General features: G+C 43.2%; 180 protein-coding genes, 7 tRNA genes, 1 other RNA gene and 1 pseudogene (1 of these 189 only partly in view). 31 read left to right on the top strand and 158 right to left on the bottom strand.

The genetic code is table 11. The features are described 5' to 3' along the window. The 16 genes from WC788_01775 to WC788_01850 all read right to left on the bottom strand — a co-directional run. Positions 1–467, bottom strand: the 5' portion of a protein-coding gene (locus WC788_01775; protein ID MFA6096338.1) for a hypothetical protein. It extends 340 nt beyond the left edge of the window; only the first 467 of its 807 coding nucleotides appear in the window; its start codon is at positions 465–467; its stop codon lies off the left edge, out of view. Positions 468–641: 174 nt separating this feature from the next. Next, positions 642–1916 (bottom strand): hypothetical protein, encoded by a 1275-nt coding sequence (locus tag WC788_01780; GenBank protein MFA6096339.1) that lies wholly within the window; start codon positions 1914–1916, stop codon positions 642–644. Between the two features lie 164 nt (positions 1917–2080). Further along, the gene (locus WC788_01785; GenBank protein MFA6096340.1) at positions 2081–3463 is read right to left on the bottom strand and encodes a hypothetical protein; all 1383 of its coding nucleotides are present in this window, start codon (positions 3461–3463) and stop codon (positions 2081–2083) included. 164 nt (positions 3464–3627) lie between these two features. After that, entirely contained in the window at positions 3628–4467 is an 840-nt protein-coding gene (locus tag WC788_01790; GenBank protein MFA6096341.1) for a hypothetical protein, read from the bottom strand. A gap of 18 nt (positions 4468–4485) precedes the next feature. After that, on the bottom strand, positions 4486–5565 hold the full coding sequence (locus tag WC788_01795) for a hypothetical protein (protein MFA6096342.1): 1080 nt from the start codon (positions 5563–5565) through the stop codon (positions 4486–4488). A 160-nt stretch (positions 5566–5725) separates the two neighbouring features. Next, positions 5726–6799: a hypothetical protein gene (locus WC788_01800; GenBank protein ID MFA6096343.1), complete on the bottom strand. Its 1074-nt coding sequence runs from the start codon at positions 6797–6799 to the stop codon at positions 5726–5728. Positions 6800–6967: 168 nt separating this feature from the next. Continuing rightward, positions 6968–7798 carry a hypothetical protein gene (locus WC788_01805; GenBank protein ID MFA6096344.1) on the bottom strand — a complete coding sequence of 277 codons (831 nt, stop codon included), beginning with the start codon at positions 7796–7798 and terminating at the stop codon, positions 6968–6970. Between the two features lie 200 nt (positions 7799–7998). After that, positions 7999–9816, bottom strand: a complete 1818-nt coding sequence (locus WC788_01810; GenBank protein MFA6096345.1) for an ATP-binding protein — start codon at positions 9814–9816, stop codon at positions 7999–8001. 18 nt (positions 9817–9834) lie between these two features. Next, the gene (locus tag WC788_01815; GenBank protein ID MFA6096346.1) at positions 9835–10065 is read right to left on the bottom strand and encodes a hypothetical protein; all 231 of its coding nucleotides are present in this window, start codon (positions 10063–10065) and stop codon (positions 9835–9837) included. Next, complete coding sequence (locus WC788_01820; GenBank protein MFA6096347.1) at positions 9971–10171, bottom strand: hypothetical protein; 201 nt, start codon at positions 10169–10171, stop codon at positions 9971–9973. The genes WC788_01815 and WC788_01820 overlap by 95 nt, the downstream gene beginning before the upstream one ends. 1 nt (position 10172) lies before the next feature. Continuing rightward, on the bottom strand, positions 10173–10685 hold the full coding sequence (locus WC788_01825; GenBank protein MFA6096348.1) for a hypothetical protein: 513 nt from the start codon (positions 10683–10685) through the stop codon (positions 10173–10175). A 320-nt stretch (positions 10686–11005) separates the two neighbouring features. Then, positions 11006–12373 (bottom strand): adenylosuccinate synthetase, encoded by a 1368-nt coding sequence (locus WC788_01830; GenBank protein ID MFA6096349.1) that lies wholly within the window; start codon positions 12371–12373, stop codon positions 11006–11008. Between the two features lie 124 nt (positions 12374–12497). Next, positions 12498–14057 (bottom strand): hypothetical protein, encoded by a 1560-nt coding sequence (locus WC788_01835; protein ID MFA6096350.1) that lies wholly within the window; start codon positions 14055–14057, stop codon positions 12498–12500. 4 nt (positions 14058–14061) lie between these two features. Next, positions 14062–15201, bottom strand: a complete 1140-nt coding sequence (locus WC788_01840) for a hypothetical protein (protein MFA6096351.1) — start codon at positions 15199–15201, stop codon at positions 14062–14064. Between the two features lie 239 nt (positions 15202–15440). Continuing rightward, a complete protein-coding gene (locus WC788_01845) occupies positions 15441–16064 on the bottom strand; it encodes a nicotinate-nicotinamide nucleotide adenylyltransferase (GenBank protein ID MFA6096352.1) in 624 nt (207 codons plus the stop codon). A 227-nt stretch (positions 16065–16291) separates the two neighbouring features. Next, positions 16292–17212 carry a hypothetical protein gene (locus tag WC788_01850; GenBank protein MFA6096353.1) on the bottom strand — a complete coding sequence of 307 codons (921 nt, stop codon included), beginning with the start codon at positions 17210–17212 and terminating at the stop codon, positions 16292–16294. A 163-nt stretch (positions 17213–17375) separates the two neighbouring features. Here WC788_01850 and WC788_01855 point away from each other — a divergent pair, with 163 nt between their 5' ends. After that, entirely contained in the window at positions 17376–17612 is a 237-nt protein-coding gene (locus tag WC788_01855; protein MFA6096354.1) for a hypothetical protein, read from the top strand. A gap of 101 nt (positions 17613–17713) precedes the next feature. On the opposite strand, the gene WC788_01860 is transcribed toward WC788_01855, so the two are convergent. The 3 genes from WC788_01860 to WC788_01870 form a co-directional block, all read right to left on the bottom strand. Then, a complete protein-coding gene (locus WC788_01860; protein ID MFA6096355.1) occupies positions 17714–18298 on the bottom strand; it encodes a hypothetical protein in 585 nt (194 codons plus the stop codon). Positions 18299–18457: 159 nt separating this feature from the next. Continuing rightward, positions 18458–18685 carry a hypothetical protein gene (locus WC788_01865; protein MFA6096356.1) on the bottom strand — a complete coding sequence of 76 codons (228 nt, stop codon included), beginning with the start codon at positions 18683–18685 and terminating at the stop codon, positions 18458–18460. A 140-nt stretch (positions 18686–18825) separates the two neighbouring features. Then, complete coding sequence (locus WC788_01870) at positions 18826–19284, bottom strand: hypothetical protein (protein ID MFA6096357.1); 459 nt, start codon at positions 19282–19284, stop codon at positions 18826–18828. Positions 19285–19547: 263 nt separating this feature from the next. Between WC788_01870 and WC788_01875 the strand changes: the two genes are divergently transcribed. After that, positions 19548–19724 carry a hypothetical protein gene (locus WC788_01875; GenBank protein ID MFA6096358.1) on the top strand — a complete coding sequence of 59 codons (177 nt, stop codon included), beginning with the start codon at positions 19548–19550 and terminating at the stop codon, positions 19722–19724. Between the two features lie 163 nt (positions 19725–19887). Here the strand turns inward: WC788_01875 and WC788_01880 are convergent, their stop codons facing one another. Further along, on the bottom strand, positions 19888–20265 hold the full coding sequence (locus WC788_01880) for a hypothetical protein (GenBank protein MFA6096359.1): 378 nt from the start codon (positions 20263–20265) through the stop codon (positions 19888–19890). 166 nt (positions 20266–20431) lie between these two features. Here WC788_01880 and WC788_01885 point away from each other — a divergent pair, with 166 nt between their 5' ends. Next, a complete protein-coding gene (locus WC788_01885; GenBank protein ID MFA6096360.1) occupies positions 20432–20776 on the top strand; it encodes a hypothetical protein in 345 nt (114 codons plus the stop codon). Positions 20777–20909: 133 nt separating this feature from the next. Further along, on the top strand, positions 20910–21719 hold the full coding sequence (locus tag WC788_01890) for a hypothetical protein (GenBank protein ID MFA6096361.1): 810 nt from the start codon (positions 20910–20912) through the stop codon (positions 21717–21719). A 191-nt stretch (positions 21720–21910) separates the two neighbouring features. On the opposite strand, the gene WC788_01895 is transcribed toward WC788_01890, so the two are convergent. The 10 genes from WC788_01895 to WC788_01940 form a co-directional block, all read right to left on the bottom strand. After that, positions 21911–22222, bottom strand: coding sequence for a hypothetical protein (locus tag WC788_01895; protein ID MFA6096362.1), 312 nt, complete (start codon positions 22220–22222; stop codon positions 21911–21913). Positions 22223–22987: 765 nt separating this feature from the next. Next, the gene (locus WC788_01900; GenBank protein ID MFA6096363.1) at positions 22988–23518 is read right to left on the bottom strand and encodes a hypothetical protein; all 531 of its coding nucleotides are present in this window, start codon (positions 23516–23518) and stop codon (positions 22988–22990) included. Between the two features lie 142 nt (positions 23519–23660). Further along, complete coding sequence (locus tag WC788_01905; GenBank protein ID MFA6096364.1) at positions 23661–23846, bottom strand: hypothetical protein; 186 nt, start codon at positions 23844–23846, stop codon at positions 23661–23663. 226 nt (positions 23847–24072) lie between these two features. After that, complete coding sequence (locus WC788_01910) at positions 24073–24666, bottom strand: hypothetical protein (protein MFA6096365.1); 594 nt, start codon at positions 24664–24666, stop codon at positions 24073–24075. Between the two features lie 239 nt (positions 24667–24905). Further along, positions 24906–26537 (bottom strand): CTP synthase, encoded by a 1632-nt coding sequence (locus WC788_01915; protein MFA6096366.1) that lies wholly within the window; start codon positions 26535–26537, stop codon positions 24906–24908. An 81-nt stretch (positions 26538–26618) separates the two neighbouring features. Beyond that, positions 26619–27065 (bottom strand): 50S ribosomal protein L9, encoded by a 447-nt coding sequence (gene rplI, locus WC788_01920; protein MFA6096367.1) that lies wholly within the window; start codon positions 27063–27065, stop codon positions 26619–26621. Between the two features lie 74 nt (positions 27066–27139). After that, positions 27140–27409 carry an acylphosphatase gene (locus WC788_01925; protein MFA6096368.1) on the bottom strand — a complete coding sequence of 90 codons (270 nt, stop codon included), beginning with the start codon at positions 27407–27409 and terminating at the stop codon, positions 27140–27142. A gap of 5 nt (positions 27410–27414) precedes the next feature. Further along, complete coding sequence (locus WC788_01930; GenBank protein MFA6096369.1) at positions 27415–28620, bottom strand: S41 family peptidase; 1206 nt, start codon at positions 28618–28620, stop codon at positions 27415–27417. A 20-nt stretch (positions 28621–28640) separates the two neighbouring features. Further along, complete coding sequence (locus WC788_01935) at positions 28641–29774, bottom strand: LCP family protein (GenBank protein ID MFA6096370.1); 1134 nt, start codon at positions 29772–29774, stop codon at positions 28641–28643. A 106-nt stretch (positions 29775–29880) separates the two neighbouring features. Then, positions 29881–31506, bottom strand: a complete 1626-nt coding sequence (locus tag WC788_01940; protein MFA6096371.1) for an O-antigen ligase family protein — start codon at positions 31504–31506, stop codon at positions 29881–29883. Positions 31507–31572: 66 nt separating this feature from the next. Between WC788_01940 and WC788_01945 the strand changes: the two genes are divergently transcribed. Further along, positions 31573–31947: a hypothetical protein gene (locus WC788_01945; protein ID MFA6096372.1), complete on the top strand. Its 375-nt coding sequence runs from the start codon at positions 31573–31575 to the stop codon at positions 31945–31947. Here WC788_01945 and WC788_01950 read toward each other — a convergent pair whose 3' ends face one another. From WC788_01950 to WC788_01975, 6 genes are all read right to left on the bottom strand, one after another. Beyond that, positions 31948–33087 (bottom strand): glycosyltransferase family 1 protein, encoded by a 1140-nt coding sequence (locus WC788_01950; GenBank protein ID MFA6096373.1) that lies wholly within the window; start codon positions 33085–33087, stop codon positions 31948–31950. A gap of 80 nt (positions 33088–33167) precedes the next feature. After that, the gene (locus WC788_01955) at positions 33168–33521 is read right to left on the bottom strand and encodes a DUF559 domain-containing protein (protein MFA6096374.1); all 354 of its coding nucleotides are present in this window, start codon (positions 33519–33521) and stop codon (positions 33168–33170) included. Positions 33522–33771: 250 nt separating this feature from the next. After that, positions 33772–34047 carry an HU family DNA-binding protein gene (locus tag WC788_01960; protein MFA6096375.1) on the bottom strand — a complete coding sequence of 92 codons (276 nt, stop codon included), beginning with the start codon at positions 34045–34047 and terminating at the stop codon, positions 33772–33774. A gap of 108 nt (positions 34048–34155) precedes the next feature. Then, positions 34156–34986: a TIGR00282 family metallophosphoesterase gene (locus WC788_01965; GenBank protein MFA6096376.1), complete on the bottom strand. Its 831-nt coding sequence runs from the start codon at positions 34984–34986 to the stop codon at positions 34156–34158. Between the two features lie 74 nt (positions 34987–35060). Next, entirely contained in the window at positions 35061–36575 is a 1515-nt protein-coding gene (rny, locus tag WC788_01970) for a ribonuclease Y (protein MFA6096377.1), read from the bottom strand. Positions 36576–36914: 339 nt separating this feature from the next. After that, positions 36915–38174 (bottom strand): ABC transporter permease, encoded by a 1260-nt coding sequence (locus WC788_01975; protein ID MFA6096378.1) that lies wholly within the window; start codon positions 38172–38174, stop codon positions 36915–36917. Positions 38175–38254: 80 nt separating this feature from the next. On the opposite strand from WC788_01975, the gene WC788_01980 reads away from it, so the two are divergent. Beyond that, entirely contained in the window at positions 38255–38455 is a 201-nt protein-coding gene (locus WC788_01980) for a hypothetical protein (GenBank protein MFA6096379.1), read from the top strand. A gap of 213 nt (positions 38456–38668) precedes the next feature. Here the strand turns inward: WC788_01980 and WC788_01985 are convergent, their stop codons facing one another. From WC788_01985 to WC788_02005, 5 genes are all read right to left on the bottom strand, one after another. Further along, positions 38669–39898: an ABC transporter permease gene (locus WC788_01985; GenBank protein ID MFA6096380.1), complete on the bottom strand. Its 1230-nt coding sequence runs from the start codon at positions 39896–39898 to the stop codon at positions 38669–38671. Positions 39899–40126: 228 nt separating this feature from the next. Continuing rightward, positions 40127–40858 carry an ABC transporter ATP-binding protein gene (locus WC788_01990; GenBank protein ID MFA6096381.1) on the bottom strand — a complete coding sequence of 244 codons (732 nt, stop codon included), beginning with the start codon at positions 40856–40858 and terminating at the stop codon, positions 40127–40129. Positions 40859–41134: 276 nt separating this feature from the next. After that, positions 41135–42973 (bottom strand): efflux RND transporter periplasmic adaptor subunit, encoded by a 1839-nt coding sequence (locus tag WC788_01995; GenBank protein MFA6096382.1) that lies wholly within the window; start codon positions 42971–42973, stop codon positions 41135–41137. Between the two features lie 224 nt (positions 42974–43197). Further along, on the bottom strand, positions 43198–43521 hold the full coding sequence (locus WC788_02000) for a hypothetical protein (protein ID MFA6096383.1): 324 nt from the start codon (positions 43519–43521) through the stop codon (positions 43198–43200). Positions 43522–43862: 341 nt separating this feature from the next. Further along, positions 43863–44162 (bottom strand): hypothetical protein, encoded by a 300-nt coding sequence (locus WC788_02005; protein MFA6096384.1) that lies wholly within the window; start codon positions 44160–44162, stop codon positions 43863–43865. 191 nt (positions 44163–44353) lie between these two features. On the opposite strand from WC788_02005, the gene WC788_02010 reads away from it, so the two are divergent. Beyond that, positions 44354–44521, top strand: coding sequence for a hypothetical protein (locus tag WC788_02010; GenBank protein ID MFA6096385.1), 168 nt, complete (start codon positions 44354–44356; stop codon positions 44519–44521). Positions 44522–44570: 49 nt separating this feature from the next. Here WC788_02010 and dnaK read toward each other — a convergent pair whose 3' ends face one another. Beyond that, the gene (gene dnaK / locus WC788_02015; protein MFA6096386.1) at positions 44571–46433 is read right to left on the bottom strand and encodes a molecular chaperone DnaK; all 1863 of its coding nucleotides are present in this window, start codon (positions 46431–46433) and stop codon (positions 44571–44573) included. Between the two features lie 147 nt (positions 46434–46580). On the opposite strand from dnaK, the gene WC788_02020 reads away from it, so the two are divergent. Next, a complete protein-coding gene (locus tag WC788_02020) occupies positions 46581–46817 on the top strand; it encodes a hypothetical protein (GenBank protein MFA6096387.1) in 237 nt (78 codons plus the stop codon). 116 nt (positions 46818–46933) lie between these two features. Here WC788_02020 and WC788_02025 read toward each other — a convergent pair whose 3' ends face one another. From WC788_02025 to WC788_02045, 5 genes are all read right to left on the bottom strand, one after another. Next, positions 46934–47461 (bottom strand): nucleotide exchange factor GrpE, encoded by a 528-nt coding sequence (locus WC788_02025; protein ID MFA6096388.1) that lies wholly within the window; start codon positions 47459–47461, stop codon positions 46934–46936. Between the two features lie 128 nt (positions 47462–47589). Beyond that, positions 47590–48012 (bottom strand): Hsp20/alpha crystallin family protein, encoded by a 423-nt coding sequence (locus tag WC788_02030; protein MFA6096389.1) that lies wholly within the window; start codon positions 48010–48012, stop codon positions 47590–47592. Between the two features lie 55 nt (positions 48013–48067). After that, positions 48068–48256 (bottom strand): hypothetical protein, encoded by a 189-nt coding sequence (locus WC788_02035; GenBank protein MFA6096390.1) that lies wholly within the window; start codon positions 48254–48256, stop codon positions 48068–48070. 138 nt (positions 48257–48394) lie between these two features. Continuing rightward, entirely contained in the window at positions 48395–49147 is a 753-nt protein-coding gene (locus WC788_02040) for a hypothetical protein (GenBank protein ID MFA6096391.1), read from the bottom strand. Between the two features lie 105 nt (positions 49148–49252). Continuing rightward, positions 49253–49840: a hypothetical protein gene (locus WC788_02045; GenBank protein ID MFA6096392.1), complete on the bottom strand. Its 588-nt coding sequence runs from the start codon at positions 49838–49840 to the stop codon at positions 49253–49255. A gap of 223 nt (positions 49841–50063) precedes the next feature. Between WC788_02045 and WC788_02050 the strand changes: the two genes are divergently transcribed. Then, complete coding sequence (locus tag WC788_02050) at positions 50064–50981, top strand: magnesium transporter CorA family protein (protein MFA6096393.1); 918 nt, start codon at positions 50064–50066, stop codon at positions 50979–50981. Position 50982: 1 nt separating this feature from the next. On the opposite strand, the gene WC788_02055 is transcribed toward WC788_02050, so the two are convergent. Beyond that, positions 50983–51357 carry a hypothetical protein gene (locus WC788_02055; protein MFA6096394.1) on the bottom strand — a complete coding sequence of 125 codons (375 nt, stop codon included), beginning with the start codon at positions 51355–51357 and terminating at the stop codon, positions 50983–50985. A gap of 52 nt (positions 51358–51409) precedes the next feature. On the opposite strand from WC788_02055, the gene WC788_02060 reads away from it, so the two are divergent. The 3 genes from WC788_02060 (at position 51410) to cysS (ending at position 59702) form a co-directional block, all read left to right on the top strand. Then, on the top strand, positions 51410–56587 hold the full coding sequence (locus tag WC788_02060) for an Ig-like domain-containing protein (protein MFA6096395.1): 5178 nt from the start codon (positions 51410–51412) through the stop codon (positions 56585–56587). Between the two features lie 26 nt (positions 56588–56613). After that, positions 56614–58047 carry a HAMP domain-containing sensor histidine kinase gene (locus WC788_02065; GenBank protein MFA6096396.1) on the top strand — a complete coding sequence of 478 codons (1434 nt, stop codon included), beginning with the start codon at positions 56614–56616 and terminating at the stop codon, positions 58045–58047. 263 nt (positions 58048–58310) lie between these two features. Then, positions 58311–59702 carry a cysteine--tRNA ligase gene (cysS, locus tag WC788_02070; protein ID MFA6096397.1) on the top strand — a complete coding sequence of 464 codons (1392 nt, stop codon included), beginning with the start codon at positions 58311–58313 and terminating at the stop codon, positions 59700–59702. A gap of 14 nt (positions 59703–59716) precedes the next feature. On the opposite strand, the gene WC788_02075 is transcribed toward cysS, so the two are convergent. Further along, on the bottom strand, positions 59717–59977 hold the full coding sequence (locus WC788_02075; protein MFA6096398.1) for a hypothetical protein: 261 nt from the start codon (positions 59975–59977) through the stop codon (positions 59717–59719). 308 nt (positions 59978–60285) lie between these two features. Between WC788_02075 and dnaB the strand changes: the two genes are divergently transcribed. The 3 genes from dnaB (at position 60286) to WC788_02090 (ending at position 62797) form a co-directional block, all read left to right on the top strand. Beyond that, on the top strand, positions 60286–61653 hold the full coding sequence (gene dnaB / locus WC788_02080; GenBank protein ID MFA6096399.1) for a replicative DNA helicase: 1368 nt from the start codon (positions 60286–60288) through the stop codon (positions 61651–61653). Between the two features lie 175 nt (positions 61654–61828). After that, positions 61829–62428, top strand: a complete 600-nt coding sequence (recR, locus tag WC788_02085) for a recombination mediator RecR (GenBank protein ID MFA6096400.1) — start codon at positions 61829–61831, stop codon at positions 62426–62428. Between the two features lie 105 nt (positions 62429–62533). Then, a complete protein-coding gene (locus WC788_02090) occupies positions 62534–62797 on the top strand; it encodes a hypothetical protein (protein MFA6096401.1) in 264 nt (87 codons plus the stop codon). A gap of 81 nt (positions 62798–62878) precedes the next feature. Here the strand turns inward: WC788_02090 and rplU are convergent, their stop codons facing one another. Further along, the gene (rplU, locus tag WC788_02095) at positions 62879–63196 is read right to left on the bottom strand and encodes a 50S ribosomal protein L21 (protein ID MFA6096402.1); all 318 of its coding nucleotides are present in this window, start codon (positions 63194–63196) and stop codon (positions 62879–62881) included. A gap of 100 nt (positions 63197–63296) precedes the next feature. Continuing rightward, entirely contained in the window at positions 63297–64352 is a 1056-nt protein-coding gene (locus tag WC788_02100; GenBank protein ID MFA6096403.1) for an MraY family glycosyltransferase, read from the bottom strand. A 41-nt stretch (positions 64353–64393) separates the two neighbouring features. Between WC788_02100 and WC788_02105 the strand changes: the two genes are divergently transcribed. Next, positions 64394–64912, top strand: coding sequence for a hypothetical protein (locus WC788_02105; GenBank protein ID MFA6096404.1), 519 nt, complete (start codon positions 64394–64396; stop codon positions 64910–64912). A gap of 106 nt (positions 64913–65018) precedes the next feature. Further along, positions 65019–65474 carry a hypothetical protein gene (locus tag WC788_02110; GenBank protein MFA6096405.1) on the top strand — a complete coding sequence of 152 codons (456 nt, stop codon included), beginning with the start codon at positions 65019–65021 and terminating at the stop codon, positions 65472–65474. A gap of 107 nt (positions 65475–65581) precedes the next feature. Here WC788_02110 and WC788_02115 read toward each other — a convergent pair whose 3' ends face one another. The 3 genes from WC788_02115 to WC788_02125 form a co-directional block, all read right to left on the bottom strand. Then, positions 65582–67132, bottom strand: coding sequence for a glycosyltransferase family 2 protein (locus WC788_02115; GenBank protein ID MFA6096406.1), 1551 nt, complete (start codon positions 67130–67132; stop codon positions 65582–65584). A gap of 82 nt (positions 67133–67214) precedes the next feature. Continuing rightward, complete coding sequence (gene recO, locus WC788_02120) at positions 67215–68057, bottom strand: DNA repair protein RecO (protein ID MFA6096407.1); 843 nt, start codon at positions 68055–68057, stop codon at positions 67215–67217. Positions 68058–68069: 12 nt separating this feature from the next. After that, positions 68070–71711 carry a class I tRNA ligase family protein gene (locus WC788_02125; protein ID MFA6096408.1) on the bottom strand — a complete coding sequence of 1214 codons (3642 nt, stop codon included), beginning with the start codon at positions 71709–71711 and terminating at the stop codon, positions 68070–68072. Positions 71712–71915: 204 nt separating this feature from the next. Here WC788_02125 and WC788_02130 point away from each other — a divergent pair, with 204 nt between their 5' ends. After that, positions 71916–72632, top strand: coding sequence for a hypothetical protein (locus WC788_02130; protein MFA6096409.1), 717 nt, complete (start codon positions 71916–71918; stop codon positions 72630–72632). A 108-nt stretch (positions 72633–72740) separates the two neighbouring features. Here WC788_02130 and WC788_02135 read toward each other — a convergent pair whose 3' ends face one another. Continuing rightward, positions 72741–73907, bottom strand: a complete 1167-nt coding sequence (locus WC788_02135; GenBank protein MFA6096410.1) for a glycosyltransferase family 1 protein — start codon at positions 73905–73907, stop codon at positions 72741–72743. A gap of 111 nt (positions 73908–74018) precedes the next feature. Between WC788_02135 and smpB the strand changes: the two genes are divergently transcribed. The 5 genes from smpB (at position 74019) to rplT (ending at position 76325) form a co-directional block, all read left to right on the top strand. Beyond that, positions 74019–74468, top strand: coding sequence for an SsrA-binding protein SmpB (smpB, locus tag WC788_02140; GenBank protein MFA6096411.1), 450 nt, complete (start codon positions 74019–74021; stop codon positions 74466–74468). A 56-nt stretch (positions 74469–74524) separates the two neighbouring features. Beyond that, positions 74525–74915: a transfer-messenger RNA gene (ssrA, locus tag WC788_02145) on the top strand. A 182-nt stretch (positions 74916–75097) separates the two neighbouring features. Next, on the top strand, positions 75098–75643 hold the full coding sequence (infC, locus tag WC788_02150) for a translation initiation factor IF-3 (protein MFA6096412.1): 546 nt from the start codon (positions 75098–75100) through the stop codon (positions 75641–75643). Positions 75644–75756: 113 nt separating this feature from the next. Then, complete coding sequence (locus tag WC788_02155; protein MFA6096413.1) at positions 75757–75942, top strand: 50S ribosomal protein L35; 186 nt, start codon at positions 75757–75759, stop codon at positions 75940–75942. A 23-nt stretch (positions 75943–75965) separates the two neighbouring features. After that, the gene (gene rplT, locus WC788_02160) at positions 75966–76325 is read left to right on the top strand and encodes a 50S ribosomal protein L20 (protein MFA6096414.1); all 360 of its coding nucleotides are present in this window, start codon (positions 75966–75968) and stop codon (positions 76323–76325) included. 98 nt (positions 76326–76423) lie between these two features. Here the strand turns inward: rplT and WC788_02165 are convergent, their stop codons facing one another. Genes WC788_02165 through WC788_02175 form a run of 3 tightly spaced genes read right to left on the bottom strand, consistent with a single transcriptional unit; the run spans position 76424 to position 78882 of the window. Next, a complete protein-coding gene (locus WC788_02165; protein MFA6096415.1) occupies positions 76424–77389 on the bottom strand; it encodes a serine hydrolase in 966 nt (321 codons plus the stop codon). Beyond that, complete coding sequence (gene scpB, locus WC788_02170; GenBank protein ID MFA6096416.1) at positions 77389–78135, bottom strand: SMC-Scp complex subunit ScpB; 747 nt, start codon at positions 78133–78135, stop codon at positions 77389–77391. The genes WC788_02165 and scpB overlap by 1 nt, the downstream gene beginning before the upstream one ends. A gap of 9 nt (positions 78136–78144) precedes the next feature. Next, complete coding sequence (locus WC788_02175; GenBank protein MFA6096417.1) at positions 78145–78882, bottom strand: segregation/condensation protein A; 738 nt, start codon at positions 78880–78882, stop codon at positions 78145–78147. A gap of 30 nt (positions 78883–78912) precedes the next feature. On the opposite strand from WC788_02175, the gene WC788_02180 reads away from it, so the two are divergent. Then, positions 78913–79173 (top strand): hypothetical protein, encoded by a 261-nt coding sequence (locus WC788_02180; GenBank protein MFA6096418.1) that lies wholly within the window; start codon positions 78913–78915, stop codon positions 79171–79173. 16 nt (positions 79174–79189) lie between these two features. On the opposite strand, the gene WC788_02185 is transcribed toward WC788_02180, so the two are convergent. From WC788_02185 to WC788_02215, 7 genes are all read right to left on the bottom strand, one after another. Beyond that, positions 79190–79708, bottom strand: coding sequence for a YbaK/EbsC family protein (locus WC788_02185; protein MFA6096419.1), 519 nt, complete (start codon positions 79706–79708; stop codon positions 79190–79192). Between the two features lie 88 nt (positions 79709–79796). After that, a complete protein-coding gene (locus WC788_02190; GenBank protein MFA6096420.1) occupies positions 79797–80495 on the bottom strand; it encodes a hypothetical protein in 699 nt (232 codons plus the stop codon). A 182-nt stretch (positions 80496–80677) separates the two neighbouring features. Then, complete coding sequence (locus WC788_02195) at positions 80678–81730, bottom strand: hypothetical protein (GenBank protein MFA6096421.1); 1053 nt, start codon at positions 81728–81730, stop codon at positions 80678–80680. A gap of 214 nt (positions 81731–81944) precedes the next feature. Then, positions 81945–82235, bottom strand: a complete 291-nt coding sequence (locus WC788_02200; GenBank protein ID MFA6096422.1) for a hypothetical protein — start codon at positions 82233–82235, stop codon at positions 81945–81947. 262 nt (positions 82236–82497) lie between these two features. Further along, positions 82498–82992 carry a hypothetical protein gene (locus WC788_02205; GenBank protein ID MFA6096423.1) on the bottom strand — a complete coding sequence of 165 codons (495 nt, stop codon included), beginning with the start codon at positions 82990–82992 and terminating at the stop codon, positions 82498–82500. A gap of 25 nt (positions 82993–83017) precedes the next feature. Continuing rightward, on the bottom strand, positions 83018–83488 hold the full coding sequence (gene queF / locus WC788_02210; protein ID MFA6096424.1) for a preQ(1) synthase: 471 nt from the start codon (positions 83486–83488) through the stop codon (positions 83018–83020). 57 nt (positions 83489–83545) lie between these two features. Beyond that, complete coding sequence (locus WC788_02215; protein ID MFA6096425.1) at positions 83546–84508, bottom strand: redoxin domain-containing protein; 963 nt, start codon at positions 84506–84508, stop codon at positions 83546–83548. A gap of 377 nt (positions 84509–84885) precedes the next feature. Here WC788_02215 and WC788_02220 point away from each other — a divergent pair, with 377 nt between their 5' ends. After that, positions 84886–85341, top strand: a complete 456-nt coding sequence (locus WC788_02220) for a hypothetical protein (protein ID MFA6096426.1) — start codon at positions 84886–84888, stop codon at positions 85339–85341. Here the strand turns inward: WC788_02220 and WC788_02225 are convergent. The 12 genes from WC788_02225 to WC788_02280 all read right to left on the bottom strand — a co-directional run bounded on the left by WC788_02225 (position 85325) and on the right by WC788_02280 (position 93711). Next, positions 85325–85834: a C39 family peptidase gene (locus tag WC788_02225; GenBank protein MFA6096427.1), complete on the bottom strand. Its 510-nt coding sequence runs from the start codon at positions 85832–85834 to the stop codon at positions 85325–85327. The genes WC788_02220 and WC788_02225 overlap by 17 nt on opposite strands. A 65-nt stretch (positions 85835–85899) precedes the next feature. Further along, positions 85900–86547, bottom strand: coding sequence for a hypothetical protein (locus tag WC788_02230; GenBank protein ID MFA6096428.1), 648 nt, complete (start codon positions 86545–86547; stop codon positions 85900–85902). Positions 86548–86556: 9 nt separating this feature from the next. After that, on the bottom strand, positions 86557–86976 hold the full coding sequence (locus WC788_02235; protein MFA6096429.1) for an NUDIX domain-containing protein: 420 nt from the start codon (positions 86974–86976) through the stop codon (positions 86557–86559). Next, positions 86973–87500 (bottom strand): CYTH domain-containing protein, encoded by a 528-nt coding sequence (locus tag WC788_02240; protein MFA6096430.1) that lies wholly within the window; start codon positions 87498–87500, stop codon positions 86973–86975. The genes WC788_02235 and WC788_02240 overlap by 4 nt, the downstream gene beginning before the upstream one ends. A gap of 91 nt (positions 87501–87591) precedes the next feature. Next, complete coding sequence (locus WC788_02245) at positions 87592–89052, bottom strand: amidophosphoribosyltransferase (GenBank protein ID MFA6096431.1); 1461 nt, start codon at positions 89050–89052, stop codon at positions 87592–87594. A 116-nt stretch (positions 89053–89168) separates the two neighbouring features. Further along, positions 89169–89336, bottom strand: coding sequence for a hypothetical protein (locus tag WC788_02250; GenBank protein MFA6096432.1), 168 nt, complete (start codon positions 89334–89336; stop codon positions 89169–89171). A gap of 137 nt (positions 89337–89473) precedes the next feature. Continuing rightward, positions 89474–90790 carry a hypothetical protein gene (locus WC788_02255; protein MFA6096433.1) on the bottom strand — a complete coding sequence of 439 codons (1317 nt, stop codon included), beginning with the start codon at positions 90788–90790 and terminating at the stop codon, positions 89474–89476. A gap of 155 nt (positions 90791–90945) precedes the next feature. Further along, positions 90946–91752, bottom strand: coding sequence for a tRNA-dihydrouridine synthase family protein (locus tag WC788_02260; protein MFA6096434.1), 807 nt, complete (start codon positions 91750–91752; stop codon positions 90946–90948). Positions 91753–91868: 116 nt separating this feature from the next. Beyond that, the gene (locus WC788_02265) at positions 91869–92105 is read right to left on the bottom strand and encodes a hypothetical protein (GenBank protein ID MFA6096435.1); all 237 of its coding nucleotides are present in this window, start codon (positions 92103–92105) and stop codon (positions 91869–91871) included. A gap of 170 nt (positions 92106–92275) precedes the next feature. Continuing rightward, positions 92276–92692, bottom strand: a complete 417-nt coding sequence (locus WC788_02270; GenBank protein ID MFA6096436.1) for a hypothetical protein — start codon at positions 92690–92692, stop codon at positions 92276–92278. Between the two features lie 91 nt (positions 92693–92783). Then, positions 92784–93440, bottom strand: coding sequence for a peptidoglycan DD-metalloendopeptidase family protein (locus WC788_02275; GenBank protein ID MFA6096437.1), 657 nt, complete (start codon positions 93438–93440; stop codon positions 92784–92786). A gap of 88 nt (positions 93441–93528) precedes the next feature. Beyond that, positions 93529–93711, bottom strand: coding sequence for a hypothetical protein (locus WC788_02280; GenBank protein MFA6096438.1), 183 nt, complete (start codon positions 93709–93711; stop codon positions 93529–93531). A gap of 97 nt (positions 93712–93808) precedes the next feature. On the opposite strand from WC788_02280, the gene WC788_02285 reads away from it, so the two are divergent. Then, positions 93809–94267 carry a hypothetical protein gene (locus tag WC788_02285; GenBank protein MFA6096439.1) on the top strand — a complete coding sequence of 153 codons (459 nt, stop codon included), beginning with the start codon at positions 93809–93811 and terminating at the stop codon, positions 94265–94267. Between the two features lie 102 nt (positions 94268–94369). Here WC788_02285 and WC788_02290 read toward each other — a convergent pair whose 3' ends face one another. From WC788_02290 to prfB, 7 genes and pseudogenes are all read right to left on the bottom strand, one after another. Beyond that, positions 94370–94630, bottom strand: a complete 261-nt coding sequence (locus tag WC788_02290) for a hypothetical protein (protein ID MFA6096440.1) — start codon at positions 94628–94630, stop codon at positions 94370–94372. A 263-nt stretch (positions 94631–94893) separates the two neighbouring features. After that, positions 94894–95235 carry a hypothetical protein gene (locus WC788_02295; protein MFA6096441.1) on the bottom strand — a complete coding sequence of 114 codons (342 nt, stop codon included), beginning with the start codon at positions 95233–95235 and terminating at the stop codon, positions 94894–94896. Between the two features lie 237 nt (positions 95236–95472). Continuing rightward, positions 95473–95543: transfer RNA gene (locus WC788_02300), tRNA-Gln, on the bottom strand. Between the two features lie 112 nt (positions 95544–95655). Further along, on the bottom strand, positions 95656–96570 hold the full coding sequence (locus tag WC788_02305; GenBank protein MFA6096442.1) for a permease-like cell division protein FtsX: 915 nt from the start codon (positions 96568–96570) through the stop codon (positions 95656–95658). A 15-nt stretch (positions 96571–96585) separates the two neighbouring features. After that, positions 96586–97269 carry a cell division ATP-binding protein FtsE gene (gene ftsE / locus WC788_02310; GenBank protein MFA6096443.1) on the bottom strand — a complete coding sequence of 228 codons (684 nt, stop codon included), beginning with the start codon at positions 97267–97269 and terminating at the stop codon, positions 96586–96588. A gap of 28 nt (positions 97270–97297) precedes the next feature. Beyond that, positions 97298–97699, bottom strand: a pseudogene (nrdD, locus tag WC788_02315) (anaerobic ribonucleoside-triphosphate reductase). 291 nt (positions 97700–97990) lie between these two features. Continuing rightward, positions 97991–99101, bottom strand: a protein-coding gene (gene prfB, locus WC788_02320; GenBank protein MFA6096444.1) for a peptide chain release factor 2 whose coding sequence is annotated in 2 segments (ribosomal slippage) — positions 97991–99034 and positions 99036–99101 — 1110 coding nt in all. Because the reading frame shifts where the segments join, the coding sequence is not laid out codon by codon here. 122 nt (positions 99102–99223) lie between these two features. Here prfB and WC788_02325 point away from each other — a divergent pair. After that, positions 99224–99517, top strand: a complete 294-nt coding sequence (locus tag WC788_02325; protein ID MFA6096445.1) for a hypothetical protein — start codon at positions 99224–99226, stop codon at positions 99515–99517. Positions 99518–99596: 79 nt separating this feature from the next. On the opposite strand, the gene WC788_02330 is transcribed toward WC788_02325, so the two are convergent. The 3 genes from WC788_02330 to WC788_02340 form a co-directional block, all read right to left on the bottom strand. Next, the gene (locus WC788_02330; protein MFA6096446.1) at positions 99597–100157 is read right to left on the bottom strand and encodes a hypothetical protein; all 561 of its coding nucleotides are present in this window, start codon (positions 100155–100157) and stop codon (positions 99597–99599) included. 188 nt (positions 100158–100345) lie between these two features. Next, positions 100346–100741, bottom strand: coding sequence for a potassium channel family protein (locus WC788_02335; GenBank protein ID MFA6096447.1), 396 nt, complete (start codon positions 100739–100741; stop codon positions 100346–100348). Between the two features lie 193 nt (positions 100742–100934). Then, positions 100935–101007 (bottom strand) — tRNA-Thr (locus WC788_02340). A gap of 255 nt (positions 101008–101262) precedes the next feature. Between WC788_02340 and WC788_02345 the strand changes: the two genes are divergently transcribed. Further along, entirely contained in the window at positions 101263–101514 is a 252-nt protein-coding gene (locus WC788_02345; protein ID MFA6096448.1) for a hypothetical protein, read from the top strand. Positions 101515–101572: 58 nt separating this feature from the next. Here the strand turns inward: WC788_02345 and WC788_02350 are convergent, their stop codons facing one another. The 11 genes from WC788_02350 to WC788_02400 all read right to left on the bottom strand — a co-directional run bounded on the left by WC788_02350 (position 101573) and on the right by WC788_02400 (position 113207). Further along, entirely contained in the window at positions 101573–102043 is a 471-nt protein-coding gene (locus WC788_02350) for a hypothetical protein (GenBank protein ID MFA6096449.1), read from the bottom strand. Between the two features lie 284 nt (positions 102044–102327). Further along, a complete protein-coding gene (locus tag WC788_02355; protein ID MFA6096450.1) occupies positions 102328–103071 on the bottom strand; it encodes a class I SAM-dependent methyltransferase in 744 nt (247 codons plus the stop codon). A gap of 196 nt (positions 103072–103267) precedes the next feature. Further along, complete coding sequence (locus tag WC788_02360) at positions 103268–104212, bottom strand: hypothetical protein (protein MFA6096451.1); 945 nt, start codon at positions 104210–104212, stop codon at positions 103268–103270. A 114-nt stretch (positions 104213–104326) separates the two neighbouring features. Further along, positions 104327–104397 (bottom strand) — tRNA-Gly (locus tag WC788_02365). 128 nt (positions 104398–104525) lie between these two features. Then, complete coding sequence (locus WC788_02370) at positions 104526–104933, bottom strand: septum formation initiator family protein (protein MFA6096452.1); 408 nt, start codon at positions 104931–104933, stop codon at positions 104526–104528. Between the two features lie 399 nt (positions 104934–105332). Next, positions 105333–107399: a DNA topoisomerase (ATP-hydrolyzing) subunit B gene (gene gyrB / locus WC788_02375; GenBank protein ID MFA6096453.1), complete on the bottom strand. Its 2067-nt coding sequence runs from the start codon at positions 107397–107399 to the stop codon at positions 105333–105335. Between the two features lie 35 nt (positions 107400–107434). Beyond that, on the bottom strand, positions 107435–109801 hold the full coding sequence (pheT, locus tag WC788_02380; protein ID MFA6096454.1) for a phenylalanine--tRNA ligase subunit beta: 2367 nt from the start codon (positions 109799–109801) through the stop codon (positions 107435–107437). Positions 109802–109975: 174 nt separating this feature from the next. After that, positions 109976–111001, bottom strand: a complete 1026-nt coding sequence (gene pheS, locus WC788_02385; GenBank protein ID MFA6096455.1) for a phenylalanine--tRNA ligase subunit alpha — start codon at positions 110999–111001, stop codon at positions 109976–109978. Positions 111002–111064: 63 nt separating this feature from the next. After that, positions 111065–111814, bottom strand: a complete 750-nt coding sequence (locus WC788_02390; protein MFA6096456.1) for a Nif3-like dinuclear metal center hexameric protein — start codon at positions 111812–111814, stop codon at positions 111065–111067. 4 nt (positions 111815–111818) lie between these two features. Beyond that, complete coding sequence (fni, locus tag WC788_02395; GenBank protein ID MFA6096457.1) at positions 111819–112832, bottom strand: type 2 isopentenyl-diphosphate Delta-isomerase; 1014 nt, start codon at positions 112830–112832, stop codon at positions 111819–111821. 3 nt (positions 112833–112835) lie between these two features. Continuing rightward, positions 112836–113207 (bottom strand): hypothetical protein, encoded by a 372-nt coding sequence (locus tag WC788_02400; GenBank protein ID MFA6096458.1) that lies wholly within the window; start codon positions 113205–113207, stop codon positions 112836–112838. A gap of 168 nt (positions 113208–113375) precedes the next feature. Between WC788_02400 and WC788_02405 the strand changes: the two genes are divergently transcribed. The 3 genes from WC788_02405 (at position 113376) to WC788_02415 (ending at position 113992) form a co-directional block, all read left to right on the top strand. Continuing rightward, positions 113376–113447, top strand: a tRNA-Met gene (locus tag WC788_02405). A 103-nt stretch (positions 113448–113550) separates the two neighbouring features. Further along, positions 113551–113624, top strand: a tRNA-Met gene (locus WC788_02410). Between the two features lie 294 nt (positions 113625–113918). Continuing rightward, positions 113919–113992 (top strand) — tRNA-Asp (locus WC788_02415). A 393-nt stretch (positions 113993–114385) separates the two neighbouring features. On the opposite strand, the gene WC788_02420 is transcribed toward WC788_02415, so the two are convergent. From WC788_02420 to WC788_02715, 60 genes are all read right to left on the bottom strand, one after another. After that, positions 114386–122338: a LamG-like jellyroll fold domain-containing protein gene (locus tag WC788_02420; protein MFA6096459.1), complete on the bottom strand. Its 7953-nt coding sequence runs from the start codon at positions 122336–122338 to the stop codon at positions 114386–114388. Between the two features lie 18 nt (positions 122339–122356). Then, positions 122357–122857: a hypothetical protein gene (locus WC788_02425; protein ID MFA6096460.1), complete on the bottom strand. Its 501-nt coding sequence runs from the start codon at positions 122855–122857 to the stop codon at positions 122357–122359. Positions 122858–122898: 41 nt separating this feature from the next. Then, positions 122899–123315: a hypothetical protein gene (locus WC788_02430; GenBank protein ID MFA6096461.1), complete on the bottom strand. Its 417-nt coding sequence runs from the start codon at positions 123313–123315 to the stop codon at positions 122899–122901. A 54-nt stretch (positions 123316–123369) separates the two neighbouring features. After that, on the bottom strand, positions 123370–123951 hold the full coding sequence (locus WC788_02435) for a type II secretion system protein (GenBank protein MFA6096462.1): 582 nt from the start codon (positions 123949–123951) through the stop codon (positions 123370–123372). Continuing rightward, the gene (locus tag WC788_02440; protein MFA6096463.1) at positions 123938–124489 is read right to left on the bottom strand and encodes a hypothetical protein; all 552 of its coding nucleotides are present in this window, start codon (positions 124487–124489) and stop codon (positions 123938–123940) included. Before WC788_02440 ends, WC788_02435 begins: the two co-directional genes overlap by 14 nt. A gap of 4 nt (positions 124490–124493) precedes the next feature. Continuing rightward, a complete protein-coding gene (locus WC788_02445; protein ID MFA6096464.1) occupies positions 124494–125075 on the bottom strand; it encodes a type II secretion system protein in 582 nt (193 codons plus the stop codon). Positions 125076–125085: 10 nt separating this feature from the next. Next, positions 125086–126294, bottom strand: a complete 1209-nt coding sequence (locus tag WC788_02450) for a type II secretion system F family protein (GenBank protein MFA6096465.1) — start codon at positions 126292–126294, stop codon at positions 125086–125088. Between the two features lie 55 nt (positions 126295–126349). Continuing rightward, the gene (locus WC788_02455; protein MFA6096466.1) at positions 126350–127597 is read right to left on the bottom strand and encodes a hypothetical protein; all 1248 of its coding nucleotides are present in this window, start codon (positions 127595–127597) and stop codon (positions 126350–126352) included. Between the two features lie 71 nt (positions 127598–127668). Beyond that, complete coding sequence (locus WC788_02460) at positions 127669–130266, bottom strand: hypothetical protein (protein ID MFA6096467.1); 2598 nt, start codon at positions 130264–130266, stop codon at positions 127669–127671. 28 nt (positions 130267–130294) lie between these two features. Further along, on the bottom strand, positions 130295–130612 hold the full coding sequence (locus WC788_02465; protein MFA6096468.1) for a hypothetical protein: 318 nt from the start codon (positions 130610–130612) through the stop codon (positions 130295–130297). A 19-nt stretch (positions 130613–130631) separates the two neighbouring features. After that, positions 130632–134126 carry a DUF2341 domain-containing protein gene (locus WC788_02470; protein ID MFA6096469.1) on the bottom strand — a complete coding sequence of 1165 codons (3495 nt, stop codon included), beginning with the start codon at positions 134124–134126 and terminating at the stop codon, positions 130632–130634. Between the two features lie 82 nt (positions 134127–134208). Beyond that, entirely contained in the window at positions 134209–134502 is a 294-nt protein-coding gene (locus tag WC788_02475; GenBank protein MFA6096470.1) for a hypothetical protein, read from the bottom strand. Positions 134503–134742: 240 nt separating this feature from the next. Further along, the gene (locus tag WC788_02480; protein MFA6096471.1) at positions 134743–136137 is read right to left on the bottom strand and encodes a hypothetical protein; all 1395 of its coding nucleotides are present in this window, start codon (positions 136135–136137) and stop codon (positions 134743–134745) included. A 25-nt stretch (positions 136138–136162) separates the two neighbouring features. Then, the gene (locus WC788_02485) at positions 136163–136504 is read right to left on the bottom strand and encodes a hypothetical protein (protein ID MFA6096472.1); all 342 of its coding nucleotides are present in this window, start codon (positions 136502–136504) and stop codon (positions 136163–136165) included. Positions 136505–136527: 23 nt separating this feature from the next. After that, entirely contained in the window at positions 136528–144984 is an 8457-nt protein-coding gene (locus WC788_02490; protein ID MFA6096473.1) for an FISUMP domain-containing protein, read from the bottom strand. Positions 144985–145007: 23 nt separating this feature from the next. Further along, entirely contained in the window at positions 145008–145580 is a 573-nt protein-coding gene (locus WC788_02495) for a hypothetical protein (protein MFA6096474.1), read from the bottom strand. Between the two features lie 22 nt (positions 145581–145602). Beyond that, the gene (locus WC788_02500) at positions 145603–145935 is read right to left on the bottom strand and encodes a hypothetical protein (GenBank protein ID MFA6096475.1); all 333 of its coding nucleotides are present in this window, start codon (positions 145933–145935) and stop codon (positions 145603–145605) included. An 11-nt stretch (positions 145936–145946) separates the two neighbouring features. After that, positions 145947–146573 carry a hypothetical protein gene (locus tag WC788_02505; protein MFA6096476.1) on the bottom strand — a complete coding sequence of 209 codons (627 nt, stop codon included), beginning with the start codon at positions 146571–146573 and terminating at the stop codon, positions 145947–145949. A gap of 45 nt (positions 146574–146618) precedes the next feature. After that, positions 146619–147200: a hypothetical protein gene (locus WC788_02510; GenBank protein ID MFA6096477.1), complete on the bottom strand. Its 582-nt coding sequence runs from the start codon at positions 147198–147200 to the stop codon at positions 146619–146621. Positions 147201–147288: 88 nt separating this feature from the next. Continuing rightward, positions 147289–147855 (bottom strand): hypothetical protein, encoded by a 567-nt coding sequence (locus WC788_02515; protein MFA6096478.1) that lies wholly within the window; start codon positions 147853–147855, stop codon positions 147289–147291. Between the two features lie 79 nt (positions 147856–147934). Further along, the gene (gatA, locus tag WC788_02520) at positions 147935–149434 is read right to left on the bottom strand and encodes an Asp-tRNA(Asn)/Glu-tRNA(Gln) amidotransferase subunit GatA (protein MFA6096479.1); all 1500 of its coding nucleotides are present in this window, start codon (positions 149432–149434) and stop codon (positions 147935–147937) included. 140 nt (positions 149435–149574) lie between these two features. Beyond that, a complete protein-coding gene (gene gatC / locus WC788_02525) occupies positions 149575–149877 on the bottom strand; it encodes an Asp-tRNA(Asn)/Glu-tRNA(Gln) amidotransferase subunit GatC (GenBank protein ID MFA6096480.1) in 303 nt (100 codons plus the stop codon). A gap of 159 nt (positions 149878–150036) precedes the next feature. Then, a complete protein-coding gene (locus tag WC788_02530) occupies positions 150037–151788 on the bottom strand; it encodes a hypothetical protein (GenBank protein MFA6096481.1) in 1752 nt (583 codons plus the stop codon). Between the two features lie 200 nt (positions 151789–151988). After that, complete coding sequence (ligA, locus tag WC788_02535) at positions 151989–153995, bottom strand: NAD-dependent DNA ligase LigA (protein ID MFA6096482.1); 2007 nt, start codon at positions 153993–153995, stop codon at positions 151989–151991. 166 nt (positions 153996–154161) lie between these two features. Further along, positions 154162–154455, bottom strand: a complete 294-nt coding sequence (locus WC788_02540) for a four helix bundle protein (GenBank protein MFA6096483.1) — start codon at positions 154453–154455, stop codon at positions 154162–154164. 46 nt (positions 154456–154501) lie between these two features. Continuing rightward, positions 154502–155431, bottom strand: coding sequence for a prepilin peptidase (locus tag WC788_02545; GenBank protein MFA6096484.1), 930 nt, complete (start codon positions 155429–155431; stop codon positions 154502–154504). Positions 155432–155665: 234 nt separating this feature from the next. Beyond that, a complete protein-coding gene (locus tag WC788_02550; protein MFA6096485.1) occupies positions 155666–161110 on the bottom strand; it encodes a PxKF domain-containing protein in 5445 nt (1814 codons plus the stop codon). Positions 161111–161372: 262 nt separating this feature from the next. Beyond that, positions 161373–161783 carry a type II secretion system protein gene (locus WC788_02555; protein MFA6096486.1) on the bottom strand — a complete coding sequence of 137 codons (411 nt, stop codon included), beginning with the start codon at positions 161781–161783 and terminating at the stop codon, positions 161373–161375. 146 nt (positions 161784–161929) lie between these two features. Then, on the bottom strand, positions 161930–163279 hold the full coding sequence (locus tag WC788_02560; protein ID MFA6096487.1) for a phospholipid carrier-dependent glycosyltransferase: 1350 nt from the start codon (positions 163277–163279) through the stop codon (positions 161930–161932). A gap of 147 nt (positions 163280–163426) precedes the next feature. After that, complete coding sequence (locus tag WC788_02565) at positions 163427–163549, bottom strand: hypothetical protein (GenBank protein MFA6096488.1); 123 nt, start codon at positions 163547–163549, stop codon at positions 163427–163429. A 108-nt stretch (positions 163550–163657) separates the two neighbouring features. Continuing rightward, a complete protein-coding gene (locus WC788_02570) occupies positions 163658–164026 on the bottom strand; it encodes a prepilin-type N-terminal cleavage/methylation domain-containing protein (protein MFA6096489.1) in 369 nt (122 codons plus the stop codon). A gap of 366 nt (positions 164027–164392) precedes the next feature. Beyond that, positions 164393–165469 (bottom strand): type IV pilus twitching motility protein PilT, encoded by a 1077-nt coding sequence (locus WC788_02575; GenBank protein ID MFA6096490.1) that lies wholly within the window; start codon positions 165467–165469, stop codon positions 164393–164395. A gap of 40 nt (positions 165470–165509) precedes the next feature. After that, positions 165510–165881 carry a four helix bundle protein gene (locus WC788_02580; protein ID MFA6096491.1) on the bottom strand — a complete coding sequence of 124 codons (372 nt, stop codon included), beginning with the start codon at positions 165879–165881 and terminating at the stop codon, positions 165510–165512. 65 nt (positions 165882–165946) lie between these two features. Further along, a complete protein-coding gene (locus WC788_02585) occupies positions 165947–166339 on the bottom strand; it encodes a response regulator (GenBank protein ID MFA6096492.1) in 393 nt (130 codons plus the stop codon). 105 nt (positions 166340–166444) lie between these two features. Then, positions 166445–168205 carry a GspE/PulE family protein gene (locus WC788_02590; GenBank protein ID MFA6096493.1) on the bottom strand — a complete coding sequence of 587 codons (1761 nt, stop codon included), beginning with the start codon at positions 168203–168205 and terminating at the stop codon, positions 166445–166447. A gap of 112 nt (positions 168206–168317) precedes the next feature. After that, positions 168318–169415, bottom strand: a complete 1098-nt coding sequence (pilM, locus tag WC788_02595) for a type IV pilus assembly protein PilM (GenBank protein MFA6096494.1) — start codon at positions 169413–169415, stop codon at positions 168318–168320. A 22-nt stretch (positions 169416–169437) separates the two neighbouring features. Continuing rightward, complete coding sequence (locus WC788_02600) at positions 169438–170025, bottom strand: Hsp20/alpha crystallin family protein (GenBank protein ID MFA6096495.1); 588 nt, start codon at positions 170023–170025, stop codon at positions 169438–169440. A gap of 65 nt (positions 170026–170090) precedes the next feature. Further along, a complete protein-coding gene (locus WC788_02605; protein ID MFA6096496.1) occupies positions 170091–172841 on the bottom strand; it encodes a valine--tRNA ligase in 2751 nt (916 codons plus the stop codon). Positions 172842–172928: 87 nt separating this feature from the next. Further along, the gene (locus WC788_02610) at positions 172929–174008 is read right to left on the bottom strand and encodes an FISUMP domain-containing protein (protein ID MFA6096497.1); all 1080 of its coding nucleotides are present in this window, start codon (positions 174006–174008) and stop codon (positions 172929–172931) included. Between the two features lie 8 nt (positions 174009–174016). Then, positions 174017–174223, bottom strand: a complete 207-nt coding sequence (locus WC788_02615; GenBank protein ID MFA6096498.1) for a hypothetical protein — start codon at positions 174221–174223, stop codon at positions 174017–174019. 196 nt (positions 174224–174419) lie between these two features. Continuing rightward, positions 174420–174611, bottom strand: coding sequence for a hypothetical protein (locus WC788_02620; protein ID MFA6096499.1), 192 nt, complete (start codon positions 174609–174611; stop codon positions 174420–174422). A gap of 337 nt (positions 174612–174948) precedes the next feature. Then, positions 174949–177048: an ATP-dependent DNA helicase RecG gene (gene recG, locus WC788_02625; GenBank protein ID MFA6096500.1), complete on the bottom strand. Its 2100-nt coding sequence runs from the start codon at positions 177046–177048 to the stop codon at positions 174949–174951. Between the two features lie 89 nt (positions 177049–177137). Next, positions 177138–177467 (bottom strand): hypothetical protein, encoded by a 330-nt coding sequence (locus WC788_02630; GenBank protein MFA6096501.1) that lies wholly within the window; start codon positions 177465–177467, stop codon positions 177138–177140. A gap of 90 nt (positions 177468–177557) precedes the next feature. Then, the gene (locus WC788_02635) at positions 177558–178109 is read right to left on the bottom strand and encodes a hypothetical protein (protein ID MFA6096502.1); all 552 of its coding nucleotides are present in this window, start codon (positions 178107–178109) and stop codon (positions 177558–177560) included. 106 nt (positions 178110–178215) lie between these two features. Beyond that, entirely contained in the window at positions 178216–178701 is a 486-nt protein-coding gene (locus tag WC788_02640; protein MFA6096503.1) for a hypothetical protein, read from the bottom strand. Positions 178702–178878: 177 nt separating this feature from the next. Further along, complete coding sequence (locus tag WC788_02645; GenBank protein ID MFA6096504.1) at positions 178879–179259, bottom strand: hypothetical protein; 381 nt, start codon at positions 179257–179259, stop codon at positions 178879–178881. Between the two features lie 68 nt (positions 179260–179327). After that, a complete protein-coding gene (locus WC788_02650) occupies positions 179328–179540 on the bottom strand; it encodes a hypothetical protein (GenBank protein ID MFA6096505.1) in 213 nt (70 codons plus the stop codon). 2 nt (positions 179541–179542) lie between these two features. Continuing rightward, complete coding sequence (locus tag WC788_02655) at positions 179543–179842, bottom strand: hypothetical protein (protein ID MFA6096506.1); 300 nt, start codon at positions 179840–179842, stop codon at positions 179543–179545. A 370-nt stretch (positions 179843–180212) separates the two neighbouring features. Further along, on the bottom strand, positions 180213–181136 hold the full coding sequence (locus WC788_02660) for a hypothetical protein (GenBank protein MFA6096507.1): 924 nt from the start codon (positions 181134–181136) through the stop codon (positions 180213–180215). 58 nt (positions 181137–181194) lie between these two features. After that, positions 181195–182418, bottom strand: coding sequence for a putative glycoside hydrolase (locus WC788_02665; GenBank protein MFA6096508.1), 1224 nt, complete (start codon positions 182416–182418; stop codon positions 181195–181197). A 61-nt stretch (positions 182419–182479) separates the two neighbouring features. Then, positions 182480–183487 carry a hypothetical protein gene (locus WC788_02670; protein ID MFA6096509.1) on the bottom strand — a complete coding sequence of 336 codons (1008 nt, stop codon included), beginning with the start codon at positions 183485–183487 and terminating at the stop codon, positions 182480–182482. Between the two features lie 36 nt (positions 183488–183523). Then, positions 183524–184957 (bottom strand): protease inhibitor I42 family protein, encoded by a 1434-nt coding sequence (locus WC788_02675; protein MFA6096510.1) that lies wholly within the window; start codon positions 184955–184957, stop codon positions 183524–183526. A gap of 5 nt (positions 184958–184962) precedes the next feature. Then, on the bottom strand, positions 184963–185790 hold the full coding sequence (locus tag WC788_02680) for an NAD(P)H-hydrate dehydratase (GenBank protein MFA6096511.1): 828 nt from the start codon (positions 185788–185790) through the stop codon (positions 184963–184965). Positions 185791–185795: 5 nt separating this feature from the next. Further along, the gene (locus WC788_02685; protein ID MFA6096512.1) at positions 185796–186428 is read right to left on the bottom strand and encodes a LysE family transporter; all 633 of its coding nucleotides are present in this window, start codon (positions 186426–186428) and stop codon (positions 185796–185798) included. 94 nt (positions 186429–186522) lie between these two features. Further along, positions 186523–187086 (bottom strand): NUDIX domain-containing protein, encoded by a 564-nt coding sequence (locus WC788_02690; protein MFA6096513.1) that lies wholly within the window; start codon positions 187084–187086, stop codon positions 186523–186525. Between the two features lie 303 nt (positions 187087–187389). After that, a complete protein-coding gene (locus WC788_02695; GenBank protein MFA6096514.1) occupies positions 187390–188193 on the bottom strand; it encodes a protein phosphatase 2C domain-containing protein in 804 nt (267 codons plus the stop codon). 290 nt (positions 188194–188483) lie between these two features. Further along, positions 188484–188555, bottom strand: a tRNA-Arg gene (locus WC788_02700). Between the two features lie 29 nt (positions 188556–188584). Further along, positions 188585–189355 carry a hypothetical protein gene (locus WC788_02705; protein MFA6096515.1) on the bottom strand — a complete coding sequence of 257 codons (771 nt, stop codon included), beginning with the start codon at positions 189353–189355 and terminating at the stop codon, positions 188585–188587. Positions 189356–189535: 180 nt separating this feature from the next. Further along, entirely contained in the window at positions 189536–190642 is a 1107-nt protein-coding gene (locus WC788_02710; protein MFA6096516.1) for a hypothetical protein, read from the bottom strand. 208 nt (positions 190643–190850) lie between these two features. Then, positions 190851–191867: a CapA family protein gene (locus WC788_02715; protein ID MFA6096517.1), complete on the bottom strand. Its 1017-nt coding sequence runs from the start codon at positions 191865–191867 to the stop codon at positions 190851–190853. Between the last annotated feature and the right edge of the window lie 144 nt (positions 191868–192011).

Below are 192011 nucleotides of genomic sequence, written 5' to 3' on the forward strand. Positions count from 1 at the left end.
CCTGTCATGAAACAGCCTTTCTCGATCAGTAGATCCCATATGCTCTTTGTCTGCGTTCCGGTTATCTTCTCTACCGATACTTTTATGGGTGTACTTGTCACGCCATCCGCATCCTTGATCTTTTTTTCGATCTCTTTGATATCAGGCGGCTTGTCCTTCGAAAGCATCATCTCCAGAACAGGCCACATCATCGAATCGATCTTGGGATATCCGTCGAGCTTGATGCTCGGGTCATTGTATTCCCAGATGCCGGTTGCGGCATAATAGATCACTCTTGCGAGTTCTCTCAGGCCTTCTTCCTCGCTTGATAGCGTTTCTCTTCCTTCAAAAGATATGCCTTCCGCCATGATATCTTGGGGCAGGATCTTGTAATACATGCCTTCCTTGGCTCCTTTTTTGTACAGTTCAAGAAGCTCCCTCAGCGCTGCAAAATAACCCTTATCTGTCTTTTCTTCGATCTTTATCATATCTTCACTTCCTCCTTTTTCCTTGTAAGCATGATCAATACATTGATTTCAAGGTGCTTTCCTTTGAAGTCCCTCGCTGTCATGCTGTTTATCTTAAACAGCATGGCGGAAAGAGAGGCAATTCCGGCTATTGTCTTTCAATAAGCGGGATTGCCAAATATTATTTTCACTGGATCAGATTATCCGTACAGCCGTGCGAACGCCATATTTTTCATCAGTGTTTGACATCAGATGACTCACATGCATGTACACAAGACGGCTATTTTCGTGAAATCCCAAAGAATAAACGGAATCAGGCGAGTTTTTTCCGACAATACCCAAAATATATGGAGTATGCATACCGCCGATATGGGCATCTATCAATTCATTCGTGTTTTCCAGATGGATAATAGCAAGAGTGATCTGGTCCTCTGCGGATATTCCATCTTCTCCCTGATATGCGTCTGCCAAAAGAGATCCTAAATATCTCTTTGGACTCATCCCGCACTCAAGCTGCTTTCGTCCGCCAATAGTCTGACCGCCGCCCTTTGCCGGAAGGCACGCAAGATCCTCAACCAGAAGAACATTGAATGCGGAGCCGCTTGCCAATAACTCTTTTTTGGTTTTATTGGAACCGCCTCTTTGGCGATAGCTCACATTGCCATTCATATCCGCTTCTCTTTCAGTGCTCCAGATAAGAATCGGCTTTTCTGAATCAATATATAGTTTCCGGTTCTGTTCATCGTGATTTTGTTTGGCTCCGAACAATATTTCATTTGCGTCATGCCGCAGGATCAATCTCCCGAATATCTCGACAAGATCGTTGAATTTCATGCCAAATGGAACGATCAGCAATTTGTTGAATCCCTGATCCCACTTAAACTTGAAAAAATCCCCGTTTTCTTTTATCATATCCGCTATTTCTTCAAATTCCGGGAAAGAGTATTCCTTTCCATCTATGCCCTTTATGCCCGATTCTCCGTTTGAGAGTATTCTGATCACTCCCGTCTTTCGGAATATTTCCTTTTGGTTCTCATATTGCCGTTTCAGCTCTTCATAGCCGAACTCCGTAGTCTTTACAGACGTTTCTTCAGTTATTCTCTTTTGCGTCAGCTCATTTAATATTTTTTCCGCTGCTTTAAGATTTGGAGATTCTCTCCTTGAAAGCAACAGTTCGAGTATCGGCCACATGATCGAATCGATCTTGGGATATCCGTCAAGCTTGATGCTCCGGTCATTGTCCTCGCATCTTCCTGTGGCAAAGAGATATATCACCTTTCCCAGTTCATGCAATCCCTCTTCGAGGCTTGTTGCTGTTTCTCTGGATCCGAGATCGATCTCTTCAGTCAAAATATCCTGCTTCTGGAATATATAGTATTTTCCCTCTTCGGCTGCTTTTCCATACATCAAGAAAAGCCTCTCAAACGACTTTAGTAGCTCCTCGTCTTTCTCTTTTCCGATCTTTATCATATCTTCGCTTCCTCCTTTTTCTTTGTGAGCATGATCAATACATTGATTTCAAGGTGCTTTCCTTTGAAGTCCCTCTCTGCCGTGCTGTTTATCTTAAACAGTATGGCGGAAAGAGAGGCAATGCCGGCTGCATTATTTGCAGAACAAATTGCCTGATATGTAATTTACAGCACTCTTAGGAACCAGCCATTTTTTGATCCGTCATATACGGATTCTACGCGCCTGCCTTTCAGCTTTTCCCTTAATTCTCCTATTTTCTTTCCGGAAAAAGCGCTGACGCTCCATGTGAATAGCTCCGTCCATGGGACATGCACCCTGCTCTTCTTGTCCACCAATCCGGCCTCTTTGAACGGGTTGATATTCTTGACATCAAGATAAACCAAACCTTTTTTAGGATGATATTTCCAATGCAGCTGTTTAATATCTTCTGTCCAGATTATAATCTCCAGATCATCCAGAAATTTTCCAGCCTCTGTTCCTATCTGCATGTCGCGAGGCGCAATTCGTTTCAGATAGCATTTCTTCGAGCTTCCTGATCCGTTTGCACTATATCCATATTTTTTCGGCTCATATAGCTCTTCTCCGATCAGCTCTCCATATTTTTCCAGCGCTATCAATTGCCTGCCATCACTGCCGACGTAATGAGCTATTCTGCATGCATTCGGTGCAATAACGATCAGATCGTCACCGTCCATTTCGATCTCACATCCCTCGCCAATAAGAAGATCTTCCAGCGATACTGCTTTTTTTTCTTCGACCTGTTTTTCGGTTACATCATTGGAATTGCCTGAATCTTTCTCGGCCTCGATTATCTTTGTCTCAATGTCCGGTTCAATTTTCCGCAAACGGATTTCATTTCCGCTTTCTCCGCTTATCTTATATCCATGCTGCATTAATGGATAGATGGCATATGTTTCATTGTCTGGTCTTGTAAATAAGATCTCATGCCCCGCATCTTTATACTGTCCGGACACTTTATTACCCACGGGTGGAACAACGATAACATCTGCCGCCCTTATATCCCGATGCGGATCTTCCTCTCCCGCTTTAACATTCGATAAAGTACAACCCTCTTGTAACAACAGGCATATAAGCCTTTCCGATTGTTCTTTGCCGGTTTCCTTAACATTCAACGTCTCTGTGTCCTTCTTCTGTTCATCTTTGGTTTTGTTTTGACCGCCTTCTATTTGCCTGATCTCTGTCTCAACCATCTCAATACTTGGCATCGCTCCGCCTCTGGAAAGCATAATTTCGAGCACCGGCCAGAAGAACACTTTGATCGGCGGATATCCATCAAGCTTGATGCTCGGGTCGTTGTATTCCCAATTTCCGGTCATGGCATAATAGATAGCCTTTCCAAGTTCTCTCAGGCCTTCTTCCTCGCTTGATAGCGTTTCTCTTCCTTCAAGAGATATGCTTTCTGCCACGATATCTTGGGGCAGGATCCTGTAATAGTTGCCTTCCTTGGCTCCTTTTTTGTACAGTTCAAGAAGCTCCCTCAGCGCTGCAAAATAACCCTTATCTGTCTTTTCATCGATCTTTATCATATCTTCACTTCCTCCTTTTTCTTTGTGAGCATGATCAATACATTGATTTCAAGGTGCTTTCCTTTGAAGCCCCTCTCTGCCATGCTGTTTATCTTAAACAGTATGGCGGAAAGAGAGGCAATTCCGGCTATTGTCTTTCAATAAGCGGGATTGCCAAAATGTTTTTATTCGCAAATCCTTAAATACCAGTTTTCCTCATTTTCATCATATACCGACACTATGCGCCTGCCATTCAATATTTTTTTCAAATCGTATATGTCACAGGATTTATCGGCGTTCGCCGGAAATGATATTTTTTCCGTCACATCGATAAACCCGCCATCCCTGAAAATATTCGCATCTCCTCTTGCATGCATGTCCACCAGACAACTTTTGACATCATATGACCATTTCCAGTCAACTTCGTCCTTGAATCCTGTACGCTCTCGCATCCATGCAAAAACCTTGTCAAGAAATTCCCCGGCATCTCTTGTTTCTATACTTGCATAGTGAAAGCACACAGGATATATCATCTTTCTGGCTTCCATCACCGTTTCTTCAAAAACACTTTCATCCAAACCGCCGAACATCAGGACAAGCTCTTTCAACAGCTGTTCTTTGTTCTTTTTTCCGCCTTCTGCCGTCTTTTCGCCCCTACCTTTTTTTTCCCCGGCCTCTTTTATTTTCTCTTCTATTCTGTCGATGTCCGGAGCCTCTTGCCTGGACAGCATCATTTCCAGAACAGGCCACATCATCGAATCGATCTTGGGATATCCGTCGAGCTTGATGCTCCGGTCGTTGTCTTCGCAAATTCCGGTGACTGCGCGATAGGCGATCTTTCCCAATTCATGCAATCCGTCTTCAATGCTTGCTGCAGTTTGCCTGGATCCGGGATCGATCCTCTTCGCCACAAAATCTTCCGGTAAGAATTTATAATATTTCCCGTCTTTGGCTCCGTTTTTATACAACTCAAACAAATTCTTGAGCGATCTGAATATTTCATCATCCGTCTTCTTTTCGGTCATTATCCTGCCTCCTCAAATTCATTCCTCGCATACTCGCAAATACCAATTGCCCCTTCTGTCCAGCACGGACAGAACTTTTTTTCCTTTCAGCTCCTCTTTTAACCCGTTCATACCATAGGCGAAGCCTTCTATCGAATAGTATGCCCTGCCTGTTACCGTCGTGATATTCTTGAATTCAACCGCTTCTTTTTCATCTATGAAACCGCCATTTTCGAATAATGCAACGCCTGCATGATCATTCGGTATCATTTTTATGAGATTCTTTTCTCTGTTGGAAGCCCATAATATCATGCCCGTCACATTATCAAATTTCAGTTCTCTCGCATATGCCTTCGCAAAATTTATCACTTCATCGATGAATTTTTCCGCATCTCTTTGGGCTGATCGGTCATGTCCGGCCTCAATCCTTCTCAGATGGACTTCGTTTCCGTGATATTTGTTTCTTATTTTGTAGCCGAATTCTTTTAACAGGTATTCATAAAATATCCTATCCGGCCTTTCTATGCGGATCCTTACTCCATCATCTTTGCATAAAGCAAGTATTTTGCATCCTTCCGGCGCGATCACGATCAAGTCGCCCGCCTTGATGTCCTTGCTTGGATTCTTGCTTTCTTGCCTTAATGTCAGCACGGTACAGCCTATGTTGATCAATATACCCTTCAGGTCTTTTGTTTGCGCTATATTCGACCACTTTCCGGATATCTCAGCTTCGGATCCCCTTGCCCCCGTGTCAGCTTGAGCCGACCCGAATATTTCTTCGATCCTTCCGATGCTTGGCGCTTCTGCCTTTGAAAGCAGAACCTCAAGCGCGGGCCAAAAGAATATCTTGATAGGCGGATAGCCGTCTATCTTGATGCTTGGATCGTTGTGCTCCCAGGTACCGGTCGCATAAAAATAGATCGCTTTCCCAAGCTCTCTAAGCCCCTCTTCGGCGCTTGCTGCGGTTTTTCTGGATGCGAAAGAAATATTCTCTGCCAGAACATCATCCTGCAGAAATAAGTAATATCTTCCCTCCCCAGCTTCTCTCGCATACAGTTCAAAAAGTTTCTTGAACGATTTGAACAGTTCTTCGTCCGTTTTCTTTCCGATCTTCATCATCTCTGTTTCCTCCTTCTTCTTCCATGAACAAAACTGATACTTTTGATTTCAAGGTGCTTTCCAAAAAGTCCCTCGCTGTCATGCTGTTTGGTTGAACAGTATGACGGAAAGAGAGGCAATACCGCTTGTTTTTTTCACAAAAGGGATTGCCGATATTTATTCAGCAAACTTTCAAAAACCATCCATTATTCGATCCATCATATACAGATAATATGCGCTTGCCCCAAAGCTTTTCTTCCAATTCGCTGACGCTTTTTCCCGTATCTGAAAATAAGCCCCAGGAAACTATATTCAGCAAAGAAACTTTCACTCTTTCTTTTTTGTCAATGAATCCGGCTTCTGTCAGCCCCTTGGTGTCCTTAAACTCGATATATACCAAAGCTTTTTTGGCATTATATGTCCAATACAGGTCTCCTTTGAATCCCCGTTGCCCCCACAGAAATAATTCCAGATCATGCAGGAACTCTTTTGCGTCCCAAGTTTGAAGTTTGTGCAAACGGATCTCCTTTTCGTTGATCTCTTCTGATATTTCGTACTCGTCTCCTCCAACATAATATTCAACATTTGTCCCATTTGATCTAAAGATAATTATTCCAATCCCATGGATCGAAACCAATTTGAATATTTTTCCTCCGCTAGGAGCCAGCACGCTCAGGTCTTCCTCCGCATTGCTTCTTCTCGGATGATCTTTTCCTTTTATAGCATTTATCCGGCACCCTTCATTGGTCAAAAAATATGTCAAGGCATTATTCGGCACTTTTCTGGTTTTATTTTCAAGCACCGGCTCGACTATTTTTTCCTCTTTGCCCGTTTCTCCGTCTATAACCTTCTCTGTTTCAACGGGAGCTATTTCGTCTTCTTTTGCGCCCTTTTCAATTTCTTTTATCTTTGCCTCGATATCATCAACGCCCTGTATTTTTGTTTTCGAAAAAATGATCTCCAGAACAGGCCACATCATCGAATCGATCTTGGGATATCCGTCGAGCTTGATGCTCCGGTCGTTGTATTCCCAGATGCCGGTTGCGGCATAATAGATCACTCTTGCGAGTTCTCTCAGGCCTTCTTCCTCGCTTGATAGCGTTTCTCTTCCTTCAAGAGATATGCCTTCCGCCACGATATCTTGGGGCAGGATCTTGTAATAGTTGCCTGCCTTGGCTCCTTTTTTGTACAGTTCAAGAAGCTCCCTCAGCGCTGCAAAATAACCCTTATCTGTCTTTTCTTCGATCTTTATCATATCTTCGCTTCCTCCTTTTTCCTTGTAAGCATGATCAATACATTGATTTCAAGGTGCTTTCCTTTGAAGTCCCTCTCTGCCATGCTGTTTATCTTAAACAGTATGGCGGAAAGAGAGGCAATCGGTCATCGTTTTTTTTCGATGGAATAATTGCCATTACATTGTTATTCACACCACTTTCAAATACCAGTTACCTTTTTTGTCCAATATGGACATGATCTTCTTTCCACTCAATTCGGTCTTCAGCTTTTCAAGCCCGTATATAAAGCTTTTTTTATCCGAATAAATGATGATCCTATCCCATTTTTCAATGATCTCCGGAATCTGGCTTTTCTCGATCAAGAAGCCTGTCTTTTCAAGCATCTCGATCAATCTGGCATTATCCGGGATCATTTTATAAAGAGTCCGGTCTTTCTGTGCCGATACCCATACCCACTTATAGATCCCGATTCCCAATGCTTCCTCGTGGGCATTTGCGTTTTTTATAACCAAGCCGAGTATCGCTCCGGAATCCATAACGGTGCAGCCCTGTACGAGCGACCGGTCGAATGAAATATCCGATCGGATGTCATTTATTTTTATTACGGGTATGCTTTCGACTTTCTTCTTGTCTTCTTCGATCTCGTTGATCTTCCTGTTGATCTCCTTGATCTTCCTGCCGATCTTTTCAATTTCAACTTTTTTGTCCTTCGAAAGCATCATCTCCAGAACCGGCCAGGTCATTGATTCGATCGGCGGATAGCCGTCGATCTTGATGCTCGGGTCGTTATATTCCCAAAACCCGGTAGCCGCGAAATAAACGGCTTTTCCCAATTGACTCAGTCCATCTTCAAGGCTCATCGCAGTTTCTCTGGATCCGGCATCAACCTTTTCCGCCAAAATATCATTTGGTAAAAAGATGTAATATTTCCCATTCTTGGCTCCTTTAACATATTTCTCAAAGAGATTGCTCAGTCCCTTAAACAGATTGGCATCTTTTTTCTTTTCGATCTTCAACATCGCATATTCCTCCTCTGTCTTTTCCAATAGTCTGAACTAGTATCTTCATTTCAAGGTGCTTTCCAAAAGTCCCTCGCTGTCATACTGTTCGCTCTGAACGGTCTGACGGAAAGAGAGGCAATGCCGGACGCCGCTTTCATGGCTGACCGGAATTGCCGAAATGTTCTATATATTTTCTTTTTAAGCTCAGAATGAGCATTTTATGTTTTCACTCCCGAGCCTGCACCATTCAACTCGGCTTCTGCATCATTCAATATCTTCTCCCAATTCTCCGGCCGAAGATGCTTTGAGCTTCCTCTGATCGCAAGCACGATCTGCTTGTTTATTTCCTGCGGATCAAGGCTTCTTTCCCATTCCTCAATGGCCTGGTAAAGATTCGCTTCTCTTACGGAAGCGCCTCCTTCTCTGGCGGATATCCTATCCGCTTCAAGGACCATCCATTCCACATCCGCTCCGGTAACATATTTCTTTTCCACCAGCAGACGGGCAAATTTCGAAAAGTCCCTGATCTCGGTCGGGATCCCGTATCGTGCGAACATCACGCTGAATATGTTCGGATATTCGTTCTCGATCGGCAAACCGAACGGAATTATTTCATCGGATCTGCCTTTTCTCTTATAGGCCGGATCGACAAGATCGGGCCGGTTGGTGATCCTCACCCAGATAACCTTTCCTCTTATGTCAGGCCTGGAACAGAATTCGAATTTCTTCTGCCTCAGGCGGTTGGAAACTCCGGAATCGCCGTTATAAGCGTCGCGGCCTCCTTCCGACTGGTCGGCTTCGTCCTCGACGACGATCACCGGCGCAAGGTCTTCCAGGCAGGCAAGTATCATCTGCATATACCTTTCGGACTCTCCGACATACATATTGCGTGGATTTTGTATCTCAACGAAATTGAATCCGCATTCAAATGCCCAGCACTCGAATAGGAAGGTCTTTCCGGTTCCCGGAGGACCCGCCGCAAGTATGCCCATCGGAACACGCCTCATCATCCCTGCCAGAATATTGTCATTCACTTCGCGAAGATACCTCTTGACGTTTTCTTTTCCGCCGAAATAATTGAATCCCCACTTGGGAATCTTAATTTTTACGCGGTCACCGAATTCTTTTTCAAGGATCGTCTTTTTTTCCTCCTTTATCAGGTCCAGGCTCAAAGGGACCTTGCTGTAGGAAGCTTGCTCATAAATGCCTTTGATCTGTTTTACGGACAAGCCCGACGTGCAGATGCCCAGCATTTGCGCGTTTACATTGCTTTCCACATTTATCCTTTTTTGCCCGATAAGTTCCTGCCAAAGCTTGACTCTTTCCTCCATATTGGGTTTTGGGATCCGAATGGCGGGGATATCTGTCTGAGTGGACCTCAATGGTTCGGCCAGATCACCTATATTCGGCGTGATCAATATCATAGTGTTCCCTGTCGCGCCAACATCCCTGTCCTGAGCCAATCGCTCCAAAGTTTCCACGACCAGACGGTCCTGAATGCTCTGATGAGCCGATGCGGCCGGAACCAGGTTGTGGGCGAAAGATATTATCACGACTTTTTTCAGGATATTTCCTGAAATATCAAGTTTTTCCGCCGTCTTCTTTTCGATCCTTGAAACCAGAAGATTGTCCCTCATGATCCTGGCAAGCAGCGGCAAAACGATCTCCGGCGTCTTTCCTCCGATCAATTCGTCGATGGAAAGCTCATTCGCGGATCTTTGCTGCACTCCGATCGCCTTATTTTGCGCTGCGGTTGTCCGGGGCGCCATGCTTTGATCTTCGAGCAGATATTGCTGCCTGAATATTTTCTCCATATCTTCATTGGGAAATCGTATCCCTGTCGAAATGGAATAGAGAATAACCATCCTCTGCCTGAAATATTCCTCTGCAAGCTCCTGATCCAGGGTGACATAGTCGCCCTTCATGTTCTTCTGAAAATCTCCTGTATTCCCCCATATAACAAGAAGGTTTGTTCCGAGAGCTAAATTTCTCATCAGCTCATCTTGCCACACCATAACATCATCTCCTTTTTGCATTTTTTTTCTTTCCTTCCATTATCCGCACATCCCTTCATAGTTCACCTTCACTTCTATCCCGACTGCCTGCAAGATATCCCGCAGAAAATGAGAATCGTCATGAGAGCTGGCATTGATCTCTACGCGTCCTTCAAAAACACTGACGCTCATAAATTCACGCGCGGATCTTTTCTTTTCCGACGACAGGTTCTTTTTCTTTTTCTTTTCTTCTTCCGTTCTGGACATCTGTTTCAACTCCCATTTTTTCAAGCAATGACCTGATTTTAAGCTCTTCATAGTCGCACGTTTTGTTCGGAAATCCTTCGAAATCCATCTCGATCTTCCCGTCTTTTAGCCTGATAGCAACCTTTCTCATTTCATTCACCAGCTTTCATCCCGACGACATTGAAGCTTTGTCTGCCGTCGCCTATCGAATATTTCTCAGTCGGTTCGATCCTGTATCCGAGAATTTCAAGAGCGGCTTTCGCGGCTTCGAGAAGATATGCATCCGTGAACATCTTCTTGAGGCGCATTATCTCTTCTTTCCATTCGCTCCTGTATTCGTCAGCAGCGAACCGGACCACTCCGTTCTTCATTGTTATTCCCAAACCATTTGGAAGCTTTGAAGTTTTCAGCGCGCCGATGATCTTCTGACCGCCAAAGGACTTGGTTTCATTGCGGCCAAAGTCGCAAATATGGTCCGTGATCTCGACTCCCTGGCTTTCCAAGGTTTTGAAAGCGCCCTGTATGCATTCCTCGATGACATCATCAAGCTCCAGATCTTCTATGATCTTTGCGAATTTGGGGTCTTTCAGCCGAAGCTCGTTCAGCATTTCATTCATGTTCTCCGTTGCGCTCAATTGAGCGTTCATCCATACGATCTTACTCATAAATCCTTCCTCCTGTAAACGTTCCTTGTTTGCCGGTTTTTAAAGTGCAATTTCGATTGCGCGATGTTTTGAATATCGCCTGATATGCCAATGGTGCTTGGCATGCGAAAAATTCCAGACTAAACCGGCTGTTTTTCGCTTTGTTAAAGTTAAACTTTAACTAAACAAACTAGCATTATTTGAATAAATTGTCAATAATCGGCAGGACTGGCAATAAATGCTCGCCTTTTTTAAAATATCACAAGGCGATATCAGGGAAAACGAAAGATCGATAATGCCTGAAAACCGCTATTTTAATAAAAAAATCCCCTATTTCAGTTTTACTGCAATAGGGGCCTAAGTTCAACCTTATCTTCGGCTTTTTCGCCATAAGATGCGATCGCTATTTTAATCTTTAATTCACTTTCTAGAAAGTGTATATATTCAGCTTTTTTCACCGTTTGGTAGATCGGTCTGCATAACTTGAGAAGTTCTGCGAGTTTGCCTTGGTGTTCGGAAGAGGTCTTTGCGGGAAAATTAATATTTTTTATCATTATTTTTCCACTTGTTTCTTCGAACTCGAAGTATTCCTGCAGCGATGCATCTTTTTTTCCGCAGTATTCATAGGCCTCGCACACCCTGATCTTTTCAAAATCAAGACGGTCAAGGTTTGTAAGTGCGACACAATTAATTTTTCCTGCTACCCTCAGAGCATACCTTGACGCCACCAGATCAAACCATCCGATGCGAAATTCACCCTGCCATTCATTTGTGATGTTATGCGTGTCCGGTATCTTTCCGGTCAGCCATTTATTGTATGTTACAAACGGACCTGCGCCATGCCGGGTGCTATACGCCCGGATAACTCCGATCTTGACGACCTTCCCTTGAAGTCCCATGGACCCGATCAGCTCTTCTGCATTGGCGAAAGTAGTGCACGAATGCGTTATGTGAGGATAGAATCCCCTTTTTTCATCAAGGAGAACTCCCTGCGCCCCTTCGAAGACGACACTTCCGGAAATTTCAGCTCCTTTTTTCTTGCCGATTTTCAGCGCTTTAGAAAAACTGGAGTAATACGAGGCTAGTCTTCCGACGTATTTTTCATCTTTCAGATTCCCCAGAAGCTCCTGCAGTTTTGAATTTTCCGGCTGCTCGGAAGCAATTTGCTCCGCAATATCTGTCTTCATGCGCCATAGAAAATCCAGCTTTGTCTGAAGTGTTTCCGGATCCGAAAGGTCCTTCGCCCGAAGAGCCATTTCTCCATAATTTCTTCCGTCCTTCACCGCCTCGCCGACTCCGAATCCGCAGCTTCCGTGTTTCTTATTGCCTCTTGAAATTTCCAGCATCTGATTGATAATGCCGTGAAATGGTGTCACTATGAGACAATCGGGATCGATCGAAACTAGCCACAAAGGACGTTTTACGCCTTTTTTCGCAAGTGAATTGGCTTCGTGTCCGAGCCGTACCGGATCAACCATCACTTTATCGAAGAGATATGTACTTGCTCCTGAAAAAGTTCCTGATCCGTACTGCGCGAAACAATGAAGATATCCGTCGGAATTCACCACGTAATGCGCCGCTTGCGGCCCGCCATTATAACGGACAATTGATTTTATGTCATATCGTCTCGCAAGATAATCCACAATAGAACCCTTTCCTTCATCGCCGAAGCCCAAGCCCGCTACAATGAAGATCCTTTCTTCTTTCATATCGCACCTCCGATTCGATCCGATATTCGATATATATTTTGTTCCTTATTCCATTCATCATTCCATAAAAAGTTATGCGGGGTTAAGCGCGAGCTCAACCCCGGCATGTTCTCATTTCAGTTCTTTATTGCAGTTTTGATGATTTGCTCTTTCTCTTTGTTCCTCCTCCGGGAACCAGCCGGTTTGAATCTATTTTCACAAGCTCCATACCCGTGCTCACCACGCCGGCAAGAGCCTTCCGGGTCTGGCTTCGTCTCAACTCTGTCTGGCCTCGTCCTTCCATATCCACGAGATACCCCTCGAGATCGACGTTTCCTTCCGCGATCGCAAGCGCACCCAGCATGACATCGACGATCCCTTTTGGATCTTCGCACATAAGGATGTTTTCCGCAGAGATCACATCGGCCCATTGAGCTTTTATAAGCTCATCGTTATAGCCCGCATACTTATCGGCGTCATTCTTCCTTTCTCTGGCCTTGCTCGGGTCAAAGTCGAATTCATGGACCTGGACATTGCTTGAAGAACCACTAAGCCCATCCGGAGTTCTTCCTTCAAAGTGCATGATGTCGTCGCCGACCTGCACCTCTACGCGAAATTCCGTTCCTTCAAGGCTCCGCTCATGAAAGGCGTAATTCTGGACATATATCTTATAATGTCCTTTCGGCGCCTTTCCCCTTGGCCATCTTACGTTTTCAACCGGCTTATCCGTATTGAAAGCGTCATTCTTATAGCCCTGAACGTTCATGTCCACATCAAGGAATCCTCCGCAAGGAGCCGGAGAATGGTTGTTCCGTTTGCAGTGCGAGCCATAAAAGATATGATGTCCGCATGGATCTATGATATGGATATCGAGGTCATTTCTCTTATTCCAGAGAAGTGATGCGCGTATATCCACATCGGCTGCATCATACATTCCGCCCGCTTCCTTGACCCGCTTTTCCATTTCCGCATCAATATCGGCCCTCCTCTCATTCCACTTTTTCTGCGGGAATATGAGGAAAACATGATATTTTTGCTGCAGTTCCGCAAAGATCTGCTTCGAGTCGATATCCTCAGGCAGGTCATCTCCGATCCATTTCTTCACCTGTTCCCTGGAAACTTTCGGATAGAATCCTTCGTCTCCCAGGAAGAACAGATAACCTTTCTTGCCTCGCTTGTTGGCATCCAGGATCGTGTGTCGTGCGGCAAAATATGCCATTAGTTCATATGATTCCTGTCCTGTTCCGCCTCCGCCTTCTTCAAGCCATATCTTCGCCAGATTCTGATCAAGCCTGTTATCAGACTCAAACTGTCCGACCTGGATCGGCGCTTTATCGCAAGGGATCCCATTGGCCACGCTCGCATCGCCTACCGCTCCAAAACAGATCGTAGGATGAGAAACATAGTTCCTCATTATGGCCTGTCCGATGAACATCGGCAATTTTGCATATATGACCTTTGTGTCATCTCCTCGTGAACGCGTCACGTCAAACGCCACGAATATCCCTGTAGTTTCGGGATGCTCGGGGCTGTCCCGGCATTCCCTGTTTTTCTTCTTTATATTCAGATCCTTATGGCATTCCCTTTTTGCAGGGTTCCGGGCAGCTTCGGAATCTCCGCCTTCATAACCCTCATAGGTGAACACCCTTCTTTCCGTAGATCTGGCTCTTTCGCCTACATCTCCGTTATAATCTCCGCCTCCCATATTCTTACCTCCATTGTATTATTTTTTTCTTCATTTTCAATTCCTCAAATCTTTCCGATCCCCAGATCTTTTTCCGAAGATCTCTCAATTGCGCATGCATTTCCCAGGCATCATTGGCCCTCTGAATGGGGCTTTCCATTACAAAGAACCTGATGAACCTCTGGAATCTCTCATCCACCGAGCCGGGCATGGTATTCGTCCTGATGTCTCCACCAAGCGCATATATCATGCATTTTCCGATGGAATAAAGATCAGATGACGGGGTAGGACGCTTTCCCTGTTTCACTTCCGGAGCGCTATAGTCTTCATCATAATATTTGAAGCTTTCTCCGGTATGGAAAGGATCTCGTGTCGCATAACTCCAGTCAACGATCATTACATTATCGTCTCGAGGACGCGACATTATGTGTGAAGGATTGATCTTGTTGTGAGTCCAATCCGTACTATGTGAATATCCGATAGCGCTTAGGGTCCTATCAAATATCCACGCCACATGCCTCTGATGTATTCCGTTCTTATATTCCTCACGCATTGAGTAAAGATCGTATCCGTCGAAACTCTCCAGAATAAGGCCAGGTTTGTGATCAGTTGTTCTGAATTGGTCGATCAAAACCGGAAAATGCTTGCTTTGCTTGCTTCGTTGCGAATTAAGGAACTTTAATATCCTTACTTCGTTTTGCATCAAAACATCATCGGCCGGATCTATGACCACCTTAAACTTGACGGGTATCGAAGCATTCTCACCTTTCACACAGATTCCTGAATAGATCAGCGAAATATCTCCTTCCGCCTCTTTCGGCAACTTCATATGATATTCACGATTCTGCCTCTTAAAGACAATTACTTCTTCTTCCGATGAGTCCTGTTCTGACGAACCGCCGTTTGCTTCCCGCTCGATCATTAGATCGGCTTCTTTCCGGAAAACGTTCAGCATCTTGAATGCTTCTTCTGCCATCTTGAAAACATTGTCGTTATATCTGAAATGGTCAGGAAAGACGAACTTCGTCTTTTCTACATAGATTTCCCTGACTTTTTTCAGACGGACGGCGACATCTTCGCCTGACAAATTTCCGAAAATATCTTCCGGAGACTTTGCACGTTGAAGTTCCGCATGTATAGCCTTCAATTCTTCCTCTTTGTTCATTTTTTCACCTCTTCAACATTATTCATTTCTCTGATCCTTACAGAGCATATCTTTCTTTCTGTCACATCATTCTATACACCTCGAGTTGTTAAAGTACGTTCCTCAGGATAACATTGATCTTCGCTATCCTGCTGAAAGGCAATCACGTTTACATTGATTATCTTTCAGCAATCAACGAGATCATAGATTGAAAAATATTTGGCGGAACAGTTCGTTCTGCTCCGCCGCCTGTTTGTTTCCTAAGCTTTTTTTCTTCTGTATAATTTATGTTCTTTTATATATTCGATCACTCTCGGATCAACCAGCCCGTCAATCGGCCTATCTTCCGAAACGAGCCGCCGTATCAGAGTCCCCGAACCGACAAGACCCTCGATCTCGATCACCTCGGAATGCGGAGGCAAGTCGTCCGGCTTCGCTTCATATCCCGGTCTCATAATGATCAAAAAATTCAGATTGTTCCATATTTCCGGCCCCTTGTTCCAAGCGGCCTGAATTTCGGAATTATTCCTGCATCCTCCGGCTATCAGATCCTCGCCGATGAGATGCCAGATCTCGGCATTGGGATGAAGTTCCTGATATTTTTCCTGAACAAGATATGTCGGCGTAAATATATTATTTTCCAGATCATCGAGATCAAGCCTGACCCTGGGAATATTCTCAAACGCTATCTTCGCCATTTCCATCCTGTCATGGATCGAGGTCTCATTCGTTGTCGATTTGTCCTCGCGGAAACCGCATGGGATCACATAGACAAAATCAAATAATTTTGTAAGTTCCATCGCGATTATCTGGTGCGGTATATGCGGAGGATTCATGCTTCCTCCGACGATCACCACCCTTTCTTTTCCTTTGCGTCTATACAATTCATTCACCTCTTTAATACACGATAAAATCACCTTTTAAAAGAACTTTTTTCTTCATTGCGCTTCCGACAATATCCGTTTAATGAATATTGACCTTCAAATATAGGACTTCTATCCTATATTGTCAAGCTCAAAAACGTCATCAGACACCCCTATTCCAAACCCCTGAAATAATGTGCTTTCATGGCTGATCCGGCCAATGAACATTTAAAAAAATCCGCTTGTTTTTAAGCAGGATTATTGTTTGTTCTGTTTTGATATTGTCTCATCACTGAAATAGCTCTTTCGAATATTGCCATCCTCGAGCTCAGACCGTCGCTCAGCATGAACGATCTGAAACCGATCGATTCAAGATAGCGAAGGCTCAAAAGGTCTTGCATGGAAACTGTTTCGCTTCTTTCCAAAGAGGTCAGAATGCGGGACGCGGCTATCGCATCGGGATCGCTTTTGATGACAAGATCAAGTGCATCGAAAATTTCGGTCTTATCATCCCCGATGTTTATATATCCGTCATCAGACGCAAAGATCAATCTGACATTCCGCTTCAGTGCGGGATATTCCCTCCTGACGAATTCCAGGCCCTTCTGGGATTCTATTTTCAGATAGATCTCGGCCTTCGGATCGAGAGCCAGGACATCCGAAATATCGGACATCTCTTCGACAAAAGAAAGCATGTATTTATGCACTCCAAGCTCCGCTGCCGCATTGATATATTCAACATCTTCCGGCGTCAGATATTCGAATATCTTCAGATTATTGCCATGTATGTTCACGGCCTGCCCTTCCCCAAGAGCTTCTCTCGGGTCCGGATCCACATAGATCACTTTTCCGGAGATGATCCTTATTTCCGACTCGTCGCCTCCCCGGAATATGATCTTTGCGGGAAGGTCCACACTGAACTCATGATTTAGTTCGATGTTCCCGAATGGAGGAATGGTCCACTTGGCAACGCGCAGCTGCCGTCCTTTCACATCGATAAACAATGTCCTGTCGCCGATGATCGACAACACGGCCTCGATCGCTTCCTTTGCGCTTTTATATTGATTCTTTGCTCCGATATTCAACCTGACCCCATCCACAAGATCATCGCTCAAAACTCTTTCAACGAGATCCTCTTTATAGAGAGCCGGTAACGTTACTATTAGCATATCATCACCTCACAAAATTTTTCAATGTTCACTTTCAAAGCTGATTCCCGCTTTGACAGATAATAATATATAAGTTCAATGCGGATGTCAAATATGCCGAGCCCGGACTTCCATTGACAGATATGCAAAAAGTATGTTAGATTTCGCGTCATGGAGGAATGAGATGCAATATCTTATACAAACACTGAATTCGCTCTATGGATTGAAAATAGAAAAAGGCAAATTCACCATAGGCAAACTGATGAAGATAAACGAATCTCCGGCTGTTGACGTCGGAGACACCAAACAGGGAGACGAAATGGTCTTCGATCCGCACGGATGCATCAGCATCTTCAATAAAGGAGAATTCCAGCTTAGGACGAGCCCCGTAATAAACATGAATTTAGTTCAAACAAAATAAAGCGCCGGCAAACGGCACTTTTTTTAAATTCACGAGGTCCTTTTTTTCGATACGATCCAGGGTCAAACAATGCCATAAAAAAATAAGGAAAGTTCATTTCCTTACTGCGAAGCGGATGCTTCCTTTATTCTCGCTTTATAGATGTGCCATTTAGCAAATACAAAGATAATTATTCCAAATGCCGCCAATGTTTCTATCGATGTCACAAGCGCAGGCTTCAAGGTCTCAATTACGACAGAGAATGCTATCCCCATGATTGCCAGCAAGGGAACTTCTCTTAATATTTTTTCAGAAACCTTCCTTCCCCGGATCTCAAGCACAGCAGGTACGAGCGCGATCAAGCTTATGGCGATCATGATTTGCTGCATTGAAGAAATATTTATTTCCCGATTGGCTATTATCTTCACAATATAGACCACCAGCAATATTACCGGAATCTCAATAGCCAGGTCGCTGCGCAGATTTGATAGGGGTATTTTTACACGCTGACTTCTGGAAATAAATTTTTTCTCCAGTCGTTCAAATTCACTCTTACCCTGAAGAGATGCGGGCAGTGCTCCGTGTCTTTTCTGAAAACACGTTCTCAGAACCTCTTTGTTATACTTCTCAATGAAAGTTTCCCTGCCTGCAAACCATAACCCTATAACCGTAATAATTGCTATGGCTGCCAGTATATATCCGATCATATAAACTACCTCCATTGTTTATATACCATATTTATTACATAATGTCAAGATTTCAAGACCCAAAGCAACATCACAAAATAAAGCGCCGACAAACGGCACTTTTTTTAAATATAGTCCGGCATCCCCAACCCGCCGGCATACACTATGACATCCATCAAACTATTGATCTCTTTTCTTCAATGCTTCCTCGACCTTGTTCTTATAAGCCTCGTCTATCTTTTTCCTCTGCTCATCAAGCTTTCTCTCATTGATCCTTTCCAAAAGGCCTTCAAAAAGCTCGTTCTGCCTTTTGAAAAGCGCATCCATTTTTTTTATGAATCCATCAAACGCCTTTTTTGCCAAATTTATCTTTTCCTTTTCACCAAGCTTCGCCTTATCGGAATCCATATTAATATAATAAGAATAAAAGTTTCCCTCCGAACCGGTCTATGTCCCTATTTTAACAAATTATATGTATTTTGTCATACCAATCGGACTATCGCGGCAACACAATAAAAAGAATGCGGACGTTTCCGCATTTTAATAATTTAATCCGCCTTGATTGCATTCGGCAGGCTTTCTATTGACTTTTTCGCGACCGACAACAATACCGTGAACACGACAACGATCGCTCCCGTAAGGTTCATGAACATAAATGCCAGATCGGGCGTTGCCGAGAATGGCACTCCAGCCTCGGCATATGTCCACGGCCTTATATACGTTACCAATACAAGCATGTATGCAACGATACTGGGAAGTATCACGGCGCAAAGAGCCATTGATCTCACGAAAGTGCTGTGCGGTATCAGTCTGAATATTAATCTTGCAAATAATGTGCACTCAGCGGCTATCACAAACAAAACCGCCAGATACATCGCAAATGCTTTGATGGCAATGATAATCCCGAATTCCGCAATTGCGATTATCATGCCGACAAGCAATAAACCCGCCAGAACCGAGACTATCAGAATGAATGCCGCCCTCTCTTCAGAATATTCTTTTTCCATTTCTTATCACCCTTTGTATGTTTTCAATGAATTTTAACTTTATATTTCCAGGCTGAATATGTTTCACCCGGACTTGCTATTTTACCACAAGATCCGGTTTTGTCAATCATCGCGCCAATATTCCATAAACTGGAATATTATCAATGGACACGGTCAGGACCGAAGCTGAAAAGATTATTCAGACCCTTGACGCGACCACGAACACATGCTAATGTCTTTATTCACGCTCAAACAAGGTGTGAAACGAAACAAAGAGGTATAATATGCTATCCGGACAACACGACGCGTTTATCGCTCTCGTTGGAACCCTGACGACAGTCGACCAGGTTGTAAGTGCAATGAATTTTGCCAGAATGGTAGATGAAGACTCCCAGAATGGCATTTGGGAAGCCTGCCAGCAAGCTATGGCAAGAGTGCAAGTCAAACCGCCGGCTAAATAAAAGATGGATCAAATTCCATCTCATTTTTTTATTCAGCGTATGCCTATTCGCCTATTCGCGCGAATTAGAGATATTAAAAGATCCACGTAAAAGATATAAAGAAATAAAAAAATAATAGTTACTTTTGGTAACTATTGCTTTCGGTTAAAACCGACATTCCGCTTTATTTAGGAAGCAGCGTTTCCAATTTTTCTGATATTCTCATGCTTCCCTGAATGGAGGTTCCTCCCGGCGCTGAGCACGGAGACGGGCTTCCGGTCAGCGTTATCAAAACGCCTCCGTCTGAACTGCCCGCGAAAGATACGCACGATCTGTCACTTACGCTTTTCAGCGATCCGCTCTCCCCTTTTTGCAGATCCTTTATCATGTCCAGATATTCAGCCCAATTTAATTTTGCGCTATAGTCGTATCTTCTGACATCTTCCCTGTCGAAATCCTCGACTTCGAGAAAGACGAAATTTCCGTCACGGTACATTCTTGAATTGCTTGCATTATTTTCTTTTTCGCCGGTATTCCAAAACACTTGCTTTTCGTCGCTCATTATATCGCCTCTTTTGTCTGGCTTTGGCCATACTTCTTTTACTTCATACTATAATGTAATATTCCATATGTCAAAATCAGATCCCCCCTCCGAGGCAAGTTGTTGACATATGTCAATATTCATATTAAGATACGGTGTTTCACATAAAATAAATGGAGGTGAGATAATGTGGACGGTAAAAGGAATCAATGGAAAAGTTTTTTTTATCAAAGGAGGATCGTCTGAAGCCGACGAACAAAAAGATGCCATTAGAGCGATATTACGGGCCTATCTGGATACGGAAATAACTCTGGAAGATCCCGAGCCGGGATTATATGAATTAATCGTAATAAATTCATATTCTCATGGCGGACGGAAAGGCTGCATATATTTGAAATCAGAAGGTATTATATTTGTAGGGAATTATATACCTTCAAAAGACGAGTCAATAGAAGATGGCATTCATTTTGAAGAATTCAATTCAGGACAATCGGAGAAACTCAGAGAGTTCCTTCGCCTTAAGCAGGTCTAACCTGCTTTTATTTTATCCGTACTGCCGTTTTGGCATATTTACGGCTTGACATTTGGAGTGTTATTGCTATAATACACCGTTCGAATCAGGCGCGCAAAACGTGCCACACCTGATCTCGACGGAGGTTTCAATAATGGAAAACACAAAAGCCAAAACGGATATCAAGATCAAGATCGAAAGTCTGAAAGAGAGGGATGACTTCGTTGAAACAATATCCATTTTAATGACAGAGAACCTGGAACGATACCTGGCAATGAAACGCAGAATATGCCTTTTGGCCGGCTATGCAGAAATTACAGCCGAAGAGGAAAAGGGTGAAAAACAATACATCGCCCGGACAATTGAAAGCATAGCTTCGTTCTATCTCGATGAGATCGACGAAGATGCACTGGCCAAAATACTTGCGGATCTCCTGCATGAAGAAGTTCCGAAATCCACCGCCACTGTCCGCGAGAACATGTGCGGATCGGTTTTGATCTGCAGCAGAAAAGAGCTGCCGGTGATAAAATGGCAGGTATTCCCCGCAGACACATCACAGCTGTTCGATCCCGCAAATGAGCTTTCAAAAGAGAAAGGGATCTCGCTCAGGGACTTTTTCAGATCCAAGGATCACTACAGGGAAATGATGGTTTCCCTATACGACAATCCGAATAGTTTCGCCCTGGATATCACCATGCAAATAAAAGAATTCTTTGAACTGAGGCTCTCTGAATGTATTTTCATGGACCTGCTGGTCGACTCACAAGATCTGAGCAAAGTGCAAAGTTTTGTAAAAGCGAACAGGATCAATCGCCCGGAGGGAAAGAGGATCGCAACGGCAGGAGCCATAGTCGCCCTTGAATCCACGAAAGAGATTTTCGGAAATAACGAATTGCAGGAGAAAAAACTGGCCATACTGAAAGAAGAACTCGAAGAGCTAAAAAAAACAGTAGTTCCAACCTAGGACTACTTTTTTCTTATATTATATAAACAAAATGGATTAAATTCCATCTCATTTTTTTTCCAGCGTATGCCTATTCGCCTATTCGCGCGAATTAGAGATATTAAAAGATCCACGGAATAGATATAAAGAAATAAAAAATAATAGTTACTTTTGAGTAACTATCTGCTGCGGTTTAAAACCGATATTTTGTCTTATTTGGGAAGAAGCATCTTGAATTCCAGCGGTATTATCACAGTTCCTTTGATCTGCCTCCCTCCCGGAGAAACAGATGGCGAAGGAATGCCATATAACGTGAGCTCAGCGCGTCCGTTCCCTTTGTCCATGAAATAGACCGACGATCCGCCGTCTGCACCCTTGATAAGTCCACCCTCTCCATTCTGCATTTTTTTGATCATATCGACATATTCTGTCCAAGCCAGAACAGCGCGATAGTCATATCTTCTTTGATCTTCGCTATCATAACGTTCCACCTCCAAATATACAGAATCTCCATTCCTGTACATTCTTGAACTGTGAGCACAGGACTGCGGTTCGCCTGTATTCCAAAATTCCTGTTCATTGTCGTTAATTATATCGCCTCCTTTGTCTGGCTTTTGCCAAACATCTTTTCCTCATACTATAATGTAATTTTCCATATGTCAAAATATCAAAGGGGTATGTCGTTCCGAACTTGCTTGCCTCACCGTAGCTTTCGCGAAGGACAGGCCTGCCCCTGCCTCACGGCAGGCAGGGGCCTCCGGAGGAAGCTGGAATCCACATTTGTTTCGCAAATAATATTTATACGCACAATACGGAAGATGCTGAAACGAGTTCAGCATGACAATTCAGAAACCTGAATCAACCAAGGAAAGTGTTTTATACAACACTATGATAATTCATATTATCATAGTGCGGGAAAGAGTGAACAAACGCTATCTTAAAATTCTAGCCATAGCAATAAAATTAAGATAGTGGCATTTGAGAATAAAATAATAGATGGATCGAACTCCATCTCTTTTTTTAAAATAATATGTCATTCCAAACTTGCTTGCCTCGCCGTATCCGCCAGACGGCGGAGACAGACGGGCCTGCCCCTGCCTACCGGCAGGCAGGCGCCTATGGAGGAATCCGGAATCCACATTTCTTTCGAAATAATATTAATATGCATAATACGGTAGATGTTCAAATAATTATTTGCAAGTTCAAATCTCCGCATTTGAACCAAATATTTCTATACTAATAAATTAGAAACGTATGGTTCAGGTACGGAGACCTGAACCAACCAAAATCTAATTAATATTAGAACCTTGTGAAAGCTTAGAAACCTTCTGCAAAAATAGCGAACGATTATTAGGATCAAGATCTTTTGTAAGAAAATCATAGGCCATTTTTTGTTCAGGATTCAAAATAACAAACTCGGGATTTTTAGCGTACATCCACAAAAGAAATGCCACAAATAATGGCTCTTTTTGTTTTGTTAAAAGATAATATAACTGCACAGCATCCCAAAGTACGAACTCATTAGTATCTGGATTAAATTTAATGTCCGCTTCTGAATCTCTATTTGCATGCTTAAAAAAATTCTTCGCTTCATTAAGTTTTTTTCCAAATTCATTTTGGCGTTCTTCGCGAACCGTTTCTAATATTTGTGATTTTAAACTTTTTATTTTGCGCGCCCTACAAAGCGATTCGAACATTTCTTGAGCAGCAGAGCCTAGCGTATGAATTGAAACTGGATCATTTTTGTTTAAAAACATTTGTACAGCTTTATGCAATTGTCTTGATGCAGCATCAAGTTTTGAGATATGCATGAAAGTCATTTATTTATCATTTACAATATAAAAAGATAGATAATTACCCTCCGTTGGTTTAAATCTCCGCATTTGAACCAAATATTCCTATATTAATAAACTAGAAACGCATGGTTCAGGTGCGGAGACCTGAACCAACCGAAAACATTATTTATTCTGCCTTAATGCATACTCCGGTAAATTTATCACATTTCATAATTGTTTTAATTGTCGTTCCTTTTAAATCACCGAATCTTCGAGTTGATTCTGACGCTATAAAATAGTATCTATTGCTAAGCAGATATGCAATTGCAAATAATATAATCATAATAATTGCGATTGTAAATTTTTTGTCCATAGGTTTTTGTATTCGTTTTTTAAATATTTTTAACTATAAAACATCCAACTCCTCCTATTAATTCTTTACTATACAACACTTACTGTCTATGTCGATATCAACAACATTATATCCTTTAGTTGGTTCAAATCTCCGCATTTGAACCAAATATTTCTATTTTTTCAGAAACGGTTGATTCAGATGCGAATACCTAAACCAATTAATAATTCATATTGTTCATATACATTTAATATTTCTTTGGAAAATACTTTTTCCCCACTTGCCACAAATATTTATCAACCTGTTTTAAAGTAAATTCATTCAAGCCATAATATTTCCTAAAGTCTATAAGAATATCTTTATATTCTGGATATGATTTTAAATCTTGTCTTGAAAAATTACAGAATTTATCTTTCTTTTTGCAATATAACAGCATTTTTTCAACATACGAGTCATATATTGGATAAACTGTCGGTTTATGATGGCTGCAGTATTTTGTCGCAAATGAATAGAAATTAATCATTCTTCCTCCTTTCATCCTGACATTTGCGATTTTATTTACTATTGTCAGATTATTTTTCAAAAGGCAATCGTCAATTTTTAACGCCACAATATGTTTTGCAATGGTAAATGGCGAATAAATATTTGTACTGTAGAAATCGTTTAATGAACATACTTTTATTAAAACATCATCAAGATTCTTATTCAATGGATAAGTTTTTGAAAACAATTTTCTCAAGCTGCTTTCCTGCATCATGTAATTTTCAAGAGAATTCCATCTTTTAAGATATTTTTTGATTTCTTTTTGCGACGGTTTGGGTATAACTTTACTTTTTAACATATGATTTTTGCTTCGCACTTTTGTTAAAACAACTTCATTTGAAAAAAATCCTGCCATAAACTTGTTTCGGGAAATGTTGAGGTGGATTTATTCTACATGAAGATTATCAGATTGCCACGGCGCTTTTGTGCCTCACAATGAGTCAAATCCCCCTAAATCCCCCTTTTTCAAAGGGGGAAAAATAACCCGAATCTTAAATTTGTGACTTTACGGACATTCAGACTTTATAGACTTTCGACTCATTTCCCCATCGACGCCTTAATGAATTCCACAAACAGCGGATGCGGTTTCAGGGGTCGAGATTTAAATTCAGGATGGAATTGGGTTCCGACAAAGAACGGATGCTCTTTTTTCGGAAGTTCCACGATCTCCATCAGCCTTTCGTCGGGAGAAGTTCCTGAGAAAACCATTCCCTTTGCTTCCAGCGTCCCGACATAATCGGGATTCACTTCCCACCTATGCCTGTGCCGTTCGGAAATCTCAGAACTTTTATATGCTTTTCTTGCGATCGAGCCGTCTTTCAGTTTAGCCGGATATGCTCCCAGCCTCATCGTCGCGCCGAAGTTGCTGTCCTTCAGATTCTTCTTCTGTTCCGGCATGATGTCGATCACGGGGTGCGGGGTCATCTCATCGATCTCCGTCGTATTGGCTCCTTCAAAACCGCAAACGTGGCGCGCAAACTCAATGCAGGCGATCTGCATTCCATAGCAAAGCCCGAGGAACGGGATCTTGTTCTTCCTGAGATATTCGATCGCCCTGATCTTTCCCTCGATCCCCCTGGCTCCGAATCCTCCCGGAACGATCACTCCGTCCATTGTTTTCAGCTCTTTCAGCTTTGCGGAATTCTTCTCATATTCTTCCGAATTTATCCATTCGATGACCGGCTTTCTTCCCATAGCCCAGGCCGCATGCTTCACCGCCTCGATGACCGAGATATATGAATCCGACAAGACAAAATTTCCTGTGCTGAAATATTTTCCAACGATCCCGATCTTCACTGTTTTTGTGAGAGCGCGCCTCTTCTTCACCATTGCTCTCCATTCCTTGAGGTCCTTCTGCCTGATCCTCATGCCGAACTTGGAAAGTATTTTTTGCGCCAGGTCTTCATTGTCGAAATTGACCGGAACGTCATAGATCGATTCGACATCCGGAGCTGAAATGACAAAATCTTTCTCAACATTGCAGAACATCGATATTTTTCCCCTTCTGATCTCATCAATTGGAACTTCGCTCCTGCACATGATGAAATCAGGCTGGATCCCGACGGAGTTGAGCGACCGCGTCGCATATTGCGTCGGCTTGGTCTTCATCTCTCCCACCTTATTCGGGATCGGCAGATAGCTCACCAGAAAGAAAAGCACATCTTTCGGATATTGCAGCTTGAGCATGCGGGCCGCCTCCAAAAAAAGAACGTTCTGATATTCCCCAACTGTTCCTCCGATCTCGACCATGACAAAATCCGCCTTCGTGTTCTTGGCCACTTTTTTTATCCTGCCAATGACCTCGAGCGGTATGTGCGGAACCACCTCGACGCACTTTCCTCCATATTCCAGATTTCTTTCGCGATGAATGACCGACTCATAGACCCTGCCGGTCGTCATATAGTTATCCGAAAGTATATCCACATCCATGAATCTTTCATAATTCCCGATGTCCTGATCCGTTTCGATCCCGTCATCGGTCACAAAGACCTCTCCATGCTCTATCGGATTCATCGTTCCCGCATCCACGTTTATATACGGATCTATCTTGATTGCCGTGACTGAGAAACCTTTGCTCTGAAGAACCTTGCCGATAGAAGCTGTCGCAATGCCTTTTCCCACGCCCGACATCACTCCGCCCGCAACAAATATATACTTTGTCCTTGGCATATTTTTGTAAGTTTATGAAAGATATTAATTTATCCGACTTAGGCCCAAACATATGAAAAAGAGGCTAAAAAGCCCCGTTTTCTATTCTTGCGCTTCGACTATGACCACCGCCCTGACCTCAAGGCCGTGATCCAGATCTATCACAAATTCTTTTTCTCCGGCTTCCTTGATGGGTTCTGCAATGACTATTTTCGAACTGTCGATCTCAAAACCTTTTTCCTTCAATGCCTTGGATATTTCATCCGCCTTCACTGCGGCATAAAGTTTTCCCGCTTTGTCCGCTTTTGCACTGACAGAGATCGAAACTCCCTCGAGTTTGGCCGCAAGCTCCTGCGCCTTCTTGAAATCCTCTTCCGAACGCAATTCTTTCTCTTTCTTGATCTCTTCCGCTCTTTTTATGGTCGCCTTCGTTGCGGCTTGGGCATACCCTCCGGGAATCAGAAAATTCCTGGCATATCCGTCTGCCACATCCTTGATATCACCAGCGCTTCCGAGATTCTGTACATCTTTTGTGAGTATTACTTTCATAACTTTCGTCCTTTAATGCTTAAAAATTAAATTACTTCTTAAAAGAAGCTATAATGCTTCTAGAAACCATTGTACTACATTATTTCAAAATTATCAAATGTTTTTCCTTTTTTGAGCCATTCATATTCCACTCTCTCCACATTCGCGCCCGTCGGACCATTATAGCACCATTCCAGCAATTCTTTCAAGTTTTTCTCCTCTCCCGAAGCCATGATCTCCACGGTGCCATCGGGCATGTTCCTCGCAGATCCCGAAACGCCGCATTCCAGCGCTTTTCTTCTCGCTTCAACCCTGAAGAAAACCCCCTGAACTCTGCCGGATATCTTTATGTAGATCGTCTTCATAGGTGCTATTTCAACAGTTCCAAAGCCTTATCAAGCTGGGGATCTTTGTCATTATTTATATCCTCTTCCGTCAGTTCAACCTCGTAATCAGGATGTATTCCGTCATGATTTATATCCGTGCCGTTTGGCGTCAACCATCGTGCAATTGTGACCTTCAGCGCCGAACCGTCCTTCAAGCCTTCCATTTCCTGAACAAGCCCTTTTCCGAAGGTCTTCTTCCCCACAAGCTTCACATCGTTATCATCTTTCAACGCCCCCGCAAGTATCTCAGAAGCGCTGGCGCTCCCTTCATTGACCAGGACCACTACGGGAATATTGTCGAATCTCTTTCCTCCCTGAGCGGTATATTTTTCCTTTGACTTTCCTCCGTCCTGAATAACAACGGTTTTTCCCTCATCAATGAATCTGCTGGCAATATCGATCGCCCGATTAAAATATCCCCCGGGATTGTTTCTGAGGTCCAGAACGATCCCCTTCGGCTCCTTAAGCAAAACATCGTCTATGATCCGGTCGAACTCCTGCCCCGTATCATCCTTGAACTGATTTATGGAAATATATGCAACATTGCCATCCATCATTTTCCAGTCCACCGTATTCATCACCACAGTGTCTCTCACGACCTCGATATCCCTGCTCTTCTCTTCATCCTTGCGTAAAATTGTCAGATTTACTTTCGTTCCTTTTTCTCCGCGGATCAGCATTATCGCCTCGTCTATGCTGAGTCCTGTGATATCCTTTTCATCCACCTTGATTATCACATCTCCCGCAATGATCCCCGCTTTCTCGGCCGGGCTTCCTTTGAGGGGAGCGATAACTGTCAAAAATCCGTTCCTGAACCCGATCTCCGCTCCGATCCCGCCAAAACTGCCTTTCATGTCCTGGCTAAACAGATCATTTTCCGCCGGACTCAGGAAAACCGTATATGGATCTCCAAGAGAATCAACCATGCCCGAAACAGCGCCATATACCATTTTTTTATAGTCCAGCGGAGCGATCGTATATTTTTTTTCTATCACGCTCCATGCATCCCAAAAAATGCCGAAATCAATGTTCTTGTCCTGAGAAACAGAACTGGGATATTGATTCGAAACATTAGCCGTCACGCCGCCTCCGGCATATGAATCCAGGATATCCTTTGAAGCAAATCCAAAGCCGAAACTGATGACTGAAACGAGAAGGAATACGGCTATTTTGTCGGAAAAGTTTTTCATGCTTGGATTATTTTATTTTATCAGTTAAAAAGATTCTTTATTTCTTCCCTGATTTTGCCGAAGTCTCCTCCGTCGGGAAGCAGAATATATGCGCCATTCTGATCTCTTGCGGCATAAAGAAGGCCGCCGCTCGTCGTGTCAAAAATTTTATGCTTTATTTTCGTTGAATCCAGTCTCTGGGCAAGCACAGCCATTTCCTGGATCTCCCAGAGCTGCGCATCCACCCTCACATCATTTCCAAGAGTATCCAATATTGAAACGATCTTCAGCGGATTTGAAAGGACTCCGAGTCCGAGCGCTTTTTCCTTCACTGCCATAAGGACCTGCTGCTGTCTTTTTGCCCTGTCAAAGTCATTTGAACTGAATCTTGCCCGAACGAACAGAAGCGCCGTATCCCCGTTGATCGTTTGCTTGCCGGCAGGAAGGCTGATAGGCCCCTCCTCAAACTGGTTCAGCTCGGAAAACGGCTGGCTGAGAGTTATCGTGACCCCGCCCATTGTGTCTATTATTTCTTTGAAAGCCCGAAAATCAACGCTCGCGGCATAATGAACATCAAGCCCCGTAACCTCAGAAACTGTTTTTTTTGCATAGTCCAAACCGCCCTTCCAGCTCTTTGTGTCCTCCATGCCCAAAACATACGCCTCGTTTATCTTCCTGCTGGTCTCGTGATTGGGCATTTTTACATAAAGGTCCCGCGGGATCGATATCAATGCGACATTTCCCGTCTTAAGCTCAACGCTCGCAACCATCATGGTATCGGTCAGAAGCCCTCCATTGGGATCATCCACTCCCCTTATTCCCAAGAGAAGAACATTCAGCCGCTCAAGCTTATTCTCCTTCACTCTTTCCATTGCGGAATAATCCTCGCCCTCAACAGGCAGGATCTGGAAGAATTTTGATCCGATCGGCAGCATTCTGATTATGCTTTTCAGAACCGAATTCTGTTCTCCTGTCATCTTGTCGAAAGTCAAACTGGCCTTATTGGCCATATAGCCTCCCGAAATAACCACAGCAAACAATAGCGTACAAAACACTGCGTACGTTTTCTTTCTCCTGCTTTTTTTCAACTTGGAAATAACTCCTTCCTTGACATCAATGTCTTGATTGACGATCTTTTCAATATCGAACTTCTCCTTTGGAGGATAATATACCATAAAATAAATATGAGAACATTAATGATGCTTTTATACCACTGATTATCGCATTTTATTCCTGAAATGTAAATAGTAAAACCGCCTCCGAAACACAATAAGAATTTTATCACATTCTATCTTTGAAATATGCGCCCTTCAGCGAATATAGGACTGCGATCACGAGGACTGTGAACATCAAAACCTTATCATTGAAGAGCACGACGTCGAACAAGCCGTAGATCAGCACCCAGAAAAAATATGCGAAAAATGCGCCGGCGAATATTTTCATCTCATCGCCCGCAAGTTCTTTTCTGAAAAGTCTGTTTGAAAATAATAATATTTCAAAATTGATCAGTATGAACACCAAGAGTCCGAATACTCCTGTCTCCGCCGCAATATCAAAATATATATTATGCGCGGAAGAACCCATTTTCGCAGTCCCCATCTCCTCATCCAGGATCAGCGGAAAGTTTCCGACGCCGACGCCGAAAAGATAATGCCTGTTTATAGACTCGATGGTCCTGTTCCATATCTCAATACGCCCCATATTTGAAGATTCGGTAAAATTGGAGATTGAGACCAGCCGCTTGAACATCGCCTCCTCTTTGACGTCCCCGATCTCGACCCCGCTCCTGGAAAGCTGGACTTCCTGATTTTTCCTCAGCACGAATCCCGAGATCGGCATCAGTATGAAAAATATCATTATGGAAAACAGAATCACCCTCGGATTTATTTTTTCACGCGCTCCCCGGCGCATCTTCCTTGATAGGTCCTTGATGCCGTTTATTTTCGATCTAAAATTCGTGAAATATGCAACACCTATCGCAAGCGCCGCAACAGAACTCGCCCACACCCCGCGGGATCCCGAAAAGAAAAGGGCCAGCAGATAAAGCGACATGGCCAATATGATATTATTTTTTTTCGGTCCTTTCTCGTGAACGATAAAGAATAATACTACGGGCATTGCAATGAGGATGAAAAGTGAGAATGAATGCGAATCGGGAAAAACCGAGAACATTCTGAGAGTTGCCGGCAGAACATCATAATACGAAAACCATGTATTACTGTAGCTCAAAAGCGTGCTGAGATTCTCTCCATAGAACACCTTTATGACGCTATTGGTCCAGAACTGCCAGAACTTGAAAAGAGGCACGAAAAAAGTCAGAATGAGCTGGAAATATCCTATGAATGCGACAATAAGCGAACACTGGAGGAGATATTTCAAAACAGAGAGAACGTCCTCTTTCCTGCTTATAGCGGCCTGGCTCACCGGAAAAAGAAGCGCTATGTTCACAATGAATAAAATCTTCTTGATACCGGCCCCGATATAATGAGCCTCGGCAAGAGAAAGAAGATTAATAATGATGAATAAAACGAACAACCCAAAAAGTCTTCCATATGCCTTCTCTCTGACGGATATGATCGATGCCGCCGCCATATTTTTTACTTTTTCGGCCGCACCTTTTCCGCTGATCTTCAGGCAATAGCGCCCGATAACCGCCTTCGCAAACAGGGCAGCGATCAGTATCCTCCAGACGCTCATCGAATCCGAAAACTGATTTCCCGGAAGGGCGGTGAAAAAAGGGATCGAAATGATAAAAAGCCCCAAAGAATCCAAAAGTGTCATCCTATAAAAACCATAGCACATTACCGCAAGAATAAGATATGACGATTCCTGGGGCAATATGCCCAATATCATCAAAACAACGATAATGATCTGGATATAGAATATTTTGCTTATGGATATTGACATTTTTTAATATTTATATTATGATGTTAAGTTATTATAAGCTTTTAAGCTTATAATACGCGGAGGATTATGGAAAATATTAATATCGGTAAAGCGCACTGGACCGCAACAATGCTTCTTATGCTGGCAATTATGCTTCTGGCCGAAAGAAAGAATAATATCGAACTTCTGGGATCATTCATGCTCTTTGTGTTCTCGTCCATGATGTGGATGGTTTTAAATGCCAGATTGCGGGATGCAAAACCGAAAACTGAAAGCAGCAAATTGAAAAAACTACACCTGACATTTGTTGTCATTTCGGGAATTCTGTTCGCAGCATCCTATATAATGGTTTTCATTGAACCGCAACGATTCAACGCCGTATTGGTCGCAATGCTGGCAACTATTACGGTCATGCTGTCAAGCGGAGTCAAGTATTATGAGGTTAATAGATCATCGAATTAATTAACCTCTTTTTTTTATTGACTCAATATTCCGCAATATCTCATCCGCGCATCTTTGCCAGCTGAACCTTTTTAGATTCTCCCGCCCCAGCAAAACCAATTTTTCCCTATAGGGTCCGTCAAGGATCAGCCTTTTCATACTATCATATATTTCTTTTTCCGTATTGTGTCCGACATATTCAACGGAATTTCCCCCCGCCTCCGGAAGCGAGCTTCCTCGGGTCGTAACGACGGGTTTATCGAATTTCTGCGCTTCAACAACCGGAAGGCCGAACCCCTCATAATCCGACAGATAGATCACGAATTCACAGCCGCCATACAAATAATTCAGCTCTTCCTCCGCCACCGAATCAATATGCAGAATGGCATTTCTTCCAAGTTTTTTGTTGATATCGGCCGCCTGGCCGTCAATATCCTCAAAGGGATATGTATGATTCTTTCCAAGCACGACAAGCTGATAATCATTAAGCTCTTCGGATATTTTCCCAAAGGCCCTGATCAATTCCGGAACATGCCTCCTGGTGAAGATTGAACCTATATAAAGGATATATTTTCCTTCTATCTTGTACTTGCCCGGCTTTTCCCCCATTTCAGACGCGCTCCTGTCCTTTTTTTCAAACCCCTCATCACATGCAAGATAGGTCACCTTGATCTTTTCCGGGCTTGTTCCATAGTATTTTATGATCTCATTCTTGCTGAACTCCGATATCGTGAAAATAAGATCGGTCGATTTCGCCGAATATTTCGACATCATCCTCAGAATGAACTGGCTTCGGGAATCGAACCACTCGGGATGCGCTTCATATGAAATGTCATGGAGCGCAACCGATGATCTTGCGGGACAATAAAAAGGCTTCAGATAAAAAGGCGAAAAGAAGAAATCAACCCTATCTTTTTTTATATTTATCGGAATAAGGACATGCTGGAAGAAAAAATTGCTCGAAAACCCAAAAGCGCTTCCAAGAAGCTTCGGGCGGAAATTAGAGCTCTTCAGATATTCTTCCTGCGGTATCCTGTTTTTGAAATAAAGCAGAAATTCATGCTCCGGATGGTCTTTCCAGCGCTTCAAAACATTGGAAAGATATCTTCCCACTCCAGTTGTCGGCTGCTCAAGGCTTCTTGCATCGATCGCAATGATCATTTGATTGAATTATATTATATACTGCTATGAAAAGGAAACTTGCACTCCTCCCCTTGGAAAAAGGAGGTTGGGAGGGATTTTCAATTCATCTCTTCATAAATCTTTTCAACAACTCCCTCAATATTCTTCAAAACCTCTATATTTGTAAATCTCAGAACTTTTAAACCACAATCTTGCATATATCCATCCCGGACTCTGTCTTTTTCTTTATTCACATTTTCGCAGTGCTGTCCGCCATCTACTTCTATTACCAATTTAGCGCATGAACAATAAAAATCCACTATATAATTGCCAATTGTTTTCTGGCGATAAAACTGACTATCCTTTATTTGCCTACCTCTTATTTTCAACCAAAGCAATTTTTCAGCATCTGTCATATTCTTACGAAGTTCCCGCGCTCTGGATTTTAGTTTTTTATTATATTGTAGAATCATGAATCATTTAATGCAAATCCCCCTTAATCCCCCTTTATAAAGGGGGAAATAGATTTGATTATCTTTTTTTTATTCACTCCTCCCTTTTGAAAAGGGAGGTTGGGAGGGATTTTTTAATAATTTCCAAAATGCAGTCTTCTATTTATGCAATAATCATTTGCTACATAATTTCACAATACTATTTAATAAAATCAAAGTCAAACAAAAACCCCGCATGTGCACATGATGGGTTTTTGTAAAACTGACTGTATTATTTTACGGCATCCTTCAGGCTCTTGCCTGCTTTGAACTTTGGAACCGTCATTGCCGGGATCTGGATCTTTTCGCCCGGTTTCTGAGGATTAACTCCTACTCTTGCAGCTCTCTTGCTTACAGAGAAAGTGCCGAATCCTGTCAGAGCGACCTTTCCGCCCTCAACTAGAGTCTTGGTTATGGCTTCTAATGCAGCGTTTACGACCAATTCAACTTCCTTTTTTGAAACGTCCGTTTTTGCTGCAATACTGCCGATAAGTTCGTCTTTTGTCATTTTTGACACCCCCTTTCTTTATAAAATCTAAATTTAAATTAAAATCGATTTTTTAAACTGATTGCGACTATAGTGAATTATACACAAACGGCTAAAATAAAGCAAATTTTAAAAAACATCGCTTAATACCTCGCTGATCCTCTCTATGCTTTTCGCTTTTCCCGTTTCTTCGTCGATGTCCATCAGAACCGCGTTCACGATCGCGGAATTATCGTCACTTATCTCATATTTGAACGGGATCTGGCTGATCATTTGCTCGATCACCACTTCTTTCTTGCATCCGATTATCGAATCCTTCGGTCCGACCATTCCGACATCTGAGATAAAAGCCGTTCCGCCTTTCTGCACCTCATTGTCGGCTGTCTGTACGTGCGTATGCGTCCCGCATACAGCACTGACCCTTGAATCAAGATATTGTGCAAGGGCTCTTTTCTCACTCGTGGCTTCCGCGTGAAAATCTATTACAATGACTTTCACTTTTCCCTTATTCTCGTTTATAATCCTGTCCGCCGCGCGAAACGGACAGTCAGGATATCTCTGGAAAAACACCCTTCCGATCAGATTGATGACCATTATCTTGGCGCCGTTCACCTCAAAAATCCTGAATCCCTTGTCTAATTCAAACCTGGGATAATTCGCGGGACATAAAAAATTGAATTCTTTCTTGCTTTTTATGATCTCTCCGGATTCGCTCGTATCCCAGACATGATCCCCGCAAGTCATAATATCGATCCCGAATGAAGCGATCTCTCTCAGTGTATTCTTGGTCACGCCTTTGCCATGTGCGACATTATCGCAATTTGCGATCGCTACGTCATAGCCATATTTCTTCTTATATGCAGGCAAAGCTCTCTTTATCGCCATCCTTGCGGCTTTGCCCACCATATCTCCAAAAAATAATATCTTCATCTCGTTAATAAGCAAATTAGCTTTTATCAAATACTTTAGATCTCATATATCCCAATGTCTTGACCCAAGTTTTGACTTTTGACATTTGACTTTTGACCTCGCCCTTATCTCGCATATTCCACGGCCCTGGTCTCTCTTATGACATGAACTTTGATCTCTCCCGGATAGTTCAATGTCTCTTCGATCTTATCGGCCACTTTCCGCGACAGTTTCAATGCCCCGAGATCATCTATTTTTTCCGGCGTAACGAATATCCTGATCTCGCGTCCCGCCTGGATAGCATATGATTTCTCGACTTCATCGAAAGTGTTTGCGATATTTTCAAGCTCTTCAAGCCTCTTGATATAGTTCTCGAGAGTATCCTTCCTCGCGCCCGGTCTCGCCGCCGAGATCGCATCCGCAACCCTTATGATCACGGCCTCCGTCGATTCGAACGGATAGTCTTCATGATGCGATTGCATCGCCTTTATGATATCCTCCGACAAACCGAATTTTTTTAATATATTCCGTCCGATCTCAATATGAGTTCCCTGAATTTCATGATCGACCGCTTTTCCGATGTCATGCAGGAGTCCCGCTTTTTTCGCAACCGTCACATCCGCACCGAGTTCTACGGCAAGCGAGTTCGATAATTGAGCGACTTCTATGGAATGCATAAGCACGTTCTGGCCATAGCTCGTCCTGAACTTCAGCCTTCCCAGAAGCTGCACCAGTTTCGGATCAAGCCCCGCAACTCCTACTTCTGCGACAGATGCCTGTCCCGCCCTCTTCACAACATCGATTATTTCCTTCTTCACGTCATTTACAACCTCTTCGATCCTTGCAGGATGGATCCTTCCATCAGACATGAGTTTCTCGAGCGAAAGTTTCGCAACCTGCCTTCTGATCGGATCAAAACCCGAAATGATTATCGTATCCGGAGTATCATCGATTATAACCTCAACCCCCGTCAACTGTTCCAGTGTCTTTATGTTCCTTCCTTCGCGTCCGATTATCCTCCCCTTCATCTCATCGCTCGGAAGCATTACGCTTGAAGTCGTAACTTCAGCCGCATGCGAGCCTGAATATTTCTGAATTGCCTGCACAATGATCTCATTGGCTTTCTTCTTAACCTCGTCCGCCTCTTCGGCCTGGAGGAATTTTATTCTTTTTACCAGGTCTTCCTTGTGGTCTTTTTCCGCCTTATCCAAAAGCACCGTCTTGGCATCTTCAATAGTCAGACCGGCGATCTTTTCAAGTTTCGCTATCTGGTCCTTCTTTATAACCTCGACATCCTCTTTTATCTTCATGATCTGCTTCGCTTTTTCCTGCAGCACGTTTTTCTGCCTCTCAGCCTCATCTGACTTCTTGTCCAGCATCTCTTCTTTTTTCTCAAGCCTCTGCTCATTCCTGATGACCTGCCTGGTCCTCTCCGTTTCTTCTCTTTTTACGTCTTCAAGGGTCTTTACGGCTTTATTCTTGGCTTCCAAGATTATTTCCGCCGCTTTGTCTTTTGCTTCAGTGAATATCTTTGACACCTTTGCTTCGGCCGATTCAACCTGTTTCTGAGCGAGGATCTGCCTGCCGAAATAACCCAAAATACAACCCGTTGAAAAGGCTATCAAAGCTAGCACAAGCATATATATTACATCTTCCATTTTTTTCTCCTAGATCCGATCGGCCAATTTTGCTGATGCATGATCCGGAAATACGCGCCGGCGTCTTCGATTTTGTCCTAGACGCGGGGCGGAGTTCAGCTATATTTTGCCAAAACCTAACAATGAGGCCGCAAACTGCGCCCCTTCCTTAGGATTACTATGATAAAACCGCTTTTTATAGCCAAAATTTTTATTCATAAATTAACAAAATACTCGCTTGCCGGATCATTCGATACAATCTTTTCCGATCGTTATTAATAATTTAACTTACAGAACCATGTTATCAGATAGAATGGATATTGTCAAAATGTTACCGGTATTTCATTCAAATCTCAAAGCTTCGATAGGATTCAGTCCTGCCGCTTTTTTGGCAGGGTACCACCCGAAAACGATCCCGAAGAAAGCGGCTACGAAAAAAGAAATAAGAATGGCTTCCACGGATATGACATATGGCCAGGCGAATCCAAATGAATTTATGGCATAGGTTATTGCGAGGGATACCATAATACCCATTACTATCCCGATCACTCCTCCAAGAACAGAGATCAGGATCGCCTCAAGCACGAACTGTATCAGGATATCCTTTTGCTTCGCCCCCAAGGCCTTGCGAAGACCGATCTCTTTTGTCCTCTCTGTGACTATGACAAGCATTATATTCATGATACCGACCCCTCCCACCAGAAGGGATATTGCCGCAAGAAGTCCAAGAAGGAGAGATATTGCTCCGGTCACCGAATTCACTATATCCAGGATCTGGCTGACCGCTACTATTTCAAAATCGTCATTTTTAGGATCCGCTATGTGGTGTCTTTGCCTCATAAGCTTCGCGATCTCGCTCCTGGCCTGCGGGATAAATGCCTCGTCTGAGATCTTGATCCCTATTTCCATTATATAATCGATCCCAAGAAGCATCTTCTGCCCAGTCAAAAGCGGCACCACGACCATCTCATCCATGTTTATGCCGAACATGATCCCTCTTGACTTCAGAACTCCCACAACCTTAAAACTCACCTGTTTTATTTTAATTGATCTTCCGACGGCATTCTCGGAACCGAAAAATTTCTTTGCCACATCGCCTCCGATCACGATAACCCTGGCCACGGCGCTGTTCTCATCCTCTGTGAAAAATCTTCCGCTGTCTATCTTCATCTGACCGTCTATTGCCGGATAGAAAGAATCGGAAGCAAGAATAAATACTTTTTTTTCTTTTTCCTCGTATTTTGCCACATCCATCGAAGAGGTATATCCGGAAACTGCTTCGATATACGGAAAGACTCTTCTGTCTCTCATGGCTACAGCATCATCTCCCTTGAGGGTCGTTACAACTATCCCCTCCGCTCTGGAACGCGCGCTATTTCCAAGATCGCTCCCGGGAATTTTGACCTGCACCGAGATCAGATTTGAACCGAATGAATTGATCTGATTTACGACCAAAGCTTTCAATCCCTGGCCTACGGAAACAATAATAATAACGGCAGCGACTCCGATGACTATGCCCAAAACGGACAAAGCCGTTCTCGTCTTGTTCGCTTTGAGGCCGATATACGCAAGTTTTATGATCTTGGGATTGATAATTGACATATTATTGTTTTTTTGATAGCGCTAGATGTCAGGTTTGAACTGAACTTTCAAATCTTGTACAACTTATGGAGATTGAAAAATTGAGCGAACAGAATGATGAAAATATAAAAGTCGTGATCACCGACATTGACGGCAGCATGATGCCCCAGGGAGGCCCGATGGCTTCATTGCCGAACAAAGAGACGGACTCGGCCTTGTCGAAGGAATACTGCACTATGCCGAAAACGGATATTTCGATGAGCGAACTGCCAAAAAAATACAACAAAAGATCGACGAACTGAAAATTTTCTGAAACAAGGAGAGATAAAGTTATCTCTTTTTTTATCGGTCAAAATCATGAATAATTCCGCTCTTATAAGTTTCTGCCTGGTCGAATATTATCCATCATTCATGCAATAATCCCTCCTACGATAAATTTATTATTGAATTCATGAAATATTCAAAGATTATTCATATATTTTTCATTTTGATCTTTAAATTTTTATTTTTAAATATTATTCGTATCTCAATGCTTCGATCGCATTTAATTTTGCCGCCTTATGGGCCGGGTAAAGTCCAAAAACGATCCCGATGATCACCGCAACAGACACGGAAATTATAACTGAAAAAGGAGAGATAATCATCTCCCAGTGATACCCGAGATATTGCAGAACGAGAGCGATCAAAACCGAAAATATCGACCCCAGGATCACTCCGATAGACCCGCCGACGAAAGTAAGCATTACGGATTCCACAAGGAACTGGTTCCTGATATCGGACCGCTTGGCGCCGATCGCCTTTCGAAGACCGATCTCCCTGGTCCGTTCCGTCACGCTGACCAGCATGATGTTCATTATCCCGACTCCGCCCACAATGAGAGATATGGCAGCAATCGCACCCAGGAACAGATTAAGGGCATTTGTCACGCTTCCGATTATGTCCAGCGCTTGCGTCATGCTGCGCACCGTAAAATCTGCCTTAGCGGGATCGGTTATGTTGTGCCTCTGCATCAATAATTTGCGTATCATACTTATGGCCATTGGAATGTTCTCTTTCAGGTCCACCTTGCCCCTAAGAAAAGAAATATGGTCGATCCCCAGCATGATCTTCTGCGCCGTCTTGACCGGAATAAAGACCTGGTCGTCCTGGCCGGAGACGGATGAACCTTTCTTCTTCAAAATGCCGACGACGACGAAACTCTCCTGATCTATTTTCACCCTCCTTCCGATCGCGTTTTCCGCGATGAATAATTTTTCATAAACGGAATTTCCCAGAACCACGATCCTGGAAACGCTTTCATCTTCATCCTGGACAATGAATCTTCCGCTCACGACTTCCGCATTTTCAACGTTGATGAAATCCGAAGTCACTCCCGAAAAAGTGGCATTTTTCGATCTGTTTTCATAGGAAATATCGGCATTCCCATTGACATACGGGGTTACGGCGATGATATGGGGGATCTTTTTGATCTCTTTGGCGTCATCATAGGTGAGCGTCGTTATCACAACCCCGAACATCGATGAAGGCGGACCGCCTTCCTCGCTGGCGCCGGGAAGAACCCCTACGAGATTGCTTCCAAGGGATTCGATCTGATTGAAAACATAGCTTTGCGCCCCTGCGCCCACCGCCATGATCGTTATGACACTGCCCACTCCTATGATGATTCCCAGCATAGTCAAAAAAGACCGCCTTTTGTTGACAGCGATGTTTCCAAGTGCAAATTTAATAATTTTAACAATTTTCATAATTATCTCATAATGCCTAAAAAAATGTAATTATCATGAATTTTATTCTTTAATTTTCAATTCACAATTATCAATTTACATTCAAATTCCAATTCATCAATATCCAATTTGAAAATTACGTAATTGAAAATTCACTGAAAATTGTAAATTGACCATTGAAAACTACTCAATGCCTATTAATCAGATCAATCATGATAATTAGAACAAGAAAATACTCTGCGGTTACGATCATTTCTTAAACTCCCCATTCGCAGCAAGTCTTCTTTTGCCTATTACTTCGTCTTCTATAATAAGCCCGTCTTTTACATGCAGGATCCTCTTTGCACACTCTGCGGTATATTTTTCATGCGTAACCATGATAATTGTATGGCCTTCATTGTTCAGCTTTTGCAATATCTCAACGATCTCTTCGCCGGATTTGCTGTCAAGATTTCCCGTCGGTTCATCGGCAAGAATAAGCCTCGGATTGTTTATAAGAGCCCTCACGATAGCCACTCTTTGCTGTTCTCCGCCCGATAATTGATTCGGCCTATGGTCAAGCCTATGCGTCAAACCGACTTTCGCAAGAAGCGCAACGGCTTTTTCCTTCATTTCCTTTTCATTGATATTGGCCAAATAGGTCGTTGGAAGAAGCACATTCTCCAGAACACTGGTCCTCTGCAGAAGATTATATGATTGAAAAATAAATCCGATCTTTTCACTGCGAAACTCGGCAAGCTTGTCATCATCCAGCTTGGAAGTATCAAGGCCCTCAAAATAATAATCTCCGCTTGAAGGTTTGTCCAAAAAACCAATTAGATGCATAAGAGTTGATTTTCCCGAACCCGATGCCCCCATAATGGCGACAAATTCGCCTTCATTGACTGAAAACGAAACGCCTTTTAACACGCTCGTTTCCACCTCCCCGTTCGTATAAATTTTTTTTATATCCTTCAGTTTTATCAACTCTGCTATTGACATTATAGTAGTTTTATGCTATAATTTAAAGTTAAATAATGTAACGTTTTGTCACAAACAAAACAAGAAAGGAAGACATTATGAACTACGAAATACAAGATATGATCGATGTAGCTTTAGATAAACTTAACGAACAGATGGAAAAATACGACATTTCTTCCAAGATCGAAGAAGCTGAAGAAGCTGAATGGTAGCTTCCATCCGCAAACCACCCCGGCTGAAAAGCGGGGTGGTTTGTTTTGGCTTGCCTCCCCTTTTCATCGATCCGCGAACTGGTCGCTAGGCCTGACCCTCAACGAACGTTACAACGCTCTGGCCCTCGAAAAGTCCGCTCAAAACCTCTATGTTTATATCCCCTTTCAATCCCATTTCAATGTTGACATCCGTCAGCTTTCCATTTTCGACGATCTGAACATATTTTCGCGAACCATCTTCTTTGAGAGCCTGGAACGGAATCATAAGCACATTTTCTTTCTTTGCGGTCAGGATGTCGAGATTGGCGGTCATTCCCGGTTTTATGATCTGCGCATCAGCTGTGAACATTGCCGTAACTTTGTAATATATGACGCCGGACACCTCGGTCTGCGCCGGATCAATGCTGATGATCTTTCCGACAAATTCTTTGTCCGGACCAAGCGCGTCAAAGGTTATTTTCACTTCATCCTCGATCTTCACTTTGGCTATGTCCACTTCGGAGATATTTGCTTTTATTTCAAAACTGTCCGTGGTTATGATCGAAACGAAAACTTTTGCCGACGTGGCAATCTCTCCTATCTCGCCGTTAATTTCCGTGATGATGCCTTTATCGGGAGACTTGAGAGTGGAATTATCGATCTGGTTCTGTATGAGATCCACATTTGCCTGCGCTTTCTTGACCTGCGATTGGAATGAAAGCATGTCAGCGCTCCTCGGCCTCGCTTTTTTAAACGCGAGCTGGTCCTCGGCCTGATTCAGAGCCCCCTCGGCAGCCTTAACCGAACTCTCCGCGGCATTGACCCTCAGGCTTGCGGATGACCTTGCGGAAACCAAAGATTGCTCATAAAGATCCAGGGAGCTTTGCGCCGAATTGACCGTGGCCTGAGCGCTGTCCAAATTCGTCTGATTTGTTATCTTCTGCGTAGAAACATCCTGATTGGCTGTAGTTATGTTGGATATTGAAGTGTTCGTTGAAGTCCTGGCTGAAGAAATATTCGATTTCAACGTATCAAGCTCGGTTTGCGTCAGTGTCGACGAGGTTACGGTCGCCGAAAGAACTTTGTATGTATCGCTGAGCGCGGTCCGGATATTCTCAAGAGCATTTTTCGTCTTAAGAAGAGCTTCATCGGTCTTATCGTGCGTCAGCGAAGAAGTGATGCTGATCGCGTAATCATTGGCTGTATTATATGAATTAGTGGCCACTGCCTTGCTAGATGTTGCATTATTGAGATATTGGATATTGAGTACGCTCAAGGTATCCTGAGCATCTTCATATTCCAGCGTCGTCTTATTCGTATTCAGCGAGTTGGATGCCGTCACGAGGCCTGCATTGATCGTATCCCACGCATTATCATAATCTTGATTCAGATTATTTTCATTCGAAGTCGTGGTATTATCAAGACTCTTCCGGGCATTTGCCAGGGTGGTCTTTGCGCTGTTCACAGAAGCTTCTGCGCTCAAGATGTCATTCTGCGATCCCTCCTCGGCATCCAGCAAGCTTTGCTGTGCATTTTCCAATGCAATCCTTGCATTCTCAACGGCAGTCTGGGATAACTTCAGATCTTCATCAGTTGCTCCCTCTATCAGCTTGTTCAGATCCGCGGTCGCCGAATTCAGACTCGCCCTCGCCTGTTCAAGCTGAGAATCCAATTGAGCCGTATCCAGCTTTGCGATAATAGCGCCCTGCTCGACATGATCCCCGACCTTAACGTTTATTTCCTGAACCTTGCCCGAATTTACAAAATTCAGATCAAGCTTCTTCGCCGCCTCAACCGTGCCGGTTGCAGATACGGTCTGCAGAACCTCCCCCCTGGTCACTTGCGCAGTCGTATATTTAGGCTCCGGTTTTTTTGAAAAACTGAAAAAAGCGATAATTATGATCAATAGAACTGCAACTGCAATAATTATGTTTCGCTTGGACATGATGGAAAAATATTAAAAATTATGAGAATCTCTCTGATAAGTTTCTTTTGAGCTATAAAATTCAGAATTTTGAGCAAAAATGATGAAAATGAGGAGGTTTAGCCTGTGTTAAGCCGACAAGTTTTGAATGATTTGCCAGCTGTAATTATGAGTTTTTGGCCAATGCGAACTTACGATGCAGGCTCTGATATCGTAAAAGATCGAAATGCGCCGCTTGGCTTGATCTATGAAACTCCTCTTGTCAGCACAACGGTCGAGACCACGATAATCATGGCATATGCAAGCCCGCATATCACCAATCCGACAAGCGCGTACTTTATTGCATTGGCTCCTCCTGTTACCATCCCGAAAATGATCATAAGAACACAGATCATGGCGACCACGCCAAGAATAAAATTTATTATATTCAGGATCGACTGCACTACGTCCGTTTGAACATTTTTAGGCGCCTTTTTTTGCCCCCACGTCGGAATGCTTGTGCCAAAAGCAACGCCTGCATTGAATGTAAGTGCATATCCGAAGACAAGATACCGCAATAATTTGTTCATGATGATATGCTTATTGTTTTTTTCAAGGACCTGATCGATCGCTTCGGACTTACCGGGAAATAACGGAAAAAATTCCTTTAATCAAAAAGTTTCATGATCTCTATCATAGCGTTTTATATACCCCATTATGAATGAAATTGAAAAATTTCGCAACTGCCGCCATATGGATAAGTTCAAGGTCCCCATAAAACAAAAACACCCTATAAATAGGACGTTTTAGAGGGGGGCAAGAAAAACAAATTGTATGATCTTAAAGTTCATTTCCTCTTTGACAGTAAATGTACTTTCACGCTTTTCTTGCTCCTCTCTTCCGATCGTAATTTGTCAGTTTGTCTATTTTTTTAAAATGTTGTTGCTCCCCTGGTTTGTATGAAATATTCTTTTTCTTCGTGGGTTAATCCCAGGAATATTTTTACCTCGGCCGGTAGAAGTTTTCCGATTATGGCATTGAATTTCCTCTCAATCCTTTCATCGGCATCTTCAAGCTCGAAGTTGATTGTGCTCTTCAGTCTTGCGAGACTGATATTCGAATCTTCCTTTCTCAACACATCCGACTGGAATTGTTCCCTGGTAATTCCAAAATTACGGATTTCAGGATTCCAATCAAACACCATTCCCGTTTCATCTACTATTTCTGCCATTTATTATACACCTCTTATATATTTATTTGTTTGACAAACTACAATCGTTAGCAATAAACTACCATAATACACTTTACTTGTCAACTTTATGCGAATGAAGTAAAATGAACATATCAATTGTAATATTTTAACTTATTGCCGGTATTTGTTTTTTATACTAAATACTAGATACTTAATACTAACTATCATTCATGGGAAAAGGGAAATGGGGCAAGCCCGCATACAAAGGCAGCGTCGATCCGATCAGTTCCGCAAATTACTTTATGTTTGTTATCATTCTTCTGCTTTTTTTGGGATTCGTCCAGGCGGGAATAAACAAGGGCTGGTTCACTGCAATTGTGGACTATATATCTCAATAGACATTTTGATATGAAAAAAAGCGGGCTAACCCGCTTTTTTTATGTGAATTTATTTTTTGTCTTCATCCTTCTTGTCTCCCTTGTCATTATCCTTCACTTCTTCATATTCTCCCTCGACCGGACCCTTTTCATTTTCTTTTTTCGCGCCGCCGTCTTTTTCCGGCTGAGCCTGCTGATACATAGCCGTTCCGATCTTTTGCGCTTCCTGCGAAAGATCTTCCAGGGCTTTTTTTATTGCATCGATATCCTCCCCGTCTTTCACTTTCTTGAGGATCGCCACTTTTTCTTCGATGGACTTCTTGTCTTCGGCCTTCAGTTTGTCGCCCGCCTCGCGGATCATCTTTTCTGTCGTATAGATCATCGTATCGGCATTGTTCTTCGCTTCGATCTTCTCTTTCTTTGCCCGGTCCGTAGCCGCATTGACCTCGGCATCCTTCTTCATTCTTTCGATCTCTTCTTTCGAGAGGCCGGATGACGATTCGATCCTTATCGACTGTTCCTTGTTTGTCGCCTTATCTTTCGCCTTCACATTCAGTATGCCGTTCGCATCAATATCGAAAGTGACCTCGACTTGCGGAGTGCCTCTTGGCGCCGGAGGTATGCCGTCCAAAATAAATCTTCCGAGAGACTTGTTATCAGAGGCCATTTCTCTTTCTCCCTGAAGCACATTGATCTCAACCGAAGGCTGGCTGTCAGCCGCCGTCGAAAATACTTGCGTTTTCGATGTCGGGATCGTAGTGTTCCTTTCGATAAGCTTGGTGGAAACTCCGCCCAATGTTTCGATCCCGAGAGAAAGCGGAGTGACATCCAGGAGAAGAACGTCCTTCACTTCACCCGAAAGCACGGCTCCCTGCACAGCCGCTCCCATAGCCACGCATTCCATCGGATCAACTCCCCGTTCGATCTTTTTCCCGACATAGTCTTCAACGAATTTCTGCACGATCGGCATCCTGGTGGGACCTCCGACCAGGATCACCTTGTGGATCTGCTGCGCCGAAAGCTTTGCGTCGCTCATTGCCTGCTCTATCGGATGCCTCATCCTGTCGATAAGAGGCTTGATCAATTCTTCAAGTTTTGCGCGCGTGAATTTCAGCGTAAGATGCTTCGGGCCCTCTGCCGTCGCTGTGATGAAAGGAAGGTTTATATCCGTTTCCATTGCAGAACTGAGCTCGATCTTCGATTTCTCGGCCGCTTCCCGAACTCTCTGCATGGCCATCTTGTCCTTTGACACGTCGATCCCGCTCTCAGCTTTGAATTCCTTAACGATATAATCAACAAGCGCCTTATCCATATCCGTTCCGCCAAGCTGAGTGTCTCCCGATGTCGAAAGCACTTCAAAAACCCCTCCGCCGAATTCCATGATCGTCACATCCAGAGTTCCCCCTCCCAGATCGAATACGATTATCTTCTGTTCCTTGCCTTCCTTGTCGAGCCCATAGGCAAGCGCCGCCGCCGTAGGTTCGTTGATGATCCTCACAACTTCCAGCCCCGCGATCGTTCCGGCATCCTTCGTTGCCTGTCTCTGCGAATCATCAAAATAAGCCGGCACGGTTATGACCGCCTTATCGATCCTCTCTCCGAGATATGCTTCCGCGTCTTTCTTTATTTTCTGCAGAATGAAAGCGGAGATCTGCTGAGGAGTGTATTCTTTCCCGAACACGTTATATTTGAAATTCGTTCCCATTTTCCTTTTCGCCGCCATGATCGTTCCTTCCGGATTCGTAACCGCCTGCCTCCTTGCAGGTTCTCCGACCAGAAATTCCCCTTTTTTCGTAAAAGCCACCACGGAAGGAAATGCTTTTCCGCCCAATGTGGCTCCTTCGGATGAAGGTATGATGACCGGACGGCTCGCTTCCATAACTGACGCCGCCGAATTTGATGTTCCGAGATCGATCCCTATTATTTTTGCCATAATTTTATATAGTTATAAAGTTAAAAGTTTATAAAGTTATCACTGGATAGTTATCCAATTATCATAATGTGATCGTATAATTGACATTATCATGTATTAATTTTATTATTGAATTAACAAAAACAAAAAATTTATGGAGGTTTTTAAATGGCACATTTCAGATTAGAGTCAATGGTTGATTGCATTGCAGCTACAATAATTTCAGTCATAGTTTTATTCACAATAATGATTATGATTGGCAATTCCCTCTATGCAATTCCAGTTCTGGCATTCGCTTTTATAATAATGTTTATGCTGTATTTCTTCTTGTCATTTGACAAAAACCCAATATCGAGAAGAATTATCCAGAAAGTAAAAAAACATTTCGACACTGCAGAGCGTTAGACCCTGCAGGTCGATGCTCGCCTGAAGCGAGTATTGACATGCGGCAGAGACCGCATGGTATATAAATAATCAAAAGTATTTGAAATTCTAACACCCCAAAGAGCGAAAAAACGCTCTTATTTTTTTTGCGCTTTTTTCGCCACTTTCACTTTCGCCGCCCGGACCAATTTTCCATTGAATCTATATCCCTTCTGGATCTCATCCACGATCTCGCCTTCCGGTTTTTCCGATTCTATCATTTCAACCGCATCGTGGACATCGGTGCTGAATTTTTCCCCGATCGCCTTTATCTCTTCAAGCCCCTTTTTTTTGAGAAGATCCTCGAGCTGCAGTTTGATCTGGCGGATACCCTTCGCCCATTCCGATCCTTCCATTTCTTTCGGCGTATGCTTTATTGCGATCGAAAGAGAATCGTATATAGGCATAACCTCCATGATCAATCCCGCCTTCGCAGAATCGATCAGATCCTCGAAAAGCTCGCTCTCTCTTCTTTTGTAATTGACGAAATCAGCCTGCGCACGTTTCCAGTTGTTCAGATATTCCTCCGATCTTTTCATCTCTTCTTCCAGCTTCTTTTCCAATTCATCCGATTGAACATCGGTTTCTTCGCCATTTTTCTCGTCATCCCCGATATTTGAACTCATATTTATTGATTAATGCTAAAGGAGTATCGGTTAATTACTCCGGACCATCAAGCCATGACCCCCGATGGCTTCATCGTCCCGAGCCCCGACATCAGTGTCGGGCCCGCAGATATGCACTGTGAACAAGACTATTTTCCGACCTCGATCGGAATTTTCTTGTTTGCCTTTTTCTCGTCGACAGGAACGGTTATTTTGAGTATCCCATCCTTGCTCTCCGCTTTCGCCTCGCCCGCCTTGACGTGAGCAGGAAGGGCGATGCTGCGGCTGAAGCTTCCCGATCTTATTTCCTTGAAATAATAATTCTTCTCTTTGGTCTCTTTTTCTTTTTTTTCTTCTCCTTTGACCGTCAGAACGTCATTCTCTATGCTCGCCTCGACATTCTTCGGATCCATTCCCTCAAGAGCAACTTCCGCCACAACGCTGCCATCTGTCCGATATACGTTCATGGACGGTTTCGATTTTCTTGAAACAGCCGGGATCATCGGAAAAAGATCATCTCCCTCAAAAAATCTGTCAAAATCCTGAAAAGGCCTCCATTTGATAATATCCATGATTATCACCCCCTTCCGTTTTTGATAATTTTTAAATTATGTTCTGCAAAAACGCTTATTTCTTGTTTTCTTCGGATGCGCCCTTGCAATCCGCATGACACCCAGCACATCCCGGACAGCTAAAAAGCTCTTCCTCGTTGACTTCCTTCATCGGCTTGCCGCAGCAGACCGGAGCTTTTTCTTTGTCGGTTTCCTCGATGCTTCCGCATCCTTCTGTACACACATAGAACTTTGACATATTCATTAGTTTAAATTTGTTAATATTTCATATATTACGAACCATGCCGATAAACACAATCCACTGTCAATGAAAATAATAAATTATCAATTACCAATTCACAATTTTCAATGAATGATCAATGTTAAATTGAAAATTATGAACTTAATATAATACAATTATCATTACCGCCATCACCGATCCTCCCCCAAGTAACTTTTTAATATAATCAATCAATGATACGTTCCTGGAATATTTCATCCTCTTCGGTCCGATTATGGCAAGCATCCCTTCTTCTCCGCCTTTCAGATTATATCTTGAAACCACCATACTGCACTCATCTGCGCCCGAGATCGGATTTTCTTTGCCTATAAAGATCTCAACTTCCGATCTTCCCTTGAGCTCTTTCGATAATTTCTGAACGCTTCCATCCAGATAGTCGATTACTTCCGCGATCTTCGAAATACTGTCCAAATTTGTGAATTCCGGCTGAGAAAGAAGCCTCTGGACACCCGCCTTATAAAAATCCTCCGAGTCTATGATTCCGGACAGCGCCAGATTTCCCGACATCGCAGAAAGAAGATTCGCGGTGGTTCTTGCAAGCATCTTGTTCTGAGCTTTTAATTTCAGCACCTCGACCTCGAGCGACTTCTGCTCCCGGGGACTCAACTGTCCCCTTTCTTCCATAAGCACATCCACGAAATACCTGAAGCCTTTGTCGGTCGGGATCCTCCCTGCCGAAGTGTGAGGCTGATAGAGATATCCTTCATCCTCAAGCTCCAGCATTTCGGATCGCAGAGTCGCCGAACTTATATCGAAATCATACTTATCTTTCAACAGAACCGAACTCACCGGAATTGCCGAATCGACATATTCCCTTACGATCGAGCCGAGTATCAATTCTTTCCTGTTTTCCATGATTTTATCAGATTAGCACTTAAACACCTAGAGTGCTAATTCCATTATAATATTTTTTAAAGATGAGTCAAGTATCCGAATGTATATAAAAAAGAATCGGCTTTTTTACCGACTCAGTCTGCTTGGAAGTATTTCCAATCCGACAAATTTCTTGTTTTCTTCGAACTGGAACAATACCACGTCCCCGTTTTCCAGATATCTCAGATTGATCCTGTCTTCCGTTTGCGCCATTGCGCTTTCGATGAAGAGCCTACTGCAAATGAGAAGAACATTTTGGCCCATTTCTATCCGGTCGGCCATGCTCTTGATCAAACGCAGCAAGTTCTTTCCTTCTGCCAGAAGAAGATATCTGCTTTCGCGTCGTTCAAACATTGCCCTGTCCGTAAATCTTCTTACACCGGGATTTTCCGCCAATAGCAGATCCCACGCTCCTTCGGAAATCGGGTCCAGATCATCAAATTTTGAGACATAACCGCCTCCCGAAATGCGCTGTCCGGCCTGGATCGCTCTCGTAAAGTGCGAACTGCCGGCAAGCACGAACGAAGTCTCCGCCAAATACCTCAGATAAACATTATCCATTATTTTCTGCGCCTCCTGCGAAAGAGGTTCATCTTTTTGCCAAAAGGTCAGATCCTTATCATTTCTTGCCTGATCAGCTGCGACAACAAATATGCGCTTTGTTATTTTTATCAATCAACTCACCTCGTAAATTACCATGTATCATTATTATTCAAAACATATGAATATTCTTCGAATAATAACCATATACTATATATTATATTATGCCTTTTGTCAATAACGTATCCGGCCGGCTTGATACGGCCGTACTCCAAACCGGCCAGCTTCAAAATAATTCCTCAATTTGTCAATGTTCCGGAAAAAAGTTATAATATGATCGGAAACAATAAAATAAAATATGATCAAAGAAATACAAAAAGACAAAACAATCTGGATAAATATCACAAATCCGAGCAACAAAGACATCGCATTATTGAAACAAAGATTTGCGATCAATCTCCCGGTGTTGAGCGAACTGACACCCCCGATCAAGAGATCCAAACTGGAAGAATATAAGGATTATCTTTTTTTGGTGATCCATTTTCCCCTGTTCAACCGAAAAAAAAGAGCCAACGAATCTGCGGAGCTCGACATGATAATATTCAAAAACATTTTGATAACTTCCCATACGGTGCAATTTCCCGAGTTGAAACAGCTTTTCGACCGGTGTGTTTCGGACGATAAACTGAAGAACAGATATATGGAGAACAGCGCAGTCTGCCTTGCGTTCAGAATATTGGACCTCCTGATAGACTCGAGGCTTCCGATGCTTGATCACATTGATGACAATATAAACAACATCGATGAAGGTATTTTCGAAGGCAACGAAAGGAAAATGGTCAGCGAGATCGCCATCATAAAGCACGACATCATAAGCTTCCGGCGGATAATCAAGCCTCAGAGAGTCGTGCTGGAAAATCTGGCGCATGCCTATTCCAAGATCACCTACGAAAATCTTTCCCGCCTTGCATCCGAGGTCATAGGCTCCAACATAAAGGTCTGGAACACTTTGGAAAATCATAAAGAAATGATCGAGGCGCTGGAACACACGAATGAATCGCTTCTGTCATATAAACTGAATGACACGATGAAGATCCTGACCGCCTTTTCCGTTATTATTCTTCCCCTTTCGCTCATGGTAAATATGTTCGGTATGAACATAACCAACGGGATGCCATTCGTTGAATCCCCTGTCGGATTCTGGATCATTTTCTTCATGATGATGATCGCGTCCATGTTGCTCATTGTCTTTTTCAGATACAAAAAATGGCTGTAAACTATCCGATATTCGAGTGATCGGGAAAATGCATTACGGAAAGCGCCTTGTTGGTGCTTTTTTTCGATTTGTGGTATAATAATGTCGACATTAATATAAATAAAAATAAAAATATGACCCCCAGGACCCTTTGCAGGCAAATAGTTTTTCTAGTTGCCTTCTTTGCTATAATAGCACAGGTGACTTCCCTGACGATACAAAATACCGGTTTTTCTTTGGCTTCGACGACTACAGGCGACACATCTGCGATCATCAATATGCCATTGACTATGAATAACGGCGCGGCAGATTTTCCGCCGTCTTCCGGAATGACATTGAACGGCGCGGAAATTTTCAAGGCCAGCGTAAGCATGTCATACGTACCGTTAATCAGCATACCAGGTCAGGCAAGTTTAAGCGGAATAACTTTTTATTTAGGTGCGAATTCAATGCCGGCAAATAAGGTTAACCCTAGTGACCCTGTCGAGGTTGACTATATTTTTAATTCTTTCAGCACCGGTTCGTTGACCGATGGAACATATGATTTTTATGCTAAAGCTTTTTATGGCAGTTCCGCTACGGTGGAGAGCGATCATTACACAGTAATTCTTGCCAGAACACCGCTTGCTCCGACGAGTTTGACGGTAGATGGAGCTCCTACCGCTTCGTCCATTAAGCTTAGATGGATCAACCAGTCGACTACCGCGGATAAGTTTACTATAGAAAGAAAAGAAAGTTCATTGAGCAATTATACGGCTCTTCCTCTGTATGAAGTTCCAAATGCAACTACCTATACGGATGGTACGGTTGCAGCCGGAACTTCATATGATTACCGAATTCAGGCATGCAGATCCGGATCCGGTTGTTCGGGGCATTCAAATGTGATCACTGTCAGTTCTGCCGAAAATTGTTCGCTTACTGTTTCGCTCTCCCCTGATACTCAGGCTGCTCAGTATGTCAGCCCGGGCCAAAGCGAAGCTTCTTTGGTGAAATTCAACCTTTTTCCGAATTGCGCTATTACACTGAATAGCCTCTCTGTTTCGCTCAATGGTTATACAAACATTTCCTCATTGCATCTCTACGATAGCTCAACCCAAGTGAATGCGGTTAGTGTTGCCGGAGCAAGTGCAAGTTTTGATGGTTTAAATATACAAATTCCTGCAAGCCTGACCAGGTCTATTGAGATCAGGGGAGATATTAATTCTTCTGCAATGTCCGGTTCAATGGTTTCTGGATCTTTTGGATCCTTTACGGCAACCAGCGCCTCAGGCTCAGTTGGCAGCAGCAACACAAGCGTTGTCGTCGGCAATGTAATGACCGTAAGCGGATATGCCGGCGATACAATTCCACCCGCCATACCGACGGAACTTGCTGCTCCAAAAAATGATTATAACGAAGTTGATCTTTCATGGGCCGCATCCACCGATAATGTCGGAGTCGCAGGATACGAGGTTTGGAGAACTAACGGAACATGGATCAGATTAGGAAATTCTCCCACAACTTCATACATAGATACAACTGTTGCTTCGGGAACAGGTTATTATTACAAAATTATCGCATACGATGCGGCAGGAAATAAATCTCCCGAGCCGTCCCAGAGTGCATGGTTATTTTTAAACACTCCCGCATCAACGAGCTTGCCTTTACCTCCGTCCTATGTAACTGCTGAATCGATCGTCGGAAAAATTGTCGTCAGTTGGCCGCCAGCCGCCTCGGCCACAAAATACAGCATTCATAGAAAAATTGGCACGGGGACCTACCAACCCTTATCCTCAAATATAACCATTTCTTATTATGACGACGTAAATGTTACTACTGGCAGTGTTTATCGATACAAGGTCATGGGCTGTGATGCCACCGCATGCTCAACAACAGGAACGGAATCAAATTCTGTAACATATAACGGAGGCGGCGCGTCTTGCACCAGCTTGACTTCGGCTATTAATGACGCAGATACATCCTATGTTGCAAGTGAGCCTGTAAACTTCACCTGGACATGTTCTCCCGGCGGTATTGCCAGTAATGTCTATATGAAGCTTTATAGATCGGATGGCACAGTCGTATCCTCTTTGAACAGCCCCAATAATATAGGTACTCAGACATTGTATCTTAGTACTTTGAATTTATCTATTGGGTCATATATTGTTAAGGCCTGTTTCGAGTCTAATTGTTCAACGACCGCTACCAGTCAGACATTTACGGTAGTTTCCGGCACCTCGACCGCTCCCGCCTTCACCGTATCGCCGATAGTTACTGAAAAAATAGGATACCCTTCAAAGAGGATAATGAAAGTTGAAACGGTTTCCAGTCCGACCGGATATACGCCGACGAATATTATCGGCAAAATAAAAGATTCGTCGGGAAATATCGTCGGAAACACGACATTCAATTTAGTTCTTCAAACTGTAGGATATTGGACATATGAATATGACATAAGCAGTCTCGCCGGAAATTACAATTTCTGCGCAAGCGGGATGTTTAACACGACTTCCATTCCATGGGCCTGTACCACGGCCGCATTTACAGTGGCGACCACCACCCCTTCCGCCACGAGCATTTCAATTTATCCCGATGTGTTGAACAGTGCTGGAACGTTCAAAACACTGCAGATCACGGTGATGCCGTCAGGAACAAAACTGTATAACGTTTCAGGAAAGATCCGCAAGGACGGCGCATTTGGAGCCATAGCATTCGATTCTATCGCGCTGACCTTCGATCCCTATTCAGCCTCCTGGAGAAAAGAATTTGATATGGGAAATCTCGCGGCCGGCGGAAATTATGTTTTTTGCGCAAAAGCTTCTCTTGATAGCACCGGATCAAACCCGATGCCCGAGGTTTGTACTGGAATATTCACCATAGACATCGCTGCTCCGGTGGATCAAACCGCCACAACAACTCCTCAGCTCGAAGTGTATTTCCAGAATATCACACCTTTGGCGATCAAAGGGGATGTCAAAATTGCCATAAAAACAAATATTGAACCCGACATTGTGAACTTTAAACTGCAGAGAGAATCGGGTTCGGCCACCTATCCGGCGGCCAACAAGATCGACGCCACCAATTTCTATTTCCTATGGAATACGGCGCAATATTATGACGGAAACTATACCATTTCTGCGACAGCCAAAAAGGGCGTTTATGAAAAAACGGCCTTTGTGAGCGCAGTAGTCGCCAACTATTCTTCCACTCCCACAACAACTCCGACAACGCAGTCCACAGATATTTTCAATATCACTTTCAATGAAGCTTTCCAGCCCCCTCTTTCCGGAGAAAGAACCGTCTCCATCTCATCCACCCAAAAAATGGATAGCTGCAAATTCAAGGTGGACGGCCCGAAATATGCCGAATTTCCGGGAACAAACAACGGCATGCAATGCTCCCTCGTTCTTCGCACCCTTGATTTTCCGGATGGAAAATATTTCATAAAAGCAATTGCCACAAGCGGCGTAAGCACCAAAGAAATTGTTCTGGATACTTCATTTTCAAATCAGCCGAGCACGACACTGCCACCGCCTAACCAAACATCTTCCTTCTATCTGCCGCCGGAGTGCAAGGACAAGGGATATCTGACACCGGAAACGTGCCAGAATTACATGATGCTCCCGCCGGAGTGCAGAAACCAGAATATCCTGGACCAGAAAGCCTGCGAGGCATATATGTATAAATACAGCATGCCGCCGGAATGCGTCAGCCAGGGCGTTCAGACTCCGGAAGAATGCCAAAAAATAATCTATCTGGCCAGCATGCCGCCGGAATGCCGGAATCAGGGCGCAACGACAAAAGAAGAGTGCGACAAAATAATGAGTGTACAGTTCATGCTGACGCCGGAATGTAAATCTGCCAACATAACCGCCGCGGATGCCTGCAACACATACATGATCGAAAAATTCTCTCCTCCGGAATGCAGCAGTGCCGCAACTCAGGATGAATGCAATTACATAATGAGAAATTCATATAGCACTTTCAACGACCTGCAACCCCAGATAACACAAAACACTTTTGGCATCGCACAGCCGGCGATAAACGAATTCCCGCCGGAATGCCGGGACGCCCGGATCACTTCCCCCGATGAATGCAAAAAACACATGATGCTCCTTTCCATGCCCGTCGAATGCCGGGACGCCAATGTAACAACCGGACAGGAGTGCGAAAAGATCATGTTCAAGAAAAACGGACCGCCGGAATGCATCGATGCCGGAATCGATGATCCGGCTGAGTGCGAAAAATTCATGTTCAAGAAGTATGCGCCGGACGACTGCAAGGCAACGGGCATCTTCAATCCCGAGGCGTGTAAAAAATATATGCTTGAGAAATACAGCGGAAAAGATGAAATTCCAAAAGATAAATTCCCGATCGAATGCCAGAAAGCGAATGCAAACACCTCCGAAGAATGCGACAAAGTCATGAAAACCATATACATGCCACAGGAATGCAAGGATAAGGGAATAACCGACCAGAAAGACTGCGATTCCTATTTTGAGAAAAAATATATGCCGCCCGTCTGCAAGGAAGCCGGAGCTTCGACAAGAGAAGAGTGCGATAAGGCTATGTTCAAAAAATATGCACCAAAAGAATGCCTGAAAGCCGGAATTGAAAAAGACGACGAGTGCCAAAAATATATGTTCAATCTGTATGCTCCGAAAGTGAAATGCGATAATGTGGAAGACTGGCAATGCAAGAAAAACCTTGAAGAAGGACATCTGGGCAATATTGTTTCAAAGCAAGCTCAATTCGCTCAGATAAAAGATAATTCCGGCGAGATGATCGGAAAGTCAATGAAAGTGGGCGCCCTTATGGAATCGAAAGCATTTGAAAACAACGGAATGATCCCGCTCACACAAAAAGATACCAGTCTCAAGGTAGTTCCGGCTGCCGAGAACATGGTCCTGAACGACGAAGATACCCTTGTGCAGACCGGACCTGTCGCCTTTATGATCGACACCGACGGCGATAACCTGTCTGATGATATGGAATCGCTGCTTGGGACAGATCCGGACAAGACGGATTCGGACGGCGATGGATACAATGACGGTGAAGAGATACGGACCGGCCATGATCCTTCGGGACCCGGACTTTTCACGGGAAGCCTTTCCCCTGCCGAGAAAGCGATGATAGAAAACATAACCCTGGAACATCCGAAAACCTCCGGCGAGGTCTCGGAAACGCTTGCGGTTGAAAAGATAGACAATGCGTCAAGCGGAAATGAAACCGACGCTCTTGGGTATCTCCTTTCGGGAACATCCGATCCGAACAGTATCGTAACCGTATATATTTATTCCGACCTGCCGCTCGTTCTGACCCTGAAAGCGAACAACGAAGGCAATTGGGAATATAAACTCGACAGATCTCTCTCCGATGGAGAACATGAGGTTTATGTTGTTGTGAATGATGAAACCGGAAAGATAGTCGCGAAAAGCAAGCCGTCAAGCCTTTTCATAAAAGAAGCGAAAGCAGTTTCTGCAAGCAATTATCTGGAAACTTCCATAAGCGACCTCGCGGAAAAAACTCCGGCTGAGATCAGCTCTCAAAAATACAACTTTATCCTATTCCTTTCCATAACTACCGCCCTGAGCATATTCGGCGTAATGCTCATTCTCAGAAAAAGAAAGAATAATCCGGCGAAATAAGATCTAATATAATTAACGGACACAATATGACCATTAAGGAACTGATCGTAAAGAACAAAGAGTCGTTCCAGCTGGGCTACGGACTTCTGCTTATCATCCTCATTCCGATCCTGATCACCGTGAATGTGAATTCGGTCATTGAGAAATACAGCAACAACATCGACAAATCGCTGCAAAAACAGCTTCTTACTGTCGGCCGCTCCGTATATGCCCTCGTGAGAGATGACCTTTCGGATCAGGCGGAACTTCAGAAAAAGATCGATGCGCTTTCAAAAAGGAACTCCGAATTTCAGAGTATCGAGGTATTGACGCCCGAAGCTTTGACTCAAGAAGGATCCGACTCAAATGAATCTTTCAAAGTGACAGCTTCCTTGAACCGCGCCGAAGTCGGAAAGGTCATAGATCTTTATTATTACAACCTGGCATGGGGACTCAAGGATAATGACGGACTGGCCACATCCTCCTTCCAAGTTCTGGCCACAAAGGACGGAGAAGCTCTCGTCGGCGATCTTTCAAGAAACGAACGTTTTTGGATCCTGGCCATGCCCATGAGCGACGCATCGGGAAAAAAACAGGCCCTGCTCACGTTCAAGACATCTTCAAAGATAATCGATGACCTTGAAAGCGAGAATAGAAATTCCGCAATGTTCTGGCTCATCATTACAGTCATTACAACGATCACTTTTCTTTCGATCAACATCAGGCTTTGGGACTATGCGCTCCTCTACAATAAGATCAAGGAGGTTGATCAGATGAAAGATGAATTCATCTCCATGGCCTCTCATGAACTCCGCACCCCCCTCTCATCCATAAAAGGATATGTTTCTCTCGTCCTGGAAGGAACTTTCGGAAAGATAGCGAATCCTGAAATGGAAAGAAGCCTGATCCGGGTCATGGCATCCACAAAACGGCTGGAAGAGCTTGTAGAAGACCTTCTTAGCGTTTCCAGGATCGAGCAGGGGCGCCTTGACGTGGAGCTGAGTGATGTCAAGATAGAGCCGATAGTTGAAGAGATAAACGGTCAGCTGAAGATCTCAGCAGACGCAAAGAACCTTGCGCTTATCTATCAGAGACCCCCGCAGGAACTTCCTCCGATCCAGTGCGATCCGGAACGCCTGAAACAAGTGCTCGTAAATCTTGTGGGCAATTCCATAAAATATACCGAAAAGGGCAGTGTGACTGTCTCAACCGAAATGAACAAGGATAATAAACTGGAGATCAGGGTCAAAGATACGGGCATCGGAATGTCCGCCGAAGAGCAGAAAAGGCTGTTTGAAAAATTCTACAGGATCAAGAACGAAAACACCGAAAAGATCGTCGGGACCGGACTGGGGCTTTGGATAACGAAACAGATCGTGGAACTTATGAACGGAAAAATATATATCGAGAGCATGAAGGGCGCCGGAACGCAATTTACCGTGGTCCTTGATCCGGCAAAATCGAGATCATCCGGAAAATAATATTTAATATAACAACAAGCCCCGCTTGACAGAATGAGCATAAGTGGTAAACTACATTCTGCCGAGAGATTGAAATAAAAAATATAAATTAAGGAAGGAACTGCGCACATGCGGTCTCATCAATATTTCCTCTTTGCGCATGCAGGATTCCCCTCCGGCGCACATTCCTTCCTTAATTACCAAATCATGCCACTAAGGCTGTTTTTTGTTGGCAAAATGATATTTTAATGTATAATTAAATTGAAATTAATTTAACAATGAATATGCCAATAAAACTCTATAACACATTTTCAAGGAAACTCGAGGAATTCAAGTCCATCGAAAAGGACAAAGTTCGCATGTATAACTGCGGTCCTACCGTTTATGACTATGTGCATATCGGCAATTTCAGGACATATCTCATGGCGGATTTCCTCAGAAGAATGTTCGAATATTCCGGTTATGAGGTCAAACAGATCAAGAACATCACTGATGTCGGACATCTCACTCAGGACGACATTGAAGCCGGAGAGGATAAGATGCTCAAGGCCGCAAAACGCGAAAAAAAGAGCCCCTATGATATTGCCCGATTCTACGAAAAATCGTTCCATGAAGATGAAACCAAACTTAACATACTTCCTGCCTTCAATTTCCCCAGAGCCACCGAATATATCCCCCAGATGATAGAAATGATAAAAAAACTCATAGAAAAAGGCTTTGCATATGAGGTCAAGGGATCTGTTTATTATGATGTCGATAAATTTGCCGATTACGGAAAGCTGTCCGGGAACACGCTGGAAAATCTGAAAATAGGAGCTCGCTTGGAAGCGCATCCCGACAAAAAGAATCCTTATGATTTCGCCCTTTGGCTCAAAGCCGATCCCGATCACCTGATGCAATGGGATTCTCCCTGGAGCCGCGGCTACCCCGGATGGCATATTGAATGTTCCGCAATGAGCTCGAGCAATCTCGGCGAAACGATCGATGTCCACACCGGAGGAGAAGACAATGTATTCCCCCACCACGAAGATGAAATAGCGCAATCCGAAGGAGCCAGCGGGAAAAAATTCGTAAACTATTGGATACATGGACGCCATCTTCTGGTTGACGGAGAAAAGATGTCTAAATCAAAGGGTAATTTCTATCCTATTTCCGAGTTCGAAAAAAGGAAGATAGATCCGATCTCTTTCCGCTATTTGTGCCTCACCACGCATTTCACGTCTCAATTGAATTTCACGTGGAAAAGCCTTGAAGCCGGCCAGAATGCCCTGAACAAGATGATCGAGTTCATGGGATCCGATGAAAACAAGGGTGAACAGGAAGAAGGTTATGTGATCAGCGAATTCGATGATAAGTTCAGAGAGTCTCTGGAAAACAACCTGGACACCCCAAAAGCGCTGGCAACCGCATGGGAAATGATCAGATCGAAAGATTACTCCGCTTGCGACAAAAAAGAAACACTTCTCAAATTTGACCGCTTTTTCGGATTTAACCTCAAAAACATAAAAACCGTTTCAACTGAAATCCCGGAAAATATTCAAAAATTATCCGGCGAAAGGCTTGAAGCGAGAAAAAACAAGGACTGGAAAAGATCCGATGAGCTGAGAGATCTGATAGAGAAAAAAGGGTTTTCCATAAAAGACACGAAAGACGGACAGATCATAAAAAAGAAGTAGGCCAAGACCTGCTTCTATTTATCTGAATAAACAAGCTTATAAACTTCGCTTGCGATACACAGAGTATCTTCCTTCCATTTATTGCCGTTTTCAGATTCTATAATGAAACTTTCTTTTTTATTTATGACCAGAATGCCTTTGACCGGCATATAGGTCTTGGTTCCGGGATTGACCCTTGTGTTTGTATGTATGACAAACCTCAATTCTCCATTTTCCGGAACAACGCTTCCTTTGAGCATCCTATCCGCTATTTCTTTTATTGTTTTTTCCTCCATAATCTGCCTCTTTTGAAAAATACTACCACATATTCCAGATATAGTAAAGGTGCGGCATTGATCCGATTTGTTGGTTAAATGTGCACAAACAGAGCATAATTCCGCCGTTGCCATTAACCATTAACATGATATACTGAATCTGCAGACAAATTCAGTATTTAGTATATAGTATTAAGTATTTAGCAAATCAATTCTCGTATAATGCCTTAATACTAAATACTATATACTTAATACTTTCATTCTTCATATCATCATCGTAGATATAAATAAATTCCAAGTTATTCAGCTAAAATTATTTAAATATCAACATGGCCCAGGAAACGAAAAATCCCGCCTTCGAAAGCAACAAACTTCCGCCTCAGAACGTCGAAGCCGAACAGTCCGTTCTAGGCTCGCTTATGATAGACAAGAACGCCATAATCAAGATCGCGGACCTGATCAATCCTGAAGATTTTTATAAGAACACGCATGGAAAGATATTCGACGCGATGCTCTATCTCTATGAACACCATGAACCGATCGACATCCTCAGCCTTTCGAACAGGCTCAATGAGACCGGCGAACTTGATGGAATAGGAGGACACAGCTATCTTGCGTCGCTCGCCAACACGGTTCCGACAGCCGCCAACGTGATCCACTATGCAAAGATCGTCGAAAAAAAAGCGGTTCTCAGAAAACTTATAGACAATGCCTCGCAAATAATCGAGAATTCGTATAATGAGACCGAAGAGGTTGATAAGATACTTGATAATGCCGAACAGAAGATATTTGCGGTTTCCCAGAAGCACGTCAGACAGGATTTTTCTCCGATCAAACCGGCGCTGGAAGAAGCTTTCGACAGGATCGACGAACTGCACAAAAACAAAGGAAAGCTCCGGGGCATTCCTACGGGATTCACCGACCTGGACAACATCCTGGCGGGACTTCAAAAATCAAATCTTATAATTCTTGGCGCGAGGCCCAGCGTCGGCAAGTCTTCTCTTGCCATGGACATCGCAAGACATGCCGCAACAAGAGAAAAAGTTTCCGTCGGGATCTTTTCGCTCGAAATGTCAAAAGATGAAATGATCGACAGGCTGATCTGCGCGGAAGCGAATATCGATCTGTGGAAACTCAGGACGGGAAAACTTTCCAGCACCGGAGAGAATGACGATTTTTCGAGGATCGGCCATGCAATGGGAATATTGTCCGAATCCCCCATTTTCATCGATGACACCGCCACGCTGAATGTCATGGAGATGAGAACAATGGCGCGCCGGCTTCAGGCGGAGCATGGCCTGGGACTTATAATTATCGACTACCTGCAGCTCATTGAAGGAAGAGGGAAAACCGATAATCGCGTACAGGAAGTGAGCGAGATATCAAGATCTCTCAAAGGACTCGCCAGAGAATTGAATATCCCCATTGTTGCGCTTTCGCAGCTCTCGAGGGGCATCGAATCAAGACAGGACCAAAAACCGAAACTATCGGATCTCAGGGAAAGCGGGTCTATCGAGCAGGATGCCGATGTCGTGCTCTTCATATACAGAGAAGACAGGGTCAACAAGAGCACCGAAAACAAGAACATTGCGGATATACTTGTTTCCAAGCACAGAAATGGCCCGATCGGCGAAGTGAAATTGTATTTCAATGAGCAATGCACCAGCTTCAAAAACCTGGACAGAAGACACGAGTGATAAGTAAACAGTAAATCGCAATATTTTACTATTTACAAATGTCAATTTACAATTATCAATTTTCAATAAATTATCAATTTCTCAATTATCAGACAGTTTGATAATTTTGTCATTAATTATTCATCGTGAATTGATAATTATTTTTTAATTTTACATTTTAAATTTTACATTATTCATGTCCTATCCCCGACCGCTGCAAAATCTGATAGACGAATTTTCAAAGCTTCCCGGAATCGGACCGCGTACAGCAGCTCGGTTCGCTTTTAATCTGCTCCGAAGATCGGATGAAGAACTATCGCTCCTGAGCGATGCGATCATAAAACTCAAAAAGGATATGCAGATATGCCGGATATGTTTCAATATATCCGAAAAAGAACTTTGTGAGTTCTGCTCCAATTCCAAACGCGACAAAAGCACTATTTGCATAGTCGAAGAGGCCATGAATATCCCTGCAATCGAAAAAACAAGGCAGTACAACGGCCTTTACCACGTCCTTGGAGGCGTGATCAGGCCGAATGAAGGGATCGGACCGGATAACCTGAAGATCAAGGAATTGACCGCAAGAATAAAAGATAATGGGATCCAGGAGATAATTATCGCAACAAATCCCAATACGGAAGGAGAGACAACTGCGCTTTACTTGTCAAAATTACTGTCAAAGTCTAAGATAAAAGTAACAAGGCTCGCGCGCGGCCTTTCCACGGGAAGCGACCTGGAATACGCCGATGAAATAACGATATCGAGCGCCCTTTCGGGAAGAAAAGAGATCATTTAAGGAGGTGTTAACATCGCAAAGAATTCCCTGTTCTTCAGCACGATATTGAACTGTCTCATCGAGAGAATGTCGGCCGAGGATGAAAAATGGATAAAAAAATACAGAATGAAGAACGATATATGGAATATCTTTTTCCTGGAGCGCAATAACGGCTGCAGAAAAAAAGAAATAGACATTAAAGCAGCAAAAATGATGTCCAGAGACATTCTCGATGCAAAAAAGAATAGGATCACCGAAAGCCCCTTTTCCAAAAATCCGCATCTTGCTCAGCTTTCATTGATGATAGGCCTCAAAATAACCGGATTGAAAATGAATGAATCTGAAATAAAAGACCTGATCCTGGATGCAGTAAAGACAAAAAATGCTTGACACCACAGGGCAGAATGGCCTTGTTTTTTTATACAAAAACAAACCCCTCTGCGGGGTTTGCTTTAAAATATTCAAACAAATTTATTTTGTTATTTTTTCTATTTCGATCTCAGTATACGGCTGTCTGTGAGAACCATTCCTGTTATATCTTTTCTTGGCCTTATGCTTGACGACAGTCACTTTGTCATGCCTTCCCTGTTTCAGGATCTTGGCCTCAACCTTGGCTCCCTTTATCAACGGTTCACCGACAACAACCTCTTTGGCATCCTTCGAAGAAACCATAAGAACGCTGTCGAAAATGACCTTTGACCCCTCTTCGCCTTCAATTTTCTCGATCTTTAGCTTGTCGCTTGGAGAAACTTTGTATTGTTTTCCGCCGGTTTTGATAACTGCTATCATATTATTCAATAACTAATTACTTAAAAAAACAAAGGCTATTTCGGCTTCAAGACTTAAATAGCTTTGCCTAACTATTTTTAACAATAGAATTCTATCACTATTACTGCTTTGTGTCAATAATTTTGCCCTTTTCGCCCTTTATGCCGAATTCATAGATCAGATAATTCGCCAGAACGAAAAGCAGGATCAAAGATATTATTTTTCCGATATTTTGAAAAAATATGGCAGCAACTGCAAACACAGCGCATATCACATAGACAAAATATGCGATCTTTTTCTGTGACCATCCCCTTTTCAATAGACGATAATGAAGATGGGTCGCATCTCCCGTAAAAGGAGAATTTCCCGATCTCATTCTCACTGCCATTACCCACATGGCATCAATTATCGGAAACCCCATAATAAGAAGCGCGGTCGCTATCTTCCCTCCCGAAAATATGGCAAGAACTGACAGCATAAAACCCAAAAAATACGAACCGCTTGTTCCCATGAAGATCCTTGCCGGATGCATATTGAATATCAAAAAGCCAAGTGTCGAACCGGCCAGGGCTATGGCCATGATCGCAAGCGGCGGCTGATTTACAATATCAGAAATGCTGATAATGAACAATGTGACCGCTCCGATAAAACCGACTCCTCCCGCGAGGCCATCCGAACCATCGAGCCAATTCATGACATTCATAAATCCGACGATCCAGAACAACACGAAAAGAGATCCCAAAACAGAATAATCACCGATCACAAACTGATCCAGACGAAACTCTTTGCCGCCAAGCGGGTTTGCGATATAATCGACGGTCAACCCCGAATATATCATTATAAGAGCTACGGATATCTGGACCAGCAACTGTTTTTTCCAGGACACATCCTTAAGGTCGTCATAAATGCCGAATATTAAAATCATCACCGACGATACAGCTATTCCGGTCTTTAGCACGTCAAAAACGAGCTCTCTGCTCAGAGAAAATATCAATAAAAATGATATTATCATCGATGCTCCGCCGAATCGGGAGATTGGCCTCTCCAAGGATCCGCTTGTTGTCCTCATCCGGAGAAGATCATATTTCCTCGACATTTTAGCGACAAAAAAAGTCAGCGCAATGCTTGCGAAGAGTGCCAGAAAAAATGGTTGTATATATAGTGCTATATTTGACATAACGTACTGCCTTATGTAACATTCAAAAATGGAGGTCGTATATGAAAGATATACTAACAAAGATCATTAACAAAGTGAAGGAATTCAATGATAGTCTCATAACTCCGCCCGATTTCGTATTGATTGACGCCATCATGGAACTTCTTGGCCGGAATCCATACACGAGCCAGGAGTTGAATAAACTCCTGAATATAAACAACGAATCAAAGGTCAACGGCATTCTCAAAGAGCTTATAAAGAATGACTTTATCAAAAAGACAGATTTCACCATGGAGGTTGATGGGTCTGTGATTCCGTCTCCTTTATATTATTCCCTGAGCTACGAAGATAAATTTCTGGAAGCTCTTGAGAAAAAAAGCATGACGATCCCGGATCTCTATCGGGAACTCGGCTGTACGGACGAATTCAAAATAATAGCCATGGTAGGGAAACTAGAACCGGAGAACAAGATAGAGCTTGAAGAATGGCCGGAAGGAATAAAAACTATCTGCCGGGATGAAGTAATAAACCTGGTTAAATATAAAAGGACAAAAACTGTCTCAAAAGGTCAAAGGGAATAACAATTCCTTTTTTTAATAATCGTACAGGAATCAATCAGAATGACCGGACACATAATTGACATTATTCACTTCTTTGTATTATATTATTCAAAAGGAGGCAAAAGCATTGGATAATTCAAAAAAAGAAACAGGCACGAAAATGGAGAAGGAATTTAAGTCGCGCCGGGAACTGATCCATGTCCAGGTCCAGGATTATGAGCGGTCAGAGCTGGAAAAAGCCAACAGGCCGATCAGGATGAGAAATCTTGTACGAAAAAGGATGAGCGAACTTGAAAAGAAAGCGCTTGAATTTTTCTCAGTTCCATCGGGCTCAATGGAAGTCGCCGAAAAACTTTATGAATATCTTTCCAAAACTGAAAAGTTCAGCCTGGAAGACGAGTACGCGATGAGAGATGCTCTTATGACATTGATCATATACCCGATGAACGAGAGCAGAAAGATCGTAGATGCCAAAATAATGAGAAAAGTGCATAGCGACAGCGGATCATATTTTGTTCTACTCCTCCAGGATGCGACTCTTGTAACCGATACGGATAAACCGTTAATTTTCGAATCAGAATAGGACAATGTTCCTATTTTTTTTAAATCTCGCTCCGACAGCCGACCTGAATTTCCCGAAACAAGAAGGCATATCCGTCAAATTTACGCGAGACCAATTGAAGGATCCGGTTATTTCCTCACCTTTTTTGTAACCCAGAATTCCATATATTTTCCAAACAGCATTCTTGTCTGAGCATCAAGCATCGGAAGCGCTCCAAGAGGGACTGCTATGATCGGAGCCAATATCCACTGTATAACCATGGATATTTTTTTTATTCTGCTGGTTCCATAGGGGGCCTTCGGGAGCAAGAAGATCGAAAGAAACATCGAAACGATCAGGCCGATCGTCGCAAAGGTCATGAGATATCCCAGAACTTTCGGCAAGTTCAGCGCCAGAACCGTCTGATTGAAATTATTCCCTCCGAGAATGATCGGAAGCCATCCGAAAAAAGAGATGATTATCGGAGTAAGCCCCCACGATATTCTTCCGATAAACTCCTCCCATGCCCTGGAGATCTTTTTCAAAATGGGTATCTTCCTGTCATGCAGAAACGATCTGTATACTATCGGAATATTCTCGATCCCCCAAGCCCATCTTCTCTGCTGCCTGTATTGATTCGCGATAGTGCTCAGAAAGTTCTCCGCCATTACGGCATCAAGCGAAACTGAAAGATAGATCGGCTGAACATGATAATTTCCGTGGTAATAAGAGAAACATTTCCAATATATTATCGAGTCATCCGATATCATGTCCCTGGGCCAATAGTTCACGGCCACAAGCGTCTTGAAGCTCATTGAATGGCTCGAAAAGGTCACCATCTCGTCATATCGCACGCTCTGCATGATCTGCCAGAACGATGAACTTACCATAATGACGCGGACAATGCTGTTCGCCTCCCAGATATTGTTGTTATAGAGAGGAAGCGGCTGATAGCTCAGCTGATGTCTTTTGGGATTTTTTATGAATTGATAGGCAAGGCACGCAAAATACTGCGGATGGACGCACGTGTCGCTATCGAAGGTCGAAACGATGACATTCTCATATCCGATCCCTTTTTCATCAAGGAATATTCTTGCCTCTTCCGCCGCCCAGCTCGCATTCGCACCCTTCACTTTCGCCTCCCCCTCCATGCCTTCCGGATGAACGGTCGTAAGATATGCGAAAAACTTATTTGTATAAAGCTCCTCAAGGATCTTCGCCCTCGAAAAAGCTTCCTCGCCCGCCCTTTCCTCGAAAGCAACGACAACGATCATTTTTTCCTTGGGATAATTCGAATTCACAATACAGTCAAGCGTGGTTCTGAGAACCTCGAGCCCTTCTTTATATGTGGGAAATATGATCAGCTGATAGACGTTCTCAAATCGGACCTTTTCAGCATCATCCCTCTCCCCCGCCAATTCTCTGCATTTTGCAAGCCAGTCCATGCCTTCCCATATCTTCATTCTCCTGTAACCGTATATGGCGAAGACGGTTATATAAAAAACCTTAACCATCCAATAAAGATCGAAGATAATTATAAATACGGCAATAATAACCGGAAAATTGTACGACACATAGACACCGCCGATCAAAAACGACCAACTCACGATCCCCGGCAGCATCTCTATTGCCCTCTGGATATACCGTTCCTTGCGTTCTTTCGGCTTGGATGTCGGAAAATAAAATTTTTCTTCATTCATATGTTATGCAGTTGCATTATAGGTTTCACACTCCCCCGGATTAATTATACCATAGCACTGTTAATCTCAATTTCTATTTATATTACATGATGCGGATAAAGTCAATCGATCTTATCTTTCTCTCGATATTGAATTCTATGAAAGTGTTCATGAGATGATTGAGCATTCCCGCCATTTTCGCTTCAGCGCATATTTTTTTGAGATTTTTCATACTTCCCGACAGGTGAGCCGAGTGTTCCACTGATCCGCTCCCCCCTCTGTATTGCAGAAAACGCATCAGTTTTACGGCGTTATCATCCAAAAATACCGCCTGATTATCCCTCGACGTGCACTTATCACAGACAATACCTCCCAGGGAATGGCTGAAATAATTTTCACCGGGATTCAGATTTTCCAGACAATGAACGCACCTCCTGAACTCCGCCGAATATCCGGCGAGATCCAGAATATTGATCTGGAAAAATAGCACCAGAAGATCCAGCGTATCCATACGGCCGGCTGATCTCTGTCTGCTCCCGGCAGAATTTTCCTGCGCGGAAATATCCGCAGACTCATCCAGAAAAACAAGGCTATCTTTCAGCAAGTGATATATCCTTTCATCTCTGTGTCCGGCAATTGTCATTTTTTCCACAAGCTCGGAAAAATAATATGCTATCGAAGCCGCTCTGAAATTTTTTCTCAGGCATGAAAAACTTTTTAACGTAAAACTGCTGGTTGTCTTGTCTATACTCCTTGCATGCGCAAATATAAGATCCGTGCACAAAAAAAGCTCGAGATGACCCTTCAACTTTCCCCTGTGTTTTCTTGCACTCCTTGCGACAGCCTCCACCTTTCCATATTCCTTCGTATAAAAATCCAGAATCAGGCTCGATTCGCCGAAATTATGCCTCTTTATTATTATACCCTCCGACTTATATGTTGACATTTTACTTTTGTGTTATGCCTTTTTTACGCCAATCGCGACATTTACATCTCTTATCTTCAGATCCTTCACAAGATCGAAATTATTTTTTTCTATCGTTTCTATTGGCGTTATATCGGAAGCAAGGCACTCTTTTTGGATGCTTTCTTTCCATCCGCCCATGATCTTCCCGACAAGCCCATTTCCACCCCCGGACGAATAGGCGACCGAAATCCTATCGTTTCTGTCATATTTAGCCTCTTTTCTCATTGTTTGTATATGGCGGATGATCTCCCTCGAATAGCCCTCCATTTCAAGCTCTTCGGTTATTTCAAGATATAATCCTATTTTTATTGTGCCATCATCTTCATATGCCCATCCCTCTCTTGTTTCAAATTCATTCACATAACGCGCCTCTTTAACATTCAATTCATCCCTCATAATTTCAAATAACTCATCGGTGAGTGCCGCATCTGTAAATTTATCCTTCACATCATACTTATTACTAGTTTCCTTAGTAGCCTCGATTTTCCCAATAATCAGCACACTCAACGGCATCCTAACTCTAATAGAATTTTTAGCTCTTGCCGCCAAAGCCAATTTAGTTACTCTGCGAACCAAATCCATTGACTGAGACAGCTCGTTATCAATCAATTTTTTATTTGTTTCCGGGAATTTCTCCAGATGCACCGAAGCATTTCCTGTCAGATTCCTGAAGATTTCGTCCGCAAGAAATGGCATGAACGGCGCCATGACTTTCGAATATTCGATCATGACATAATATAAAGTTCTGAAAGCATTCATTCTGTCTTCAGCATCGTTCTCGGACGAAAACCTCTTTCTTGATCTCCTGATATACCAATTTGAAAGTTTATCCGTGAAATCACGAAGGGGTCTTGAAGCCTTAACGAGATCATAGTTTTCCATCTCGCCGTTCACTCCGCTTATAAGAAGATTCAGTTCGGACACAATCCATCGGTCGAGAAAATTATCTGATATTTTTTTGCTTTCGAGGTCTTTTGCCTCGAGTTTTGCCATCTCCAGATTCATCGCAAGAAACGAGTAGGCATTCCAAAGAATGAGAATGAACCGCTTCAAAACTTCCTCCACGCCCTTCTCGGAAAAATTTAGATTCTCGCCTTTCATGACCGGAGAAGAGAGCAGATAATATCGCAAGGAATCCGCGCCATATTTTTCAATAAGAAGATTCGGATCCGGATAGTTCTTCAGGCTTTTGCTCATTTTCTGCCCGTCTTCAGCCTGAACTATCCCGTTCACGATCACATTCTTGAATGCCGCCTTATCGAAGAGAGCAGTTGAAAGAACCATCAAAGTATAGAACCATCCCCTCGTCTGGTCCAACCCTTCGGCAATGAAATCCGCCGGGAAACTCTTATTGAATTTTTCAACATTCTCAAACGGATAATGATATTGGGCATAGGGCATCGATCCGGATTCGAACCAGCAATCGAATACGTCTCCGACAATTACCGCTTCCCCCGCGCACTTCGGACATTTCGCCTTGACCATGTCGATGTTCGGCTTATGCATATTGAACTCCCGCCCGCCCTCGTCAATATAGAATATCTCGCTCTCGCAATACCCAAGCGCATCTTGCGCAACGAAACAATCCGCTATGGAAATTCCGCTCAAAACCCTCCTGAAGATCGCATTGATGCCTCCATGGCTTACGACCAGAATGTTCTTCCCGGGATATTTTTCTATGCACCGGCCGATGAATTTTCTGACGCGCACTTCCATCTGCCTTCTCGACTCCCCGTCTCCGCCCAGGACAAAATCATATTTTTCTTCAAGAGTTGCGATCTTCTTGTATTTTTTATAAAGCTCGTCATTCTCCAGAAGATATTTGGCCGTTCTATCGTTCCATGAACCATATTTATATTCCATCACCAGATCATCTGTAACAACCTCCGCTTTCAATGCTTTGCTTATTATTTCCGCAGTCTGGCGGGTGCGCAGGACCGGAGACGTTATAATTATATCTATTTTTTTATCTTTCAGTTCTTTCGCTGCTTTTTCGGCATGTCCGATGCCATCCTCCGTCAGCGGATATTTTTCAAGGCTGTCCGATTTGATATTTTCCAGATTCTTTCCGCTCTCCCCATGGCGCATAAAAATGATCTTGGTTATCTTCTTTTCAGTATTATTCCTGAGTTCATCGATCGAACTTACGACCAATTTTTCTCCGCAATCCTTGCACTTCCAGACCGGAAGCGGAGCTCCCCAGAACCTGCTCCTGGAAACCGCCCAGTCGCGCGCGTCCTCAAGCCACTTGCCGAATCTCCCTTCCTTGATATATTCCGGAACCCACCTTATCTTCTTGTTGTTCTTTATCATCTTGTCCTTGATGTCCGTGACCTTCACAAACCATGAGCTTGTCGCATAATTGATGAGCGGAGTATTGCATCTCCAGCAATGAGGGTAGCTATGCTCGTATTTCTCCTTGGCATACAGTGTTCCGGTGTGAGCAAGATATTTTATGATCTCGATGTCAGTTTTCTGGCTGTCTTCGGCAGACTTCACTTTCATACCTGCGAATTCTTTCATCTCGGGAGTGAATGTGCCATCCGTCCTCACGTTGACGATTATTGGAAGCCCGATCTGTTTTGCCGCCTGCATATCGATCTCGCCGAATGCCCCGTTTATGGTCACGATCCCGGTTCCGTCTTCCAGGCTCACATAATCCGTCAAATGCGTCTTATAGACATTTTCATTTTTCTTAACCCTGTCGTCATCTTTATAAAAATCGGAAAATGGATGAATATATGAAATATGCTCCATGTCTTTTCCTTCTATCTCTTTTATGGCATCGTATTTTTCAACTTTACCTTTTTCAATGACATAAGGGAGTCTTTCTTTTACGCAAATGAATTGTTCGCCTTGCGCCGAAAACAGCGTATAACTGAAATCTCCGCCCACAGCAAGGCCCATTGTCGTCGGAACACTCCATGGAGTTGTCGTCCACGCCAGAAAACTTGTCGGCTTTCCTGTGCATTGCTTATCCAGGAAGGCTTTGTCGGTGATCTTGAATTTCACGATAACCGAAAAATCTTTTACCGTCTTGTATCCCAGCGTCACTTCGAAATTGGATAGCGTAGTTTCACATCTCGGGCAAAGATGCATGGACTTTTTCCCTTCATATATCAGACCTTTTTTATACAGTTCAGAAAAGACCCACCATATTGATTCCGTGTATTTCCAGTCCATGGTCTTGTAGTCATTATCCATATCCACCCACCTGCCGACTCGCGGAATGAATTTTTTCCACTCATCCGCATATCGAAGCACAGATGAATGACAGGCATCATTGAACTTGTCCACGCCCCACTTTTCTATGTCCTTTTTGTTCTTTATGCCATGCTCTTTTTCGATCAGATTCTCGATCGGAAGCCCATGACAATCCCAACCCCACTTTCTCTCAACTCTTTTTCCCTTCATGGTCCAGAACCTGGGCACCGCATCTTTCATAAGACTCGCCACCACGTTCCCGTAATGAGGAAGTCCCGTCGCAAAAGGAGGACCGTCAAAAAAGCTATACGCCGGCTTTTCTCCCTCCTCGCCCACGGATCTTTCGAAAATCTTATTTTCTTTCCAATATGCCATCAATTCACGCTCCATTTCCGGAAAATTTTGCTTTGGATCGGCTTTTTTGAACATAATATGATTTATTTGTTTACATATCCATTTTAAGCTAATATAAGCAAAAAGTAAATATATTCCCCGATGTTGACAAAATCGTTCATATCCAATAAACTTCAAGGAAACCCTAAAATATTTTGGTCCGGGAATATGCCTTTATTGCATAGATATAGCCATATTCTTGTCCTATAATAAGGACACGTAATACAAAGGTGATATATTTTGTCCGACACGAAAAATAAAATCGACATAAACCCCGAAAATGCCTTGATTTTGGCAAAATGCAACCCAAAACTGGCACTTTTGATAGCGGAAATGCTTGAAAGGAAAGGAGATGACGAAAAGATCATTGAGGTGTTCCGCCTCGCTCCCGGCGACACGCTGAAATTCATCTACAAGAATCCCCGGTTCGCATCGCAGCTTGTAAAGATCATACCGGATAAGGTCGATGAGATCATCAATATGCCCAACCTTCCGAAAGAAGAGCTTGTCGAGATCGCCCTCTGTTTTCCGGATAAAATGCTCAGGATAGCCAGGAAAAATCCGGATAGCATCACCCTGATGTTCTTTGAAGCGATGTACAATGCAGATGATGATCCTAAAATTGAAAAGCAGAAAATAGCCCTAATCAAGAAAAAGGTCTGCGAGATAGGGCAGGAATTCCCGGATCACATAATGCCGATCTTGTCGAAAATAAAAGACTCCAGGAAATGCGAAGATGAGCAAAAGGGAATAATGATCGAAACCGCAAAGTTCTTTCCCGAAAAGGCGGTTGATATCGCAACATTCTTCAATCTTGAAATCGATATCGCAAGGGAGGTTCCAAGCGTCGCCGCAAAGATCGCAATTGAAAAACCATTGCTGGCATTCGCCATAATCGAAGCAGTCCCTGCATCAGAAAAAGAAATAAGGGAACATTTCACCCTGAAATATAAATAAAAAATCCGTCGAACGAAACGGATCTTTTTTTATTTACCAAAATCCCCTCTTGAGAGCCTGCTGATAGGCAGGGGGTTAGGGGTGTGTAATTTCAGTCATCTCATAAATTTATTTCCTTACACCCGCAACTTCTTTGTATATCTTCAGCGTTTCTTCCGCAGTTTTTTTCCAATGATATTTTTTTGCCTGCTCGACTCCCTTCGTCTTGAGATCCTCGCGCAATTTTTCATCATCAAGAATTTTCAGAATGGAGCTTTTCATGGCATCTATATCATAAGGACTTACATGCATGGCCGCATTTCCCGTTATCTCAATGTGGGACGGGACATCGGAACAGATGACCGGAACTCCGCATGCCATCGCCTCAAGCACGGATGAACCGAATTCTTCATAGACAGGAACGGAAACAAAAACATCCGCTCCGGAAAATATTCCATTCAGATCCTCCGGCGCGATATATCCCGGAAACAGAACCTCATTCTTCAGCCCGAAATCTTTCGCAGTCTGCCTTATCTCGTCGGACAGCCATCCGTTCTTGCCGGCAAGAACCAGCTTATATTTGGAATTTGGTTTTTTTCCTTTCAGGATCAGCCTCAATTTTGAAAAAGCCTCGATCAGCCTGGAAAGATTGTTCAAAGGCTTGATAGTATTCATAAAAAGTATATATTCGCCGTCGATCCCGTATTTTTCTTTGACCCTCTGGATCTCGCTTATGGGAGCCTCTTTGAAGAATTTTTCATCAAACGCATTATAGACCACTCTGATCTTCTTATCCTCAACTTCGAAGTCTCCTACAAGATCCTTCCTTGCGGACTCGCTCGTTGCAATGACCATATCCGCTTTTTTAAATGCAGGGGGTTTGAGCTTGAACTTCATGACACTCTTCTGAGGGAACATATCCGGAAACTTTTTCATTGCAAGATAATAGGACGTCACCACCAGCCTTCCTCTGTATGTCATCGGAACCCTCCCTCCGGGAACATGCAGAACATCCAGATTGTCGTGAGTGAAATATGCCGACGCAAGCATCTCGGAATATGCAACGGGAAGGAATTTTTTATAATAGGAGAACGGGAAATGCCTTATGGTCACATTCGGCCGGCTGAACTTCTTTATATCCTTGTCCCTCACTCTATAATTAAAATACAGAAAATATTCATTTTCTTTGTCAATTTCAAGCAGATGCCTGATCAATTGATAGGTATAATGCCCTAATCCTGCGGCATCTCCCAATTCCGGATTCAATATTGTTTGCGCGTCTATTCCAATTCTCATATAATTGAATTATTTTCTTATCTGATACCCCAATTATGACCCCGTATAAATTCAGTGTCAAATATGATTTCAACATTGCCACTGGCTCATTCATTGTGATAGACTTAAATTATGAAAATCTTAGCAATAAACAAACGGGCGACTTTTGACTATGAGATCCTGGAAAAGCGGGAGGGCGGTTTGGTGTTGTCCGGACAGGAGGTCAAATCGATCAAATCCGGACACATGAGCCTCAAGGGCGCATATGTCACTTCCCGCGGCTTGGAACTGTTTCTCACCAATTCCAATGTTCCCGCCTATCAGCCCAAAAACACCTCCGAAAGCTATGATCCCACAAGACCCCGGAAGGTCATGCTGCATAAACAGGAAATAAAAACCCTCCTCGGAAAGATAACCCAGAGAGGCTTGACATTGGTGCCAATTAAGGTATACTCCATACATGGTTTGATAAAGCTTGAATTCGGCATAGGAAAAGGAAAAAAGAAGGTTGATAAGCGGGAAGATATCAAGAAAAGAGAAGACAAAATGAGAATTGCAAGAGCTTTAAGACCTAAGGCCTAATTTTATTTAGTGCCTGACTAAGTTCATGATCATTGAAATGAAATTAGGATCCTATCGGGGATGAAATTTGGATTCGATAGGAATCTGATTTAAAGACTGCCAATTGAGCACGCCTGTAATCTCATAAAACCTTCGGGCAAATCATAAGTGCAAAATCACTTACAGAAAAAGTGGCATCTCTATTCAGAATGCCGTCTTTTTCAACCGCTATTGCTTAATTTAAGCCGATAGCCATCGAATTACCGATTCTTGGTAGGTAAACCTCGGTGTCATATTCCAGGATAGCGCTTGACCGCTTGGGATCAAGCCGCGAAAATACACCAAGCAAGGATCTACGGGTAACTTGGCTGTTCATCACCCATAGATCCCACTTCGAACAGCATATATTGGTAGAAGGTCTTTGAAGGGATATCTTACACGCGGGTTCAACTCCCGCCATCTCCACTTAATTTCCCACCCCCGCTTTCAGTTACCGGGTAAAACTTATTTTTTGATAAGTATTTCAGTTTCAAGAAAGATTCTTCAATCTCTGGTTTTTAATTAATATTCCAATAACTTAATTTAAAAATTATATATTCAGAAATTATTTAGGAATTAGAAATTAGAAATTAAAAATTAATTGTAAACATATAGCACAAAAAGAATTCAGGATAAACCACCAGATAAGACTGCCGGAAGCTTCAATTATCGGCGACGATGGAGAGAAGTTGGGCATTATGAGCATCAGCGATGCCTTGAGACTGGCGACCGAAAAAACCCTTGATCTCGTGGAAGTTTCTCCGAACCTCAATCCCCCGGTCTGCAAGATCATGGATTACGGGAAATTCCTTTATAAGATCGCAAAGCAGAAACGGCAGCAAAGCGCAAAACAGAAAACGGTAGGCACAAAAGGAATAAGGCTCTCGATCAGGATCGAGAAACACGATATGGAGTTCAAGGCAAAGAACGCCATCAAATTTATGGAAAAGGGCCACAAGGCGAAAATAGACATGTTCCTGAAAGGAAGAGAAAAAGCGAATATTGACTTTGCTCGGGAAAAGATCGAAAAATTCCTTCAGATGGTGCGCGAATTCGTAAAAGCGGACCCTAAAAACGCCGCAAAAGAGATATTCTCCGAAAAGGGCTTGCAAAAAACTCCACAAGGCTTTATAATCATCCTGGAATTTAAGAAATAAACCCAACCCTGCAGCTTTGCTACAGGGTATCAGGGTGGGTTTTTTACGAGAGGATTCGGCGCCGCCGAAACATTAAGTAGAAACCGTAATAATTAAGTTTAAATATTACAACAATGAAATCCAAAACAAGAAAAGCGGTAGCCAAGAGGTTCAAGATCACCAAAACAGGCAAAGTCATGGCAAGATCGGCCAATCAGGATCATTTCAACTCCAGAGAATCCGGCAACGTAACAAGAAGAAAAAGACTGGACAAGACAATATCAAGTTCACTGAAGAATGCCATCAAGAAACAGATTTAATAAGTAAAAGATAAACTCAACATATGACAAGAATCAAACGAGGGGTAATGTCCCATAAAAGAAGAAAGAATGTCCTGAGAAGAGCGAAAGGTTTTGAGAACGGTAAAAAGAACAAATTCATCAGAGCAAAAGAGCATCTGATGCATGCCGGAGTTTATGCATTCCGAGATAGACGCGCTAAAAAAAGGACAATGAGAGCATTGTGGCTGATCAGGCTGAACGCCGCAGTAAGAGAATACGGGATAAGCTACAGCAGATTCATAAACGCCGCCAAGAACGCAAAAATCGACATCGACAGGAAAGTCCTTTCAGATCTCGCATTGAACAATCCGGAGATATTTGCAAAGATCGTTGAAAAAGCAAAAACCCAGATCAAACAATAGCACGCATTTAAAAAAACAGCCTCGTATGGGTTGTTTTTTTATGTGATCAAACCCGATTATTTTTTAGATTTTTGGGCCTCATGAACTTCTCACTCTCCCTACCACCTATAATTATCAAAAGTCCAATTGATGATCTTTTCGGTATCTTTGAATCTATCCGATGAATTCAGGACGACGCTTACGATCTTATTGTTCGCATCGTCAGATCCCGCAACAAGAACCATGCATTCCCCCGCATCATCAGTAAACCCCGTCTTGCCACCTTCGATATTTTTCACTTTCCCCAAAAGCAGATTAGTGCTTTTTAATATATGCTTGGTTTTTTTGTCGGCCGACCAGACCTCGCCCCTTTGGATCTTCATATCCTCCCATATCCTTGAATAACGCAGGCCATAATCAAAGATCTGCGCAATTTCATAGGCAGTAGAATAATTCTCCTCCTGCTGGTCCAGTCCGGATGCATTGAAAAATCTGGTATTTTCAAGACCGAGCAATTCCGCTCTTTCATTCATAAGCCCGATAAAGTCCCCCGATTCCCCGTTCACATGCTCGGCGATCGCCTCTGCTGCGACATTATTCGAATTCACAAGCATGATCTTCAGAAGATCTTCCGCCATAATCTCTTCGCCCGCAAAAAGACCGTCTCTTTTTCCGCCTTTCTTTATGGCCTTTTCGGTTATAACGATCCTATCGGAAAGATCTATTTTTTCCATGGCTATAATGGCCGTCATGAGTTTCGAAAGGCTCGCAATCGGCATTTTTCTGTTTTCTTCTTTTGAAAAAAGAACTGCATTCGTTCCAATATCCATAACCACCGCCGACTTTGAGCTAATCTCCATTTCTTTTGCATCGTTGTTCTTTGAAGGCAATATACTGAGTTCGCTTCCGACTTTGAGATTTTCCATATAATAATTCCAATTAATTTTGTCGTCATTACCCGCGCTTGCGTCAACCGACCCTTCATTCACAACAGCGCCCAAAAGATCAGCTTCAGTGTTGCCTGAAGAAAATATGTATGTTTGGTTTATCAGGGCCATTATCAATATAGCGATTTTTTCTATCATTATTGGCTGTTATTATTTGATTGGTCTTGTGAAGGACCGGAGTCCGGAGTCTTTGTGTTCAGATCCGACGGTAAATCGCTTATGCCGGATCGTGATGCGTCAATTACGGTTTGCTCCGGTGATGCGCCGGCTTCTTGGACAATATCCTGTTTTTGCCCGGATGCGTCAGCTTCTTTTTGAGGCACTGCGCCTTCTTCCTTCGCCTCCGCATTTTCAACGAATCTTTCTTCCAGGATCTTCTTGTTTCTCAATTCTTCAAACCTCGGAAGATGTTCCGCCTTTTCCACTCCCAGCTTTTTTAAAAAATCGAAAGATATCCTATAGAGATATGTCCTCGCATCGCTTGGGTTGTCTATTCTCTCGACCAATCCTCTTATGAGAAGATGGCGAAGCGTAAAGCTGCAGTTCACCCCCCTGATCTCTTCGATCTTCGATCTCGGTATGGGTCCCCTATAGGCCACGACCGACAGAACTTCGAGCGCCGCGCGGCTGAGTTCGCCTTCGATGTCCGCTTTCATATAATTTTCAACATATTTGCTGTTTTCCCCGGCCGTGACCATCTGGACTTCCTTGTCTTTGATAAGTATCCTCAGCCCTCTAGCCTCTTCGTTGTATTTTTTGGCAAGATCAACCGCGGCATTTTCAAGGTCCGCAACCTCAATTGACGTATATTTTGAAAGTTTTTTGAAACTCATTGGCTCTCCCGAAATGAACAGCATGCTTTCTATGATCGATCCGATATTCATAATATTTTATTAGGATTTATTTTCATTTTTTTTAATCTTTATATCACCAAACATCTCCGCCTGTTCTATGACCACGATATTCTTCCTGACAAGTTCCAGCATGGCAAGAAATGTGACGATTACCTCAACTTTGGTTTTGGCATTCACAACGGCCTGGCTGAAAGTGCATTCGATCCTTTCCGAAAGATTGTGGAGTATATGTTCGATCTTATCCTTGATGGATATGACCTCTCTCATCGTTTCCTGCTTGAGATGGCTGACATCCGGAAGCTTGCTTATGACATCATCAAATGCTTTCGCAAGATCAGAAGCAACGATGCTTTCCGGCGGACAAAAAACCGTTTCCACCCCCAAATAGCTTTCTCTGGAAAAGAACATTTTCTTCCTCATTTCAAGCTTTTTTATCTCCTTGGAGATTTCTTTGAATCTTCTATATTCAATGAGCCTTGCCTTGAGCTCTTCTATGTCCTCTTCTTCCTCTTTTTCCAGTTCCAGCATAGGAAGAATGGCCTTTGATTTTATCAGTATCAATTTTCCCGCCACCAACAAAAAATCCGCCAGATGTTCCGGTGTGATGTCTTCCTTTGATCCCTCAAGATAGCCCAGAAATTGATCGGCGACCTGCGCAAGCGCAAGATCAGTGATCTCCAGTTTTTCCTTTTCGATCAGCTCCAGAAGAAGGTCCAGCGGTCCCTCGAATAGCTTTTCCTTGCTCTGCCAGTGATGCGCCTTTACAATATATGACATTTGAATTAAAATCGATTTAGGTGATTAACAATGTACATATTAAACAGCAGAATATATCCGTTCAGAGGCTTCGATGAACATTCATTCAAGGACTTCGGGGTCATAACAAACTCTGCAATGGAATATCTTCTCGCGGAGACAAAAACAGAATCTCCATGCTCGCTTATGGAAGCATTCAACGCTTCATTCAGAAGCGATGCACAAAAAAAACAAATAATGACCTCGATAATAGAGATTAAAACATCAAAAACATTCCCTTTCCTGAAAATATCCAAGATCATCGCAAGCTGAACAGCTCGCGTTTTTTTTATCTCTTTTTCATCTTTTTCTTCGCCTCGGAAAATGCGCCTTTTATCATATCTTCGATCTCAATGAACTTTTTAGTTGCCATTTTTACCGATCTCTCATAATCGCCCGAATTGATCACCAAATTCTTGTTTTTCAGAAGGCTCTTGTCTATAAATGCCGTCATTTTATTCAACGATCCCAGCGGGATCGTTGCGCCGACTTTTCCCTTCAGATTCTTTCTCATCCAGTTTTCTTTCGCAAACTCAACAGCTTTCACGGTTTTTTCCCCTTTTTTTTTCAGCCACTTATTAACCTCTTTCAGAAGCTTTTTCTTGTCCAGGTTCTTGTTGGCGGGAATAAGCGCAAGAATATGTCTTTTTGCGTCAATTTTCATCACCAGAGTTTTCACGACCTCTTTCGGATCGATATGCTGCGTCTTCGCATTATCAAGCGCCGTAAAAACAGTCCTATGATCGATGACTTCGTGCTTGACCTTGTTCTTCTCAAGCAATTTTTGAAGATCTTTTAATATAGCCATGGTGTTAATTTAACGACTTAGCCAAAAATAAAAAGTTTTAGTCATTGGAAATTGAGTTGACATTTGAGCTTTGACGTTTGACATTTGCCTAAAGCCTTCTTTCGATCTCATCATCAATTATCTCTTTCAGTCCGTCTTTCACTTTTCTTCTGACCTTGTCCTTCAGTCCTGTAAATTCGATGCCTGCGATCTTTATGCTTTCCCGGCCCTTCCCGCCCCTGTCCTCTTCGGCTTCATTTTTTTTCCTCTTCGCGCCCGCTCCGGCACGATCCGCGCTATACTCGATGCTTTTTTCATAGAGAGCGAAAATGAACATCACAACGAAAAATACCATTCCGGAAGCGATCTCGGTATCCAGGAACATTCCCCCAAGGCCGAAAGCATTGATAGTAACGGAGTCGAGATATAGCAACAACAGAATTGTCATAAATGACGCCCAAATGAAGAGGGCCAGGATCTGTCCGATCCAAGATATGCTCCTTTTAAGTTTCGAGGTGTTCTTTGAAATGAGACCGCCAGTGGACCAGAAGAAGATAATTCCAACGGGAGATATCATCCAAAGCATAAGCACAAAAAATATTCTAAGGGAGTAATTGATCGCACCTTCAAATTGGCTGCATGAATAAAAAGGATGGTTGCATGTGCCGTAAACCGCGCCTCCCGCACCGGAATAGTCATCGTTTCCATATGACAATGCCTCCTGTTTCACCGAGAATGACCCGACCAGAACCAGGATCATGAACATAAGACCGATCAATTTGGCTTGGTACATTTTTTGTATTTTCATATTCCTCCTTTTTAGTGTTAACTCTGTCTCTATTTTAGCAAAATATCGATATTTTGACAAATTCGTCTTATTGTAAATTATCGCAAACTTCCGCGATCTATTGCCCGCACTTGTTCACAATATTGCCATTATCACCTTGCTTGCATATCATAAAAAAAAATGAGGATTTTCCTCATTTATTGTCATCCCAGAAGATCCACGGGTTCCACGGTATATATATTCCTGATGAAATTTTCATATCGCCTGAATAGCTCTTCGGGTGATCCGCTCTCTTTATTGAAGCATTCTGCGAATTCTCCGGCAATCTCTTTGATTATCCGCAATTCCGCTTCAAAAAATACTTTTCTCTCCTTTTTGATCAAAACCTGATCCGTTGTGCCGGATGGCTTATTTTTTTCGGCATATGTCTCCCGATAATAAAGGATCACAGCCACAGCGACCGCATCAACCTTGCCTTCTATTCCGCGCGCTATCGCCTCATAGATATATTTTTTCAGCTTTGCCGAAACTTCGCTTCCGATAACGGGATATTTTTTATATCCGAAGTATTGCGCGGCATGCCCCCAATATGGCTCAACCAGCTTTTCGAGGCGAATCATCCTTTCCTTTTCCTCTTCGGGCGTCGGTATTTTCAAGGTTTTCATGAGGCTCCGAGAGCTGATCAATCCTCTTTTCACTTCAGCTTCAAATGGGGCCCTGTCCACATTGATCCCTTTCAGCATAAGCGCGTCGACGGCCTCTTCCAGTTCAGGAGGAATATCTTTTGCGATCTCTTCATAACGATCCTTGCCTATGATCCTTTTAAGCCATTCCTTGTCCCGGCCATGATCCCTGTCCGAAGGATTGAATGCATGTGTAGTTTTTATCATGTCGTCAGGATAGTCGATCCTGGCAAAAAACTTCAAAGCCCGGATGACTCTGTACATGATAAACGGGTTATTGTGCCTGGAAGTATTGTCTATTGCGATTCCCATATCGTTTTTATCCCGGGGATTCGACGCATAAAAACCTGTCATAAATTTTCCATTGGCATTTCCGCAGAAATAATTCATAACGACCTCCATCCTGTCGGATATGTGTGTGAGTTTCTTCAGTTCTTCGGGTATTTCCGGAAGATGTTTCAAAAACAAAGTTTTTGGCTCCATCTCCCTGATCATCCAAAGTATGAATATGTTCGTAACCGGATCCGACTTTCCAATAAAATCTGCATATTTCTTTTTCTGGTCATTCTGCATAAGAGCACCTCCTCTATATAGCCTTAAGACGGCTAAAAACGCTTTTTCCCGCCCAAAAAGCGCATTCAGCGGCCTTAATGGCTTTTAAACAAAGAACACTCCTTTTGACGTTTAAATATATATCCAAACGAGCATTGTGTCAATCGCCGGATGCGCAAAAAAATCAGACACATTTATTTGAAAAAATCCATAAAAAAAAGACGAATAGTTATTATTATTGTTCGTCTTTATATGCCAGGCTGATCCTCCTGGCCATGATGTATTTCTCATTTTTAGAAATAGCGTCATGAAGATTTTGTATTTTTCTTGAATCCCCCTTGACCCGGACGGTGATTCTTGCATGAGATGTGGAATGGGACAATATGACACCCCTATCCTCCAATTCCATTTTTTCTATAAGCCCTTCTATGTCCCTTTTAGCCTCCTCTCCCGTGAAAGTCACATCCTGCACATCCACTGTCAAACTCGCTCCGTTTGTTTCTATATAATCCGCAACGTTCTGCATAGATCCTTCCTCCTTTTTTTAATATCATTTTTGTTTTAAAAAACAGCTCCCTTCAAGCTGTTATCTTATGACTGAATTCGGCTATCAGATTAAATCACAAGAAAACGGCTCGAAAATCAGGAGCTAGTAATTCCAGATTCAATAACATATCGATCAATGTTTTCGTTCCAATATTTTTCATAGATACAGAATAACATAATAAACAAAATTGTCAATGCAAACGGAAGATATGCAGACCGACAATGGTCACAGATACGGCCGGTCAGTCTTTCATGGACTTATAAATTTTCAGAAGTTCTTCCACTCTCCCATCAATGGCCTTGGCGATCTTTCCATCAATAACCCCATTTTCAACTTGCCGGTCAGCTGAATATAAAATCCCGTCTATGCGCCCTTCCTCTTCAGTTCCGTCCAAAAGGTCAATTGCTTTTCGTATCAGATCCCGCTTTTGATGCTCCAGACCCGCCTCAGCAAAGATCTCAGCTTCCTTAACCTGAAGACCGATCTGCGCCTCAACATATTCATTCGGATCTTTTTCTTCATTGACGATATCGTACTCGGTCTTATTCCATTGCAAAAACTCCTGAGTAAAAACAATATCGTCGGGACCGTTTTCTTTGAGCAGCTCTTTCAGCCTTGAAATGCGTTCTTCCTGCTCTTCTTTTCTTTTCTCCTTCCTGATAGCCGCATCGATCTCGATCTGTCCGGTTGTCAGGAATAATTCATCATCCTTGATATTTCCGATTTTTTCAAACATATGGAATAATAAATAATTAGATCTGCTATGTCCTGTCAAAATATGATTTCCGGTCATAGTTTTCCTCGAGTTTTTCGATCTCTCTCTTTTCTTCAGGATCGATGCCTGAAGCGAATTTGATTATCATAGGCTTTATGGAAATTCCGCCTCTCACTGTAAAGTCGGCCCAGATCCTCATATATTTCGGACCTATTTTCTTCCAGATATCTCTGAATATCTTGTTGGCGACATCTTCGTGAAAATTTCCTTGATCCCTGAATGAGAAAAGATATAATTTCAATGACTTGCTTTCAAGACAAACTTTGTCCGGAACATAAACTATCTCGATCCTGGCAAAATCGGGCTGTCCTGTGATCGGGCACAGAGTTGTAAATTCGTTGCACACGAATGGTACGAGATAATCGACATCACGATTTTTGTTTTCAAAAACAGCCAAGCGGATCGGGCCTTTGTTTGCGATTTCTTTTCCGCAATTCTGCTTGTCTGAATAAAGCATTTTTTGTTTCTTCATGTCTTGAGACATTTATATGGTTATGTGCTTTTAAACTATCCATCACGAAGGATCGCTCTGCACGTCGCACCTCCCGACACATCCTGAGAAAGTAAGGTCATACGCTTTGAATTTTCCTTCCTTCGACCTGATCTTCAGAACCCCCGAAACGGGAAAATCCGCTTTTATGATCTTATACGCCCTATATCCTGCAATATGGATATTTCCCAAGTCATCAACATCCTCGCCCCTGATCTCCTTCGGAAGCGGATCCCCTTCGAACATCACTTCCGCTCCCGCCTCTTTTCCAAAAGGCTCCATAACAAGATCTATCTCAGTGGCATTAAAATTCAGATATATCGATGAACCGACCTTCTGGGTCTGAATACAGCCGGGCGCGGAAAAAAACTCTCCCTCAAGCGCCATCTCGTTTTGCGGAATTATCCTCGGACGTTTGTATAAAGCATCCTTGTCCGGAACATATCCGGAAGCATTCGCAGGAATCCCTTTTTTATAGCCAAAATGAATATCGGGCGTAGCGGAAAAACAAATATTATTCGTTCTTTCAGTGACCATCTCGGGAGATTTGACCTTTGTCTTTTTCATCTTGAGCAGCTCCTGGATAATTTTATCAAGCGTCGCATACCCGCCCTCCCCTATGTGGCAATAGACCACTTCGCCATTTTTGTTTATCAAGTAGTTCGTAGGCCAATACTTATTCTTGAATCTCTTCCAGTTCTTATATTCATTGTCCAGCGCGATCGGCCAGTACATATCATTATCGATAAGTTTCCGCTTCACGCATTGGGGTCTTTTTTCAAACTCGAACTGTGGAGTGTGGATCCCGATCATCAGAAACTTCTGGTCTTTATATTTATTCCAAAGTTCTCTCATGCGCGGAAAAGACCTTGAGCAATTCACGCAGGTAAACGACCAGAAATTTACCAGAACGACGTAGCCCGAAAGATCTTTTTCGCTCAAAGGCTCGGAGTTAAACCATTTATTGCTCGTTATTTTTAGTTTCATAGATTTCGGTGAAATTTTGAAATATAAATGCTTCAGCCCTCCCCGGCTTTTCTCATAGATAAACGCTGATCCTTGCACAAATTGCCGTTCAAAAAAACAAAAAAACAGCACAAGACCTATTGATATTTTTATCGAATAATAATGTTCTTCTTGGTTAGCATAAATAGTTATTTAACCTCAAGAAAAAATTATCGTCTTTAACTCGCTGCTTGATCCGCTAATTCAAATGTAGCATAAGAATACCACCAAATAGCCAAATGTCAATAGTACCGGGATGCTCACGGATCTGATCCTAAATATATACGCGTCAATGAAACTTCTTGGATACTTGACATTTCCGTTTTTTTTCTTTAGCATCATCTTCAGGAGGGCTGAATATGCCTGATTATGTAATATTAGCTGTCATGGCTTTAGTGGTAATATATTGGCTATTGTCCGTATTTACCGCTATAAGAAGAAGACGGAAACAAACTCAAAACGACAACAGAAGGAAAGAAGAACTGAACAAGTTCTTCAAACTGGACATAATAGATCCAACAGAAAGCAAGGGAGCCCTGAAAACCGTCGAGGTCGTCGTCACTTTGCCAAAAGGAGAAGAATGCGACATTGAAGCAACCGACGATTTGTACGAAAAAAGCAATTCCCGATATAGCAGTTTCGTGCCAAGCTTTAAATCTGCCGGAGAACAGAAAATCATTGAGGACGGCGCTACTGTCATAAAAGTATCTCAGAAATTTGAAGTAAAATCCGCCACCAGAACGAAAATATCCGTAAAAGTCGGAGACTGGTGCACAACACTTGCCGAAAAGACTGCATTTATCCCACCGCAATAAGAGAAAAACGCTTTCTCTTTTTTATTTTGCGCAAAGAAGGATAGATAGCGATCAGCTGCCGCATTACCAGCTCATTGGGCCTGATCTGACCCCCTCTGAAATCAAACCATACCCGCACAAAATCAGATCTCCTGATCTTCCTTATCCTTCCAATCTCAGGATCCTGCAGATAAATAGATCTCTTATCCAATCCAACCGCCACCGAATAATGTCCGTCTGCCATTTCCGAACCCGAATTATCCGGCCTTCCTCCCGTAAACCAATTAACGATCACGGGAATGCCGCCATCAAGCCAGTTTTGAATATCACGATAGTTGCTCCGGTTCTTTACCCTTACCCTGAAACCCAGCCCCTCCGCTGCTTTTTTGATCCCGGAGTCATCAACTCCGAGACGCTTATTCCATCCGGAAAGTTCCGCAAGTTCCTTTTCTGTTTTTTCAACACCATAAAAACGCAAAACCATCTTCAGGCTTGCGGGACCGCAATAGCTCATATTTAATGTCTCTTGAAAAGGCTTTACTTTCAAAATCATACTTATCGCTTAGCCGCTAGACATGACTATATCAATTTCTTTTCTTCAGAGTTCCTTATAACCTCCTCCATATTCTCATATTCATATTGCTTTCCCTGCACTTTTGTCGCTTCCTCGTCATATTCTTCCCAAGGAAACAGGTGTATATCGCTTGAAAGTCCGAGTTTTTTCGCCTCAAGCTTGTCCAGGGTTCTGGTTTCATTGGTAAGCTTCCCATAAAATATCTCATCGGCATAATTGTTCTTCTGATAGGAAAAATCCATATGATCTGCTGCATACAATATCTTCGAATCGGAAAATTTTTCCTTGAGATCCTTCGCTGCCGTCTGCGAAGCCTGTCCGAAGCAATGGTTATTCTCAACCAGAAGGAAAGTGGGTTTGTGATTGAAGCTGACATATTCCGGAAAACCGAGGATCTTCCTAAGCTGTACCTTTCCATCCTTGAAAAAATATTTGTACTGCATCGGAACGATCCTAAGCATCTTCAACTTGAAAGCAAGAAAAGTTCCGGGAAAATTCCCTCCCCGAAGAAGAGGCACCACGGCATCTATCTTGGTCCCGCTTTCCCTTACATATTTGTATACTTTCCCAAAAAGTGAATCCAGAGTCTGCCCATATTCACCCCAGGTTATCCTCGCAAAGTCCTCCCTCGTGTATTGCTCCGTATATGGCATATTTTTATTTTATTTATTATTTATAATATTTTCAACTATACGCTTCATATTTTCAGGCCTTAGGTCTGTCTTTTCCAGATCCTCCAGGGACAGCCACTCCGGCACATGCGACCCTTCATAGAGACCATTGTCTGCATATTCCGGACCATTGCCGCATCCGACTTCCCCTCCCAAGACCCGGCATATATGGAACCGGTGTTCCTGATCGACCCCATCAAAAGCGACAATCTCGCTGCAGACATATTTTTCACTCGCAACCTCGACCCCCAATTCCTCCATGCATTCTCTTTTCAACGCCATAATCTCATCTTCGTCCTCCTCATCCACTCCGCCTCCCGGAAAAACCCAATAGTCATCATCCGCCTTGATCCTGTGTATCAGCAAAATCTTGCCGTTTTCAACTATGATCGCCCTGACTCTTTTTTTCATTGATCGAATATTATTTTCTTGTAATTATATTTTTTCAGATCCTCCTCCAGCTCGTTGTATTTCATTCCGGCAAGAAATCCTCCCGCGAATGGAAGTTCCTGCGTGACATCGGCAAGACAAAAATCCGGCATCTTGAAATTGTCTTTTTCCGTCATAGTTTTAAATTCAAAATCCGCCAGAACCAAACCCTTCAATTCATCCTGAAAAATACCGATCTCCGCCATATGATCTTCGGACGGATAAAAATATCGCAATTTCCTGATCTTTCTTCCTTTGGCCTTTTCCAATATTTCAAATTCCTCACTGGAAAGCTTGATCGTATGTTCGTACTGGCACGAAGAATCTCTGCCTTCAACGGGAGTTTTTTTCGTTATCTCATAACTTTCCCCTCTTTTCCTTATTCTGAGGATCGGATGTCCCTCTTTTCGCGGAATATAGAGATCGCGGATCTCAACATGCTCGCAGTCCATCATATCCGAAGGTATTTTTTTGACCAGAAACGTTCTCTCAAGTTCTATTTCCATGCCATTATATCAGTTACTTTTATGTCATTTTAACATTTTTCTGACAGCTTAGCAACAATAAAAAATAGCCTTTTTAAAAGGCTATCGGTTATTATTCCATTTTGTTCAATGGCTTTATCGGATATCTTCCTCCGAAACATCCGCTGCAGATCCCGCAGTTATAGGTTCTTTTTACAACCTCATTGAGGCCTTGCAAGCTCAGATAGATAAGTTCGTCCGCCTCGATTATTTCCCTGATCTCTTCGATCGTTTTGTTGTAAGCTATGATCTGGCTTGTTTCCTGGTAGTCCATGCCGTTGGGACAGACATTCGTAATGGGAGGCGATGCGATGCACACTATCACTCTTTTTGCTCCTGCGCTTTTCAGCATTTGGACAATTATTTTCATTGTCGTGGATCTGACTATTGAGTCGTCAATGACTATAATGTCCTTCCCTACGACTTCGCCTTTCTTAAGGTGCAGTTTCTGCTCGACTATTCTCTTTCTTTCCTCGAAAGTCGGAGCCGTAAAAGACCTTGATTGAAGGATCTTGTAGCTGTGTGTCCTCTGGAATATCTCGTCGTACGGGATCTTAAGCTCTCTGGCAAGCCCTATGGCAGCGTGCTTTCCCGAATCGAGTATGGGTATCACGACTTCTCCTTTTATATGGGGATTCTCAAGAGCGATCTGGCGGCCTGTTTCTTTCCTGAAATCTTCATGATAGCAGCCGTGATACAGCGTTCTTGGATTGGAAAAATATATTCCTTCAAATATGCAAAAGCATTCATCAGGTTCGGCATACTTCAGCCTTGTGAAATCTTTCTTACCCTTTCGGAATATGATCATTTCTCCGGGCGGAACGTCGAACAGGAATTTCGCCTGTGGAAATTGATCAAAAGCGATCGTCTCAGAACAAACCAGATATCCTTTATCGCATTTGGCCACGCTTAGCGGACGAACTCCGAATCTATCCCTTATGGCATATAGCTTTTCCTCAGTGAGAATGAGCAGAGAATATGCCGCTTCAACTTGCGTTAATGCGTATATTATCGCTTCATCTATCGTCTTTTTTCCGGAATTCGCGATAAGATGCACCAGAAGTTCCGTATCCGTGGTTGATTGGAAAACCGCGCCTTTTTCGAGAAGCATGTCCTCGATCTTTCTCACATTTACGAGCGTTCCGTTGTGCGCGATCGCAAAAGAACCGTATTTCGATTTCTCGATAATGAGCGGCTGCACATTGGCAACATCCAGATGATTTCCCTGAGTGGGATAGCGATTATGGCCTATGGCGATCCTTCCCGGCAAACCGTCATTGAACGCATCCTGTTTATATTTGCTGAACTGGGTGCTCACCGATCCTATTCTTCTTTTTTGAAAAAAATTTCTTCCTCTTTTGCTGATTATGCCCACAGCGGATTCTCCTCTATGCTCCTGATGAAGGAGGCATTGAAAAACGCGATATGACGCGCTTTCTATATTCACGGCAGCGGCTAATGCGCAATTTTCCGGAAATATCTTCCTGAGATCAAAATTCGTTTCACCTTTTAAGCTTCCTTTCAGATATAACATGTTTTTTCTCCTTTTTTCGTCAACATTCGATTTTCAAATAGCACTTTCTCTTTATTCTAACAGATATGGCCACGCTTGCAAATGAAAAAAAATGGATCGTTGTCCATTTTGATGGGTCATATTTTTGTTCCCTCCGGGATCACTTTTGCGCAAGTTAAACATAGGATATAGGATACGTTTTGCACCTTTTTTACCTGAACATCGCGCTCCTTACAGCAGAATTCCGCAATGGGACACACCTCAAACATATCCTCGATCTCCTTCCTTAAATCTTCGTTTTCCATATTTTTGCTCACCTGATAAATAAATAGCATATTGATCGAGTTCTGACAATCCCCATGGCGGCAAATTCAGCACTGCGATCCGAAATCTTTTTCCGCATAGAAAAAAATGACTCTTAAAGTCATTAGTTTTTATTATTTTACCTTCTTTCCCAGATCGGAATTTCCAGCAGTCTTTCAATAATTTCATTTCCGAAATATGCCTTTGAATGATCCCTGATCTTCTTGTTCTTCATTATATATTCGAAGAAGATTCTTCCCGTATCGATATAGGAACTGTCAGTGGATAATTTTACTTCGTTAAACTCCACCAGCATCATCTGGTCATATGTGGGATTTTCTACATTCACGGTTCTTGCGGACATGAATCCGATCCTCAGCTTATCCCTCCTTAACATTCCGTATTCCTTCCGCATAAACTCGGATCCGAAAGACTCCGGCTCATAGATGTTGTCAAAATACCAATTCCAGACATCGTCGGGCACCTTCTTGAAATCCCGCCTTTGCCGGAAACTTACATAATTCATAAATCCTCGGAATGACAAATAGTGGGAAACGTGATTCCTTCTTGGAAATAGAACTTCATAGGTTCCCCTGTCATTAATTCCATCTCTGTAATACGGAGTGAGCTCGGTTTTATCGCTGAATCTGACGTATGCCACTTCCTCAAAGCTGAAAAATGCATGTTGCGGAAAGCCGATAGGCTTGGCGATCGTGACAGCCAGGGTCGGAACGAATTTCCGCCAATCGTCCTTGGGATGCGCGCAATCGAAATACACTTCTTCGCGCGCTTCCCCTTTTGCAAAACGGTCCTGAGAACCGGTTTTTCGCGACATGAAGCCATATGGCAGAGGCAAGGACAATTTTTCAATTGTGCCTTCTATGATATGTTTCATCCGGTCGAATTGGATGCGCTCTTCTGTGTAATGATGCCCATACAGGTTCTGCCTTTCTTCGCACGAGATTATATTCTCCGGAACAAGTCCGACTTCGATGCTTCGGGCCAGATGCGGAAATATATATATCGCGGAATAGAGAATTCCATTCAAAGCGTTGATCCGCTCATTCACTTCATCTCCGGTCAATTCGCCGCTTTTTTCCTTGAGCTCCGTAAAGAGTTTGTTTATTCGCTCATTCATTCCCTGAATGCCGTTCTCTTCGAACATCGAAAGATATGGCAGCATGAGAAGGAAGTGCTTGACCTTCACCTCAACATTCGAACCTATCTTTTTGTCCTGAAATTCCTGCAACTTCAAAAGAAGATACCTGGCATTGTGTTCGGCGCCGTCATAAACTATGCCAGTTCCCCTGCTTCCCGCAAGGACATGGCGCAATTCAAGCTGCACTTCACTGTGAGCCTTTTTTGCATCATCCTCCTGCCGGATAATGTTGTTCAACTCTTCCAAGAATTCACCTAGGGTGTTGTTAACGAACTTTTTTATTGCTTCATCTTCCATTATTTCGCCTCCATTTGAAATAAATTCATTATAGTTTCGCTAAATATGATTCTCTAGCGAACAGAACATGATAACATAAATCTATAAAATGTCAACGATCTTTTATACACTAAAAAAGACGCATTTTATACGTCTGATTTCAACCCGACGTTTCACTATTTCCCGTCAGAAGCACCACCTATATGCTTGAAAATATGCTTGCCGTATTTTGGATGCGCATTCCTTTCTTTCGCCAGTTTTTCATACTCCGCCTTGATGCTTTCGATCGGCGGAACATCCAATCCTTTCAGCTTCAAAAATACGAGCGGATCGAACACGGCTTCCCTTCCGATCATCACGCCCCTGCAGTCTTTGAACTTTTCGACGTCTTCTTTCGTTTTTATGTCCCCGTTTGCGATTATATTCTTTCCTGTTTTCACGCATTCGGCGATGACCGTCCAATCGGCCTTATCGGCATAGGTTTCTTTTGCATGCCGTGCATGCATAACGAAATAATCCGCATCGACATTATTTATGAGATTCAGATATACTTTTCTGTCCTTTTCGAATTGGTTTAGCCCGGGTCTCATTTTTATGCTCGCCTCATAGCCGAAGCTTTTGATCATATCAATAAGCTTTTTCACTTTTGAGATCCTTTTTATCATCGCCGCTCCATGACCGGAGCGCACTTCTTCCGGATCCGGACAGCCTAAGTTAAAATTGAATCCGCGGAATCCCTTTTCGGGCTTATACTCCGAAAGGAAACTGCGAAGAGAATCTTCTTTGTGGCCGATCAGCTGGATCGTGCAAGGAGTGTCGTCATAAAGCCTTATTCTTTCCCAAGCAAAGGGATCGCCTTTTGCCAGAGCCTCAAGGCTCGTCATTTCCGTGAAAGTCATATCCGCGCCATGGCAAATCGAACGGAAACATGAATCCGTCATATTCTCGATCGGCGCCAGCATATAATAGAATTTGTTTTCCATAAAGAATTGTTTATTTAATATTCATCCTAATCAGTATAAATTAGTAATCAATTTAATACAAGGCAAATGCATCCTCCGGGTCTCAGTCAAAATATCCGATCAAAAAATAAATGGGTTTATGCCGCAGCATTCACCCATTCGGTTTGCAACTCTGCCGTTGCTTGTTTTAAGGCCTCCAGCAGAAGATATGTGATCCTGCTCGAATCGTATTTTATCCCCGGCCAATGAAATGGCTGGCGATTCACTTCAACATTAATATCCCTTCCGTCTTCGAAATGAGACTGGAGATCCAACTTGATCTTCTGCTTCATTTTATTGATAGCTTTTTCTTCCTCTTCGTTAAGTTCTTCCATGGCCTTGCCTCCATTTGAATATACTTTTTGTTTCGATACTATTCCTGAACATAACATGAAAGTCTATCAGTTCCCTGAAAAAAGTCAAGCCTTCCCCCTGACAGCCTTCCCCCTGACAGAATTCTATATCGGACTATATGAAAAAAGAATATGAAAAAGTCATATTCCTGTTATTTTGATGTAGTGTTTTTCTCTATGGAAACGTTTATACCTGCCGATTTCAACATCTGCATCTGAGTGCTGTTTGAAGGATCGAGGGGCTTTGATCTTGTTACAAACCCCATAAGTACGTCCCAGGCCTCCAGTTGCTCCTTTAGTCCGGGATATACAACCGTTACATCGCCCGCGAAAGAGCCATCTCTGTTTCTTACAGCAAAGTTCTTGCCTCCGTCAACTGAGACCAAATTGTAATTCAGACCTTCAGTCCCGTTATAATTGGTCATTCCGCTTTTGAACACAATATGGCTTCTGTACCATTGCTGATCCTCTCGCATTCCCGAATCGAGATCCTGTTTCACCAGATATCCGGCAACAAATGTTATTGCCATAAGGATACATACTACCGCTATAGTTTTTTTGTCGAACAATTCAATAACCTCCTTGTCTTAATTTCCGACTTATCATTATAATATATTTTATACAAATGTCAAGAGCATGCCCTATCAGAACTTTACGCGCCTAACTAAAAATAAATCTTACCGGATCGGGAAATCTTCTGGCATTTTGTTCGATATCCTTTCCCGATCCATATCCATCAAGCTCGTCCCATAGATTCTTTTCCTCAATTTCACGATAATATTCTTCAGTGATCGCCTGAAGATGCAAATGCTCGAACCAATTTCCATTGAAAGGAGGTTTGCCGATTTTGGCAAAAACGTCGCCTATCCCGAACTCATCTCCAACCTCACATTCCACTTTCCTGTCCAAATGCGCATATATGAGATACAAAGACTCTGATCTATTCTTCAAAATAACTCTCGTCCCCCAGCCTCCCACTTCAGGATAATCATCGTCAATTTTGACCACTTCCGCATCAAAAGTCGCCGCGATCGGAGTTTCGGCTCGCGCGCTGATATCTATCCCTAAATGGACATAGATCTTTTTTTCATCAAGATAACTCCCCTTCCACAAAAAGCTCCTGTCTTCCATCCATCCGCCATAGGAAAGATCCAGATTATATTTCCCGTTGGTGTCATTGACCATTTCCCGGCACACATTCGGATCCAAAAACGAATCCTTTCCTTGATCAAACTTCTTGCCCGCGATCCACCTTCTCGCCTCAAGATCCAAATTCACATATCCGAATTTCTTGTTTTTTAGGGTTGGAAAAATCATATATAAGATTATTGAAAAAGATTACACAAAAACCAGCACGGCGAATGCCATGTTAAGGGTATGTCGACAAACTCACTAACGTCGCTTGTTAGCTTTTTGCCTGTTGCGCTTCGATGTGCTTGCCCTTGATCTCCTGGTGATGGTGGTGTGCTTCTTCATTCCTGTGCAAATTAAGATTATACCTAATTATACTCTTCTTGATCAACTCGGTACAATACAATTTTAAAAGCACCGAACTTATGATTTTGAATGTTTTATTTGCCTGATCCAAACGCAGACCTCCGTCACTTGTCTTGACTTTTCTTAATATTAATTTATACTGCCTTGTTGAGTTTATCATAAACTCTACGCGAAAAGAAGTTGATAAAATGAGATCAGTAAAAAGTGTATTTGAAGATTACGCAAAGATCGACGGATTTTTGAACGGAATTGTGAAAAGATTGGAAAAGAATAACCCGGATCTGGCGGACATGATCGCCAGTGAAATGGAACACGAAAAAGAAGAAAATGCAAAAGAAAGAATATTCGAAATGATGCTTCTTGCCAGCGAGGTCATGGGGTTAACGGATCCCGAAGATCCCGACTTCGTCATAATCCTGCCGAATAAGAAGCTAAAAAAACACAAATCGACAATAACAGAGATACGTCCGGAATACTTCTCAGAACTGATGCCGCCCATCTACAAGCTGAATGATGACACAAACAAAAAGGGAGCATCTAAAGGTTTGCCGGAAGTTCCTTTTCCCAACATCTGGAACAAGATATTGAAAATAGCAATAACCGCATCTGATTCAAGAAAACATAATTTATCCCAAAATCGAAAATAATTATTCGAAAAAGCGCGACAACTATAAGGTCAGCGCTATTTTTTATATTCCAAGACGCAAAATAAAAAAGAGGTGGAATACCTCTCGTATCTGTTATATTCTTTAGATATGTTTTGAAGGGCTAACATAAATTTTCATTTGATATTTACCCTTTTCTGTTTTAACGTGAACGATCTGATCCACTTGCCAGAGATCAGAATATATCCACACGTCTTCATCTCCCCATACTAATGACGGCTTTGTTTCTTTTATGAAATCCAGCTCGACCACTTCGCTTTTTTGCAGACGCATCGGCAAATTGATAATATACGTTACCCCCCTTGATTCCATTGGTCTTTCACATGGATATATCAGGCATTTCATTTCATTCGAACCTCCGATTGTTTTAGTCACAAGGACTAAACTGGCTGCCGTTTAACTACGGACAATTTAATCATTGTGACGATAGAAAAGATGACTTTGTATCATATATTGATATTTCCAAGCTGTCAAACACATGCCGAAACCCGGCCTTAATATATAAAGAAGTATCGTGTTTATCCTAAATAAAAAAAGGGTAAATGGTACCCTTAAACTTTGTATTTTGATTTATTGAGACTTTTTATGGAACATCATCCCGTCATATATTACACGAGAGCTACTTCCTCTTTCAGAATGGCTTTCAATATCAGAACCAGATCGTTCAAATTTTCTTCAAACTCCTTGTCAGTGATCCGGATCTTCAGTCCATTATATGTTCTATTGTTGCATCCGCCCGGATTGAATTCATTTGTCAGATCATCCGGTTCGCCGATTTGCGCGTCCGAATCAACTATTGCAACAACTCTATTGCCGGAAAGCAAGATTACTTTCGGATAATTTCCCCTATCGAGAGAAAGTCCCGCTTCCTTTGCTGCGGCAGAAAACATACTATAATATACGTTCCTGCCTCCGTTCCTCAGTTTATGAGGTAATATAACTTTGTCCATTTGTATTCCTCCATAGCAATACCTCTGTTTGATATTATTCAATTTCTCGATCTCCCGGGAAATAGAATTTGCCACAAATATTTCATCGTGACCGGTCAGTATAGCAATTTTCGGTGAAATGTCAATTGTTAATTTTTTATTGACTTTTCCCGCCAGGATCCAAATTCAGAACTCAAATATGCAACGATATATTGGGCCATTGAAAAGAGCCCTTTCGAATAAAGGCCCTTTTACTAGTTCGGGAACAGGGATTCGAACCCCAATTAGTTGCTCCAGAGGCAACTGTCCTACCGTTAGACGATTCCCGAATAAACATAAAACATGAAACACATAGCTTGAAACATTGTAATACAGAACTTAAAAACTTTCAAGTCCCTGCAATATGTTTCGGGTTTTATGCTTCATGCTTCAAGATCTTCCTTATATCTTCAGATATCTCCTGATGGCGATCACGCTGCTTATCACGCCAATTCCCACGCCCATTGAAAGCAGCAATAATGTGATATTGTAAAGATTTCCGATAAAATAGTTATTAAGATCGAATCCCGGTATGAATTGCGCGATCTTTGGAGAAACATAGGAAACGGCCGGAAACATCAGCGCGATCGCAACCGCACAGCTTACGACACCAAAAACGATTCCCTCGATGATAAATGGCATCCTGATATACCAATTCCCCGCACCGACCAGCCTCATGATCTCGATCTCAGTCTTATGCGCATACATTGCAAGCCTTATAGTATTGAATGCGACCATAACGCCGATAAGCACGAAAAGAACGCTGAGCGCCAATATGCCTTCCTTGATGGCCGCAAGAATATTTGAAAAATTATTTATCGCAGTCTCATTCTCTTTGAAATTCACTTTTTCGATTATATCCTTGTAGTTCTCGTTTCCGACTACGAAATTATCTATATCTTTATACTGATCGAGCTCGTTTGCCTTCACATTGAGAACCGCAAAAAGCGGATTATCCCCCAATTCCGTCAATGAATCATTGATATAACTGTCATCCTTATGCGCTTCTTTGAAATTCGTAAGTGCCTGATCCTTCGATATATATTCAACATTTTTTACATCACTCCGTCCCTGAAGATCCTTCTGAAGCTCCAGGATCTTTCCCTCATCCGCGTTGTCTTTGAATTGCACTGTGATATCGATCTTCTCCTTCAATGCCCCGAGAGCATGATCTCCGATCGCATCCACTGCAAGCATCACCGTCACCGTGAAAAGAGATATAACCAGAATTATGACCGTTGCGACATTAAGCCATATATTTCGGAGGAGGTCCTTGCTTGCGGAAACCAGAAGTCTTTTTATTTTATTTCGAAACATCTATTTTGCTCTTAATTAAATAATATATTTTCCCTTATCCAGCTGATCCTTGATTATCCTTCCCCTGTCAACCGTTATAACGCGCTTGTTGATCAGATTCACGATCTCTCTGTTGTGTGTTGCAAGAACGATCGTCGTTCCAAACTGGTTGATCTTCATCAGAAGCTGAACGACATCCCACGTGTTCACAAGATCCAAATTTCCCGTCGGCTCATCCGCAATTATTATGTCAGGCCTGTGCACCAGTGCTCGCGCTATTGCAGTCCTCTGTTTCTCTCCGCCCGAAAGTTCATTGACATAGCTGTTATATTTTTTCAGAAGTCCCACGATCTCCAGGACCTGCGACACGTCTTCCCTTATATCTTTGTCCGATCTTCCCGAAACTTCCATAGCGAAAGCCACATTCTCAAAAACGGTTTTCCTGTCCAAAAGCTTGAAGTCCTGAAAAACAACTCCGATGTGGCGCCTCAGGATCGGCAGTCTTCCGCTTTTTATCTTGCTTATATCTTTCCCTCTTATAAGGACATTTCCCTTGCTTGGCTTTTCTTCAGCAAAAATCAACTTCAATAAAGTTGATTTTCCCGCGCCGCTTTGGCCTACTATTGAAACAAACTCGCCGCTCGAGATGGAAAAATTTATGTCCTCCAAGGCCGTAGCGTTCGTATTATAATACTTATAGACATCATCAAAAACTATCATCTTGTTTTCAAAATTTACATTTCTTAAATTACTTTGCTCTTGATTTGTAGACTTTTCTTCTTGCATATTCTGAAACTTTACCTTTGTTCCATTGCTGAACCGGCCTCAAATAACCCACCACCCTCGAATAAACTTCGCATGGCTGTTCGATGAGACATTTTGGACACACGAAATGCTCTCCCGGAAGATACCCGTGATTCGGACACACACTGAAAGTCGGCGTAATGGAAAGATATGGAAGGGCATATTTCTCAAACACTTTTTTTATCAAAATCTTCGCCTCTTTTCCGCTTGGAAGCCTTTCCCCCAAAAAAGCATGAAGAACGGTTCCTCCCGTATATTTCGTCTGGAGCGGATCCTGCAGTTTCAGAGCCTCAAAAAGGTCATCTGTGTGGCCAACCGGAAGCTGTGTAGAGTTCGTATAGAAAGGATCCCTGGGAAGCTCCCTTGTTTCCTTTGTCTCTGTCTTCTCCAATAACACGTTCTTTGCCATATATTTGAATTATTTTTTAACTTGTATGAGCATTATAGCACAGATTGAAATTTATATGAATAGCGTCTGCGTTTCTTCGTTTAAACATACAATTTATGCCATTAAATAATACGATACAAAGAATTATCAATTCCTACTCTTCAATCAATGATCAAAAAAAATTATCGATTGAATATTGTAAAATTGAAAATTTATTGAAAATTGATAATTGTGAATTGGAAATTTTCACTATTTCCTATCGCTCCTTTGGACCACTCCCTTAAGCCTCGCCTCGATGAACATGTCGATATTGCCATTCAGAACTTCTTCCGCATTCGAAGTTTCCACTCCCGTTCTATGGTCTTTGACCATTTTATACGGATGAAGAACATAGGACCTGATCTGATTTCCCCATTCTGCAGAAGTGAACTCTCCGCGAAGCTTCTTTTTCTCCTCCTCCTCTTTTTCCTGCTGCAATTTATATAATTTTGATCTCAAGATCTGCATTGCCCTTTCTTTATTCTGCAGCTGGCTTCTTTCGTTCTGGCATTCCACAACTGTTTTGGTCGGAATATGCGTGATCCTGACAGCCGAATCGGTTTTATTCACTTTCTGGCCTCCGGCTCCGCTTGACCTGAACGTATCGATCCGCAGATCTTCGTCTTTAATTTTTTCTTCATCCTCAGAAGCGATCTCGGGAAGAACTTCAACAAGCGCGAACGATGTCTGCCGGAGATTGTCTGCATTGAACGGGGAAAGGCGCACAAGCCTGTGCACTCCCGCTTCGTTCTTCAAATGGCCATATGCATATGCGCCCGAAACCATGAACATTACGCTCTTGATCCCGGCTTCCTCCCCTCTGGACATATGTATGATCTCCGTTTTATATTTATGGTCTTCACTGTATCGGAGATACATCCGAAGCAGCATTTCCGACCAATCCTGCGCATCAACCCCTCCCGCACCGCTATGTATCGCCAAGATCGCGCTCGCTCCGTCATATTTCCCGCTCATCAAAGCTTCGAATTCATGCTCCAAAAAAGTTTTTTCCAGCTTAAAAAGTTTTTCTTTCGTTTCTTTCAGCAGATCTTTGTCTTTTTTCTCATCAATGACGCTCAACATCTCATCGAGCTCGTTTATCCTGTTTTCCATACTTTCCCAAAAATCCACGATGTTTTTGTATTCATCGAGCTTTCGCATGACCTCTTTCGCCTTTCTGGTGTCGAGCCAGAAACCTTTCTCGTTTATATCAGCGTCGAAACCCACGATCTCAGCTTTTTTCTTACGGATGTCAAAGACAGTCCTTCACAAGAAGGGTCCTTTTTTTTAGGTCTTTAATTTTTTCTATGGTTTCTTTCATGGTTATATATTAGCAGATAATTCCGGAAGTGACAAAACCGTTCCCGGCTTGAATTATGGCAATATATCTTGACAATTATTGATAACCCCCTATCATGACACTATCCCCAGGAGATGAAAAAAATGGGAAATACAGACATACAAACAGATTTGGGCAACATAAAAATAGAATTGGACAAAATAGGAGCGGACTATGAGATCGACATTTATGGCAATATACAAGCGACTCTTCCGAAAACTTCCACAATAGCTTCAGTGCCTTTCAAGGATAAAAAAAACCGGCGCACCCCGCGGGAAGTCAGAGAAAGATATTATTTCCAGAATGGCGTTGCGATCCTATATCCATCTCGAAATAATTATCTGATAGATAGCATATCGGGCTATAATATTATCATGACGCACATAAACCACAAATGATCCTTTCGGATCTTTTTTTCTGCCTTGATGACAATTTCCATAAAAAAAAGTGAATCCAGTTCACTTTGTTTGTTGATTATTATTCTATTTTACTCTCTTTTTTATTCTCCTTTTTCACCTTTTTCTTTCCCGTAACTTTCAAAATATCTCCGGGAATACTGAACGCGCCTTCTTTGGCAATTTCCGCAAGTATTATTTGCATGGCCTCTGAAGGCTCGAAACCTGCAGCGACATATGCCTTCTTCATTGCGGCCATTCTTTCTGCCCGCGCTTTCATGTGCTTCTTGAAACTTTCAAAAGTGCCTTCATTTATCTGGGCTGATTTTTCGTAAGCGTATCCGATTGTCCCCGCTATGACATTACACAACTCATCAGATAGCGGCTTCAAGGCTCCGCCGTATGCCTGTGTGATCTTATTTATCACCACAGCCAATTCAGGACTCACTGCCGCAACCTTTTCTGCGAGAGCCAAGGCGCACCCAACTGCAACCTTAGTATCTCCGCTGTCAAGCGACTCCTGTATTTTTTCTATTAATTCCCCGATCTCACTGATAGGGTCTTTCTGTTCTTCTTTCTGCTCTCCGACTTCCTTTTCGCTATCGATACCCTTTTTTGTTTTATTTTCTTCTGATTCAGACATTTCTTATACCTCGTCCTTCTTTTCGGACTTGTGAAGACTATCATAATTACTATATCTTGTCAATACCTAAGCGTAATACCCGATAACTTGGAAACGTTTTCTGCCTGGATATATCCCCATGAACAAAAAAATCCTTAGTTTAAAGGAAATAACAGCTCCATTCCTGCTGATTTTGATTATCCAGACTATTAGTGATCTTTGTCTCTCTCTTCACTCAGCTTCAGAAGATATTCCAGTTTCTTTATTTGTTTTTCCTTTCCCTCTATTAGACTTCTGGAAAAAGTGGAAAGGATATAAAGCTCCAAGCCCACCCCGGTGAATATATAGAATATGGTGAATATTTTAGACGAAGCGGACGTTGGATGCAGATCTCCATAGCCCACTGTCGCTAAAGTGGTAACACTGAAATAGAAAGAGTCGAGATAGCTCCATTTTTCCACATTCGAATAGAACAACATTCCGGTAATAAGAAGCAGAAGAAGCAGAAGAAGCAGAACATAAGACGCCATGAACCCGGGGGGAGGTTTGACTCCCGTAAGATGTTCGTGAGTGTTATGGAAAAAATCGACTGCTATCTTTTTCATTTTGACTTATGTTAATTTCACGACAAGATATAAAAATAACGCGACACTCCTTTTTTTATGTTTTAAGTTTCATGCTTTATGGATTGAGCCACCTGTCGGAGTCGAGCCTCCTCCCGAGGCGGACAGAGACGACCAAGGTTGCAGTTTATCCGCCCACTGGCGGAATACCGTTGCTTTTGCCAATCTATCTTTGAGCCACCTGTCGGAGTCGAACCGACGACCTACGGTTTACGATACCGTTGCTCTGCCAATTGAGCTAAGGTGGCAAGTCTTAAATGTGGAAAGTGAAATATGACAATTGGTAAATAGGACGAACAATATTATCAAAAAATCCCTATTTCCTCAACAAACTAATAATACCCTACTATATGTTTTGGTCAAGACCGGAATTCCTTGGAATAATCTCTAAAAAAATGGAGATTTTCAAATTGATTTTCAAATTTCGGCCATTGACAAATTCATATTTTATGCTATCCTTATCTGCTATAACAACGTTATAGTTCAAACAGGAGGTTAACATCTTGCATAATAACAAATTACTGCCCTATTTCTGCATTGCCGGATTAGTGGCAGGAGCTGTGGCAGCAATATATTCAAAAAATATCGTAGAAAATCTTGCGACATTCCTTACAATAGGTGCGTTCACGGCACAAATTTTTATCGGTATTGTCATACCCAGGTTCAGGAACATCATCTCGCACATTTTCTGGAATTCGATAGGTATCGGATTTTGCGCTCTAGCAGGAGAATATATCGTCAAACTGATAACCTAGCGCTATGTACGGACATAGCACTTTTTTATTGTCTATTTTTATGTCGATCTTTCATCTTTTACTTTTCAATCGCTATAGACTTTTCATCCGTCCAATAATGTTTTCCGCCTATGATCGAATGCGCCCGAAAATAGAGAGTTCCGGCTTTGCTTATAGATAAATTCGCGTCAAAAGTCTTCGGAATGGCTTCTTCCTTGCTCGCATATTGGTTAGTGAAATTCGGATATTTGGCCAGATATGCGGTCACGTTCCCATCCAGATCTCCCGCATGCGATGAATAGTCGTAATATATTGCCGTGTGCGAAATTGTACCGGAAGGCCCGCTGATCTCCCAAAGTATCCTTGCAACCTTAGAATCGCACAGTTTCAGGACCGTCTGGGCAGATTTGATGCTTATCGAATATTTGTCCTCCACTTCTTCTTTCAAAAGAGCTGCAAAACTTTTACTTTCCGGTTCTGTTTTCGCCAAATCTTTCTTGTTCTGAAAATAAACCGCCATTACGGCGGCGGAAATCACAACAACTGCCATTACGGCGATTTGCGATACTTTTTTCCTATCTATATGTTTATATTTATTTTTTTATTATTTATGCTTCTATGCCATAATTTTACCGCATTCTGAAAAAATATGCCAATACTTACCCTGTCGGTTTTTTAGTCCCCGCTCCTAAGCATCCGAATCGGAATTTCCAGCTTTTCAAAAAGTTTTATTGCGGATCCCGTGCGAAGATCTGTGGTTATGTTATTCATCCGTTCATCTGCATATTCGTAGCTTCTCCGGCTCTATTCATTTGATACAACATTCTGCTTTCATTACATTCCCGGCTCCGTATGTGAAATATAGATCTTATTTTTAATCGGGCCTTTCTTCTTGTCGGCCAAAATGACATATTTTCCCGTCAGGACCTGAGGCCACAGCCTTAGCATCGTTTTTCTGATAAACGACGGGATCAATCTTCGCGGCAAGATACCTCCTGCCATAAAATTAAATTGAATACTTTTAGGATAGAAACCGCAGACACTAAGAAGCTCTTCAAGCTCATCATAAAGCAAAAATCTGATATGCCCATATGACCAAGAATGGACATTTTTATATTTCCTATGCGACCAATGAATGATCCCGCCGCCAAAAAGCATGTTCAGGCGGTTCCGAAGATCAAATTGGTTGGGATATGAGATAATAACCTTTCCATCCGCTTTCAATATGCGAAAAACCTCCTTCAACACCCCCTCTTCGTCGTATAGATGTTCAAGTGTGTCCAGCGCCAAAACCAGATCGAATGCTGAATCTTGAAAAGGAAGCTTTGCCTCGATGTCCGCCTCAATGGCGTTTATCCCCTTCTTTTTCGCATCCTCGATCCCATTTGGAAATATATCAACACCCCAAACTTCATGACCCTTTCGGACAAGCTCGGCGCTGAGCCTTCCATCGCCGCATCCCAGATCCAATATCTTTAATCCTGGTACATCAAAATCGAATACCGACTCTATTTTTTTTAGAGTTGCCGGATAATCGAAGCAAATATTGTTTTTATGATATGTGGCGGTTTTATTCATACGGGATTATGCGGATATTTTTGAAAACTAAGAGCCTGTCTGAGAAGTTTCTTTTGTGCTATAAAATTCAAAATTTTGAGCGAAACTTATGAAAAATAAGGAGGTTTAACTTGTGTTAAGCTAACGAGTTTTGAATGATTTGCAGCCAAAATTGTGAGTTTTTGGCCAAATATGAACTTCTCAGACAGGCTCTAAATCAGGAAGCGGCCAGGAAACCGATCTGCGTAGCTAAGAATAACAAATATATCAAAATAAGAACCAATCCTTCTTTTCCGGTAAGAACGTTATCGGTTCTATAGAAATACAGAAATGCTCCGTAGATCAAAACTGAAAAAAATATCAGAGCAAAATAAGACATATTTACTTCCACCTGAAACGGTCTGAACAATGCGAACACTCCGATAATTACGATATTGGAGATTGCGGATCCGATGATATTGCTCATGGATAAATCGCTTAATTTGTTGTGATAGGAACGCAGGGCAACGATCAGCTCCGGAAGATTGGTTCCAAGGGAGAACATAATCAGTCCGACTATGAAGATCGAAACATGCCAGCCGTTCAATGCATAAACGAATAAATTCATGATCACGTTCGATATCATGATCACCAAAAATATTCCTACAACGATCATCAGTATTTTTTTTAAAATCTCATTGCCTTCGCTCGTTATGCATATTTCCAGATGATTATGTTTTTTTTGATCAATGTAGAATATATAAAGAAGGTAGATGTAAACCGTAATGAGGATAAAAGCGTCTATGGGACCTATTCTGCCATCAAGACCTAAGAAAAGCGGAATTATCATATAGACGAAAGCAAAAGCAAAATCCGTGATATTGCCATTTGTCTTGATCCTTCTGTTATAAAAAATACTCAATCCGAGTATCAAGCCAAAAAGCACGATAGTACCTCCAAGCAGATTTCCCAACGAAACCTCCGGCACTCCATTCACTATCGCATTTATACCGAGAAAAAGTTCCGGCAGGGACGTTAGGAAACCCAAGATTATCCCCAAAAAGAATATCTGTATCCCAAGCTTCTCTCCTATAGCCCTTATGTTCGTAATAATAAGATCCGCCGCCTTTCCCAAAAAATAAAAAGAGGCTATTAGAGCAATAATTGCCAATGCATGATCCATATTTATAGATTATGGTTAAATATACTAGGTATCTGAGAATCTTCCCCGTCGTCTGAAAGCAATTCAGGACGTAATAATATTTTGAGAGGTTATCCGACTCCGAAGTAATAAATGAGCGAGTGAAGGGAATCGAACCCTCGACTCAACCTTGGGAAGGTCGCGTATTGCCATTATACTACACTCGCATGTTTGCGGAGGCGGAGGAAGAACCTTTGTTTACCGATATACTATACCCGCATATAATAATTTCTAATTTTCAATTTCTAATTTCTAATCAAAATTTAAAATTCAATGATCGGATATTCGTTGGAAATTATTTTTCCTCATTTTCAAAGAAGTAGTTCCACCATTTCAGATAATTCGGATAATTGTCGTTGTTGATTATTTCTAGGCCGCCCTGTTCAATGTTTTCGCTTTGAACTCCCTGCTTTATGATCGCCACGCTTTCTCCTTCTTTTTTTACGCCCAGCCGTTTTCTTGCCTCTATTTCCTTATATTCTTCCGTGTTATAATACTCCACAAGTTTTGAAAGTTCATAGTTGTTATTCTCCATCGCCGCAATTTCACCCTTGAGCGATCCGATCTCTTTTTCGATCTGATAATTGCGATAGAATTCTCCGCCCAAGGCCGGGCCGAAAACAAAAGCTACGCAAATCCCTGCAAGAAAAAAAAGCTTAAAAGACAACACCCTTCTTATAATGCTTTTTCTTTTTTTTATCATATCTTCCTGTTAGTTCATAGCGATTTAACAGCGATCCGCCTTTTCAATTTCGATATAAAACATTATAGATCATCCGGTTATTAATGCAATCATGCGTTGGACAAAGAGAAAGCTCAATGCTATAATTCAGGCAACATTAGCCTGCTTTCTCATCCTTGGGAAATAATAATACATAAGTTATTTTACATGAACATGAAAATCAAGAAGAAAAAGATATTCGACGTGATAAAATTCATAACCATAAGCATAATATTCCTTAGCTTGATTCTGTCCCTCGTGTTCCCGTTATTCCTGTAAATTTCGCGATCCGCACGCAGCCCGCACTCCGGGCTTTTTTTATTTGCCGCAAAAAACAACTTCTCCTTTTCTCAATATCTTCTTCGAGTTTTGATCTTTTTATTATATATCCAGATTCTTCACCTTCTTGGCATGGGTCTGGATGAACTTCTTTCTCGGCTCGACCTCGCTTCCCATCAATATATCAAATACCGAATCTGCTTCTTCCGCATCCTCAACCGTAACTCTTTTCATCATGCGGGTTTCGGGGTTCATTGTCGTCTCCCAAAGCTGAGTCGGGTTCATTTCTCCAAGACCTTTGTATCTTTGAATGCTTATCCCCTTCATTTCGCCCTCAGTCGCCGCACCATCTGTCATCTCTTCCTCAGAACCCTCAATGGCTTCTTTTTCATTCTGCGCCTCTTCTTTTATCTTGCCTTTTTTGCTGTTTGTTTTTTTCTGATCAAGCTTCAGCCTGAAACCGCTTACCGCAGAATTTTTTTCTTCTTCTGTGAAAACATATTTGAATTCCTTTCCGGCCTGGACTTTGAAAAGAGGCGGCTGGGCGATATAAATATGCCCGCCGGTTACCAATGTTTCGAAATATCTATAGAACAGCGTCAAGAGCAAAGTCCTAATGTGAGCACCGTCAACGTCAGCATCTGTCATTATAATTATCCGATTATATCTCAATCTGGTAATATCATATTGATCCCCAACCCCGACACCCATGGCAATGATCAGATTTTTTATTTCATTTGAGGTCAGCATCCTGTCCAGCCTCGCTTTTTCGACATTAAGTATTTTTCCTCGAAGCGGAAGGATCGCCTGAAATGCCCTATTCCTGCCTTGCTTCGCGCTTCCTCCTGCGCTGTCTCCCTCGACAAGATATAGCTCACAGTTCTCCGCTTTTCTTTCACTGCAATCCGAGAGTTTTCCGGGAAGAGTCATGCCTTCCAGCGCGCCTTTTCTGATGATCGTTTCTCTGGCTGCCCTTGAAGCGGCTCTTGCCTTGGCCGTCAAAATACACTTCCCGAGGATCTCTTTCGCATCATTCGGATTTTCTTCAAGATATGCATCCAGTCCTTCCGACATAACGCTTGCAACGATCGACTTCACATTTGCATTGCCAAGTTTTGCCTTGGTCTGGCCTTCGAATTGAGGATCCCTCAGCTTGATGCTTATCACGGCGGTAAGACCTTCCATAATATCTTCACTGGCCAAGTTTTCATCTTTTTCTTTCAAATACCCTTTCTTCCTTGCAAAAGAATTAAAGGTTCTCGTCAGAGCAGCCTTGAATCCGGCAACATGAGTTCCTCCGTCCACAGTGTGGATGTTGTTGGCAAAGGCAAAAATATGCTCTTTATAGCTATCGTTGTATTGCATTGCAATTTCCGTCATAACGCCTTCTGATTCCTTTTCGACATGAAATGGTATTTCATTTTTTATTTCCTTTCCTTCATTCAACTGCTTCACATAAGAAACAACTCCGCCATCAAAATAAAATGCGTAGGTCTTTCTTTTGTCCTTTCCCTCTCTTGAATCTATGATCTTGATCTTCACGCCCTTAGTAAGATATGCCTGCTGTCTCATTCTTTGGATTATCCTGTCCCACTCATATTTAATTTCCGGAAATATCTCTTTATCAGCCTCAAAAATTATCGTCGTTCCGGTTCCGTTCGCCTTCCCGATCGGCTTCACGATCGCCCTTGGCTTTCCTGCATTATATTCCTGCATCCAAAGCTTCCCCTCTCTTTTCACTTCGGCGCGCATATAGCTTGAAAGAGCATTAACGACGCTTACGCCGACGCCATGAAGACCTCCCGATACCTTGTAACCTTCTCCGCCGAATTTTCCGCCGGCATGAAGAATGGTGAGAACCGTTTCAAGAGTTGATTTTTTTGTCTGCGGATGTTTCTCGACCGGAATGCCTCGTCCGTTGTCCGTTTCCCTGACCCGGTTTCCTTCCATCAGCTCTATTTCGATATTATTGCAATATCCCGCCATCGCTTCGTCGATGGAATTATCGACAACTTCCCAGATCAGATGATGCAGACCGTCAAGTCCGGTTCCTCCGATGTACATTCCCGGCCTTTTTCTTACCGGCGCGAGCCCTTCCAAAACCTGGATCTGTTTTGCGCCATATTCGCTTTTCTTCACCTCGGGTTTTTTTTCTTGTTTTTCAACCATAGTATTTATATAATTTCTTAATATTTATCTGCGAATTAATTTCTTATTTTTCCTCCGATCTTATCAAGCTCTTTCACGACTTTATCCTGCACCGCTTTCGCCTCTTCGTCTTTGAGCGTTCGGTCTTGCGCCTGATAGGTTATCCTGAAGGCAACGCTTTTCTTTCCTTTTTCAAGCCCTTTTCCGCGATAAACGTCAAAAGTCTCGACATTCCTTATCAATGCATTATCGGCTTTCATGATTATTCTTCTTATATCATCCCATTTTATGCTTTCATCGAACACGATCGCAAGATCAAGCTGAACAGAAGGCAGCCGGTTTATTTGCTTATATCTTTTTTCATCTCTGCCCAGACCGACGACATCGACAACATATAGTTCAAAATATGCCGCTCGGCATCCCGCATCAAAAAAATTCAATGTCATCGGATTTATCTCGCCCAGTCTGCCGACAATTTTTCCATCAGCGGCTATTTCTGCGGACCTTCCCTTGTGCCAGAAAGATTCAGGCGATTGTATTTCCTTATAGATCGCTTTTTCGAATCCGAATTTCCGGAGAAGCACATCAACCTTTCCCTTGAGATCATAGAAAAGATCCGTCTTTGCATTCTTATCCGCCAATATCGCAGCAAGCACTTTTCGTTCCTCCGGAAGGTCCTGCCCCGTCATCAGATACTCTCTTCCAACCTCGAATATCCGGAAATTATCCCTATACTTCGAATTTAGGCCCGCATTCTTGATCAATCCGAAGGCCAATGTCGTTCTGAGAAATCTATGGTCATCGCTGAGCGGATTTTGAAGCTCATAGTGATCATCCTTTTTCAGTCCCATTCCGTTTATATCTCTCTCGCTCAGGAATGAATAATTATATGCCTCAGTGAATCCCAGCCCTTCCATTACAAGACGCATCCCTTTCTCAAGGATCATTTCCTTGTCCTGTTTCACTGATCTCATTTGGACATTCGATGGAACTTCCGGAATGTTCTCATATCCGTTGATCCTCGCGATCTCCTCGATGATATCATTAGCCCTTTCGACATCTATCCTGAATGTCGGAACCGTTACTTCCATATTCTCCCCATTCTGCAAAACCGCGAAACCCAATCCCTCCAGGATCTCTTTCGCTTTCTCTTGCGCAATAGATATTCCGAGAAGCTTTTCCACTCTTCCATAATCAAACGATATTTTTTTATTCGAAACAGGCTTCAAATATGCATCAACGATAGGTTCGATCGCTTCTCCGCCGGCCAGTTCTTTCGTTAATGCAATTGCCATCCCGATCGCTTGGAGCGTCAGTTCCGGATCGATCTCGCGTTCAAATCTATACGAAGATTCACTGGAAAGCTTCAGCCGCTGAGATGTTTTTCGGATGTTCACGCCCAGAAAGTTAGCCGACTCGAAAATTATATTCTTCGTCCTGTCACTCACGGCAGTTTCGCTTCCGCCCATCACTCCCGCGATCGCGATCGGCTTTTGCTCATCCGCTATCACAAGATCATTTTCGCTCAGCTCATATTCCTTATCATCCAGTGCCAATATCTTCTCCCCTTTTTTAGCCTTGCGTACGATGATCTTTCCATTCAATTTGTCCGCATCAAAAGCATGCATGGGCTGGCCCAAGTAGAACATAACGTAATTTGTGATATCGACAATGTTGTTTATGGATCTTACGCCGACGCTTTCAAGCCTTTTTTTCAGCCACTTCGGAGACGGCTTTATTTCTATCCCCTTCACAATCGCCGCCGAATATCTCCTGCACAGATCTTCATCTATAATCTCAACCTTCAGTGATTCGCTTGAATTTGAAGTTTCTGTCCTTAACTTTTCATTTTTAATTTTTAACTTTGCATTTGTAAGAGCTCCCGCCTCTCTTGCCACGCCCATATGACTAAGAAGGTCATGCGCGCGATTCGGCAGTATTGCGATCTCAAAAATGGCATCATCAAGCCCCATTGCATCCTTCGCAGGCATTCCTATCTTTGAATCCTTATCGAGAACGATGATCTCGCTGTGCTTGTCGCTAAGTCCGAGTTCATCTTCCGCACAGACCATTCCGCACGAATAGATTCCCCGCACTTTTCTTTTTTCGATCTTCATACCGCATGGAAGCTCGGCGCCAAGCAGTGCGACGGGAACTTTTTGTCCGACATCGATATTCGGCGCTCCGCAGACGATCTCAAGCGGCTCGCCTTCATTCACCTTCACCTTCACAAGATTAAGCTTATCCGCATCCGGATGTTTTTTCTTTTCAAGCACTTCTCCCACAACCACATTTTCAAGGCCCTTTCCCTGAACAGTCAGGCTTTCAACCTCAAAAGAATGCATCGTAAAAAGCTCCGCCAGTTTTTCAGGAGTTACGCTTATATCAACATATTCCTTTAGCCAATTGTATGAAATTTTCATTTTGTTGTCGTTATTCCAATATTTTAATTTTGTCATCCTGAATTTATTTCAGGATCTTTTTAAAATCTACCATAAAAACCAATCGATACAAAGTAAACGTATCAGACGATAGATTCTGAAACAAGTTCAGAATGACAATTCCTAGATTCAGAAACTAAAAAACTACAAGCTATCCTAAAATTGCTCTAGAAATCTCAGATCGCCTGAATGGAATAGTCTTATGTCGTCGATCCCGAATTTTATCATCGCCATTCTCTCCAGTCCGAATCCGAAAGCAAAACCTTCATATTTATCTTCCGGAAACCCAACCGACGTAAATACCTTCTGATTCACTATCCCTGATCCGCCAAGCTCGATCCATCCGGAATTTTTGCAAATTCTGCATCCTTTTTGTCCGCAATATGGACAGCTTACATCCGTCTCAAATCCAGGCTCGACAAAAGGGAAATAACTCGGTCGAAGTCTGACTTTCACATCAGTGCCGAAGAGACCTTTCATAAATTCATGAAGAACCGCTTTGAAACTGGAAACTGTGATCGATCCTGCTTCATCCACCATCAGGCACTCGATCTGATGGAAATTCGATTCATGCGTCGCATCTGAAGCCTCTTTCCTGAACACTCTTCCAGGAGAAACTATGCGAAATGGCGGTTTATTCTTTTCCATAAATCTTATCTGAACAGAAGATGTCTGCGTTCTTGGAACTGCACCGCTTTTCAGCCAGAATGTGTCCTGCATGTCGCGCGCCGGATGATCTTTAGGCATATTCAAAGCATCGAAATTATGGAACTCGTCTTCGATCTCCCTGTCTTCCACGACCAAAAATCCCATCGACTTGAATATCTCCTCGATCGCATATCTCGTCTGAGTCAATGGATGGAGATGCCCTTCTTCCATCTTTGCGCCAGGATATGTGACATCGATCCTTTCTTTTTCTTCCATTTCCCCGAATTCCTTATTCTTTATTTCCGCCTCCCGCTGTTCGATTCCCGCTTCAATCACTTCTCTTATCTCATTCGCCTTTTCTCCGACGCTTTTCTTCTCCTCACCCGGAAGATCTTTCAGATTGCGGAGCACAGCAGTAAGCTCGCTCTTCCTTCCGAGATATTTCACCCTGAAAGCCTCAAGTTCGTCCGAGCTTGCGATCTTTTTCAGATCTTTCAAGGCATTTATTTTTATCTTCTCAAGTTTATTTTTCATCGTATTGTATTAAATTGAATGACAACTTTTTTTCCAATAAGCTAAAAGCTACCGGCTAATAAGCTATACATCGCACGGTATATCTATAAATTCGGCCTTGATCTTGAATCTCTTTTCGATCAGCTTACCCAGATTCTGAATGCCTAATTTTTCCGTATTATAATGTCCGGCGTTTATAAAATTGAATCTTATCTCCTCTATCTTCCGGACAACCTCCTCCCTGATGTCTCCTCCAATAAAGACATCCGCTCCCCGATCAAATGCCTGCTTAAAGTCAACAGATGACCCGCCAGAAATAACAGCGATCTTCTTTACTCTATTCTTTCCATAAGGCAAAACTAAACTTCCGGTTTGCAATCTGTCATTAACGATTTTCACAAATTCAGCAAGATCAACCGCCTCATCAAGTTCTCCGACAAAACCAACATCAAATGGCCTGCACTTTTTCATTCCAAATAATTTACACAGGCTGATATTATTTCCTATCACGGGATGAGCATCCAAAGGAAGATGATACCCTGCAAAATTTATATCATTATGTAATATCTCTTTTATTCTTGCCTTATACAAACCCCCAAGCTGAAGAGGAGAAGGTATATCCCTCAGAAATATTCCATGATGGACAATGATCATTTCTGCCTTCTCTTTTATGGCTTCTCCAATAAGAGCCATGCTCATAGTGACTCCCGTAATAACCTTAGAAACATCTTCTTTTCCCTCTATCTGAAGACCATTATGACAATAATCCTGAAAATCTTTAACCTTCAAATATTCATTCAAATATTCAATTATTTCGTCTCTTTTAACACTCATAACATTATACAACTTTATAAATTATCTCTTTATTGTTCTTTAATTCATTCAAATTCCTCGCGCCGACAAGCATCATCGCTGTCTTGAGTTCCAGTATAAAATTATCCAGATATTCGATGACTTTTTCCGGACTGATGTTTGCGGCTTTGAGAAGCGGCCCTGCCAAACCGACCAGATCCGCGCCAAGCGCAAACGCCTTGCATGCCGTGATCCCGTCATATATGCCTCCGCTTGCTATTATAGGCATTTTTACGGCTTTCCTGCATTGAACAAGGCTCTCTGCGGTTGGGATCCCCCATTCCGAGAACCTGTTTGCGAGCCCGCTGTCGGCTTGTCTGAAACTCTCAACCCTCGTCCAGCTTGTTCCTCCCGCTCCCGCAACATCGATCGCCCGCACTCCGGTTCTTTCCAATATTTTTGCTGTCTTTCCGGATATCCCGAAACCGACCTCTTTAGTGATTACAGGCAAATCCATGAATTTGACGAAATTAGTCAGATTTTGCGTAGAATCAGCGAAATTACGCTCTCCTTCCGCCTGAACCAGCTCTTGCGCAAGATTCAAATGCACAAAAACCCCATCGGCATTTATGCTCTTTATGGCTGACCTAATTTTAGCAAAATTCTCATAATTTTTCAAGTAATCCAGCCCTATGTTTCCCATGTATAGAATGCCCGGCGCAACGCTTCTGATCTCATATGTACAAGCCTGTTTTTTGTCTTTTATCATCGCTTTTTGCGATCCGCAGCTCATTGCAATATTCAACCTGTCAGCGGCAATGGCCAAGTTCGTATTTATCTTTCTTGCCCTCTCGCAACCTCCCGTAATCGAAGAAATGATGATCGGATGATCGATCTTCTTTCCCAAAAAATCGGACGAGATATCTATGTCTTCAAAATTAAAATCAGCTATTGCATTGTGCAAAAGCTCATATTTCTCGAATCCGCTTTTTTTACAAAACCCCGATCCCTCTTTCAAACAGATCTCAATATGATCTTCTTTTCTCTTAGTTATGCTCATGCGTTAATTTCTGCTCATGAAATAAAACTCCAAAAGGCTTATGCCGAATATAAATAACGCCGCATTATATGTATTCAAAAGTTCGATGCTTTTCAAAAAAAGCATCCCAACGAACATAAAAGACAACAAGACTCCTTCCCTGAATGAGATTCCAACTTGAGAAAATTCCGCTTTATTCAACACGATCTTTCTTCTTGCCCAAAAACCCAGGAACGAGAACAGACCAGAAAGAGCAAAGAATAGGCTCAGATAAAAAACAACTAGTCCGGGAAAACCGGTGTTATTCGGATCCACATTCAGAACGATCAGAGCCCATGCAACAAAGCAAATGATCGTGCTCAGAACGTTCAACGTTAAATATGTCCGCAGAGTCATTGAGTTGGATTATTCGCTTCTTATATCATAAATATTAGCTCATTTTGGCCAAAACCGCAATATATGTGAATATTAAAGCTCGACCCTTGCATATTTAATAAAACTACTTTATAATTTACTAGTAACAGCTTTTTACGTGCAAATCGGATGTTTGCCGGAAAATATTATCGCGGGGTAGAGCAGCGGCAGCTCGCAAGGCCCATAACCTTGAGGACGCAGGTTCGAATCCTGCCCCCGCAACAAATGCAATGTAAAATTTAAACGTCAAAAATGAAAAATTAAGGTGTTCGCCTTTGGCGAACTCCAAAATTTTGATCTTTGATATTTGCATTTTTAAGTATTTGCCAGGGTAGCTCAGTTGGCTAGAGCGTGGGACTCATAAGCCCGAGGTCGTGGGTTCGATCCCCACTCCTGGCACAAAGGCATTAATTTCAAATTTTAAATTTACAATTTTAATTGAATTTTTAATGACAAAATTTTTAATGTAAATTAGAAATTAATTAATTTAAAATTTAATGAAAATTGAAAATTAGAAATTGAAAATTCAAGGTCTTGCTATAGTATATTGCTTTTATTAATATTTTGTGTTATAAGTTATTTGTTATAAGTTATACGTTTATACGGGGGCGTAGCTCAGTTGGTTAGATCCGCCGGTTGGCGGACTGTCCCGCAGCAGGCCCTTTGAGAAAGAGATATTTGAAATTTATATACGGGGGCGTAGCTCAGTTGGTTAGAGCGACTGCCTGTCACGCAGTAGGTCACCGGTTCGAGCCCGGCCGTCCCCGCAAAAAATAGATATTTTGAATAAACATACCTTAGGGGTGTGTTTTATGATGCTCGAACTCGAACGGGAAGGGGTCGGGAAACGGTAGTTTCCCGCTTGGGGTGACCGATCCGCCAACCGGCGGAGAGGACCAGAGGGCGGAAGCCCTATGAATCGCAGTCCCGAGGATTCGGGACGAGCAGTGAGATGCCCGGCCGTCCCCGCCTTCGCCTCGCTGAAGCTCGGCTATGGCGCGGTAATACCCGCCAATCGCCGAGCAAAAGCGGGACTTTTTAGAACATTAGTTTCTACAATAAAACATACCATCATGGTATGTTTTTTGTTTAAAGCTCAAAAAGAGAGTTCACACACATCAAAAAACATCCCCGCACGGTGCGGGGATGTTCTGAACGTCTTATGGAGTTGTCTCGTCCCACTTGAGGGTACTTAGAACGGGTACTGTATTGGAATCAGTATATATAGGGGAGTTGTTCACAGCTCTTACTCTATAGAATGCAAATCCCGGAAGCGGATCATTATCCATGCATATCCTGTTATCGGAATCAACCGGGAAATCCGCGACATTCAGGCATATGACTTCTGCCGAACTGAAATCCGAATTATCATCCCTGTAGACCGTATATACCGGCGGTCCGCCTTTTACAGAATACTCTGCCGCAGACCAATCCAACCTTACCCTATTCGGAAGATTTTCATAATCAAGCATAAAGTCTCCCGGAGGAGCGATCGGAACATAAACGGGAGATATGATATTTGAACTCGTCGTGCCTGCCGCATTCACTGCCCTGATCTGATATTCATAGGTCGTATCCTCCTGGGCTGTCAGATCATTGAATGTAACAAAACCTGTTGGAGGAGGATCCTCATAATCGGTTCCCGAGACCATCGAATCCAAAGGCGTTGAATAGGCTGCCGTCGCTTTATTGATGAACAGGCCGAACAGGTCATCCATCTTTTCGCCCATGCCCACATAAGCAAACTCCGAATCACCCTGGAGCCTTCTGAATATCTCATATGAAGTTTCATTCTGCGTATCGCTCCATTTGATCTCAACATTACCGCCCGCACTCAAGGTGTAGCTTGCGGAAACAAGAGAAAGGAATGGCGGATAAAAAGGCGGAATATTCAGACAATCGCAAGATGTTGTCTGCAAGCTGGGATCCGATTCCACCGAATTATCAACGCCCGAGCCCACAGCTTCCACTTTATATACATAATTCTCCACACTGTTTATATTGCCGTCAATATAGGTTCTGGCCAGATACGGCATATTCTCCCTGATCTTGCTGAAATTTGTTTCGCCTGCCGACACATTCTTTCTCAAAATATTATACGAGAAGGTCTTGCTTTCGTCATAGGGCGCCCAATTGATCTGCATACGCGATGAAGAACCCGCGCATATCGGCAACACGGTGTTATCGGTATTGCCCGGCAAAGCTCCGCCGCATACATATCCGGAATCCCTGCTGATCACGGGTTTTGCGGGAACATCAAAGCACTCCATGGCAATGGCTGTCTTTTCTTCGGAAAATGCGACGCTGCTGCTTCCATGCGCCTCAATATAATAATCATAGCTGGCGCTGCTTTCAACATTCAGGTCGATATATGAAGTCAAAGTTGTCCCCGGACAATTAATACATGTATATGCCGCAAACGGCTCGCTGGTGCGCTTTTTATATATGGTCCAATAGGATGTGTTCGGATCCGGCAGCCACGAAAGCGCTATCTGCGTTCCCGAAACATCACAACCCGGAGTCAGGATCAGATTCGCCTGAACCGGCGAACAATCCGGCGCAATAATGGAAACTTCATTCGACATAGCGCTCTCATTTCCGATCCCCATCGCCTTCACCGCATATTTATAGTTTTTATTCGATTCCAGAGGAAGAGAACTTAGTATATTCGGAGAATCAGACTGTCTTTCGGGACCATTGATCAATGTTCCGTCGGAACCATTCCCGGAATTGTCATATGCCGCTACTCCCGCTTTTTCATCAAAATGCCAGACACCGGCCAGGCCAAGTTCGTTTTTATAGATAGCATTATATTGCTCCGCAATTTCTATTCCACTTAAACTTCTTCCGTAGATGCGGACCTCGTCGATCGATCCGTCAAAAAGCTCATGCCACTGCGGTGACCCGCCCTGGCGCGCGCCGATCGTTACCGGCGCATCGCTCAATATCGTATTGCTTAATGAATTTTCATCGATTGTAACACCAAGAGAGATCCCGTCTTCATATATCCTTACGCCACTTGCCAGACTGGAACCGTCATAAGTGATCACGTAATGGTGCCAACCGCCATCATTCAGCATGCTTGGCGATGTAGTGCTCACCGTGATAGCGTTTGAAGACCAAGTATTGACCATCATGAAAGATATGGTTCCAGCCCTCACCTGCGAGGTTGGAAAATAGTAATTCGTTATCAGATGCCATCCTCTATACGGACTGTAATCCGACGCCTTTGTGATCACTTCCTGAATTCCGGTACTTGATGCATCCGGCTTAAGCCAAGCTGTGATCGAAAATGCTCGATCTCGCTCAAAATCAAAGTTTGATTCATTCGCGATTGCCGCATAATCATCCGATCCATCAAACTGCAGGCTCCTCGACCCGCCATCGGTTATTGGCGACCTGACGGAAAAATAGACGGATTGCAGAGAATCTGAGACATTATTTCGATATAAATTATAAGAATAAGCATTAGCACTTGCCGTCCAGGACAGATCCGCATATGGCACGTTCAGATCGCAATAAGTACTGCCGAGAGCCAGAGTAGAAACGTCAGGAACTCCGCAGAACAATGTCGTCACCGACCTCGAGCTCGAAAAGGATGTGAGGGCGGTGGGCCCTATTGCTTTTATCCAATAGTAATATGTCCAAAGATCCTGAAGTCCCGCCGAACTGTCCGTCCATGCCCTGGAATTGAATTCAGCAAGATCGGAAGGAATGGTTTTGTCCAAAGCCTTAACTAGCAATGCCGAACCCATGTTATCGATCGTATTGCGATATATCTCATATTTTTGGGTGCCGGAAGGAAAATCATCCGACCACGAGATCATATTATAGGGATCATTTGTACTGCAATTGGAGTAAATTGGGTCAATAACCGGCGTGAAAGGAACGCAATAATTGCCGATGCCGATCAAGGCAACATTGGAACCTGCTCCCTCACCTGCGTCATTTTCCGCTTTGACGACATAGGAATAGGCAGTGTTGACCGCTATACCCATATCATCATAGGAATTTGTCGTTCTGCTCGTCAGATAGGATCCATCTCGATAAATGTTATAAGAAGTGGCGTTTGGAACATTGTCCCACCCGAGAGCCGCATAGGGGTTCGAGCCAGAACATGCAAAAGATGCGTTCAGACTTGCTACCGGCGGCATTGCCTCACAGGAAAAGGTCTCTGTGGCTCCCGCAGAGAAAGAGAGTAAGCCCGTCGGACCGTTTGCCTTAATCCAATAGAGATATTCGGTTAACGGCAAGAGCGGCCCATTATCCGTCCATGTCAGAGTATTTTTGCCGACTGTCTGCAATAGCGCTGCCGAATCGATTGAAACGATCCGGACATTATCTATCCAAGCCCTATCGCTTCCGCCGATCGTACTGTCATCTTTGGCATAAACCCAGCGAAAACTGTGCGCTCCTGCCGAGATAGGCACGATCATTTCCGCGAAAGATGCCATGGACGTTCCGCTTATCCTGTTCCTGTATCCGGTAGCTCTTGTGCACCCATCATTGTCCAGGCAAAAAAGAAGAAAATCATAACTATCTTCAGAACTGACTTTCCAATGGAACCTTAATGCGGATGGGCTGGAGACCGTGATGTCATAATCAATAAAAGCGGATTGACTGTTTCCAATTGCACCACTGGCGGCCGAAGCCGATCCATCGCTTGAGGCCGACGTATCCCTGAACCAATTCGCATCTCCTCCGGTCGTCCATCCGGGAGGCGTAAAAGTTACGCTTTCAAAATTAGAGATTGAGACGCTGCCGGTGCTTCTATAAATTTCAAAATTATTGGTATTATCGGGCGTTGCATCCGTCCATGAGACAGTATTCTTCGACTGATCGCTTTCGCAAACCGTTACGATCGGATCAATAGCCGGCACCGACGGCGTGCAATAGTGTCCAGCCGCGATCGAAATGACATTTGAATCCGCCCCTTGTCCGAAAGGGCTTCTGCCTCTGACGGTGTATCCATACGCAGTATTGACATCAATAGTATAATCATCGTGAGTAAGGGTTGTTACATTTGTCAAAAATATCCCGTTCCTATATACGTCATAAGAAGTCGCATGTCCGATCGAAAGCCAAGACATATGCGCATACGGGTTCGAAGGGGGCGTTCCGGAACATTGGAATGAACCTATCAGAGTGTTTGTGGACTCGGGAGGTCCGCAAAAAAGATTCACAATATTCGTAGCATCGGAAAGGGTCGTATAATTCATTGGGGCCGGCCCGATAGACTGGACCCAATAGTAATATGTCGCCTCATCTTCCAGCCGGGGACTTGAAGGATTGTCGATAATTGTTCTGGCACCAAAGGCAGCAGGTTGGGTCGCCTTGTCAATAGTTTTGATCAAAACAGTCCCGGCATCCACAAAATTATTTGTCGTTCCTCTGTATATCTTATATATTGCCGTGTTCGGATATGTTTCACCGGTCCAACTTATATTATTGGCGGGATTTCCACCCGAACAACCCGCGCCTAAACTGACTACCGGCTTTTGCGGAGTACAATATTTTCCAAGCGAGATCGATGCGATGCTTGAATCAGAACTCTCCCCTCCCGAATTCTTTGCTCTCACCGTATAGTCATAAAGCGTATTGACAGTGACCGTGGTGTCTTCATGCGTCAAAACTGTTTCATTCACCAAAAATAATCCATTGCGATAGATATCATATGAAGCCGCGCCGGGAACGGCATTCCAGCTTAGCGACACCCTGGGAGTCGAAGCAGGCGTACCGGTGCATGAAAAAGCGGCAGTTAATCCCGTAGGGGCAGACAAAACAGCGCAATAAACCGTTGTAACAACACGATTGGCAGACTGGCTGCTTGCACTGCTCGGACTGATTGATTTGATATAATACGTGTAATTAGTTGAATCGCTGAGTCCCGCCCCGGCATTATCATCCGTCCATTTTCTTAGATCCGGATCTATGCTTTGGGCGGCAGTTCTGACCAAAACGCCATTCCGATAGATCTCATAAGTTGAAGTATCAATCGCATACGGCCATGAAATATCCACTACCGCTTTGTTCGAACTGCATAGCGGAGACAAGACCAGATTTGATCTTTGAGGCGGACATTCCGGCGTTAAAAATGGAGATATCGTATTTGAACTGGCGCTGCCGCCGGAACTGAATGCATCCACCCTCCAGCTGTAATTTGTCTTTGAGAGAAGACCGCTTCCCCATGCCGGATCATCGCTGTCCGCTCCGGCAGCGCTTCCCAATGTCGCATTTCTGCCATAGTTCGAACTATCCGATGCGATCTGCCCGCCTCCTTCATCGAAATACCACAAACCGACCAGATCCGCTTCGTTGGCATAAACTCCATTCTTGTGCTCCGCCACTTCCGTTGAAGAAAGGGCGCGCCTATAGATCCTTACTTCTCCGACAGAACCATTGAAATAATACGGATTATAGCTTCTTCCGATCTCAAGGGCTTTTGTCGGATTGCTCAATGTATTGATCGTTCCATTGTATTCGCCTGCACTGGATCCATTCACCCACGCCTCAAGATGATTGGTTTTTTTTATTCCCACAATATGCGTCCAGCCCCAGGTTTCATAAAGAGGAAGTGAAACCGCCTTATATCCGGAGCTATCTTTTACTCCGAATGAATATCTGTTACTGGGAGAATATGCCTCTGAAATAAAATATCCGGTCGAACCCCATCCGCCCTTATTGACTATCCCTCTGCCATAAGTGCCGCCATCGGCTTTTGCCCAAACTTCAACCGTAAAATCATTTGTGGTCATGTCCAGATCGGCGGAAGTGCCTGCATTCACGTAATCATCGGATCCGTCAAAATTCAGAATATTTCCGTGTCCGACATCGCCAAAGGGCGATATTACGCCATTGATCGTGGCAGGAGAAGACACAGAACGCAAAAGGTCATATGAAGTGGCATTGGCGCTGTTTGTCCAATCCAATTGCACTTTCGGATATGGGCCTTGGCAGCTTGCACTTGGAGGATCGGTCAGGATGAAGGGTCCGGGAGGCGAGCAATTGCTCGTCGTTACCGGCTGATAGACGGAAGATGCCTCCTGGCCGGCATTGTAACCCGCCGCCACAACCTTATATTTATAAGTTGTTGTGATAAGCAAAGGATTCGGATCGATGATCGAATATGTCCCTCCGACCGGAACAGTCGCAATTGGAAGTCCCAGATCCTCTCTGAAAACTTTAAAGTTTTGGGTGTTTGCATCATCCGAAATCCAGCTGATAGTTACTTTCGGGTTTCCGCCGGAACAAGAATCCAGCAGACTGACAACCGGTAAAGTTGGGAGACAGGAATCCGTTGTTATGGACTGCACAGCGGAATATCCCCGCGCGACACCCGGATCGCCATTGGCAATGACCTGATAATAATAAGCGGTAGATGGATTCAGACTGTCGGTGTCATTCCAAGAATATGTGGTATTGCCCACGGTGGCTTTCGTTGCCATACCGGCCTCAGACAACCCTCTTTTTATTTCATAGTTGATCGTGTTGCTTGTTGAAGACCATGAAAGACCAACCTTCGGATTGCCAAGCACGCACGATCCGGCAATAGAAAGAATGGGGGCATTTGGCGGAATACAATTCGATGCATTAATGGTCTCAGCCATGCTCGGAGCGGTCTGAGTCCCTTCCCTGCCGTTTGCAATGACGTAGTAGGTATATTCGGACCCCGCCTCGACTCCGGAATCGATATATGTCGTATTTGTCAGATTAAGAAGAGATGTGCCATTCCTATAAAGAGTATAATAGATCACGTTTTCCGAAGACGTCCAGCTGAGCCTTATCCTGGAATCCCCGCTGGCGCAGAAGACCTCGGGACTGTTCAGGACCGGAGTGGGAGACGGTGGAACTATCGTGGCGCAATTAATGCTCTGGCTCACCGTATTGGAAGTGAAATTCGGATAACCGGTGACTCCGGCAACAACCTTATAATTCTGAGTACAGTTCGCCCCCGGACAATCGTCGGGGCTTAAATAGTCCACGAAAGAATTCGTACCGCTGCCGTACTGCCCCAAAAAAGATGTATCGTTTCTGAATAAATTATAAAAATCGGAATTCATTATCTTCGTCCAGCTGACATGCATCTCGGGATTTCCGGAGGCATCGCACATGCCGCTTGAACTGGCAAATGGCGAACAATAATAATTGGCTGTTTGTTTTGACAGTGAATTTTTTGCAACTTCCTCAAGATCCTTTATCCAGACCGCCTTGATGAAATAATCCATGTTTCCGCTCTGCCAATAATTCAGAGGCATACTTCCCACAAGACTATCATCGTATGTCGTAGTGGCGGCATCAACGCTCATTAACAAAGAATAATCCGGATCGCTTGGGGTTTTGCGGTATATTTCATATCTTGCCGCTCCCATCAGGCTGTTCCAGGATAAGCTTATTTTTTGCCCTCCCGGAGCACTGCTATTGCAGCTTGTATTTGAACTCAATATTACAGGACAAGCCCTTGCCTCGATCGAAACGCTTGCCGAATTTTTTTTCGTTCCATCCTGCCAATTCGCCCGCACGGAATATGAATATGAATTGGTTCCGATGATATTCGGACCGTCGTCATAAACATGGTCCGTTGTCTCGCCAATCTTCACGAACTCCGCTTCTTCGAGTGTGTCATTCTTCCTCAGGATCTCATATTTCAGGATATTCCCCGTTGCAGTGCTCCAGGTCAGACTATTGTGCGGACCATTGGCCTTGCACTCTGCATCCATCTCGGAAAAAACAGCTGCACAATAATTGGCTCCCGATGTCTTTTCGTTGGAAAAGATATCTCCGGATTTAACAGCTTTTATTTTGTAATGATAGCTTTTATCGCTTAAAGCGGAATTGTCAGTGTAGGACAAGGCTTCTGTATTTCCGATCTCCGAATAATTGATCTCGCTGGACAGTTTTCTCATAACATAGTACGTCGGATTTCCGGGAATATCCGATGACCATGAAAGATCCACCACTCTTTTCGCATCAAGACAATCTTGGAGAGGTTCATTCTGGGTGATTGTCGAAGCAAAGGATGTCGGGACGAAAATAAAAAACAGCATAAAACCGATCAGACCTATAAACAAGATTCTTAACTTTGTGAAATCATATATCAAATGCATTTTTATCATATGGTTCTTTCGAAAATATTATAAAGAAGATTTTACTACTATTTTAGCTGCCAAAAAATCGTCCGCTTTGCTTATATCGGAACTGGAAATAGCCTCGATATAATCCCCCGGTTTCAAATCGCTAAGCCGTATATTTTTTTCTACGGGAGTGCGATTGACAAAAGTCAGACTGCTCACCTTGGTTTGAGGATTCACGATCGCCTTTCTTTCTTCCTCGCGGACCGTACGCACACCCTCTTCATCGACATTGTACATCTCGGCATTGAAAACAATCGTATTGCCGTCGATTTTCGTTATTTTACCGGAAAGATTATAGATAATTTTCGGAACGATAATCCTTTCCTGCTCCGGTATCGGCTTTATGTCCGATCTTTCAACTACCGGTTCCTCGGTTGTTCCGCCCTCTTTTTGACGCAATCCCAAACCTATTGCGACCGCCACAACCAAAACCATCAATACGATGATCAAAATGTTCTTCGGGACAATGGGCGGAGTTGCCGCATTTTCTGTTGAATCCATATTTTTATATTATTTTATTTTTTTAACGGTCCGAAATTTTTTTATGGAGAATAACTCAGTTCGATCGCCCTGTTCACATTGCGATAGCTTCCTCTGACCTTTATCACGTTTCCTATCACAACGATCCTATAAGAGCCATCCCCGACGGTTACCACTTCATTGTTAGGCGGAGTGTCCGCATCAGTACAATCATTATCATTTATGCATTTGGCAAGATAATCCATGCTCTGATATGCTCCATAAGTGGCGGTTAGGGGACTGCTGATCTGAAGCTTAAGTTCATAAAGAAATCTTTCGACGCCGGTGTCCGCCAGATAAAATGACTCAACGGAATTTTGCGCATCTATCAATGCCCTCCTTTCCCCCACTCCCCTGTTCATTGTATATAGGCCTAAATAAAGCAAAAAAGCGCTAATGGAAACAGCCACGAACAAAGCCACTTGTCCCTTTCTATTCAAATTTATCTTTTTGGTTGGCATTTTGTTTTTGAAAATCTTAGCTCTTTATGATCATTAATAAACCCTAGGAACAACGGATGTCTGCAATTTAATCGTGACGCTGGGATCCCTCGAACTTTCCAGTTCAAGCAGAATGGTAATGATCGGCTGTTCCGCCGGAGATGCAACCAGATCGCCATTTGAATAAAAATGCAAATTGGTCACTTTTATATTCGGAGAGCTTATTGGGACAAAACTCCCGTCATAACCCACCGAAACAGCGACAGCGCTCGCACCGCTCGCGCAAACCCCGGACGAATCCGCCTGGCAATAGACCGCACTCTTGCTTTCGTGATTGGTGAAATTTATCCTTGGCCCAGGATTCGGAGTTCCGCTGTCATCGTAATTCCTTATTCGCATATCATCGATCTTATTCGCCATCCTGATCTCCCGGCCCATTCTTTCCAAAAGAAAACTTGCTTCATTATTGACCAGATTCATCTCGCTTGCGCGCGCCTGAGACTTTATTCCGCTTATGAAAAGCCCCATCGTAAAAACTATGACAAGCGAAAACAGCCCGAGTGCCACCATGGTTTCAAGAAGCGTCATTCCTTTTTGGTCAAGTTCATGCATCTGGGTTAATTTATCTGAGATCATTAAGATATGACGTCAATGAATACAGTTCTTTTCCGCCTCGTTCCACTTTTACCGTTGCCTTCATGACGCCTACAGCAGGATAGCTTATATTAACATACCGCTGAAAACCCGAATTATGCCATTCGCCGGACGACGTAATTTCCGTATCATATTCACACTGAATATATCCATTGATTTCTTTGGTCAATACCTGCATGCTTTGCGCGGTTTTATCCTTCAACTCAAACCCGTCCGTTATCTTTGCATTCTTGCACTGCCCATAGTTACTGGAATTTATCACCACAATGACCTTGTCTCCCTCCAAGAGCGCATCTGTGAGCGGAAAGTTAGCGTCATCGTCCCTTATCTTTCTCATTATTTCCATCCCATCCTGTGCAAGATAAACAGCATTAAGCCTTGCTTCAATATCTATTTCGTCTCTCAGTGATGACGTAAGTATGTTCACGATTGGTATGACACTGATCATGATCACCGAAATGCTTACCGCGATCTCCAGCAATCCGAATCCTTTTTTGTTTTTTATTATTTTTCCGATCATTGATTTATTTTATCTGGCCCTGAGAATTAACCGTAACGGTCCTGCAGAACGTCGGACAGCCTTCGGGACTTCTCAATATTTTGACCTCCAGGGTTGCCCCGCTGCCCTGCAGTGTTCCATTAAATGTCATATTCACCTTCCCGTAAGGCGGCCCAAACAGAATATCCGCATTCGGAAGATCAGAGACACCGTTCAGAGTTTCGATCGTAACACTTGGAGAAAGAACTATTGTTTCGACGATCTGGTCTTCGCCGGAAACATAAGCCTTGTTCAATACTGATGGAGAATTAAGAAATATGATATAGCCGGCGCCATCCCTTTCGAAATGGATCCCGTATCCGCCGGATATGTCATAATCCTCGAATTTCTTTATATTTATCGAATAATTTTGAACTCTTCTTATGTCATCCGAAATCTTTTGGATCGCGAACTGCATCTCCTTGGTTTTTTTCTGGGAATTATAGTTATTCATGACCACAACCGACATTATCGAAATTATGACGATAACAAGCATCATCTCCAGCAACGTAAAACCATTCGAATTCCTCAGGGTAAACTCTTTTTTGTTTAATTTCGGATCTGACATATTTTTTGTTTCAACTTAATGTGCTGGTCATTCCATAGATCGGCTGCAAGATCGACAATATGAATATCAGCACGCCGATCCCAAGAACAAATATCAAAACCGGTTCGATAAGCGCCATTATGCCTTCGATCGCAAGATCGATTTCTTTCTCATAGAAAGAAGATATATCCTGAAGTATCTTGCCGAACTGCCCGGACTTTTCTCCGATCCTCATCATTTTCGAAACCACAACGGGGAAATTATCGCTTCTTTCAAAAACATAAGATACTGACCCGCCGATCTTAACCTCATCGATACTGCTGAAGATCAATTCCTTGTATACATTATTCCCCACGATATTTCCGGTGATCTTGAGCGCATCAGTTATGGGTATTCCGCTTGCGATAAGCATGGACAGATTTCCCGCAAATCTTGAAACATAGACTTTTTGCAATATGGTTTTTATTTTGGGAATTTTCAAGATCATGGCATCAAATATTTTTTTTCCATTGGGCGTGGATATATAGCTCTTCAAAAGATAAGCAAAACTAATGGAAAGGACAATGATCACAACAAGATAGTCCTGGAAGAACTTCGACAAGCTGATCAGAGCCTTCGTTGTGAACGGAAGCTCCTGTCCGGCTTTGTCGAACACTGAAACCAATTGAGGCATTACAAACACCATTACGCCGACACCGACAACTCCGAATCCCGCGATCACAACAACGGGATATATCATTGCATTCTTTAGTTTTGCGTTCAAATAGCTTTGCTTGTCCATATATGTCGAAAGGTGCACGAATGTTTCCTGCAATTTTCCCGAAGCTTCGCCCGCCCTGACGATATTGATATAAAAATCCGAAAAAAGATTCGGAGACTCCGCAAGCGCCGATGAAAAAGGCATGCCGTCATCCACTTTGCTCGCTATGCTGTATATCTGCTCTTTGAAATATTCATTCTCCTCCTGCCCATAGAGTATTCTGAGCGCTTCGACGAGAGGTATGCCGGATTCAAGCATAACAGCCAGCTCTTTCGAGAACATGATTATTTTCTCTCTTTTGACCTTATGAAGGAACGAGAACATTTTCCCGAGCGAAAGGTATTCCCTGACAGGCTTTATCGAAACAATAACGAGCTTATGCCTCTGCAGGATCTCAATGGCTTTTTCCTGGGTGGTGGCCTCGATCTTCCCCTCCTGCTGGTTCCCGCTGATCGTGATCGCCTTGAATTGAAATTTCATATTTATATGATTATTCCGCTTTAAGCGCTATATACTATATTATAATAAATTTACGTCAATTGTTCAACTTTTTCACCGCTGCATCCCTGATCTTATTGAAATTTTTCGCCACAATATATGCTATGACAATGAATATAACAAAAATCGCAGCTATCATGCCCGCCAATTTACTCTCCTTTTCGCCAATGATCTTTCTCTCGATCTTCACGGCAAGCTTCCCCTCATACGCATCGATTATTTTATCATCAGCTTTAATAACAGCTCTTACGTTCAGCGAGTTATCGTCCACAGGAACGCTCGAAACGACCTCAACCTCGAAATTGCCGCTTCTTATCTCGATCGGCCGGCTTTGCGTTTCCAGCGTTTGAAAAGTTCTGTCTTTCAGTTCGATGGTCAGCTGCGCATTCCTCGTCTCCCCCGCAGGAACAGACCCTTCGATTCCGATAATCAGTTTATTTTCCTTTCCGGGATAATACAATCCGTCCTTCGTTTCTATGTTCGATATCTTCGCATCCTTGTTTATAATCTTCCAGCTGAAACTTTCTATGCTGGATATGTTTTCTCCTTGATAAAGAAACTCCATTTCGGCGGCATAAACACCTTGCTGGCCGAGCTTCGGCATATCAACCCTGAACTTATCGTTCTTCCTGGAAAGCAATTCAACCTCGCTTCCAAAAAATTGATCCGACTCCGTCTTGGAAGGATCAATCCTCCACAAAGTTATTCTTGGAACCAAAACTACGCTGATATCATTGGGATTATAAACATCCGCTTCGATCTCGGGAACATCTTCCGGATAATATTCTGGGATCTCTTTTACATCCAGCGCCTCTCCGTCCTTCAGGATATAGCTATTAGTCACGTTTACAAAAAAATTGTTCCCTTCTATTGATATCTCTTTTTCCTCCCAATTCAAAGCGAATCCGTCTTCCGAATATAACTGGATCTTCAGGACATATTCTCCAGTCCTGATATTGACCGGCAATCCGTATTCGATCTCTTGAATTATGTTTTTTTCCGGCTGGACCTGCTCCTTGACTTGAAACGTAACCCGATCAAAAATCTTTCCGTCTTGGATCAAGGTAATTTCATAGCTCAGATCGGAACCTCCTTCAGAATTGTTCTGGATCAAAAAATTCCCCCTGACGATATCGCTATTTTTATATTCCGCTGACTCAAGTTTCAGTTCATTGATCGTGATATCGTTTCCGGCAGTTGCATATGCGAAAAAAAACGGTACAAAAAAACAGATTACGGAAAGAACCGATGGTATTATTTTTATTTTGTGGAATTCGATATTCATAACGTTAGGCCGCATGGCGTTCTCGAAAGCGTACGGCGTTCTTTCAAAACTAAATTTGAGCGGCAAAGCTTTTAATCTTCCGGACAAACAGCTGCGACTGTGCTCAAGGCTCCGGCGTTGCTTACTGTGAGTCTGTGGCAAGCTCCATCCGGAGATCTCATTATTAACCCCTTGCCCAATGTGCTGATCGAAACATCCCCGTCTGCCGTTATCAGCATTCTGTCACCATTGACGCCGCCGCTATCTGTAGTAATAAATCTATACTTATCGCTCGAAGGCCCGGCTACTGCAGGGCTCATGTTAAAGACAACATCGCCACCCGATCCGGGCCAAATTGGATAATCCGCGGACGTTCTGGCGATCAGAAATTCTCCGGCATCAGTACTGAATCTGATCCTAGTCTTCGCGCCCGAATTATTAGTGTTTTTGATCATGATGCTGCTGTCATCCGCTCCGGTTAAATTTGATTCAATTTGCAGCCTGTCAGTTGGGCTTGATGTACCTATGCCCACCTTGCCATTCTCGTGAACTTTGAATATCGAATTAGTCGCCTGATCCTCTATATTCAAGTAAGCGAAACCCATGGCCGCATCTCTTTTTATATGTAGACCTTCCGTCGCGACAGCGCTTGACATCTTGACATCCAAAGTCGCATTCGGACGCACACCACTTGTGAAAGATCCTGCTCCGATCCTGCGATACTCGGAATCGATCGTCATTGCCAAAGGTCCGTCCGTAGATCCACCGATGCTTTGATTGCCGAAAATCATGAGATTGTTTTTTCCTGCCACATCAATGTGTCTGAAAGCAAAAACGGAATCCACCCCCCCTCCCACGATCACATCAGCACTGGGCATAGAGAGTCCGGCATAATTCGGCGGTGTTTCAGCGCCTTCCGTCGTTCCGCTGATTTTCAAACTTCCATTGACTTCAAGAGTTGATTTGGGATCCATTGTCCCGATGCCGACATTGCCGTTATTTTTTATGGTCATCCGCTCAACAGGCGCATCTGTTCCGTCAAGTGTGGTTGAAAACATCAATCTGCCCGGCACATCATTGTTCCCGGTCGCGCCATCAATCTGAGCTTGTATTGATGCGCTTGCCCGGCCGCCGGAATTTGGCCATTCGTCGCCGTCATATGCCTTGAATCGAATACCTCCAATATAATCTCCATTTTGAACTGTAGCCGGAATTCCCGGGCCCGCTCCTTCTCTTGCCCGATAAATATCATAATCCGGTCCGGACGTTCCAACTGCACTGTTTATTTCATAATGCGCAACATCTCCTCCGCCGATCGTGAGCTTTTCTTTTGGAGCCGAAGCTGGAAATAAAGTCCCTATACCCACGCTCCCCGAATTGCTGTTATACATGTCCGTTCCGCTAAGAGTCCACTGTCCGCCTGCACCGCCGCTAATGCAATCCGTCCAAGTCCCATTTTGGTAGCACTGAAATTTATTAGACGTTGAGTCATAATACATCGTCCCGTTTGAAGGTGCAGCGGGCACAGCGGATGGTCTCATTTTTATAGCACCATTCACATCGAGTTTCTGGCTCGGATCAGGCGCGCCGATTCCGACATTGCCGAAGTCGGGGTTAAGGATCAAATTAAGACCCGGCCCGCTCAGGGCGCCGCTATTATCAAACTGTCCAGACTGAATACTGCCGAATGAATCATCGTTCTTTGCTCCCAATGTTAATCCGTATCCGAAAGATCCTACGCCATTGGCTTTATTATTATAGAATGCAGCCGTGTGCATAGTCGGACCCGTGGCATTTCCATGAACAGAAAGCATCCTGTCGGTTGTGTTTTGCGCAGCACCACCATCTGAAACTTCGAGCTTGGATCCTGGAGCTAGCGTCCCAATTCCGACTCTGGCGTTTCTTGTGTCTATGACCATGGTATTTGGTGTGCCTACATTCTCCTTGTGATTTCCGAAAATAAACATGCTGCTGGGCTTGGTAGCGATATCTTCTTGCCTGAATTTGAATATTCCATCAGTCCCGCCTCCGAGAAGCATATCCATATTGGGAATATATATGCCTCCTATGCCTTCATAATCGCTTAAGAAACTGACCGAGCCGCTCGTAGTCAATGCACCTGTGGTCTTTATGCCATTAGGATGTATGATATATTTAAAATTTCCATTCCAATTCGCTTTCTGGTCTATCCTAACTTGAGTAACAGGAGGAACACCTATCAAAGATGTCACCGTACGAACATCATCATAGGGAGTCGCTCCGCCGAAGTGGAAAATCAATTGACTGACACCCGGGACCATGTTGTTGAAATTGTCGCCTGATATCGTCACGGTGTCCGTATATCCGCCAGTGCTGATTGTTGCCGCTCCGCCATCCACAGCCGCATCACCGATCACGTCCAGTTTTGAGTCCGGTGTCAGCGTTCCGATCCCCACATTGCCGGCAGCAACGGAAAGCCCGTTCGGCCAGCCTGCCGTGTTCAAGATGAGCCCTCCTCCCTTGGTCTGTCCGGCATTGCCTACATTAAGCGGAGCATCGCATCCGGGATATCCAGCCGGACAATCGGGAGGATCGGCGGGAGCGGGAGACCAGGCGATGACCGTATAGCCAAACGCCATAATGCATATGGCAACGCTAAGAAGAACGGAAGCTATTCTTGTTTTTTCAAAATTTTTTTTCACGATTGGCATAGTGTTTATTTAAAATTATTATAATGGACTATCTATTGGTTCCATAGGAATCAAGTATTTCCTTCGGGATCACTACTTCATTTTTGGGGTCCGGTGCGACCGCGCCATCAGGACCATATGCCTCCAGCACTTCTTTAGACGGAACGATCTCCGGTTTCTTTTTTAATGATTCATCGTCAGATGGTCCATAGCTGTCATACACATCCCGCATAGTTCTTTTAGGCTGATCCGGCTGTTCGGGCGTCTCGGGTTTTACGTTCAGCAAAACATAGCATACAGCAACAATGAACACCAGAAAAACGGCAAACACCGCATAGATCAATTTTTTATCGTATTTAACCTGCATTTTTTTATATTTATAATGACTAAGGGGCCGCCTCGTTCCATTTTGGCTTATTACTCATGATATTTACGTCTTTTTGCTTGTCCCTGTCATGCGCCCAGCACTCTATCCCGCCGGAGTCTCTCACTCTAAGATCAACTCGATAAACATTCGGCGTCGGATATGAGTATGTTTCCGTGTATCCGGGAGGAGGAGTTATCGCCTCGGCATCGGGCGTCACAGGGTTCGTTGCATAATCAAAGAACCACTGATATCTGTCGATCGTATATGGCGGATCATCCGACCAGGACAATGAGGGATCAAAAACTATAGGCATGAACAGGAGTATGTTGCCGGCAGGAGCATATGTGAATTCCGCCCTGGGATATTGATGATCGGGAGAAGGATTCGGACTTCCAAGTTCATCCACACTGTCGGGAAACGGATCTCCGATCATAAAATCTCCTTCGTTTATATTATTGTCGCTGTCGTAAACCCTAAGTTTCCAAATATATGTGAATCCTCCGTAATCTATAAAATTCGCGCCGCACAATGCCACTGAATTTATTTCGGTTCCCAAAAGATTGGTGGCATTATCATTCTTCTTGCCGGGTTTGCATTCAGCGACAAAATTTCCGATGCTATCGTATTTCGTAAGTTCGATCTCATAGGCCGACTGCATTCCATAGCCGTCTTCGGCATCGTTATACTCCCACCTCAGCGACACCGCTCCGGGCAGATCTTTCTTGCAATAATCAATGCCCATCTGGCCGAATATCCATAAAGCCGGTTTATTGTCGCCTATCCTGATCTTTACGCCATCAAAGCTTATCCAGCCTCCGACAAGTCCCGACCAACCCCATCCCGAAAGATCGCTTCCCGCCAGCACAACTTTATAGTTTGAAGTGCCGCAGCTGGCATCATTGATGCAATTCAAGGAGATCCATCCGTCCCACCCTCCTCTTTCCTCGGGCGGACGAAGTGGTCCTGTACAATTATTTGCAAAAACGCTGCAAGCTCTGGCCCAGCCTTTAAATTCATTTCCGTCCAAGCGTGCCTGACAATTGCCCCCGTTTGGACATTCGGTCAGAATGAATGGCGGAGTAACAACATCTTTGATATCCGGCCAGTTGAAACTGACCCAGCCGAAATTCTCTCCCCAGGCATAACCCGAAAGATCATTAGTGCTTGTGCTAATTCTCGCTCCATAAGGGAAAGCGGTTCCCAAAGAAGGACAATTCGCCGGAGCGGCGCCTCCGTCCTCCAAAGCTCCTTCAAAAGTTCCATCGCCGTCAGTATCGCAATCCTTGCTGCTGAAACTTATCCATCCGATCGTATCACTCCAGCCAAACCCATAAAGATTCGAATATTCTGCCGCCGGAATTACTGTCAATTTAAAAGTTTTCTCTTTGTTGGCAAGTCCCGCACTTTGGCCGGTTATTTTTATGATATAATCGCCTGTCGGAGTGCTCGGATCGATATCTATATCAAACGTGCGGGTGCAGTCCGGCTGGCAAACATTGCCTACCGACCAGCTTATGCCGATCAGAGGCTCGGAAGGGCTTATACTATAGGAAAGAAGGACGTCTTGCGCCGGCGCCTGGACCAAATTAATAACGGCACCCCTTGTTGCTGACGCTCCCGTCGTCAGAACCATGTCCGACATATCCGATATTTCATAGTTGAAAAATGTTCCTATAGTGATCATGCCTGAATAGTCGCTTACTCCGTCGGAAGCCACGCCATAAACATAGTAATTTCCGGGAACAATGCCAGCCGTATTCCAGTTACATATTGCCCCTGCGCTCTCCGGAACAGATCCACAGAGTGCGATTGCGCCCACGTAACCATTTGCATTATTCATATCGTTATCATAATACAAAGCTGCGGTAGCTATATCATCCGGATCAATTAAAGAATAATTGATCCCAAAAACATCTCCCTGTGCCACTGAATCGCCGTTTGGCGATGTTATATTGAGAATGGAGGGAATGTCAGCTGAAATTTCTTCCGCTCCGATACAGACTCCCGGTTCAGGCGAGGCATATTTGCTTCTGAGATAGTATCTGCTAATTTCACCTGCGGAAAGCGCACGGTCATAGAGGCGAACTTCATCCATCTCGCCATCAAACACCTCCCCCGGGTGCTCAGAGCCGAACACAGCACTATTTCCTATATAATATTGGGTCGTTCCGGAAGATGAATTATTGAAAAAGAATTTGCTGGCTGCGTTTCCCGCGTCATAATTAACAACAGCCTGCTTTACGCCATCAAGATAGAACTCATTTCCTGAGCCGGAAACGACATATGCAACAAGATGCCAATTGGTCGGATTAGATACCTGGACATAACCGTCAAATTCCGCATTACAATCGCCATTAGCGCTTCCCCAAACCTCAAAATAAGTCGTGCCAGCAACAGTAGTCATGGCTATTTCAAACGGATACGTGCAATTTCCCGAATCCGCTGTAAATATCGAGTCAAAACCAGATGCTCCGGCATTGGCCTTGACCCACGCCATAAAAGTTCCGGAGGTCAGTCCATCAAAGACGTTGTCTGGCGAAATGGATACATAATCATTTGTTCCGTCAAAGCTGAGTGAATTTCCGGCAGAAAACTGCAGATTACGGCTGTCCCATTGACCTCCATCCGAGGAAGTCCGGATAGGATTGTCGGGTGCACCGCCCATTGTTCCGCCGTTTCCACTACCCGAACTGTCCGAAACTGTCGCACCTGCCGCTTCATCCATATGCCAAAGTCCCACAAGTCCGGACTCCGCGTAGTCTTTTGTGAAAGTGTTGTCATAACTGCCGACGCTTGATGCAGCCGCATTTCCATAGTACATATATATCGTATCGGTTGCAAAAGCAGGTACGTTTGGAACCTTTACCCAAAAATCGGCTGTTGAAGAATCAGTTTTGCTTTCAAGCCAGTAATAGATCGGGGTCGATCCATCCGAAGATGTAAATCTGATATCGTCAAAATCCGATTGCATATCTGCATCATATGCAATTGTCACTTTTATCTGATGATCAACAAGATTCGATCCTGAATTCTCGGAAATGATTATCGGTTTCCTCTTTGTCCAATTAGAATCAAGCCATGATCCTCCTCCGGTCTTAAGACAACCCAGGCCAACCGGAATAGCACTTGCCTCATCAGACTGTGGACCTTCGCCAATCAAATTAACGGCTGACACTTTGTAAAAATATGCAGTGCCATTGGCAAGACCAGAGTCAGTGCAGATTGTTGTATTTCCAAGACTTGAACAGCCTCCCAAAGCAAGCAATGAATATGAACCATTAGTCGGGCTGCTACGATAAACTCTGTAATTTGTGATCGCAGAACCGCCATTGTCCGGCGCGGTCCAAGATAAAGATATTTGAGTATTGCCGGAAGTAGCATTCAAACCGGCTACTTGAGCGGGAGCAGATGCGGCACCTGCATAATAGACATATTCAAAACACAATAAAACAGCAGCAACAATAATTATTGCCGGAATATATTTTTTATTTTTTAATGCCAAACCTACTGGCATGGATAATTTTATTTTTGTTTATTGTTCTTTCCAAATCCTATTTACGAAAGACAGATATTCCCACACCCCATGCCGGACAAATTTATTTTGTCGCGCCATCAGCCGGGGCCGGATCCTGCTTCAGACAGCTGACACTTATCAGCTGGACCTGCTCTTTGTCATTGTAAATGGAGAATGGATCGCATTTTTCGTTTTTAGCCTGGGAGATCGCCGCATTTATCATGTCGGTCTTGCCCTGCTGGTATCCCGATTGCAACGCAGCGCTCAACTGCTCTTTTTTGAAATCATCCCAAATATCTATAGCGACATATACAACAGAAAAAAGAATCCAAAAACTGACTGCGACCAAACTGACGGCTTTTTTGTCTATCTTCATTGCTTTATTTATTTATTTAGCTAATCTTTGCATACTGCATCAATTACAACACTTATAGTATAACACATTTCACGCATTATTACACAACAAAATATCGTATCAAAAAATTATCTATTTATCATGTTTCAATGCCCTCAATTTCCTTTTGCTTATTTCTGTCATTTCCCGCTATTCCTGAATTGCCTTTGTAGGATATGGGATGATTTCGTCTGTTTTCATTTCCAACATTTCATCCTCTCTTTAATTTATAGCATTGCATGTACAAGATCCCGTTGCATCCGGCTGAGTCGAGCAGTACCCTATTGTCTTATCGGCTCTCCAGCAAAGAGCTTTGTTCGCTTGTGCGGCGCCGCTTCCGATGCTTACATTTCCCCTGACATCCAATTTTGCATTCGGACTATTCGTTCCAATCCCGACATTAACGTTTCCGCCACCCGTATACCTGTTAACTACTCCCCATCCGAGGGTATTATTCCAATCTGCTTCATTTTGCGCACTGACTCCCAAATAACTTCCGGTTCCTCCGCCAAATCTCCAATTTATATCCCCGACATCAGAGTCGATAAAGTTTATTTCCGGACTTCCATCTTGGACAAGAACTTCATCGCCCACAACGTCAAGTTTAGCTGCTGGCGTCGCCGTCCCGATGCCGACATTGCCATCACTCTTTATTGTCATTCTTTCTACAGGAGCAATCGTGCCATCCGGAGTCGTACTGAACACGAGTTTCACGGGAAGACTGGTCGCAGAAACTGTCCCGCTATCCATCACCGCTCCGAATCTTCCAAGCCTGCTAACATACCCATTTCCGTTATATGCTCCGAAGCCTATCCATCCCAGCTCGGTAGGATTTGGAAGGGTGTTGTTGACGATAGTCGGATTTTCGGGTGTTCCTCTGGATCTGAAAATATCAAAGTCGAATTTATCGCTATACCCATCAGATGAACTGGTTGCATTCATATCCATATTCTTCCCAGACATGGCAATAAGGCTGTCATCGGAGCCAGTTATATATGGCGTTTTTGTTCCAAAATCTCCCAACATCAGATTTCCCTTGCTGGAAACTGCAAATCTGTTCGCTCCCGCGCTGTTTGAAAAATTTACGATTGATGATTCATATGTGAAAGCCGTACCAGCCGGAAGAGCCGGACTGAATACTTCAGACTCAATTGACGTATCGCTTACGATCCTTTTGATTATTTTCGTCTGGCCTGCTGCTGTTATTCTTGATCCCACTCCGATCTCATCTAAAAATTTCGTACCAACACCGGTTATGACGCCAGCCCCGGAAATCGTACCCGTGCCAACCTTGCCGGCTGCACCCCTTATGCTCAACGTTGAGGCTGGTGTTGTCGTTCCGATCCCGACATTGCCTTCATCGACCCTGACATTTCCCTTATTGACTATCAGGCCGTTCGGAGCGCCATTAACATTCAGGGTAAGACCGCCCAATTTAACCTGTCCGGTCGCCCCGATATTCAGTGGCAGATCAACATTATTCCCCGGCGCGGGCGCCGTCGGCTCCGTCCAATTCGCAGCCAGAACCACATAGCTCAAGGAAACACTGAACACCAAAGCGCTGGCCAGAAATGCAGCCGTCTTTGCATTTTTAGAAAACATTTTTGTCTTTATCATTTTTATAAAATTAATATTATATAAATTATTTCTGAGCAGATGTTGTAGAATCTATTAACTCTTGTATTTTTCTCTCCCTTTCTTTGGAACTTAATTCCGTTTCATTCGGATCCGGAACCTTCTCCGGAGCAGTCACTGAGTCGATCAGCTCCTTCGGAATCTCCTTTTTGATTCCATCGTCCGGCGCATTCACAGTTTTCATCATTTCCTCTAGCGGATCTGCCTCCTTCTCCGGAACTGCTTTCGGAATTCTTCCTATGTATCCGCCAACATACAGTATAATGAGCACCAGAGCAACAACGAAAAATACTATTGCGTTAAGCAGATATTCGTTGTCTTTCCTTTTCGGCAGCTTCCTCGGTTTCATGTTTTTTTTTAATATATTAATTTCTATGGCGCAGCTTCGTTCCATTTCGGCCTCTCGCTCATGACATCTATGGGCTGCAGAGTGAATCTTTCGCTCGCATAGCAACTATATACCTGAGCGGAAGAATCGGTTACTTTCAGGTCCACCGCAAAGGTTCCCTGATCTGCGTAATTGTGGACTACATTATAACCCAAAGCCGGTCCGGGGTCGGAGAAGGTGTCAATGTCATTCGGCGTCCCATCTCCAAAGATCCATTCCATTTCTTTTATATAATATCCGGCCGCAACCGAAGTCGGCTCCGCAAGCGGATTTCCGGAAACATCATTAAAAGGATCGAGTGTCACGTCCATGAATTGCAGGATGTCCGTATCCGGAGAGTATGAAAAATTAGCGACAGGATAAGAATGGTCCGGGGTCGCAATAGGACTATTCGGATCCGAACTGTTATAAGGGAACTTCACCCCCGGAGTCACTGCGCTTGCATTATCCTCACTGTCATAAACAGTAACATTCCATGAATATGTAAAATTTCCATAATCTATAAACCCGGGACAGAAGCCGTTGATATCATTACCCGTCAAAGTGTTTATGAAATCAAATTGTTTTCCCGTCGAACACACGGCCAGGTCGCTCCTCTCAACGTCAACCCGATATGCACTCTGAGACGTTCCTGCCGCGTCATCTTCCACGTCAGTGAAGACCCACGAGATCCTTTCCGCCCACGGATCCTGCCTGCAAGGATCGATCGAGGTCGCGTTTGCATTCGTAACGGACGGGTTAAACGTTCCGACGCTGACGCAATAATCAGCTCCGTTGCAAAAACTGATCCAGCCTGTCACGTCGCCTCCCCACGCCCAGCCGTTGAAATTTCCGCCACTCAGGATAACTTTGTAATTGCCCGAATTAACCGGAATCGTCAGATTATCAATGCCGCCGCAAGCCACGTCAAGAAACTCATTATTATCCGTATCGCAATCATCGGCCAATATGATGCCATCGCCTCCGCAGCTTACATCAAGTCTCCCGTTATTATCCGTATCGCAATTATTTATATTTCCTTTCAAATTGATCCACCCGTCCCAGTCACCGGTTTCCCAAGGATTTTTAAGCGCGCCCGAACAGTCTGCACTAAACACCGAACAAGCCCTCGCCCAGCCGATAAAATCACCTGCGCCATCAAGACTTGCCTGGCAGGCTCCCGACGGACAGCCGGAAATATCGCCAAAATCAGGATCTCCCGAAACTCCATAACCGAAAGTTATCCACCCGATATTCTCACTCCATGCATAACCCGACAGAATTCCGCCTGAGTCCAGATTTACTCCATAAGATTTGACTGCGCCATTGGTCTGGCAGCCTGGAGGCGCGGGAGTTGAACCGACAGGAACCCCTTCGCTGTTTCCTTCATATATCCCATCCTTGTCAACATCGCAATTCTTGCTGTTGAAGCTTATCCAGCCTGCAGTCGAGCTCCACGCAAAACCCATAACATTTGAATTTTGAGCTTCGCACCCGGGCTTTGAAGGATCCGTCGTAATATTCGGTCCGTCCGTTACCGCGCTCGAAAGAACATCCGTCTCATCCCAAACAGTGAGATCCCAATACAAAGTTTTTCCATATGCAGCCGCTCCAAAATCCGCATCATAGGTTGTGCTCGATGATAATACAATTCCCGTATTCAAAATATTATTCGTCTTTCCTGCATCATCATACACCCTGATCCGGTATGATTTTTGCGCAAATTGCGGAGTCGTATTGGATTGATATGTCCAGGAAAGATCATATCTGTTGTCGCTTGTGCAATTATTTATCGGACCCGCAACACTAAGACCGGACACCGTTGGCGGGACACATTGAAAAACGGTTCCCTGCTGACCATTGTCGCCCCCATTGATTCCCGTACCGCCATTAACATTAAAGCTGCCTCCGTAAGTATTAGAATTAGAACAATTCACAATCCTTCCGCCACCGCCGCCGCCATTGCCATTTATATTTCCTCCATTGCCGCCATTTGAAGTGATAAGACCGGAAGCCAAACCGGTTAGATTATTTGAAATCAAGAAAATCGATCCTCCGGCGCCTCCCCCTCTCGGGCCAACCGCACTTAAACCGGAAGCGTCAATTATTCCGCTGTTGGTAAGACTATTTGTGATCATTATTTTGATCATTCCGCCGCCAGTGCCACTGGCAGGAGCTCCGGCACCCGCGAAAGCCGAGCCGCCATCGCCTCCGATTCCGCCATATCCGCCTCCTCTATTGTTCTGGAAACTACCCGTTTGTCCTCCCGAACCCAGATCATTCGGATTAGTGAGAGATCCATACGTATTGCCTCCGGTGTTTCCCGAACCGGGTCCTTCGTCGGCAGAATAACCCTTTCCAATCGCATCAATTTTGCCTCCGGCAATTATAGTAAGATTATTAAGATTCAAATCGATATAATTAACCTTGGCATTTGTGTTCGCAATATGACTCAGCGTTCCAGCGATGGTTAAATTCCTTAAATTTGGAAAATTCGTCGTAGTTGGCGAGAAAGTATTCACGGTAAAGTTGCCGTTAAGCGTCATATCCGTGAAACCCAGGCTTATTGCATTGAGATTCCCGGTATTGGTTCCAATACCGTTTATGTTTATCACATCCGCGCCATTAACCGTAAACAGACTGTTATTATCCAGCACGCCGACAGATGTAAGATTCGTGACGCCATTTGCGGTAAAAGTTCCATTATTGGTTATACCCCAGAAAGACCATGCCCCCGTATTTAAAGCTGTGATATTTACACCCGGATTGATCTTGAAATGCCCTCCATTTGTGATCGTGAGATAATCAATGTTCATATTGGCACCGACAGGAGTCATTTCCCCGGCCACACCGTTATTTATCAGACTTAAATATCCGTTTGGATTTGCACCATCGTCTTTGTCTTTTGAATAAATAGTTCCCGCACCTCCATATACAGCCGAACCGGATGGCGCCCCGCCATAGGCTATCGCCGATCCTAAATAAGATTTTGCATTGTAGCGATATGAGATCCTTCCGCCGCCGCCGCCGCCATTATTATTTGTATTGCCGCCATTCCCGCCGCTTGCGATCATTGAGCCCGTAGCTGCTCCTCCAAAATTATTCGTATCGACATATATTGTTCCGCCCGATCCTCCCGCCCTCGTTCCCGTAGCATTGCTTCCCGAGACATTGATCGTACCATTAAGCATGAGAGTGTTCCCGATCGTCAATTTAACCAATCCGCCGCCCGTGCCGCCGCCCGCCGGCGCTCCGGCTCCGGCCCAAGCCGAACCTCCATCGCCTCCGATACCTCCGAATCCGCCTCCCCTATTATTCTGGAAACTTCCTGATTTACCGCCGGAACCCAAGTCATTCGGATCGGTAATCGATCCATATGCATTGCCTCCGGTGTTTCCTGAACCCGCACCCTGATCTGCCGCGTAACCTTTGCCAGCCGCATCGATCTTTCCTCCTGCATTAACTGTCAGATTATCAAGAGTCAGATCAATATAATTGACGGGAGTATTATTATTTGCAAGATGACCCAAAGTTCCGTTCACGGTCATATTTACAAGTGAAGCAAAACTAGTTGTTGTCGGCGAGAAAGTATTGACGATAAGCGTACCGTCAATTGTAAGATTGGGAACATTATTAGCTATTAAATTCCCATTATTAGTGACAGTTGCGGTATTGTTTATCGTTAAGTTGTTTATATTCCGAACATCGAAATAGCTGTTATTATTAAGAACGCCGGTTACAGTCAGACTCGCCACACCCAATGCCGAGAAATTCCCGTTATTGGTTATGCTCGAGAAAGACCATACGCCGGTGTTGTAAGCGTCCAAATTAACGCCGGAATTTATGCTGAGATGGGCGCCATTCGCAACCGTTAGAATATCAATCAGCATGCTGTTCTCGAGTGGCGTGATCTCTCCGGAAAATCCATTATTATCGAGAGTCAGATAACCGTTCGGGTTCAGGGCGTCTGATTTATTCTTTGAATACACCGTGCCGGCTCCGCCATATGTAGCCGCGCCTGTTCGCGCTCCGCCAAAAGCAACGGCAGTTCCTGTATATGTTTTTGAATTAAAGTAGTATGCGATCCTTCCGCCTCCGCCTCCGCCATTGTCATTGGATGCGCCCGCTGACCCGCCATTTGCGATCATCGAACCCGTTGCGGCGCCTGCCAGATTGTTCACATCGACATATATCGATCCGCCCGATCCACCGGCTCTTGTTCCGGTAGAATTAACTGCCGAAGCATTTATCGAGCCATCCAAGGTCAGAATGTTGCTGATAGTCAATTTTACCGAACCGCCGCCGGCCCCACCGGTCGCAGGCGCTCCGCAGCATCCCCCGGTACCCGCCCCTCCTTTTCCGCCATAGCCCGCGCCTCTTCTTCCGGCAAATGCCCCTGATTCTCCGCCGGAACCCATTTCATTGGGATTAGTGATAGATCCATAAGTATTACCCCCTAAATTCCCCGAACCGGCGCCCTGGTCTGCAGCATATCCCCTGCCGACTGCGTTTAGTACGCCCGTAGCGGCAATATTTCCGCTGGTCGCAATTATTTCAACCTTGCCATAATTCGTTCCGTCATAAGCTTTGACATAAACCGTCCTGCCGGCGGGTATGCTGAAATTATTGATATTGCAATGCGTTCCCGCTATGTCTATTATTCCGGCAGTCGCATTCAAATCCCAAGCATCTCCGTCCGTCGGAGTCCAATTTGCCCCACCATGATCGATCCCGGCGCATGGAGCGACGGGAACAGCGCTCGCCTCATCCGATTGAGGACCTTCGCCTATGATATTCGAAGCTGAAACTTTATAGTAATAAGTAGTGCCATTAACCAGTCCCGTATCCGTGCATGTGAGCACATTTCCAAGGCTTGAACAGCCACCTGCTATTAATAAAGAATAAGAACCATTAGTGGGACTACTTCGATACACTTTGTAATTGGTAATAGGTGAACCGCCATCAGCCGGAGCGGTCCAAGACAAAACTACCTGAGCATTCCCAGCTGCAGCCGCTAAGCCAGTTACTTTATCGGGAGATGATATAACGCAACGGATAGAATTCGCGTCTACTTTAGACCAACTATCGGGGTCTCCTCCTTTTGGAACACCAGAATAAAGATATCTTAGAAATGCATCGCTTGCATTAATCTGAGTCGACGACCAAAGATGCGTATCAGCACCAATATCCCAAAAATTATTAAAAGAATAGCTACCACTCCAAAGCGCCTCGAATCCCGCTTGACCGCCCTGGTCAAGTTCTGCTTCAGCATCTGAATATCCATAGAAACCTATCACATAATTTCTTAAGATATCGAACTCTGATTGCTGAGGAATATGCCATCCGGCGGGACAGAGCCCCTGAACAGGCTGAGTTATGAATGCGGAACAGTCGCCTGTCCTGCACGAATTAGGCACCCGTAAAGCTTCCGTCCACTGATATAAACCGCCATACATATTGCAATTATTATTTCCGGTTGCGATCTGTCCGGCATTTCCATCTGTCATATAGCCATAGCAATATTTTTCAACAATTCCATTATCGGTCTGATCTTGATAGGTTACGTTATCATCCAGCTTTCGGCTGATCATCTTTCCCAAAGTAAGGTTTTCTTTTGTCCAGCATTGATTTCCTATCTTAACGGTGTTATAGATATTGCCTTCGACATCCGCAGCTGAAGGAAACGGCGGACAAGCATTGGTAAGGGCAGCAAGGATCGTCGTCGGAGCCGATAACATTGAAGCACCGTTTACGGTTCCATCATTGGGAATGACTTCAACCGTGATCACATTTCCGGCGACATAATTCGCGGAAGTTAAAGTTGAAGCCGTTGCTCCGGCAATATCCACACCTCCCTTTTTCCATTGATAAGCATAGGTTATCGGGTCCCCATCGGCGTCCGTGGCGGAAACAAGCGCCGCCAAATTCGGCGTGCTGGCATATGCAGGACTCGGGGTTATGGTTACCAAAGTCATGACAGGAGATGCGTTCGACGAACCTGAACATGCTGCTAAAGGATTGGATTCATTGCAATCCTCTCCCACAAAATCGCGAGTGCCATTGTTTATTCCAAGCTGATTCCAGCACGATCCCCCTGTTGACTTGCATGAACAATTTGAAAGCGTCGCACCGGTCACTCTCAGGGTCCCGCCCGCACCGGTTGCGCTGGTTCCCGGAAGATCAAAAAATCCCGATCCCATCCAGTCTATGAGACCTCCGTTCTTCGCCTCAAGAACAGTTGAAGAGCAGTTGGGAGCATAATAAGTGTCAAGTCCGGTCATATCGATCGTCCCGCCATTTTGTCCGCAAACTCCGAAATTTTCGCACGAATTGGCATGTATCCCGCCCTTGAAATAACCCGAACCAGTTATACTGACATTTCCCGCTTTTCTTGAGCTTGATGTTGAGATCAGACTGCCGGAACCCTCAACGCCGATGCTTCCGCTGCCGGTCAGATTCACAACGCCTCCGTTCACGCCGGCAATATTCGTGTTCCCGGTTTTGATCAACGACGATCCGCTTAATACTGTGTCATTTGAAAAAGTTATATTGACATTGCCGCCTGTTTTTGCCGGCCCGCCTGCCGCATTGCTCCCCTCGGTATAGATCTTCAAATTCGATCCTCCCGGAAAAATCGAGGCCCCACCCGCCCCGGTAACATCCAAATTTCCGCCGTTTCCAGTCAAAGTGTCCGGAACACTGAGGTCAACAATAAGCCCTCCGTTCGGATAGAAGATATCTCCGCCGGTCATATTGATATTTCTGGCGTTCGTGCTTGATGTTGCTTTTCCGTCTATCAGAACTTCAGTGTTCGCTCCGACAAACTTGTTTCTGAAATCGATATCCGTTCCCGTCAGGTCAAGATCGCTCGACAGGATTATTCTCAGAGGATTTGGCGTGTTCGCATTGACATCAATACTGACGCCTGTATGCGAACCTCCAAGATAGCATGGATTTTGGGTTATCGTGCAATTTCCAGAAACTGGACAGCACTGAGACGCCGTGACCATAAATGAATATTTTCCCACTGCGGGACTCAAGCTGATATTTCCGGCTCCATCAGTCGCTTCCGATTGATATTCGATCACATCGCCCGGAGTAAGCGGACCGTTTATCGCAAGTTGATGCAAACCTCCCGTAGCCCAGGTGCTCACAGGCTGAAGGACTCCGTTTATCCAATATCTTATCTTGTGATCAACGATTATGCCTGAATCATCCGAGGCTGTTGAATAGATCGTCACTTTTTCAGTGGGTTGATCGATATCCGCATAATTGACAACTCCCCCATCAGCAACCTGAACACCCAAAGAATCCGGCCTCCATGCAGCTGTCGTCAAAGTTGGATTTATCGTGTCGGGAATCCCGCTGATTATACTGAATTTGCTCGTGCCTTCAGAAGAAACATAAGAATATCCGCTTCTGAAAGAAAGACCGTAAGGCATATCTAGATTGGCAGAATCCTGTAAGAAATCCGCTATTACTGGATTATTAGCGTTAGAAATATTAACTAACGTTAAAGTATCGGAATCATAAGCGGAAACATATGCCATGAAACCGAAAACCTTAACCCCTTTCGCACCATTCAGTCGATTATTGTCTTTAACAGAACCGACTATTACAGGATTCGCAGGATCAGAAATGTTCACAATGGTCAATCTGTCTCCTTCAGGTGTCACAGGTCCCGTCCCACGTGATGTCACATAAGCGTAAGGACTGGCAATATCAACTCCATATGCTGTATTCAGCTGCTCATCATCCCTCACGGATCCCACATAACTCATTGCAAGGGGATTGGAAATATCTATAATAGTCAATCGATTACCTTCGGTCGGACAAGCACCATTTCCTCCTCTCGCCGTAACATATGCAAGACTGCCGACAATTTTCAAATCCCACGCTCCGCATAATTCATTATTTCTCTGAATTGATGATGCAACGGAAGGGTTTGCCGGATTTGAAATGTTCACTGCCGTTAATCGATTTTGATATCTCGCAGTTACATACGCATAATTTCCCGAAACAAAAACGCCCGTTGGAGTATCAAGATTTACTCCATCGGCTACAAAACCCGCAATAAATGGCACTGCAGGATTTGTAATATCTACAACACTTAATGTGTCGGCTGCGCGCGATACAACATATGCGTAATTTCCATATACATAAACACTGTATGCCTCGTTAAGCGTTACCCCATCACAGACCGATCCGACATAACTGGGAGCTGTCACAGTTGTAATGTCGAGAATTGTAAGACAATCAACAGAAGGTGCGGTCACATAAGCATAATTACCGGAAATTGTCGAATTCCATGCGCCGCTCATATTCGGATGAGTGTATGAACCGACTATTCCGAGCGCTGCATCCGCCTTGCCGGCAGATAAACTTGAAATTAAAAATAAAACCAAAAAACACAAAAGGCTCGTGATCGTTTTTCTCACTTTTGAAATGTTTTTTAATTTCATTTTTGTTTTAAACTTCTGAATTATTAGTAAGACTCTTTTATCTGAACCCCTCCCTCGCCGATCGCCGTGATATCCGTAACCTCTCCGCATTTATTGATCATTAATTTATATGCATCATTATCTTTTTGGAATGGGACCATTTTATCCTGTCCATCGATCTTCAAAGTGAATCCTGCTATATCGCATTTTTCACCTGTCAGAACCCGAACCTTGATCTCCCCAAGATCGTCTTTACATTCTCCTTTTGCGATCACAGCAAGTCTTCCGCCGCATTCCGTGACGTCGGCGTTCGCCTTTTCCCTGTCGGACTTTTCGCGATATTTCTTTTCGATAACATCATTGAGATCGGCTGTTTCAATCCCATAATTTCCTCCGCAGTCGTATATCTTGCAGCTTTTCGATTCCCGCTCATTGCATAGGTAATTGAGATCGCAACTCTTATCAGCGCAATTATCTTTCAATATGCTGCATTTTGCGAAATCAATGCCCTTTTCACCGGCTTCTCGCTTGGACAATACGACAGCCAGGATCGCTCCCAATATAAAAATCGACGAAATAAAAACAAACAGGGCAATATCTATATTTTTATTTTTCATTTTTATCTCTTTCTATATTGAATTAGAACGTTTTGTCAAACGGATTATCCCTGCTATTCGGAGTGCTTTTCTTGATCAGATTATCCAGCTTGTCGTTATATTTATATTCCCCGAATTGTTTATTTCCGACAAGGCTCTTTATCCCTTCACCGGACATCATTCTCTCATATCTCTCATAAGGATTAAGGCTTATAGCGGCATAATCGCCTATATCGCTTTCTCCGACAACCAGCGAAAACGAGTAATAGATTGCGACCGCAAAAAACATGATAAACATAAAGACAGAGAATATGGTATCTTTTCTTCCCTTTACTCCATTTAAAAAATTTTCACTGTTTAACGTTTTAAAATTCATTTCCGAATAAATTAATAATAATATGAACTCATTACAATACTCGCGCTAACGGTCTTATTCGTATTTTCAGCGACAATCGCGTCCGCCTCTTTTTGCGCAGTTTTATCGCTCACGGAAATGCTCAAATTGCTTATTCTGAGCATAGGTACATTGCGCTCGATTGAATGGATAAACATCAGGACATCGCCATAGTCTCCACTGGCTTGGAATCCATAATTGACCACTTTCGCCTCTCCGCCGCTAAGACTGATCGCGCCCGCATCTGCTTTTGACGCGATCCCCAAACCGCTCAGCTCAACCTTCATAACTCTCGCCAATATGTCCAAATTGGACAGGTGAAATTCTATCTTATCATCCACAGGAATGAACGTCTTGATCTTTTCAACGTCGCTTTCGCTTACATCTCTCACCTTTCTCTCAAAAGATCGCATTTTGGCAAGAGTCTGATTTTTTTTATCAAGATTGGCGCTTCTCAATCCGTCCTCCAGTTCTGCTATCTTCATATTTTTATACGCAGGAACAATAAATGAGAAGAAAAGGACCATCCCGAAAATGAATGACGCGATTGAAAACATCATTTTTCCCGACAAAATTCCTTTTGTGCTGCTAACAGTCAATATATCAGGTCCTATGTTCATTTTGTTCTATTGATAATTTTATATGACATTTCTCGATCACGGCTTTTATTTTTGATCATCTTCACCGTTTATTTGAATAATGCTTTTTTTCACAACAAGACTCAAGCTGAAACCTATAGATCCGTCTCCGCCGCTTTGCATTCCGCCCAATACGACACTTTCGACCAAAGGATCGCTCTTAAAAATATACAATTGGTCCGATATGGATAAATAGTCCTTCGCGATCAAGGAAAGACTTATGGGCACACCATCTTCTCCGGCCTCAATATTAATTGAAGTAGCATAAACATTTTCCGTCAACTTTCCCTGAAGATAATAGAACACCTCAGTGAAATATGGCTGATCCGAAAGCATCGTATTCACATCCTTTGCCGTATTTTCAAGAGTTAATAATTCGTTGCCCTTCACCGCCTCGTCCAATTCCTTATCAACTTTTTCTGCTTCTTTTTTCGTCAGATCGATCCTTTCCTTCCATGACAGATTCTGAACATAGAGATATGACATCGCAAATATCGATAAAGCGATCATCAAAAAAGAAAGAAGCATGGGCAGCCTGTTCTGGCTTTCTGCCAAAGTTTCTTTCTTTTTTTTTATAAAATTTTCCGGAAGTAGATTTATTGAGGACATGTTTGTTTTTTGTTCATAATAACTTCATTTTTTATATTATAACACATTTATTTTTTTTGGTAAAATCGGCAATAACTTTGCCTCCGCATCAGATAACGTCCATTTCTTTCAGCGTTCTTTGGACTATATATATAGCCCGTTGCGCTTCTTCCTTCTCAACCTCCGAAGCCCTGTCCGATTCGATCTTCTTTCTCAATTTGTGCACCCATATGATATCGTCCTTATAATTCAATTGCGCTTCGGGGATCCTGCTTATCCTGCTCTCAAGATTCTCCCCCGAAAGCTTTGCGGCGCGAAGCGTATCATCAAGCAATTTTTCCGCTTCTATAACAGCAACATGATTTTTCTCGATATTATCAGACTCGGAGTTCTCAACAACAGAATCCCACTTTCTCTGTATCTTCGTCTTTGGAAGCCTGCCCGTCTCCATGGCTTCCTGTATGACCTCCCTGATCTTCAGCTTGAAAGCTCCTTCCACTCTCAGAAGTATCATGATTATCGCTATGGAGTATATTATGGTCAGCAATATCATTATATATTTGAAAGTTTGGAAAACATAAGGAAGCCACCATGTTGTTATCCCGGGTTCTATGATATAGCCTCCGATCTCGATCGTTTCGGCGGCAAGTATAAAGTTTTGTAAATATCCGATCATAAATTTCTATAACAAACATATAACGCACGTTATAACTTGTAACATTTGGATCAAGATGCATCCCGTTATAAGTTACGCGCTATATGCCATTTGGCTTCTTAAGATGCCACGACGTATTCCTTTCAAACTTCTCAGCTATATTCAAAATATTTTTTTCATCATAAGGCTTTCCGATTATCTGCATTCCGATCGGCATCTCGCGATCGCCATCCTCCGGTTTGGCAAATCCGCAGGGAACCGACATTGCCGGCACGCCCGCAAGGCTCGCCGCACTCGAAAAAATATCTTCAAGATAAAGCTCCAGCGGATTACTGCTGTGCTGCCCGATCCTGAACGCAACACTGGGCGTAGTCGGCGTAATGATTACATCGACCGTCTTGAAAGCCTCATCAAAATCCCTTTTGATCAACGCTCTTACTTTTTGCGCTTTGAGATAATATGCATCATAGTATCCGCTCGAAAGCGCATATGTTCCAAGCATGATCCTGCGCTTCGCCTCTTTGCCAAATCCCTTGCCTCTGGATTTTTTATACACATCCATCAGACTTTCCACTTTCGACATCCGACTTTCTACATCCGAATACCCGTATTTTATCCCGTCGAATCTCGCAAGATTCGAACTGACTTCGCTCGGCGTGATTATGTAATATGTCGGAACCGCATATTTTGTATTCGGCAGGCTGATCTCGACGATCTTCGCGCCCAGCTCCTCGATTTTTTTTATCGCCTCATCCAAAGACTTCCTTATTTCCCCATTCAATTCCTTTATGAAATACTCTTTCGGAATTCCGATCTTCATTCCCCTTATATCATTCTTTTCAATAAACTCCGAGTAGCTGTCTACCGTCTTGTCCGAAGAAGTGGAATCCCGTTCATCTTTTCCGGCAATTTCCCCGAGAATTACCGCCGCATCCATGACATTCTTTGCCATAATACTCGGACAATCCGTCGAAGACGTCATCGATATCAAACCATATCTTGGGACCCTGCCATAAGTCGGTTTGAGTCCGACCAAAGAACAGAATGCCGCAGGCCCTCTGATGGATCCGCCCGTATCGGTTCCGATCGAATATGCGCACTGATCCGCTGAAACCGAGGACGCGCTCCCGCCCGAAGATCCTCCCGGCACTCTTTCGAGATCCCATGGATTGTGAGTCACAAAGAAATCTGAGTTTTCGGTCGAGGCTCCGTGCGCAAACGCATCACAATTCACTTTGCCGAGCATCACCATTCCTCTTTCCTTCAAACGCCCCACCAATGTTGCGTCATATGGAGGAATATAATTTTTCAATATACTTGACGCGGCGGTCGTCAGAACGCCTTCAGTCAGAATAACGTCCTTAACGGAACATGGAACACCAAGAAGCAAATTGCTCTCCGCTTCGCCCTTGCCGATCCTTTCATCCGCCCTTGCCGCCTGCTTCAGCGCCAGATCTTCCGTGACCGTTATGAAAGACTTCACCTTTTCATCGGTCTTTTTTATCCTATCAAGATATGCCCTTGTAAGCTCGACTGCGGAAAATTCTTTCTTTTTCAGCCCCTCGTTAATTTTTGATATATTTAATTCTTTCAGATCCATGATAAAATTTAAAAATTGAAAGATTCCTGCCTGCCGGCAGGCAGGAAAATGAAAAATGATAATGTAAAGTTTAAATATTCATATCCATTTTAGCATTTTGAATTGCCACTTTGATATTTGATATTTACATTTTAAATTTCCTACAAGACCTGCTTCACCTTCACATATTCACCCTCCCGGTCCGGAAAATTATTGACAATCCCCTGCCTCATCTTTTCATCCGAATCTTTTACGATATCCTCCCTCGTGACATTCACCAATCCGGTGACTTGAGAGACAGGCTCAACATTATCAGTATTCACTTCTTTAAGCTGGTCAATATATCCAAGAACATCCGACAACTGGCCCGCGAACTCTTTTTTTTCCGCTTCGGACAGTTCTATCCTGGCAAGCTCTGCGATATGCTCGACTTCTTCTATTGATATTTTATTAGCTTTTTCCATACAAAAAAATTAACAAATCCTCATATTGAACAATTGTTTTAGCTACATACAAAATAACACAGATATCGAAAAAATACAACGCCTTATTGCAGTAAGCATGTGTCAGAAATCAAGCTTGATATTTACACTACGCACTCAGCATTTCTCCACTTGTATCCCCTACATAAATATCCTCTCCACGATATATGATATCGTATAAGCAAGAAGAATAATAACAAGGCCGGCCAGGGCATAGGTCATGGCTCTCTTGGCGGACGTGGCTTTCTGTTCGGATCCCGTGGAACCCATATACATGATGCCTCCGAGCATGATCATAAGAAGGGCGAGACCTCCGATTATGGAAAGGGTCCATTTGAATACGTTGGCGATCAGCTGTCTAAAGTCGGTAAGGGATGTTTTGTTTTGAACATCTGTGACGGGAACGATCGCGGATGATTGAGATACTGCGGCAGATTTAGGGCCTTCTCCGATGGAGTTGTAAGCGGAAACTTCATAGCTGTGGCTGGCATTGTCTCCGGGAACGTCTCTAAAGTAGAGGCCGGATATGGTTTTGATAAGGATACCGTCCCTGTATATCTTGTAGCCCGATACTACTCCTGCGGGAATTGTCCACCTGAGTTCCACTGCATCAGTTGAGGGAGTTGCGCTAAGAATGGGAGCGATTGTGGGAGCTGAAGGAGGAACTTCGCATTGTAAATTCGATACATTGCAGGCCAAAGGAGCGGCACACGATCCAGAACAGTCCAAAATGTTGTCGCATCCGTCAAAAAGGTTGGCCCCGCATTTGAACGGATAGTCTGCGCAAGTTATGGAGGGGGTGCAAGTGGGGGGAGCAGGCTCCGCAGGGCAATCCTCGGGACAAGTCGCATCTGTTTCAGTGCCGTCACAGATTCCATCGGGACAAACAGATTCGGAAGGTTCTGGTTCGGGAGGAAGCGGAAGAGGTGGAAGAGCTGCCGAGGCTCCGGAGAGAATATTGGATATTTTTTGAATTACAGTGGTTCCGGGGTACAAATTTAATGGATCGATATATGAAATACTGTATGAATTAATATAATACATGAAAAACCCAATGCCTTTTGTATGCGCCCACTCAATCTGCCTAAGCCAGCCTTGATTGAAGCAAGATTTATCATTGAATCCATTATACCCATTAGCGATACACGCTTTTTTTAATGCTGTCCAGGTAACATATAGCGTGGGCCTCACATCAACAGTTGTAAATTGAGCTTTCCATTTATTATAAAGACTTTCAGCTTGCGGCACTGTTTGCACTACAAATTCCGGCCGCACATAATCCAAAATATGATTTGAATTCAAATATGCGACGTCTACTCCGCTATTTGGCAAAGCATTCAAAAAATCGTTTGATGACCATGACGCGCCAAACTGAAAATCGGCCGGAAGTTTTCCCTCGGCTATTTTTGTATCGATAATATTTCTCATTCTGGTATAAATATTATCTAACTGTGCTTGAGAAGTGTCTTTAGAGGGAAATTCCTCCGCCTCAAACCCGTCTGGACGCCAGGTTTCCAAGCCCCATTCGAAATCTTGCAAGAATGAATCCACGCAAGCAATGTTTTTCGAACATCCGCTGCCCCACCAAGATAACACTGAAATCGATGATACCTTTATACCCTTTGACTTAGCATACATAATGGCACTCTTATGCGGATCAGGACCACCAGCTTGTATCTTGTCAAATTCCACAGGTCCTCGCGGAAAGGCTACAAAAACACGATTTGCTTTCATTGCAACAGCCTGATCTATCCTTGTATTCCATAAACTTTTATTATATTCAAAAGGAAATCCCGTGGCTTCATCCCCTACCGCTTTTGTTGTATTTGCCGGTAATAATAACGTCAAAAATAATACGGCTAATAACATTATTAAATTTTTTGTTTTGAGCATGCAATTAAACTCATATTGAATAAACTGGGATCTTTAAACATCTTTTTTTAAATTATATCAAAAATTTCGGAATAGGATAACACGAGTTACACACAATCATATTAGTGCGTCTGAAATTCCTTCTTCCTCAATATTTACGCTCCTATTTTCGCCCCCTGCGGATCGATGCGTAGCTTCTCTTGTCTTTGATATAATCGCAACTATTTGATCATATTGATGAATTCTTTCTCCATCAGTATCCTGACATTAAGCCGCTTCGCTTTTTCATATTTACTTCCCGGATTTTCACCTGCCACGACATAAGAAGTTTTCGCCGAAACCGCCGAAGAAACATTGCCGCCCAAGGCGCGGATATTATCGTGCGCCTCTTCTCTGCTCATGGAATCCAAAGTTCCCGTCACCACGAAAGATTTTCCCGCCAATTTTCCTTCCGGCGCTTTGTCCGGAATGATTTTCACTCCGACCTTCTCCAGATCATTCACCAATTTTATGTTTCCTGCATCACGGAAATAGCCATGGATGCTTTCCGCCACCACAGGACCGACATCGCGCGATCTTGTCAGATCTTCCACACTGGCTTTTTGAATATTAGCTAAACTCTTGAAATGAAGCGACAGGTCATAGCTCATTTCCTCGCCCACATGATGTATGCCAAGGGCATAAACAAACCGGCTAAGCGTGATCGTCTTTGATCTTGCGATCGCCAAAACAAGATTATCCGCCGATTTTTCCCCAAAACGGGCCAGAACCGAAATATCGTCTTTTGTAAGTTCAAAAATATCGGCGGCGCTGGATATCAATCCTTCGTCCAAAAACCTTTGGACGATCTTTCTGCCCATGCCTCGGATATCAAAAGCCTTCCGGCTCGCAAAATGGATCAGCCTCCGGAGGTCCTGCGCATAGCATTTTTTGTTTGTGCAATAGGTCGCCACTTCGCCTTCGGGACGCTCAACAGGACTTGCGCAAATGGGACATTTTTTAGGCATCCTGAAATCTTTTTCTTTTCCGGTCCGAAGGTTCGGAAGAACTTTCACCACCTCAGGGATCACGTCTCCCGCTTTTTGGATGATCACCGTGTCGCCGATCTTGAGACCCAGACGCATGATCTCATCCTCGTTATGAAGAGTGGCCCGGCTGATCGTAGAACCCATGACCTGCACCGGCTTCAGATGTGCTACGGGAGTCAATGCTCCTGTTCTGCCCACTTGCACCACTATATCCTCCACAATCGTCGTCGCCTGTTCGGCCGGAAACTTGAACGCAATGCCCCAGCGCGGAGCTTTTCCCGTATATCCGATCTTTCTCTGCCAATCGTTGCGGTTGAGCTTGAGAACTATGCCATCGATCCAATAATCCTCTTCTTCTTTATGATTCATCCAATGTTTCCAGACCTGGATCGCTTCCTCTATATCCGCACAATGTTTGCGATTTTTGTTGACCTTGAATCCCAGTTTATGCAATTTCTCCAGTTCTTCTTTTTGAGTTTCCGGCAGAGGAAAATTTCCCGCCCATGAAAGATCATAGACAAAACAATCCAGCCGCCTTTCTTTGACGATCTTTGGATCGAGCTGCCGAATCGCTCCTGCCGCCGCATTTCTTGGATTCGCGAGCAGTTGCTCCCCTTTCTTTTCTCTTTCTTTATTGAGCTCCTCAAACACCGACTTTCTCATGAAAACTTCTCCCTCAACGACCGCATCAACCTCTTCGGAAAGCTTCAAGGGAATACTGTCTATTGTTCTGATGTTCTGAGTTACATTCTCGCCGATCTTTCCATCGCCCCTGGTCGCCCCCGTCACCAGCAATCCTCTCTTATATGTCAGCACGATATGCAACCCGTCTATTTTCAATTCCGCCATATAATCTGTCCTGGCGTCGTTCGGCTCGCCGCCATCTGCCAAAAAACGCTTTACTCTTTTGTCAAAATCCCTTACCTCCTCTTCATTAAAAGCGTCATTGAAAGACCACTGAGGAACAGTGTGGGAAACTTTTTTGAATTCCTTGAGAGGCTTTCCTCCGACCCTTTGCGTCGGCGAGTCGGGCGTGATGAACTCCGGATTCTGTGTCTCCAATTCATAAAGCTCGTGCTTCAGAGAATCAAGCGCCGCATCGGATATTTCAACTTTGTCCAGAACATGATAAAGATAGCGATGATGGTCGATCTCCTTTTTGAGCTTCTCGATACGATTTTTGATGTCTTGTTTATTCATAAGAAAAAGGAAATTTAGAAGCTGTGATTTAATTTTCAATTTCTAATTTATAATTTTTATTAAATTTGCAATTATTCAATTTCTAAACTTTATTATCCATGGTATTTGTGATCTTTTGAAAAATTAAGTGAAATTCATGAGCTTCTTTCCAAAAATTTCTTATTTTTTATTTTAGCTCAGGATGATACTTCGCCAGTATCCTCAACCAGTATTTTGATTCATTTGCCTCTTTCTTGCAAATATAGATTTTATTTCGAAAATCTTTTTTAGAGCTGGAAGCGTTAGCTTCGCAGTAGTTTGCACCAATTGAAGTTATTGCCCGAACTAATTGAACAACGATAGTACGATTTACATCATCCCTCTTAATGGTTCTTATAAATTCTACTATATCCTCACTGAACTTCGCCGTTCTTTCCTCAAGGTCATATTCTTTATTTTTAGAACTTGATAATTGATTCATTGAAAATTCAATAGAAATTAGAAATTGATAATTATAAATTTTACAATTAACCTATATTTCCCAGATACCACCTCATTATTTTTTCTCCCCAAAATAGCATGATAAGTGTGCCTATAACAAGGAACGGACCGAAGGCAATCATGCTTTTCATTCCCTTCTTTTTCAAAAGCACCAGCGCCACTCCGAACACAGAACCTATGATGAAAGAAATGAGAATTGCAAGCGTGATCATCGGCCATCCGATGATAAACCCCATCAGAAAACCGTATTTCACATCCCCGCCCCCCATCCCTTTCCCTTTCGTGAAAAATACGATCAGAAAGAAAAAAGTGAATGAGACAGAGGCTGCGAATAAATGATTGATAAATATGGAATTCAGCAGCAAAAAATCGATCATATTCGAAAAACCGATCAAAAAGTCTCCGCCACTGTCAAACTGATAAACGCTCCCAAGACCCGACGCCACCATGAACTGAAGCGTGCTGTCGATGGAGATATAGTAAACGATCGCCGCAATAACGGCAACCAGAATAGCCTCATCCGGAATGATATAATGTCTGAGATCATAAACGAATATGACGATCAGACTCGAAGCGACTATCAGGTAATAAATCAACGATAAAAATAGTCGAAAGTCGAAAGTCGAAAGTCGAAAGTCGCTTATGAGGCTATAATCCATTAATCCATTAATCCGTAATACATAATTGAAAATCATGACGAACAGCACTCCTGCCGCGATTTCTACGATCGGATATTGCCATGATATCTTTTTTTTGCAATATCTGCATTTTCCGCGAAGTGCGATGAAACTAAAGACAGGAACAAGGTCTGCGGGCGAAAGAACATGCTTGCAACTCATGCATTTGGACCTGTCATTCACGATCTTCCATCCGTTCTCAAGCCTGAATATCACAACATTCAAAAAACTGCCCACTATCAGGCCTAAAATGAAGATATATGAATAAGCTAGAAACATAACATTTAATTTTTATTGAATTCCAAATTTTCGATAAATTGCATTTACAGCGATCATATAACATTATTTCAAAAAAAATACGACAAGTTGAGTATTAAAAACAGAATTTTGATATTAACTAACATGATTATATCACGAAATAGACAATCACAAAACACACAAAATTAATATAAAACCAGCAATCATTTCTGATTCCCGGTTTTGAGATTTCGTAATATTTATGACATTAAGGCTTTATTTCAATCCGATATTCAGATATTTAAACGTTCCGTCGTCCATCTTAATTCCTATCTGCCATGTGCCTACAGATAATAATTTAGTTGCCAGATTGAAAATGTACTGGTTGCTAACCGAATCATATCTAAACTGATTCCCATCATTGGCTTCGCCTACAGAAACCGCTTCTTCGGTTCCGGCAACCACATTGCTCACCTTGATTACATAAAGATAAGCCTTTGCATCACGTATATAGTTATTGTTAATGTCCTTGAGCTCAAATTTAACAGGAACAGCGCTACCAAGCTTGAAAACACTCGATCCATCCTGCCTCATCGGATTTAGGACACCGCCAAAACGATATTGAACATAATAAGTAATAGTCTTCATCAGAATGTTACCCGCCTTGTCTTTGGATGTAACAGTAAATGTTTTAAGCCCGACCGAAGAAGTGTCAATAATCGCCCCTCTCGGGTAAGTCCCAATAACAGAATCAAGACCCGAAAGGCTATCAAGCGAATACCAATCCGCGACAACATTTTGATTTACAATATAGACAGCCTGATCTTGTGGAGAATTGATCGATATTTGTGGCATCGCTTTGTCTATATTGATACCTGAAACAGTATAGCTGGAACTGTTCCCTGCCATATCCACAACAACGCCGGTAATCGACTGACCATCGCCTTGAGTGCTAATTAAAGTATCTGGCGTCATTGTCGATATTCCCGAAAGCAGATCCGAACCCTCAAAGTGCAAAGTCACATTGTCATTATACCAACCATTCTCATTTGGCAATGTTGTTGCCACACCCGTGATCAAAGGTAAAGTTTTATCGATATTTAAGTCGTCCACAACAATTTTACTGAAATTACCCGCTACATCAAGACAAGTTCCCTCCTCTGATTGTAAAGAGCCTTCAGTGTTTATTATTTTATCTTCCGAAACCAACTCAACACCCGAATTTGCATCATTGCAATCAAAATGTACCGTAACATCCACATTATTCCAACCATCTGAATTTGGCTCAGGCGTACGAGTAGCATTTAATGTAGGTTTTGTTTTATCTACATTTATTCCTGAAACAGTATAGCCAGAACTGTTCCCCGCTTTGTCCGTAGCAATTCCCGACACAAACTGATCGGCGCCTTCCGTTGAAATTACGGTATCGACGGTTGCTGTATCTATGCCCGATCCAAGGTCATAAGAATCAAAATGGATAGTGATAGCGGTACTATACCAGCCTTTATCGTTCGGTAATATTGTTGCAACACCCGTGATCACGGGAGCAGTTTTATCAATTTTAATTTCTATAGTTTGAAATTCTTCAATATTTCCAGCATTATCACTGGAGCGATAATATAAAGTTTTTATGCCTTCGTCAGCTAAACTGAATGGCATAGAATATACATTCCATATTACATTATCAAAACTATATTCGATTGCCTTGACCCCCGAACCGCCCCCATTGTCAACCGCCGACAAACTTACCCGCACATCTGAAGTATACCAGTCATTGTTTCCGGGGGTACCGGACATCGAAACTGTCGTTGTCGGTTTTTCAACATCAACTAACTTTGTTTCTCCCGATCCTATTGAAAGACCATGCGATTCAATAACGGTTCTGCCAGTTATCAGCTGAGTGCCATCGGGAAGATCAACGACCCCGGGATTTTCACCATATTCAATTGACGAAGCGGAATATTCGATCGTCACATCTGCCGGATCCACATCGGGATTTTCTTCGAGATATTTTTGAACATCAAAGCTGCTTACTTGATATGTTACCTGAATATCTTTCGGTACAAAGATCCATTCTTCTCCGCCGTTCAGATCGCCTGAAGCATAAGAACCTAAAATCTCATTTTCATAAATCCCGGTTTCATAATTCATACCGATATGTTTTCCATCAGAAGAATATGCATGGAGATCCAGATCGGGATATGTAGGATTGCCATCGGATTCTTGAAGCCAATACCATGGTATTATATCTTGCTGTATTCTATTCTTAATATCTTGAATGGCTGCACCCTTAAGATCAGCTGCCTCCATAACAGGCACCTCGATGGCAATTGTTGGCGTATAAATTGGATCAGTGGAAACGGACGAAAGTCTAAATTTTACCAAATGCAAAATATCAATGTACTCAGTAGAATTTGGTACGGTAAAAGATAATGTCGGATCATCCATCGGTAAAATATTTAAACTAGCGCCTTCATTTCGTAGGATAAAATTCATTTTCCAGTTTTCCCAATCGTTCAATGAACCATTAAAAAAATCAATATTTTCTACTTTATAAATAGCAACCCCATCCTCAAGAGTTACATTATTCAATGAAAGTACTTTATTGTTTTCTGGCAGATCCCTTGCCTCAACAATATATGAAAGCTTATTATTTATCTGAAATATGTAAGCCCTGCCCCCAAACATACTTTTCTCCAACGGCTCCAGTTGAATAGTTCCATAGTCAATTTGATGGGCTTCAAGCCAGCCAAGTAACATTTTAGTAAACGATGAAAAATGAACAATGGGCTTAACTTCATTACCACTACCCATAAGGCCCCACCAATAAATATTTCCTTTGCTGCTCTTGTCCCCATAAAAATCAGGAAGAAGTGCAGTTCGTGATTGTGAATCTTTGTAGGTTTGACTATATCTTGAAAGATATCCCAAAGAATGTCCAATTTCATGAGCGATTGTTCCTGCGATATCATTTCCATCAATGACAATATATGGCGCGAACGGATCGTTAAAAATCGCAGCTTCACTAGTAAATGCCCTTGTTATACTATTATTTAAAATAAGAATGGTGCTTCTATCTTTCGGTCTGCCCGATTCAAGTATTTTATCAGATGCTTCAATGATTAAGGTACCATCATCGTCGGGTATCTTCCCATAATGGCTTACTGCATTAGGCAAATCAATAGAATCTTCTGATGTATAATCTATAAATAAGGTTTTGTATGACGTTTCAAGATAATAATCCTGAACACCCTTCATGAGCTCGTCAATTTCCACTGGTGATATTTCCGGCAAGCTTCCATCGGGAAAATTTGCGGGGATTATTCTAAATTTAATTATTTCCCGTACTGCTAAAATTCGTATGCTTTCTGTTTCACTCAAATCTCCGGCATCGTTTTTCACCACAAGCCTAACATTATATTCTCCCATCTGACTGAAATTATGCGAAACATTTTTTCCCTGCACTTTTATACCATCACCAAAATCCCACTCATAGGTCATGCCATTCCCAAAACCTATATATGGATCTGTGCTGAAATTCACCTGTTTTCCAGTTTCAGTAATATACTTTTCCTCATCGGCCTCAGTGTTTGCAACAAATATCTCAGGCGTAAAATATATTCTATATTTGCTTCCGTCCCATCCAATATGACCTCCTTCAAATTCCGCATAACCACGGCCATCCCTTTCTTCTTGATCTATAATTGGAAATCCCAGAAAACTATTTGTTCCTCCCATGGAAGCATGGAGATCATCAATAGCGTCATAAACAATCAAAGCCTGATTCGGCTTAGGATGTAAAACGTTTACCAGATCAATATAATATATTGTTCCTTTATCAAACTTACTGTATTTTCCCACAGTTCCCGCCGGAGACACAGCAGCATCCCTCTCGTCTTCCGTAACAGCGCCGAGTAAAGACTTATCCGACAAATCATTATATTTTATCCAAATTAAACCATGAATATAAAAAGCGGCTTTAATGCTTTCTTCCGGATTATACATGATTACTCCGCCCATCGCTCCCGACACCCCGGGAAATTCCTGAGTATAATAGCCTGAGTTATGCACCCCTACGGTAGATATAGGCTTTCCCAGAAATGCTTCTCCGCCATTTCTCACATAAGCTGTAATAAAAGCATTTTTGATCTCATCACTGACAGCACCCGCACCGACAGTCAAGGCCGGCGATTGAGACGTTGTGCCATATAGAGTCGTTAGCGGATAATGATCAATGCCGCTCGGAATTGAGTAGGGTGCGTCACATATCCCATTATTATCAACATCGCTACAGCCTTCGCTTTCTTCATCAAAGATACTGTAATAATTTCCCTTAGTTCCGTTATCCCACATATTGCCACTACCAGTTTCATAAACATTGTTAGTGTTATCTACAAAATTATTATAATAGAATTGATTCCCGCTGGAATAATATAACTCAATTCCGGTCTGATTTGAATTAAAAGTATTCCCGATTATTTCTTTGCCTGCAACCATATAAAATCCCATTCCATTACTTGAACTGTATTCGCTCGTGCTGTTCTTGAATGAAAATGTAACAGGCCTGTAGCCATAGACATTGCCTGGATAAGAAGTGTTTGCTCCACCATATCTGACGACTACATTATCAAAATTTCCAACGCCGGGATAATGATATGGGCTTTGTTCCCCGGTAACCCTGATATATCCCCAGTCTCCAGGTGCCGGAGAGGTGGCATTGCCATCATTGTTCGTGTCGCCGCCATAGGTATCGTCTTTGATCGAAGTAAAGATGATCTTTTTTTCCGGAGTACCGATAGCATTCAGGGCGCCCCAAACCTCAAGCGCGCTTTCCGGAGAAGAAAATTTGATCACTGCGCCCGGCTCTAACATTAAGTTCGAACCGGAGGCATAGTGAATGCTTATTCCGCCATCCAAAATTATATATGGAAACGCTGTTGTTGCTCCCCATGTCCTAGGGGAATAGACCGTCCCGGACACGCCCAGTCCGTTCTTTCCATTGCCACTTCCACTATTGCCGCTATATGAGGATATCGCTACACCTGAAAGATAAGAGGCATAATCGGTATTATTGTTGAATGTATTATTTGTTACGCTGGGAAGCCCGCCGCTCGCAGAAAAACCATTGATATTGTTATTGAAAGCATTGCCGCTAATCTCAGGATTTCCTGCATAAACATAAACTCCATTACTTGAACTGTATTCGCTCGTGCTGTTCTTGAATGAAAATGTAACAGGCCTGTAGCCATAGACATTGCCTGGATAAGAAGTGTTTGCTCCACCATATCTGACGACTACATTATCAAAATTTCCAACGCCGGGATAATGATATGGGCTTTGTTCCCCGGTAACCCTGATATATCCCCAGTCTCCAGGTGCCGGAGAGGTGGCATTGCCATCATTGTTCGTGTCGCCGCCATAGGTATCGTCTTTGATCGAAGTAAAGATGATCTTTTTTTCCGGAGTACCGATAGCATTCAGGGCGCCCCAAACCTCAAGCGCGCTTTCCGGAGAAGAAAATTTGATCACTGCGCCCGGCTCAATATTAAGAACAGCGCTCCCTCTAACATTTAAAGTCCCATTAACTACATAAGGACTCCCCGCTAAGCTCCAAGTAGTATTGCTTGCAATATCTCCACCAACATTAGTTGCAGCTTTTGAATTACCCGCAAATCCGAATAAAAAAAATACTGTTAGAATTATGACAATTTTTCTATTCATTATTGTTTGCATATCAGTTTTGTTGTTATTATTAGTTATATTCTTGTTTTTATATTACATACTTACAGATTTAAGTCAATATTTACACATATACTCCACATTGAAAGATCTGTCCACTCAGATAATATAGCAATGTTCTGTGTGAATGAAAAGCAGAACCGAAATGGTTCTGTCTTCTATATTAAGATAATAATTTGCGAGTTCCACTTAAACAATTCTTTCTGAATATTTGTTTATCAATAAATATTCAGTATGATTCCGATTAATCGCACGCAATATCATCTGCAGCCGTGCACAAAAATCCCTCTTTGATCGCCCTATATTCATCGCTGCATATATTTACCCCCATATTTAAAGTTGCAGAAACACAAAAACCGTCTGCAGTGCTTCCGCATTGGAATGTTCCGCCATTTCTCACGACCTGATCTGCAAGTTTTCCGGGACCGACCAACTCCGGATCAGCACAAAACCCGTCCCAATCGCCGTTTGCATCTGCAAATAACGCTGCGTCTTTTATGGCCTCGGAAATCGACTCTTTTATTACTGCGTCTTTTGCAGATCTTCTTGCTTCGCTTAAACTGCCCAGAACGATCGCAGCCAGAATTCCAATAATAGCGACAACTACCAATAGTTCGATAAGCGTAAATCCTCTTTGTTGCCGTATGGACTTCATTGAATAAAGATATTAGCTGCGTCTTATCACCATTAAATACGTATTAATTATAGCATACCGGCAAAAAAGAAACAGATAGATAAAACTTCCATCTGCTTCTTTTAAATATGAATATTTTTCTAAATTATGGGCGATCCAATATCAAATCAACCGATATAACGCAATATAATAGCCCCGACATAAGACCCTCCATGGAAAATTGACGCCAACTGGATGCCGGCTATCAAAGAAATTACTAGCAAATAGATATATTCATTTTGAATATTCAAGCGCTTCTTTATTATACCAATGGCATTATATACGCCCACTGCAACGACAATGCTCAACATCGCAAATGCCGGGGACATCTGTCTGATATCGTGATTTTTGCTGACCAGCGTCACCATCAGTATAAAGGCCAAAATAAAGATTGTTATTGTAATAGTGTGTTTACAAGGTGTAAAATCAAGGATCTTTCGATATTTTTTGTATGGGACGGAAACCGATAGCACTATCGCTGAAAAAACGAAAGAAAGAACAAGAGATCTCACTATCGACGAAGCTGATATCATGCCAAAAACTTCAGAAAAGGCGTCCGTTCTGTTCACATATGCGGCAATGCCGTAATTCGTTTCATATACCGTGCTTGGCCTGAAGATCAAGCTATACACCTCGCCTGGAAAAACAACTATTGTCGGCAAAAAAACGACACAGACGATAAAAAAGATCAAAGCCCAGATCGATAGATCCTTCAATATAATCTTCACCTTGGCAATATTCAATGGCCAAACATAGAACACATAAGCTGAGAAAAAGAAAGGAATAATGAATAACGCCGAGATCTTTGAGAGAACGGCCAATGCTCCGAATATCGCGGATAGTGCCAAATATTTCTTCCTCGGTTTCTGATCCATATAAACCAGAAAAGTAAGCAGGCTCAGGACAGAGAATATAACCAGCATTTTGTCGGCAGGCGTCGTCCAATATGCGAGATACATGTTTGTCGTGAGCAGAAGCAGCGACAAGCCCGAAATTATCCTGTTGAACCCGATCTTTCTGAGGAGAAAATAAAACAAGATATAAAAAATGGTCAGCAAAAGAAATAATGGGGCATTGAACAAAAAACTCGTATCTTGATAAAAGGCATAAGTATTGGCGTTGTTGAGATTTACAAAATTATTATAATTGATATTTTGCTCTCTGAATGCTTTGAATATATTGATTAAAAGACTGAAAGCAACACCGTCCTTGGGGATAAACGCCACCAAAAAACCGGTAAACCAATAGACCGTAATTCCCGGCTGCGCCGATTGGATCAGTCCCGAGAAATCCAATTCCAGGATCTTATCCCAAAACACTTTCGATCTTATGTACCAGAGCATTTCATCGACATTGGGGAAAGTAACGTGATGATTCAATTTATATACTGCCAAATTGATAAAACCCAATAAGATTAACGAGAACACTAAACTCAATTCGACTAACTTTTCATAGGCAGGAAAAAATCTGATCTTCACATTATTGACTTATTTTGATTAATTTATTTGAATTAGGACTTACGCGTTTGCTTCTTTTTGTCATTCTGAATGAAGCGAAGCGTAATGAAGAATCCCGTGGAATAGCAATGTTTTTTTATGTACGGGATCCTTGCTCCACCGCTAAAGCTAAGGCGGCACGCGGTCGGCTGCGCCCTGCTGGGCTTCGCTCAGGATGACATCAAACACATAAGTCCTAAGTGTAATAAACGGGCTATTTCGCAACTCACAGACATTGATCTTCATGTTCATTGCGAGCTTACGCATAATTAAATTTTACATCATTTTCCGCCTATTTACAATCACATATTAAAACAGATAGCGATCTATCTGTTTTAAATTCCAATAAACTTTTGTGCACTATTTGCAATCTGCGCCTGAGAAAGATGCGCCTGTTTCAGTTACAACAGCATCACAAGCTCCACCAAATGCATGAGCAGAGACGGTAAACGTACCATTTCCTGTTTTATCGCAGCTTTGAACTTGAACAATGCTCCAATCCGTGTTATCCGTATCCATAGTTGAAGCAGGAACGATAATCGTAGAATAATCGCACCTTGCTACAAAACCTGCAATTGCTCCCGATGTTTCAGCCTTGAAAGCAGCGACCTTAGCACTTTTTCTCGCAGTGCTCAAGCTTGAGAGAACGATAGCCGCCAATATACCGATGATGGCGATGACAACCAAGAGTTCGATCAAAGTAAAACCTTTCTTATTTAGAGTTGACATTTATTTCACCTCCCTTCGATTAAAAAGTTATAGTTTTTTATTTAAAAACTGATTATTTATATCCACATTTGTTATTATACACTATTCTCAAAAACAGCACAACAAAACCCTAAATCACGTTAACATTTTAGCACATTAACATGTGAACATTTTGACGTATTGAAGCTTCGTTAACCTCGTTTGCTCCGTCGAAAACTGTCATACTGCGGAGAACAGCAATCGATAGCATGTCGCATCATTGGCGAGACACGGGATTCTATCGCTCCGCTACGCGGAATTTATCCCGATGAATATCGGGGTTCCGGAATAGCAAACTGCAGAAACACAAGAACAATGGAACAATGCGGCAATAGAGCAATTGTCTGTTTATCTTTGCAGCAGCATTCTGAGGTCGTCCACATTTGTTGAATAGACCTCTGCGCTTTCCATCGATATCGCACCCGTTTTCACAAGCTCGGACAGCGATCCGTTCAACGACACCATCCCGTCATCTGCGCTCGTATTGATGACCAGATCAAGCTGATGGACCTTGCTTTCCCTGATCAGATTCCTTACTGCCGAATTGGCGACCATTATCTCGATCGCAGGAACCCTTCCTCCTCCGATTTTCGGAATGAGCCTTTGCGACAGTATTCCAAGCAGATTAGCAGCAAGCTGAGATCTTATCTGATTCTGCTGATTCGCCGGAAAACTGTCGATGATCCTGTCTATCGTCTGCGCGGCGCTGTTGGTGTGGAGCGTTGCAAAAACAAGATGGCCCGTTTCAGCCGCAGTTACGGCTGTGCTGATCGTCTCCCAGTCTCTCATTTCTCCGACAAGAATGACGTCCGCATCTTCACGGAAAATTCCTCTGAGAGCGTTCGCAAAGGACTTTGTATCGGTGTGCACTTCCCTCTGGTTGATGATACACCTGTCCTGCGTATAAACATATTCTATCGGATCTTCAACAGTTATAATGTGATCGTATCTCTCATGATTTATCTTGTCGATGAGAGCCGCCAGCGTCGTTGATTTCCCATGGCCGGACGGACCCACAACAAGCACGAAGCCCTGCGAAGGCTGGATGAAATCATAAACATTGTTCGGTATGCTGAGCTCCTCCAGTGTCTTTATTTTTGAAGGAATAAGACGGAATGCCCCGCTCAGATATCCCCTTTGATAAAAAACGTTCACCCTGAATCTTGTTTTTCCTTCAAGATCGTATGAAAAATCGATCTCCTTGTTCGCTTCAAGCTCTTTTTGCTGTTTTTCCGTAAGAACCGAATAAATGAGCTCTTCGGTCACTTTCGGCGAAAGCATCTCTTTGTTTGTGAGCGGAACAAGCCTGCCATCTATCCTGATGATCGGATAGCAGCCTACCGACAAATGAAGATCGGAAGCGCCTTCCTGCGCAGTAACATACATTAGTCCTTCGATCTCCTGTTTTGATCTTATGTTCGTCATGGATAATGGTCGTTAGATATTAGATATTGAATATTGGATATTATTCTTTCGGATAGGATGCTTTTATGAATACATTAAGCTGCTTGTGAAAAGACTCCAGATCAGTTAATAAATCGTTAAATTGTGTTTCCGAAATTATCTTTCTTTTTTTCAACAGCAACAGCCAATGTTTTGCTTCGAATAACGAACCTCTCGCGTTATAGTAAAATTTTATTCTGTCTAAATAATGAAACCTGCCATATCCTTCAGCCACATTTGCCCCCATTGAATCAATTGATCTTATGAACTGGTCTCCGATTACTTTCTTCAATTGCCAATTCAGTTTCTCGTATATTTGCCAGCATTTCTCACTGATCTTTACGGATGTTTTATAGGGCTCCAATTCGCCCAAAGATATGTAATTACTACTCATGGGTAAATTTTTGATTTGTAATTTATTATATCCAGTATCTAATATCCAATATCTCTCATGCTATTTTATTTCTTCTCCTTCTCCAATATCTCCTTCACTTTTTTAACGACTTCCGACGGCGTAAAATGAGCTTTGATTATATATCCGCTGGCCCCCAGTTCAAACCCTCTTTCCACATTGTCCTTTTGGCCGAGATTGGTCAACATCACTACCGGAATATTTTTTATCTCGCTGTTGTTTTTTATGGTCTTCAGAACGCTAAAACCGTCCACTTTCGGCATCACCACATCAAGCAGAATCACATCCGGCTTGTATTTTTCAAGCTGCTTCAGTCCTATCACTCCGTCTTCGGCAATAACGACCTCGAAATTATCAGATTCCAGCTTGATCTTGTACATGTCGGAAATATACGAATCATCTTCGATTATCAATACCTTTATTTTCTTGTTTTCATCCATAGATTTTTGAATTAAGAATTAAGAATTAAGAATCAGGAATAAATTTCCTTCATGATTCATAATTCATGATTCATAATTCATGATTCATAATTCATAATTCATGTTCTAATCCTCCGTTGCCCTGAACACTTCTTCAATAGTCGTTACCCCCCTGAGCGCCTTTATAACACCGTCCTGCTTCATAGTTATCATCCCCTGCCTCCTTGCCTCCTTGGAGATCTCGGTATCGGTGATCTTGGCAGATATCGTCGATTCCAGTTCCGGCGTCATAGAAAGCACTTCGTATATGCCGACCCTTCCCACTGTTCCGGAATTTTTGCATTCCTTGCACCCTTTTCCTTTAAAAAGTTTAAGCGGCGCCTTGAGGTCTATGTCCTTTATCTGCTCCGCAGGAACCTCTTTCAGCTCTCTTCTCATTATTTCCTCTATTCCCGCCTTCGGTTTCACCTCTTCCTTGCAATATTTGCATATTCTTCTCACAAGCCTTTGTCCTATGGCAACATTCAAAGAAGATGCGATCAGAAACGGCTCGATGCCCATATCAATAAGCCTGGGGACGACACCGATGGAATTATTCGTATGCAGAGTGGAAAGAACAAGATGTCCCGTGAGAGCGGCATGTGTCGCAAGTTCGGCCGTTTCTTTGTCCCTGATCTCTCCGACCATTATTATATCAGGATCCTGCCTGAGAATGGACCTGAGTCCCGACGCAAACGAATAACCGATCTCCGCATGGATCTGGCTTTGATTCACGCCCTCGAGATAATATTCAACGGGATCTTCGAGAGTTATTATATTCACTCCTTCTTCATTCAGCATCTTCAATATTGCATACAATGTGGTTGACTTGCCGCTACCGGTAGGCCCTGTAATGAGTATGATGCCGAACGGCTTGTTTATATTGTCATTGATGACTTTCAGATCCCTTCCCCATATGCCAAGATTTTCAAGACTGCTTATATCGCTCGATGTATCCAAGATACGCATTACGACTTTTTCTCCATTAACCGTGGGAAGAGTGGAAATACGGAGATCAACACTCTTTGCCGAACTGCCGCCCTCCGACAGATTGAATCTGAACCTTCCGTCTTGCGGTTTTCTCGTTTCGTCTATTTTGAGATCGGACAAGATCTTTATCCTGGAAACAACAGCAGCGCTTATCTTTTTCGGAAGTATCAGGCTATCATGCAGAATTCCATCAAGCCTGTATCTCACTCTGAGTTCCGATTGCGTAGGTTCGATGTGTATATCGCTCGCTCTTCCCTCAACCGCATGCGAAATGATTATGTCGACGATCTTGCTCACCGGCGCCTCTTCAACTATTCTGCTTACTTCTTTCTCCTGTTCTACTTCCGTTTCCTTCTCCTTGGCCCCTATCTTCTTGTCAACGCCTTCAAGCGCCGCCGCAAGCTCATCGCTCAGGGTTTTATATTGCTTCGCAGCCGTGTTGAAACCGCCGGCAGAAACAAGAAATGTCTTTGCTATGACTTCCCTGCGGGCCGAAATGAATTTGATCGCGTCAATGGTCTCGATATTCAACGGATCAACAACTGCAAATTTCACATCATTTCCCTTCTTTTCGAAGGGTATGATCTTATAGAACAATGCGGCCTTCTCAGGAACCTCCTGGAGCACTGTTTTCTCGATAGGGTAATCCTTAAGATTTATATATGGAATATTCAAAAATTCGGCCTTTAACTTAATAGCCGCTTCTTCTTCGATCTTTTTGCCTTCTATCAAAACATTAAAAAAATCCAAATTTGCGCCCTTCGCCCGCTTATATGCCTCAGCGAGATCTTTCTTGTCCATAAGCTTCTTCGTGTCCAGGAAATCATATGCTTTTCCTATGTCAATTTCGTTTGTCATGCTTGATTAGCTTCTTAGCTTTTTAGTTTTTTAGCTTCTTAGCCTTTCAGGAAACGTTAGCCGCTGACAGTATCTCGGATACTAATAAGCTGCGACCTAATAAGCTAACAAGCTATTTTTCAAATCCTCTCAGGGCAAGTCCCACTGCAATGGAAAATTGTGGCGCGATTTCAGCAAGCTTTGGCTTTAACTTTTCATCGAACGATATATTCTTCCACGGATCCCCTATTTCAACACCGACCTTAAGGTCATTTTTTAAAAACTCTACGATCCCGGGAAGGCTCGCAGACCCTCCGGTCAATATTATTTTGTCTATTTCTTTCTTGTAATCCCTCGTATATGTCTCATTGATTTTTTTGATATCAGACGAGATCACGCTGACGATCGGCATCATGATCTCCGATACCTTCTTATCCGCTCCGGAGAATTTCAAACCTATATCTCTCTTCAAGGCTTCCGCTCTTTTCGGATCTATATTAAAACCATGGCTCAATATATTAGTGATCTCCAGGCCGCCTATGTTCGACACGCTGTGGCTTGCAAGAACCACTCCATCCTCAACGATAGTAATGCTTGTCGTCTTGCTTCCTATATCGCATATCGTAAATACTCCCTTTTCCCCGTCAGCCAAAGACCTTGCAAGGGGAAATGATTCCGTTTCAAGCGATATCAGCTCAAGGTTCAACGATTGGGTGATGTTCGAATATTTTATTGTGATATCTTTCGGAATAGCTACAAGAAGCACCTTTACTCCTCTTTTGGCATTCTTATCGCCGGCAACACCGCCCCCGGAAGACACAAGGCTCCATCCGAAATTAACCTCTTCAAGGGGTATGGGAATATATTTTCTGGCTTCAAAATTTACGGCCTTATCTATTTCATCCTCTCCAATGCTTGGAAGGCTGATAACCGATGAAAAAGCTGAAGAGATCGGGATCGACATGGACACTTTTTTGGCATCGATTGCCATCGCAGCGATCACTTCCCTGAGATCCTTCACTATCCTATCGTGAGATAAATATGTATTATCGACAAGTTTCTTGTTTCCAACGCTTCCGCCAAGCGAAAGATAATCCTCGCTTTCAAGGTGTCCATAATTAACGAGGCTCTGCCTGGAACCATTTTTTGCAAGCTCAACAAGTCTTATTCCCGTTGTCCCGATATCTATTCCCAGATAATTCGGGGATCTCTTTTTTAGAAAATCAAACATCGATAAAAATTAAATATTATTTCTACTCTTCCTTGACCTGGATCTTCATTGAAGAATTTTTTTCTATTTTCGGAAGCCTGACGGTCAATATGCCGTTTTTCATCTTGGCTTCAACCTCGTCCGACCTGATGTCGCAAGGAAGTATTATGGAACGGGAGAAGTTTCCCCAAAAGCATTCCTGATAATAGTAATCATCCGGCTTCACTTCGTCGGGATTCTGCCTTGCGCCCTTGATCGTAACCATATCGGCCGTAACCGCGATATCAAGATCTTCCGGCCTGACTCCGCCGATTATCGATTTTATGACTATATGATCCTTTGTCTGAAATACATCAATTGTCAGTTGCCCCTCTTCTTCGCTGGAAGGGGCATCCTTATCCTTGAACCAGTTCTTTTTCGAAGCATCAACGGGCACATCTTTTTTGACCTCCTTCTGCTCTTCAGCCTTTATCTGATTTTCAAGCTCCTTATTCAAAACGTCCTCACCAAGACCCTCTTCCGCAACAACGGGATCCGATCCTGATTCATCTTTATTCAAAATTTCCTTATCTTCAGTTTCACCTTCCGTTCCCATTATCTTGTCCAAAAAAGACTTCTTTTGTTTGGTCATGCTTTTATTTTTATTTTATTAATTCAGTAATAACAATTCTAACAATATTATAACACTTTCTGGAATTACAACAAGGATTTGAGCTTTTCATCCATCTTCCGGAGCTTTTCCTCGCTCTCCCTCAGCTTTTCCCTCTCTTTTTCTACGATATTCGCCGGAGCATTATCAACAAACTTCTTGTTATCCAGTTTATTTTTTATCTGAGCGATATAATTATTTATATTTTCAATTTCCTTCTTTGTCTTTTCAGCTTCCTTCGCCACATCGATAGAATCTCCTATTTTTACATATACCGGAACACTGTAGTCAAAATGAATCCATCCTTCCGGCTTCACAGCACCGCTTTCCAGTTTCACACCCCTAAGACCGCCCAGGCCAATTATGATGTCTTCATTGGCTTCAATAATTTTAATATCTTCACTCGTCAAATCTTTTCTGGTCTCGGTATTTATTATAGCGTCTATCTTTTCTCTTAAAGCAATTCCATGTTCATTTTTAACCGATCTTATGCCCTTCACAATTCCCTGTATCATGTCAAAATTAATATTCGTCTTCGTAGGTTCCGCACGCACTTTACTTTCCGGCCACTTCTCGATCATCAACAGGCCTTTCTTTCCCATCTCCTGCCATATTTTTTCCGTAACAAAAGGCGTAAATGGATGACAAAGCTTCAGAAGATTCTCAAGCACATAGATTAATATCGCATCGTTTTTGCCCTGTATCTTGGAAACCTCCAGATACCAATCGGCAAATTTATCCCACATAAAGGATCTGATGCCGTTGTCACTGTCGATTGCGTAAGAAAATGAATAATGGCCAAGTGAATCATTGACTATATCTTTCAGATACTCCAAATGTTCCAATATCCACCTATCAGCCAATGTCTTGGCGTTTGATTCTATGTTTTGCGTACTAACATCTACATCTTCCACAGACATTAAGACATATCTTGAAATGTTCCAGAGTTTATTTACAAAGTTTCTATAACCTTCGATTTTCTCTTCATAAAGTCTGAGATCCCCTCCTGGGCTTGAACCAACGATCATGCTCAGTCTCAGCGCATCCGTACCGTATTTTTCGATCATCTCGATCGGATCGATGCCGTTCCCGAGGGACTTGCTCATCTTTCTTCCCTCCTTATCCCGGACCATTCCATGAAGATATACATTCTCAAAAGGCACTTCTCCCAGCGTGTATGTCGTCATGAGGATCATCCTGGCGACCCAGAAGAACAGAATGTCATATCCCGTTTCCATAACACTTGTCGGATGATAATTCTTCAGATCCGGACTTCCATTGACCCAATCTTCAAAAGTTTTATATTTGACATGATCCTGATCAAGCAAAGTCGAGAATGTCCAAATACCGGATGAGAACCATGTATCAAGTGTATCCGAATCCTGCGTCCAGCCTTCCCCCTTCGGCGCTTCCACCCCGACATAGATTTCCTTTTCATTTGAATTTATAGTTTCTTCCGCTTTTGACTTTTGACTTTTAACTTTTGACTTATTTCTATACCACACCGGAATCCTGTGCCCGAACCAAAGCTGGCGCGAAATACACCAGTCACGGAGATTTTCCATCCAGTGATAATACGTTTTTTCAAATCTTTCCGGGATTATTTTTATCTCGCCGTTTTTCACAACTTCGATCGCGACATCTTTCAATGACTTGTTTTTGAAATACTTGTTGCCTTTTATGGTTATTTTCTTATCCACATCCACAAACCATTGTTCTGACGGCAAGGGTTCGATCGGGGTATCGCAGCGGTAGCAAATGCTCAAACTCTGCTCGGCTTCTTCGGCTTTTTCGATCAGATTGTTCGCTTCAAGATATTTTACGAACTTCTCTCTCGCCTCCAAAACCGTTAAACCTTCATATTCCTTTCCGGCCTCTTTTTTCATCTTTCCGTCCTCTCCGATGATCTTTATGATCTCAAGATCATTTTTTTCCGCCATCTGCCAGTCAGTCATGCTATGTGCGGGCGTCACGCCCAATGCCCCTGTTCCAAAATCCATATCAACCTCATGGTCTGCGATGATCTTTATTTTGTGAACTCCATTTCCAAGATCGATCTTGTACGTCTTCCCGATATAGGATTTGTACCTCTCGTCTTTTGGATTGACCGCTACTGCCGTATCTCCTAATTTCGTCTCGGGGCGCGTCGTTGCGATCGTGATCGGAAACTCCTTCGAATATTTGAAATAATACAATTTTGCTTTCTGATCTTTATGCTCGACTTCATCATCGGCCAACGTAGATTCGCATCTCGGGCACCAATTCACGATCCGGTCCCCGCGGTATATAAGCCCGTCATTATGCATCCTCAGAAACACTTCTTTAACGGCGCGAGACAGCCCGTCATCAAGAGTATATCTCTCTCGCGACCAATCGCATGAAGACCCCATTTTCTTGGTTTGGTTTTTGATGGTATGCCTTGAATCTTCCACAAATTTGTCGACGCGCTCCAGAAATTTCTCCCTTCCGAGATCATACTTCGTTTTCCCTTCTTTTGCGATCAGCTTTTCAACTCTGGTCTGTGTCGCAATTGAAGCGTGATCGGCCCCGGGAAGCCACAGCGTGTTGTCCTGAAGCATCCTGTGATATCTTATCATCAGATCCTGATATGCGAGCATTGAGGCATGTCCCAAATGCAGAACGCCTGTCGCATTCGGCGGCGGCATGGAAATCACAAAGCTCTTTGCATTTTTCGGCAAATTTAAATTATCCGGATTGAAACAACCGGACTCTTCCCACTTCTGATAAATTTTATCTTCCACCTCCCTGGAATTATACGCTTTCGGTATTTCTGGCATAAAGTTAATTAATTCAAATAATAAAGCCTGGAGTCAATTCAAATCCAAACTTCAAATCGTCTGAATTTGAGCTTTGACATCATTAAGCTAATCCTTGAGACAGCGAACGGAAGAACCTATTGTTTTAACAAACGAGATACGACCGATCTTGGAACCGGAATTCAAAGATCTGAGCCATGAATGAGAGCTGCTTTCTTCTTTGGATGACCATAGATCAACGAGCGAATCTCGGAAGACAAATGAACCATCAACTCCGCGAGAACCGCTGAGAGCAACTTCAAAACCGCTATCACCGCCGGACTTAAACCTTGTCCCGGCCGAATCACAATCAAACTCACCGGCCCTGTTAGCATTGCAACTTTGAACCGGATCTTTCAGATTATTTTCCAAAATATACCACTCGGTGTCTTTTGGGACGTGCCAGCCATCGGGACAGATTCCTTGAGCGCCTTCCAAAATGGACCTGTTCATAGCCGTGTTCCACTCATATAACCCGCCATCGGTTTCGCAAATCTTCGGATCGTCATTATAACAATAGCGAGTGATTGCTTCGCCCGCCGGATTTTTTGTAACTTTAAGATTTTCCCTTAACCAGCACTGATCACCGATCTTTACCGTATTATAAATATTATTATCTATATCCCTGACGGTGGTCGCACCACAAACAAAAGACCCTGCTTCTGTAATAGAATTTGAAACAGTAATTCCGAATTCCTGCTGATACAACTTCGCATCTGCCGCCTCTATCTTCTCCTTAATCGCCGCCCATTCTTCAGCGAAATATTTCTTATCCGTCAATGGATCGTATCCGTTTTTTATTTCGACCAGGTCGCTATAGCTGTCTTGATCCGTATCAAACTTATTTTCATCCGTTCCGATGATCTTCTCGAGATAATCCGGTAGCCCATCCTGATCCGTGTCCAGCGCTTTATCGATCTTATTCTCTTCAACTTTTTCCTCTTCCACGACCGGCGCACTCTCATCCGGCAGCTTGAATTCTGTACCAGTATTCGTAAAATACACAAGATAGGAAGCGGCAATTCCCGCCACGATCAAGACAATTCCAATAAACACAGCTATTTTGCTTTTGTTCCCTCTTTCGGGTTCATTGATGATCTGGTCGGTTTCAGCCTCGCCGATCTTATTTGTTTCTAATGTGTCAGACATAATATTGATTAATCTTCAAAAGTATCGCGAATAGTCTCCTCGATCAGATCTTCCGGCACTCCCATTTCACCGACTATAGGCCTCAGCATCGACTTCCATTCTTCCTCGTTCGCAAAAACGTATCCGTTTTTCGCAAGATAGTCCTTCAGACCGTCATCGATACTGTTTCCACTCAGGAATTCCTTCACCAGTTGAGTCAATTTCTCATCGGTCATATTTTTATAATTTAGAGATTATTTCCGCTGGAATCAAATATAAACCCCGCTCCTGATTCCCACATCATTCTTGCTTCTCGCAACAAAAATCATCCGGCCCAGCGCCTCCATCTATGATTAAACTCCTGAATGAATTGTATCATATCGAAAGAAATAAAAAAAGTTGCACCCTCAAGCTGTATTCCACGCAAAACATCTATCCGCAGCATCCGCAATCCTTGTCTCCTGAATGACCTCCCTCTGTTTTCTTGTTTTGCTTTTTCGCTTCATACGCCTTTAGGCAATTTACACTGCAAAATTTTTCGCCATGTTTTGAAATAAACTTTTCATCGGCAACCATGCCGCATACCGGGTCTTTTTGTTGCTTTTTCTTGAACATATTGAACATACTTTTGACTTTTAATTATTATTGCACAATTGAATTATATGCTATTTTTCCCATCAATGCCAATTCTCTATGTTGACATTATAATTATTATGTGTTATGATGTAGAAATTAACAAGGAGGCTGAGACTACGACAATATTAGAAAAGGTGATCTATATATGCGGAGCAATACAATTACTGATGGTTATATCATTTATATTCATATATATTGATATAAACTCAGTCAGCTCGCATAAATGGGCACTGAATATATGCATTCAAAGCGGCATGTGCCACCCCTGACGAACAAATGTCAGGGTTATTTATTATCTCCATATATTAAAGTAAAACCTCGCAATTCATTCAAAATGCACTTTTTCTTTGAATTGCTTCAGTCTTTCTTCAAGTTTCGGATGAGTTGAAACATCCGCATCCCGTTCAATAAGCGCTATCGCTTCATCCCTGGCGATCTTTATTAGCTCCGTATCGGAGAGTGACGCCATAGCAAGATCCGGAAGCCCCGACTGCCGGACTCCCACCAATTCTCCCGGACCCCTCATCTCCAGGTCTTTCTCGGCAAGCTCGAATCCGTTGTTGCACTTCACCAGAGCCTTGAGCCTCTTGTGAGCAACCCCTGAAGTCGAATCAGTGAAGAGAAAACAGAATGACTGATGCTCCCCGCGCCCCACTCTGCCCCTGAACTGATGGAGCTGCGCTAGCCCGAATCTGTCCGATCCTTCGATCAGCATAACCGTTGCGTTCGGCACATCGATCCCGACTTCGACGACCGAAGTCGAGACCAGGATATCGGTCTTTCCCGACGTAAAATCCTTCATGGCCGATTCTTTTTCCTTCGGCTTCATTTTTCCGTGAAGCAATCCTATCGCAAGATCGGGATATATTTTTTTTCTGAGCTTTTCATATTCCTCCGTTGCAGATCTCACTTCAAGAACATCCGATTCTTCGATCAGCGGACATATGACAAAGACTTGTCTGCCTTTTTTCACCTGATCGCGAATGAACTGATATGCCAGATCCCTGTTTCCCGGCGCGACGAGCTTTGTTATTATCTCGCGCCTTCCCTTCGGCATTTCGTTCAGGATCGACAAATCCAGGTCGCCATAGACCGTCAGCGCCAGAGTCCTCGGAATGGGAGTCGCCGTCATCGAAAGAAGATGAGGAACGGTTTTCAGGCCATCATGAATGCCCAGGATCTCTTTTTGAAGAAGCGCTCGCTGGTCGATTCCGAACCGATGCTGTTCATCGACGATCGACAGCGCGAGATCCTTGAAGCTCACTTTTTCCTGGATCAGCGCATGCGTGCCTATCAGTAATTTTATTTTCCCGCTTTGAATTTCTTTTATCAGCGCACCGCTCGGAAGCTCTTTTTCTTTTCCGTCAAAAAGTTTGCTTTCACTCCCCGTCAGAAGCGCGAGACGAATGCCGTTTTTTCCGAATCTCCTGACCGCCTCAAGATAATGCTGGCGCGCGAGGATCTCAGTCGGCGCCATGAAAGCCACCTGATAGCCGGACCTTATGACAAAAAGCGCCGCGATAAGCGCCACAAGGGTTTTTCCCGATCCCACATCCCCCTCCAAAAGCCTGTTCATCGGCTTGTTCTTTCCAAGATCTTTGATGATACTCCAAGAAGAAGATCTTTGCGCATCCGTCAGTTTGAAAGGAAGGCTCAAGACGAAATTCTTAACCTCCTCCTCTCTTTCATTCGAAAATTCCATCCCTACGCCGCTATTCTGCTGCCACCTTTTTTTTTGCAAAGCGAGATATAGATGGATCATGAAAAGCTCGTCGAATGCCAGTCTCCTCTTGGCCGCTTTTGCCGTTTCCGGATCCGCCGGAAAATGGATCTCTCTGATTGCTTCTTTCAGGCTGAAGAGCTTCTGCCTGTCTATGATCTCTTTCGGAAGGAATTCCTGAATTTTCTCAACAAGCGGCATGATCGGCCTGATGTGCGCGCGGATCCATTTCGATGAAAGGCCTTCCGTCTCGTGATAGACCGGAACAAGACGCGCAGTGTGAAGAGACGGTCTGCCTCCCAGAAGCTCATAGGCGGGATTCGAAAGCTGGAGTTCCTCTTTCGCAAAAGTTATCTTTCCGCTCAGGCTTACATTCACTCCCTTTTTGAGACTGTCCGCAATGTATGGCTGATTGAACCAGACCACCTTGATCGCCCCCGAGTCGTCCTCCACGATCGCTTGGGTGAGAAACATCCTTCTCCTGCGGGTCCGGATGTTCTCTATGTCTATTATTTTTCCCGCGACACTGACCGTTTCCCCGATGCCGACATCGGAAATTTTCCTGACATCGGAAAAGTCATCATATCTGAAAGGATAGTAGAATAATAAGTCTTCAACTTTTTCGATCCCGACCTTGCGGAGCCTTCCGAGATAGATCGGACCGACCATGGGAAGTTTGCTGATCGGCGTTTTGAGGGTAAGCATATTAATAATAGAAGATAGTATTCAACATATGAATTCTACCAAACTTTCCCCCTGCTAACAACATTGAAAAAAAACAAGCATTCAGCTTGTTACTTTTTAATTTCATCGACATTCTTCGACTTTATGCCAAGCATCATATCGGTTTCAAAGGCCCTCGAATAGACCACCATTTTATGCAAAAGCTCGTCCACATTCGACCTGTCACCCGTATTCATGAAATGTTTTACCGCCATTATCGAGGCTCTTGTACACATATTCAACAGTGTTCTGATCTCCTCCTCGGCTTCTTTCTTCTCCTTTTCGCCCAAGGCGTCAAATACAGGTGTTTCAAACTCCAGGTCGCTGGCCAGCTGCCGAAGGTCCAAAAAAGGTTCATCTATCTTTTCCAATTCTTCGAATATTCTAAGTTTTATTTTCATATAAGCCTCCAGATCTTCTGGCATTGTGATATGAATTAAATGCTTTGTCAATACCAGGAAATTAAAATGGAACCATGCTTGGTTCCTTTTTCATTCGCGTACCAAGAGATATTTTGCTCTCTGATACCAATCCTCGACCGATCCCTCCATATACCATGGCTTCTTTTCGCTTGGAATAGGCGGCTCCAGAAGCTCCGGTTTATGGAAAGGAACGGCTCCCGGAGAAAGAAGCAGGCTCAGCGGATGACGGCCTGCCACATGGCGTATCTGAATGAGCTTCTTGCCCATGAACCAATGTCCGAGCCTTTTCAGGGCATTGCGTATCGCAATATCCTGTATATGCGTTCTTTTCGTCTCCTGTCTGGAATAATCGAAGTCCGAATTCACATTCGATTCCTCATCGTCATATACATTCCACGCCTCTTCTATGAGCATCACAAGTATCCCGCAATTTTCATGCAAGAACTTATAATATGCATCTTCATATACCTTGCACGCCTCCAGAAAACTCAGGAAATCGATTCCGACCTTATATGCTATTTTCCAATTTCCTTTTCCGTACTGCTTATCCCATTCGCTGAATTGATCGTCTCTTTTCGATCCGAAAGGTCCCGGCCTTTCGATAGGTTTCCATTTTTCCATGTCTTGCCTCCTGTTTCCAATAAGATGATTTTGATCTCTTATTGAACTTGACATTATACAGCATAATCCTGTTCAGTCAAATTTTAAAGCATAAAAAAAGACGCTTTTATGCGCCATTTGCCGCTCCGACGCCTTTCAGGAAGTCATTCCATCCTTTTGCGTCATCAACTTTTGTTTGGATGAACTTTCTTGTGTTCAGAGCTTTGAACTCCCTCTCGTTAAAAGTCTCGAGAGCGCTTCGCCAGCTTAACACTTCATAATACTTATTCCTCAATTCGGAATAATTATCTTTGTATGTTCCTTCTTTCAGAAACTGGTCTTCGTCTTCCCTCAGATCCCTGGTGAGAAAATCAATTCTTTCTTTGATCCTGATCTTCAATTTTTCTATTTTTTCCAGAACCTCTCCTGTGACTCTGTTCTCCTTTCTCAGCTGGATGAACCGGAAACAGCAATCCTGCAGATTCCTATATTTGTTTCCACTACCTTCTTCCCTCAGAAGAACGCTGATCTCCATCCGCGGTTTCAGAATGCCCCACGAATTCAGTTTTAAATTCCTTTCAAGCCTCTCGCTGAAGGTAAGTTCTTCAAACATTTAAACTCCTCCCGTTCGATCAATTTCGCCGCCAATATGAATAGCAACCCGTATTTATACCATATCGGATATTTTTGTCAATCGCAGAACAGCATTTTTGGGACATAAAAAAACAGCATTCAATGCGTTCTTAAAAAATATGTGAATCATCCTTGCTCGATTAGGACGATTCAGTTATTACGATTGTTGTTTTGGGTTTTTGCTGCGATAGTATAGATAGAACAACGTTGCTATTATTGCTGAGCCGATCACACCGACTACGTAGCTCCAAATTGTTACCTCTTTGAATACGACGTTATTCAACATATAAATAGCACCGACTGTGCCAAGTAATGCTGCGACAATCCAGAACATATAATATCGCACATACTTTGCGCTATCGATTTGAAGTTGCCTTATGGCATCTTCTAAAGCAGAAATCTTCTTGTCTTGGCCATTTACCTTCTCCTTAATCGGAGTAATTTCTTTTGCCAAGGCATCAACCTTTTCTTTCACGGGAGTTACGAACTCCTTGAGATCGTCGACATCCTTTTTGATATCGTTCATTTTCTCATCCATTGGTGGGCCCTCTTCGTGCCGTTCGCCTTCATCTTTCTTTTTGTCTTTATCGGGTTCTTCGGCCGGGCCTACTGGTTTTTTACTGTCCTGACATCGGACGGATGAGTGCTGCCGGGAACGATGTTCTCAACCTGGTTGATCTCATATTTCTTCCTTGAACCGATTACAGTTTTGCCCAGGACTGCAGCCTTTTTTCCTGTTCCTTTGCCGGCATTGATCTCTGCCTGTTCAAGTTCGTATTTCTTCTTTGCGGCTATCTGTGATTCCTCAAGTTCTGACATAATTATTTCCCTCCTGCGGCAGGACAATTCTCAAGCACTTCCGTGAACGACATTCTTACAGCTGCTGCTGAAACTACGACTGTGTTCTCGCATCCCGTGTCTTCCTTGGCTCTCTCTGAAAGCTGGTCGAAAGTCGGGTTTTCTGTACCTTTGAATGGCACCGCTGTCAAATTTACCTGTGGTTTTCCGCCTTTGACGTGCAAGGTCATCATTGCAACAATACCGTTGCTGTGTGTTCCTTCTATGATCGTGGGTTTCCCCTCAGTCAATAATCCCTCATCTTTCCTTGATTCATTTCCCATTTAAATCACCTTTTGGTTTTTTTCGATATTTGTCCTTTTGAAGAGTTAGTTTCGAGCATCACCCTTCGTTTTGAAAGAACATGTAAGGCTGTTTATCCTCACAATTTCCAATGTTAGTCTTCTTTATTTTCTTTGTCAAGAGTCATTTCACGCAGAAAACAAATAATGGCTCAAATTAGCCATCATTATTAAATAAATATTTTGTTTTTTTAGGATTAATTATATTTTAAAATCTGAGTTATCCACAGACGCGCATGGTTGTGCGAATAATAATATAGTCTTTTATGCTTTATATAAGCCATTTCCTTAACAAACCTCTCAATACCTGTTCAGATCTCTCATTTCTTTTTTTAAAAGAAGTTTGGTGCTTTTATCCAGCTTCCATAATTTTAAATGTTGAAACAACCCGCTCAACAATTCCGGGGCCCTTCTTATTATTTTCATCGCAATTTATAAATGCAGCATCGGTCGCGACTCCCAATGCTCCGCAATCGGGATACCTCACTATGAAATGCAATGTCGCTATCCTGTTCTTTTCGACATTGGTATAGCTTGAATCGACATAAGTGCCCTCCGCAGTCGCTTCTGTGGATTCGGACAGGCAATATGAGCGTCCCGCGATCTCAACCTTCCTGACAATGAAGCCCTTGAAATTTCTGGCATAGCATCCCTCCAGTGAACTTGATCCCGCCATGGTTGAAACGGTTATTTCCGGCTCTTGGTAGAAAAAGTTTTCCGGATATTTTATTTCATATCCCTTTGCCGGATCGCTCACAAGCTTCCAATCTTTCGTCTCGCCCGTATCAACATATTCCCCAAGCACGATCGGACCCAGAAGATAGCTGTCTTCTGTTTTCGAAAGTTCATATCTATTTTCGACATATCCCACGACTCCGTATTTTACATCCTTCTGGAATTCTCTCACCACAAAACCAAACTGTTCATTTCCGAGCTTTTCCGCTTTCAATATTTCAAAACTGTCCAATCCGACATTCCTGTCATCATAGTAGCCGGAAAGGCTCTCATTTTTAATCAATGCATCGCTCGTGAAATATGAAGCGAGCTCTTTCACACTTTTTGTCCTGAGCTCCTCAAGATAACCTTTCAGGACGGATTCCGCCTTCTCCTTTTCTTCATTTTTCAGCTCTATTCCCGTAATAACGACGGGCGCCCGGGCTTTATATGGCTTCGTAGTCAGGAAATATCCGGCGAGTCCCAAAATCAGTCCTATCCCGACCATGACCGCGACATACAGGACCATCTTCGGGGTGATCTGGAATGTTTGTTTTTTCATATTATTGTTTGAATTATCGGTTATCAAAAATTATCAGGATCGATCTTCAGCGGCGTCATCAGTCATTCACGCCTTTTGTCCTCGAGGTATAATTATTCGAAGAATTCCAGAGTATCCATCCCACCCCGCCGGACTCGTTGCTCGCCTTGATCTGCGCCTTCACACTTTCAACGCCATAAACGCCTCCCATATCGAAAGCCTGAAGCCACGGACGAAGTTTTGCCTGCCTTTTCGGTTTTGCATTCTCGTTTGAAGCGGCATTCAGAACATCAAGCCTTGCTTTTCCTTTTTCAATGGAATATTTTACGACTTCATAGGGATATGATGCCGGATTCTGAAAGCCGATGAATCCGTTCGCGTAATGGGAGGGATAGACCATCGGACATACGAAATCAAAATTTTCATAGGCATCCTCGATCACCTGCCCTATGCCAAGATCATCCTTATTGATCGTTGCAAGACCAAAAAGGTCCGCCGATATTTTAACATCCTGAAGATTTGAATTGAGATATGAAAAAAATTCCCTGATGACCTCATGCTTTTCGGATTTTTTCGGATCATAAAACGGATAGCTCATATTTCCCAGCGATCCGTCGGACGGAAATCTGACGTAATCGAAATTTATTTCGTCAAAACCCCTGTCCGAAGCGTCCCGCGCGATCTTCACAATATAGCTCCAACCATCCGTTGAAGCCGGATCGATCCACGAGAGCCCCTTATTATCCTTCCAGGCTTTGCCCGTCGCTTTGTTCTTGATGGCAAGGTCCGGCCTCGCTTTTGCCAGCACCGGATCCTGGAAAACCGTGATCCTGGCGATCGCATATATATTATTTTCGTGCAATTTTTTGAGAAGCGCGTCCGCGTCCGGGATCATTATCTGCTCAGCTTTATATTTCGTAATTTCCTCTATTTCCGTTTTATAGGAAACATAGCCTGAATAGTCCTTGATATCGATCACGACTGCGTTCAACTTTTCCTTGCCGATAAGATCGATTATTCCATCCATCTTCTTGGCATTCCCCGCGCTCCATCCCGTAAGATACAGCGCTTTCACTTCTGAGGGCGGATCTTTCAGTTTGTTTTGGATAGGCTCTTCCACGTCCGCGATATCCGCTGGCATCAATTGGTCTGTGACTTGGATCGCATCATTTTCATCCGGCGCAGCTTTATTCGTATTTGCGAAAAATATATAATAGCATATTCCGACCGCAAAAAACGCGCATAATAAAATTGTGGCATATTTTCCGCTTCGCGAGACTTTTCCTCCCTCTCTTTTATTCATATCTTTTCTGGCTATTATAAGTTGATATTTTGATTATCATATCCTCCAAAAACGAAACAGCTCATTTATTTTTTTCTGCGTTTATCATCTCGCATCTGTTATTGACACATTTGGGAACCCCAAAACAGCTTGGGTCGTCCGACATGACCGCCGGGCACATTACAGGCTCCGAAGTTTTGCATTTGCCATTCCAGTCAAAAATATATCTGTTGTTTATTGCCGTAGCTTTTCCGCCGGCATTGCATCCGCAGCAATCCGCTCTCACCGCAACGCAATCCGAATCGGCACTGCATGAATAATAATCTGTTTTCCTTTCACAGACATTCCGGCATTCTTCCAGCGAATTAAAAGGGATCTCGAATGAGCAACCGCTGGCAAATCCCGGAAAACATCTGCTGACAGCAGGATCATATTCAAAACCCGAAGCTGCCGCCTCGCAAGGCCCGATCCCGCGGACTTTTTTGCCGCATCTCGGATCCGCAGCTGATATTTCATTGATCGTGAATTCATTGGAATATACAAAATTATCGGTCGGCTGCCCGGATATGTTATTCGGATCCTCCTCGGCGCTCTTTGTTCTTTCGACCATGGCGCTAGAGACTCTGTATTTTCCGCCTCTTGCGTCTTGAAAATCCATACGCGCACCCCACGGTTTCTCCTCCGGGCACCATTTTTCTTTCTGGTCCCAAGAATAGACCGAAGATCCTCCTGCGGCCAGGGGCAGATACGACAAACCGCCGGCCACTCCGCACCCGCTCCAGACCATTCTGATGGTTCTCCATTGACCACTGCTAAGATCCGTATCGTCCGGTTCATAAATTTCAATGGACGGAAAAGTTAAGAAAATTTCGCCTTCCGTATTATTAAAGACGTTGATCTTCACTTCTTCTCCTTGTTCATATTTTTCTTTATCCGTAGATATAGCCGGTTTGCCTTCACCCTGCTCAGGACCGGACCTGCTTCTCATCAAATAGCTCATCGAACCGACCAGTACACTGAAACTCACAATAAGACAGAATATCAACGCAAGCCTTGGAGCATAGACCGACACAGATTCTTTTTGTGACATATTATTTTATTAACAATTTATATTCGATAAATTAATTTATTGCATAACGCATTTATTTTTGACGCATTTCGGCTGTTGAAAACAGCTTGGATCATCAGACATGACCGCCGGACACATCATTTCACCTTGCTGCATTTTTTCCTGCCGATCGATCAGATATTTTTTATTTATAGCCTCAAGGCTCCCGCCCGCAGTGCATCCGCAATAGTCTTTATTGACCGCAACGCATTCCATATCCGTTTCGCATGAATAAGGATCGGCCTGGGTTTCGCAAGCCGCCCTGCATTCTTCTATATTCTCAAACGGAGTTTCAAAACTGCATCCGCTGACTCCCCGTTTCACACACTCTCCGGCGCTTTCATCAAACTCTACTCCAAGCCAATATGCTTTGCACTTTCCGGATCCGCTTACAGCCTTGCCGCATCTCGGATCAGCAGCCGATGTTTCTTTTATAGTAAATTCATTTGAATAAAGATCTTTTCCCCCATTTCCATCCGGCGACTTGCCGTATTTCATGACGATCCTATATGTTCCTGCGTCCGCATCATAGGTCTGGCGCGGGTAATCCCAAAGCTTCTGGTCCCACTGTAAATTCACGGGAAATTCAGAGCGCAATGCAGTATAAAAAGCCGCTTGCTCCTCGATGGAACCGACGCAGATCGCGGGATAGCCGCTCACTTCTCTCCACTCTCCGGAATAAAGCATGAATATTCTATACGGCCTGGTATTACAATTCGAAACTCCTTCCATGAACCATATCGGATCACTCGAAATGTTTTCCATTATTATGCTGATCGCTTCCCCTTTTTCATATTCCGTTTTACCGGTCTCCAGGGATACATCCGCATTGCCGGATATTATGTAATTGAAAATTTTTGTATCGATCGGCCCGCTTTCCCGTGGCCTGCCATACCCCATAGTTATTGCCGCTTCTCCCGCCTGAATAGGAGTGAATGTGAAAACCTCCTTGCCGGCGGCGCCCAGCTTGGGACTGTTCCGGTCGCTGATAAAGTCTTTGCTCCGAAGAATGAAATAATGTTCGTCAAATTCCGCCTCCCAGGAATATCCGGTCGTCACATTTGAATCGAGCGTTATAAGAATATCTTCACCGACCGTGGCCTGCACGGCCTCAACGGGTTCCTCGCACGCCTCCTGGCACTCTTTCAGGGAACCGAAGGGAAGCCGGTCTATGCACCCCGCTCCGTTCACAACAACGCATTTGTTCTGATCCAAATCAAATTCATATCCCACTTTCGAGCAGGTCATTTCAACCTTGGCTTTCTCGGCGCATAAATTTTCAACAGGCGCAGGATCAGGCTCGATGACCGGATCAAATACTATAGGTTCGCTGTGGATCAATATATATCCGATCGCTCCGATCAACATCCCATACAAAACGATCGTCGTCATCGCAATTATCGCCTTTGGCAAGTCATAACCTTTTTTTGTTTTTTGTATATTTTTTTTCATTGCTTTTATTTTTTTAAATTAATTACTCTCGGAATATATTCAAAAATATCGCTCGCAAGCAATGATTCTCCGTACTGCTTTGATGCCATCTCTCCCGCTTTGCCGTTAATATATGCCGCATGTACGGCTGCCTCAAAAGGGCTTAGTCCCCGCGCAAGAAGGGCTCCGCATATTCCGGATAGCGTATCTCCAAATCCGCCTTTCGCCATCAGCGGCGTCCCTGTGCGATTAAGAGAAACCTCGTCTCCATCTGAAATGACATCAACGCTCCCCTTCAGAAGGATCGTAACACCTAGCTTTTTCGCCCATTTTTCAACCTTCTCCCGCCTGTCTTTTGTTTCGAGCTGTACGGTTTCGCCTGTCAATGCCTTGAATTCATTGGCATGAGGGGTTATGATCACACTCTTTCCGCCGACGAGATCAAGATTACCGCTCAAGGCCCTGATCCCTTCGGCATCGATCACTATCGGCAAACTCGCTTTTTTTATTATTTCCCTGATGGCCCGATGCGTATCGTCGCTCCTTTTCAGACCGCATCCGATTATCATTGCGTCATGATCTTTCGCCAGCTCCAAAATTTCCGAAACATGATAAAGATTAAGATCGAATTCCAGCGGATGCGTTATAAGGTCGGGCAGGAATACTGCCGCGATGTCCATCGCGCGTTTGTGCCCGATCACAGCGACGAGGTCCGCCCCGCTCCGGAGGGCCGAGACTGCATTGAAAACCGGAGACCCCGAATAGATCCTGCTTCCCGAAACGACGAGAACTTTTCCATAATCTCCCTTACGGGACCATTTTTCCCGTTTCATATAAACCCTCCTAAGATCCATATTTTTTATTTATTTGTACTAGATAAAGCGATCTTTATTCCAAGCAGGATCAGCACCGTTCCGAATACCTTTTCTATTCCGCTTCGCATCGATGAAAATCTCTCTTTGATCTCTTTTTTGGACAGCATTATCGCGACAAACGAGAACCATACGAAAGTCATTATGACCATCTCTCCCGCATAAACCATCTCCACCAGAAAAGGGGTTCCCGGATCGATGAACTGCGTGAACAGGCTCAGAAAAAACAATGTTACTTTCGGATTGAGTATGTTCGTAAGAAATCCCATCTTAACCGCGGAAACATTGTCCATCTCCTTACCGGCTTTTTCGCCGCATCCGGCGGTCAGACCTGAACCAGGCCGGAAAGATCTCACGCCTATATAAATGAGATAAAGCGCTCCGACTATTTTTATCGTTGAAAAGAGTACTATCGATCTTGATATGATAAGTCCTATTCCGAGAAGCGAATATGATATGTGGACAACGATGCCGAGCGCAAGACCCAAAGCCGAAAATATCCCTGTTTTCTTCGAATACACGAAACTGTTCCTGGCGATCAACGCAAAATCCGGCCCGGGACTGACAAGCGCCAGAAAATGGACCGATGAAATGGCAATGAATTGTATAAGATAATCCATAGGTCTGTTTATTGCTTATATGCAAATTCTAACAAATATCGGGCCATAGGGCAACCGAATACTCCACAAATAAATAAAACTCTCTTAATGAGAGTTATTTTTTGCCGCGCCGATTGAAAATTTGTTTATATGCAGAGATGATCATAGGATGGATTTTTTCTTCCTGAAGCCGCTCAAGATCGAATCCTTGCAGTCCGGAATCTTCGTATTCCTCTCTATTCAGATTCTCAGAAACAGCTTTTATTTCCTCTTCGCTTAATTTGACCGTAAAAGTGTAAATGAGATTGTCCGAACCTACATTCTGAGGCTCCTGCTCCCTGTCTTTCCATAGATATCGGTTGATGCAAAGCATATTAAATCTTTTCTTTGCGATTTTCAGAGCTGTTTCTCTTTTGAAACAGCGCACGATCGATTCCTCCGGCAATTCCCCGTTAAAAGACCTTCCTCCGATCACCCACCAATCCTTCATCGGCCTTATCCTTCTCTTGGCAAGATATATGGCCTTTTCTTCCCCGCTTAATATTATCGCATCCGTACCTACGATAACGAATGATCTCATTGCTTCATTATACACTTCTTTTTCCAGAAACTTCCTTTCTATTTCGGTCCTTCCTTTCTCCCTGTACAAGTTTGAAACTGCTATCTTGGATTTTTTCATTCTGTCGCCTCCTTTAATTACGACTCTGAATACTAACACGCAAAAAGACGGCGGTCAATGCGGCGGACAATTTCGGAATACATATTCGGAATAACAAAAAATTCCGGAACTTATCCGGAACCTTCCGACTTCAGTGCGCTATTCAGTGGAAAAAATTCAGATCCAGCACTGCCACCCCGAATGCAACGAAAAAAACCATAGCGGTCTGCAAAAAAGTTTTAAGACATTCGTTCATTTGATTGAGAGATAATTGATTAAAAGTTATTTGATTCGATATTTTCTTCAGCAAGCGTCATAGAAAGATCAAAAAGACAAAGATATGGCCGTTATATCATCATACTGTTTATATCGTGGATACTTCCAGCACTTGGGATCTTCCCGCTGCAAATTTCTGACATAATTCTTTATATTCTCAAGGCCCCCTTCCAGAAAAAGATCAACGAATAATTTCCAATCGTCATTTCCCGCAGGGTCTTCTTTCGGGATCATCAGGCCGTCCGTAAAAAGCAGTATATGCCTGACATTTTGCAGATCTTCCTCGCCGGTCCTCAGAAAACCCATTGCTTTCTCATCTCCGTTCAATGCGCCGTATATCTCATTCGCCTTGGCACGCAGTTCTATCAGAGGCCCGGAACCTATGATCTCCCGTATATTTTCTTTCTTCTTCCGGGCTAATTCTCTCCATATCCCAAGAACCTCTGCATCATGATCAAAATCCGTAACAAGCAGTCTGTATGAATTGTCTTTGTAAATTACGAGAATAAGAGAATCTGAAAGCTGGATCCAATCGAAAGAATTATTCTTTATTCTGACCGCGGCCAGAATTGTGCCCCATAAACTGTTTTTGTTCTTTAAATCAATATCAAGATCGGTCATTTTCTCCCGAATTTTGCGGTTCGCTTCTGCTGCCAGTTCTTTGAACTTTCCTTCTTGGCGGGAAAAAATGTCTCTGGCGATGGTAGCGGCGATCAAACCGCCCGTTGTGCCTTGTTTGTCCGCGAACTTATCCAGACTGTTAAAACCGTCGAATACCGCAAAGACATCGTCCTTGATGAGATATGAGTCTTCCTTGCTTGATCCTGTATCGAAAATATGGTCAACTTTCATTTATTTATTCTTATGAAGATATTTCTTCTGTCAAAAGTGAAAAACTTTCCCGTTCGATTTATATGTATTCCAAATTTTTGATCTTTGATTTTTTAATTTTGATCTTAGCAAAGCGCTGTGCCCTCGGTAGGAGATCTCACGTCGTCATTACATTCCTCTTTGAAACCTTGCGGTTCCAATACCTCCACCACGGTGAAACTCCCGTTTCCCCGACCCCCTTCCCGTTCGATTCTATATATCTAAGTATTCCTTAATTTTTCATTTTGATCTTTGCATTTTGCATTTTCCTGTGCCCTCGGTAGGAATCGAACCTACATTACAAGCTCCGCAAGCTCGCGTTCTATCCATTGAACTACGGGGGCATATGGCAACGTATAGTCGGCGAAGCTGGCTATGAATCTTTTTCAATATTCTTTTCCATTTTGTCCAGATATGAAAGAAGCTCCTCATCCGTCATCTCGTCCCCGTCGGCAAAACCTTTCTTTTCCCTGCTGATAAGCATCGCCTCCTGCTTCTCTTCGGGAAGAAAATACTCGAGTACGGCGCGGATATAATTCGGATCCTGAGACTCCAAATAGATCTCTTTCACCGGCAGGAACGCATTTCTGAGTTTGAACTTCAATGTCTTCGCTTCTTCGTCTATTTCAAAGGACTCGATCAAACTATACTTGTACAGCTTATCACCCATCTTTATTCCGTCAAGATCGATAAGACAGTCCATCGCCACCGGCTTTCGGACAAGATGCATCAAACAGACGCAAAAGGCAAGAAGAAATGTGATGGATACAATATAGCTCCCCTGCAGCAGCGACCAGATCATCATGAACGGAGACGCTATGGCGCACAGCCTGTATATCAGAACCTCGCCATTTGTCAGAATAAAACTCGGCGCTGTCCATCTTGCAAGATGACTCTCGGCGCCATCCTCCGTTCTTTCGGGCGCATCGGTCTTGCGGACATGGTCCTTTTCAATTTCACCTTGTCCGGCATGCGCGCTCGGACTTGCCTGAACCTCGGCATTTTTTTTGTTCTCTCCGGCTTTCGCCCCTTGGATCTTTTTCGCATGCTTATTCTTCCTACCGACCTGGGACGCAACGCCGGTTTTCCGCACAATTTTCACTCTGTTCTTTGTCTTAATTTTATTTTTGCTTTTGATCGCCATATTTTTAATTTTATTTTATTCGCAATCACAAAACTTCATCTCTTAAATAAATTTTATCATTTAAAGGACTCCAAGTAAAGCTTTCCCGGCAACAAACCCGCAAGCTGCTCACAAAACAGCCGGATCTCAGCAAAAAAAAGCACACCCCTCTTTGGAGATGTGTCAGCTTTATCCTTAATATTATTTCCCTTGCATTTTTTTTGTTACGTGTTCAAGCACCGCCTGTTCCCGGACATCTGCGGGTTCGATTTCCTTCATCCTGCGAAATGCTTCTTCCTGCCTTTCCTTGCCCAGGCCATAGATCGAAAAATATTTTGTAATGGTATCTGGAAATCCGTTTATCCTATCAAGCGCCACATCAAATATCTCGGGATATTCATTTACGAATAGCGCAATGTTGTAGAATTCCACAACGCTCCCTGCGATCTCAAGTCCGCGTCTTGCAATGATCCTATTGGCTCTGCCGCTTTTGGACGCTCTTTTTGCCTTGTTAAATTCATCAAAGGTGCATATGACAGCCGCCAGATTCTTGGCCGCATGAAGTTCCATCCAGCTTCCGGATGGAGCGACAACCAGAACTTCTGTCCATTGTGCAACTTTTTTGTCTGCCGAATCTTCAAGGTTCGCATCTATCCACGCTCCGATCTCACAAAGCAACTGAATTGTGTGTGTAATATCGGATGACGTAATATATTTGCATAACGTTATAAGTTCTGTTATATCACTCCTGGAATCAAACATCTGTTCGGTGGCTACGATCATCTCCAGGCCATACTCGTGCTTTTTCGCACACCCGTATATTGAATTCCATATACCGAAATCCACCACGTTCATAGCTGCCGACATCAGGATCGGAAAATTTTTCTCGACCAGTTCGTCGTCTGTTTCCATCTTCAATATTGCGTCAGCCAATATTTCCGCCTTCTTGTTTCCCGGCTCTGCAGATCCTAATTCGTCATTCAGCATTTCATTAAAACGAGCCAGCGCAATCTTTCCTTCATTGAAATTGCTCCTTCGGACGAGATAATAAACCTCAAGAGCCTCAGTCGCATTCCGGGCCTGCTTTAACGCCACTTCAAATGATTCTTTATACAACAAATCAATCTCATCATCTATTGCTGCACTCATCAGAGTCATCGCTTCCCTGAATGTTCTGACTTCCTTCGACATCTCAAGGAGTATGTCCGCTTGTTGCTTTTTTGGCTTGTCCTTGATCGCCCTCAGGATCTCAAGCATGTATTCTACGCTTATGTCTATTTTCTGTGCGTCTGATCTTTCAAATAACATATTCCGCTTCCTCCGTATCTATATTTCTTTATTGTCGGTTAAGCCGAAAAGCGATATTCATCGCCAAGCTCCGCCTTCAAAAAAAGAACCTAAGAGTTTACATGAAAAAGCAGCTTTTGTCAAGCTGCCGCAATTGCTCAATAACCTGGAGATATTATCCCGCATAATGGATGATCCTGATGACTTCTCCTTATGCGATCAACGGATCCTAGAATTTCATCCTCTTCAATATACCCTTTGCTTCTTCCCCCTCGATCAGGCTCGCCTGGGAATAATCGTATATTTTCACAGCCTCGAATCTGACACTCTTTATTTCTTTTCCGTCGAATGTTATCTCAGCAATTGCTCCGAGCCTCGTTTCATTCGACCACATCTGATCAAAAACGAAATTTCCAAGGCTATAGATTATATATTTTCCGTTATACTTCTCAACCTCTTGCACCACGTGCGGATGATGGCCGATGACAAGGTCCGCCCCGGCATCGATCGCGCTGTGCGCAAAGTCCTGCTGGAATGCGCCTGACTTGGTCTTGTATTCCGTTCCCGCATGCATTGAAACGATGACGGCATCCGCTTCCTCTTTTGCTTTTTTCACGGCGCTCTGCATCTTTTCTTTGTCCATATTTGAAACTCCATATTCTTCTCCTTTGGGATCTTTCCGGATATCGGTATTATAGGTGAAAGCAAGAAACGAGAACTTAACGCCCTTGGCCATCACGACTGCGCCTTGATCGATATTATCTTCTCCTATCCCCGCGCCCGCGTGCCTTATTCCTGCCTTATCCAATTCCTTCAGTGTTTCCTCAAGTCCCCTTTTCCCGAAATTCATGATATGGTTATTCGCAAGGCTGAGAACATCGAACCCCGCATATTTGAGCCCGACAACGGATCTCGGGTCCGCCCTGAATACCATTTCAGAAGGATTAACAGCCCTGCCCGAAATTATCGGCGTTTCCAGATTTCCAAAAGTGATGTCCGCGCCGGAAGTCAATTCCGCAGTCTTTATGAACGGATACTTGAAGTTCTTTTTTTCTATCATTGTCTTTTCAACAGATCTCGAAAGCATGACGTCTCCCACTGCAACCATTCTGATCTCGTCCTCATTCTCCTTGAGGCCCAATGCTTCCAGGCTGCGGTTTATATCATGTTGAGAATTTGCAGCCAAAAAATACGCCAGAAAAAACAATCCGACCAGATCTATTTTAAATTTTATGCTAGTTCTCATAAATCACGTTAATCTTAGTGAATCACCCTGTGAGTCCTGCTGGACATCACAGGGCGTCTGGTGGTAATTTACAGCTCAAAGAGCCTTAACTGTTTTATGTCATCTTTTCTTCCTTGCTTTTCTATATATCTCTCTATTACTTTT

It is taken from the genome of Candidatus Paceibacterota bacterium (genome assembly GCA_041661265.1).
Lineage (GTDB): Bacteria > Patescibacteriota > Minisyncoccia > JAHIHE01 > JAGLIN01 > JBAZUT01.

Bases quoted from the DNA above. Each gene is read 5' to 3' on its own strand.
- WC788_02610 (MFA6096497.1), bottom strand. From the start codon at position 174,008: ATGTCTGACACATTAGAAACAAATAAGATCGGCGAGGCTGAAACCGAC.
- WC788_02335 (MFA6096447.1), bottom strand. From the start codon at position 100,741: ATGAAAAAGATAGCAGTCGATTTTTTCCATAACACTCACGAACATCTT.
- WC788_02470 (MFA6096469.1), bottom strand. From the start codon at position 134,126: ATGCCAGTAGGTTTGGCATTAAAAAATAAAAAATATATTCCGGCAATA.
- WC788_02230 (MFA6096428.1), bottom strand. From the start codon at position 86,547: ATGCCATATACGGAGCAATACACGAGGGAGGACTTTGCGAGGATAACC.
- WC788_02670 (MFA6096509.1), bottom strand. From the start codon at position 183,487: ATGTCACAAAAAGAATCTGTGTCGGTCTATGCTCCAAGGCTTGCGTTG.
- WC788_02125 (MFA6096408.1), bottom strand. From the start codon at position 71,711: ATGTTCAAAAAAGCCGATCCAAAGCAAAATTTTCCGGAAATGGAGCGT.
- WC788_02055 (MFA6096394.1), bottom strand. From the start codon at position 51,357: ATGCTGATTAACGGTACGTATGACATGCTTACGCTGGCCTTGAAAATT.
- WC788_02215 (MFA6096425.1), bottom strand. From the start codon at position 84,508: ATGAAACTAAAAATAACGAGCAATAAATGGTTTAACTCCGAGCCTTTG.
- WC788_02040 (MFA6096391.1), bottom strand. From the start codon at position 49,147: ATGGAAAACAGGAAAGAATTGATACTCGGCTCGATCGTAAGGGAATAT.
- WC788_02290 (MFA6096440.1), bottom strand. From the start codon at position 94,630: ATGAAATGCCTGATATATCCATGTGAAAGACCAATGGAATCAAGGGGG.
- WC788_02200 (MFA6096422.1), bottom strand. From the start codon at position 82,235: ATGCAGAACGTTGCGGATTATATAGAAACAAACGGAGCGAGTTTGACA.
- WC788_01960 (MFA6096375.1), bottom strand. From the start codon at position 34,047: ATGACAAAAGACGAACTTATCGGCAGTATTGCAGCAAAAACGGACGTT.
- WC788_02660 (MFA6096507.1), bottom strand. From the start codon at position 181,136: ATGAAAAAACAAACATTCCAGATCACCCCGAAGATGGTCCTGTATGTC.
- WC788_02190 (MFA6096420.1), bottom strand. From the start codon at position 80,495: ATGAAAATACAAAAAATGTACCAAGCCAAATTGATCGGTCTTATGTTC.
- WC788_01885 (MFA6096360.1), top strand. From the start codon at position 20,432: ATGTGGACGGTAAAAGGAATCAATGGAAAAGTTTTTTTTATCAAAGGA.
- WC788_02155 (MFA6096413.1), top strand. From the start codon at position 75,757: ATGAAATCCAAAACAAGAAAAGCGGTAGCCAAGAGGTTCAAGATCACC.
- WC788_02000 (MFA6096383.1), bottom strand. From the start codon at position 43,521: ATGAACAAATTATTGCGGTATCTTGTCTTCGGATATGCACTTACATTC.
- WC788_02370 (MFA6096452.1), bottom strand. From the start codon at position 104,933: ATGATAAAAAAAAGAAAAAGCATTATAAGAAGGGTGTTGTCTTTTAAG.
- WC788_02135 (MFA6096410.1), bottom strand. From the start codon at position 73,907: ATGAGAATTGGAATAGACGCGCAAACAATATTGAATCCGGAATTGGGA.
- ligA (MFA6096482.1), bottom strand. From the start codon at position 153,995: ATGAATAAACAAGACATCAAAAATCGTATCGAGAAGCTCAAAAAGGAG.
- WC788_01880 (MFA6096359.1), bottom strand. From the start codon at position 20,265: ATGAGCGACGAAAAGCAAGTGTTTTGGAATACCGGCGAAAAAGAAAAT.
- WC788_02575 (MFA6096490.1), bottom strand. From the start codon at position 165,469: ATGACGAACATAAGATCAAAACAGGAGATCGAAGGACTAATGTATGTT.
- WC788_02050 (MFA6096393.1), top strand. From the start codon at position 50,064: ATGATCAAAGAAATACAAAAAGACAAAACAATCTGGATAAATATCACA.
- WC788_02680 (MFA6096511.1), bottom strand. From the start codon at position 185,790: ATGGATCTTAGGAGGGTTTATATGAAACGGGAAAAATGGTCCCGTAAG.
- WC788_02025 (MFA6096388.1), bottom strand. From the start codon at position 47,461: ATGAGTTCAAATATCGGGGATGACGAGAAAAATGGCGAAGAAACCGAT.
- WC788_02665 (MFA6096508.1), bottom strand. From the start codon at position 182,418: ATGAATAAAAGAGAGGGAGGAAAAGTCTCGCGAAGCGGAAAATATGCC.
- WC788_02265 (MFA6096435.1), bottom strand. From the start codon at position 92,105: ATGGAAGAACTTAACGAAGAGGAAGAAAAAGCTATCAATAAAATGAAG.
- WC788_02565 (MFA6096488.1), bottom strand. From the start codon at position 163,549: ATGAACATGAAGATCAATGTCTGTGAGTTGCGAAATAGCCCGTTTATT.
- WC788_02695 (MFA6096514.1), bottom strand. From the start codon at position 188,193: ATGAAAGTTGACCATATTTTCGATACAGGATCAAGCAAGGAAGACTCA.
- WC788_01855 (MFA6096354.1), top strand. From the start codon at position 17,376: ATGCAATATCTTATACAAACACTGAATTCGCTCTATGGATTGAAAATA.
- pheT (MFA6096454.1), bottom strand. From the start codon at position 109,801: ATGAAAATTTCATACAATTGGCTAAAGGAATATGTTGATATAAGCGTA.
- WC788_02245 (MFA6096431.1), bottom strand. From the start codon at position 89,052: ATGTTATATCTGAAAGGAAGCTTAAAAGGTGAAACGAATTTTGATCTC.
- WC788_02205 (MFA6096423.1), bottom strand. From the start codon at position 82,992: ATGTTTGAAAAAATCGGAAATATCAAGGATGATGAATTATTCCTGACA.
- rplI (MFA6096367.1), bottom strand. From the start codon at position 27,065: ATGAAAGTAATACTCACAAAAGATGTACAGAATCTCGGAAGCGCTGGT.
- recR (MFA6096400.1), top strand. From the start codon at position 61,829: ATGTCCTATCCCCGACCGCTGCAAAATCTGATAGACGAATTTTCAAAG.
- WC788_01985 (MFA6096380.1), bottom strand. From the start codon at position 39,898: ATGAAAATTGTTAAAATTATTAAATTTGCACTTGGAAACATCGCTGTC.
- WC788_02065 (MFA6096396.1), top strand. From the start codon at position 56,614: ATGACCATTAAGGAACTGATCGTAAAGAACAAAGAGTCGTTCCAGCTG.
- rny (MFA6096377.1), bottom strand. From the start codon at position 36,575: ATGCTTGTGCTAGCTTTGATAGCCTTTTCAACGGGTTGTATTTTGGGT.
- WC788_02540 (MFA6096483.1), bottom strand. From the start codon at position 154,455: ATGAATCAATTATCAAGTTCTAAAAATAAAGAATATGACCTTGAGGAA.
- WC788_01795 (MFA6096342.1), bottom strand. From the start codon at position 5,565: ATGATGAAGATCGGAAAGAAAACGGACGAAGAACTGTTCAAATCGTTC.
- gatC (MFA6096480.1), bottom strand. From the start codon at position 149,877: ATGGAAAAAGCTAATAAAATATCAATAGAAGAAGTCGAGCATATCGCA.
- WC788_02350 (MFA6096449.1), bottom strand. From the start codon at position 102,043: ATGGCAGTTGTTGTGATTTCCGCCGCCGTAATGGCGGTTTATTTTCAG.
- WC788_02715 (MFA6096517.1), bottom strand. From the start codon at position 191,867: ATGAGAACTAGCATAAAATTTAAAATAGATCTGGTCGGATTGTTTTTT.
- WC788_01930 (MFA6096369.1), bottom strand. From the start codon at position 28,620: ATGAAAAACTTTTCCGACAAAATAGCCGTATTCCTTCTCGTTTCAGTC.
- WC788_02505 (MFA6096476.1), bottom strand. From the start codon at position 146,573: ATGAACATAGGACCTGATATATTGACTGTTAGCAGCACAAAAGGAATT.
- WC788_02425 (MFA6096460.1), bottom strand. From the start codon at position 122,857: ATGGATTCAACAGAAAATGCGGCAACTCCGCCCATTGTCCCGAAGAAC.
- WC788_02475 (MFA6096470.1), bottom strand. From the start codon at position 134,502: ATGAAGATAGACAAAAAAGCCGTCAGTTTGGTCGCAGTCAGTTTTTGG.
- WC788_02585 (MFA6096492.1), bottom strand. From the start codon at position 166,339: ATGGATGAAAACAAGAAAATAAAGGTATTGATAATCGAAGATGATTCG.
- WC788_02420 (MFA6096459.1), bottom strand. From the start codon at position 122,338: ATGATAAAAATGCATTTGATATATGATTTCACAAAGTTAAGAATCTTG.
- WC788_02645 (MFA6096504.1), bottom strand. From the start codon at position 179,259: ATGGATGAGAAAATGAACGATATCAAAAAGGATGTCGACGATCTCAAG.
- WC788_01925 (MFA6096368.1), bottom strand. From the start codon at position 27,409: ATGAAGACGATCTACATAAAGATATCCGGCAGAGTTCAGGGGGTTTTC.
- WC788_02685 (MFA6096512.1), bottom strand. From the start codon at position 186,428: ATGGATTATCTTATACAATTCATTGCCATTTCATCGGTCCATTTTCTG.
- dnaB (MFA6096399.1), top strand. From the start codon at position 60,286: ATGGCCCAGGAAACGAAAAATCCCGCCTTCGAAAGCAACAAACTTCCG.
- WC788_01800 (MFA6096343.1), bottom strand. From the start codon at position 6,799: ATGATAAAGATCGAAGAAAAGACAGATAAGGGTTATTTTGCAGCGCTG.
- WC788_02570 (MFA6096489.1), bottom strand. From the start codon at position 164,026: ATGTCAACTCTAAATAAGAAAGGTTTTACTTTGATCGAACTCTTGGTT.
- WC788_02185 (MFA6096419.1), bottom strand. From the start codon at position 79,708: ATGGCTATATTAAAAGATCTTCAAAAATTGCTTGAGAAGAACAAGGTC.
- WC788_02105 (MFA6096404.1), top strand. From the start codon at position 64,394: ATGAAAGATATACTAACAAAGATCATTAACAAAGTGAAGGAATTCAAT.
- gatA (MFA6096479.1), bottom strand. From the start codon at position 149,434: ATGGATCTGAAAGAATTAAATATATCAAAAATTAACGAGGGGCTGAAA.
- WC788_01975 (MFA6096378.1), bottom strand. From the start codon at position 38,174: ATGTCAATTATCAATCCCAAGATCATAAAACTTGCGTATATCGGCCTC.
- WC788_02020 (MFA6096387.1), top strand. From the start codon at position 46,581: ATGGCACATTTCAGATTAGAGTCAATGGTTGATTGCATTGCAGCTACA.
- WC788_01820 (MFA6096347.1), bottom strand. From the start codon at position 10,171: ATGAGAAAGGTTGCTATCAGGCTAAAAGACGGGAAGATCGAGATGGAT.
- WC788_02620 (MFA6096499.1), bottom strand. From the start codon at position 174,611: ATGTTCAATATGTTCAAGAAAAAGCAACAAAAAGACCCGGTATGCGGC.
- scpB (MFA6096416.1), bottom strand. From the start codon at position 78,135: ATGAATATCGGATCGATCATAGAAAGCATGCTGTTCATTTCGGGAGAG.
- WC788_02390 (MFA6096456.1), bottom strand. From the start codon at position 111,814: ATGAGTGTTAAAAGAGACGAAATAATTGAATATTTGAATGAATATTTG.
- WC788_02090 (MFA6096401.1), top strand. From the start codon at position 62,534: ATGAAGAACGATATATGGAATATCTTTTTCCTGGAGCGCAATAACGGC.
- WC788_02460 (MFA6096467.1), bottom strand. From the start codon at position 130,266: ATGCCAATCGTGAAAAAAAATTTTGAAAAAACAAGAATAGCTTCCGTT.
- smpB (MFA6096411.1), top strand. From the start codon at position 74,019: ATGAAAATCTTAGCAATAAACAAACGGGCGACTTTTGACTATGAGATC.
- WC788_02455 (MFA6096466.1), bottom strand. From the start codon at position 127,597: ATGAATATCGAATTCCACAAAATAAAAATAATACCATCGGTTCTTTCC.
- WC788_01950 (MFA6096373.1), bottom strand. From the start codon at position 33,087: ATGATCATTGCGATCGATGCAAGAAGCCTTGAGCAGCCGACAACTGGA.
- WC788_01865 (MFA6096356.1), bottom strand. From the start codon at position 18,685: ATGGATTCCGATAAGGCGAAGCTTGGTGAAAAGGAAAAGATAAATTTG.
- WC788_02440 (MFA6096463.1), bottom strand. From the start codon at position 124,489: ATGATCGGAAAAATAATAAAAAACAAAAAAGGATTCGGATTGCTGGAG.
- WC788_02650 (MFA6096505.1), bottom strand. From the start codon at position 179,540: ATGTCAGAACTTGAGGAATCACAGATAGCCGCAAAGAAGAAATACGAA.
- WC788_02635 (MFA6096502.1), bottom strand. From the start codon at position 178,109: ATGGAAAAATGGAAACCTATCGAAAGGCCGGGACCTTTCGGATCGAAA.
- WC788_02705 (MFA6096515.1), bottom strand. From the start codon at position 189,355: ATGGCGATCAAAAGCAAAAATAAAATTAAGACAAAGAACAGAGTGAAA.
- WC788_02235 (MFA6096429.1), bottom strand. From the start codon at position 86,976: ATGAAAAAAAGAGTCAGGGCGATCATAGTTGAAAACGGCAAGATTTTG.
- WC788_02640 (MFA6096503.1), bottom strand. From the start codon at position 178,701: ATGTTTGAAGAACTTACCTTCAGCGAGAGGCTTGAAAGGAATTTAAAA.
- WC788_02615 (MFA6096498.1), bottom strand. From the start codon at position 174,223: ATGACCGATGAGAAATTGACTCAACTGGTGAAGGAATTCCTGAGTGGA.
- WC788_02100 (MFA6096403.1), bottom strand. From the start codon at position 64,352: ATGTCAAATATAGCACTATATATACAACCATTTTTTCTGGCACTCTTC.
- WC788_01805 (MFA6096344.1), bottom strand. From the start codon at position 7,798: ATGTTGAAGATCGAAAAGAAAAAAGATGCCAATCTGTTTAAGGGACTG.
- cysS (MFA6096397.1), top strand. From the start codon at position 58,311: ATGCCAATAAAACTCTATAACACATTTTCAAGGAAACTCGAGGAATTC.
- WC788_02060 (MFA6096395.1), top strand. From the start codon at position 51,410: ATGCCGGCAAATAAGGTTAACCCTAGTGACCCTGTCGAGGTTGACTAT.
- pilM (MFA6096494.1), bottom strand. From the start codon at position 169,415: ATGTTTGATTTTCTAAAAAAGAGATCCCCGAATTATCTGGGAATAGAT.
- WC788_02500 (MFA6096475.1), bottom strand. From the start codon at position 145,935: ATGAATTTTAAAACGTTAAACAGTGAAAATTTTTTAAATGGAGTAAAG.
- WC788_02175 (MFA6096417.1), bottom strand. From the start codon at position 78,882: ATGTCATATATTGTAAAGGCGCATCACTGGCAGAGCAAGGAAAAGCTA.
- WC788_01825 (MFA6096348.1), bottom strand. From the start codon at position 10,685: ATGAGTAAGATCGTATGGATGAACGCTCAATTGAGCGCAACGGAGAAC.
- WC788_02220 (MFA6096426.1), top strand. From the start codon at position 84,886: ATGCCTGATTATGTAATATTAGCTGTCATGGCTTTAGTGGTAATATAT.
- WC788_02360 (MFA6096451.1), bottom strand. From the start codon at position 104,212: ATGGATCATGCATTGGCAATTATTGCTCTAATAGCCTCTTTTTATTTT.
- WC788_02675 (MFA6096510.1), bottom strand. From the start codon at position 184,957: ATGAAAAAAAATATACAAAAAACAAAAAAAGGTTATGACTTGCCAAAG.
- WC788_02435 (MFA6096462.1), bottom strand. From the start codon at position 123,951: ATGATCTCAGATAAATTAACCCAGATGCATGAACTTGACCAAAAAGGA.
- WC788_02590 (MFA6096493.1), bottom strand. From the start codon at position 168,205: ATGACAAACGAAATTGACATAGGAAAAGCATATGATTTCCTGGACACG.
- WC788_02240 (MFA6096430.1), bottom strand. From the start codon at position 87,500: ATGGAAATAGAACTTGAGAGAACGTTTCTGGTCAAAAAAATACCTTCG.
- WC788_02115 (MFA6096406.1), bottom strand. From the start codon at position 67,132: ATGAATGAAGAAAAATTTTATTTTCCGACATCCAAGCCGAAAGAACGC.
- WC788_02580 (MFA6096491.1), bottom strand. From the start codon at position 165,881: ATGAGTAGTAATTACATATCTTTGGGCGAATTGGAGCCCTATAAAACA.
- WC788_01850 (MFA6096353.1), bottom strand. From the start codon at position 17,212: ATGCTAATAGTAACGTTACCGGCTCTCTATAAAGAGGATCTCGTTGAA.
- WC788_02450 (MFA6096465.1), bottom strand. From the start codon at position 126,294: ATGAAATTTCAATTCAAGGCGATCACGATCAGCGGGAACCAGCAGGAG.
- WC788_01810 (MFA6096345.1), bottom strand. From the start codon at position 9,816: ATGCAAAAAGGAGATGATGTTATGGTGTGGCAAGATGAGCTGATGAGA.
- WC788_01900 (MFA6096363.1), bottom strand. From the start codon at position 23,518: ATGACTTTCATGCATATCTCAAAACTTGATGCTGCATCAAGACAATTG.
- WC788_02010 (MFA6096385.1), top strand. From the start codon at position 44,354: ATGGGAAAAGGGAAATGGGGCAAGCCCGCATACAAAGGCAGCGTCGAT.
- WC788_01790 (MFA6096341.1), bottom strand. From the start codon at position 4,467: ATGACCGAAAAGAAGACGGATGATGAAATATTCAGATCGCTCAAGAAT.
- WC788_02250 (MFA6096432.1), bottom strand. From the start codon at position 89,336: ATGGAAAACGAAGATTTAAGGAAGGAGATCGAGGATATGTTTGAGGTG.
- WC788_02605 (MFA6096496.1), bottom strand. From the start codon at position 172,841: ATGCCAGAAATACCGAAAGCGTATAATTCCAGGGAGGTGGAAGATAAA.
- WC788_02305 (MFA6096442.1), bottom strand. From the start codon at position 96,570: ATGTTTCGAAATAAAATAAAAAGACTTCTGGTTTCCGCAAGCAAGGAC.
- dnaK (MFA6096386.1), bottom strand. From the start codon at position 46,433: ATGGCAAAAATAATAGGGATCGATCTCGGAACATCAAATTCGGCGGCG.
- WC788_02530 (MFA6096481.1), bottom strand. From the start codon at position 151,788: ATGCTCAAAACAAAAAATTTAATAATGTTATTAGCCGTATTATTTTTG.
- WC788_02690 (MFA6096513.1), bottom strand. From the start codon at position 187,086: ATGAAAAAATCCAAGATAGCAGTTTCAAACTTGTACAGGGAGAAAGGA.
- WC788_01780 (MFA6096339.1), bottom strand. From the start codon at position 1,916: ATGATAAAGATCGGAAAAGAGAAAGACGAGGAGCTACTAAAGTCGTTT.
- rplT (MFA6096414.1), top strand. From the start codon at position 75,966: ATGACAAGAATCAAACGAGGGGTAATGTCCCATAAAAGAAGAAAGAAT.
- WC788_02555 (MFA6096486.1), bottom strand. From the start codon at position 161,783: ATGAAGTCCATACGGCAACAAAGAGGATTTACGCTTATCGAACTATTG.
- WC788_01945 (MFA6096372.1), top strand. From the start codon at position 31,573: ATGGAAAATATTAATATCGGTAAAGCGCACTGGACCGCAACAATGCTT.
- WC788_01940 (MFA6096371.1), bottom strand. From the start codon at position 31,506: ATGTCAATATCCATAAGCAAAATATTCTATATCCAGATCATTATCGTT.
- WC788_02485 (MFA6096472.1), bottom strand. From the start codon at position 136,504: ATGAAACCGAGGAAGCTGCCGAAAAGGAAAGACAACGAATATCTGCTT.
- gyrB (MFA6096453.1), bottom strand. From the start codon at position 107,399: ATGGTTGAAAAACAAGAAAAAAAACCCGAGGTGAAGAAAAGCGAATAT.
- WC788_01830 (MFA6096349.1), bottom strand. From the start codon at position 12,373: ATGAAAGAAGAAAGGATCTTCATTGTAGCGGGCTTGGGCTTCGGCGAT.
- WC788_02400 (MFA6096458.1), bottom strand. From the start codon at position 113,207: ATGACTCTGCGGACATATTTAACGTTGAACGTTCTGAGCACGATCATT.
- WC788_01785 (MFA6096340.1), bottom strand. From the start codon at position 3,463: ATGATAAAGATCGATGAAAAGACAGATAAGGGTTATTTTGCAGCGCTG.
- WC788_02545 (MFA6096484.1), bottom strand. From the start codon at position 155,431: ATGTTTCTAGCTTATTCATATATCTTCATTTTAGGCCTGATAGTGGGC.
- WC788_02275 (MFA6096437.1), bottom strand. From the start codon at position 93,440: ATGATTTTTCCAACCCTAAAAAACAAGAAATTCGGATATGTGAATTTG.
- WC788_02630 (MFA6096501.1), bottom strand. From the start codon at position 177,467: ATGAAAATAAAACTTAGAATATTCGAAGAATTGGAAAAGATAGATGAA.
- fni (MFA6096457.1), bottom strand. From the start codon at position 112,832: ATGAGCATAACTAAGAGAAAAGAAGATCATATTGAGATCTGTTTGAAA.
- rplU (MFA6096402.1), bottom strand. From the start codon at position 63,196: ATGATAGCAGTTATCAAAACCGGCGGAAAACAATACAAAGTTTCTCCA.
- WC788_02035 (MFA6096390.1), bottom strand. From the start codon at position 48,256: ATGAATATGTCAAAGTTCTATGTGTGTACAGAAGGATGCGGAAGCATC.
- WC788_02180 (MFA6096418.1), top strand. From the start codon at position 78,913: ATGTACATATTAAACAGCAGAATATATCCGTTCAGAGGCTTCGATGAA.
- WC788_02075 (MFA6096398.1), bottom strand. From the start codon at position 59,977: ATGGAGGAAAAAACAATAAAAGAAATAGCGGATAGGATGCTCAAAGGA.
- recO (MFA6096407.1), bottom strand. From the start codon at position 68,057: ATGTCAACATATAAGTCGGAGGGTATAATAATAAAGAGGCATAATTTC.
- WC788_01935 (MFA6096370.1), bottom strand. From the start codon at position 29,774: ATGGTATATTATCCTCCAAAGGAGAAGTTCGATATTGAAAAGATCGTC.
- WC788_02030 (MFA6096389.1), bottom strand. From the start codon at position 48,012: ATGGATATTATCAAATGGAGGCCTTTTCAGGATTTTGACAGATTTTTT.
- WC788_01860 (MFA6096355.1), bottom strand. From the start codon at position 18,298: ATGATCGGATATATACTGGCAGCCATAGCAATTATTACGGTTATAGGG.
- WC788_01910 (MFA6096365.1), bottom strand. From the start codon at position 24,666: ATGTTAAAAAGTAAAGTTATACCCAAACCGTCGCAAAAAGAAATCAAA.
- WC788_02600 (MFA6096495.1), bottom strand. From the start codon at position 170,025: ATGACCAAACAAAAGAAGTCTTTTTTGGACAAGATAATGGGAACGGAA.
- WC788_01840 (MFA6096351.1), bottom strand. From the start codon at position 15,201: ATGAACAAAGAGGAAGAATTGAAGGCTATACATGCGGAACTTCAACGT.
- WC788_02225 (MFA6096427.1), bottom strand. From the start codon at position 85,834: ATGAGCTATTGCGGTCCCGCAAGCCTGAAGATGGTTTTGCGTTTTTAT.
- WC788_01890 (MFA6096361.1), top strand. From the start codon at position 20,910: ATGGAAAACACAAAAGCCAAAACGGATATCAAGATCAAGATCGAAAGT.
- WC788_02295 (MFA6096441.1), bottom strand. From the start codon at position 95,235: ATGGACAAAGTTATATTACCTCATAAACTGAGGAACGGAGGCAGGAAC.
- WC788_02260 (MFA6096434.1), bottom strand. From the start codon at position 91,752: ATGGAAAACAAATTCTATTATATGCTGGCGCCGATCGAGAATATGACG.
- ftsE (MFA6096443.1), bottom strand. From the start codon at position 97,269: ATGATAGTTTTTGATGATGTCTATAAGTATTATAATACGAACGCTACG.
- WC788_02515 (MFA6096478.1), bottom strand. From the start codon at position 147,855: ATGATCGGATATTTACAAAACTTTATACTTGCCGCCGAAACGATCGAG.
- WC788_01905 (MFA6096364.1), bottom strand. From the start codon at position 23,846: ATGGACAAAAAATTTACAATCGCAATTATTATGATTATATTATTTGCA.
- queF (MFA6096424.1), bottom strand. From the start codon at position 83,488: ATGCTTTATTCAGACAAGCAGAATTGCGGAAAAGAAATCGCAAACAAA.
- WC788_01895 (MFA6096362.1), bottom strand. From the start codon at position 22,222: ATGTACAGGAATGGAGATTCTGTATATTTGGAGGTGGAACGTTATGAT.
- WC788_02655 (MFA6096506.1), bottom strand. From the start codon at position 179,842: ATGGGAAATGAATCAAGGAAAGATGAGGGATTATTGACTGAGGGGAAA.
- WC788_02710 (MFA6096516.1), bottom strand. From the start codon at position 190,642: ATGTTATTTGAAAGATCAGACGCACAGAAAATAGACATAAGCGTAGAA.
- WC788_01915 (MFA6096366.1), bottom strand. From the start codon at position 26,537: ATGCCAAGGACAAAGTATATATTTGTTGCGGGCGGAGTGATGTCGGGC.
- WC788_02165 (MFA6096415.1), bottom strand. From the start codon at position 77,389: ATGATAGAAAAAATCGCTATATTGATAATGGCCCTGATAAACCAAACA.
- WC788_02005 (MFA6096384.1), bottom strand. From the start codon at position 44,162: ATGGCAGAAATAGTAGATGAAACGGGAATGGTGTTTGATTGGAATCCT.
- WC788_01990 (MFA6096381.1), bottom strand. From the start codon at position 40,858: ATGTCAATAGCAGAGTTGATAAAACTGAAGGATATAAAAAAAATTTAT.
- WC788_02330 (MFA6096446.1), bottom strand. From the start codon at position 100,157: ATGTCTGAATCAGAAGAAAATAAAACAAAAAAGGGTATCGATAGCGAA.
- WC788_02285 (MFA6096439.1), top strand. From the start codon at position 93,809: ATGAGATCAGTAAAAAGTGTATTTGAAGATTACGCAAAGATCGACGGA.
- WC788_02550 (MFA6096485.1), bottom strand. From the start codon at position 161,110: ATGAATAGAAAAATTGTCATAATTCTAACAGTATTTTTTTTATTCGGA.
- WC788_01870 (MFA6096357.1), bottom strand. From the start codon at position 19,284: ATGGAAAAAGAATATTCTGAAGAGAGGGCGGCATTCATTCTGATAGTC.
- WC788_02445 (MFA6096464.1), bottom strand. From the start codon at position 125,075: ATGTCAGATCCGAAATTAAACAAAAAAGAGTTTACCCTGAGGAATTCG.
- WC788_02355 (MFA6096450.1), bottom strand. From the start codon at position 103,071: ATGAATAAAACCGCCACATATCATAAAAACAATATTTGCTTCGATTAT.
- WC788_02490 (MFA6096473.1), bottom strand. From the start codon at position 144,984: ATGAAATTAAAAAACATTTCAAAAGTGAGAAAAACGATCACGAGCCTT.
- pheS (MFA6096455.1), bottom strand. From the start codon at position 111,001: ATGAAAAATAAACTTGAGAAGATAAAAATAAATGCCTTGAAAGATCTG.
- recG (MFA6096500.1), bottom strand. From the start codon at position 177,048: ATGCTTACCCTCAAAACGCCGATCAGCAAACTTCCCATGGTCGGTCCG.
- WC788_02510 (MFA6096477.1), bottom strand. From the start codon at position 147,200: ATGTCCTCAATAAATCTACTTCCGGAAAATTTTATAAAAAAAAAGAAA.
- WC788_01955 (MFA6096374.1), bottom strand. From the start codon at position 33,521: ATGATTCTACAATATAATAAAAAACTAAAATCCAGAGCGCGGGAACTT.
- WC788_02480 (MFA6096471.1), bottom strand. From the start codon at position 136,137: ATGATAAAGACAAAAATGTTTTCTAAAAATGCAAAGACGGCTGCATTT.
- WC788_01995 (MFA6096382.1), bottom strand. From the start codon at position 42,973: ATGTCCAAGCGAAACATAATTATTGCAGTTGCAGTTCTATTGATCATA.
- WC788_01835 (MFA6096350.1), bottom strand. From the start codon at position 14,057: ATGGGAGGCGGAGATTATAACGGAGATGTAGGCGAAAGAGCCAGATCT.
- WC788_01875 (MFA6096358.1), top strand. From the start codon at position 19,548: ATGCTATCCGGACAACACGACGCGTTTATCGCTCTCGTTGGAACCCTG.
- WC788_02495 (MFA6096474.1), bottom strand. From the start codon at position 145,580: ATGAAAAATAAAAATATAGATATTGCCCTGTTTGTTTTTATTTCGTCG.
- WC788_02325 (MFA6096445.1), top strand. From the start codon at position 99,224: ATGGGAAATACAGACATACAAACAGATTTGGGCAACATAAAAATAGAA.
- WC788_02465 (MFA6096468.1), bottom strand. From the start codon at position 130,612: ATGCAGGTTAAATACGATAAAAAATTGATCTATGCGGTGTTTGCCGTT.
- WC788_02255 (MFA6096433.1), bottom strand. From the start codon at position 90,790: ATGGAAGATGAAGCAATAAAAAAGTTCGTTAACAACACCCTAGGTGAA.
- WC788_02195 (MFA6096421.1), bottom strand. From the start codon at position 81,730: ATGCAGAATGACCAGAAAAAGAAATATGCAGATTTTATTGGAAAGTCG.